This is a genomic window from Cupriavidus nantongensis (genome assembly GCF_041726985.1).
Taxonomy (GTDB): domain Bacteria; phylum Pseudomonadota; class Gammaproteobacteria; order Burkholderiales; family Burkholderiaceae; genus Cupriavidus; species Cupriavidus nantongensis_A.
This window is the reverse complement of record NZ_CP168303.1, coordinates 2,481,554-2,705,974: the sequence shown is the minus strand read 5'-3', so window position 1 is coordinate 2,705,974 and position 224,421 is coordinate 2,481,554. Positions and strand designations below refer to the sequence as shown.

Below are 224,421 nucleotides of genomic sequence, written 5' to 3'. Positions count from 1 at the left end.
CCCGGGCAGGTGTGACGGCATCGGAACCGATGCCGGGCTGAGCCGGGGATTATGCCGCAAATCCAGCCACCGGACAACCGGCGCCGGGTCGGTCCGGGGTCACGCAAATCCGGTAGCATGGCGTCCAGTCCTGCGCCCGCCAACCGTACCGATTGTGCCCCCGACCGCCATGACCGACCCAGACTTGCTTGCGCGCCTTGCCAGCCTGCCTTCGCAGGATCCCGCCTTCTATGACCGCGAGTACAACAACCGCGCCAATGTGCCGGACAACCCCACGCATCTGGCGCGATGGGCGCAGTGGTCCGCACAGGTGCGCGCGCGCGGCCCGTACCTGGCGGACCTGAGCTATGCCGGCGCGGACTCGCGCCATGCGTCTGGCGAGACCCTGGACTACTTCCCGGCGCAGCGCGCCAACGGGGCCTTGCCGCCGCTGCTGGTGTTCGTGCATGGCGGCTATTACCGCGCGCTGGACAAGCACGACCACAGCTTCGTCGCCAGCGCGCTGCCGGCGCTGGGGGTGTCGGTGGCGGTGGTCAACTACACGCTGGTGCCGGCGGCGACGGTGCCGGAGATCGTGCAGCAGGTGCTGCACAGCGTGGCCTGGCTGTACCGGCAGGCGGACCGTCTCGGCCATGACCCGCAGCGGCTGTTCGTGGCGGGACATTCGGTGGGCGGCCACCTGGTGGCGATGCTGATGGCCGCGCGCTGGCCGCAGTTTGGCGCCGACCTGCCTGCAGGGCTGGTCCGAGGCGGGCTCTCGGTGAGCGGGCTGTACGACATGGAGCCGCTGCGGCGCGCGGCTTTCCTGCAGTGCGACCTGCAGCTGTCGGAAGCGGATGTCGCGCGGCTATCGCCCGCGTACATGGCGCCGGCCGACGATGCACCGCTGGCAATCGCGGTGGGCGAGCTGGAGGCGGACGAATACCACCGTCAGCATGCGCTGATCCGCGCGGCGTGGCCGGCCAAGGTGGCGCATCCGGCGGCGAGCGACCTGGTGCTGCCGGACTGCCATCATTTCAACGTGCTGGACAGCCTGGCCAGCGCGGATGGCGCGCTGACGCAAGCGGTGCTGCGGCTGGTGGAGCGCTGAGTCGCCGACGCTCGCCGCGACCTCAGCCCTCCAGCACGCGCAGCAGCGACGAGGTATCGTCCTTGCCCCAGCCTTTCTCCATCAGCACGCGCAGTTGCGCCGAGGTGGCCTGCATCGCCGGCAGCTCGAGGCCGATTTCCTCGGCGATATCGCGCGCCAGCCCGAAGTCCTTGTCGTGCAGCCGCGCCTCGATGCCGGCGGCAAAGTTGCGCGCCACCATCTTGGGGCCCATCAGGTCGAGCATGCGGCTGCCGGCCATGCCGGTGGCCATGGCCTCGAACACGCGGCCGGTGTCGACGTTCTGCGCGGCGGCAAAGCGCATCGCTTCGGCAATGCCTTCGATATTGACTACCTGGGCGATCTGGTTGCACAGCTTGGCGACCTGGCCGGCGCCGTGGTCGCCGATATGGGTGATGGTCTTGCCGAGCCGCTCCAGCAGCGGGCGCACGCGTTCCAGCATCTCGGCCTTGCCGCCGACCATGATGGTCAGCGTGCCGGCCTCGGCGCCCATGGTGCCGCCTGAGACCGGGCAGTCGAGCGCCTCGATGCCGCGCGCTTCCAGCGCCGCGGCGATCTCGCGCGTGACGATGGGCGAGATGGTGCTGTGGTCGATGCAGATGGCGCCGGGCGCGGCCCCGTGGATCACGCCCTGCGCGCCCAGCAGCACCTCGCGCACGTCTTCGGACGAGGTCACGTTGGTGAAGACCACGCTGGCGCCGCGGGCCGCCTCGGCGGGCGTGAAGAACGGTTCCGCCCCCAGCGAGCGCGCGGCCTCGGCGGCTTCCGGGCGGCGCACGAAGGCGCGCACGGTGTGGCCGGCGGCCAGCAGGTGGCGCACCATGTGCGAGCCCATGGCGCCCAGGCCGATAAAGGCGATGGTGACGGGGGTGGGAGTGGTGCTCATGCCAGGCTTCCTTTCGTGATGCGTTGTTGCCTTGATGCGTCGATGCGGCGGGCTACTTGTCGCCCGCATAGGCAAACTTGCCGTTGCGGATCACCCCCATCACGCGCGAACGCTGGTCGAAGCCCTGGTGGTCCTTCGGGTTCAGGTTCATCACGCCGTTGGGGATGGTGAGATTGGTGGTGGTTTCCAGCGCGTCGCGCATGGCCGCGCGGAACTCGCGCGTGCCGGGCTGTGCGCCGCTCCTGAGCGCGCGGCGGGCGGCGTCGTCGAGCAGCATCCAAGCGCCCCAGGCATCGCCGGCGAACTGCGTCACGCTGTCGGCGCCGTACTTTCCTTCGTAACGATTGACGAAGTCCAGCGCGACCTTGCGCACCGGATGGCTCTCGGGCAGCTGGCGCGCGACCACCACCGGCCCGGTCGGGAACAGCGTGCCTTCCACGTCCTTGCCGCCCATGCGCAGGAAGTCCCAGGTGGCGATGCCGTGGGTCTGGTAGACCTTGCCCTTGTAGCCGCGCTCGCCCAGCGTCTTCTGCGGCAGCACCGATGGCGTGCCGGCGCCGGCGATCAGGATCGCGTCCGGGTTGGCCGCCATCAGCTTGAGCACCTGCCCGGTGACCGAGGTGTCGTTGCGCGAGAAGCGCTCGCTGGCGACCACCCGGATCTTGCGCAGCTCGGCCAGCTTCGAGAACTCGCGCCACCAGCTTTCGCCGTAGGCGTCGGCAAAGCCGATAAAGCCGACCGTCCTGACACCGTGGTTGCTCATGTATTCGGTCAGCACGGTGGCCATGTGCGAGTCGTTCTGCGGCATCTTGAAGGCCCAGCGGCGCTTGGCATCGGTCTGCGGCTCGACGATGGCGGCCGAGGCGGCCAGCGCCACCATCGGGGTCTCGCCCTCGGCCACGGCGTCGAGCGCGGCGATCGCGGTGGGCGTGATGTTGGGGCCGACGATCACGTCGACCTTCTCCTCGGAGATCAGCTTGCGCACGTTGCGCACCGCGGCCGCCGGGTCGGTGCCGTCGTCCAGGATGATGTAGTGCGCCTTCTGGCCGCCCAGCGTCGGCGGCCACATCAGCACGGTGTTCTTGGACGGGATGCCAATCGAGGCGGCCGGCCCGGTGGTGGACACATCGATGCCGACGCGGATGTCGGCATGGGCGGCGCCGGCAAGGTACAGCGCGCCAGCCAGCAGCAGGGGGCGCAGGGGCAGCTTCAGCATGGTCTCCTCCGTTCTTATATGTGACGGGAAAGGATAGCCGAAGTCGGCCGGCGGGGCACCGTGGCCCCGCCGCAGCGGCATCAGCGCACGCCCAGGCGCCAGAGCGAGGTCACTTCGGCCGAGCGCGCCGCATGCAGCGGGTCGGCCGCATCGGCCGCGCGCGGGTGGCGCGGGCGGATGTCGGAGCGGCCCAGCACCTTCAGCCCCGCCGCTTCGATCCAGCTCGCCAGTTCGTCGCGCTGGCGCAGGCCCAGGTGCTCGGCCAGGTCGGACAGCAGCAGCCAGCCCTCGCCGCCGGGTTCCAGGTGCTCGGCCAGCCCTTGCAGGAAGCCGCGCAGCATGGCGCTGTCGGGATCATAGACGGCGCGCTCGACCGGCGAGCTGGGCCGTGCCGGCACCCACGGCGGGTTGCATACCACCAGCGGCGCGCGGCCGGCGGGGAACAGGTCGGCCTCGACCACCTCGACCTGCGCGGCGTAGCCGAGCCGGGCGATGTTCTCGCGCGCGCAGGACAGCGCGCGCGGGTCCTGGTCGGTGGCCACCACGCGCTGCACGCCGCGGCGGGCCAGCACCGCGGCCAGCACGCCGGTGCCGGTGCCGATATCGAAGGCCAGCGTCTTGGCCGGCAGCGGCTCGGCCGCGACCAGGTCGATGTATTCGCCGCGCACCGGCGAGAACACGCCGTACCACGGGTGGATGCGGTCTTCCAGCGCCGGGATCTCGACACCCTTCCTGCGCCACTCGAATGCGCCGATCATGCCCAGCAGCTCGCGCAGCGAGGCTACGTAGGGTTCGCTGGCCGGGCCGTAGACCTGTTCGCACGCTTCCTGCACATCGGGCGCGCGGCGCAGCGGGATCTGGTGGCCGGCCTCGAACGGCAGCAGCAGCATGCCCAGCGTGCGCGCGCGCTGCGACTGCGCCAGCCGGTGCAGGTGGAAGGCCTCGGTGGGCGACGCGGCCTGGCTCTTGTCCCGTGCCTTGTGGCCGGGGCGGCTGGCCTTTTTGGGCTTGCGCTCGGTGCGGCGCGCGAGCGCGTTCAGCAGCTGTCGCGCGTTCTGGAAATCGCCCCGCCACAGCAGCGCGGTGCCTTCGCAGGCAAGGCGGTAGGCGCTGTCGGCGCTGGTGGTGTCGTCGGCGACGACCACGCGCCGCGGCGGCGGCAGGCCAGCCTCGGAGCGCCAGGCGGCGCTGTGCTCGACGCCGTTTTCGGTCCAGTGAATGCGGGGCAGGTCGCTCACAGGACCTCCGGACGGCAGGTGGGGATGTGCAGGGCAGGCATCGTGGATTGACTTCTTATATAGAGCGGGGCGGCAGCGGTGGCCGCCTCAGAGTTCGTAGGCTTCGTGTTCGCCGGACATGGCCTGCTCGACCAGCTTGCGGTTGAGCGTCGGCGAGAACAGTTCGATGAAGGTGTAGACAAAGCTGCGCAGGTAGGCCCCCTGCTTGACGGCCAAGTGGGTCACGTTGCTGCCGAACAGGTGCCCGGCGGCAATCCCGCGCAGGTTGCGGTCGCGCTCGGCATCATAGGCGACGCCGGCGACGATGCCCACGCCCAGCCCGATTTCCACATAGGTCTTGATCACGTCCGCGTCGATGGCCTCGAGCACGATGTCCGGCGTCAGGTGGCGCAGCGCGAAAGCCTTGTCGATCTTGGTGCGCCCGGCGAAGTTGGCATCGTAGGTGATCAGCGGGTAGCCCATCAGGTCTTCCAGCGCCAGGTGCTTCTTGTCGAGCAGCGGGTGCTCGGGCGGCGTAATCACCATATGGGTCCACTGGTAGCCCGGCAGCGACACCAGGTTCTTGTCGCTGGAGATGCCTTCGGTGGCGATGCCGATGTCGGCATGGTCATGCAGCAGCATGTCGGCAATCTGGGCCGGGTTGCCCTGCTGGATCGACAGCCGCACCTTGGGATAGCGCTTGGTGAACTCGCTGATCACGCGCGGCAGCGCATAGCGCGCCTGAGTGTGCGTGGTGGCTATGGTGAAGTTGCCCTGGTCCTGTGCCGCATAGTCCATGCCGACGCGCTTCAGGCTTTCCACTTCCTGCAGGATTTTCTCGACCGAGCTCAGGATGCGGCGGCCGGGCTCCGTCAGGCTGCGGATGCGCTTGCCGTGGCGCGTGAAGATATCCACGCCCAATTCTTCTTCCAGCTCGATGATGGCCTTGGATACGCCGGGCTGTGACGTATAGAGCGCTTTAGCGGCCTCGGTCAGGTTGTAGTTCTGCCGGACGGCTTCCCGCACGAAGCGAAACTGGTGCAAGTTCATATATCTGCGTTCGTATAAACAAACAACTTCTTATTAGTTTGAGGTATGAGGCCAGTTTATTACGATTCTCGAACTTTGTTAATGAACGGCCTGCCCTCGGTGCGCCTTCTCGCCGCGGCCAGTTCCACGGCGAGAGCCGCGGGCCACGCCACACCGAGTCCCCAATGTCCCTGGCCTATACCGTTTCTGGTCTGTTCGTAGGCATCCTCGTCGGCCTCACCGGCGTGGGAGGGGGCTCGCTGATGACGCCGCTGCTGACGCTGCTGTTCGGCTTCTCGCCGGCAACCGCGGTCGGCACCGACCTGGCCTTCGCGGCCATCACCAAGGGATTCGGCACCATCGCGCATCGCGCCCACGGCCATGTGCAGTGGCAGGTGGTGCGGCGCCTGTGCATCGGCAGCCTGCCGGCGGCGGTGGCCGCCATCCTGGTGCTGAAGAGCGCCGGCGAACTCGACGGCCGGTGGCTGCATGCGATCCGCGTGACCATCGGCGTGTCGGTGCTGCTGACGGTGCTGTCGCTGCTGTTCCGCCGCCAGATGCTGGCCTGGCTGGAACGCAACCCGCGCTTCCAGCTGCATGGCCGCAAGCAGGTCGTTGCCACCATTATCGTCGGCGCGGTGATCGGCGTGCTGGTCACGGTCTCGTCGATCGGCGCCGGCGCGGTTGGCGCCACCCTGATCCTGCTGCTGTATCCCCATATGAAGCCGGCCGAAGTGGCCGGCACCGACATCGCCTACGCCGTCCCGCTGACGGCGCTGGCCGGGCTGGGCCACGTTTGGCTTGGCACGGTCGACTGGAATTTGCTGCTGGCGCTGCTGGTGGGTTCTATCCCCGGCATCTGGCTGGGCGCGCAACTGTCGCGGGCGCTGCCCGAGCGGCTGGTGCGTGCCGCCCTGGCGACGACGCTGACGCTCGTCGCCATCAAGCTCGTTTCCTAGGAGGCTGTTTAAAAATGATTCTGACGTCGTTGCGCGGCCTTGTCGTACTGCTTGTACTGCCTGCGGCCGCGCGCCTAGTCAGAACCGCTTCGCTTCATTTTGAAACAGCCTCCCAAAACATTTAACGAATACTGAACGGACCCCGCCATGTATCAGTACGACCAATATGACCAGCGCATCGTCGCCGAGCGCGTCGCCCAGTTCCGTGACCAGGTGCGCCGCCGCCTGTCGGACGAGCTGACCGAGGAAGAATTCCTGCCGCTGCGGCTGCAGAACGGCCTGTACATGCAGCGCCACGCCTACATGCTGCGCGTGGCGATTCCGTACGGCCTGCTGTCGTCGAAGCAGATGCGCAAGCTGGCCCATATCGCGCGCGAATACGACCGCGGCTACGGCCACTTCTCGACCCGCCAGAACATCCAGTACAACTGGATGGAACTGGAGCGCGTCCCCGACGTGCTGGCCGAGCTGGCCAGCGTCGAGATGCACGCCATCCAGACCTCGGGCAACTGCGTGCGCAACATCACCACCGACCACTTCGCCGGCGTGGCGCCGGACGAGTCGGTCGACCCGCGCGTGCTGGCCGAGCTGCTGCGCCAGTGGAGCACGTTCCAGCCGGAATTCGCCTTCCTGCCGCGCAAGTTCAAGATCGCGATCTCGGCGTCGGCCGACGACCGCGCCGTGGTGCAGATGCACGACATCGGCGTCTATGCCTACAAGAATGCCGACGGTGAGGTGCGCCTGCGCATCCTGGCCGGCGGCGGCCTCGGCCGCACGCCGATCCTGGGCACGATCATCAAGGACGACCTGCCGTGGCAGCACATGCTGACCTACATCGAGTCGGCGATCCGCGTCTACAACCGCTACGGCCGCCGCGACAACAAGTACAAGGCCCGCATCAAGATCCTGGTGAAGGCGATCGGCGCCGAAAAGTTCGCCCAGGAAGTCGAGGAAGAATGGCAGCACAGCAAGGATGGCCCGGCCACGCTGACGCAGGCCGAATTCGACCGCGTGGCGCAGTACTTCACGCCGCCCGCGTATGAAAAGCTGGCCGATACCGACGCCTCGTACGAAAAGCACCTGCTCGAGGACAAGGCCTTCGCGCGCTGGGTCAGCCGCAGCGTGCACGGCCACAAGGTGCCCGGCTACGCCGCGGTGACGCTGTCGACCAAGCCGGGCGTGGCCTCACCCCCGGGCGATGCCACCGACGCGCAGATGGAAACCGTGGCCGACCTGGCCGACCAGTTTGGCTTCGGCGAGCTGCGCGTCGCGCACGAGCAGAACCTGGTGCTGCCGGACGTCAGGAAGCAGGACCTCTACGAACTGTGGCAACTGGCAAAGAAGGCCGGCCTGGCGACGCCGAACATCGGCCTGCTGACCGACATCATCGCCTGCCCCGGCGGCGACTTCTGCTCGCTGGCCAACGCCAAGTCGATCCCGATCGCGCAGGCGATCCAGGACCGCTTCGACGACCTCGACTACGTCCATGACCTGGGCGAGATCTCGCTGAACATCTCGGGCTGCATCAACGCCTGCGGCCACCACCACGTCGGCAATATCGGCGTGCTGGGCGTCGACAAGGACGGTTCGGAGTGGTACCAGGTCACGCTGGGCGGCGCGCAGGGCAACCAGACCGCGCTGGGCAAGGTGATCGGCCCGTCGTTCAGCGCCGAGGAAATGCCCGACGTGGTGAGCCGCATCATCGACACTTTCGTCGCAAACCGCATCGAGGACGAGCGCTTTATCGAAACCCTGTCCCGCATCGGCATCGCCCCGTTCAAGGAGCGTGTCTACGCAGACAAGCAGCCGCGCGAGCGGGCCGAAGCCTGAGGACCGGAGACTGAACATGGCAAAGATCATTCAACTGCAACGCCCGGATGCAACCGGCAGTGCCAACGTCACCCCGGTGATCGTCGAAGACAACTGGACCGTGCTGCGCGCGACGGAAGAGCAGCCGCTCACCGAAGAGCGCATTACAGCTGCCGTGCAAAGCCAGGACGCGGTGCTGTTCCCGCTGTCGGTGTGGAAGGCCAATGAAGCGCTGCTGGCCGGCCGCGACGCGGCCCGCACCGGTGTGTGGCTGGCCCCGGAAGACGAGCCGGGCGATGCCGCCGCATACTTCGATCGCGTGTCGCTGGTGGCGGTCGACTTCCCGGTGTTCCGCGACGGCCGCGGCTTCTCCACCGCCTACCTGCTGCGTACCCGCTACAAGTGGCAGGGCCAGCTGCGCGCCATCGGCGACGTGCTGCGCGACCAGCTCAACTTCATGAAGCGCTGCGGCTTCGATGCCTTCGCCGTGCGTGCGGACAAGAGCATCGACGACGCGATCAAGGGCTTTACCGAGTTCACCGTGACCTACCAGGCGTCGGTCGACGAGCCGCTGCCGCTGTTCCGCCGCGCACGCGCCGAGGTCGGCGCGCAGCCGAGGGAAACGGCATGAGCACCGTGCTGAGCGATATCCCCGTGGTGGAGGCCGGCGCGGTATCCGCGCTGCGGCCGCCAGCGCTGTGGGTCGCGCCCGAGTACACCGACAGCATCGAAGCGCTGGAGCAGAAGGAGCGCGAGCTGGCCGAGCGCCTGGCGGGCATCGCCGGCCGCTTCTTCCGCGCGCGCTTTGCCTCGAGCCTGGCGGCCGAGGACATGGTGCTGACCGACGCGATCCTGCGCGGCAGCGAAGCCGTGCGCGCGGGCATCCGCGTGTTCACGCTGCAGACCGGGCGTCTGCACGCCGAGACCCTGGCGGTGCTGGACAAGGTGCAGGCGCACTACGGCTACACCATCGAGCGGTTCACGCCGGATGCCGAGGCGGTCGAGAACTACCTGAAGAAGCACGGGCTGAACGGCTTCTACGACAGCATCGACGCGCGCAAGTCGTGCTGCGGCATCCGCAAGGTCGAGCCGCTCAACCGCGCGCTGTCGCACGCCGACGCCTGGCTGACCGGCCAGCGCCGCGAGCAGGCCGTGACCCGCGCCGAGCTGCCGTTCGAAGAACTGGACGAAGCCCGCGGCATCCCCAAGTTCAACCCGCTGGCGGACTGGAGCGAGGCCGAGGTCTGGGCCTACCTGAAGCGCCACCAGGTGCCGCTCAACGACCTGCACGCCAAGGGCTACCCCAGCATCGGTTGCGAGCCGTGTACGCGCGCGGTACGCGCGGGCGAGGATGTGCGCGCGGGACGGTGGTGGTGGGAGTCGAAGGACTCGAAAGAGTGCGGGCTGCACGAACAGAACATCAAGCATTGAGGCCGGAACAAAATGGGCATCATGAACGACATCGCAGAAGCCACCTCGGGCGTGGCGCACCTGTTGCAGGTACAGAACGACCATCTCGACCGCCTCGAGGCGGAATCGATCTACATCATCCGCGAGGTGGTGGCCCAGTGCCGCAACCCGGCGCTGCTGTTCTCCGGCGGCAAGGATTCGATCGTGATGCTGCACCTCGCGCTGAAGGCGTTCCGCCTGGGCGAGCGCAAGATCGAGCTGCCGTTCCCGCTGGTGCATATCGACACCGGCCACAACTACCCGGAAGTGATCGCGTTCCGCGACCAGCGCGTGGCTGAGCTCGGTGCGCGCCTGGTGGTCGGCCATGTCGAGGACTCGATCAGGCGCGGCACCGTGCGCCTGCGCAAGGACACCGATTCGCGCAACGCGGCGCAGGCCGTGACGCTGCTCGAAACCATCGGCGAGCACCAGTTCGACGCGCTGATGGGCGGCGCCCGCCGCGACGAAGAGAAGGCCCGCGCCAAGGAGCGCATCTTCTCGTTCCGCGACGAGTTCGGCCAGTGGGATCCCAAGGCCCAGCGCCCCGAGCTGTGGAGCCTGTACAACGCCCGTATGGCGCCGGGCGAGCAGATGCGCGTGTTCCCGATCTCGAACTGGACCGAGCTCGACGTGTGGCAGTACATCGCCCGCGAGAAGCTGGCGCTGCCGCCGATCTACTACGCGCACCAGCGCGAAGTGGTGCGCAAGAACGGCCTGCTGGTGCCGGTCACGCCGATCACGCCCAAGCAGGACGGCGACGTCAGCGAAGTGCTGTCGGTGCGTTTCCGCACCGTCGGCGACATCAGCTGCACCTGCCCGGTGGCCAGCGTTGCCGATTCGCCGGAAGCGATCATCGCCGAGACCGCGGTGACCGAGATCACCGAGCGCGGCGCCACCCGCATGGACGACCAGACCAGCGAAGCTTCGATGGAGCGCCGCAAGAAGGAAGGCTACTTCTAAGCCGCACGCAGCAAAGGATCCAGACATGACTCACCAAGCAACCCACCAAGGCCTGCTGCGCTTCATCACCGCCGGCTCGGTCGACGACGGCAAGAGCACGCTGATCGGCCGCCTGCTGTACGACAGCAAGGCCGTGCTGTCCGACCAGCTGACCGCGCTGGCCAATGCCAAGAACAAGCGCACCGCCGGCGAGCAGATCGACTTCTCGCTGCTGACCGACGGCCTGGAAGCCGAGCGCGAGCAGGGCATCACCATCGACGTGGCCTATCGCTATTTCTCGACCGCGCGCCGCAAGTTCATCATCGCGGATACGCCGGGCCACGAGCAGTACACCCGCAACATGGTCACCGGCGCCTCGACCGCCGATGCGGCCATCGTGCTGGTCGATGCCACGCGCGTGACCGTCAAGGACGGCCGCGCCGAACTGCTGGCGCAGACCAAGCGCCATTCGGCGATCCTGAAGCTGCTGGAAATCCGGCATGTGATCGTCGCTATCAACAAGATGGACCTGGTCGACTACAGCGAGCAGACCTTCAACGAGATCCGCGCCGCCTACGCCGAACTGGCCGGGCAGCTGGGCCTGAAGGACGTGCGCTACGTGCCGGTGTCGGCGCTGCGCGGCGATAACATCGTGCACGAGAGCGATGCCATGCCGTGGTACCAGGGCGAGCCGCTGCTGCCGCTGCTGGAAGACCTGCCGGTGGAAGAGGCCGCGCCCGAGGACGACGCCGCGCTGCGCTTCCCGGTGCAGCTGGTGATCCGCCAGGACGGTTCGCAGTCGGACGACTTCCGCGGCTATGCCGGCCGCGTCGAAGCCGGCACCGTGCGCGTCGGCCAGAAGCTGCGCGTGCTGCCCGCCAACCGCGAAGCCGTGGTGGCCGAAGTGCTGACGCCCAACGGCGCGGCCGAATCGGCCAATGTCGGCGACACCGTCACCGTGCGCCTGGCCGAGGACGTCGATGTATCACGCGGTGACATGTTCGTTGCCGCCGACGCGGCCGCGGCTTCCGCGAAGAAGCTGCAGGCCGACCTGTGCTGGTTCGACGACGAGTCGCTGAACCCGGCGCGCAAGTACGTGCTCAAGCACACCACGGCGAGCGTGTTCGCGCGCGTGTCGGCGGTGGACCGCGTGCTGGACGTGCATACGCTTTCGCACGAGACCGGCCGCCACGAGATCCGCCTGAACGATATCGGCTCGGTGCAGATCTCGCTGCAGAAGCCGATCGTGTGCGATGCCTACGGCGATAATCCGGCCACCGGGGCGTTCGTGCTGATCGACGAGGCGACCAACCACACGGTGGCCGCAGGCATGATCCGTGCGTTCTCCTGATCGGTAACGAACAGGAACGCGCGGACAAGGGGCAGCAGATGGACAAGCAGGCACGGAAGACTTTCGGCAAGGTGTACCTGATCGGGGCAGGCCCCGGTGCGGCAGACCTCATTACGGTGCGTGGTGCACGGCTTTTGGGCGAAGCCCAGGTGGTGCTGCACGACGCGCTGGTGTCGCCGGAGATGCTGGCCTGGTGTCCGCAGGCCGAGCTGGTCGAAGTCGGCAAGCGCTGCGGCCAGCGCTCGACCGCGCAACTGTTCATCAACCGCCAGATCGTCGACCTCGCCGGCAAGTACCAGCGCGTGGTGCGGCTGAAGGGCGGCGACCCGATGCTGTTCGGCCGCGCCGACGAGGAACTGCAGGCGCTGGAAGCGGCCGGGATCGAGTATGAAGTCGTGCCCGGCATCACCGCCGCGCTGGCGGCCGCTTCGGCCATCGGCAAGCCGCTGACCAAACGCGGCGTGTCGCGCAGCGTGGCCTTTGCCACGCAGGCCAAGGCCACGGACGGCGAGGGCTCGGCCGATATCGAAGCCGCGGTCAAGGCCGACACGCTGGTCTACTACATGGGTCGCGACCAGGCCGCATCGATCGCCGCGCAGCTGATCGCGCACGGCAAGCCCGCCTCGACGCCGGCCTGGGTGGTGGAAGCCGCCACCACGCCGCAGCAGCGCAGCCGCGAGTTCACGCTCGGCCAGATGGCGGCCGGTGAGGCGGCGGCGTGGATCGATCCGGTACAGCCCAGCCTGCTGATGATCGGCGCCGCGCTGGCGGCGCGTGCGACCGAGGCGCCGCGGGAGGATGCGGGCGTCACGGAAGTGCGTACGCCGCGCGCCGCCTGAAGTTCTTCGCAGAAAAAAACCCCGTGCGGGACGCCGGCACGGGTTTTTTTCATTTGTGAGCGCCAGGGCGTCAGCCTGTTGCCGCCGCCCCAGGCAACGACGCCACGCAATACGCCGCAATCGCGTCCAGCACCGCATCCGACTCGCCCACCGCGGCCGCGCAATGGATGCGCAAGCCGGGATGGGCTTGCCGGCACTGGTCGATCAGCGCCGGCAAATCGCGCCGGATATGCCCGCCCTGGCCGAAGAACACCGGCACCACAGTGACCTCGGTCACGCCTGCTGCCGCCAGTTCGGCCAGCGCGTCCGCCAGCAGCGGCGACATCAGCTCCAGGAATGCCAGCCGCACCGCGCAGCCGGGCAGGGCCGCCGCCAGCTTCTGCTGCAGCCGCTCGAACGGCTCACGCCAGCGCGCATCGCGCGCGCCGTGCGCGAACAGGACCAGGGCGCGGTCGCGGGCTGCCATGGTCGTGCTCAGTGCCGGTCGACCCAACGCAGCGCCAGCAGCGCCACCATCAGGTAGAGCGTGCCCGGCACCAGCGCCGAGATAATCGGTGGCCAGGTATGCAGCAGGCCGACGTGCGAGAACAGCGTGTTCGACAGGTGGAACGACAGCCCCAGCATGATGCCGCCGAACACCTTGACACCGACCGCTCCGGCGCGCGCGTGCAGGTAGGCGAACGGCAGCGCCAGCGCCACCATCACGAACAGCGTCAGCGGGTAGATCACCTTCTTCCAGAACGCGATCTCGTAGCGCTGGGTGTCCTGCTTGTTGTCGCGCAGGTGGCGGATATAGCGGAACAGGTCCAGAGTCGACATCCGCTCAGGCGTCACCAGCAGCACCGACAGGATCTGCGGGGTCAGCTCCGAATGCATGGCCACGCGCGGGAACTTGACCTGCTCGGCGCGGAAGTCCGGCGCCAGCGCGTCGCGCGCCGGCGCACCGGGCGCGCCGGGCGCGGCTTGCGCGGATTGAGCGCCCTGGGCCTGCGGAGCCAGCTCGACGAAACGGGTCTCGCTGACGTTCTGCAGCTCCCACGACTGGCCGCCCTGGTAGCGCCCCTCCTGTGCCACGCGGATCACGCGCAGCCGGTACTGGGGATCGAACTCGTACATGGTGATGCCGGTGATGGTCTGGTCCGGCCGCAGCCCCGCCACGTTGACGAAGCGGGTGATCTCGCCCTCGCCGGCGGCATCCTTGTCGCGGTCCTTGACCCAGACCCCGGAGCGGAAGCCCGACGACACCGTCGCGCCGATCGCCTCCAGCTTGACCTTCTGCGCGTACTGCTCGGCGCGCGGGCCGATGAACTCGCCGAACAGAAAGGTCACCAGGGCCAGCGGCACCGCCAGCTTGAACAGCGAGAACAGCGCCTGGCGCGTGTTCAGGCCGGCCACGCGGAAGATGGTGTACTCGGACTGGCTGGCCAGCTGCGAGAACACATAGATCGCGCTGATCAGCACCGCGATCGGCAGCACCTCGTACACCCGCGTGGGTGCCTGCAGCAGGACGTGGAACAGCGCCACCAGCGAGGTGTACTGGGCGTTGACGTTCTCCAGCTCGTTGAGCATGTCGAAGAACACGAACAGCGACAGCACCGCGAACAGGATGAAGGCGAACACGCTATAGACCAGCCGGCCGAAATAGCGTTCGTAGACGCGCAGGATCCTCATGCCCGGCCTCCGGCGGCTGCCGCGGCATCGCGCTTGCGCAGCCCGAACACGGCGCGCCAGCCTCCCAGGCTGCGGTTCTGGCGATAGCGGAACAGCAGCAGCGCGCCCAGGAACACAGCCAGGTGGATCGGCCACCAGGCCAGCCAGAACGGCACCGAGCCGTTGCGCACCCAGGACTGCGTCAGGTTGACCAGGTTGCTGTAGGTCAGGTAGATCAGCACGGCGAACACCAGCGGGGTATAGCGGCCCAGGCGCGGGTTCACGTAGGCCAGCGGGATCGCGATCATGACGAAGTTGAAGGCCAGGATCGGCAGCGAGATGCGCCAGATCAGTTCGCCCAGGTTCTCGCGCGTGGGGTTGCGGATCAGCTCGATGGTGTCGCGGCTCTTGGGCGGCAGCTTGGCCTCGGACTCGGGCGGCTTGTTGTCCACCTTGACCGCATAGCGCTCGAACTCGACGATGCGGTAGTCGGGAACACCAGCCCCCCCGGCGGTGTAGGCAAGCTCGCGTCGCAGGGCTTGTTGAAGGATCATGCGGGTTCGGTTCCGGGCTGCCGGCCGGAGCGGGCGATGTGCCGTGCGAGGTGCCTGGCAGAACGGCTGGCTGACGGCACAGCGTGCTGTCAACGTGACCGGGGCGTATCAGCGGCGGCAGGTCGCGGGGTAAAAATCGCGGATAATGGAGGCTTTCGTGTCTAACGAGCCCCTGGAAGGAAGCGCGATGGAATTTAGCACAAAAGCCCTGGATTGGAGCAAAGCCGGCCAAAATGGTTTCCTGGCGACCAAGACCGACTGCCTGGTGGTCGGCCTGTTCGAAGGCCAGAACCTCGGCGGCGTAGCCAAGGCCCTCGATGTGGCCACCAAGGGCTTGGTGGGACGGCTGGTCAAGCAGGGCGACTTCGAAGGCATGCGCGGTACCCACCTGATGCTGCATGAAGTGGCCGGCGTGGGCGCCGCGCGCGTGCTGCTGGTGGGCCTGGGCAAGGAAGCCGACTTCACCGACAAGGCCTTTGCCGATGCGGTGCGCACCGCGGTGCGTGCCTTGTCGTCCACGCGTGCGGCCTCGGCGCTGTGGTGCCTGGCGCAACAGGCGCCGCAGCAGCGCGACGTGTCGTGGGCCGTGATCACCACCATCACGCTGGTGCGCGAGGCCGGCTACCGGCTGCTCGAGCGCCATCCCGGACTGAAGCGCGCCAACGCCCAGAATGCCGCCAGCGGCAAGCCCAACAGCAATGACAAGTCCTCGCTGCGCAAGGTCGTGATCGCGGTCGACAGCAGCGACGCCCGCGCCGCGACCCAGGCCGCGGTGCGCGGCACCGCCATCGCCAACGGCATGGAGCTGACGCGCGACCTCGGCAACCTGCCGTCCAATATCTGCACCCCGACCTACCTGGCCAATACCGCGCGCAGCATCGCCAAGCGCCACAAGCTCAAGGCCGAGATCCTCGGGCGCAAGCAGATCGAGGCGCTCAACATGGGCGCGTTCCTGGCCGTGACCAAGGGCAGCGAGGAGCCGCCCCAGTTCATCGTGCTGCGCTACGACGGCGCCGGCGCCAAGCAGGCGCCAGTGGTGCTGGTGGGCAAGGGCATCACCTTCGATACCGGCGGCATCTCGCTCAAGCCGGGCGAGGGCATGGACGAGATGAAGTACGACATGTGCGGCGCCGCCTCGGTGCTGGGCACGATCCAGGCCGTGGCCGAGATGGGCCTGAAGCTCAATGTGGTGGCGGTGGTGCCCACCTGCGAGAACATGCCCAGCGGCATCGCCACCAAGCCCGGCGACGTGGTCACCAGCATGTCGGGCCAGACCATCGAGATCCTCAACACCGACGCCGAGGGCCGCCTGATCCTGTGCGATGCGCTGACCTATGTCGAGCGCTTCAAGCCGGCCGCGGTTATCGACGTCGCCACCCTGACGGGCGCCTGCATCATCGCGCTCGGCCACGTCAACAGCGGCCTGTACGCGCGCTCCGACGCGCTTGCGGACGCGCTGCTGCAAGCTGGCCGCCGCGCCATGGACACCGCCTGGCGCATGCCGCTGGACGACGAATACCAGGACCAGCTCAAGTCCAACTTTGCCGACATGGGCAATATCGGCGGCCGCCCGGCCGGCAGCGTCACCGCGGCCTGCTTCCTGGCGCGCTTCACCGAGAAATACGACTGGGCTCACCTCGACATCGCCGGCACCGCGTGGAAGAGCGGCGCGGCCAAGGGCGCCACCGGCCGTCCGGTGCCGCTGCTGACGCAGTTCCTGATGGACCGCGCGGCCTGAGCGCGGCGCTACCGAGCAGGAGCCACAACCGTCCATGACGCGCATCGACTTCCACAGCAACGTGCCGGACGTGCTCGGCTATGTCTGCCGGCTGGTCCGCAAGGCCTACGGCGCCGGGCAGAAGGTGGTGATCCACGGCGCGCCGGCGCAGCTGGCGGACCTCGACGCGCGCCTGTGGACCTTCTCCCCGCTGGACTTCCTGCCGCATTGCGGGCTGGAAAGCCCGAACGCGGCGGTGACGCCGATCCTGCTGGCCGCCACCACCGAGGGCGTGCCGCACCACCAGCTGCTGATCAACCTGGCTGACCAGGCGCCGGCGCAGTTTGCCAGCTTCGAGCGGCTGATCGAGGTGGTCGGCGCCGGCGATGCCGCGCGCGAGGCCGGCCGCCAGCGCTATCGCTTCTACCGCGAACGCGGCTATCCGCTGACGCACCATGACATCGGCCAGCCCAAGGGAGACGCCGCATGAGCGAACGCACCACCTCGCGGGTGATCCCGCGGCCGGAACCGCACGACAGCATCCCGCTGCTGACCGAGGTCGTCGACCTGCCCGATGCCGACACCGCAGCCGACACCGAAGCGCCGGCGCAGGCGGGCGCCGCGGCGGACGACGGCGTGATCGACACCTTTGGCATGGACGATGCCGGCATGGTGATGCAGGTGGGCGACACCGGCGACGCCGCGCTGGACGACGCCATCGTGCCGGCCCCGCCTGCCGCGCAGACGGACACCGCCACGGACACCGGCGATGACGACCTGCGCGCAGTACGCACCGAGTTGCTGAGCCGCGTGATGATGCGCTTTCGCACCGAATGGCCGCAGGTGGTCGCGGCCCACACCGAAGCCACGCTGCAGTCCCGGCTGGCGCCGCTGACGGCACAACTGGCCAGCGAGCTGACGCAGTCGCTGGAAGCGCGGCTGGTGGAGTGGCTGGACGCGACGCTGGAGGAGATGGAGAAGGCGCCGGGCGAGGATTGAAGCCTGAGCCATCGCTCGGGTTTTATCCCCTCTCCTGTATAGACCGGGGACATGGTGGACGCATGTGCGAGGACATGGTGGACACATTGTAGACGTCAGGGGGTTACGTCCCTAGGTGATGCTTGTGGCCTGCACGCCGCAGCGGCGTGCAGGCTAATTTCGCCGATTTCAAAGCGGCTGAACCATATGGTTAACACGCCGTCGCGCCGGGTCGGGCGTAGCGCGATCCACTGGCCGATGAACGCCTTGCCGATCTTGATGCGCCGGTTGCCAACCATGATCCGTGCGCTGCTGTCGACCTTGTAGACACGGTCGCCGCTCTGGTACTGCACCTCCGGCAGCGCCTCCGGGTAGGCTACGTTGCTCACGCGATAGCGTTGGGCCGGCACCTGCATGTCCAGGGCCTGATGGGGCCGCTCGTGGTTGTACACGTACCGATATCGATCGAAGACCTGCTGCGCCTCGGTGTTGTCCACGAAACGGCGGTGCTGCAGGACTTCGGCCTTCAGGGTGCGGTGGAACCGCTCGTCCTTGCCCTGTGTTTGTGGGTGATAGGGCCGTGAGTGGCTGACCCGGATGCCCAGTTGCATTAACCAGACCGTCAGCCTGGTGTAGCCCAGTCCCTCTTCGTCGCCGCCTCCCCATGGAGGGCCGTTATCCATGGTGATGCGCCGGGGCAGGCCGTAGCGGCGGAAGGCCTCGATCAGCTGCTGCTGCACCGTCTGGCGGCGCTGGTCCGCGCAGGCTGCCAGGCACAGGTTGAAGCGGGAATGGTCGTCGATCAGCGTGAGCGGAAAGCAGACGCCGTGCTCATTGGGCACCTGACCCTTGAAGTCCATCTGCAGCAGCTCGTTGGGTTCGTCGTGCTCGAACCGCCGCCAGGGGGTGGCCTGGGCGCTGGCCTGCGGATCGATCAGACCATGCCGATGCAGGATCGAGGTCACCGTGCTGGGCGCAGGCACCTCGGCGTGGCCCAGGTCGGACAGCCTGCGGCTGATCTTGCGCCCACCCCAGGTCGGGTGTTCGCGGCGCAGCATCAGCACCAGTTCCTCCAGGAAATCAGCGGTGCGCTCGGGGCTGTGGTGCGGCCGCCGGGGCCGGTCGGCCAAGCCCGCGGCGCCTTCCTGCCGATGCCGGGCCAGCCACTTATAAGCGGTTTGTGGACTGATCGAGAACCGTCGGCACAGCTCCCGACGGTTGCATCCCGGCTGGGAAGCCAGGGCAATGAACTCCAGGCGAAGGCTCATGGTGTCTCGGGCGCTCCACGGCATGGTTCGTTCTCCCGGGCAGATATCTGCCCGGGAGTGTCAACCATGTCCTCGCACACCTGTCACCTATGTCCCCGGTCCATACACTCTCCCTCTGGGAGAGGGGCGGCATGCGAGACGCCTCAATCCGTCACCGCCCCCTTGCTCGCCGTCGATGCCAGTCGCGCAAACTTCGCCAGCACCCCGCGCGTATAGCGCGGCGCCGGTGCCTTCCAGCTGGCGCGGCGCCGGGCCAGTTCTTCTTCCGACACGTTCAGTTGCAGCAGCAACTGGTGCGCGTCGATGGTGATCGAGTCGCCCTCTTGCACCAGCGCGATGGTGCCGCCGACGTACGCTTCCGGCGCGACGTGGCCGACCACCATGCCCCAGGTGCCGCCCGAGAAGCGGCCATCGGTGATAAAGCCGACCGACTCGCCCAGGCCCTTGCCGATGATGGCGGAGGTCGGCGCCAGCATTTCCGGCATGCCGGGGCCGCCCTTGGGGCCGAGGTAGCGCAGCACCAGGATGTCGCCGGGGTTGATGCGGTCGGCCAGGATCGCGTCCATCGCGCTCTGCTCGTCCTCGAACACGCGCGCCGGGCCGGTGATGACCGGGTTCTTCAGTCCGGTGATCTTGGCGACCGCGCCTTCCTCGGCGAGGTTGCCCTTGAGGATGGCCAGGTGGCCCTCGGCGTAGAGCGCCCGCTCGATCGGCAGGATCACGTCCTGGTCGGCGCGCGGGGCGTCGGGCACGTGCTCGAGTTCCTCGGCCAGCGTGCGACCGGTGATGGTGATGCAGCCGCCGTGCATCAGGCCGGCCTTGAGCAGGATCTTCATCACCTGCGGGATGCCGCCGGCGCGGTGCAGGTCGGTCGCCACGTACTGGCCCGAGGGCTTGAGGTTGCAGAGTACCGGCACCTTGCGGCGGATGCGCTCGAAGTCGTCGATGGTCCATTCCACCTCGGCGGCATGCGCGATCGCCAGATAGTGCAGCACCGCGTTGGTGGAGCCGCCGGTGGCCATGATCAGCGCCACCGCGTTCTCGATCGACTCGCGCGTGATGATGTCGCGCGGCTTGAGGTCGCGCTTGACGGCCTCGACCAGCACGCGCGCCGATTCGGCGGCGCTGTCGACCTTTTCCTGGTCCGGGTTGGCCATGGTCGACGAATACAGCAGCGACATGCCCAGCGCCTCGAACGACGAGCTCATGGTGTTGGCGGTGTACATGCCGCCGCACGAGCCGGTGGACGGGCACGCGTTCCGCTCCACCCCTTCGAAATCTTCCTCGCTCATGCGCCCCGCGGTGAACTCGCCCACGGCCTCGAACGACGACACGATGGTCAGGTCCTTGCCCTTCCAGTGGCCCGGCTTGATGGTGCCGCCGTAGACGTAGATGCCCGGCACGTTGGTGCGTGCCAGCGCGATCATGCCCCCCGGCATGTTCTTGTCGCAGCCGCCGATCACCACCACGCCGTCCATCCACTGGCCCTGGGCCGCGGTCTCGATGCAGTCGGCGATGACCTCGCGCGAGATCAGCGAATACTTCATGCCCTCGGTGCCCATCGACATGCCGTCGGATATGGTCGGGGTGCCGAACACCTGCGGGTTGGCGCCGGCGGCCCGGATCGCCTCGATGGCCGCGTCGGCCAGGCGCTGCAGGCCGGCATTGCACGGCGTGATGGTCGAATGCCCGTTGGCGATGCCCACCATCGGCTTGTCGAAGTCGTCCTTCTGGTAGCCGAGCGCGTAGTACATCGAGCGATTGGGGGAGCGTGCCACGCCTTGCGTGATGTGCCGGGAGCGCTTGTTGAATGCCATGGTGGGGTCTCCGGAGATTCTTGTTGTGTGCTGCCGCGCGGGCGCGCAGGCGCAAAGGGATGGGCCAAGAATGACGCCTGCGTTTTGGCATGTCAAATGGATTATTCGGCCGCTGGCGGGCCCCGGCCCGAGGTCCGGCTTGCGGGTCACGGCGGGGATTTATGACATCATTACGGCCTACGATGCGTGCACGGGCCTGGCATTGGCATTGCCGTGCAACCTTCGCCGCACCCGCGCGTCATACCTGGGCCGCATGGCCGGCGCCGCCGCTGCCCCACAACCACCATTCACGCCAACATGCTGATTCATCCCCAGTTCGACCCGGTTGCCATCCACCTGGGCCCGCTCGCGATCCGCTGGTACGGGCTGATGTACCTGGCCGGGTTCGTCATGTTCCTGTGGTTCGGGCGCCTGCGCATCCGCCAGCCGCATATCGCCGCCAAGGGCTGGACCACGCGCGACCTCGACGACATGCTGTTTTTCGGCGTGCTGGGCGTGATCCTGGGCGGGCGGCTCGGCTACGTGCTGTTCTACAAGCCGTCGTACTACCTGTCGCATCCGATGGAGATCTTCAAGGTGTGGGAGGGCGGCATGGCCTTCCATGGCGGCTTTCTTGGGGTGGTGGTGGCGATGTGGCTGTTCGGCCGGCTGCGCCGGCGCCACTGGATGGAAGTGACCGACTTCATCGCGCCGATGATCCCGTGCGGGCTGGCCGCCGGGCGCATCGGCAACTTCATCAACGGCGAGCTGTGGGGCCGCGCCACCGACCTGCCGTGGGGCATGATCTTCCCGCAGGCTGGCGACAACATCCCGCGCCATCCGTCGCAGCTCTACCAGTTTGCCGGCGAGGGCGTGGCGCTGTTCATCATCCTGTGGCTGTTCGCGCGCAAGCCGCGGCCGATGGGCGCGGTGTCGGGTGTGTTTCTGATCGGCTATGGCGCGTTCCGCTTCGCCGCGGAATTCGCGCGCGAGCCCGACAACTTCCTGGGCCTGCTGGCGCTGAAGCTGTCGATGGGCCAGTGGCTGAGCCTGCCGATGATCCTGGCGGGCATCGCCATGGTGATCTGGGCCTACCGCCGCCAGCCCGGCGCCGGCGCGCCGCAGCCGGCGGCCTGAGCCCCGCCTGCCCAGCGCGCTGCTAGCGGCCGGCGCGGCGCAGTGCGTCGATGCGCGCCTGCGTGTGCGGGTGCGTCGACAGGAAGTCCTCGCCACGCTCCGCCTGCGCTTCGTCGGGCTTGCCCTCGCGCTGCTCCAGCGCCACCAGCACGTCGGCCAGCGCCGCCGGCGGCAGGCCGTTGCGCTGCATCACGTCGATGGCATAGGCGTCGGCCTCGCGCTCGTGGTCGCGCGAATAGCGCAAGGTCAGCATGGCAGCAGGCACGCCCGCCAGCACCGACGAGATATCGCCGAACAGGTAGGCCGACAACGCCGCCAGGGCCGAGCCCTGGATCACTTGCTGCAGCCCGTGGCGTCGCGCCACGTGGCCCGCCTCGTGGGCCAGCACGCCCATCAGGCCGGCGCCGGTGCCCGCCAGGCCGACCAGCTCGTCGGTGACGATGATGGTGCCACCCGGCAAGGCCAGCGCATTGGCCCCGATTTCGCCGCCCTGGCGGAACAGAATCTGGTAGTCGTGCGCCGTATCGCGCGGACGCCGTAGCGCCGCGAAGCCGGCGCGGATCTTCGCCTGCTCGGCGGCCGGCAGCTGCGTCGGCGCGAGCATGCCATTGTCCAGGCTCTCCAGCGTCAGCTGGCCGAGCCGGGCCTCCAGTTCGGCTGGCACCGCGCGTGCCATCATGCCCGCGCCCCACGGCAGCAGAACGTAGTAGCCCAGCACCAGCACCGCGACCAGCGCCGCCACGGCCAGGCCGGCGAGGCGCCAACTGTTCTGCGCGCGCGTCACCAGGCCGTCGCGGTGGCCGGTGGCCGCCAGCAGCCGGTCGAAGGCGGCATGGTCGGTGATCTCGCAGAAGGCGCCGTCGGCGAAAGTGACCAGCCGCGGCGCGCGGCGCACGCGCTCCGACACGCGCAGCTGCGACAGCGGCGCGCGCCGCAATTCGGTGCCGTCGGCGTCGCGCAGCACGGCCTGCTGCGCTTCCACGTCCAGCGTGGCCGGATGCGCGCGCGACGAGCGCCCGTCGAAGAAGGTGACCGGGACCATGGCGCGTCAGAGCGCGATGTCGATGTCGTACCAGTCTACCGCCGCGTCGCCCAGCGCGCCCACCTGTTGCGCTGCGCCGGCGACGAAGCTGTCGAGCGGGCCCGCCGCGAGCATGGTCACGCACTGCAGCCGGTAGCGCGTGGCGCGCACGCGCGCGAACGGCAGGAACAGGCCGAGCGTCAGCGCGATCGCAACCAGGTTGGTGACAAAGATAAAGACCATGCGCGCGGCGCTGACCTCGCTGCGGAACGCGTGCGGCGCCAGCGTGGTGTGGCTCCACACCACGTTCTGCAGCCGCGCCATCAGGTAAGGGCTGACCGACAGCATGCCCAGGTAGAAGCCGGCGATGCCGAAGCCAAGCAGCGCCGCCGCGCCGAAATTGCCGATTCCCGGCGCCATCACGAAGCCAGCCGCGGCCATCACCAGCGTGCCCGCCAGCACCACGCCGAAGGCGCGCAGGTAGGCCCGGTAGAAATCGCCAGCGGCGGCGTGGAAGCCGAACGGTGCGGTGCCGAAGCGGGTGTGGTTGTGCTGGTAGCGCTTGAAGCGCTGGTGCGCCAGCGGCCCCAGCAAGCCCAGCGTTGCCACCGCGGCCAGCGGCCACAGCACGAACACCCGATAGGCCTCGGCATCGCCGCCGGTAAAGCCGAAGCGCAGCCCGCGATAGCTCGAGTTTGCCATGCGGAAGCGCAACGAGCGCACCAGCAGCAACGGGAACACGGCCAGCAGCACCAGCAGCATCGCCAGCGCCAGGAACGGCGACAAGGTTGAGGCGAACTGGAACGCGAGCACCAGCCCGAACACGATGGCCCGGCCTTTCAGGATCGCCGACGGCTTGCCGTGGTAGTCGAAGCTGGCGCCGTCCAGCCGCGTATTGCGATAGAAATACTGCAGCGTGCGCACCTTGGCCCAGGCGGAATAGATACCCAGGGTCACGATGGTCAGCAGCGCATTGACGATCCAGATTCGGAAATATTCCGAGCCGGACCCGGTGAAGCTCAGGCCCAGCGGCCGCAGCGCGGCGGCGCGAGGGCCGGCGGGCGATGCCGGTTCGGCCGGGGCGGCGGCCAGGGTGGAATCGCTGCTGCCAGCTTGCATGGCGTGACCTCCAGAGTGATGTGCGATGGATACAGGAAACCGGCGGGGATTTCCGCGGCGGCCGGCGCCTGTTTCAAAAACGCAACGATGGCAGGCAAGGCGGTTGCGGCGACGGCCTCACATTCTGACATCGATAAATAGCGCCGACGGCACAATTTGAATGGCCGCGCGCCGCCAGCGCATGCCGCAACGTCCCCACCATGGAAAACCCTCGTAACACTTTGGAAACATCCTGTTACACTGATCTCATCCTGTAACAAATTGCGGTTCGATGCCATCCATAAAATCAAGGGCTTAGCCCGACTGGCACGTAAATCGCTAGTGTCATTGTTACAAGATGAGCGGCGAGCCACAGCCGCCAACGGCAGTGCCAGGGGGGAGTACGGCTCTTCGGGTCGAGAGTTACGCTAGCCGCGCTGCACGGATCAAAGGGCACGGGAAAATCCACGCGCTTTGGCGCGTTTTCAACAGGGGTGGCGCGGGGCCAGCGCCAGGTTAATCCATGGACCCACGCGACGGATGCATTCGTATCCGCCAGCGATGAATCACGCAGTACGGCAGTTCTTTTTCAGGCGCGGGCGTTTCCTTGCGGGGAGGCAAGGGACGCCCGCCGCACCTCACCACATCATTCCCGCTGGACCTGCGCGCCCACCTTGCGGTGCACCATCGAAAGTCCTTGTATCGTTCGCGTCCTAATCCATAATTATGAATTATGGGATCCGGGGCACACGCCATTGGATCCTCCATGCGATACAGGAGGAGGCATGCGCATCGTCCAGCAGGCGCTGTATCTGGAAGTGGCAGACCGGCTGCGCGCCATGATCGACGCGCATACGCTGGTGCCGGGCGCATGGATCGACGAAAGCGCGATGGCTGAAACGCTGGGCATCTCCCGCACGCCGCTGCGCGAGGCGCTCAAGGTGCTTGCCGCCGAAGGCCTGGTGCGGCTGGAGCCGCGCCGCGGCTGTTTCGTCAATGAACTGTCCGAGCAGGACCTCGACGAGATCTTCCCGCTGATGGCGCTGCTCGAAGGGCGCTGCGCCTATGAGGCCGCGCGCAACGCCACCCGCGCCGACCTCGACGCCCTTGACGGCTTGCACGCCGACCTGGCGCGCTATGCGCAGGCCGGCGATATCGACGCCTACTACGAGACCAACGCCCAGATCCATGAAGCGATCCAGCGGCTGGCGGGCAACCGCTGGCTGAGCGGGCTGATCAGCGACCTGCGCAAGGTGCTGCGGCTGTCGCGCCACAAGAGCCTGAAGCTGCCGGGGCGGATCCACGAATCCTGCGCCGAGCACCTGAGCGTGTTTGCCGCGCTCAAGGCGCGCGACCCGGAAGGCGCCGAAGCCATGATGAAGACCCACTTGCTGCGCCAGCGCGCCGCGCTGCAGGCACTCGATAACGGCGGCGCTGCGATGGCGGCGGACGTAACCGACCTGACCGACCTGACCGACCGAACCGACAGAACCGACGCGGAGGCGGCCGTGCGCGCCCCGCCGGCCTTGCGCGTGGCGGGCGCCGAAGACTGACTCCCGCACACCGACACGCCAGCCACAGTTTTCCCCACGTTCACATCGATGCATCAAGGCAGGTACCGCATGAACTCCTTCGATACGGGTGACCAGAAGATCAGCGCGCCGCTGGGCGAAAGCGAGCCGTCCAGCTCCAATATCCTGTCGCGGCTGGGCCGCTGGTGGGGACGCAAGGGCGAGCCCGACGCCAAGCCCAATGGCGATGCCAGGGCCGCCACGCCGGCCGATGGCGAGGCGCCGCTGCCGGCGCGCGTGGTGCGCCGCCAGCGCGAGCAACTGCGCCTGTGCTTCGATGCGCGCCTGACCGACGGCGCCGCCAATGCCGCGGCGCAGGCCTGGCAGGCCGAATACGAAGCCGCCGGCGAAGCCACGCGCCGCGGCATGCTGGCGGTGCTGGCCGAGGTGGCGAGCAGCGGCAGCGAAGACGCCTCGGCCGATGGCGACAAGGCCGCGCGCGCTGGCCAGGCGCAGTCCAACGCCCGCATCCGCTTCTTCAAGCGGCTGGCCGCGCTGCATGGCCAGCGCGGCAACAGCGCCTGCGGCCTGCATTTCCTGATCCAGCTGCGCGCCGACATGCTGCGCTGGCAGCGCCGCATGCCCGGGCTGCGCCCGCTCGACGACGATCTCGAGGCGCTGTTCTCGAACTGGTTCGACGTCGGCCTGCTCGAGCTGCAGCCGATCACCTGGGACTCGCCCGCGTCGCTGCTGGAAAAGCTGATCCGCTATGAGGCCGTGCACGAGATCGCCTCGTGGACCGACCTGCGCAACCGGCTCGATTCCGACCGCCGCTGCTACGCCTTCTTCCACCCGCGCATCCCGCGCGAGCCGCTGATCTTCGTCGAGGTGGCCTTTGCCCCGGAGATGGCCGCCGACGTCCATACCCTCCTGGACGAAGCCGCGCCGCTGGAAGACCTGCGCCGCGTCAAATGGGCGATCTTCTATTCGATCAGCAATACGCAGGCGGGGCTGCGAGGCGTCAGCTTCGGCAACTTCCTGCTCAAGCGCGTGATCGAGGAAGTGCAGCGCGAATTCCCGAAGGTCAAGCAGTTCGCCACGCTGTCGCCGATCCCCGGCTTTGCCGACTGGCTGCGCAAGCAGGACGGCGAGGCCGTGGCGCGCGTGCTGGGCGACAAGCGGCTGGCGCGCTGGAGCGAGCGCCACGGCGACGCGCCCGCCGACGGCGCGGCGTGGCTGGAGGCGCTGGCGCCGGATGCCGCCGATGCCGTGGTGCGCGACACCGCGCTGACGCTGGCCGCGCATTTCCTGGTGCGCGAACGCAACCAGTCGATGCCGGCCGACCCGGTGGCACGTTTCCACCTTGGCAACGGCGCTTGCGTGGAACGGCTCAACTGGGGCGCAGACCTGTCGCGCAAGGGCCGCAGCCAGAGCTGCGGCATGATGGTCAATTACCTTTACGTGCCCGAGGCGCTGGATGACAATCTGGCACGCCTGGGTGCAGGCAACCCGCGCATCAGCCGCAGCGTCGGGAAGCTGCTGTGACCCTGGTCCGGTCACGGGAATCGCCCTTGCCCTTGCACCCGCGGCGCATGGCGCGCCGCGTCGTTTTGTCGGGAGCCAAGTCGTAGAAGCAAAGCCAGCCGCGCAGTGCCCATGCGGGCGCGCGCGGCCATCAGATTGACTTTCCAGAAGAGAGAGGAGACAAAGATGAATCGTCGTCAGTTCAGCCTGGCCGCCTGCGCGCGCGCAGCGGGCCTGGTCCTTGGCGTGGCCGGCATCGGTGCCGGCGCCATGCTCGCCGCCCCCGCGCACGCCGATACCTGGCCGTCCAAGCCGGTCACCGTGATCGTGCCGTTCCCCGCCGGCGGCGGCACCGACGCCTTCGCGCGCCCGCTGACCGCGCAGCTGTCCAAGCAGCTGGGCAAGCAGTTCGTGATCGACAACCGCGGCGGCGCCGGCGGCACGGTCGGCGCCAGCCTCGCGTCCAAGGCCGCGCCGGACGGCTACACCGTGTTTATCGGTGGCGCCCACCACGCCATCGCGCCGTCGTTCTACAAGAAGCTGGATTACGACATCGAGAAGGATTTCATCCCGGTCACGGTGATCGCGCAGCCGCCGCAGGTGGTGGTGGTGAATCCCAACCGTGTCAAGGCCAACACGCTGCAGGAGCTGATCGCCTACGCCCGCGCCAACCCCGGCAAGCTCAACTACGGCTCGGCCGGCAACGGCTCGTCGCACCACCTGGCGGGCGAGCTGTTCAAGATCCAGACCAAGACTTTTATTACCCATATCCCCTACAAGGGCGCCGGCCCGGCATTGTCCGACCTGATCGCGGGCCAGGTCGACCTGATGTTCGACGGGCTCGGCTCGTCGGCGCAGCATATCCGCGCGGGCCGCATCAAGGCGCTGGCGGTGGCGTCGAACAAGCGCTCGCCCGCCTTCCCCAACGTGCCGACCGCGGCCGAGGCCGGCGTGCCCAACTATGAGGTGTCGACGTGGTACGCGATGTGGGTGCCCAAGGGCACGCCGAAGGACATTGTCGACCGCCTCTACGCCGAGACCGAGAAGGCGCTGAACTCGCCAGAGCTGAAGCAGGTCTGGCTCAACAACGGCTCGGAAACGCCGGCGTTCACGCCGGAGCAGTTCGGCCAGTTCCAGCACGCCGAGATCCGCCGCTGGGCCCAGGTGGTGCAGCAGTCCGGCGCCAAGATGGACTGACGCAAGGTTATGGCCATGCCGATCCGAAGCCGGGGGATGCGCCCATGAGCGGCACCGTGCGTTTTGCCACGCAGGGCACCACCGCCACCGTGACGCTGGCGCACGCCGGCAAGCTCAACGCCATTTCCGCGCAGATGTGGCGCGAGCTGGCGGCGGGCTTTGCGCGGCTGTCGGCGGATACCTCGCTGCGCTGCGTGGTGGTGCGCGGCGCCGACGGCAACTTTGCCGCCGGCGCCGACATTGCCGAGTTTCCCGCCGAGCGCGGCGACGAGGCCGCGGTGCGCCACTACCACATGGCCACCATCGCGCCCGCGCTGGCGGCGGTGGCGCAATGCACGCATCCCACCGTGGCGATGATCGAAGGCGTGTGCGTGGGCGGCGGGCTGGAAATCGCCTGCCATTGCGACCTGCGCATCGCCGCGTCGGACAGCCGCTTCGGCGTGCCGATCAACCGGCTCGGCTTCCCGATGGCGCCCGGCGAGCTGCAAGGCCTGCTGGCGCTGGCGGGCCGCGCCGCGACGCTCGAGATCCTGCTCGAGGGCCGCGTCTTCGATGCCGCCGAGGCGCGCGACAAAGGCCTGCTGACGCGCGTGGTCGAGCCCGCCGCGCTGGCCGCCGAGGTCGACGCCACGGTGCGCCGCATCGCCGCCGGCGCGCCCGCCGCGGCGCGCATCAACAAGGCCACCATCCATCGGCTGGCGCCATCGCCGGCGCCGCTGTCGCCGGCCGACCTGGACGCGCATTTCGCCTATGCCGAAGGCGCGGACCACGCCGAAGGCGTCGCCGCCTTCCTGGCGGGCCGGCCTCCACAGTTCCGGGGGGAGTAGGGCGCGCCGACGGCACTGCTTCCCATCATCGATGTCTTCGCTTGTTCCAGCCCGCTTAGTTCGCTTACTTAGCCCGCTTTTTCAGCCTTTCGTTCGCTCCCTGCCATGAACGCCAACCTGTTCGCCCTGTTCGAATCCCGCTTCCCCGCTGACCGTACCGCCTGCTGCATCGAGACGCACGACGGCCTGTACTACAGCTGGGACGACCTTGACCGCGCCACCGCCAAGCTGGCCAGCCTGCTGGCTTCGCTGCACCTGCCCGAAGGCGCGCGCGTGGCGGTGCAGGTGGAAAAATCGCCCGAAGCGCTGTTCCTGTACCTGGCCACGCTGCGCGCCGGCTATGTCTACCTGCCGCTGAACACGGCCTACCAGGAGGCCGAGATCGACTACTTCGTCGGCAATGCCGAGCCGTCGGTAGTGGTCTGCAGCAGCAAGAATTTCGGCTGGGTCTCCAAGGTCGCGTTTCGACACGGCGTGAACCATGTGTTTACGCTGGACGACGACCGCAGCGGCTCGCTGCTGTCGCGCGCGGCGGGCAAGGCCGACACCTTCGAGACGGTGGCGCGCGCCGACGATGACCTCGCCGCCATCCTCTATACCTCCGGCACCACCGGCCGCAGCAAGGGCGCGATGCTGAGCCATCGCAACCTGGCCTCCAATGCGCAGACGCTGCACGAGTTCTGGGGCTGGCGCAGCGATGACGTGCTGCTGCACATGCTGCCGATCTTCCATGTGCACGGCCTGTTCGTCGCCTCGCATGGCGCGCTGCTGGCCGGCGCCAAGATGATCTGGGCGCCCAGGCTCGACATGGCGCAAGTGCTGAAATTCCTGCCGCGCTGCACCGTGATGATGGGCGTGCCGACCTACTACGTGCGCATGCTGCAGGAGCCGCGCTTCGACGACGATACCTGCCGCCGCATGCGCCTGTTCGTATCGGGCTCGGCGCCGCTGCTGCTGGAAACCTTCGACGCCTTCCGCGAGCGCACCGGCCATACCATCCTCGAACGCTACGGCATGAGCGAGACCGTGATGCTGGTGTCCAACCCGTATGACCCGGCGCTGGGCGAGCGCATCGGCGGTACCGTGGGCATGCCGCTGCCGGGGGTGTCGGTGCGCGTGGTCGACGGCGACGGCAAGCGCTGCGCGCCTGGCGAGATCGGTAATGTCGAGGTGCAGGGCCCGAACGTGTTCCAGGGCTACTGGCGCATGCCGGAAAAGACCAGGGAAGAGTTCACCGACGACGGCTGGTTCAAGACCGGCGACGTCGGCCGCTTCGGCGGCGCCATCGTCAGCCAGGCAGGCGAGCGCGCGGTGCCGGACCGCTACCTGACCATCGTCGGGCGCAGCAAGGACCTGATCATCTCGGGCGGCTACAACGTCTACCCGAAGGAAATCGAAAGCTTTATCGACGAGATGCCGGGCGTGGCCGAGAGCGCCGTGATCGGCGTGCCGCACGCGGATTTCGGCGAGGCAGTGGTGGCGGTGGTGGTGCGCAAGCCCGGTGCCGACATCGACGAGGGCGCGCTGATCGGCACGCTCAAGGGCCGCATCGCCAATTTCAAGGTGCCCAAGCGCGTGCACGTGGTGGACGAGCTGCCGCGCAATACCATGGGCAAGGTGCAGAAGAACGTGCTGCGGGAGAAGTTTGCGGGGCTGTGAGGGGGCCTTGGGATATGCTAGTGAATTCGATCGATCGCTGCGGGTTTGCTCCCCTCTCCCGCTTGCGGGAGAAGGGCAGGGGGTGAGGGCGGGCGCCGGCATACCGACGCCCTGAACTTCGTCGAAGCTCCTGGCCCTCTCCCCAACCCTCTCCCGCAACCGGGAGAGGGAGTACACCGCCGCAAGCCTGGACGCCTTCCCTACTTCAGTATCTTTACTTCAGCATCTGCACCGACCCGTTCACCGATACCGTGACCTGGGTCTTGCCGCCTTCGACCGGCACCGGCACCGCGGCGTCGGCCATCATGGCCTTGGCGGCGCCGTACATGCGCGGCACCGGCGGCACCATGCCGGTCTCGTTTACGTTGACTTCACGGATGGTGTAGCTGTTGTAGCCGAACAATTTGGTGGTGGCCTGCGCCTTGCTGCGGAACGAGGCAATGGCCTGCTCGGCCAGCTTGGCTTCGGCGGCCTCGCGCGCTTCGCGCGACAGCGAGAAGGCGATGTTCTGCACCTGCATCTGGCTGGCAAGCTCGCCCGCAAGTTTGGACACCGCCGAGAAATCGCGTGACTTCAGGATGACCTCGGAGCGCCCGCGCCAGGTGCTGATACGGCCGTTGCGGTCGGTGCTTGGGTGGATGGTGAAGCCGCCGGATTCGGCGGTCACGCCCTGCACGCGGCGGGCCTGCGTGATGACCGTCTGGGTCCGGGTCGACAGGGCCGAGGAAATCGCCGCCGGTTCCGCGCCTTCCTGCTCCGCGGCCAGCGTCAGGTGCACGATATCGGTCGGCACTTCGGTGACGGCCTGCGCGGTCAGGGATAGCACGCCCGACGGCGTTTCGGTGGGACCGCCGTGCGCCGAGGCGACGACGGCGGTGGTGCCGAGCAGGGTGGCGGCGAGCCATTGTTTCATGTGATTCTCCCAATCAAAACGTGATGGGTATCAGACGTGGCCGCCGGGGCGATCGTTCCGCGACATTGCAAACGATTGTTGCGGTGGCGCCGCGCGCATGGTCTGGCTTCCCCCGTGCGGGTGACGCGGGTCGTCAGAACGCCTGCCAGGCCTTCCACAACATATACGTGGCCAGGCACAGCAGCAGCACCGCAAAGATCTTGCGCAGCTGGCCCACATCCATGCGGTGCGCGGTGCGCGCACCCAGCGGCGCGGTCAGCACGCTGGCCGCGGCGATCACCAGCAGCGCAGGCAGGTAGAGATAGCCGAGCGAGGCCGCCGGCAGTCCGGGCGCGTGCCAGCCGCTCCAGATATAGCCCGCCACGCTGGCCGCGGCGATCGGGAAGCCGAGCGCGGCCGAGGTCGCCACCGCGTTATGGATCGGCACATTGCACCAGGTCATGAACGGCACCGAGACAAAGGCGCCGCCCGCGCCCACCAGGCTGGACAGGAAGCCGATCACGCCGCCCGCGCCGGCCATGCCGGCGAAGCCCGGCAGCTGACGCCCCGGCTTGGGCCGGCGGTTGCGCAGCATCTGCAGCGCCGAGAAGCCGACGAAGCCCGCGAACGCCAGCGACAGCCAGCTGGTCTTCAGCGCCGCGAAGACCTTGCCGCCGCCGACCATGCCGCCGATCACGATGCCGGGCGCCAGCGCCAGCACGATCGGCCAGCGCACGGCGCCGCGCTGGTGGTGCGCGCGCACCGACGACAGCGAGGTGAACAGGATGGTGCCCATCGAGGTGGCGATCGCCATATGGACGATGGCTTCGCCGGCAAAGCCCAGGCTGGTGAACAGCAGCGTCAGGAACGGCACCATCATCATGCCGCCGCCCACGCCGAGCAGCCCGGCGCAGAAGCCGGTGAAGGCGCCCAGCGCGAGCAGGGCGGGGATCAGCACCGGCAGGTTGTCGAACGGCATCGTGTCAGCAAGTCGTTGTTATTGTCGTCAGCCTTGCCGCGCAAGGCCTGGTTGGATGCGGCAGCGCCGGCCGCTCAGTCCATCAGCTTGCCGGTGATATAGCGCCATTCCGCCGGCGTCACCGGCGTGATCGAGAGCCGGTTGCCGCGCCGGAGCACCACCATGTCGGCCAGCGCTTCATGTTCGCGCAGCTCGGCCAGCGGAATCAGGCGGCTCTTGCGTTCGAAGCGCACGTCGACCAGCAGCCAGCGCGGCGCCTCGGCCTTCGAGGCAGCGTCGAAATACGGGCTCTTGCGGTCGAACTGCGTGGGGTCGGGGTAGGGCGCGGAGCAGACCTCGGCCAGCCCGGCGATGCCGGGCTCCGGGCACGACGAGTGGTAGAACAGCACGCCGTCGCCGATCTGCATGGCGTCGCGCATGAAGTTGCGCGCCTGGTAGTTGCGCACGCCGGTCCACGGCAGCGTCCGTTCGCGGGCCAGGTCGTCGATGCTGGCTTCGTCCGGTTCCGATTTCATCAGCCAGTACTGGCGGGCGCGTTGGTTCTGGTTAGGGCTCACGGCGCTGCTCAGGAAAGGAAGGCCCGCGCCTGAAACACGGGCAAGCATGCGGGCAAAGAACAAAGGCAAAGAAAAAGGCGATGGTTCAGAAAACCACCGCCTTTTAGGGGGTCCCCGCCTCGGCCGCTGGGTCGGCATCCTGAACCCAAGTGAGGTTCAGAGTGGCTGCGGAAGTCGCATTTCGGGTACATCATCCACTCAGGGAGTCCAGGCCAGGCCCGGACTATGAATGCGACGACGCGCTCGCCCACGCGACATAATCCCGCACCATGCAATGCATATCGGTTCAAGGAGTTTATGACCCTCACGAACCAGGCAGGGAAACTGTCAAACGTCTGACTGTCCACGTGCTGGATGTCAGACGTTTGCCGTTTCTAACAAGGATGGGATGAAAACGGCGGCCAGGCGCGATAACCTGACCTGTCAGCTGCACTTCTGTGGTGCCTCGTGCAGTCTGGCTACACTATACACCGCGTTGCAGGGCATACCAAGTGTGCTCGCGCGCGTCGTTACATTTTGTGCGGCAGCGCGGCATCCGCAGCACATCCCACCCCCTGGCGCTCAGCCGCGCGTACCGGTGCCCACGTGGGCATATTGCCGCAGCGCTTCGTCGGCGCGATCGTTCAGTTCGCGGATGCGCGCGCGGATGGCGTCGACCGGGATCGCGCCCTCGGCCTGCTGCTTGCGCTGCAGCGACAGCAGGTCCGAGGCGATGCTGATGGCGGCCATCACCGCCACGCGCTCGACGCCCTTGGCCGCGCTGCCGCTGCGCAGCTTGTTCATCTGCGTGTCGACCAGGGCCACGGCCTCGAGCAGCGCCGCCTCGTTCTCGGGCGCGATGGCGAAGCGGTAGGCCTGGCCGGCGATGTTGACTTCGACTTGCTTGTTGCTCATGCGTGTTCTCCGGGGGCCTTGTGCGCCTCGGCGCCCTGCGCCACGGCCTCTTCGCCGAGCAGGTCGAGCTGGCGCGTGTCGCTGGCGGTGGGCAGCTTGTCAAGGATGGACTGGATGCGCAGCTGCGCTTCCTCGATCTTGATATTGAGCAGTTCGCGGTCGGCGGCCATGGCCTCGCGCTCGCCGCGCAACTGCGCGGCTTCGCCCTCCAGCCGCGCGATCTCGTCGCGCAGCCGCTGGTTCTCCGCCGCCAGGGTGTCCGCATGGTGCAGCACGCGCCCGATCTTGGCGGCCAGTTGTTCGAGTTCGGTGAGCATAGGGCCTGTCATGATGGGAGTAGTGTCAGGTATCGCGATTCTAGCCGATGCGCCGGCATGCACAATGCGGAGGAAAGGTTTGTGACCGGCCGCCCGCATGGAAGTTGCAGGCTTCTGCACCCAAGACGCCGCGAGAGTGTGACAAAACGCTACCAGACGGGCCATGCGCGCGGTGGGGTCGTCGCGTTGACGCGGGGGGCGAAACGCCATAGACTCGCGCACGTTCCAGGTGCTCGCCCTTTTCGTCCCTGGCGAAAGGGCAGTTCAACGGGAAACAGGGAGCCGGGCCGGCTGCGCGCCGGACAGGCCAACCTGTGCTGCCCCCGCAACGGTAAGCGACCGCGGTGCGCATGCGTCAGCCACATCGCTGGCGAGGCCCGATCCGTCATCGGATGCCAGGCCACATGCCCGCAGGACCGGCCACACGCCACTGAACCGCAGGTTCGGGAAGGCGCCGGTTCCGTGTCGCCAGCCCGGATACCGGCCTGAACGCGGGCTGCCGCCCGTGCGCGGCACGCCTCATCGCCATATGGCCCGCGGGGGAACGGGCCCGGCCGTTCCTATCCAGTCCTGCATCATGCGTTCATCGCTTCACAGGTCGACCCGCCCGGCAAGCCCGGCGGTGCGTCCGTCCGTGCCCGCCATCCTGGCGGCCATGGCCTCGCTCACCCTCGTTCCCGGGGCCGCTTCCGCCCAGGCGGCGGACAGCCGCACCGCGCAGCTCGCGCCGGTGGTGGTCACATCCACCCGCACCGCGCAGTCGATCACCGAGGCGCTGCCGCACACCACGGTGGTCACGCAGCAGGACATCGCCAATACGCAGGCGCCGGACCTGCGCACGCTGCTGCGCAGCCAGGCCGGCGTCGAGTTCGCGACCAACGGCGGCATGGGCAGCAATACCTCGCTGTTCATGCGCGGCGCTAACTCCAACCAGACCCTGATCCTGGTCGATGGCGTGCGGGTGTCGTCGGCCAGCAGCGGCACCGCGCAACTGGCCAATATCCTGCCCGACCAGATCGACCGCATCGAGGTGGTGCGCGGCAACGTCTCGGCGCTGTACGGCTCGGACGCGATCGGGGGCGTGGTGCAGATCTTTACCAAGAGCGGCGCGGGCCAGGCGCCGGCAGCCAACGCCGCGGTCGAGTACGGCAGCAACAATACGCGCCAGGGCACGGTCGGCTATGGCGGCCAGGTCGGCGACACCTCGTTCAACCTGACCGGCTCGGCGTTCAAGACCGACGGCTTCTCGTCGATCAATACCAAGCAGGCGCCGCGCGCCAACCCCAACGACAACCCGTACGAGAACCAGAGCGTGTCGGGGCAGGTGAAGCACCGCTTCACGCCCAACTGGGATGCCGGCATCACCGGCTACTACTCGAAGAGCAAGCTGTCGTTCGACAGCGCCTTCGGCCGCCCCACCGACGAGAATCGCACCAACAGCGAGCTGTACACGCTGTCGGCCTTCGTCAACGGCAAGCTTGGCGCGGACTGGACCACGCATTTCAAGCTGTCGCAGAGCGAGGACCGCAGCGATACCTTCCTCAACAGCAGGCCCAACGGCACCTTCAATACCCGCAACCGCCAGTTCAACTGGCAGAACGAATACGCGCTGGCCGCCGGCCACACGCTGCTGTTCGGCACCGATTACCTGCAGCAGGAGCTGGATTCCAGCGCCTACGGCGCGCCCACGCGCAATGTGTTCTCGGTGTTCGGCGGCTATGACGGGCGCTTCGGCAAGCACCAGCTGCAGCTCAACGCGCGCAACGACCACTATTCCGACTTCGGCAACCAGGGCAGCTTCTTCGCCGGCTACGGCTACAACCTGACCGACGCCTTCAAGCTGATCGCCAGCGTCAGCAATGCCTTCCGCGCGCCGACCTTCAACGAGCTGTACTACCCCAACTTCGGCCAGCCCAACCTGCAGCCCGAGCGTGCCAAGTCGGTCGAGGCCGGAGTGCAGTACACCACCGCCAGCGCCGGCCTGCTGCGCGTGACTGCGTTCGAGACGCGCTACCACGACCTGATCGTGTCGGCGCTGCAGCCCAGCGGCATGTTCCTGGCGCAGAACGTCAACCAGGCCAGGGTGCAGGGCATCGAGGCGTCGTGGCGCGCCAGCGTCTACGGCACCGACATCGGCGCCAGCGTGACCTTCCAGAACCCGGTCGACGAGCAGACCAACACCCAGTTGCTGCGCCGCGCGCGCCGCCATGCCGCGCTGGACGTGGGCCGTAATGTCGGCAACTGGCGCTTCGGCGGCGAATGGCTGCTGTCGTCGTCGCGCATGGACTCCGGCTCGCGCCGGCTGGGCGGATACGGTATCGTCAACCTCAACGCCCGCTACAACATCGACAAGCAATGGTTCATCGCCGCCCGCGTCGAAAACCTGTTCGACAAGGACTACCAGCTCGCCTACCCCTACAACACGCAGGGGCGCGCGGGCTTCATCACGCTGGGCTGGCGCCAGCGATGAGCGCGCGGGCGCGCCATGTCTGAGTTCCGGAAGGCGGCGGCGATCTGGCTGGTGCTGGCAGTGGCGGCGCTGCTGGCGTTCGCCTTGTCGCTGGCGCTCGGCAGCGTTTCCCTCGATGCACGCCAGCTGTGGCTTGCAATCAGCGGCGCCGACACCGGCACCGCCGGCGCCATCGTGCATGAGCTGCGCCTGCCGCGCGCGGCCGCGGCCTTCGCCTGCGGCGGGCTGCTGGCCCTGTCCGGTGCGCTGATGCAGGTGCTGCTGCGCAACCCGCTGGCCGAGCCCTATGTGCTGGGCGTATCGGGCGGCGCCTCCACCGCCGCGCTGCTGGCGATGCTGGCGCTGGCGCCGTGGTGGGGCGTGCAGGCGGCTGCCGCGATCGGCGCGTTGCTGGCGATGGTGTTGGTGGCCTCGCTGGCGCGGCGCGACCTGCTGCATCCGCAGGTGCAGGGCGGCCATCGCGAGGCCGGCGCGCGGCTGCTGCTGACCGGCGTGATCCTGGCCGCCGGCTGGGGCGCGGTCATTACACTGATCCTGTCGGTCGCGCCGGAGTCGCGGCTGCGCGGCATGCTGTTCTGGCTCACCGGCGACCTCGGCGGCACCGCCAGCTACGGCGGCGCGCTCACCATGCTGGTGGCGGCGCTGCTGCTGGCCATGCCGATGGCCCGCGCGCTCAACGTGATGCTGCTGGGCGAGACCGTGGCGCAGTCGCTGGGCGTGCGCGTCGGCCGCGTGCGGCTGGCGACCTTCATGCTGGCATCGCTGTGCATTGCCGCGGCCATCACCACCGCCGGCTCGATCGGCTTTGTCGGGCTGGTGGTGCCGCATCTGGTGCGGCTCGCCTGGGGCAACGACCAGCGCCTGCTGCTGCCGGCCGCGACACTGCTGGGCGGCGCGCTGCTGATGGCGGCCGACCTGATCGCGCGCACCGTGGTGGCGCCGGCGCAGTTGCCGGTAGGGGTGATCACCGGGCTGCTGGGCGTGCCGACCTTCCTGTACCTGTTGTTGCGGAGGCCGCGATGAGCTCGGGCGCGCACTGGTCCGTTCCGCTCGCTGCCTGTCCGCGTTTGGCGCTGCGCGAGCTGCGCCTGCGCACCAGCCAGCGCGTGCTGGTGGAGCGCCTGAGCCTGGCCATCGGCCCGGGCGAGCTGTGGTGCATCGCGGGCCCCAACGGCGCCGGCAAGTCCACGCTGATGACGGTGCTGGCCGGATTGCGCCACGCCGACGGCGGCAGCGTCGAGATCGACGGCACCGCGCCAGCGCTGGTCGACCCCGCGTTGCTGGCGCGCCAGCGCGCCTACCTGCCGCAAGCGGTGCACGATACCTTCCCGATGCCGGTGCTCGACGCCGTGCGCGTGGGCCGCCATCCGCACCTGTCCGGCTGGGGCTGGAGCGGACGCGAGGATGACCGCATCGTGCACGACGTGATCCGCGCCATGGATATCGAGGCGCTGGCCGCGCGCGATGTGCTGACGCTGTCCGGCGGCGAGCGCCAGCGCGTCTCGCTGGCTGCGGCGCTGGCGCAGCAGGCGCCGCTGCTGTTGCTGGACGAGCCGGTCTCGCACCTGGACCTGCGCCACCAGATCCTGGTGCTGGAGCAACTGGCGGCGCTGGCCAGGGCGGGGCGCCATGCCATCGTGGTGATCCTGCACGACCTGACGCTGGCGCTGCGTTACGCCACCCACGCGCTGCTGATGGCCGAAGACGGCACTGCGCTGCACGGCCCCGCCGCGCAGGTGCTGACCCCCGAACACTGCTCGCGCGCGCTGCGCACCGCCATCGTCAGCGTCAGCGACGGCGTGCATACCGCGCTGATTCCCGATGGCGCGCGACCGACCACACCGAATTCACACCATGACTGAAAACCACAACCCCGCCGAGCAGAACCCCGACCGCGATTCCCGCCACAAGGCGCGCATGGTGCGCAAGAAGGAAGTCATCGACGCCAAGATCGCCGCCGCGCAGGACGAGCGCGGCGTGATCGTCATCACCACCGGCAACGGCAAGGGCAAGTCCAGCTCCGGCTTCGGCATGGTGGTGCGCGCGCTCGGCCACGGCATGCGCACCGGCGTGGTCCAGTTCATCAAGGGCGCGCAGCCCACCGGCGAAGAAATGTTTCTGCGCCGCTTTCCCGACGAATGCGCCTTCCACGTGATGGGCGAGGGCTATACCTGGGAAACCCAGGACCGTGCCCGCGACGTGGCCAAGGCCGAGGCCGCGTGGGAGGTGGCGCGCGCCATGCTGCGCGATCCCGGCATCGGCCTGGTGCTGCTCGACGAGCTCAACATCGCGCTCAAGCTGCACTATCTTGAGGTGGAGCAGGTCATCGCCGACCTGCGCGCGCGCCCGCCGATGCAGCACGTGGTCATTACCGGCCGCGGCGCGCCGCCGGCGCTGGTGGAGGCGGCCGACACCGTCACCGACATGACCCCGGTCAAGCACGCGTTCCAGCAGGGCATCAAGGCCCAGCGCGGCGTGGAAATGTAGCCCGTTTTCTTTCTGAGTATCCGCATCATGCAGTTTCCCGAAATTCCTCCGCTCGACGATGCGCTGCGCCCGGCGCTGCAGGCCGCTATCGACGACAAGACCAAGCCGCTCGGCGCGCTCGGCCGGCTTGAAGCCTTGGCCCTGCAGCTGGGCCTGATCCAGGGCAGCGCGCGGCCGGTGCTGAGGCGGCCCACGGTGATCGTGTTCGCCGCCGACCATGGCGTGGCCGACGCCGGTGTCAGCGCCTACCCGGCGGAGGTCACGGCGCAGATGGTGCAGAACTTCCTGGCCGGCGGTGCGGCCATCAATGTGTTCTCGCGCCAGCACGGCATCGCGCTGGAGATCGTCGACGCAGGCGTGCGCGTGCCGCTGCCGGCCGCGCCGGGGCTGGTCAATTGCCGTATTGCCGACGGCACCCGCAATTTCGCCAACGAGCCGGCGATGACGCCGGAGCAAGCCGCCGCGGCGATGACCGCCGGCATGGCACGCGTGCTGCGCCATGCGCAGCAAGGCTGCAACGTGATCGGCTTCGGCGAGATGGGCATCGCCAATACCTCGGCCGCGGCCTGCCTGATGCAGCGGCTGACCGGCCTGCCGCTGGAGGACTGCATCGGGCGCGGCACCGGTCTGGACGACGCCGGCCTGGCGCGCAAGCGCGAAGTGCTGGCCGACGCGCTGGCACTGCATGCCGAGGCGCAGGCACCGCTGGACGTGCTGGCCACCTTCGGCGGCTTCGAGATCGCGATGATGGCCGGCGCCTTCCTGGCCGCCGCGGCCAGCCGCATGGTGATCCTGGTCGACGGCTTTATCGCCACGGCCGCGCTGCTGGTGGCGCAGCGGCTGCATCCCAACGTGCTGCAGTACTGCGTATTCACGCACTGCTCGCACGAGCGCGGCCACCGCGCGCTGCTGGCGCAGTTCGACGCCGCGCCGCTGCTGGCGCTGGACCTGCGCCTGGGCGAAGGCACCGGCTGCGCGCTGGCATGGCCGCTGCTGGCCTCGGCCGCGGCGTTCCTGAACGAGATGGCGACCTTCAGCGGCGCCGGCGTCAGCACCGCATCGCCATGAGCGCGCCAACCGACCCGGTGCCCCTGCCCGAACCCGGCCGCGAACCACGCCGCCCTGCCGGCGTGGCCGGCGAACTGCGCTATTTCCTGACGGCGCTGGGCTACTTCACGCGCGTGCCGCTGCCGGGCTGGCTGGCGCGCTGGGTCGGCTTCGAACCGCACTACCTGCATGCTGCTGCACGCTACTTCCCGCTGGTCGGGCTGCTGGTGGGCGGCGCGGGCGCGCTGGCCACCTGGGGCGCGGCGCTGTGGTGGCCGCCCGGCGTGGCCGTGCTGCTGGGCATGGCCGCGACGCTGCTGCTGACCGGCGCCTTTCATGAGGACGGGCTGGCCGATTGCGTCGATGCCTTCGGCGGTGCGTGGCAGCGCGACGACGTGCTGCGCATCATGCATGATTCGCGCATCGGCGCGTTCGGCGCGATCGCGCTGGTGGTGGCGCTGCTGCTGAAGTGGCAGCTGCTGGTGGCGATCGCCGGCCACGGCGGCATCGCGGTGCTGCTCGCCGTACTGGTCGCCGCGCATGCCGCCAGCCGCGCGATGGCGGTCAGCTATCTCGCCACGCTGGCCTACGTGCGCCCCGAAGGCAAGGCCAAGCCGGTGGCGCAGAAGCTGGCCGGCGCTGGCCTGGCGTTCGCGCTACTGTGCGGGCTGGTGCCGCCGTGGCTGGTGTCGCCGGGGTTTGGCGCAGCGGCGGTCGCAGCGTTGCTGGTGCTGCGCCTGCTGCTCGGCCGCTACTTCGTGCGCCGCATCGGCGGCTATACCGGCGATTGCCTGGGCATGGCCCAGCAATGCGCCGAAATCCTGCTCTACCTGGTGGCCGCGGCATGGACGTGGTCCTGATCCGCCATGCGCAGCCGCAGGTCACTGCAGGTACCTGCTATGGCTGCCTGGACCTGCCGCTGGTCGCGCCGCTGACGCCGCCTGCCGCGCGCATCGTGGCCGGCCTGCCGGCACCGGATCGCATCGTGGCCAGTCCGCTGGCACGCGCGCTGGGCACGGCGCAGGCGCTGGCCCAGGCGTGGCCCGGCGGCTTGCCGGACATCGACACCGAACCAGCCTTGCGCGAGATCGACTTCGGCAGCTGGGAGGGCGTGGCCTGGGATGCGATCGACCGCGGCGCGCTCAACCAGTGGGCCGACGACCTGCTGCATGCGCGTCCGCATGGCGGCGAATCGCCGGCACAGGCGATGGCGCGGGTGGTCGGCTGGGCCGCGACGCTGGCCGGCGAGCCCGCGCAATGCCTCTGGGTGGTCGGCCATGCCGGGCCGATGCGCATGCTGGCGGCGCACTGGCTGGGCGTGCCGCTGTCGACCACGGTCAACTGGGAGCTGGGCTTTGGCGCCAGCTGCGGCTTCAGGCTGGGGCAGGGGGGGGCGCGGCTGGCCTGGTGGAACCGCGCCGGCTGATCAGCGTGCCGGCCGGCGGCTGCGCGCGGTGTCGAGGTCCTTGCACAGTTGCGCCGCGCCCTGCACCACGCGCGGGCCGGCACGGTTGAGCAGGTCGCCGTCGATCACGAACAGGTTGTTGCGCGCCACCGCCGTGACCTGCTTCCAGCGCCGCCACATCTCGAAATCCGGCAACGGCTGGTCCGAGCGCGTGGCGCCCATGCCCGCCGTCACCATCGCTTCGGGATTGCCCGCGATCACCGCTTCGACCGATACGGTCGGCACCAGCGGCGCCTCGGCCGCGAACAGGTTGCGGCCGCCGCACAGCGCCAGCATGTCGCTGACCAGGTGCTGGCCATTGAGCGTCATCAGCGGCTGCTGCCAGACCTGGTAGAACACCGTCACCGGCGGGCGCGCGGCGTAGGTCTTGCGCAGCGTTTCCACCTGCTGGCGGAAGTTGTCCGCGGCGCCCCGCGCGGTGGCCTCGGTGCCCAGCAGCGTGCCGAGTTTTTCGATGTTGTCCGGGATCGCGGTCAGCCTGCGCGGCTCGCTGTAAAAGATCGGGATGCCGAGCGCGCGCAGCCGGTCGGTCTGCTTCTGCGCATTGCCGTGGCGCCACACCACGATCAGGTCGGGCCTGAGCGCGGCGATGCGTTCCAGGTCCAGCGCCTTGTTGTCGCCGACGCGCGCGATCGCGAGCGCCTGCGGCGGGTAGTCGCTGTAGTTGACGGTGCCGACGATGCGGTCGCCCGCGCCCGCGGCGAACAGCATCTCGGTGACGTGCGGCGCCAGCGAGACCACGCGGCGCGCCGGCTGCGCCAGGGTCACGGTCTGGCCGGCGTCATCGATGACGGAGACCGTGGCGGTGGCGGGCAGCGCCGCGAGCAACAGGGCGGAGGCGATGACAGGGATCAGGCGGTTCGGCATGGCATGCGTCAGAGGTCAGGCAACGGCCGCCAGCGCCGCGTCCAGCCGCTGCCAGGCCAGGGGCTGGTCCGGCGGCAGGCCAAGGCGCAGGCTCGGCGCGCAGCCGCCGGCGGCATCGAAATAACGGGTCCAGACGCCGTGCTGTGCCAGCTCGTGGTGCAGCCGTGCCGCGTCGCGATGCGGAACCCAGCAGAACAAGGGATGCATCACCGGCGGCAGGCCGTGGCGGTCGAGCAGCGCGGCCAGCCGCGCCCCGCACGCTTGCAGCCGGTCACGCGTGGCGTGCTGCCACGGCTGGTCGGCCAGCGCGCGGCGTGCCACCTCGCGCGCGGGGCCGGCGACGGTCCAGTGGCCCAGGCGCGCGTGCAGTGCGTCGAGCAGCGCCGGCTGTGCCAGCACGAAGCCGCAGCGAATGCCGGCCAGCCCGTAGAACTTGCCGATCGAGCGCAGCACCACCAGCCCGGGCTGTGCGCTGTGCGCGGCGACGGAAGCGCCGGGCAGGCAATCGATAAAGGCTTCGTCGACCAGCAGCGTGCCGCCGCGCGCGGCCAGCGCGCCATGCCAGCGCAGCAGCGTTGCGGCGGGAATGACGCGCGCGGTCGGGTTATTCGGGTTGACGACGACCAGATGATCGAGCGCGTCGGCCAGATCAGGCCGGGTGAAGTCGGCTTCGTCCAGCAGCACCACGGTGTGCCCCGCGGCGGCGAACGCCGGCGCGTATTCGCTGTACCCCAGCGCGGCGATGCCGACGCGACCCCGGCGCAGCAGCGCCGGCAGCGTGCGGATCGCGGCCTGCGAGCCGGCCACCGGTAGCGCATGGGGCGCGCCGCATGCCGTCGCGGCCAGTTCGGCCAGGCCGTCGTCGTCCTGCGGCAAGCGTTGCCACACCTGCGGCGGCAGCATCGGCACCGCATAGCCGTTGGGGTTGATGCCGGTGGACAGGTCGAGCCAGTCGTCGGCCGGGCGGTCGTAGCGGCGCACCGCGGCGAGCAGGTCGCCGCCATGGCGGATCGGGGGCAGGGCGGTGCTCATGCCGGTGCGGCGACCATCACCGGGACCACCAAGGCGGCGAGTGCGCTGGCTGCCGCCAGTGCCAGCCATAGCCATAGTGTGCGGTCGACCAGCCGCAGGCAGGCCATCACATGCGCCGCCTGCGGCGCGGTGCCGGCGCCCAGCGCCGGGCGTGGCTCGATTTCACCGTGATAGCGCGCCGGGCCGCCGAGCCGCACGCCGACGGCGCCGGCTCCCGCGGCCATCACCGGGCCGGCATTGGGACTCGACCACGCCGGCGCCTGCGTGCGCCAGCAGCGCAGCGCCTGTGCGGTGGCGCCGAGCAGCGCATACGACAGCGCGGTCAGCCGTGCCGGCACCAGGTTGAGCGCATCGTCGAGGCGCGCCGCGGCCCAGCCGAAATACACCAGCCGCGGCGTGCGGTAGCCCCACATCGCATCGAGCGTGTTGGCCAGCCGGAACACGATCACGGCCGGCGCGCCGCCGACCAGGAACCAGAACAGCGCGCCGAACACCGCGTCGTTGCCGTTTTCCAGCGCCGATTCGCAGGCGGCGCGCGCCAGCGCCTCGGCGTCGGCATCGGCGGTGTCGCGCGAGACGATGCGCGCGGTCAGCGTGCGCGCGGCGGGCAGGTCGGCCGCGCCCAGCGCGCCGGCGATCGGCGCGATATGCTGGTGCAGGCTGCGCGCGCCCAGCGCCGCGCACAGCGCCAGCGCATGCAGCGCCAGCGCGGCGAGCGGATGCCAGCGGGCCGCCGCGGCCACCAGCCACCATGCCAGCGCGGCCGGGACCAGCACCAGCACGCACCAGCCGGCCAGCCCGGCCAGGCGCTGGCGCCATGGCGCACGACGTTGCGAGGGAGGGTTGAGGCGGCGTTCCAATGCGGCCGCGATGCGGCCGAAGCCCACCAGCGGATGCCAGCGGCGCGGCTCGCCCAGCCAGCGGTCCAGCAGTGCCCCGATCCATGCCGCTGCCACGCATGCCGGCCAGGCCAGCATCAGCATGCGGGATCGGGCCCCTTTACCGCCACCGGGATGCCCGCCACCAGCAGCCGCACGCAGTCGGCCGCGGCAGCCAGCTTCTGGTTCAGGCGGCCCAGTTCATCGACATAGAAGCGGGTGATGGCGCCCATCGGAATCACGCCGAAGCCGATCTCGTTCGAGACCAGGATCACGTGGCCGGGCAGCGTCGGCAGCGCGTTGAGCAGTGCCTCGATTTCTTCGGTGAACGCCGCCGGCGGCGTGATGACGCCATGCTCGGGATAGCTGCGGCCATTGGGGAAGAGCAGATTGTTGATCCACAGCGTCATGCAGTCCACCAGGATGCAGCCGTCGTGGCGCGCGTTGGCATAGAGCGCATCGGCCAAGTGCACCGGCTCTTCCACCAGGCGCCAGTCGGCTGGGCGGCGCGCGCGGTGCAGGGCGATGCGGACCTCAAGCTCTTCGTCAGCGCGGGCCGGGTCCTGGCGCGCGGTGGCAATGTAAGTGACCGGCCCGCCGGTGATGGTGGCGTGGTCGGTGGCGAGCTGCTCGGCAAAGTGGCTCTTGCCGGAGCGGGCACCGCCAAGCACCAGCGTCAGCTGGCGCCCGCCAGACCCGCTGGAGGCGGCACGCGGCTGGGCGGCTGGCGCGGTGGCGGGTGCGATGGCCGGGGTTTCCATCCGCGTATTGTAGCCGCCGCATCCGGGCATGGCACGGCCCGCGTGCGGCGCGGTGCGATAATCCGCCGATGCAACCCGACTCTTCGCAATCCCTGCGGCCGGGTGCCCTGCGCGGCACTCTGATGGTCCAGGGCACCACCTCCGATGCCGGCAAGAGCACCATCGTCGCGGGCCTGTGCCGGGTGCTGGCCCGCGCGCGAACGCGCGTGGTGCCGTTCAAGCCGCAGAACATGGCGCTGAACAGCGCCGTCACCGCCGACGGCGGCGAGATCGGCCGGGCCCAGGCGCTGCAGGCGCAGGCCGCCCGGCTGGCGCCGCATACCGACATGAACCCGGTGCTGCTCAAGCCCAGCAGCGACACCGGCGCCCAGGTCATCATCCACGGCCGCGCGCGGCTGGACCTGGATGCGCGCGCCTACCACGCCTACAAGCCGCAGGCGATGCAGGCGGTGCTGGCCTCGCACGCGCGCCTGGCGCAGGCCTACGAGGTGGTGCTGGTGGAGGGCGCCGGCAGCCCGGCCGAAGTCAACCTGCGCGAGCGCGACATCGCCAACATGGGGTTTGCCGAGCAGGTCGACTGCCCGGTGGTGCTGGTCGCTGACATCGACCGCGGCGGCGTGTTCGCGCACCTGGTGGGCACGCTCGATTGCCTGTCCGACAGCGAACGCGCGCGCGTGACCGGCTTCATTATCAACCGCTTCCGCGGCGATATCGGGCTGCTGGAGCCAGGGCTGGACTGGCTGGTGGCGCGCACCGGCAAGCCGGTGTTCGGCGTGCTGCCGTACCTGCACGGCCTGCACCTGGACGCCGAGGACGCCATCATCGGCGCGCAGGCCGATGGTGGCCAGGCCGCGCAGCGCCTGCGCGTGATCGTGCCGGTCCTGCCGCGCATCGCCAACCATACCGACTTCGACGCGCTGCGTGCACACCCGCAGGTGGACCTGCAGTTCGTCGGCCCGGGCCGGCCGATTCCGCCGGCCGACCTGGTGGTGCTGCCGGGCAGCAAGAACGTGCGCGGCGACCTGGAGTTCCTGCGCGCCCAGGGCTGGGACGCGGCGCTGGCGCGGCACCTGCGCTACGGCGGCAAGCTGATCGGCATCTGCGGCGGCATGCAGATGCTGGGGCGGCAGGTGCACGATCCCGATGGCCGCGAGGGCCCTGCCGGCAGCAGCGCAGGGCTGGGCTGGCTCGATTACGACACCACGCTGGCCGCCGACAAGCAGCTGCGCCAGGTGCGCGGCCGGCTGGCCCTGGACCCTGACGGCGCACCGGTGCGCGGCTACGAGATCCACCTCGGCGTCACCACGGGCAAGGGCCTTGAGCAGCCGGCGCTGTGGCTGGCCAGCGGCGACGGCACCATGCGGCCGGACGGCGCGCGTTCGGCCGACGGGCAGGTGCTGGCCACCTATGTCCACGGCTTGTTCGACGATCCCGCCGGCTGTCAGGCGCTGCTCCGCTGGGCCGGGCTGGACCAGGCGCAGGTGGTCGATCTCGACGCGCTGCGCGAAGCGTCGATCGAGCGCCTGGCCGACACCATGGCCGCGCACCTGGACCTGGCGGCGCTGCTGGCGCCGTTGCAGCGCTGACGTCGCCACACTTAGGTTGCCACACTGACGACGCCCCGCGCTGCCACGGCAGTGCCAAAGGGCCCTGCTAGAATCGCGAATCCTTCGCATTCGCACCGCGGCGCGGTATGGCTTTTGCGCCATATTCCGCGTCTTGCAGCGTCCGCTCAACGTACTTCACCCCGTCATGGTCACCGGCCGCCTGCGCGTCGTCCTCGTCAAGCTGCATCGTTATATCGGCCTCAGTCTCGGCCTGCTGTTCGTCCTGATGGGGCTGACCGGCATGACCATCGCCTGGCGCGATGAACTCGACGCCTGGCTCAACCCCGACCTGCTGGTGGCCTCGGCGCCGATGACGGCGCCGGTGACCCCGGACACGGTCCAGGCCGTGACCGAGCGGCTGGCGGCACCGCCCTACGGCAAGCCCAACCTGCTGATGCTGCCGAGCCATGCCGATGGCGTGTTTATCGCCTGGTATCCGGTCAAGGGCCCCGACGGCGTGGTGCCGGGGCGCTCGCGCCAGGTGATGGTCGATCCGGTCACGCTGGCGGTGAAGGGCGAGCGCGTCTGGGGCGAGGCGGGGCTGTCGCGCCGGCTGTTGCTGCCCACGCTGTTCCACCTGCACCGCTACCTGCTGGCCGGCGATACCGGCAAGACCATCACCGGCGTGGCTGGCATGCTGCTGTTGCTGACCACGCTGGTCGGGGTGGCGGCGTGGTGGCCCAAGATGAAGCTGCGCTCGGTGGTGCAGGCGTTCCGAATCACGCATGGCGGCTCCTGGTCGCGCTTCAACTATTCGCTGCATCGTGCCGGCGGTATCCTGGCCGCGCCGGTGCTGGCCGTCATCGCGTTTTCCGGCTGGTACCTGAACCTGCCCAAGTGGGTCACCCCGATCGTGGCGGGGGTGATGACGGTGACGCCGCCCGCCAGGCACGTCTCGACACCGGCGCCGGCGGGCACGCGGCCGCTGGAGCCCGGCGAGATCATGGCCGCGGCGCAGGCGCAGTTCCCGCAGGCGCAGGTCACCCGCATCGGCTTTCCGCGCAAGCCCGGCGATGCCTTCGAGATCCGGCTGTGCCAGCCTGGCGAGGTGCGCCAGCACACCGGCGCCACGCGGCTCTGGCTCGATGCCTGGACCGGCGCGCCGCTGGGCGTGCGCGACCCGCAGCAGGCGCCCGCCGGCGACACGCTGCTGAACTGGCAGTTTCCGCTGCATACCGGCGAGGCCTTCGGCCTGCCGGGGCGGATCTTCATCACGCTGTTCGGGCTGGCGCCGCTGGCGTTTGCCGTGACCGGCACGCTGATCTGGTGGAAGCGGCGGCGTGGCCACCAGCGCCATGTGGTGAAGAGCGCGCAGCGCGCCGGCATGCGCGGGGCATGAAAAAAGGCAGGCCGCCGGGCCTGCCTTTTTCTTCGGCGGACGCGGATGCGCCGCTCAGATTTCCAGGTTGTCGATCAGCCGGGTCGCGCCCAGCTTGGCCGCGGTCAGGATCACCAGCGGCTCGCCGGCGAGGAATTCCTCGCGCGTCGGCGCTTGCAGGTCGACGCGCTTGCGGATCGACACATAGTCCGGCTTCCAGCCACGCTGTTCCAGCGACGCGCGGGCGCTGGCCTCCACTGCCAGCAGGTCGGCCGAGGCGCGGTCGCCTCCCAGCACCGTGTCGCGCACGTCGTGCAGGGTGCGGTACAGCACCGGTGCCTCGGCGCGCTCGTCCGGGCTCAGGTAGCGGTTGCGCGACGACAGCGCCAGGCCATCTTCGGCGCGCACGGTCTCGGCGGGAATGATGTCGATCGGCAGCGCGAACTGCTGCACCATGCGGCGCACGATCATCAGCTGCTGGTAGTCCTTCTTGCCGAACACCGCCACGCGCGGCTGCGCGCACGAGAACAGCTTCATCACCACGGTGCAGACGCCCTTGAAGAAGCCGGGGCGGAACTCGCCCTCGAGGATGTCGCCCAGGTCGTGCGGCGGCTCGACGCGGTATTCCTGGGGCTCGGGGTACATGTCGCGCTCGGAAGGCGCGAACAGCACGTAGACGCCTTCGTTCTGCAGTTTCTCGATGTCGTCCTGCAGCGTGCGAGGGTACTTGTCGAAATCCTCGTTCGGGCCGAACTGCAGGCGGTTGACGAAGATGGATGCCACCACCGGGTCGCCGTGCTGGCGCGCCAGGCGCATCAGCGACAGGTGGCCTTCGTGCAGGTTGCCCATGGTGGGGACGAAGGCCGCGCGGTTCTGGCCGCGCAGCTGGTCCCGCAGCTCTTGGATGGAGGAAATGACTTTCATCTGCCTTGGTGTGCTGGTCGTGTAGGGGTGACCCGGACGCCGGTCCGCGGCGCGCGGCGGCTGCCGTGCCGGTCTGGGCCGGCTGTCGGCGGATTGTAGATCAACTGGGGCGGGGCTGGCCTCGGCGGTTCGGACGGGTCAGCTGGGGCTGTACGCCAATCGCACATAAATCGGCGCGAACGGCTCGGCCTGGGTGATCTCGACCAGCGCTTCGCGCGACAGCTCGAGCATGGCGATGAAGTTCACCACCACCACCGGCACGCCCTTGCCGGAGCGCACCGCGTCCTCGAACAGCTCCGAGAACTCCATGAAGCGCGCATGCTGCAGCCGGCGCAGGATCTGGCTCATATGCTCGCGCACCGACAGCTCCTCGCGCGAGATCTTGTGGTGCTGGTTGAGCTTGGCGCGCTTGAGCACGTCGGCCCAGGCCGCCTGCAGGTCGACGGTTTCCACCTCGGGAAAGCGCGGCGCCAGGCTCTGCTCGATATAGACCTGCGAGCGCAGGAAGTCGCGGCCCAGCTGCGGCACCGTATCGAGCCGCTGCGCGGCCAGCTTCATCTGCTCGTATTCCAGCAGGCGGCGCACCAGCTCGGCGCGCGGGTCCTCGGCTTCCTCGTCGCTGTCGGCCTTCTTGACCGGCAGCAGCATGCGCGACTTGATCTCGATCAGCATCGCCGCCATCAGCAGGTATTCCGCCGCCAGCTCCAGGTTGGTCTTGCGGATCTGCTCGATATACGACAGGTATTGCCGCGTGACCTGCGACATCGGGATGTCGAGGACGTTGAAGTTCTGCTTGCGGATCAGGTACAGCAGCAGGTCCAGCGGGCCCTCGAAGGCTTCGAGGAAGATCTCGAGCGCGTCCGGCGGGATGTAGAGGTCCTGCGGCAGCTTGAACAGCGGCTCGCCGTACAGGCGCGCGAACGCCATCCCGTCAACCATGTCGGCGGGGCAGGCCGGGCCGGCGGCGGCAGCGGGCGCCACGGCGGGCAGCTCCACGGGTAGCGGCAGCTTGTCCTGGTCGGCTGCGCTCATGGTGCGCTCGGCTCGCGCTCGGGGTCGGGGGCGGGGATCAGTTGTCCTGCGAGTAGACGTAGGGCTTCTGCGCCACGCGCGAAGCCTGGGCGCGGGCGCGCTCTTCGAGGTCGATCGGTGCCTTGTCCCACAGCAGGGCGCGGCCGTCGCGCTGCTCGGCCTCCAGCGTCGGGCGCTCTTGCTTGAGCTGCTTCAGGAACTGGGTGATATCGGATTCGTAGAGGGCCATGTTCAACCGGGATGCACCCGTGCGGGCGCCAGATAGGTACAGTGGGCCATGATTTTACAGTATCGGCCCCCCGGGATGCACGCCGGACCGTAGCCGGAGGCCGCGAGGGCACCGCAACGCGTGGGAAAGTTCCGGGCGCGAGGCCGGGTGTGGTCAAATACCGACTTTGTATGTGTGGACAATCGGGCGATGCCGCAAGACACCGCTAACACCGCTGACTCGGCTGGCCGTGCCGCCAGGCGCCCGGCCGCGCGCGCCATGGGCGTGCTCGGGGCGCTGGTGCTGGCACTTGCCGCAGGCGCCGCCCAGGCCTACAAGGTCGAGGTCGAAGCGCCCAAGCCGATCCGCGAGATACTCGAGGAGCACCTCGACCTGGCCCGCTACAAGGACCGCACCGACCTGTCGCAGGACCAGTTCGACTACATGGTCGAGACCGTGGGCGAGCAGGTGCGGGCCTTTGCCTCCACCGAAGGCTATTTCGATCCGACCACCACCACCCGCGTCGAGGGCGAAGGGGACAAGCGCGTGGTCCATGTGGTGGTAGACCCCGGCGCGCGCACGCTGATCCGCAACGTCGACCTGCAGGTGACCGGCCCGGCCGCGACCCAGTCGCCCGAGCAGGTGGCGGAGATGAAGGCCAAGTGGGGCCTGCCCGCGGGCGAGCCGTTTCGCCAGGACGACTGGGACAAGGCCAAGGAAGACGCGCTAGTGACGCTGCAGAGTCACACTTACTACGGCGCGCGGCTGGCCGCGTCGCAGGCACGGGTCGAGCCGGACGAACTGCGCGCGGACCTGTCGGCGCACTATGTCAGCGGCCCGGCCTACCGCCTGGGCCGGCTCAAGGTCACGGGCACGCGCCGCTACCCGGAACAGATCATCGTCAACGTCAACCCGCTCAACGAGGGCGAGCCGTACCGGGTGGAGCGGCTGCTGGAGCTGCAGCGCGCGATCCAGAACCAGCCATATTTCTCCAACGTGCAGGTCGACCTGGAGCCGCCGCCGGATGCCGAGCAGGCGCCCGACGGCGTGGTCACCGCGCCGGTGTCGGTGCGCGTGCGCGAATATCCGGTGCACCGGCTCAACAGCGGTGTCGGCTTTACCACCGATACCGGGGCCCAGGTCGAAGGGCGCTATTCTTATTACAACCTGTTCAACCGCGCCTGGACCTTCGATTCACAGGCGCGCATCGAACAGAAGCGCTCCTACCTGTTCGCCGAGGCGGCGATGCCGCCGTCGCGCGGTGCCTACCGCAACAGCGTCTACAGCAGCTACGAGCGCACCATCGACATCGAGAACACCGACACCACCAGCCTGCGCGCGGGCCTGAAGCGCTCGCGCTCGCGCGAGAAATACGACGTGACCACGTCGCTGGACTTCTACTACGACAAGCTGCTGCCGGTGGGGCAGGCCGGCCAGATCAGCAAGGCGCTGGTGCCGGCCTTTGCCTGGACCCGGCGCGACGTCGACAACCCGGTGTTCCCGCGCCGCGGCAACGTGATCAACACCCAGATCGGCGTGGCCGCCAAGAACCTGCTCAGCGATGCCACCTTCCTGCGGCTGTACGGCCGGATCCGCCAGTACGTGCCGGTCGGCAAGCGCGACCTGGTGGTGGCGCGGCTGGAGCTGGGCGCCGACCTGACCGGCGACAGCGCCAGCCAGATCCCGGCGACGCTGCGCTTTCGTGCCGGCGGCACCGATTCGGTCCGCGGCTACACCTACCAGTCGATCGGCACGCGCAGTGGCGCCAGCGTGCTGCCGGCCAAGTATCTCGGCACCGGCAGCCTGGAATACCAGTACTGGTTCAAGCCGGACTGGGGCGCGGCCGTGTTCTGGGATGCCGGCACCGCCGCCAACGACCTGCGCGGCGTGAAGATCTACCACGGCGTGGGCGTCGGCGTGCGCTGGCGCACGCCGGTGGGCCCGCTGCAGCTCGACGTGGGCTACGGCATCCAGGAGCGGCAGTTCCGGCCGCATATCTCGCTGGGGGTGGCGTTCTGATGAACGTGCACGACCTGCCTTCGGTGCCCGGCGGCGGCGATACCTCCCCGCCGCCACCCGGTCCCGCGCCGCGCAAGCGCAGGCGGCTGTGGCGCGCGCTGGGCTGGCTGGCCGGCATCCTGCTGTTGCTGGTGGTGGTGCTCGCGGTCACGGGAGTGGCGGCGCTGCGCACCGAAACCGGCACGCGGCACCTGTGGACGCTGGCCACGCGGCTGTCGGCCGGCATGCTCAGCGGCCGCCTCGAAGGCGGCACCGTGGCGCACGGCCTGCGCCTGCGCGACGTGGTATTCGAAAGCGGCCAGACGCGCGTGACGGTCGACCGCGTCGACGGCAGCTGGAACCTGAGCTGGCAGCCGCGGCGGCTGCATGTGCAGTGGCTGCGCATCGGCAAGGCCGAAGTGCGGCTCGGACCGTCCGAGCCCAGCACCGAACCGATGCGGAAGCCCGCTTCGCTCGAACTGCCGCTGGCCGTCGATGTCGATGCGCTGACGCTCGAGCGCCTGGCGCTGGTGCAGGGCCCGGCGCCCACAGCCGAGCCGATGGTGTTCGGCAACCTGGCCGGCGCGCTGCACAGCGACGGCCAGCGCCACCGCGTCAGCGTCGACAAGCTGGAAACGCCTTACGGCAAGCTGGCCGCCAACGCGCAACTGGGCGCCGCCGCGCCGTTCGCGCTCAGCGCCGAAGCGTTGCTGGAAAGCAGCTGGCAGGACGAGGCCTTTGCCGTCAATGCCACCGCCAACGGCAACCTCGACGCCTTGCGCGCCGAGCTGCAGGCCAGCGGCGACCGCATCCACCTGCGTGCCGGCGCCGACCTGACGCCGTTCGGCAAGGTGCCGTTCACGCACCTGCTGGTCGACGGCGACCGCATCAACCCGCGCCTGTTCAACCCGTCGGCGCCGCACGCCAACCTGACCGTGCATGCCGAGCTGCGGCCGGTGGACGGCGTGGCGACCGGCAGCAACGCGGCGGGAGCTTCGGCGCCTGCGGCTTCATCGCCGGCGGCCTCCGCGCCATCGGCGGCATCGGCGGCCTCTGCCCCCGCGGCCGCGCCCGCGCTGGCGCCGCTGGCGGTTGCCGGCGAGATCGAGATCCGCAACCTGGAGTCCGGCCCGCTCGACCGCGAGCGGCTGCCGGTGCAGTCGGTGCGCGCCCGGGTCGAACTGAGCGAGATGGCGCAGTCGGTATCCGACCTGCGCGTGGCACTGGCGGGCAAGGCCGAGATCGCCGGCAGCGGCTCGCTGCGCGGCGGCCGCGGCGGCTTCGACCTGGACGTGCGCAGGCTCGACCCTGCCGCGCTGCACGGCTCGCTGACCAGCGCCAGCCTGTCGGGCCCGGTGGTGGTCCGCATCGAGCCCGGCCGCCAGAGCGTGGCGCTGGACCTGTCCGGCGGCCAGCTCAAGCTATTTGCCGACGCCAGCATGGACGCCGAGACCGTGACCCTGGCCGCGCTGCGCGCCGTGGTCGGCACCGGCCTGCTGACCGCCGAGGGCAAGCTGGGGCTGAAGGACAAGCAGCCGTACAGCTTCAAGGGCAAGCTGTCGGCGTTCGATCCGTCGCGCCTGGCCAAGGTGGCCGCGGGCCGGATCAATGCGGATTTCAGCGCGACCGGCGAGCTCGCGCCGCAACTGGGCGTGGCGCTGGACTTCGCCGTGCATGAAAGCGAATACGCGGGCCTGCCGATGACCGGCGGCGGCAAGCTGCGTCTGGCCGGCGAGCGGCTGTTGCCCAGCGAGGCCGCGCTCAGCATGGCCGGCAACCAGGCCAGCCTGCGCGGCAGCTTCGGCGCGCGCGGCGACGCGCTCAAGTTGGCTGTCGACGCGCCGCAGCTGGAGCGCCTGAAGTTCGGTGTGGCCGGCCAGCTCAAGCTCGACGCCACCATCACCGGCACGCTGAAGAAGCCCGAGGTGGTGGCCGACTACAACGCGCAAACGCTGGAAATGGGCCCGCACAAGCTGGCCAGCGCCAGCGGCCGCGCCGAAATCCGCGGCGGCCTCGACGGCCCGCTGTCGGTGCAGCTGGCGGCGCGCGGCTACCGCGGCCCGCACGCCAGCCTGAGCACGCTCGACGCCACCCTCAACGGCACCCAGGCCAGCCACGCCTTCGATGTCAAGGCGGCCGGCAGCCTGAACCAGCGGCCGCTGCAGCTGGCGCTGGCGGGGCAGGGCGCGTGGCGCGGCAAGGATGGCTGGAACGGCACCATCCGCACGCTGGAAGAGCGCAGCACCGTCAACCTGCGCCTGGCCGCGCCGACGCAGCTGTTGGTGGCCGACCAGCGCGTGCGCCTGGGCGCGACGCGCCTGCTGCTGGACCGCGCCACGCTGGCGATCGACAGCTTCGATTGGGACCACGGCCGCATCCGCAGCGCCGGCAGCCTCGACGGCCTGCAAGTGGCGCGCGTGCTGGAGCTGATGGAAACCATCACCGGCGAGCGCCCGCCGGTGCGCTCCGACCTGGTGATCGACGGCCGCTGGAACCTGGCGCTGGCCGAGACCGCCACCGGGTTTGCGGAGTTGCGCCGGCGCAGCGGCGACCTCTCAGTCAACGCCGGCCGGGGCTTCACCACGCTCGGCCTGGGCGAAACCAGCCTGCGCGCCGACGCCGGCGGCAACCGCATCGCGCTGCGCGGCGGCATGGTGTCGGGCCGCATCGGCAAGGTGGTGGTCGATGCCTCGGCCGGCCTGGTGCAGGAGCAGGGGCTGCAGACCGTGGGCCCGGCCTCGACGCTGGGCGGCACCGTCACCGTCGACGTGCCGCGGCTGAAGTCGCTGGAAGCGCTGACCGGACCGCAGTACGCCTTCGACGGCCGGATGGCGGCGGCGATGCGGCTGGCGGGCACGGTGGCGGCGCCGCTGCTGACCGGCACCGTCAATGGCGACAACCTCGCGGTCACGCTGTACGACCAGGGGCTGCGCCTGACCGACGGCACCGTGCGCGTGGTGCTGGACCAGAACACGGTCGAGCTCAGGCAGGTGGAGTTCCACGGCGGCGACGGCAAGCTCACCGCCACCGGCAATATCAAGCTGGGCGAGGCCGATCCCAACCTGACCGGCAAGATCGTCGCCGACAAGCTGCAGCTGTTTGCCAGCCCGGAGCGCACGCTGGTGGTGTCGGGCGACGCCAGCATCGCCAACGAGAACAAGCAGGTGGTGATCCGCGGCAAGTTCCGCGTCGACCGCGGCCTGTTCGACCTGCCCAAGGCCGGCGCGCCGGTGCTCGGCGACGATGTCGTGGTGATCCGGCGCAAGGACCAGCGCGCGGTCAAGACCGCGGCCACGCCGGTGCCGGAAAGCAAGCCCGCCAGCCGCTTCAGCCCGGTGATCGACCTGACCGTCGACCTCGGCAACAACTTCCGCTTCCGCGGAGCCGGCGCGGACCTGCTGCTGGCCGGGCAGATGGGCGTGAAGAGCGAACCGCTGGCGCCGATGAAGGCCACCGGCACGGTGCGCGTCACCGACGGCACCTACGAGGCCTTCGGCCGCAAGCTGGACATCGAACGCGGCATCATCAATTTCAACGGCCCGATCGACAACCCCAACATGAACATCCGCGCCATGCGCCGCAACCAGGAGGTCGAGGCCGGCGTGGAAGTCACCGGCACGGTGCGGCTGCCGCGCGTGCGGCTGGTGTCGGAGCCCAACGTGCCCGACGAGGACAAGCTGTCGTGGCTGATGTTCGGCTACGGCGCGGAAAGCGCCGGTGCCGGCCAGCAGCGCCAGCTGAGCGGCTCGGCGCTGGGCGGCGCCGCGCTCGGGCTGATCGGCGGCAGGGCCGGCAAGGGCATCGTCTCGCATTTCGGCATCGACGAATTCTCGATCGGGCCCAGCACCGCGGGCCTGAACGACCAGCAGGTGGTCAGCATGGGCAAGGCCATCACCGAACGCATGTCGGTGGGCTACGAGCAGAGCCTGACCTCGGCCTCGAACGTGGTGAAGCTGACCTGGCAGTTCTCGCGGCGCTGGTCGCTGATTGCCAAGGGCGGTTCCATCAACGGTTTGTCGGTCTTGTTCAACCGCCGCTTCGACACCTGGGCCAACCTGTTCAGCGGGGCCCCGAATCGCGGCACCAGGAGGAGCCAGCAGGATGAAAGCCAGCCACTCGACCCCGAAAGCGCCGCACAGGCAGCCTCGGCCGTCATCGCCGAGCCGGTGCGCCGGTGAATTCGCCATGACCGTTCGCCCTTCCACCTTTGCCGCGTCGCCGCGACGCCTTGCCGCCATGGGACTGATTGCCTCGATGCTTGCGCTGTTCGGCTGCGACCAGCAGAAGGTCGATGAAGCCATGAAGAAGGCGGGCGAGACCGCACGCAACACCTGGAACGCGATCAAGCCCGACAGCGAGCTGTTCAAGGGCATCGTGCCGGGCCAGTCGACCGAGGAAGAGCTGCGCCGCCAGGCCGGCAAGCCCGAGATCGTCTGGGAAGAGGCCGACGGCGGGCGCCGGCTGGAATACCCGCGCGGCCCCGAGGGCACCACCACGTGGATGGTCACCATCGGCGCCGACGGCAAGGTGGCGAAGATCGAGCAGGTGCTGTCGGCCGAGAATTTCGCGCGCGTGCGCGCCGGCATGAGCAAGGACGATATCCGCCGCCTGCTGGGCAAGCCCACCAAGGTGGAAGCGTTCGCGCTGAAGAAGGAAGAGGTGTGGGGCTACCGCTGGATGGAAACCTCGACCGACAAGGCCTTCTTCAACGTGCATTTCAACAGCGACGGCACCGTCACCACCACCTCGCGCAGCGACGATCCGTCGCGGATGCAGGGCGGCTGACCCCGGCCGCCCGCGCCTCCTGCTTTCAATGCAGCTTCACTGCAGCAGGTGGCAGGCGGCCTGGTGCGCCGGCATGGCCGCGCCGGCGGCCGGGTCCAGCCGCCGCATCGGCGGCACCTCCGTCGCGCATGTCGGCAGCGCGCGAGGGCAGCGCGGATGGAACTTGCAGCCCGGCGGCGGACGCAGCGCCGAGCCGATATCGCCCAGGATCAGGCCTTCGGCGGGCTGGTGGTCCGGGTCGGGCCGCGGCGCCGAGCCCAGCAGCGCCTGCGTATAGGGGTGGCGCGGCGCGCCGAAGACCGCCGCGCTGGGCCCGCTTTCCGCCATATTGCCCAGGTACATCACGCCCACCGCCGAGCTGAAGTGCTCCACCAGCGCCAGGTCGTGGGCGATCACCACGTAAGCCAGCCCGAAGCTGCGCTGGATCTCGGCCAGCAGGTTGACGATCTGCGCGCGGATCGACACGTCCAGCGCCGAGGTCGGCTCGTCCAGCACCAGCAGCCGCGGCCGCAGCGCCAGCGCGCGCGCCACCGCGATGCGCTGGCGCTGGCCCCCGCTGAACTCGTGCGGGTACAGGTCGAGCGCGCCGGGCGGCAGGCCGACGATCTCCAGCAGCTCCAGCAGCCGGGCCCGCAGCGCGGCGCGGTTGCCGCCCTGGCCGTGCGCCAGCAGGGGCTCGGCCAGCAGCATGCTGACCTTCAGGCGCGGATTGAGCGACGACGACGGGTCCTGGAACACCGCCTGCACCTGGCGCCGGTAGGCCAGCACGCCCTTGCGGTCCAGCGCCAGCACGTCCTGGCCATCGAAGCGGATGGCGCCGGCGCTGGGGCGCTCGAGCAGCAGCAGCTGGCGTGCGATGGTGGTCTTGCCGCAGCCGGACTCGCCCACCAGCGCAAAGGTCTGGCCGGCGTCAACGGCAAAGCTGACGCCGTCGACGGCACGCACGGTGCCGCCGCGCGTAGGGAAATGCTTTTGCAGGTCTTGCACTTCAAGCAGCATGGCGCCTCCTGGCTTGCGCGGGCTCAGCCGGCCGAGGCCAGCCAGCAGCTGACCTTGTGGCCGGATTCGAGTTCGATCTCGGGGGGATAGGCGTCGTCGCACAGCGGCTTGCGGTGCGGACAGCGCGCCGCGAAGCGGCAGCCGTGCGGCGGGTCGACCAGGCTGGGCGGGCTGCCCGGGATCGCGTACAGCCGCTCGCGCCGGTCGCCGAAGCGGGGAATCGCCTGCAGCAGTGCCTGCGTGTAGGGATGGGCGGGGCGCTGGTACAGCGTGCGCACGTCGCCGGTCTCGACGATGCGCCCGGCGTACATCACCGCGACGCGGTGGCAGATGCTGGCCGCCACGCCCAGGTCATGCGTGATCAGGATGATGCCGACGCCGGTCTGCGCCTGGATGCGGCGGAACAGCGCCATGATCTGCACCTGGATGGTCACGTCCAGCGCCGAGGTGGGCTCGTCGGCGACCAGCAGCCGCGGCGCGCTGGCGATGGCCATGCCGGTCACCACGCGCTGGCGCATGCCGCCGCTGAACTGGTGCGGATAGTCGTCCAGCCGCGTCCCGGGCGAGGGGATGCGCACGCTTTCCAGCACCTGCACCACCTGGCGCCGACGTGCTTCTCGCCCGTCGGCGAGGCCATGGTAGTGCAGCGGCGCGCCGACCTGGTCGCCCACCGTGAACACCGGGTTCAGCGAGGTCAGCGGGTCCTGCGAGATCATGGCGATCTTGCGGCCGCGGTACTGCGTGCTCAGGGTCTTTTCCGGCAGTTGCAGCAGGTCCACGCCATCGAGCAGCACCTTGCCGCCCAGGCGCACGCCGCCCTGGCGCGGCAGCAGGCGCAGGATCGACAGGATGGTCATGGACTTGCCCGAACCGGACTCGCCCACCACGCCCAGGGTCTCGCCCTGGTTCACATGCAGGTCGACGCCGTCGACCGCGCGCACCAGGCCGCGGCGCAGTTCGAGATGCGTAGTCAGGCCCTGCACCGACAGCATCGGCGCGCCGTGCGAGGACGTGTCGGGGGCGGCCGTTGGCAACGGGCGTTGGGTCACGTGCGGGTCCGGGCCGGTCATAGCTGTCTCCGTTTCGGGTCGAAGTGGTCGCGCAGCCAGTCGCCCAGCAGGTTCGACGCCAGGCACGTGGCCATGATCGCCAGCCCGGGCATGGTGATGGCCCACCACGCGTTGGTGATGTAGTTGCGCGCATCGGCCAGCATCAGTCCCCACGACACGTCGGGCTGCTGGATGCCAAGACCGAGAAAACTCAGCGAGGCCTCGAAGATGATCACCTGCCCGACCTGCAGCGTGGCCAGCACCAGCAGGGTGTTGAGCAGGTTGGGCAGCAGGTGGCGGCGGAAGATGGTGAGCGTGCTGCAGCCCGCCACGCGCGCCAGCGCCACGTAGTCGCGCTGCTTGAGCGACATCACTTCGCCGCGCACGATGCGCGCGTACCAGGTCCAGTACGTGACCACGATCACCAGCACCACGGTCTCGAAGCCGGGCCCGAGCACCGCCGCCAGCACCAGCGCCAGCGCCAGCGCCGGGATCGACATCTGGATGTCGACCAGCCGCATGATCAGCGCGTCCAGCCGCCCGCCGAAGTAGCCGGCCAGCATGCCCGCGGCGGTGCCGATGCCACCCGAGATCAGGATGGCGTACAGCGCCACCACCAGCGAGATGCGGATGCCGGCCATGATGCGCGTGAGCAGGTCGCGGCCCATGTTGTCGGTGCCGAGCGGATAGGCCCAGCTGCCGCCGGCCAGCCACGCCGGCGGCTGGAACGCGAGCCCGAGGTCGAGGCCGTTGGGGTCGTGCGGCAGCAGCGCCTCGCCGCCGATGGCGCAAGCCAGCAGCAGCGGCAGCACCGCCAGCGCAAACCAGGGCAGGCCGCGCAGGTTGCGCCGCGGGCGCTGGCGCACCGGCGCGGTGGCGCCGGCAGGCGGAATGGCGATCTCAGGCATGGCGGATCCTCGGGTCGATCAGGCCGTAGCTCAGGTCGACCAGCAGGTTGGACAGCACGAACAGCACGGAGGTGAGCATCACGCCCGCCTGCACCACGGGAAAATCGCGCGCGAACACGGCTTCGACCACGGTGCGGCCGACCCCGGGCCAGGCGAAGATGACCTCGACCACGAAGGCGCCGCCCAGCATCGCCGCGAAGTAGACGCCGAGGATCGTCACCAGCGGAATCGCCGCGTTGCGCAGCGCGTACTTCCAGATCAGCACGCGCTCGGGCAGGCCCATGGCGCGGCCCATGCGGATGTAGTCGCTGTCGAGCACATCGAGCATGGCCGAGCGCACCACGCGGGTCTGCGCCGCCACCGGATACCAGCCCAGCGCAATCGCGGGCAGCACCAGGCTGTGCCACGAATCGCGGCCGAAGGCCGGCAGCCAGTTCAGCTGCACCGCGAACAACAGGATCAGCAGCAGGCCGACCCAGAAGTTGGGCATGGCCTGGCCCGCCATGGCGAAGACCTTGGCGAAGCGGTCGAACCACGAGCCGCGGTAGACCGCCGACAACACCCCGAACGGCACCGCCATCGCGATCGAAAACGCCAGCGCGGCCAGCGCCAGCTCCACCGTGGCCGGCAGCCGCTCCAGGATCAGGCCGAGCGCCGGCTCCTGCCAGCGGTAGGAGTTGCCGAAGTCGCCGGTGACGGCGTTGCGCAGGAACACCAGGTACTGCGCCACCAGCGGCTGGTCCAGGCCGAGGTGCTGTCGGGTCTGTTCGATCACCTCGGGCGGCGCGTCGGCCGGCAGCAGCAAGGCGAGCGGGTCGCCGGACAGGCGCGAGATCAGGAAGATGATCACGCTCGCGCCAAGGATGCTGATCAGGCCGTGCAGCAGGCGTTTTGCAATGGGCATGGCGGGGCTCCGTCGGAGAGTCGTCAGCGGGGATGCCGCACCGGCGCGCCGGGTCGGGCGCGGCCGGCGCGGCGGTGCATCAGTGCTGCTTCCAGCTGACTTCCTGGAACGAGCGCCAGTAGTCGCGGATCGGCCAGGGCACGTAGTCGATCTTGTTGTCGCGCCAGGCAAAGGTCACCAGCGGGCGGTAGGTGGGCAGCCCGCCCAGCACGCGCTCGTGCTTCAGGCGGGCGATCTGCTGCAGCAGTGCGGTGCGCGCGGCGGGGTCCATGGTCTGGCGCTGCTTCTCCAGCAGCGCGTCGACCTCGGGGTCGCTGGTGTACGAGTACGTGCCCCAGCCGCCGCCGGCCTGGTAGCTGTGCAGGTGGCCCGACCACGCCAGGCCGGGATCGCCGGGCAGGCCCTGCGACCACATCCAGCTCAGCACGCCGTCCATCTCGGGCGGGCCGGAACGGCCGCGCTTGCCCAGGCTGATCCATGCGCCGTACTCCAGGTTGCGCACCTGGCAGCGGATGCCGACGGCGCTCAGGTAGGCGTACATGGCTTCGCCCACTTCCTTCACGCCGGGCTCGCGCGGCGTGGTCAGGTTGTAGCAGGGGGTGTCGAAGCCATTGGCATAGCCCGCCTGACGCAGCAGTTCGCGCGCGCGCTTCTGGTCGAACGCATAGGGCTTGAGCGCGGCATCGTAGCCGTTGGAGCCCTTGCCCACCTGCGCGTAGCGCTCGCCCTGGCCGAACAGCACCCGCTTGATGATGGCGTCGACATCGATGGCATGCGCCGCGGCCTGGCGCACGCGCACGTCATTGAACGGCGACTTCGGCATCTGCGTGTTGAAGTTCAGGAACAGGTTGTTGCCGCTGACCAGCGTGACGGTCTTCACGCCCGGCATCTTCCTGAACTCCTCCACCATCGACGGCGGCACGTTGTCGATGAAGTCCACCTTGCCGGTCTTGAACGCGGCCACCCGGGTCAGGTCCTCGGGAATCACCTTGATCGTCAGTTCCTTGATGCCGGGGCGCTTGTCCTTGTTCCAGTAGCCGTCGAAGGCTTCCAGCCTGAGCTCGTCCTTGACCGTGCGCGAGACGAACTTCCATGGCCCGGTGCCCACCGGCTTGCGGGCGAACTCTTCCTCGCCGACCTTCTGGATGTATTTCTTGGGCATGGCCCACAGCTGCATGTTGCCGACGATGAACTGTGCGTCGGGCTGCTTGAAATGCAGCTTGAAGCGATGCGCATCGACGATCTCGAAGCGCTCGACCGATGACACATAGTGCGAGAAAAAGCTGCTCTTGGGATCGCGCTGGCGCTGCCACGAGAACTCCAGGTCCTCGGACGTCAGCGGGTCCCCGTTATGGAAGCGCACGCCCTTGCGCAGCTGCACGTCGAGCACCGGCTTGCCGTCCTTGCCGGTATCGAGCTTCCAGCTTTCCGCCAGCCAGTTCTCGTCCTTGAGCGCGGCGTTGCGGCGCACCAGCATCTCGAAGATCTGGCCGACGAAATAATGGTCGACGCCGGCCGAGATCTTGACCGGGTCGAGCGTGGTCGACTCCGCGCCGAAGGCGACGGTAAGGCTGCCGGTGGCGGGCGCGGGCGCCGCTTGCGCGACCGGCATGATGGCCGCGGCGACCAGGCCGGCCAGCAGTCGGTGGCGGGTGGCGTCGGACGGTTTCTTCACTTGCATGGTGCTCCTCCTGTTGCGCCGTCTCGTGGCGGCGCTGTGGGTGTGAACAACGGGCGCGCTCAGCGCGGGAAGCTGCTCTCGAGTTGGCGCACCACCTCGAGCAGACGCGGCCGCACTTCCTGCAGCAGGAACGACGGCGACAGCCGGAACGACGGTCCGCCCACGTTGAGTGCCATCGGCGGCATGCCCTGGCCGGGCTCGAAGCCGCGCGCGATGCCGTTGACATCGGCCTGCCACTCGCCCATCGAGCAGGTCACGCCGAGCTCGCGGTGATCGGCCAGCGCCTGCTCGATGCCGCGACGCAGCCGCGGCCAGGCCACGTCGTCGACATCGCGCACCTGCTCGATGAAGGCTTGCCGCTCGGCGTCGGCCGCCACCGCCAGCCAGGCGCGGCCGATTGCCGAGGTCGCCACCGGAATGCGCGAGCCGGTATCGAGGGTCAGCGCAATCGCGGCGCTGCTGCGGCAGTGCTCGACATAGATCATCGAGAAGCGGTCGCGCGTGCCCAGCGACACCTCGCCGCCGGAGAAATCCGCCAGCTCCTGCATCAGCGGGCGCGCCACCTTGCGGATATCCAGCCGCGACAGCATGGCGCTGCCCAGCCGCAGGCAGGCCGTGCCGAGGCTGTACTGCTGGCTGCCTTCAACGCGCGCCAGGTAGCCCAGCCGGGTCAGGGTCGAGGTCAGGCGCGAGACCGTGGACTTGGGCAGCTGGCAGCGCCGCGCGATTTCCTGGTTGCCCAGCGCGCGGTCGCTGGTGCGGAAGCACGCCAGCACCTCCAGCCCGCGCGCCAGCGCGGTGACGAAGTGGCGGTCTTCCCTGGTGGTGCCGGTGGATCGATCGTGCATGGCCGATGACTCCATGGTTGCGCCGGGCAAGCCGGCTGCGGGTGGCATCTCCGCCGTGCGGTGATGCGGTCGGGCCTGCGTGCGGCCCGACCTGCGCTCAGCCGCCGCCCTCGGTGTCCAGCAGCGCCTGCAGTTCCACCTTGCGCACCTTGCCGGTGGCAGTCAGCGGAAACTCGGGCAGGATGCGGATCTCGGGCACCTTGTAGACCGCCATCTGCTCGCGGCACCAGGCATGCAACGCGTCCGCGCTGGTGCCGTCGGCATGCTCGGGGCGCAGGCGGATAAAGGCCACCGGCACCTGGCCCTTGTCCGGGTCCGGACGGCCCACCACGGCCGAGCCCAGCACCGCCGGGTGGCGCGACAGCAGCACCTCCAGCTCGGACGGGAACACGCTCATGCCGCGCACCTTCAGCATCTCCTTGCGCCGCCCAAGGAAATGCAGGTAGCCGGCCTCGTCATACGCGCCGATATCGCCGGTGCGGAACCAGCCGTCGTGGAACACCTCGGCGTCGACGTCGGGACGGCCCCAGTAGCCCTTGAACAGCGACGGCGTGCTGACCACGATCTCGCCTTCTTCCCCGACCGGCAGCACCGCGCCGGTGTCGAAGTCGCAAATCTTGATGCGCGTGCCCGGCACCGGCAGCCCGACGAATACCGGGCGGCCGCGCAGGTCCATGTCGTCGTCCTGCATGCCGGTGGTGAAGGTGTCGCTGGTATGGGTCTCGGTCATGCCCCACGCGCCTTCGGCAATGATGCTGCCGGTCAGCGCGCGCCAGCGCTGGCGGATGTCGGGCGTGATCTTGCGGATGAACGAGGCGGCGCGTGTATGCTGCAGCGAGCGCAGGTCGTAGCGGCCGCACTCGGGGTGGTTCATCAGCTCGACCGCGTTGTCGACCACGACGAAGGTGCGGTTGACGCGGTAGCGCTCGATCGCGGCCATCACCGCGACCGGGTCCCAGCGCGCCAGCAGCACGACGGTTGCACCGCTGAAGATCGGGTAGATCAGGCCCAGGTTCTCGCCCGCGATCCAGAACATCGGCAGGAAGTTCAGCATCACGTCGTCCGAGCCCTCGGCCAGCCGTGCCGCGTCGACGCCGCCGGTCAGCGCATACGAGGCCGCGGCGGTGTACAGCATGTCGCGCTGCGTGTGCATGCAGCCCTTGGGCAGGCCGGTGGTGCCGCCGGTGTAGTTGAGCGCGGCCAGCGCGTCCAGGTCGACCGGCGGCAGCGCCACCGGGGCGGTCTCGCGCAGCGCCTGCAGCAGGTCGATGGCGCCATCGACGGCCAGCGCGGGCGCATCCAGCCCGGCCGGCAGCGGCAGATCGGGCTGCGCCGGCAGCATGGCACCGGCGCTGGTGGTGTAGACCGCCTGCAGCGCGGTCTGCGCGCGCACCGACATCAGCAGCGGCGCGAGCTGGTCCTGCACGATGATGGTGGTGGCGCCGGCATCGTTCAGCTCGTACACCAGCTCCTGTTCCTTGAACAGCGGATTGACCGGCACGTACACCGCGCCCAGCTTCAGGATGGCGTAGAACACCACGTGGAACTGCGGGCAGTTGCCCATCATCACCGCGACCCGGTCGCCGGCGCCGACGCCGCGGCCCTTGAGCAGCGCGGCGCAGCGCTCGGACAGGTCGTCGAGTTCGGCATAGGTGACGGTGGTGCCGTACCAGACCAGCGCCGCATGCTGCGGGCGCTTGCGCGCCCATGCACGCAGGTAGTCCCCCAGCGGGGCCTCGCCGTGGGGGTGGACCGGTGCGTCGGGCAGGCCGGCGGGCCAGATCTTGCGATGCCGGGCTTCCAGGTCCGCGAAGAACGCCTGTTCGTCCATCTGCTGTCTCCTCTTGCTGTCGCTCTGGTGTGGTCCGCTTGGTGGGGTCCGCCGCCGCGCCTACCAGGCGTCGACGAAGGGCCGTACCGGTCGGTGCGATCGGTGCGGGTCGGCCTCGCCCGCGTCGAGGCCGCTGACCAGCCACTGCCGCGTCGCGGCCGGATCGATCACGGCATCGAGCTCCAGCGCCGCCGCGGCGTTGATGGCATGGCCGCGTTCGTACATCTGCGCCACCAGCTGCTGGTACAGCGCATCGCGCTGCGGCCCCGCCGGCAGCGCCTCCAGCTCCTTGCGGAAGCCGAGCCGGACCGCGCCCTCCAGCCCCATGCCGCCGAACTCACCGGTCGGCCACGACACCGTGAAGCTGGGCGCGCGGAAGCCGCCCGCGGCCATCGCCATCGCGCCCAGCCCATAGCCCTTGCGCAGCACCACCGCCAGGAACGGCACGCGCAGCTTGGCGCCGATCACGAACATGCGCGACACGTGGCGCACCTGGGCCCGGGCCTCGACCTCGGGGCCGACCATGAAGCCCGGCGTGTCGATCAGCGACACGATCGGCAGCCCGTGCGCGTTGCACACCTGCATGAAGCGCGCGGCCTTGTCGGCGGCGTCGGCGTCGATGGCGCCGCCGAGGTGGCGCGGATTGTTGGCGAGGATGCCCACCGGCCGGCCTTCGATGCGCGCCAGCGCGGTGTGGATGCCGGTGCCGAAGCCGGCGCGCAGCTCCAGCACGCTGCCGACGTCGGCCAGCCCGTCGATGGCGGCACGGGTGTCGTACACGCGCAGGCGGTTTTCGGGAACCACGTGGCGCAGCGCCAGCGGCTCGGGCGCCTGCCATGCTTCGATGCGGCCCTGGAACATCGACAGGTAGTGCTTCGCTGCGGCCACGGCCGCGGCTTCGTCGTCGACCAGCAGGTCGGCCACGCCGTTGTGGTACTGCACCGCGGCCGGGCCGATGTCCTCGGGCCGGAACACGCCGAGGCCGCCGCCTTCGATCATGGCTGGGCCGGCCATGCCGATATTGGCGTTGCGCGTGGCGACGATCAGGTCGCAGCAGCCCAGCAGCGCGGCATTGCCGGCGAAACAGCGCCCCGACGCGATGCCGACCACCGGCACCTCGCCGCTCAGCTCGGCGAAGGCGCCGAACGACGGCTGGTACAGGCCGGCCACGGTGGGGAAGTCGACATCGCCCGGGCGCCCGCCACCGCCCTCGGCAAAGATCACCGTGGGCAGGCGGTTGCGCAGCGCCACCTCCAGGATGCGGTCGGTCTTGGTGTGGTTGCGCTTGCCCTGGGTGCCGGCCAGCACCGTGGCGTCGTAGGCCAGTACCGCGCAGCGTGCGCGTTCTGGCGCAAACACGCTGCCGTTGACTGTGCCGGTGCCGGTGATCAGCCCGTCTGCGGGGGTATTGGCGATCAGGTCGGCCTCGCTGCGCCGGCTCGCCTGCGCCGCCAGCGCCAGGCCGCCATATTCGCGGAAGCTGCCGGCATCGCACAGGTCATCGACGTTCTCGCGCGCGGTGCGCTGGCCGCGCGCATGGCGGCGTGCCACCGCGTCGGGGCGGGCTGCGTCGTACAGGAAGGCATGGCGATCGAGCACGCGCTGCAGGTCGGGTCGGATCGCCGCGGGGTCGGCGCGTTCGGCGTCGACGCCGGCATGCGCGCCGGCGTCGGCGGGCTCCAGCACCAGCATCACCTGGCCTTCGGCCACCTGTTCGCCGGATGCGGTGCGCAGGTCGATCACGCGTCCCGGCTGCTCGGCCACGATGGCATGTTCCATCTTCATCGCATCGAGCACCGCCACGGTCTGGCCGGCCTTTACCACGTCGTTCTCGCGCGCCAGCTCGATCACGCGGCCGTTCATCGGCGCGCGCACCGCGCACAGGCCTTCGCCCAGCTGCTCTTCGAAGCTGGCGCTGCTCGACGTGGCCGCCACCGGTGCCACGGCCGCGCCCGCCAGCGCGTGCCTGGCCGCGTGCTGCGCGCCGATCTGCGCGGCGCGTTCCAGCAGCGCGGGCAGGGCCGTCTCCAGATAGCGGGTATGCACCTGCTGGCTGGCAAAGTCATCGCGCTCGGCCAGCGCCCGCAGCAGGTCAAGGTTGGTGGCGATGCCGGCGATATTGAATTCGGCCAGCGCGCGCTGCAGGCGCCGGACCGCGTCGGCGAAATGATCGCTGGCCGAGGTCACGATCAGCTTGGCCAGCAGCGTGTCGTAATGCGCGGACGGGGCATAGCCGGTATAGCCATGCGTGTCGACGCGCACGTCCGGTCCGGTGGGCGGATCGAAGCGCTCCAGCCGGCCCTGCGCCGGCCGCGCCAGCCCCTGCGCATCGGTGGCTTCGGCATTGACGCGCACCTGGATCGCATAGCCGCGCACGCGCGGCGGGTGCCGCGGATCCAGCCCCAGGTCGGGCAGGCGCCGGCCCTGGGCCAGTCCCAGCTGGACCGCCACCAGGTCGATCCCGGTGACCTGCTCGGTGACGGTGTGCTCCACTTGCAGGCGCGGATTGGCTTCGATAAAGACGAAGGGCAGGGCCGCGCCATCGCGGCTGGCGCCATGCTCGGGCTCTTCGACCAGGAACTCGAACGTGCCCAGGCTGCGGTAGCGCGCCTCGCGCGCCAGCGTGCAGGCGGCGTCGACGATGCGCTGGCGCAGCGCGGCATCGAGCGCTGGGCTGGGCGCGATCTCCACCACCTTCTGGAAGCGGCGCTGCAGCGTGCAGTCGCGCTCGCCCAGCGCGATCACGCTGTCGCCGTCGCCGGCGATCTGCACTTCGATATGGCGCGCGCGGGCCACCAGCCGCTCGGCGTAGAGGGCGTCGATGCCGAACGCCGAGCGGGCCTCGGAGCGGCAGCGCGCATAGGCTTCGGGCAGGGCGTCGCGCTCGCGCACCACGCGCATGCCGCGCCCGCCACCGCCGCCCACGGCCTTCAGCACCACGCCGGCGCCGTCCTGCTCGTCGAAGAACGCCGTCACCGCATCGAGCGTGGCGCCGCCCGGCGTGGCGGGCATCACCGGCACGCCGCAGCGGGCGGCCAGCGCCAGCGCGCGGCCCTTGTCGCCGAACAGGGCCAGGTGTTCAGGCTCGGGCCCGACAAAGACGATCTGCGCCGCCGCGCAGGCGCTGGCGAAATCGGCGCGCTCGCTGAGAAAACCGTAGCCGGGGTGGATGGCATCGCAGCCGGTGGCCCGCGCCGCGGCGAGGATGGCGTCGATGTCGAGATAGGCCGCCGCACCTTCGCCCTGCAGCGCGACGGCTTCGTCGGCGAGCAGGCGGTGCCGGCTGTTGGCGTCGTCGGTGGCATAGATGGCCACGGTGGCGATGCCGAGATCGCGGGCGGCGCGCTGCACGCGCAACGCGATCTCGCCGCGATTGGCGATCAATAGCTTCTTCACAAATGTCCCCTTCCATGCGAAGCGGCGGCACGCGAGTGCGCAAGCGGTCCGCGCTGCCGGCTTCTTGTTTTTGTGGTTTGTGATTCTGCGAGGTGGAATCTACGCGGCCAGCCAGGGGGTCACAAGCGCGATGCGCCGGAACCATGTATGACATGCCGCGTGTGCATAGAGCCGGGGAGAGGGAGGGGATTTGCCGCTGTTTTGTTCTGCATTGCAGAATTCAGGCGGCTGTGGCGGGCGAGATGTCGCGCCCCGGGGGCGGGGCGGCGATGCGCCGCCGAAGGAAACCGCGTCACGAGCGTGCCGCGGGATGCAACCCTCTCCCGCGTGTCGGAAGAGGGAACAGCGATACCGGACGATCAGCCGATGCGCATGCCCGGCACCGCGCCGCTGTGCGGCTCCAGGATGTACAGGCCGGGCGTGGCCTTTTCATCCGCGGCCGAGGCCGCCAGCACCATGCCTTCGGAGACGCCGAACTTCATCTTGCGCGGCGCCAGGTTCGCCACCACCACGGTCAGCTTGCCCACCAGCTGCTCGGGCGTGTAGGCCGACTGGATGCCGGAGAACACATTGCGGGTGCGGCCTTCGCCCAGGTCCAGCGTCAGCTGCAGCAGCTTGTTCGAGCCTTCCACCTTCTGGCATTCGACGATTTTCGCCACGCGCAGGTCGATCCTGGCGAAGTCGTCGATGGTGATGGTGTCGGCGATCGGCTCGATTGCGGCTGCGTTGGCGTTTGCGTTGGCGGCCGGCGCCGCGGTCGCCTGCAGCGATTCGCGATTGGCGGCTAGCAGCGCGTCGACCTGCTTGGCATCGACGCGCGTCATCAGGTGCTGGTAGGGCTGCACCGGGCTGGCGGCCGACAGCTGCTGGTCGATCGCGCGCCAGTCCAGCGGCGCGACGTTGAGGAAACGCTCCACGCCCGCGGCCACGTTGGGCACCACCGGCTTCAGGTAGATGGTCAGCAGGCGGAACGCCTCCAGCGAGACCGAGCACGCCGCATGCAGCGCGGCGCGCTTGCTGTCGTCCTTGGCCAGCTCCCACGGTTTCTCGGTGTCGACGAAGGCGTTGACGGCATCGGTCAGCTCCATCACCAGACGCAGCGCCTTGCTGTACTCGCGGCTTTCATACAGGTGCGCCACCTGGGGCGCGGCCTGGCGCAGCTGCTCCAGCAGCGGATGGGCCAGCGCGGCCTCATCGACCTTGCCGTCGAAGCGCTTGACCAGGAAGCCCGCGGCGCGGCTGGCGATGTTGACGTACTTGCCGATCAGGTCGCTGTTCACGCGCGCGATGAAGTCGTCGAGGTTCAGGTCGAGGTCTTCCATGCTGGCGTTGAGCTTGGCGGCGAAGTAGTAGCGCAGCCATTCCGGGTTCATGCCGGTGTCGATATAGCTCTGCGCGGTGATGAAGGTGCCGCGCGACTTGCTCATCTTGGCGCCGTCGACGGTCAGGAAGCCGTGGGCAAAGACATTGGTCGGGGTGCGGTAGCCCGAGAAGCGCAGCATCGCCGGCCAGAACAGCGTGTGGAAGTACAGGATGTCCTTGCCGATGAAGTGGTACTGCTCGGCGGTCGAGTGCGGGCCGACCCAGGCGTCGAAATCGATGCCGCGCTGCTGCGCCAGGTTCTTGAAGCTGGCGTAGTAGCCGATGGGCGCGTCCAGCCACACGTAGAAGTACTTCCCCGGCGCGCCCGGGATCTCGAAGCCGAAGTAGGGCGCATCGCGCGAGATGTCCCAGTCGGACAAGGTCGAGGCCTCGCCCTCGGCGCCCAGCCATTCCTGCATCTTGTTGGCGGCTTCGGGCTGCGCCAGGTCGGCTACCCACTCGCGCAGGAAGCTTTCGCAGCGCGGATCGGACAGCCTGAAGAAGTAGTGGGCCGACGACTTGCGCACGGGGGTGGCGCCCGACACCACCGAGTAGGGATTCTTCAGGTCGGTCGGCACGTAGGTGGTGCCGCATACCTCGCAGGAATCGCCGTACTGGTCCTTGGCGCCGCACTTCGGGCACTCGCCCTTGATGAAGCGGTCGGGCAGGAACATGTTCTTGACCGGGTCGTAGAACTGCTCGACCTCGCGCTCGGCGATCAGGTCCTCGGCCTTGAGGGCGAGGTAGATCTTTTCGCACAGCTCGCGGTTTTCTTCGGCGTCGGTGCTGTAGTAGTTGTCGAAGGACACCAGGAAGCTGTCGAAGTCGCGCTTGTGCTCGGTCCAGACGCGGTCGATCAGCTGCTTCGGGGTGATGCCTTCCTTCTCGGCACGCAGCATGACCGGGGTGCCGTGGGTGTCGTCGGCGCCGACGTAGTAGACCTCGTTGCCCATCATGCGCTGGAACCGCACCCAGATATCGGTCTGGATGTACTCCACCAGGTGGCCGATATGGATCTGGCCGTTGGCGTAGGGCAGGGCGGATGTGACGAGGATGCGACGTGCGGTCATAAACAGGGGCCGGTCAGGAGCGGGGAAATCGACGGGGACGGGCGCCAGCCAGGGAGGGGCGGGCGCGTGCCGGGAAGGGGCTATTTTAACAACTGGCCGGCCACCGCGCGGCGGTTCCGCATCGCGGAATGGGCGCGCCGCCGGATCCGTTCGGGCAAAAAAAAGCGCCGGTCAGAGCCGGCGCAGCTTTCCACAACGGAAAAGGAGGAGAAATCAGGTACCGCCCGGGAGGTCAGCCACCCATCGCGAGCCAGCAACGGTGGCAAGCGGCACCTGTTTCTATGACAGGGTCACCCTTGAATTGGTTTCAAAAAAATTTCGACGCGGCGATTTTGTGCCCGTCCGGCCTCGGTCGCGTTGTCCGCGACCGGCTGGCTCTGGCCGCGGCCTTCGGCGCTGAGCCGGTTGCGTGCGACGCCGCGTTCACCCAGATAGCCCGCCACGCTCTGGGCGCGGCGCTGCGACAGCTGCATGTTGTAGTTCGGATTACCCGTGCTGTCGGTATGGCCCACCACGTTGGCGCTGACGTCCTGGTGCTGGCCCAGGGTCTGCGCGACCTGGTCGAGCACCGAGCGGAACGACGGCTTGATGGTGGCGCTGTCGGTGTCGAAGGTGACCTGGCTGGGGATGTTGACCTTCAGCGAACCGTCCGGCTGCTCGGTGATCTGGGTGCCCGTGCCGGCGGTGTCCTTGTTGAGCTTGCCGCGGATCGCGTTCCAGTTGTAGCCGGTCGCGCCGCCGATGGCGCCGCCGACGGCCGCGCCTACCAGCGTGCCGGTGGTGTTGCCGCCGATCAGGTTGCCAAGCCCCGCGCCGACCGCGGCGCCGACGCCGGTACCCACCGCCGTGTGGGTTTGCTGTTCGGTGGCGCAGCCAGCGGCCAGCAGCGTGGCGGCGGCGAGCGAAACGGTAACGAGCTTGATCTTCATGCTTTCTCCTTCTGATGTTCCCGTAAATGTTCTTGGTACCGCGTGGCGATGTTAACGCCAAGGCAAGCGGCAGGTAACCCATTGTGCGCGTCGGCCCGGCCGGGCGCGGCACCGCTTGCGGTGTCGACGTGCCGGGCCGTCCAACCGCACTACAATATGGATATGGCGGCGCGCGCACAAGTGCAAGCTTGTGAGATTTGTAATTGTCTGTAATCCCCCACCCGACAGAGGGGATTGCACGCGGGCTTCCGGCGTTCATGGCCGGTGCTGCATACTTTGATACATTAGGCGCAGGCCATCATGCGCCCGTTCCCCACATACCAAGCGGAGTTTGTCTTGAGCCTCAGCACTGAGCAGGTTACCGAAGCCCTGCGCACCGTCATCGACCCCAATACGGGCAAGGACCTGGTGTCCACCCGTTCTGCCCGGAACATCCGCATCGATGGCGGCGAGGTATCGCTGGAGGTGGAGCTCGGCTACCCCGCCAAGAGCCAGTTCGACCCGATCCGCAAGCTGGTGGTGGCCGCGGTCCGGCAGTTGCCGGGCGTGACCAATGTCAGCGTGGCCGTGAGCATGAAGATCGTCGCCCACGCGGTGCAGCGCGGCGTCAAGCTGCTGCCGGGCGTGAAGAACGTGATTGCGGTGGCGTCGGGCAAGGGCGGGGTGGGCAAGTCGACCACGGCCGTGAACCTGGCGCTGGCGCTGGCGGCCGAAGGCGCGCGCGTGGGCATGCTCGACGCTGACATCTACGGCCCCAGCCTGCCGATGATGCTGGGCATCGACGGGCGCCCGGAGTCCGCCGACGGCCAGACCATGGAGCCGCTGGAGGGCCACGGCCTGCAGGCCAACTCGATCGGCTTCCTGATCGAGCAGGACAATCCCATGGTGTGGCGCGGCCCGATGGTGACCTCGGCGCTGGAGCAGCTGCTGCGCCAGACCAACTGGCGCGACCTCGATTACCTGATCGTCGACATGCCGCCGGGCACCGGCGACGTGCAGCTGACGCTGTCGCAGAAGGTGCCGGTCACCGGCGCGGTGATCGTGACCACGCCGCAGGACATCGCGCTGCTCGACGCCAAGAAGGGCCTGAAGATGTTCGAGAAGGTGGGCATCCCCATCCTGGGCATCGTCGAGAACATGGCGGTCTATTGCTGCCCGAACTGCGGCCATGTCGAGCATATCTTCGGCCACGGCGGCGGCGAAAAGATGTGCGCCGACTACGGCGTGGACCTGCTCGGCAGCCTGCCGCTGAACCTGAGCATCCGCGAGCAGGCCGATTCCGGCCGCCCGACCGTGGTTGCCGAACCCGACAGCCCGGTGGCCGAGATGTACCGTGCCATCGCGCGCAAGGTGGCGATCAAGGTCGCCGACAAGGCGCGCGACATGACCAGCAAGTTCCCCAGCATCGTCGTGCAGAACACCTGATCCCCGCCTGCCGCCATGGACAGCCAGCCCACCGTCACCCTGCCGCCGCCCGGCGCCCGCCCCGCCGTCACCATGGCCGTGGTGATGCGCAAGGTGGCGCTGGCGAATCGCTGGCAACCCTGGAAATGGCAGCTGGACGCGGTGCTGCCCGACCTGGGCGAGTTCGGCACGCAGCCGGTATGCCTTGAGCACGATGCCCACGGCGCGCGCTGGCTGTACCCGGGCTACGAGGTGGAGTTGTTCCGCGACCAGGGCGAGGGCTATTACCTGAACCTGAGCTCGGCCACGCCGTGCTGGTTCGTGCTGTGGCGCATGCCCGAGGATGAAGGCAGGGGCGACGCAGATGATGCGCACCCGGTGCCGGTCACCGTGGCGCTGTCGTACAACGAGGCCGGGCGCTGGCTGGATGCCGGCGAGACCGTCGAGAACGTGCCGCTCGCGCCGGAGCAGCGCGACTGGCTGCAGGCCTACGTCAACGAACATTACCGGCCCGAGCCCAAGCAGCGGCGCCGGCCCGAGTCCTTCAAGGCGCCCGACCAGCGCGCCCGCTACTGATCCCTGACACCATCGAGAAGCGGCCCCTGCCCATGAGCGAATCGTCCTTCCTGTCGCGTTGGTCGCGCCGCAAGGCCGCGGTGCGCGAGGGCGTGGCTGTTCCCGCCGAACCGCCGCTGCCCCCGCAGCCCGAGGCCGAGGCAGTCCCGGCCACCGTCGACGCCGCCCCCGAGGCGCCGCAGAGCCCGCCGCCGACGCTGGCCGATGTCGCGGCGCTGCGGCCCGGTGACGAGATCGCCCGCTTCGTTGCGCGCGGCGTGGACGAATCGGTCAAGCGGGCCGCGCTGAAGACACTGTTTGCCGATCCGCACTTCAATGTGATGGACGGGCTCGACATCTATATCGACGACTACAGCAAGCCCGACCCGATCCCGCCCGAGATCCTGCGCCAGCTGCGCCAGGCGGAGACGCTGGGCCTGTTCGAGCCGACCGACGAAGAACGCGCCGCGGCCGAAGCCGCGGCCCGGCTGTCGCAGCCGGAACAGGTACCGCCGGCTGCGCAAACGGAAGCGGAGCAGGAACCGCATCCGGCGGGTCCGGCACCAGGCGAGGCCGCCGACGCGCCGCTGGTGCAGGCCGATGCGCCGGCAGGCACCGAAACGCCGCCGCCTCACGCCGGTCAAAGCGAACAACAGGGCCAGCAAGACCCGCGGCAAGATCCGCATAATCGCGCGTAGCCCCAGGGGGCAGCGCAGCCTACAATAGGCATCCCCACAATCCGCCGGCCCGCAGACCCCCGCCAAGAAGGGACGTCCGGACCGGTCAGCCGCACTCGCCATGCCGACGCTGATCTGCAATTGCAACGACACCATGCCGCTGGACGGGGCGGCATTGTCCGACGCAACCCGCGACGCCAGCCAGGGACCGCTCAAGGTCCATCGACTGCTGTGCCGGCGCGAAATCGGTGACTTCACCGCCGCGCTGGACGGCACCGACGACGTGATCGTCGCCTGCACCCAGGAGCGCCAGCTCTTTACCGAGGTGGCCGCGCAAGCCGCGCAGGGCCGCGATGGCCAGGCGGTGGTGACCGCGCCGGTGCGCTTCGTCAATATCCGCGAAACCGGCGGCTGGTCACAGGGTGCTCGGCGCGACCCCAGGACCGCCAATGCCAAGATCGCCGCGCTGCTGGCAGTGGCGGCGCTGCCCGAACCCGAACCGGTGCCGGTGGTGGACTACCGCAGCGACGGCGCGGTGCTGGTGCTGGGGCCGGCCGCGCGCGCGCTGCCTTGGGCCGAGCGGCTGGCGGCAATGCAGCTCGAAGTCACGGTGCTGCTGACCGGCGGCGACCCGCGCGACGGCACCGCCGCGCAGCCCGCCGCGCGCGCATATCCGGTCCACAGCGGCCAGTTGGCCGCGCTGACCGGCTGGCTCGGCGCCTTCGAGGCCAGCTGGGAAACCGGCGCGGGCCGCAGCAACCCGATCGACCTGGACCTGTGCACGCGCTGCAATGCCTGCATCGATGCCTGTCCCGAGGGCGCGATCGACTTCAGCTACCAGATCGACCTGTCGCGCTGCCGCGCGCATCGCGACTGCGTGCGCGCCTGCGGCGCCGCCGCGGCGATCGACTTCGACCGCCCGCAGGGCACCGGCACGGGCCGCTTCGACCTGGTCTTCGACCTGTGCGACACGCCCGCCTTCACCATGCACCAGCCGCCGCAGGGCTACCTGCATGCGGGCGCCGATCCCGCGCGGCAGCAGGCCCAGGCGCTGGCGCTGGCCGGGCTGGTGGGCGAGTTCGAGAAGCCCAAGTTCTTCCGCTACAAGGAAAGCCTGTGCGCGCACGGCCGCAACCAGACCACCGGCTGCACCGCCTGCATCGATATCTGCTCGACCCAGGCCATCACCTCGCGCTGGCATGACGGCAAGGGCCGCATCGAGGTCACGCCCAACCTGTGCATGGGCTGCGGCGCCTGCACCACGGTCTGCCCCAGCGGTGCCATCAGCTACGGTTACCCCGGCCCCGAGACTACCGGCGCGCGGCTGCGCACGCTGCTGTCCACCTACCGGCAAGCCGGCGCACGCGATCCGGTGGTGCTGCTGCACGGCGAGGAATCCGGCACGCCCGCGCTGCTGGCACTGGGCCGCGCCGCCCGCGGCGGCAAGGCGCAGGGTGTGCCCGCGCAGGTCATGCCGCTGTCGCTGTTCCATCCGGCCTCGGTGGGGCTGGAGCTGTGGCTGGCCGCGCTGTGCTGGGGCGCCAGCCGCGTCGCCGTGCTGCTGACCGGCGACGAGGCCCCGCAATACCGCACCGCGCTGCTTGAGCAGATGGCGGTCGGGCGCGCGCTGCTGTCGGGCCTGGGTTATGACGACGAGGCGCTGTCGCTGGTCGAGGCCGCCAACACCGAAGCGCTCGATGCCGGCCTCGCGGCGCTGCGTCCGGCGCGCAACGCGCTGCCGCCCGCGACCTTCGGCCCGGTCGCGGCCAAGCGCGAGCTGCTCGACTTCACGCTGGACCACCTGGTGCGCCATGCGCCGTCGCCGGCGCAGAGCGTGCCACTGCCGGCGGGCGCGCCCATCGGCGCCATCGCCGTCGATACCGGCAAGTGCACCTTGTGCCTGGCGTGCGTCGGCGCGTGCCCGTCGCAGGCGCTGCGCGACAACCCCGAGCGCCCGGTGCTCAGCTTTATCGAGCGCAACTGCGTGCAGTGCGGGCTGTGCCAGAAGACCTGCCCGGAGGACGCCGTGACCCTGGTGCCACGCCTGCTGGCAGGCGACGCGGCCCGGCGCCCGGTCACGCTCAACGAGGCCCAGCCGTTCCATTGCGTGCGCTGCGCCAAGCCGTTCGGCACGGCGCAGATGGTCGAGTCGATGCTGGTGCGCCTGGCCGGCCATCCGGCCTTTGCCGGCGCCGCCGCGGAGCGGCTCAGGATGTGCCCCGACTGCCGCGTGGTGGACATGATGGAACGCGACCCCGGCGCCGTCACCGGCGCCACCCTGCGCTGAGACCCGGCCCGGGCCACCGGGCACAATTCATCACGACATGACAGATTTCCAGCCGATCCAGCTCACCGCCGCACCGCCCGCCGATCCCGCGGACAGCGAAGACACTGCCCGCGCCGACCTGTACGGGCTGCTGGCGACGCTGTTCTACCGCGCGCCGGACGCGGCCTTGCTGCATCACATCGCGGCCAACCGGGCCGTGGGCGTAGACGCGCAGACCGTGCTGGGCAAGGCGTGGAATGCGTTGTGCGACGCAGCATCCGAGACCACCGCGGCCGAGGCCGAGGAGGAGTACCGGCAGCTGTTCGTCGGCGTGGGACGCCAGGACGTGTTCCTCTACGGCTCGTTCTATATGACGGGCTTCCTCAACGAGCGCCCGCTGGTGGCACTGCGCGAGGACCTGGCCCGCTACGGGCTGGAGCGCCACGAAGGCGTCAGCGAGACCGAGGACCACATCGCCACGCTGTGCGAGGTGATGCGCTTCCTGGTGGCCGGTGACGACCTGTCGGTGTCCAACCTGGGCGAGCAGCAGCGCTTCTATGCGAAGCATATGCAGCCCTGGATCGAGCCCTTGTGCGAGGCGGTGGCGGCGCATCCGCAGGCGCGCTTCTATCGCAGCGTGGCCGGACTGCTGGGCACCTTCGCCGGGGTCGAGGCGGTGGCGCTCGAGATGAGCTGAGCGCGGAACCGATGCGGCGCAAGCCGCAGGTTTCTTAGCTCAAGTTGGAGCAGAAGGTAAGGAAAAACCCGTGCTTGTCATGGTCTTTCCTTCCAGTTGAATCTAGAATATGCATAACAACGCATAACGGCACAACCATCGGGGTTTGACAACCGAGGAGCCCCCACATGAGAGAAAAGCCAACCAGGGTCGCGCGCCGCACGTTTCTCGCGGGCGCCGGAGTTGTAGCCGCCGCCACCGGTGCGGCAGCGCTGAGCGCGCGCGCACCCGCCATGCCGGGCCAGGCTGCAGCCCTGCCGGAACCCACCGATCCACCATCGGACAGCAAGGGTTACCGGGTCTCCGACCACATCCGCAAGTATTACCGGACCACGCTGGTGTAACTGCCACGGCGGCGTGGTCTGGCGCGCCGCCCGCAACCGGACGCTACCAATCGTCCGTTTCTGAGGTGAGACATGATCTTGACCCGCAAACGCGCGGCGCAGGGCGCATCCGCCCGCCTCGCTGATGGCCTCGGCCATCGATCCGACTCCGGGCGCGAATCCGCCGGCGCAAGCTCCGGCCGGCTCTCCCAACGACTCGCGGCCAGCCTGGCCGGCGCCATGCCGACCATGGACCGCCGCAGCTTCCTCAAGCGCTCCGGCATCGGCGTCGGCGCCGGCCTCGCGGCCGCGCAGCTGACGCTGCTGCGCAAGGCCGACGCCGCCGACGACAAGAAGGCCGCCGGCGACGGCAAGACCGGCATCGTGGTCAGGCGCACCGTGTGCGGCCACTGCTCGGTTGGGTGCGCGGTCGACGCAGTGGTGCAGAACGGGGTGTGGATCCGCCAGGAGCCGGTGTTCGATTCGCCCCTCAACATGGGCGCGCACTGTGCCAAGGGCGCGGCGCTGCGCGAGCACGGCCACGGCGAATACCGGCTCAAGTACCCGATGAAGCTGGTCAACGGCAAATACCAGCGCATCGGCTGGGACCAGGCGCTCGACGAGATCACCGCAAAGATGAAGGAGATCCGCCAGCAGAGCGGCCCGGACTCGATGTTCTTCGTCGGGTCTTCCAAGCACAGCAACGAGCAGTCCTACCTGATGCGCAAGTGGGTGTCGTTCTTCGGCACCAACAATACCGACCACCAGGCGCGCATCTGCCACTCCACTACCGTGGCGGGCGTGGCCAACACCTGGGGCTACGGTGCGATGACGAACTCGTACAACGACATGCAGAACTCGAAGGCTGCGTTGTATATCGGTTCGAACGCGGCCGAGGCGCACCCGGTGTCGATGCTGCACCTGCTGCATGCCAAGGAGAACGGCTGCAAGGTGATCGTGGTCGATCCGCGCTTCACGCGCACCGCGGCCAAGGCGCACCATTACGTGCGGATCCGCTCGGGCACCGATATCGCTTTCCTGTTCGGCGTGCTGTACCACATCTTCAAGAACGGCTGGGAAGACCAGAAGTACCTGAACGACCGTGTCTACGGCATGGACAAGGTCAAGGAAGAGGTGCTGGCCAAGTGGACCCCCGACAAGGTCGAGGAGGTCACTGGCGTGCCCGAGGCCCAGGTCTACCTGGTGGCCGAGACCATGGCCAAGAACCGCCCCAGCACGCTGGTGTGGTGCATGGGCCAGACCCAGCACACCATCGGCAACGCGATGGTGCGCGCCTCGTGCATCGTGCAGCTGGCGCTGGGCAATATCGGCGTGTCGGGCGGCGGCGCCAACATCTTCCGCGGCCACGACAACGTGCAGGGCGCCACCGACGTGGGCCCCAACCCCGATTCGCTGCCGGGCTACTACGGCCTGGCCACCGGCGCGTGGAAGCACTACGCGGCGGTCTGGGGCGTGGACTACGAATGGATCAAGAAGCAGTTCGTGTCGCAGGCGATGATGGAGAAGTCCGGCACCACGGTGTCGCGCTGGATCGATATCGTCACCGAGAAGAACGAGCTGATCGACCAGGACAACAACGTACGCGGCGTGTTCTTCTGGGGCCATGCCCCGAACTCGCAGACGCGCGGCCTGGAAATGAAGAAGGCGCTCGACAAGCTCGACCTGCTGGTGGTGGTGGACCCGTACCCGTCGGCGACCGCGGCCATGGCCAACATGCCGCCGGCCGAGGGCGACAAGGTCAACCCCAACCGCGCGGTGTACCTGCTGCCGGCGGCGACGCAGTTCGAGACCTCGGGCTCGTGCACGGCCTCGAACCGCTCGCTGCAATGGCGCGAGAAGGTGATCGAGCCGCTGTTCGAATCGATGCCCGACCACACCATCATGCAGGCGTTCGCCGACAAGCTCGGCTTCGGCAAGGAGCTGTCGAAGAACTACAAGATGATCGAGGTCAAGCGGGCCGGCCGGACCTGGATGGAGCCGGAGCCGGAATCGATCCTGCGCGAGATCAACGCCAGCAACTGGACCATTGGCTACACCGGCCAGTCGCCCGAACGCCTGAAGTCGCACATGCGCAATATGCAGATGTTCGACGTCAAGACGCTGCGCTGCAAGTCGGGCAAGGACCCGGTCACCGGCTATGACCTGACCGGCGACTACTTCGGACTGCCATGGCCGTGCTACGGCACGCCGGAGCTCAAGCATCCGGGCTCGCCCAACCTGTACGACACCACCAAGCACGTGATGGACGGCGGCGGCAACTTCCGCGCCAACTTCGGCGTGGAGCGCGACGGCGTCAACCTGCTGGCCGAGGATGGTTCATTCTCGCTGGGCGCGGAGATCACCACCGGCTATCCCGAGTTCGACCACGTGCTGCTGAAGAAGCTGGGCTGGTGGGACGACCTGACCGATGCCGAGAAGGCCAAGGCCGAGGGCAAGAACTGGAAGACCGACCTGTCCGGCGGCATCCAGCGCGTGGTGATGAAGAACCATGGCTGCCATCCGTTCGGCAATGCCAAGGCGCGCGCAGTGGTATGGAACTTCCCGGACCCGATCCCGCAGCACCGCGAGCCGCTGTACTCCACCCGTCCCGACATGGTCGCGAAGTACCCGACCCACGACGACAAGATGGCGTTCTGGCGGCTGCCGACGCTGTACAAGTCGGTGCAGCAGCGCAACATCGAGAACAAGGTGGCCGAGAAGTTCCCGATCATCCTGACTTCGGGGCGGCTGGTCGAGTACGAGGGCGGGGGCGAGGAAACCCGTTCCAACCCGTGGCTGGCGGAACTGCAGCAGGAGAACTTCGTCGAGATCAATCCGCGCGCCGCGTCCGACCGCGGCATCCGCAACGGCGACTACTGCTGGGTCAAGACGCCGACCGGCGCCAGGCTGAAGGTACGCGCGCTGGTCACGGAGCGGGTCGGGCCGGATACCGCCTTTGTCCCGTTCCACTTCTCGGGCTGGTGGCAGGGCAAGGACCTGAAGGACTACTACCCCGAGGGCGCGATGCCGGTGGTGCGCGGCGAAGCGGTCAACACCGCCACCACATACGGCTATGACTCGGTGACGATGATGCAGGAAACCAAGACCACCATTTGCCAGATCGAGCGGTTTGCCTAAGCGCAGAGGAACACCATGGCACGCATGAAATTTATCTGTGACGCCGAGCGCTGCATCGAGTGCAACAGCTGCGTCACTGCCTGCAAGAACGAGCACGAGGTGCCCTGGGGGGTGAACCGGCGCCGCGTGGTCACGGTCAACGACGGCATGGTCGGCGCCGAGAAATCGATCTCGGTGGCCTGCATGCACTGTTCGGACGCGCCCTGCATGGCGGTCTGCCCGGTCGACTGCTTCTACCGCACCGAGGATGGCGTGGTGCTGCACGACAAGGACGTCTGCATCGGCTGCGGCTACTGCTCGTACGCCTGCCCGTTCGGCGCGCCGCAGTTTCCGTCGACCGGCACCTTCGGAGTGCGCGGCAAGATGGACAAGTGCACCTTCTGCGCCGGCGGCCCGGAGAAAAACGGCTCGGAAGCCGAGTTCGAGAAATACGGCCGCAACCGGCTCGCCGAAGGCAAGCTGCCGCTGTGCGCCGAGATGTGCTCGACCAAGGCGCTGCTGGGCGGCGACGGCGACGTGATTGCCGACATCCTGCGCAACCGCGTGATCAAGCGCGGCACCGGCGGCGACGTGTTCGGCTGGGGCACCGCCTATGGCAATGCCCAGGCCGGCGCGCAGCCCGCGGCACCGGCGCAGCAGCCCGCGCCGGCACCAGCCGTGCCCGCCGCGCCGACCGCGCCGGCAGCCACGGCACCCGCAGGAGGGAAAGCGTCATGAATCGCATCCGCGTCGTTGCACTGGTGTCGCTGTGCGGCGTGCTGCTGGCCGCGTGCGGCGAGAAGCCGCAGACCATCGGCCCGTCGCACCGCAAGGCCGACGCCCAGGCTTTCCAGGGCGCCCCGGACGATCCGTTCGTGGCCAAGGGCTGGACCGCGGGCGACCGCAACAGCTGGAACAACCAGATCCGCCAGCGCAACCAGTTGCAGAACGAGTACACCCGGGTGCAATGACCGCGCCGCCGTGTGGACTTCCCGCCCGCCGGGAACTGAAGGAGGGGCTATGACGCCGTCGCACAATCGATGCCGCGCCGCAGGCTGGCGTGGCTGGCGGGGTTGGCTGACTGCCGGCGCGCTGGCGCTGGCCGCGGCCGGCAATGCCGTGGCACAGGCCCCGGCACCCGCGCCCGGGCCGTCGACCGGACCGGCCACCGCATCGGCCAGCGCCGACGCCAACAACCCGGCCACGCATCCGGCCCAGCCGCTGGCCGGCATTGCGTCACAGAACATCTTCGACATCCCGCCACGCGACATCGCCGCCGAGGCCAGGTCGCAGCAGCAGCGCAGCGTCACGCAGCCCGGCAACAACGCGCCGATGTGGCGCGAGGTCAATTCCGACGAGCGCCACTACAGCAGCCTGCCCGACAAGGAAGCGGGGGTGCTGATCCAGCGCACCGGCCAGTCGTGGCGGCTGTTCCGCAACGGCGTCATCACGGTCTGGGGCGGCTGGCTGCTGCTGATCGTGCCGGTGGCGATCCTCGGCTTCTTCCTGTGGCGCGGCACCATCCCGCTGCGCACGCCCAAGACCGGCCGCATGATCGAGCGCTTTACCCCGCTCGAGCGCATCGTGCACTGGACCATGGCGATTTCCTTCGTGGTGCTGGCGGTGTCGGGCATCGTGATGCTGCTGGGCAAGCATTTCCTGCTGCCGCTGATGGGCCATATGCTGTTCGGCTGGCTCAGCTACATCCTGAAGAACCTGCACAACGTGGTGGGGCCGATCTTCACGCTGTCGGTGATCGTCGCCTTCGTGGTGTTCCTGCGGGACAACCTGCCCAGCCGCGACGACGTCCGCTGGGTCACCAGCCTCGGCGGGCTGGCCTCGGGCAGGCACGTGCCGAGCGGGCGCTTCAACGCCGGCGAGAAGATGTGGTTCTGGGTGGGCGTGTTCGTGTTCGGCCTGGTGCTGTCGGCTTCGGGATGGGTGCTCGACATGATCGTGCCCGGCATGGACTACTACCGCGCCACCATGCAGATCGCCAACGTGATCCACGCGATCTCGGCCGTGCTGATGACTGCCATGGCGTGCGGCCATATCTATATGGGCACCATCGGCATGGAAGGCGCGTACCGCGCCATGCGCGATGGCTGGGTCGACGAGGCGTGGGCCAAGGAGCACCACGAGCTCTGGTACGACGACATCAAATCCGGCAAGATCCCGGCCCAGCGTTCGGCCAGCCCGGATGCCGCCGCTGTCCGGCCGGCGCGGCAGAGTCCCGGCGAAGCCTGACGCAGGCCTGGCGAGCGGTCCCCCACGACACAGCACGAATCCTGAACCATGACACGCATCCTGACGCTGATTGCCGTAGCCGGTGCCGCCTGCGCGGCCTTCGCCCCGGACGCGCTGGCCAAGCTGCCCGCGCCGACCGAAGCCCAGCAGGCCAAGGCCGCCGAGACCAAAGCGCGCGCCGCCTGGTCCGACAAGGTCGCGGCCTACCAGCTGTGCCGTGCCCAGGACAAGATCGCCGCGCATTACCTGGCCGACCGCAAGGCGCACGGGCAGCAGGCGCGCGAGCCGATGCAGACCGCCGCCTGCGCCGATCCGGGACCGTTTGCGGCGCCGGCCCCGGCCATCGCCAGCACCGCCGGTGCGCCCGCGGCAGGCGCGGTACAATCCCCCGCAAAGGCGCCGTAACTTCTGCCCCCTGCATGCCGCTCGGGGCTTCACCCGCAGCCCCGAGTCCCTCGTCATGACCTTGCGTCCCGAGCTTACCCAGGCAGCCGTTCCCCTGATCGAAGAGGTTGAAGTCGTCGACGAGCAAGGGCGCGTGCGCGCGGCCTACCTGCCGGGCGAGCGGCCGCTGACGGTCTATCTCGACAAGCGCGAGCTGGTCACGCTGATGACGCTTGGCGGCGCGCCCGAGCACCTGGTGCTGGGCTACCTGCGCAACCAGCGCCTGGTGGAATCGATCGAGGACATTGCCGCAGTGCAGGTCGACTGGGAAACCGAATCGGCCGCGGTAACCACCCGCACCGGCGTCGACCGCATCGAGGAGCGCACCGCGCGCCGCGTGGTGACTACCGGCTGCGGCCAGGGCACCGTGTTCGGCTCGCTGCTGGACGAGGTCGACAGCATCCGCCTGCCGGTTGGCGCCACACTCGACCAGGACACCCTGTACGGCATCATCGACACCATCCGGCTGCAGCAGTCGGTGTACAAGCAGGCCGGCTCGGTGCATGGCTGCGCGCTGTTCCAGGGCACCGAGCTGCTGATGTTCGTCGAGGACGTCGGCCGCCACAATGCTGTCGACGCAATTGCCGGGCGCATGTGGCTCGAAGGCATGAGCGGCGGCGACAAGATCTTCTACACCACCGGACGCCTGACTTCCGAAATGGTGATCAAGGGCGCGCAGATGGGCATCCCGTTCCTGCTGTCGCGCTCGGGTGTGACGCAGATGGGCTACCAGATGGCCCGCCGCGTCAACCTGACGCTGTTCGCGCGCTGCACCGGCAAGCACTTCCTGCTCTATACCGGGCGCGAGCGCTTCCGTCACCGCCAGCCCGAAGATATCGTGGCGTAACAGCCACTTGCACGGCGACTTCCACGCTTGAAGGGCTCGCGCCGATTGGTTGTACAATGCGGCGCACTCCGAGCCGTCTATCCTCCCAACCTTATGAGCATCAAATCCGACAAATGGATCCGCCGCATGGCGGAGCAGCACGGCATGATCGAGCCGTTCGAGCCAGGCCAGGTCCGGGAGGCCGACGGCCGCAAGATCGTGTCGTACGGCACCTCGAGCTACGGCTACGACATCCGCTGCGCCGACGAATTCAAGATCTTCACCAATATCAACAGCACCATCGTCGACCCGAAGAACTTCGACGAGAAGTCGTTCGTCGACTTCAAGGGCGAGGTCTGCATCATTCCGCCCAACTCGTTCGCGCTGGCGCGCACGATGGAATACTTCCGCATCCCGCGCAGCGTGCTGACCATCTGCCTGGGCAAGAGCACCTACGCCCGCTGCGGCATCATCGTCAACGTGACGCCGTTCGAGCCGGAATGGGAAGGCTATGTGACGCTGGAGTTTTCGAACACCACGCCGCTGCCGGCCAAGATCTACGCCGGCGAGGGCTGCGCCCAGGTATTGTTCTTCGAGAGCGACGAGATCTGCGAGACCTCGTATGCCGACCGGGGCGGCAAGTACCAGGGCCAGCACGGTGTCACACTGCCGAAGACCTGAGCGCATTACAATCCGGCGTTTGCCGGCACGGCGAGCCCGCCAGGGCCGCCAAACCTGACGTGAGAGCCACATGCCGCCGTCGCAGGGGAACCCCTGCGGGCCATGTGGCTCAAGTCCTTTATGTCCTGCTTTCCATCAAGGATGCCCGATGAAATTCCGCTTCCCCGTCATCATCATTGACGAAGACTTCCGCTCCGAGAACATCTCCGGCTCCGGCATCCGCGCGCTGGCCGAGGCGATCGAGAAAGAGGGCATGGAAGTCATGGGGCTGACCAGCTACGGCGACCTGACCTCGTTCGCCCAGCAGGCCAGCCGGGCATCGACCTTTATCGTGTCGATCGACGACGACGAGTTCGCCAGCGACAGCGAGGAGCTCGAGGCCGCCGCGATCGAGAAGCTGCGCGCCTTCGTTACCGAAGTGCGCCGTCGTAACTCCGACCTGCCGATCTTCCTGTACGGCGAGACCCGCACCTCGCGCCATATCCCCAACGATATCCTGCGCGAGCTGCACGGCTTCATCCACATGTTCGAGGACACGCCCGAGTTCGTGGCGCGCCACATCATCCGCGAAGCCAAGGTCTACCTGGACACGCTGGCGCCGCCGTTCTTCAAGGCGCTGATCGACTATGCGCAGGACAGTTCGTATTCGTGGCACTGCCCCGGGCACTCGGGCGGCGTGGCGTTCCTGAAGAGCCCGGTGGGCCAGGTGTTCCACCAGTTCTTCGGCGAGAACATGCTGCGCGCCGACGTCTGCAACGCCGTCGACGAACTGGGCCAGCTGCTGGACCACACCGGCCCTGTGGCCGCGTCGGAGCGCAATGCCGCGCGCATCTTCAACTCCGACCACATGTATTTCGTCACCAACGGCACTTCCACCTCGAACAAGATGGTGTGGCATGCCAACGTGGCGCCGGGCGACATCGTGGTGGTGGACCGCAACTGCCACAAGTCGATCCTGCACGCGATCATGATGACGGGCGCCATCCCGGTGTTCCTGATGCCGACGCGCAACCACTACGGCATCATCGGCCCGATCCCGAAGAGCGAATTCGATCCGCAGACGATCAGGAAGAAGATCGCCAACCACCCGTTCGCCAGCAAGGCCAAGAACCAGAAGCCGCGCATCCTGACCATCACCCAGGGCACCTACGACGGCGTGCTGTACAACGCCGAGCAGATCAAGGAGATGCTGGCGGCCGAGATCGACACGCTGCACTTCGATGAAGCCTGGCTGCCGCACGCGGCGTTCCACGACTTCTATCGCAACATGCACGCGATCGGCAAGGACCGCCCGCGCAGCAAGGACGCGCTGGTGTTCGCCACGCAGTCGACGCACAAGCTGCTGGCCGGGCTGTCGCAAGCCTCGCAAATCCTGGTGCAGGATTCCGAGACGCGCAAGCTGGACCGCTACCGCTTCAATGAAGCGTACCTGATGCATACCTCGACCAGCCCGCAATACTCGATCATCGCCTCGTGCGACGTGGCCGCGGCGATGATGGAAGCGCCGGGCGGCACCGCGCTGGTCGAGGAGAGCATCCAGGAAGCGATGGATTTCCGCCGCGCCATGCGCAAGGTCGAGGGCGACTACGATGCCGGCAACAACGGCGACTGGTGGTTCAAGGTGTGGGGCCCGGACGCACTGATCGAAGACGGCATCGGCGACCGCGAAGAATGGATGCTCAAGGCCAACGAGCGCTGGCACGGCTTCGGCGACCTGGCCGACGGCTTCAACCTGCTCGACCCGATCAAGGCCACCATCATCACCCCGGGCCTGGACGTCGACGGCGAGTTCAGCGAGCGCGGCATCCCGGCCGCCATCGTCACCAAGTACCTGGCCGAGCACGGCATCATCATCGAGAAGACCGGGCTGTACTCGTTCTTCATCATGTTTACCATCGGCATCACCAAGGGCCGCTGGAACTCGCTGGTGACCGAGTTGCAGCAGTTCAAGGACGACTACGACCAGAACCAGCCGCTGTGGCGCGTGCTGCCGGAATTCGTCGCCAAGTATCCGCAGTACGAGCGCATGGGCCTGCGTGACCTGTGCGATGCGATCCACAGCGTGTACAAGGCCAACGACGTCGCGCGCGTGACCACTGAGATGTACCTGTCGGACATGGAGCCGGCGATGAAGCCGTCGGACGCGTGGGCCATGATGGCCCACCGCGAGATCGAGCGCGTGCCGGTCGACGACCTGGAAGGCCGTGTCACCGCCATCCTGCTGACCCCGTACCCGCCGGGCATCCCGCTGCTGATCCCGGGCGAGCGCTTCAACCGCACCATCGTGCAGTACCTGAAGTTCGCGCGCGAGTTCAACAAGCTGTTCCCCGGCTTCGAGACCGATATCCACGGCCTGGTGGAGGACGAGGTCGACGGCAAGAAGGCGTACTTCGTCGACTGCGTGAAGCAGGGCGCCTGAAGCGCCAAGCGGCTCCCGCCGATGCAGCAAGGGCCCCGCCATGGCGGGGCCCTTTCCTTTTGCGCTAGCTGAACGGATTCACCACCATCGTGCCGGTGCCGCGGAAGTCCGCGACATTGCGCGTGACGATGGTGAGGCGGTGGATCAGCGCGGTGGCGGCGATGAACTTGTCCAGCGCGTGCTCGGGCCGCGCCGCGCGCAACTGGCCCCAGACCTGGGCGACCTCGGCATCGACCGGCAGCACCTGCCGGCCGAAGTCCTCCAGCACATGGGCCAGCCAGCGCTCCAGCAGCGCCGCCTGCCCCGCGTCGCCGCGATGGCGGATCAGTGCCACGCCGCGCTGGAGTTCGCCCACGGTCAGCGCCGACAGGTAGAGCGCGGCCCCATCGCGCGCAGCCTGCCGGAAGAAGGCGCGGACACCGGGGTTGGCGCGCTCCCGCTTGCGGGTCTCGCTGATGACGTTGGTATCAATCAAATACACGCGGCGCCTCGCCCGTATCCTGGATGCGCTCGAAGTCGGCGTCCTGCCCGACGTCCGGCATGCCTGACAGCACCTCGGCAAAGCTGCGCCGGGCCGTGCCGCCCAGCGCCTGCGCCAGGATGGCGCGGTGTTCGGCCTCGGCGCTGCGGCCATTGGCGACGGCCTGCTCGCGCAGGCGCTGGACCAGCGCTTCATCGACGCCACGAACCAGTAGGGTTGCCATCGTGAACTCCTCACCGTTGGATGGTGGGATGATAGCATTGTTATCATTACGGCGGTCACGTATCGATGGCAGGCAGTAGATCGGGGTCGCGGCGAAGTGCCCCGCGCATTTGATGCTCGGCATGGTGTTCTCCTGGGTCATGGGCTGAACGCAGGAACCAGTCTGGGCCGTGCCGGCCCGCTGGTCGATGAGCCGATTCGCAATTGCGCGGGTTGGCGCGCCGCGACGCCGATGCCATCGTGTCAGCGCTGCGCCAGCACTTCCTCCAGCGTCACGTGCCCTTGGAAGCCGCCCTGGCTTTGCGCCGGCGCCTGGCGCTCGATGGCATGGGCGAAGCGCACCGCCGGATCGGCTTCCAGCTGGTTGTAGAGGCGCTGCAGGTTCGGGAAGTCCTCGACGTTCAGCACCTTGTGGTACTTCGTCCAGCGCGCGATGCCGCTGAAGTAGGCGTCGGCCACGGTGCGGTGCTCGCCCAGCAGCCAGGGCCGCTCGCCCAGCATGGCTTCGAGTTCCTGATGCACATGGCGGACCTGCTCGGTGCCGTAGCGGACCAGCGCCGGCCGGTCGGTCTCGTCGACACCCTCCAATGCATGCCAGAGCGGGGCAAAGGCGCCGAAGTAGCTGGTGTTGAGGTAAGCCAGTTGCTGGTTGAGCCGGTCGAAATCGCGCGTGCCCTGGGCAAAGCCAAGCTTGCGCTCGATGCCGAGCGCGCCGATATGGTTGAGGATCGCCATGCTTTCGCTGAGGAAATTGCCTTGCGCGTCCATCAGCGTCGGCGTTTCGCCTACCGGGTTGATCTGGCGGTAGGCATCGCTGGTCACGACTTCGGGCATCTCGATGCGGCTCAGGCGATAGGGCTGGCCAAGCCATTCCAGCGCCACGATCGAGCCGAACGAGCAGCCCGAGGGAACGCCGTAGAAGAGGGTGGGGGTAGTCATGGGTAGTTCTCCTGGATTCGGTTGGGGCCCGCCGATCGGGCACAGGTGAACTGTAGATGCATGGACTTTGCGTGAGTAGTAGGCAAAAATTCGACCTATCGTCCACATACATAGACATTGGCCGCGATGATCAATCTCAACGACCTGCGCTTCTTCGTCGTCGCCGTGACCCATGGCGGTTTTGCCGCCGCGGGGCGGGCGCTGGGGGTGCCCAAGTCCACGGTCAGCAAGCGCGTGGCCGAGCTGGAGCAGGCCCTGCAGGCGCGGCTGCTCTACCGCAGTTCGCGCAGCTTCACGCTGACCGATGCCGGCCGCGACTTCTACGATCACGCGCATGCCGCGCTGATCGAAGCCGAGGCTGCGCAAGAGGCGGTGCAGCGGCGCGTGGCCGAGCCCAGCGGCACGGTGCGGATCACCGCCGCGGTGCCCACCGCGCAGCGCTACCTGGCGCCGCACCTGCCGGCGCTGGCGCGCGCCTATCCGCGCCTGCACGTGCAGCTGGAGGTGTCCGACCGCATGGTCGACCTGGTGCAGGAAGGCTTCGATATCGCGGTGCGCAGCCATTTCGCGCCGCTGCCGGACTCCGGCCTGGTGCAACGCCAGCTTGCCGTCGAGGACATCGTGCTGGTGGCGTCGCCCGGCTACCTGGCCGGGCGCGGCACGCCGGACGTACCCGCGCAGCTGTCCGGCCACGATGGGCTGCTGACCGGGGCCGCCGCGGGCACGTGGCGCCTGTGGGGTCCGCAGGGGGCGCGCGCGGAAGCCAGCCCGGTGCCCCGCATGACCGTGAACGAATCCACGGTGCTGCTCGGCGCGGCGATCGCGGGACTGGGCATCGTGCCGCTGCCGCACGAGCTGTGCCGCGCGGCGCTGGCGGCCCGGCAACTCGAGCGCGTGCTGCCGCAGTGGACCGCCGGCAGCGTGACCAGCACGCTGCTGCTGCCGGCGCGGCGCGGGCAGTTGCCCGGGGTGCGGGCCACCGTCGACTTCCTCGCGCAATGCCTGGCGCCGGGCGGTGCCGGCACGGCCATGCCGCAATGAAAAAGCCCCGCATCGCTGCGGGGCCTGGCGGGCTTGCCTGAGACTGCCGCTGGGGCAGCCTTATTTCTTCTTCTCGAACTCGAACTGCGGCGCGGCCGATTCGCTTTCCGCCGGCGGCTGCGTCGGCAGTTCGAGCGAGCCGGACTCGGCCGGCGCGGAACCCGGGCCCGGAATCGACAAGCTCGGTGCAGCGGGTTTGGGGCTGCCGCCTTCCAGGTCGATGTTCAGGTCCCGCGTGATGCTGCGGTCCTGGGCCTTCTGCGTGCCGGTGCTGACCAGGCCGGGGAAGACGATGATCAGTGCCACCATCACCAGCTGGATCACCACGAACGGCACCGCGCCCCAGTAGATTTCCGAGGTCTTGACTTCGCGCGGCGCCACCGAGCGCAGGTAGAACAGCGAGAAGCCGAACGGCGGGTGCATGAACGAGGTCTGCATGTTCACCGCCAGCAGCACGCCGAACCAGATCAGGTCGATGCCGAGCTTGTCCGCCACCGGCCCCACCAGCGGCACCAGGATAAAGGCCAGCTCGAAGAAGTCCAGGAAGAACGCCAGCAGGAAGAACAACACGTTCACCGCCACCAGGAAGCCGGTCTGCCCGCCGGGCAGCGCGGTCAGCAGGTGCTCGACCCAGATGTGGCCGTCGACGCCGTAGAACGTCAGCGAAAACACGCGCGCGCCGATCAGGATGAAGATCACGAAGGCCGACAGCTTGAGCGTGGCTTCCATGGCCTGCCTGGTCAGGCCCAGGTCGAGGCGGCGCTTGAGCAAGGCCAGGATCAGGGCGCCGAGCGCGCCCATGCCGCCGCCTTCGGTCGGCGTGGCCACGCCGATAAAGATGGTGCCGAGCACCAGGAAGATCAGCGCCAGCGGCGGGATCAGCACGAAGGTGACCTTCTCCGCCATCTGCGACAGCAGGCCGAGCTTCAGCGTCTTGTTGATCACGGCCAGCACGAAGGCAAACAGGATCGCCGCGCCCACCGAGATCACCAGGCGTTCGTCCAGCGGCGCCTCGGGCTTGTAGAACATGTCCACCAGCACGCCCACTGCCACCGCCAGCGCGGTCAGCACCAGCACCGAGGTGGCGCCGCTCTTGCCGCTGGGCTCGCGGAAGGTGCGCGCCTCGAGCGGCAGCGCCGGCGCGGCGGCCGGCTTGATGATCGTGACCATCAGCACATAGAGCATGTACAGGCCGGTCAGCACCAGGCCCGGCACGAACGCGCCCTTGTACATGTCGCCCACCGAGCGGCCGAGCTGGTCGGCCAGCACGATCAGCACCAGCGACGGCGGGATGATCTGCGCCAGCGTGCCCGACGCAGCGATCACGCCCGAGGCCAGCCGCTTGTCATACTTGTACTTCAGCATCAGCGGCAGCGAGATCAGCCCCATCGAGATCACCGAGGCCGCCACTACGCCGGTGGTCGCCGCCAGCAGCGCGCCGACGAAGATCACCGCGTAGGCCAGGCCGCCGCGGATCGGGCCGAACAGCTGCCCGATGGTGTCGAGCAGGTCCTCGGCCATGCCGGAGCGTTCCAGGATCAGGCCCATGAAGGTGAAGAACGGGATCGCCAGCAGCGTATCGTTCTCGATGATGCCGAACAGCCGGCTCGGCAGCGCCTGCAGCAGTTCGGGCGGCAGCATCCCCAGCTCGATGCCGATGAAGGCGAACAGCAGCCCGTTGGCGGCCAGCGCAAAGGCGATCGGGAAGCCCGACAGCAGGAATACCACCAGCGAGGCGAACATGATCGGTGCCATGTTCGCAATCAGGAATTGCGTCATCGTGCGCGCCTCTTATCGTTTTTCAGACGCGGTGGTCTGGTTGGCCTGCGCGATCGCGGCGATCTCCAGCGCCGGGTCGACCGCGTGCTTGCGGAAGGCCGAGAACGGCAGATCCCCCTTCAGGTAGGCGAAGCGCTTGATCAGCTCCGACAGGCCCTGCAGGATCATCAGGGCAAAGCCCGCCACGATCAGGAACTTGGCCGGCCAGCGGATCAGGCCGCCGGCATTGCCGGACATTTCATGGCCGGCGTAGGACAGCCAGAAGTAGGGGATCGACAGCCACAGAATGATGAGCGAGATCGGCAGCAGGAAGAACAGGATGCCGAAGATATCGATCCAGACCTGGGTGCGCTCGGAGAAGCGGCCGGCGATCACGTCGATGCGCACATGCTCGTCGCGGCGCAGGGTGTACGGGGCGCCGAGCAGGAACACGCCGGCGAACATATACCACTGCAGTTCAAGCCAGGCGTTGGAACTGATGCTGAAGGTGTAGCGAATGATGGCGTTGCCTGCGCAGACCAGCACGGCCAGCAGGACCAGCCATTTCGCCCACTGCCCGATGAAAGCATTCACGGCGTCGATAAGCCGCGAGATCCTCATGAGGGAAGACATGTGATCGTCCTAGGGATTGGGGGATACAGGGGGTGGCGCGTTAGTCTACGGCGTCGGCGGCCCCGCATCTTTAGGGTGAATCCCCAGTGCATCACATTTTCCGGCGAATTTGCACCGGATATGTGCAGATTCGCCGGTCATCCCACGCCGATTCGATATTCCCGGATGAGAAATCGACGCGCGGACGTGTCCGCTTCATGCAATCTGCAACAGTTGTCGGCGCGCCGGCAGCAAGAAAAGAAAAACGGGAGCTTGCGCTCCCGTTGTGGCTTGCCGGGCTACCCGGCCACCGGGGCAGGACGGTCAGCCGTTCAGCGCCTGGCGGGCCGCAGCGATGGCGGCGCGCACCTGGTCCGGCGCGGTGCCGCCGATATGGTTGCGCGCCGCGACCGAGCCTTCCAGCGTCAGTACCGCGTGCACGTCGTCGCCGATCAGCGCGGCCTGGTCACCCAGGCCGGAGACCTCGCGCAGCTCCGCCACGGTCAGGTCGGCAAGGTCGCACTGGCGGCCGTCGCAGGCGCGCACGGCGTGGGCCACGGCCTCATGCGCGTCGCGGAAGGGCAGGCCCTTCTTCACCAGGTAGTCGGCCAGATCGGTGGCGGTGGCATAGCCTTGCAGCGCGGCGGCGCGCATCGCTTCGGGCTTGACGCTGATGCCCGGCACCATGTCGGCGAAGATGCGCAGCGTGTCGACCACGGTATCGACCGTGTCGAACAGCGGCTCCTTGTCTTCCTGGTTGTCCTTGTTGTACGCCAGCGGCTGGCCCTTCATCAGCGTCAGCAGGCCGATCAGGTGGCCGTTGACGCGGCCGGTCTTGCCGCGCGCCAGTTCGGGCACGTCCGGGTTCTTCTTCTGCGGCATGATCGAGCTGCCGGTGCAGAAGCGGTCAGCGATGTCGATAAAGCCCACGCGCGGGCTCATCCACAGCACCAGCTCTTCCGAGAAGCGCGACACGTGGGTCATCACCAGCGCCGCGGCGGCGCAGAATTCGATGGCGAAGTCGCGGTCCGAGACCGCATCCAGCGAGTTGCGGCAGACGCCGTCGAAGCCCAGTTGCTGCGCCACGAACTCGCGGTCGATCGGGTAGCTGGTGCCGGCCAGCGCGGCGGCGCCCAGCGGCAGGCGGTTGACGCGCTTGCGGCAGTCGGCCATGCGCTCGGCATCGCGCGTGAACATCTCGTTGTACGCCAGCAGGTGGTGGCCGAAGGTGACCGGCTGCGCCACCTGCAGGTGGGTGAAGCCAGGCAGGATGGTATCGGCGTTCTGCTCGGCCAGGTCCAGCAGCGAGGTGCGCAGCGCGCCCAGCAGCGCGATGATGTTGTCGATCTCGCTGCGCAGCCACAGGCGGATGTCGGTCGCGACCTGGTCGTTGCGCGAGCGGCCGGTGTGCAGGCGCTTGCCGGCATCGCCCACCAGCGCGGTCAGGCGCGCCTCGATGTTCAGATGGACGTCTTCCAGGTCCAGCTTCCATTCAAAGCTGCCGGCCTCGATCTCGCTCCGGATCTGCGCCATGCCGCGCTCGATCTCGGCGCGGTCGGCCTCGGCGATGATGCCCTGCTTCGCCAGCATGGCCGCGTGGGCCAGCGAGCCCTGGATGTCGAACAGGGCCAGGCGCTTGTCGAAGAACACCGAGGCGGTGTAGCGCTTCACCAGGTCGGACATCGGTTCGGAGAAGCGGGCGGACCAGGCTTCGCCTTTCTTGGCAAGTTGGGAGTTGGACATGGACGTCGGCTGCAGTGGCTCGCGCGGCAGGCGGCCGGCGTGCGGACGGCGGCGGGCGCGAAAAATTGGGAAACGGCGATTATATCGCCCGGCGGCACGCTGGCGGTGCGGGCCGCGACGGCGGGGCGGTGCTCAGGGCCGGCTGTGGATCACGGGCCCCTTGAACACCACCGGACCGGTGGGCCCGTCCGCACTCGGCGAGCCGCCCGCCGGTTCGATACTGACGGCCAGCGCAGGCACCGCGGTTGGCGGCTGCGCCAGCGCCAGCCGCGCTTGCGGCACGCGGCCAATCAGGCCCAGGGATTGCGGCTTGCCGCCTGCCGGCACCGCCCACAGTTGCAATACCTGCTGATCATGCAGCTTCAGGTGATCCAGCCGGCGCACCAAAAGGTCCCCGCTGCCTGCATCCCATGACACCAGCATGGCCGGCTGCGCGCGGTCGTCGTTGAGTATGGCGATGACGTCAGCGGAGGCCGCGTCGCGCTGGCCCGCCAGCTGCATGCCGATGCCGATGGCCAGCACCGCCACCACCGCCATCGCCGCCGCGGCGCCGCGCCAGAACACCGGCGCCGACCAGAGGCGCTGCCACCAGCCGCCGGCGCCGGGCCCAGCCGCGCGGGGTACGGTGGACGAGCTGCGCGCCTCGGCCGCCTTCCAGCCCAGCCTTTCCTCGATCCCGCACCAGACCTTGTCGACCGGCTCGGCCGCCGCCTGCAATTCGGCCACGCCGGCAAGGCGCGCCTGCCAGCGGTGGATCGCCGCGCGCACCGCCGGCTCCTCATGCGCCAGCCGCTCCAGGCGCCGGCGCGCTCCGCCGCGCAGCACGCCCAGCGCATACTGGGCGGCGATCCGGTCGAGCAGGTCGGGGTGGCTGGCCAGCTTCATGCCGCGCCCTCCATGCAGCTGCGCAGTCGCTCCAGCCCGCGCCGGATCCAGGACTTGACCGTGCCCAGCGGCGCGCGCAGGCGTTCGGCCAGTTCGGCATGGCTCAGGTCCTGCAGGTAAGCCAGCATGATGGCCTGGCGCTGGGGCTGCTCCAGCCGCTGCAGGCAGCGGTTGAGCGCGCGCGCCTGCTGGCTGGCCTCGGCCAGCTCGGCGGGTCCGGCCGCGTCGTCGGCCAGCCATTCGGCCAGGTCTTGCTCCAGCTCGGCGGTCTGCGGCACGCGCGCCGCCGCCGCCCGGCGCAGGCAGTCGAGCGCGCGGTTGCGCACGATCGCGGTCATCCACGTCATCGGCGCGCCCAGTTGCGGCCGGTAGTCGCCGGCGTGGTGCCAGATGCTGACAAAACTCTCCTGCACGACATCCTCCGCCCAATCGCGCCTGCCGGTAATACGCAGCGCAAGGCCAAACAGTTTCGTCGCGGTGAGGTCGTAGAGCGCGCGTAGCGCCTGGCGCTCGCCCACGGCGACGGCCTGCAGCAGTCCCTCCAGCCGGTCGGGGCTGGCGGGCGCGGCATAGGACGGCTGCGTGGAGGGCGGCACCGGAACGGATCCTTGCAAGGAGGCTTTGCCGGATTATAGGTAGCACCGTATCCAAACGCGCATCCAAACGCCCGGCCACTGCGTAGATGCTGACAGGCGCAAGCCAAGGTACCCCGTCCCAGGGGCACCACGTTGTCATCCCTCACAGGAGCACATCATGGACCGCATGTCACAAAAGCCCGCGCGCGAGCCCGCCACCATCGTCACGCCGCCTGACGCGCGCCGGCGCGGGCTGCTCAAGGCGCCCGGCCTGTTCGCGCTCGGCTCGCTGGCCGTCATCACGCTGGGCGAATCGATGCTGGCGTGGGCGCAGGCGCAATCGGGCAGCACCAAGGACGACATCAATATCCTCAACACCGCGCTGGGGCTGGAATACCAGGCGATCGCCGCCTATCAGATCGGTGCCGAAAGCGGGCTGCTGCAGAAACCGGTGCTGGCCACCGCGGTCAAGTTCCAGGACCACCACAAGGCCCATGCGCAGGTGCTGGCGGGGACGGTGTCGAAGCTCGGCGGCACGCCGGTGGTGGCAAAGAAGGCGTCGGCCTATGAGTTCCCGACAGACAAGCTAAAGACGCAGGCCGACGTGCTGCGCTTTGCGGCCGGGCTGGAGAAGGGCGCCACTTCGGCTTACCTGGGCGTGCTGCCGAACTTTTACAACCGCGAGCTGACGCGCGCGGCCGGCAGCATCCTCGGCGACGAGGCGATGCACTGGGCGGTGCTGCTGCACGCGCTGGGTGAGGATCCGGTGCCGGGGGCGTTTGTCGGCTGAGGCGTGCCAGCCTTGCCGATGGTTGGCTCCCCTCTCCCATAAATGGGAGAGGGGAGCCAACCGGCAGCCCTCTCAAGCGCAAAAGGACAATCAACCCGTATTGCGCAACCCCGCCGCCACCCCATTGATGGTCAGGTGAATCCCGCGCCGTACGCGGATGTCATCGCCATCCTTGCCCGAACGGAAGCGCTTGAGCAACTCCACCTGCAAGTGGTTGAGCGGATCGAGATACGCAAAGCGGTTCTTGATCGAGCGCGCCAGCAGCGGGTTGTCCGCCAGCCGCTCCTGGTGGCCGGTGATCAGTGCCAGCATGTCGCAGGTCAGGTGCCATTCCTTGCTGATGCGGTTGAACACGTTGCGGCGCAGCGCGGCGTCGTCGCACAGCTGGGCGTAGCGCGAGGCCACGGCCAGGTCAGTCTTGGCCAGCACCATGTCCATGTTGGACAGCAGCGTCGAGAAGAACGGCCAGGTCTTGACCATGCGCCGCAGCGTGGTGACGGCCTGCTTGCGCGCCTTGTCGTCGGGCGCGCTGTCCAGCAGCGAGCGCACCGCGCTGCCGAAGCCGTACCAGCCCGGCAGCAGCAGGCGGCACTGGCCCCACGAGAAGCCCCACGGGATCGCGCGCAGGTCTTCGATGCGGCGGTTCTTCTTGTCCATCAGCTTGCGCGAGGCCGGGCGCGAACCCAGGTTCAGGTCGGCGATCTCGGTGATCGGCGTGGTGGCGAAGAAGTAGTCCTTGAAGCCGGGGGTCTCGTAGACCAGGTCGCGGTAGGCAGTGAAGGCGCGGTCCGACAATTGCTGCATTACGGCCTCGAAGGTGTCCAGGTCCTTCGGCGCGTTCTGCTGCGGCAGCAGCGAGGCCTCCAGCGTTGCGGCGACCACTGTTTCGAGGTTGCGGCGGCCGATCTCGGCGTTGGCGAACTTGCTGTTGATGATCTCGCCCTGCTCGGTCAGGCGGATCTGGCCGTTGACCGTGCCCGGCGGCTGCGACAGGATGGCCTGGTAGGTCGGGCCGCCGCCGCGGCCGACGGTGCCGCCGCGGCCGTGGAACAGGCGCAGCTTGACGTTGCGCTGCTCGAACAGCTGCACCAGTTCCAGCTCGGCCTTGTACAGCTCCCAGGTCGAGGTCAGGAAGCCGCCGTCCTTGTTCGAGTCCGAGTAACCGAGCATCACCTCCTGCTCGACCCCATGGTGGGCAATCACCGCGTCGAAGCCCGGCAGGTCCAGCAGCGACTGCATGATGCCGGCGGCGTTGCGCAAGTCTTCGATGGTCTCGAACAGCGGGATCACCATCAGTTCCATGCGCGCCGGGTCGGTCTTGCTGCCCAGCGTGCCCTGCAGCATGCCGGATTCCTTCTGCAGCAGCATCACCTCGACCAGGTCCGACAGCGTCTCGGTGTGCGAGATGATGTAGTTGCGCGCGACGCGCTTGCCAAAGCGCGCACGCAGCTCGCGCGCGGCGGCGAAGATCGCCAGTTCCTTGCGGGTCTGCTCCGAGTACTGGTGCCACGGCAGCGTCAGCAGGCGCGGCTGGCGCAGTTCGGCCAGCAGCAGTTCCAGCTTGCGTTGTTCGGGTAGCGCGGCATAGTCGGGGGCGATGCCGGCGGCGGCGAACAGTTCGGCGATGACCGCCTCGTGCACGTCCGAGACCTGGCGCATGTCGACCGAGGCCAGGTGGAAGCCGAACACGGCGATGGCGCGCGCCAGCGCGTCGATGCGGTGGCTGGCCAGCGCCTGGCCGTGGTGCGCGCGCAAGGAATCGATCACGACCTGGATGTCGGCGCCGAAGGCCTCGGCGCTGGCATAGGGCTCGGCCGGCGCCACCGGGCGGCGGGTCGCGGCATGGCCGGTCAGCGTCTTGCAGGTGGCGGCCAGGCGGGCGTAGATGCCGATCAGCGCGCGCCGGTAGGGCTCGTCGGCGCGATGCTCCGAATGGTCGGGCGAGCGCTCGGCCAGCGCCAGCAGTTCCGGGCTGGCGTCGACCATCAGCATCGACATCGACAGCTCGGCGCCGAGCGCGTGGACTTCGTCGAGGTACCAGTCCAGGATCAGCTGGGCCTGCTGGCTGGCGGCGTGCTCCAGGGTTTCGGCGGTCACGTTGGGGTTGCCGTCGCGGTCGCCGCCGATCCAGGAGCCCATCTGCAGGAACGGCGCGAGCGGCACCGCCTGCGTGCCAGGGGCGCCGCTCGCGCCCTTGCGCTTGCGCGTGGCCGGGAACACCGCGGCGATGTCTTCCTCCAGCTCGCTCATCAGCTGCGGGATGCCGCGCAGGAAGGTGGTGCGGTAGTACGACAGCGCGTTCTCGATCTCGTCGGCCACGGTCAGGCGCGCGTCGCGCAGCATGCGGGTTTGCCACAGCGTGGTGACCTTGGCGCGCAGCTGGGCGGTGTTGTGCTCGCGCTCACGCGCGGTCATCGGCAGGTCGCGCTCGGCCAGCAGGCGGGCGATCTCGCGTTCGGCGTCGAGGATGCTCTTGCGCTGGACTTCGGTCGGGTGCGCGGTCAGCACCGGCACGATCAGCGCCTCGTCCAGGAACTTGCGCAGCTGCTTGCCGGTGACGCCGGCGGCGTCGATCTTTTCCAGCGCATGCTGCAGGCTGCCGTCCTGCGGCGGCGAGCCGGCCAGCGCGTGGACGCGGCGGCGGCGGTTGTGGTGCTGATCCTCGGCAATATTGGCCAGGTGCGAGAAATAGCTGAAGGCGCGCACCACCTGGTTGGTCTGGTCGCGCGACAGGCGCTTGAGCAGCCGGTCCAGCTCGGCGCCGGCGGCGCGGTCGTTCTCGCGGCGGAAGCGCACCGCGGTCTGGCGGATGGTCTCCACCACCTCGAAGGCGGCGTCGCCCTCCTGCTCGCGCAGGCAGTCGCCCAGCAGGCGGCCCAGGAAGCGGATGTCCTCGCGTAGGGGCACGTCCTTGTCGGGAGTGCGGCGGGCGGGGGCGGCGGCGATGGTGGTTCCGTTGCTCGACACGATCGAAAGCCTGGGCTTGGGGGAGCGCGTGGCTGCGCGGGGGGCAGGGCGGGGCGGTTTGGCGCTGGGGGCGCCGCTTGCGCCGGTTGCGTCACCTTTGGCGGCGGCCGAATCCTTGGCGGCCGCAGCGGTCTTCCGACCATTGGGCCGCGCAGCATGCTGCGTCATGCAATCTCCTCTTGCTTCTCTAAGCTTATCTAATGGTGCGGAGGGGCGATTGGGGCGCGTGCTACCATTGACGCATGTCGTCCGCCACCCCGTCTTCCGCTACCGCTGTCGTGTCTCGCAACCTTCCGCAAAAGCTCGTCATTGCCTCCCGAGAGAGCCGTCTGGCGCTGTGGCAGGCAGAACATGTGCGTGCTGCATTGCAACAATACTATCCCGCGTGCGACGTGTCCATTCTTGGCATGACCACGCGCGGAGACCAGATTCTAGACCGTACGCTGTCGAAAGTCGGCGGCAAGGGTCTGTTTGTCAAAGAACTGGAGTTCGCGATGGACGAAGGCCGGGCCGACCTCGCAGTGCATTCGCTCAAGGATGTGCCGATGGAGCTGCCCCCGGGCTTCACCTTGGCCGCGGTGATGGAGCGCGAAGACCCGCGCGACGCGCTGGTGTCGTCGGCTTATGCGTCGCTCGACGAGATGCCGGCCGGCACCGTGGTCGGCACTTCCAGCCTGCGCCGGGAGGCCGCGCTGCGCAGCCGCTATCCGCACCTGGTGGTCAAGCCGCTGCGCGGCAACCTCGACACGCGACTGGGCAAGCTCGATCGCGGCGAATATGGCGCCATCATTCTGGCCGCCGCAGGCCTGAAGCGGCTAGGCCTGGGCGAACGCATCCGCGCGCTGATCCCGGTCGAGGCGTCGCTGCCGGCCGCGGGGCAGGGCGCGCTGGGCATCGAGACCCTTTCCACCCGCCCCGAAATGACCGAATGGCTGGCGCCGCTGAACCACCAGCCGACCGCGCTGGCGGTGACCGCCGAGCGCGCCGTGTCGCGCCGGCTAGGTGGCTCCTGCCAGGTCCCGCTGGCAGCTCACGCGCGCTGGGACGGCGACCAGCTGCGGCTGGAAGCTTTTGTCGCCTTGCCCGATGGCAGCCGTGCCATCCGCGCCGCGGCGGCCGGACCGGCTGCCGACCCGGCTGCCGCCGAAGCGCTGGGCCACGCTTGCGCCAGCGACCTGATGGCGCAGGGCGCCGAGTCGATCCTCGCCGCGCTGGCCGATTCAGGCGACGCTGCTTCCCCATCTCCCGCCTGAGGCTGCCCGATGCCCCGCCCGACCGTCGTTGTCACACGACCCGCCGGGCAGTCCCGGCAACTGACCGAGGCCCTGCAGGGCGCCGGTCTGGATGTACTCAGCTTCCCGCTGCTGGCAATCGGCCCGGCCGCTGACGACGCGCCGCTGCGCGCGGCGCTGGCGCGGCTGGACACGTTTGCGCTGGTGGTGTTCGTCAGTCCCAATGCCATCGCCTTTGCGCTGGAAGCGCTCGCCGGCGTACAGGGCTCGGCCGTGGCCCGCTGGCCGGCGCAGGTCGCGGTGGCCGTGGTCGGCCCCGCCAGCGTCGCCGCGCTGGCCGAGCGCGGCATCGCCGCACCGGCGTATCGCGTGATCGCGCCCGCCGGCGCCAATGCCAACGCGGCGGGACATGACGATACGGTCCCCGATGCCGACGCGCTGCGCTTTGATTCCGAGGCGCTGTGGGGGCAGCTCGATGCCGCCGCGCTGGCCGGCAAGCCGGTGCTGATCATCCGCGGTAACGGCGGGCGCGACTGGCTCGGCGACCGCCTGCGCGAGGCCGGTGCCCAGGTCGAGGCCGTCGAGGCCTACCAGCGCACGCTGCCGGAACCGACTGCGATGCAATGGCAGGCCGTGCGCGACAACCTGCGTCCCGGCGCCGCCCCGCACGTCTGGCTGCTAACCAGTTCCGAGGCGGTGCGCAACCTCGACGTGCTGGCACGGCAGCATCTGTCGCCCCAGGAAGACGCTTCCCTGCGGCAGGTGCAGTGCATCGCGCCCCATGCGAGAATCGCCGAACAGGCGCTGGCGCTGGGCTTCGCCCATATCCAGCGCGCCGCGCCAGGCGATGCCGGCCTGCTGGCGGCGTGCCTGCAGTGGGCCGATGCTTATGCTGGCCCCGCGCCATCGAGCCTGCCGGCGCCGTCCGCGCCGGTGGCCACCAAGCCGGTCGAAGCAACGCCACCGGCCACCAGCGCGCCTGCCGCAGTCCCTGCAATGTCAACGAAGGTCGAACGCGTGACGCAAGAAACCACGTCCTCCTCCGCTACGCCGCCGCCCGGCGCGGCCTCTGTCCACACGGCGCAGTCCGCGCAAGCGGTGCCGCCGCAAGGCGCCGGCCACGCCGGCGCTGCCCGTCCCGCCGCGCGCCGCTCCGCCGCGCTATGGGCGCTGGTCGCCGTGCTGGTGGTGGCGACCGCCGGCGGCTTCTGGTGGCTGCAGCAGCGTGTCGACCACCTGACCGGCGAGCTGGCGCGCCGCCAGCAAAGCAACGACGCGCTGGTGCAGGAGTCGCGCGTGCTGACGCGCAACGCGCAGGACACCGTCAAGGAACTGCAGGCCAAGGTCGGCGCGCTGGAGAACCAGGTCGGCGAGACCCGCGACAAGCAGGTGGCGCTGGAACAGGTCTACCAGGACCTGATGCGCAACCGCGACGACTGGGAAATCGCCGAGATCCAGCAGTTGCTGACCAGCGCCGGCCAGCAGCTGCAGCTGACCGGCAACGTGCAGGTCGCGCTGGCCGCGCTGCAGAGCGCCGACGCCCGCCTGGCGCGCACCGACAAGCCGCAATACAACCTGCTGCGCCGGGCCATCGCGCGCGACGTGGCGCGCATGAAGGCAGTGCCCGACACCGACCTGACCGGCGCCGCGATCAAGCTGGACGAAGCCATCAACCAGGTCGACGCGCTGCCGCTGCTGTCGAGCGAGCGCATGCTCGAGCGCAGCGAGGCCGATGCCCGCAAGGGTGCCGCCGCCAATAACGGCAATGGCGCCAGCGCGCCGGCCGCCGCCAACGGCACCGGCCCGGGCTGGTTCACCCGCTTCTGGGACTACCTGCGCGAAGAACTTGCGCAGGTGATCCGCATCCGCAAGGTCGACGATGCCGAGGCGCTGCTGCTGTCGGGCGACCAGGGCTGGTTCCTGCGCGAGAACGTCAAGCTGCGCCTGCTCAATGCGCGCCTGGCGCTGCTGTCGCGCAACGAGCCCGTGTTCCGCAACGACCTGGCCGCGGCGCAGGCGATGATCAGCCGCTATTTCGATACCAAGTCGCGCCGCGTGCAGGGTGTGCTGACGCTGCTGCGCCAGGCCCAGGCCGGCGCGGTCTCGGTGCAGCTGCCGACCATGGCCGAAAGCCTGGGCGCGCTGCAAGCCCTGAAGAAGGAGTAAGCCCATGCGCCTTCTGTTCTGGGTTGCGGTCCTGTTTGGCGGCGCCGTCGGGCTGGCCCTGTTCACGCAGTTCAACCACAGCAATGTAGTGCTGTTCTATCCGCCGTATCGCGTCGAGCTGTCGCTGAACCTGGCGCTGGCCTTGCTGCTGCTGATCTTCTTCGTGGTCTGGACGGTGATGTCCACCATTCGACATCTGGCCGAGATGCCGCGCCGCGCCGCCGCCTATCGCGAGCGCAGCCGCATGAGCAAGGCCCAGGCGGCACTGCGCGAGTCGATCGAAAACCTGTTCGCCGGCCGTTTCGCCCGCGCCGAGCGCGCCGCGCGCGAGGCCCAGTCATGGGACGACCAGGCCCAGACCGCGGCGCTGATCGGCGCGCGCGCCGCCCACCGGATGCAGGAAACCGAGCGGCGCGACGCCTGGATGGCACAGGTGACCGACCCCGAGCGCGAGCAGGCACGGCTGGTGTCGATGGCCGAGCTGCTGGTCGATGCCCGCGACGCCGACGGAGCGCTGGAGACCATCGCCCAGCTGCAGTCGCAGGGCGCGCGCCAGATCCACGTGCAGCGCATCGCGCTGCGCGCGCACCAGCATTTGAAGAACTGGACCGAGGTGCTGCGCCTGGCGCGCTCGCTGGAAAAGCGCAACGCGCTGCATCCGGTGCTGGCGCTGCGGCTCAAGCAGATGGCGGTCGAAGCCATGCTGGAAGAGCGCCGCCACGATGCCGACGCGCTGTCCGAGTTCTGGCGCTCGCTGTCCGCCGACGAGCGCCGCGCCACCCGCATCGCCGAACCGGCGGCGCGCTACTTCGCGGCGCTGGGCCGGCAGAACGAGGCGCGCCGCATCATCGAAGACGCGCTCAAGGTCAACTGGGACAGCCGCCTGGTGCTGCGCTATGCCGATTGCGCCGTGCCCGGCCATGCGCTGCCGCAGATCCAGCAGGCCGAGAAATGGCTGGCCGCGCATCCCGCCGACGCCGACCTCTACTACACCCTGGGCGTGCTATGCCTGGGCGAGAAGCTGTGGGGCAAGGCCCAGTCCAGCTTCGAGCGCGCGCTCAAGTATGCCGACCCCGACCAGCAGCGCCGCCTGCGCGTGCGCACGCACCTGGCGCTGGCGCGGCTGTTCGAGGAAACCGAGCGCTTCGAAGACGCGCAGCGCCACTATCGCGAAAGCGCGATGCTGGCCGCCTGAGCGGCACGGCGGCCGGCGCGTTCAGTCCTCCGCGCCGGCGCCATTCACCTCCGGCTTCACCACCTGCTTCACCGCTTCATAGCGCCGCAGCGTTTGCTGGCGCGCCACGTCGTGCTGCACCAGCGGGCGAGGGTAGTTGTCGCCCAGGCGCACGCCGGCCTCGGCCAGCACGGATTCCGGCGCGGTCCACGGCGCGTGCAGATACTTGTCCGGCAATGCAGCCAGTTGCGGCAGGTATTTGCGGATAAAGCGGCCCTGCGGATCAAACTTCTGCGACTGCGTCACCGGATTGAAGATGCGAAACCACGGCTGCGCGTCGCAGCCGGTGGAGGCGGCCCACTGCCAGCCGCCGTTGTTGGCGGCCAGGTCGAAGTCATTGAGCTGGTCGGCAAAATACTGCTCGCCGCGGCGCCAGTCGACGCCAAGGTCCTTCACCAGGAAGCTGGCCGTGACCATGCGCAAGCGATTGTGCATATAGCCGCTTTGCCGGATCTGCAGCATCGCCGCGTCGATCAGCGGATAGCCGGTGGCGGCGTCGCACCAGGCGCGGAAATAGCGTTCGCCGGTGTCGCCATCCTGCCAGCGGATCGCGTCATAGGCCGGGTGGAACGACGCGCCGGCGGCGACGCGCGCATGGTGGTGCAGGATCATGAAGTAGAAATCGCGCCAGATCAGCTCCGACAGCCACACCGCGGCGCCCGCGCTGTCGGCGCCGCCGCGCAGCATGGCTGTGTGCGCCGTGCGTGCCAGCGTGCGGATCGAGATGGTGCCGAAGCGCAAGTGCACCGACAGGTAGCTGGGACCGCGCAGGGCAGGGTAGTCGCGCCGGCGGCCGTAGTCGCCCATGCGCTCGGTGAATTCCTCGAACAAGGCCTGCGCACCGGATGCGCCGGATGGCATTGCGATCTCGGCGAGGTTGCTGGCGTCAAAACCGAGCTGCGCGAGCGTCGGCACTGGCTGGCGGTAGGTGACGGGCACCGGGGCCAGCGCCTGCAAGTACGGGTCGACCGGATAGGGGCGCAGGTCGAACGGCTCCACGCTCCTGAGCCAGGCGTTCTTGTACGGCGTGAACACCGAGAACGGCTTGCCCTGGCCGTTCAGGATCTCGTCGCGCTCGAAGACTGTCTGGTCCTTGAAGGTAAAGAGCGCGCAGGCCTGCGCCGACAGCGCCTGGCGCACGGCTTCGTCGCGGGCGTTCGCGGCGGGCTCGTAGTCGTGGTTGGCGAAGACCGCTTCGACGTCCAGGACGCGCGCCAGCGCCGGGATAGCGCTCTGCGCGCGGTCGTGCAGCACGATCAGGCCGCCGCCGGCCGCGGCCAGTGTCTCGTCCAGTTCCACCAGCGTTTGCCGGATGAACTCGATCCGCCGATCGGCCCGCAAACCGCGCGCAAGCAGCGGCTCGAGGATGTCGCGGTCGAACACGAACACGCACCACACCTGCTGGCAGTGCCGCAAGGCATAATGCAGCGCCGCGTGGTCGGTGGTGCGCAAGTCGCGCCGGAACCAGACCAGCCCGCGCGCAAAGGTCTTGCCGATCCGGTACGGTGGCCGGGACGTAGCCGGGTTGGCTGCTGCCTGCATCTTCGCTTGCCTGTCTGACGGGTTTGCCGGGGCTGGACCTTTGCGGAACGCCGGGTCGATCGCGCCGATACCCTAACATAGCGGTACAAGAGCCGGCACGCCGGCCCGCCATCCTTATTCTCTACAGAAGCTCATGACTCTCGACCGTATTCTTCAATCCCAGGGCTTTGGCACGCGCCGGTACTGCGGCGACCTGATCGCCGCCGGGCTGGTCGAGGTCAACGGCGAGCTGTGCGAAGACCCGCGCGCGCAGTTCGACGTGGACGGCCTGCGCCTGACCGTCGACGGCGAGGAGTGGGTGGCCTGTGCCAAGGCCTACCTGATGCTGAACAAGCCCGCCGGCTATGAATGCTCGCAGCGCCCGCGCCATCACCCCAGCGTCTACAACCTGCTGCCCGTGCCGCTGCGCCAGCGCGAGGTGCAGGCGGTGGGGCGGCTCGACCACGACACCACCGGCCTGCTGCTGCTGACCGACGATGGCCAGTTCATCCACGCCCAGACCTCGCCCAAGCGCAAGGTGCCAAAGGTCTATGAAGTGACCACCGCCGAGCCGGTCACCGCCGAGCAGGCCGAGGCGCTGCGCAGCGGCGTCCAGCTGCTGGACGAACCGGCGCCGATCGCGGCGGAAGCCTGCGAGATCACCGGCGAACGCAGCCTGCGGCTGACGCTGGTGCAAGGCAAGTACCACCAGGTCAAGCGCATGGTCGTGGCCGCCGGCAACCACGTCGACGCGCTGCATCGCAGCGCCATCGGTCCCGTGCAGCTGGATCCGGCCCTGGCCGAAGGCGAGTGGCGCTGGCTGACGGCGCAGGAACTGGCTGCGCTGAGCGGCAAGGAATGAGCCACCAAGGTATCAAACACCACTGTCATTCCCGCGCAGGCGGGAATCCAGTGACTTTTGAAGACGCTGGGTTCCCGCCTGCGCGGGAACGACGGTGGTTAACTGAACGGCATTCAGCCGCTGGCGCGCCGCTTGCTGCACTGCAAGGCCCGCCAATCTTTTCCGGAAGACCCCCGGCGATTTGATAAAATGCAAGGCATGGCGAAGCCCGAAGCACCCATCAATCTGACCAATCAGTTCCTGATTGCCATGCCCGGCATGGCCGATCCGACCTTTTCGGGTTCCGTCGTCTACATCTGCGAACACAACGAGCGTGGCGCGCTCGGGCTGGTGATCAACCGGCCCATCGACATCGACATGGCCACGCTGTTCGACAAGATCGACCTCAAGCTCGAGATCCAGCCCGTGGCGCACCAGCCGGTCTACTTCGGCGGCCCGGTGCAGACCGAGCGCGGTTTCGTGCTGCACGACCCGGTCGGCGTCTATGTCTCGTCGCTGGCCGTGCCGGGCGGGCTGGAGATGACCACCTCCAAGGACGTGCTCGAGGCCGTGGCCAATGGCAGCGGCCCGCACCGCTTCCTGCTGACGCTGGGATATTCCGGCTGGGGCGCCGGCCAGCTCGAGGAAGAACTCAGCCGCAACGGCTGGCTCACGGTCCAGGCCGATCCCGAGATCATCTTCAGCGTGCCGCCCGACGAGCGCTTTGCCGCCGCCATTCGGCTGCTGGGCATCGACTTCACCATGCTGTCCGGCGAGGCCGGGCATGCCTGATGCCGTGGGGCGTGAACTGCCCCGCGACGGCACGGTCCTGGCATTCGACTACGGCGAAAAAAAGATCGGCGTTGCGCTGGGCAACTTCATCACGCGCGAGGCGCGTGCCCTGACCATCCTCCCCAATATCACCGTCGAAGGCCGCTTCGAGGCCGTGGCCGCGCTGATCCAGGAATGGAACCCGGTGCAGCTGATCGTCGGCATGCCGGTCAACCCCGAAGGCGGCGAGCAACCGTCGATGAAGCTGGCGCGGCGCTTCGGCAACCAGCTCAACGGCCGCTTCGGCCTGCCGGTGGAATGGGTGGACGAGCGCTATACCTCGCGTGCCGCGTCGATGGCCGGCGCCCGCCGCGGCGAACTCGATGCCGAGGCCGCGCGCATCATCCTGCAACAGTACTTCGACCAATTCCCGCTATGACGCAGATTTCCGTTCCCGACGCCGAGTCGCTGTACCGCAAGCTGCTGGACCAGGCGCAGGCGCTGATCCCCGAGGCCGAGCGCGCGCGCTGGTCGGTGGCCGGCATCCATTCAGGCGGGGCCTGGATCGCCGCGCGGCTGGCGGCGGACCTGCAGCTGCCCGAGCACGGCGTGATCAACGTCGCCTTCCATCGTGACGACTACGCTAAGAAGGGCCTGCACAGCCAGGCCCAGCCGACCACGCTGCCATTTGCCGTGGACGAGCGCAACATCCTGCTGATCGACGACGTGCTGGCCACCGGCCGCACCATCCGCGCCGCCGTCAACGAGCTGTTCGACTACGGCCGTCCCGCGCGCGTGGCGCTGGGCGTGCTGGTCGACCGCGGCGGGCGCCAGCTGCCGATCGCCGCCGACCTGTGCGCCGCCGAGATGGCGCTGCCGCCCGGCACGACCCTGGTGCTGTCGCGCCAGGGCGAAGGCGCCGGCGCGCAATTCGCCTTCGCGACCGAACCCACCGATTCCGCCACCGGCTGAACCGGCACCGAGGGCGCGCCCAGCGCGCCCCAAAGCCTTACGGCCCGAAAGCCTGCCCCGAGACCAGACCACCTCCCGTTTTTTGCCCGCGCCCGACCAGCCATGACCAAGACGTTCCGCAACCCGCAGCTCACCAAGAACGGCGAACTGAAGCACCTGCTGTCGATCGAGGGGTTGTCGCGTGACATGATCACGCACATCCTCGACACCGCCAGCCAGTTTGTCTCGCTGTCCGACTCCGACCGCGATGTCAAGAAGGTGCCGCTGCTGCGCGGCAAGAGCGTGTTCAACCTGTTCTTCGAGAACTCCACCCGCACCCGCACCACCTTCGAAATCGCCGCCAAGCGGCTGTCCGCGGACGTGCTGAACCTGAACATCAACGCCTCGTCGACCAGCAAGGGCGAGTCGCTGCTGGACACCATCAACAACCTGTCGGCGATGTCCGCCGACATGTTCGTGGTGCGCCATGCCAGCTCGGGTGCGCCCTATTTGATCGCCGAGCACGTCGCCCCGCACGTGCACGTGATCAACGCCGGCGACGGCCGCCATGCCCACCCGACGCAGGGCCTGCTGGACATGTACACCATCCGGCATTTCAAGAAGGACTTCACCAACCTGACGGTGGCCATCGTCGGCGACATCCTGCACTCGCGCGTGGCGCGTTCCGACATCCACGCGCTGACCACGCTGGGCGTGCCGGAAGTGCGCGCCATCGGCCCGCGCACGCTGCTGCCGTCCGGGCTGGAGCAGATGGGCGTGCGCGTGTTCCACAGCATGGAAGAGGGCCTCAAGGGCGTCGACGTGGTTATCATGCTGCGGCTGCAGAACGAGCGCATGAGCGGCGCGCTGCTGCCGTCCGCACAGGAATACTTCAAGGCCTACGGCCTCACGCCGGAGCGGCTGGCACTGGCCAAGCCGGACGCCATCGTGATGCACCCGGGACCGATGAACCGCGGCGTCGAGATCGACTCCGCCGTGGCCGACGGCCCGCAGTCCGTGATCCTCAACCAGGTGACCTTCGGCATCGCCGTGCGCATGGCGGTGATGGGCATCGTGGCAGGTAATAGCGACGAATAAGCAGCAACGATGATGCAGTCGAGCCAGAACACACCGATCCAGCCCAGCGACACGACAAGCCAAGCTATGAAGATTCACATCCAGGGCGGCCGCCTGATCGATCCGGCCAGCAACACCGACGCCGCGCAGGACCTCTATATCGCCGCCGGCAAGATCGTCGGCGTCGGCAGCGCCCCGGCGGACTTCACCGCCAACAAGGTCATCGACGCCAAGGGGCTGATCGTGTGCCCGGGCCTGGTCGACCTGTCCGCGCGCCTGCGCGAGCCCGGCTACGAATACAAGGCCACGCTCGAGTCCGAGGTCGCGGCCGCCACCGCCGGCGGCGTGACCAGCCTGGTCTGCCCGCCCGACACCGACCCGGTGCTCGACGAACCCGGTCTGGTCGAGATGCTGAAGTTCCGCGCGCGCACGCTGAACCAGACCCACGTCTACCCGCTCGGCGCATTGACCCTGGGCCTGAAGGGCGAGACCCTGACCGAGATGGGCCAGCTGACCGAGGCCGGCTGCGTCGGCTTCAGCCAGGCCGAGGCGCCGGTGCGCAACACCCAGGTGCTGCTGCGCGCGCTGCAATACGCCCAGACCTTCGGCTTCACCGTCTGGCTGCGCCCCGAAGACCCGTTCCTGGGCGGCGGCGTCGCCGCCAGCGGCGCGGTGGCGTCGCGCCTGGGCCTGTCCGGCGTGTCGGTCATCGCCGAGACCGTGCGCCTGCACACCATCTTCGAGCTGATGCGCAGCACCGGCGCGCGCGTCCACCTGTGCCGGCTGTCGTCCGCCGCCGGGCTGGAACTGGTGCGGCAGGCCAAGCGCGAAGGCCTGAAAGTGACCTGCGACGTCAATATCCACCACGTCTCGCTGACCGACATGGATATCGGCTACTTCAACTCGCAGATGCGCTTCTCGCCGCCGCTGCGCAGCCCGCGCGACCGCGACGCCATCGTCGCCGCGCTGGCAGACGGCACCATCGACGCGCTGTGCTCGGACCACACGCCGGTCGACGACGACGAGAAGCTGCTGCCCTTCGCCGAAGCCTCGCCCGGCGCAACCGGCCTGGAACTGCTGCTGCCGCTGACCCTGCGCTGGGCCACCGAGCACAAGGTCCCGCTGGCCCAGGCGCTGGCCCGCATCACCGCCGAGCCCGCCCGCGTGATCGGCCTCAAGGCCGGCACCCTAGCCGTCGGCAGCGCCGCCGACGTGTGCGTGTTCGATCCGAAGCAAGTGTGGAAGGTCGAGCGCCGCTCCCTCAAGAGCCAGGGCAAGAACTCGCCGTGGCTCGGCTACGAAATGGAAGGCAAGGTCCGCATGACCCTGGTCGGCGGGCAAGTCGTCTACGGCAACCACGCCCAGGCATGATCTGGCTGCGCAAGACCGCACTGGTCCTGCACTTGCTGCGCGGGTTGCTGACCTGCGCCTTGCTGTTCCCATGGCTGGGCGTGCGCTCGCGCGCATGGCATATCCGGCGCTGGTCGCGGCGGCTGTTGCGAATCTGCGGGGTCGAAGTGGAAGTGGTAGACGCCACCGGCGCCCCGCACACCGGTGCGGCGCGGCAGGGGGCGATGGTGGTCTCCAACCACATCTCGTGGCTGGACATCTACGTCATCCACAGCTGGCAGCCGGTGCGCTTCGTCGCCAAGTCCGAGATCCGTAACTGGCCGCTGATCGGCTGGCTGTGCGACAAGACCGGCACCATTTTCATCGAACGCGCGCGCAAGCGGGACGCGCATCGCGTGCTGCATGACATTACAGATGTGATGCTGCAGGGCGACCTGGTCGGGGTGTTTCCTGAAGGGACGACCACGGACGGGACCAGCGTGCTGCCGTTCCATGCCAACCTGATGCAGGCGCCGATTTCAGGCGGGCTGCCGGTACAGCCGCTGGGGTTGAACTACCTCGATGCCGCCACCGGCCAGCCGACGCTGGCCGCCGCCTATATCGGCGACACCACGCTGCTGCAATCGCTGGAGGCGGTCTTGCGCGCGCCGCCGATCAAGGCGCGGCTGGTAATCGGGCCGGCGCTGGTGCCGGCCTCGGGCGACCGCCGCGAACTGGCGGCTTCCGCCAGGGAAGTCGTCGCCCATCTCAGCCAGGGCGCCGCCGAGCACGCCGCCACGGCAGCGCAACGGCTGAATCAGCCCTCAGAACCGGGCGGCGCGGCACAGCCGGCGTCCGCTGCCATGGGCTAGCCGCCCTGTCGTCCCCGCCAACGCGGGATAGCGAGTCAAGCCAGCGGATCGCAATATTGCGGGCAATCCACCTGGATCACGGTCCGCTCGGCGGGATCCGGCGCCAGGCGCGCCGCCGTCAGCTTGCCACCCCAGACGCAGCCCGTATCCAGTGCCATCAGGTTCGGCCGCATGACCAGGCCCAGCGTTGACCAGTGCCCGCAGACCACCGTTACATCCTCGGTGCGTCGCCCCGGCACGTCAAACCAGGGCATGAACCCTTCCGGCGCCTTGCCCGGGCCATCCTTGGTCTTGAAGTCCATGACCCCGTCGATTGTGCAGTAGCGCAGGCGGGTGAGGGCATTCACCACCACGCGGAGACGGTCGATGCCGCGCAGGCCGTCGTGCCAGCGGTCAGGCGTGTTGCCGAAGATGTCGGCGAGGAAGCCTTGCCAGTTGGGGCCTTGGAATTGTTCTTCGACTTCGTGTGCAAGGTCGATCACCTGGGCGGCGCTCCACTGGGGGAGGACGCCGGCGTGCACCAGCAGGAAGTTGTTCTCCAGCAGGGCAAGGGGGCGGTGACGTAGCCAGATGAGCAGGTCCTCACGGTCGGGGGCGGTGAGAATGTCGTCGAGGGTGTCGTGGCGGCCTTTTTTGCGGACGCCGGAGGCTACGGCGAGAAGGTGGATGTCGTGGTTGCCGAGGACGGTTTCGGCACGGTCGCCCATGGCGCGAATCGTGCGCAGGGTTTCAAGAGAAGCGGGGCCACGGTTGACGAGATCGCCAACCAGGCGCACGGCCGGCTGCGCCGGGATGCGGGCCAGCAGGGCGTCCAGTGAGGGTCCGCAACCTTGCAGGTCACCGATGGCATAAAGTGCTGAATGTGTAACTTTATTGTTGGGCATCTGATCCAGGGAGAACAAATTCGCTTCTATTTGTAGTTTTGTGACCGATATACCGTGGCACGGTTACATGAGGCTACAAAAAGTGGGAGCCAGCCCGTAAGCTGGAGGATTCAGTCAGATAGAATACCGCCACTTCTGCAGGCACTTAACGCCCCGCCGTCCCGGAAGAGGACCAGGTGGGCTCTCGGCTTTTGTCGGGTCATCGAAACATATCGAGGCAAGGAGCAAGTTTTGTCCCATATTCTGGTCACAGGGGGTGCCGGGTTCATCGGTGCCAATTTCGTTCTCGCGTGGTTGAGCGACAAGTCCGCGGATGGCGTGGTGAACGTCGACAAGCTCACCTATGCGGGCAATCGAAAGACCCTCGCGTCGGTGGAGGATGACTCCCGCCACGTGTTTTCGCAAACCGATATTTGCGACCGTGCCGCACTGGACCAGCTCTTCGCCACCTACAAGCCGCGTGCCGTGGTGCACTTTGCCGCCGAGAGCCATGTGGACCGCTCCATCCACGGGCCCGGCGAGTTCATCCAGACCAATATCGTCGGCACGTTTACGCTGCTGGAGGCCGCGCGCGCCTACTGGAGCGGCTTGCAGGAACCGGCCAAGTCCGAATTCCGCTTCCTCCATGTATCGACCGACGAGGTGTTCGGCTCGCTCAGCGAAACCGACCCGCAGTTTTCGGAAACGACCCCCTACGCGCCTAACAGCCCGTACTCGGCCTCCAAGGCCGCATCGGACCACCTGGTGCGCGCGTATCACCATACCTATGGCTTGCCGGTTCTGACGACGAACTGCTCGAACAACTACGGTCCGTATCATTTCCCGGAAAAGCTGATTCCGCTGGTGATCGCCAACGCCCTCGCCGGCAAACCACTGCCCATCTATGGCGACGGGAAAAACGTGCGTGACTGGCTGTACGTGCGCGACCACTGCTCGGCCATCCGCGAGGTGCTGGCACGCGGCCGCCTGGGCGAAACCTATAACGTTGGCGGCTGGAACGAGAAGACCAATCTCGACGTCGTCCACACGCTGTGCGACCTGCTCGACGAACTGTCGCCCAAGGCCATCGGCTCGTACCGTGACCAGATCACCTTCGTCAAGGATCGCCCGGGACACGATCGCCGCTATGCGATCGATGCACGCAAGCTGGAACGCGAACTGGGGTGGAAGCCGGCCGAGACCTTTGAAAGCGGCCTGCGCAAGACGGTCCAGTGGTACCTGGATAACCAGGCGTGGGTGCAGGACGTGATGTCGGGGGAATATCGGAATTGGGTGACGAAGCAGTATGCCGCGTAACGCCGCCATTCCCACTTTTCTTGTAACCGGCAGCAACGGCCAGGTCGGATTTGAACTGCGCCGCAGCCTGGCACCGCTGGGCAAGGTCGTGGCGCTCGATCGTTCGAGCTGTGACTTGAGCCGGCCCGACGACATCCGTCGCGCGGTGCGCGAGCACCAGCCCGATGTCATTGTCAATCCGGCCGCCTATACGGCGGTCGACAAGGCGGAGTCGGAACCGGAGCTGGCTTACGCCATCAACGGCACGGCTGTGGGCGTGCTGGCGGAAGAGGCAAAGCTGCTCGGAAGCCTGCTGGTTCACTACTCCACCGACTACGTCTTTGACGGCACCAAGGCAGGCGCCTATGTCGAAACCGATGCGGTGGATCCGCAATCGGTGTACGGCAAAAGCAAACTCGCGGGCGAGCAAGCCATTGCCGCGGCCGGCGCAGCCCATCTCGTATTCCGCACCTGCTGGGTTGCCGGCGCGCATGGCAGCAATTTTGCCAAGACCATGCTGAAGCTGGGCCGCGAGCGCGACAGCCTGCGCGTGATTGTCGACCAGTTTGGGGCCCCGACTACGGCCGCGCTGATTGCCGACGTGACCGCTCTGGTGGTGGCGCGCCATTGGCTGTCGGGCGACCGGACATCGTTTGCCTCCGGCATCTACCACCTTGCCGCGGCTGGCGAAACTACCTGGCATGCGTACGCCAGCGAAGTGCTGCGCTACGCCGCCGCCAAAGGCATCGAACTGAAGGTAGACCCGGCCCGCATCGAAGCGATCCCTGCGACGGCGTATCCGTTGCCTGCACCGCGCCCGGCCAACTCACGCCTGGACACGAGCAAGCTGCGTCAGACCTTTGGCATCCATCTTCCAGACTGGCAGCAGGGTGTGCACTACCTGTTGGACCAGATCTTCTCCTGAGCTAGACACCATGCGTAAAGGCATTATCCTGGCTGGGGGTTCCGGCACCCGGCTCTACCCGATCACGAGATCGGTGTCCAAGCAGTTACTGCCGGTATATGACAAGCCGATGATTTACTATCCGCTGTCTACGCTGATGCTGGCGGGCATTCGCGATATTTTGATTATTTCCACGCCCGAGGATACCCCGCGTTTCAGCGAAATGTTGGGTGATGGCAGCAAGTGGGGTATCAATCTCCAATATGCGGTGCAGCCTTCTCCGGACGGACTGGCCCAGGCGTTCATTATCGGCCGTGACTTTGTCGGCAGCGATCCGAGCACGCTGATCCTGGGGGATAACATTTTCCACGGTCACGATCTGGTGGCGCAGTTGCAGCGCGCTTCGGCCCAGCAGACCGGAGCTACCGTATTCGCCTATCACGTACACGATCCGGAACGCTACGGCGTGGTGGAGTTCGACGAGAATTTCCGCGCCCTGTCGCTCGAAGAAAAACCGGCGAAGCCGCGCTCCAACTACGCGGTGACGGGCCTGTATTTCTACGATAGCCAGGTCTGCGATATTGCCGCGGATATCCGGCCTTCTGCGCGCGGGGAGCTGGAGATCACCGATGTGAACAAGCGCTACCTCGAGCTGGCGAAGCTTGACGTCGAGATCATGGGGCGTGGCTACGCCTGGCTCGACACCGGTACGCACGATTCGCTGCTCGAGGCGGCAAGCTTTATCGCGACCTTGCAGAGCCGGCAGGGTCTGATGGTGGCGTGCCCCGAAGAGATCGCCTTCCGCAATAAATGGATTTCTGCAGAGCAGGTTGCCGAACTGGCGACGCCATTGTTGAAGAACGGCTATGGCAAGTATCTCCAGCAAATTATTTCGGAGCCGATTAAATGAGTGTGACAGTTGTTCCTACTTCTCTGCCGGAAGTGCTGATCCTCGAGCCCAAGGTATTTGGGGACGAGCGCGGTTTCTTCTATGAGAGCTTTAATGCGAGGGAATTCGAGCAAGTTACCGGCGTACACAGGCATTTCGTCCAGGACAACCACTCCCGTTCTGCGCAAGGCGTGCTGCGGGGCCTGCACTACCAGATTCAACGCCCGCAGGGCAAGCTGGTGCGTGTCGTCTCGGGCGAGGTGTTTGACGTCGCGGTCGACATCCGGCGCAGCTCTCCCAATTTCGGCAAGTGGGTCGGAGTGACGCTCTCGGCCGAGAACAAGCGACAGATTTGGATCCCGGAAGGCTTTGCCCACGGCTTTCTCGTCATGTCGGAATCTGCAGAGTTTCTCTACAAGACCACGGACTACTACGCACCGGAGTTTGAACGCAGCATTCGTTGGAACGACCCCGGCATCGGCATTGAATGGCCGATCGAGGGGGCACCAGTGCTGGCGAAGAAAGACGAGAATGGCAGTCTGCTGGAGCAGGCTGAGTTGTTTGACTGAGCGAGCGCACGCGCGCGACGGTTCGGTATGGCAGAAGGAAGGGGTGCCCATGCACAGTGACTTATCCGTACTTATTCCATTCAAAGACAAGGCGGAGATGACTTTGCAATGTGTCGACTCCTTGTACCGGTTCGGCCCTGCATGCCGGGAAATCTTGCTGATCAGCAACAATTCGTCGGCGGCGGAGTTGCATGCCGTTGAGAAGGGCCTGGCGAAATATGACAACGCGCGCGTGTTGGTCTACGACCAGCCATTCAACTACCAGAAGCTGAATAACTGGGCAGTAGCGCAGTCGCAGGGCAGCGATCTGCTGTTCCTGAACAACGATACCGAACTGGTCGAGCAGTCGCGCGGGTTGCTGGAATCGATGGTGGAGCGCGCGCACGCGCCCGCGGTTGGGGCGGTCGGCTGCGTGTTGCTCTATGGCGACGCCAAGACGATCCAGCACGGCGGAGTCTTCCTGGTCTCCGGCGGGCTTGCCGATCATTTGTATGTCGGTCGTCGGTTGTCAGACGTACTCGACGACTGCAAGGCGGGCCGGGTGGAACCGGATATTCGTGGTGATGTCCGGCTCAGCGCCGTAACGGGCGCCGTCACCGTGGTGCAGCGATCAAAGTTTGCTGAGATCGGTGGGTTCGACGAGCGCTTCATCATTTGCGGTGGCGACGTGGACATGTGCATACGCTTGGAGAAGCTCGGTTACCAGACGGTGCTGGCGGGAGCTGACTCGGGCTTCATCCTGCATAAAGAAAGCCAGTCGCGGGCGCACAAACCCATCCCGTTCAACGATTTTTACCGCTCGTACTTGTCTTATCTGGAAAGTTACGACCCGCAACGGGGGGACCGCTTCGTCCCGACGAAAAACAAGGCCGCTCATTCATGAGTCAACGAATTTTCCTGCTACGCGTCCTCAGACGCTTCGTCTTTATCGGTCGCAAGGCTACCAACCGCCTGTATCAGCTGGCTTCGGATACAGAGCATCGCCTGAGCGCCATGATCGAGTCGCGACCGGTAGTTGCAGGGGATGGGGTGGTGGCCAAGGCCAGGCAGTTCGCCGAAGTCTATTACGGCGCCAATTCCGCCGTCACGCCGGTTATGCCAGCGCTTCCCAGGGCCGGGCGCAAGCCGGCGGTGGTGCTCTTGCTACCGACCTTGTCGAATTCATCTCTGTTCGGCGGGGCTGCCACGGCGCTGATCTTCGCCGCATTGCTGAGCCAGCGGCACGGCATGCCCTTGCGCGTGGTACAGACTGTTGTCAACGGAGAAGCCAGCCGCCTGCAAGGGCTGTTCGACAAGTATGGTATCCCGGTCAGCGCAGCATCGGTTGAAGTGCTGAGCGTCGCGGAGCGCCGCCATAATTTCTATGGCTACCTGGACCTGCATCCCGAGGATCAGTTGGTGGTCAGCGCATGGTGGGACGCCGCACTGGCGGCAACCTTCCCCCTGCGCCGAAAATTCATCTATCTGGTGCAGGACTACGAGCCGATTTTCTACGCGAACAGCGACCAGAAATTGTTGGCCGAGCAGAGCTACGCCGGCGGTAATTTTGTTGCGGTCTGCAATACGGCGTTGATGGCGCAATGCATTAGTGAAAGCGGCAAGCTCGCGCAAGAGACGCCCGTCCTCCATTTTGAGCCCATGGTGGCCAGGCTGCCCAGGACTCAGGCGCAGGGAGCGGCTCGCACAAAGCGCACGCTGTTCTTCTATGGACGTCCGAGCGTGGAGCGCAATCTGTTCTATTTTGGACTGCGCATCCTGAACGAGGTGTTCTCGCGCAGCCTGTTGCGTGCCGAAGAGTGGGACGTGGTGATGGCCGGTGAAGGGTCGGCGCCCAATATCCAGCTTGAGTCCGGCGTGGTGATCCGCAATCTGGGCAAGCTGACTCTCGATGAATACGATGCGCTGAAGATGAAGACCGACGTGGCGTTGTCGCTGATGATGGCGCCGCACCCCAGTTACCCGCCGCTTGAGCTGGCGTTGGCCGGTGCCGCCGTCGTGACTTCGCGCTACGGACCCAAACAGAGTCTTGAGGACTATTCCGCGAACATCCTTTGCGTGCCGGCCGATCTGGAAGCGATGATCGACGCCGTGGTGAAGGCGTCTCAGATGAGCGAGTCGGAACGGGGCGCCAACGTCAAGCGCAGCATCCTGCCGCTGGACTGGCAGTCGGCCTTTGCAACGTGCTTCGAGCAACTGGACCCGCTTCTCGACCGTCCTGCGAGTGGCCAGACCGGTACGGTCGCGGTGCCGGTCAGAACTACCGCGTAAGCGTATTGGCCCTCCATTGAAGCTCTTGCATGCATCCCTGCCCCCCCAGCGCGCAATCCACTGATGCCGAGCGCGAGCCTGCCCGCAGCCTTAGCACCGGGGTCGCCATGTGCACCTGCAATGCGGGCGCCTTTATCCATCAACAGCTCGACTCCATCGTCAATCAGACCGTGGTGCCCGACCAGATTGTCATCAGCGACGACCGGTCGGACGATGACACCTGGACCGTATTGCGGTCCTGGGCAGCGGCGACCGAGGCACAACGCGGTATCCGCGTTACGCTGCTGCGCAACGATCCGCGCCTCGGCGTGACCCGGAACTTTGAACAGGCGATCCGGGCGCTGAATACCGACATCATCTTTCTCGCTGACCAAGACGATGTCTGGACGCCTGGGAAGATCGGGGCGCTGCTCGCCTGTTTCGGGGCGGATCCGGAACTCTTGCTGGTGCACTCAGACGCGGAGCTGATCGATGAGCAGGGAAACGATCTGGGCAAGTCGCTTTTTGCCGCGCTGAGACTGTCGGAACGGGAACAGGCGCTGGTGATGCAGGGCAAGTTCTTCGAAGTGTATTGCCGGCGCAACTTGGTGACGGGCACGACCGCCGCGTTCCGCAGGCAACTGCTGGACGTGGCCCTGCCGTTCGCCGAGGACTGGATCCACGACGAATGGCTGGCGGCGTGCGCGGCATCCGAAGGCAAGGTAGTCATGCTCGCGGACAAGCTCACGCAGTACCGCCAGCATCGGTCTAATGTGATCGGCATTCCCGTCGGCACCGTCTCGCGTCTTACGTCATACGCGATGCGGGTGGCACGAACGCCTCGCAACGAACACTTGCACTACAAATTGCGCCGCTTACAGGCGCTGCGCAGCAGATTAGTCGCAACGAATCCTGGGGCGGCCGACAAACTTGCGCTGGTCGACGAGGCGATCGCCCACTATGTCCGGCGTATCGGCTTCGGACGCGGCCCGGTGTCGCGGCTGACCAGCATCCTGCACGAATACAAGGCGCGGGGCTATCACCGATTTGCCGACGGCTTTGCCGGCATGGTACGAGATGTCATTCATCTCTGAGGACGCGGCCATGCATGCATCCACCACATGGACGCCGCGGCTGACCGTGTCGGTCGTCAGCCATGGTCAGGGTCACCTGCTCGCGCCGTTGCTGCACCAGTTGCGTGAGGCTTCGCGACAGGTGCGGATGCAGGTCATTGTCACGCAGAATCTGCCGGAGCCGCGTATTCCGGTCGAGGAATCCGAGGATTTTCGGCTGACGTGGATCGTCAATACGAGGCCGATCGGCTTCGCCGAGAATCACAATGCTGCATTCACATATTGCCGTGCGCCGTTTTTCTGCGTGATGAATCCCGATGTGAGGCTGGAGCCGCAAAGCCTGTTGCCGCTGCTCGACTGTGCTGCGCAATGGCCGGGGGTGGCTGGCCCGTGCGTGCTGGCGCCTGATGGACGCGTCGAAGACAGTGCCCGGCGTGTCCCTTCCGTTATCCGACTTTTGCGCAGGACCCTTAAGAAACGTTGCGAAGCCGACTACGCGGTTTCTCAGAAGATCCAGCAGGTCGACTGGCTCGCGGGAATGTGCATGGTGTTCCATGCAGATATCTACCGCAGCATTGGCGGATTTGACGAGCGCTTTCATCTTTACTGTGAAGACGTCGACATCTGCCTGAAGATCCATTTGTCTGGCGCCTATGTGTCGTGGGTGCCGAATGCCGTCATCATTCACGATGCACAGCGCGCTAGCCGGCGCAACTGGCAGTATTTGCGCTGGCATATAGGGAGCTTGTTGCGGCTGTTCGCTTCCGGCACTTACTGGCGTTTCCGGTTCTTTGCTTCAGGTCACGACAAGAGGGCCATGCATGTTTGATTTCTTCTGGGTGCCATGCTTTGTATTTCTGGTATGCGCCTTTGCCATCATGGCGCTGCGCCCGCTGGCACCGATCATGGGGCTGATGGACCGTCCCGATATGCGCAAGCGGCATCAGGGCGAAGTGCCCCTCGTGGGCGGCATCGCTATTACGCTGGCCGTCTGGATCGGCGCGCTGATGTTCATGCGCACGCAGGGCTACTATGTGGCACTGCTCGCTGGTTTGTCAGTCCTTGCGCTGGTAGGCATGGTCGACGATCTGAAAGGCATGTCGCCTGCAGCCAAGCTGGTGGTCCAGCTGTTTGCCGCGATCCTGATGACTTCGTGGGGCGGCGTCTACCTGTCCTCGCTGGGCGATCTGTTTGGGCGCCGCGAGATCGAGTTGCTCAACTGGGGCATCCCACTGACGTTGTTCGCGGTGGTCTCGGTGGTAAACGCGATGAATATGAGCGACGGGCTCGATGGCCTTGCAGGCGGCCTGGCGTTTTTTATCTTTGTCTGGCTGGCGGTGGTAGCGGGCGAGTTAGGCAATAACGCTGCTCAGCGTATCTGTGTAATCTTCTGCGGCGCCATTCTGGGTTTCCTGGTTTTCAACATTCGCAATCCGCTGCGCGGCAAGCGACGGGTCTTTTTGGGAGACGCCGGCAGCCTGATGCTCGGTTTCGGCATCGTATGGTTTGCCGTGGAGCTGTCACAGCCTGTCTATAACAGCGGCGCCCGGATTCCCCCCGTGGTGATGCTGTGGATTCTCGGCTTTCTGCTGATCGATTTGCTGGCAGTGGTAGTGCGGCGTGCGATGAAGGGAAAGAATCCGCTCGCGGCGGACCGCACCCATCTGCACCATATTTTGCTGCGGCTGGATATTGGCCACGGCACTATCGTGTGGCTGATTGTGCTGAGCAACGCTCTGATGGGTTTCGTCGGTGTTCTCGGTTGGAAAACGGGGGTCTCGGAACAGGCCTTGTTCCTGGCCTTTCTTGCGGTGACGGGCGCGCATCTGATGGTAACCCGCAATGCATGGCGGTTTATCCGGATCGGGCGCCGGATGTTGAAGGGCCGCAAGCCGCGGCTGCCTGCGCCGTGAGGGCGTGCCGAACCTGCATCGAGCGGCTCGCACGAGGCCGCCGCGCGCGTCGCCCCATGGGCTGCCTTGGCGGCTTGACGGCGAAGTCTTTATGGTATCGTGGCGCCTTTCGCGGCGAGACAGAACTCGCCGGCGAATTCGTCGCCGCGTTGGTTGATTCCGCTTCACCGCTCCGGGAAACCGGCGCGGCATCGTACTTTCTTGGTAATCCCTATGCTTTTGACTGCAATCGATGACCTCCGGGAGAGCGTCGCCTCCTGGCGCCTTTGGTCGTTACTTGGCTGGATCGAAATTCGCCAGCGTTACGCGCGCTCGGCGGTTGGACCGTTCTGGCTGACCATCAGCATGGCGATCATGATCGCTTCGATCGGTGCCGTGTACGGCACCCTGTTCGGCCAGGAACTGCGCGAGTACCTGCCATTCCTCAGCATCGGGCTGGTAATGTGGTTCCTGCTCGCGACGATCGTGAACGAGGGAGCGGTCGTCTATATCCATAATGCCCACTTCATCCGGCAGGCCGCCACCCCGAAACTGCTATACGTGCTGCAGGTGATGTGGCGCAACGTGATTATCCTGGGCCATAACTTCATTATTGTGGTGGCGCTGCTGATCATTTTTGGCGTGAAAAATTGGGCCACGCTGCCATTGTTTATTCCGGCGCTCCTGCTGTATGTGCTGAATGCAATGTGGATGGCGATGATTTCGGGCTTGTTGTCTGCGCGCTTCCGCGATCTGCCGCAGATTATTTCGTCGCTGTTCCAGGTGGCTTTCTATGTCACGCCGATCATGTACCGGCCAGATGCGCTGGTCCGGTTTTCCTGGATCGTTGACTACAATCCGCTCTCTTATTTGCTGCATCTGGTGCGCGCGCCGCTGGTGGGCGAGTTTCCGTCAATGCTTACCTGGGGGGTTTCGCTAGGCATGGCTGTGGTGGGCTGGACCGCCGCACTGTGGCTGACCGGGCGTTATCTCAAGCGCATTCCGTACTGGGTGTGAACGAATTCAGTAACATGGCATATATAGAACTTCGCAATGTCCGCCTCGAGCTTCCGATTTACGACGTCCAGGGCCGTTCGCTGAAGAAGCGCGTGCTGCGACTCGGACGGCGTAACCAGATCGCGGAAGAAGCTACTGGTGTGGTCGTCGTCAAGGCACTTGACGGTATCGATCTCCGGCTCGAGCCAGGCGATCGCGTTGGCCTGATCGGCCACAATGGTGCCGGCAAGTCGACCCTGCTCAGGCTGCTGGCCGGCATCTACGCGCCCACGTCGGGGAGCTATGACCGTCAGGGCAAGGCGGTGCCGCTGCTCGACATCAGCTTGGGGATGGACGAGAACTCGACGGGCTACCAGAACATCCGCTTGCGCGGCTTGCTGCTCGGCATGAGCGACGCCGAGCTGCGCGCCAAGGAAAAGGACATCGCCGAATTCACCGACCTCGGCGATTCGCTCGACCTTCCGCTACGCACTTACTCCAGCGGCATGCGCATGCGGCTGGCTTTTGCGGTGTCTACAGCTGTCGACGCGGATATCCTGCTGCTCGATGAGGTGATCGGCGTTGGCGATGCCTCATTCCAGGACAAGGCCAACGCGCGCCTGCATGACCTTCATAATCGCGCCCAGATCGTGGTGCTGGCCATCCATTCGAACGAAGTCATTCGCAGGATGTGCAACAAGGTAATCTGGCTGGAACACGGAAAGATCCGCATGGCGGGATCGGTCGAGGAGGTCTTGCCGGTCTACGAAGCCAACCACTAGCCTCGCTCTGGGCCATGGCTGAATCAAATTGATCAAGATGTCTGTATGACGGTTGATATCTCGTGCATCGTTACGCTGCACCACGAAGGCATTCTTGCTCACAAGACCCTGGCCAGCATCGCGCGTGCGATGCGCTTTGCGGCTGCCAACGGAGCGCGTACGGAACTTTTGTTGGTAGCGGACCAAGCCGACCGCGAAACGCTGCGCTATCTGCAGCGTAGTCCGCACCTCCCACCGGATACGCGGATTCTGTCGACCGACTTCGGCGACCCGGGCCTTGCGCGCAACCACGGCGCTCGACATGCCCGCGGCGAGTACATTGCAATCCTTGACGGGGACGACCTGTGCTCGGAGAACTGGCTGGCCATTGCACTGCGACAAGCCCGCGAGGACCCCGTCTATATTGTCCATCCCGACTACAACGTCTACTTCGGCGCCGAGCGCTGGATCCTGCGGCATCCGGACCAGCGCGATACCGGTTTTCGCGCGTCACAGTTGCTGGTCGAGAATGCCTGGACCGCATTATGTGTGGTGCGCCGTGAGACGCTTTTGGCGATTCCTTATCGCGACACGCCGGCGGACTCCGGGTTCGGTTACGAAGACTGGCATTGGAACTGCGACACGATTGCCGCAGGCCTCATGCATGTCGTTGCCGCCGATACGGCGCACTTCATCCGGCTGAAGGCCTCGGGCAGCCGTAACGCGGCGGCGATCGAGCGCTCGCGGGTCATCCGGCATTCAACCCTGTTCGACCATGCGGATTTGCTGGGGCTGGAAGGCAAATCGGCATCAGCGCCGGACCCGCTTGCCGTGGGTGCCGTCGACGCGGAATGGGACGAGGAAGCCTATCTTCAGGTCCATCCTGACGTCAGGGACGCTGTGCGGGCGCGGAGCATGAAGTCCGGCAAGGACCACTGGCGGCTGTTCGGCCGTGCGGAAGGTCGCCTGCTCCCGACTCGGGCGCAGCGCGCCACAGTCAAGGCGTGGTCGGAAGAAGCTTACCTGGATGCAAACGAGGATGTGCGGGCGTCGGTGGCTGAGGGAAGGATCGCGTCCGGGCTGCATCACTGGCTGCGCTTCGGCGATCGGGAAGGCCGCGATCTCAAGGCTCCGGAGATGCCGGCCTGGATCTGCAACGAGATGCACGCGCTCGCCGCCTATGAGTTGCAACTGTTCCCGTCCCGCCAGTTCTTCAGGGAAGCACGGCGCCGCACGTTCCGCGCCAGCCTGGCCGTGGGAAACGCCTATCGAGATATGCTGGAGGTGGTAGGGCCAGTGCCGGTCACGCACGTTTTCATGCTCCCCTGGCTCAAGCGCGGCGGCGCGGACCTGGTGGCCCTGCATCACATCCATGCCCTGGCGCGTGACTTTTCGGCGCAGGTCCTGGTTATCACCACCGAGAATACAGAGTCGCCCTGGATGTCGCGCTTGCCGCCGGAGGTTCGCGTGCTGCCGTTCGGCACCACCCATGCGCCGCACCTGCAGCCAATTGAGCAGCGGCTGCTGCTGTCTCGACTATTGTTGAAGCTACGCCCTCGCGTGGTTCACAACGTCAACAGCGCGACAGCGTGGGACCTGTACGTGCGTCATGGCAATGCCTTGTCGAAGGACAGCGGCCTCTATGCCTCCCTGTTCGGTTTTGATTATACCGAAGAGCTGGAGCCATATGGCTATGGTGGCGCCCTTGAGGCATCGTACCGTTACCTGACCAAGGTGATGACCGATAACCAGGCTTTCGTCGTGCGCCTGATCTCGATGTATGGCCTGCCACCGGACTTGTTCGAGCGCTTCCGTTATCCTCAGCACAGCCGTCCGCGCTTCGAGTTCGATGCCCGGCAAAAACCGCGAATTCTGTGGGCAGGTAGGTTCGACAGGGAGAAGCGGCCAGACCTGTTGCTGCAGATTGCTCAACGCTTGCCGGAGTGCCACTTCGACGTCTACGGTTCTCCCACGCTGTCAACGCCGCCGGAGATTCTTACCGTGCTGGCGGCGTTGAAGCGCATGCGCAATGTTTCCGTCTTGGGTGCTTACGAAAGCTTCGACAGCGTGCCGGCAGAAAACTATGCGCTGCTGCTCTATACGACGCAGTGGGATGGCCTTCCCAACGTGGTGCTGGAGGCCCAGGCTTCGGGCCTGCCGGTACTGGCCCCCGACATCGGCGGTATCAGCGAAGTCATTCCTGCCGACAGCGGTTTCCTGCTGGAGCGTTTCGACGACGTCGAAGGTTATGTTGCCAGCATTCGTCAGTTCTTGAGGGCGCCAGCTACGCTCTTGCATGAACGGGCTCGCGCATTGGGGCTGATCGAGGAAAACCATTCCCTGGAAGCATTCCGAGAGCATCTCGCGCGCCTGCCGGCATACTCGGGAGGCTAGCGGACGCGCAGCCATGCCGTCGTCGCAAACCGCGGTACCAGCGCCGGTGAGCATGGGTGAAGTGCCGCAGCGGTTGTGCTGATCAGACAGGCCTCGCCGAGCAATCAGTGGGGTGCTCTCTCGCCCAGCTCTCGAAAGACATCATCATAGGTGTCCATCATCTGCTGGCGGCTGAAGTGCCGCTCCGCATACTGACGAGAGCCTTGCTTGAATCGTGTCAGTTCAGCCGGATTTTCTCGCCACGCGGAGAGAATGCCCAAGATGCGCTCTGCCTCCGCAGGGTGCGCCAGGAAGCCATTTACTCCCTCGGCAATCAGTTCAGGAACACCGCCCACAGGGGCCCCGATAACGGGGACGCCGCAGGCATTGGCTTCCATCACAATATTGGGCCGCCCATCCAGCTTGGACGGCAACACCAGTACATCAAGGGTCTGTAGTACGGCTCTTACATCAGACGCGTAGCCGCGATACTGTAGCTGGCTGGCTGCCGGACTATTCTGAACCCGACGCCGGACCTCATCCGTTTGGGCGCCGTCGCCCGCAAGCACAAAGCGGGCGTCTGGCAATTGCGGATAAATCCGTTCTATCAGGTCAATAAAGCCGAGCGGGTTCTTTTCCGGCGACATCCGCCCCACGTAGCCCACCACCAGCCCTTTTTCGGAGGAAGGCTTAGCCGCAGGCGTCAGCCAATCGGTGTCGATGCCATTCCGAACGATGCGCACTTTTGCGTCCGCCTTTGCCGAATTCCGTTCTACGAACCGCTTCATGTGCTCGGTTTCCACGATCACCCCGTCGATGCATTGCTCATACAGGAAGTGGTTCAGGGTATGGCCGATCTCGTTATACAGCGTATCGACTATGCGTAGCGAGGGATTACGCTCCTTCCAGTAAGGAAGGTGATGGTAGAGCAGCGGCGCACCGATCTGTAGCACCAGGCCGGTAGCCCGACGTTGCATCTCTCGCCAGACAACATCAAGGGTGTCGTGATGCGGCACGGCGCTCAGGTCAAGCAATTGCTTGTCGGCGCGAAAATCCTCCATATCGTCCGGCGTGTAGACGGACGAAGCGTCGGAGCAGAACGCCACCGTTACGTCGAAATTGCGGTGGCGCATCTCACGTAACACCTGAAGAGACAGTGCTCCTTTAACCAGAAACGGAAGAAGGGCCAGGATCCTGGGATTACTCATCGGTCTTTTTGCTTTCTTCTAATGCTTGCAAGTATCGAGTTTGCTTCGAGTGCACATCCTGCAAGTTGTCAAACGAAGCCTTCCAGTTAGCTGCCTGCGTCTTGTACCACTCTGCGTTGGTTGCAGCTGTGCAATCCGCATACCACAGCTGCATCAGGTGCGTAAGCAGTCTGGGGCTGCCGGTTTTCTCGATGAGCGGAGGCAGGGCGAGGATGCGCTCAGGGCTAGGGCGGAACGAGTGGACTACGTGGTAGGCCACGTTCACATTGCTTTCCTGGTCAGTTAGTCCCGCCGGGACTTCCTGTCTCATGCAGCGGAACAGATGTTCGACCCTGGCAAAAGTCCCCGGATCACTTGCGAGGGCACCGATGTAGGTTGAGCTATAGCCTTTGATGTCTGATTCAAAGCCGGTGAAGGTATAGCCGGGAAAGCTGCCGAGGAGGGTTTCGATACCTCGAATGGTCGGATAGTAAATATGCTCATACGATCCTTCCAGCCAATCCTTGTTGTCGCGCGTTTGCGACATCAACGGAATTTCGAAGATCAGCACGCCTTCCGGCTTCAGCGCTTCCAGACAGGCATGGAAGGCGCCACGCAGGTCCAGCACATGCTCAAACGTTGCAATCGACGTGATTACGTCGAAGTGGCGTCTGAATTGATCGTGTCTCAGGTCCGCCAGCACATCATTACCAATGATCGTCACGCCGCCTTGGCGCGCGCGTTCGGCAGCGTGCGCATTGACCTCGATGCCATAAGTCTCGTAGGCGGGCCCGAGGCCGCGCAGCATGAAGCCATCGGCACAGCCCACATCCAGTACGCGACCGCTGTCGATCAGTGCCTGCACCAACAGCCTAGCCCATAACAGTGCATGCTCAGCGGTAAAGGCATAATCGGCGTAGCCGACTTCCAGGTGAGCTTCGCCGCCGTAATAGCCGTCCTGATAAAAGACACTGGTATCCGCGGGCGGGTTCTCGATCATTCCCATGCCGCAACTTGCGCAGAACAGGACCCGTCGACCGTCGCCACGCATTGCAGTATGAGAATAGTGCCGGTCGGCGCATACATTGCATTCGAAAGCGCCGCTCTGGCCTTCAATACTTTGTGTCATCGGTATCCATCAAGTTTCCGCAATAACTCAGGGGCAATCTTGGCCCGCCGCAGCAAGGCTGCGGCGATTCTCCGCGGGGTGTATCGGGTCCGCCGCATGTGATAGACCCGTTCCCAATGCTCCGCCTGTGCTTGCCAGTAATTCCGCGCATGGATGAACTCGCCAATATCCCGCTCCAGCTTATTGGCATAGGCGAACCCTGGCGAACCTTCCCGGTAGGTAGTGAGCGCACGGCGTCCGGCGCGCACCAAGGAAGTGTCCGGTTCGTCGGACAGCACCTCGCTGCGAAAGGCCGTAAAGTCAGGAAATTCAGGTGTTGCCAGGACAATGCCGAGCAGGCGATAGGCGTGCCTGGGTTCTAGCTTGCACAGCTCCCCGTGGCGCGCTACCCACGCGATGATGCTCTCGACGGTGGGATGAAGGGCGCGCGCTTCGGCCAGCGGGACCAGGTTGCGCATCATGGCGTAACTGAGTTCAAGGAACTGTCCGAGCGGGTCGGCGTGGGTGACGCCGCGCTTGTGCAGTCGCATGAAGGTCAATTGCTGAGGTACGACGGCGAATTTGCAGCCCATTCTCAGGGCGCGCGTCCACAACTCGTAGTCGGGGGCGCGCACCATGGCCGCATCGTCCAGGCCGATACGAAGGTGCGCTTCGCGGCGTACCATGCTCGATGAGCGGCACAGCCAGTTCATGCCAACCCAGTTTTGTACCAGGTTGAGGTTGTGAGGCTGATTGATGCCAGCTTCGAGGGAGGGCGCATCGGGGTGCGGTTTGCCCTCGTGATCCAGGATCTTGACGTGGGTGCCAATGATGTCGAGGCGAGGATCTTTCTGGACGGCGCGCAACTGAATTTCTGCCTTATTGGGCGCAATCCAGTCATCGGCGTCCAAGTTGACCAGCCATGTTCCGCGGGCCGCTTCCACCGCGCGGTTGTAGCTGCCTGCGCCTCCGAGATTATGTTCGTTGACTATGAGCCGGATGCGGGGGTCATTGAAGCTGCGGACTACCTCGACCGACCGGTCACGCGAGCAATCATCCACCACCACGATCTCAAAGTCCTGGACCGTCTGTTCCAGGATGGAGCGCAGTGTCGTACCGATGTACTCCTCGTAGTTATATGACAGGACGATATAGGAAAGCAGCGGCTGGCCGTTCATTTCAGGCATGCTGTGATCCGGTCGAGGTCGGCGTCGGAAAGGTTGTCATGGAAGGGCAAGCCAATCACGCGGGCGGCCAGCTTGTCAGTGCCGGACAGATCTGCGCGCGGAACGTCGGCAAATGCCGGATGACGGTGGCAGCCCAATCCCCACCAGCGACGCCATTCGATGCCTGCGGCATCGAGCCGCTCTATCGTGCCAGCCACGTCGTGCTCGGGAATCGTCACATTCAGCGTCATGGTCACCCACTTCACGCCAACGCCGCGCTGCAGCACGGCTGCCTTGCCCTCGAGACGGTGCCGATAGGCTTCAGTGAGATCGCGCAGCGCGCGCAGACGGTCCGGCAGGGCGTCCAGTGCAGCCAGGCCCACCGCGGCACTGTATTCCGAGATCCGGTAGTTGCCGCCGCGGATGCTCGACAGCCGCTCGACACCCATAAAGCCGAAACCGGTCATCGCTGTCGTCCGGGCAGTCAGCTCGGTGTCGGCGGTCAGAATGGCGCCACCCTCGCCGATACCGAGCACCTTGGTGGCATGGAGGCTTACGCACGCGGGTTGTGCGCCAACGTCGGAAATCGCGGTAACCGCCGCGGCAGCATCGAATACCACCGGTATGGCATGTCGCGCCTCGAATGCTGCCCAGGCCTCGAAATCGGGCGGCGCACCGAAGGCGCTCACCACCAGCACGGCCGCCGGCGGCTCGGGCACCGTGGCAAGCGCCGCTTCTGCGATTTCAGGCGTAAGGGCGAGACTGTCGGGATCGACTTCAAGCAGATAAGGCGTAAGTCCGGCATTGCAAACGGCATGGGCGCTTGCAATAAACGTGTAGGAAGGCATCAGGCAATAGCGCCCGCCCGGCGTTGATCGCGAGCGCAAAGCAAGCTCGATGGCGGTCGTGCCGTTACTCGTGATCGTTACTCCTTTTGCACCGGTCAGCTCGCTTAGCCGAGCAACGAATTCGCGATACAGTGGACCGTAGTTGCTGTAGCTGCGGTTCTCATCGATACGTCGCAGATAGGGCAGCAATGCTGCGACTTCAGGCAAGTGGGGAACCAGTACTTTGATTGGGGCCTGCGACGCGGGAAGATGATTAGCCATGGAATGAAGCAAGGAGCTGAACAATGTCAGGAATGACGCGAGCAACGCTCACGTCGAAATTTACGAAGCTGCCGCCGAGCCGGCACGCCGCACAATCGGACGCGCCGGGACGCCCACCACGGTAGCGCCGGGATCCACGTCACGGATGACGACGGCACCTGCGCCAACGACGGCGCCGGCGCCAATCGTGCAGCGAGGTGCCACCACGGCACCAACGCCGAGATCCGCGCCTTCCCCTACAGTGACCCCGCCAGCCAGGGATACACCGGGCCCCAGGTTTGCGAACGTCCCGATCTTGCAATCGTGCGAAATCACACAACCAGGATTGATCAAGGCATGTTCGCCGATTTCGACGTCCGTGGTCATGCTGGCCGGCCCGAGAAATATTGCTCCTTTTCCGATTACCACGTGGTGCCCCTTGGTTACTGCGGGATGCATCAATGTGGTGAAGTGGCGGGTATGCAACTTGCTGGCAATGCGTGCGCGCGCCCTGCAGTCTCCCACAGCGATGACAAAGGAGACGTCTTCGCGGGCGAGCCACGGTTCGATGTTGTCGAAGACTGGTACGCCACGGATCGGCTGCGCCGCATAGCCTGGCTCGACGACGAACGCTAATACGTTATGTCCGGTTAGCTGCAGCGTCGCAAGCACCTCGCGACCAAGGCCGCCGGCCCCGAAGATCACAATCGACATAGCTGTTAGGGCGCCATTTGGCAGATTGTTGGGACATCGAAGTATCGCATACTGTCTGATGGCTCCTGACGTTAACGGCAACCTTCCGGTAATCGACAGGGTACCCATTCGCGGTGGTGTCGCTCATGGGAATGCCAACACACCGGCTCCGGCTGGCGAGCAAACGCTTAACCCGCCATGTTACTGATGCAACGGCCGCCGGCGGCTATATGTGCGCTTTTGAAACAAAAGAAACTTTGACGAAACAACGTCGATGCTAGGCTTGCCGGGTGTCGGGCGCGGCGTTGGTCATCGGAGGTGTCGCGATAGCGCGCATCGGCAAGCTAACGCGACGTATGCATGCGTGGATGCCGCCAGCTCAAGCCGTACGGCAGGAAATCCAGCTACCATTAGGTTGCCCAAAGAACGAAAAAGGGCGCATGCTCATTCTGAGCTTCAGAATCCTGAGCGCGGCATGGCGCGGGCCAGACCGCGTTCCGCGCCAAGATTTTGGCGTTGCCTTGTTTACACCCGACCGACACAGTTACCTCGGGGTCTGGCGGACATGGGAAACTTCGCGGGTCCGCTGCCGCTGAAATTGAATAGTTGTCGGGGCACGCCTACATTGTCGGGGCCCAGCAGGGTTGGCATGTCCGATTCTATCAAAGTGATGTGCGAATACCTGTTAAATATGCTGTCCACCCGGCTTACGGGAATCGCGGGGAAGCATTGCCGCCACATGGTTAGCGCAGGCACGGGCGTGACATGTGACGCGGAGCGATAACCGAGCCCGTTCAGCGTGGCGCCGGAAAAACCGTATGCGGCGAGAACGCCGTCATTTGCGTGCGCCTGCCTTGTGAGTTGATGCAGTATCACGGTATCGGGCACGTTGAATATGGGCCAGGCCGATTGCAGTGGATTGAACGGGAAGAACATCATGGCCCCGCCAAATGCCGCAAGCCCTGAAATGCAAGTCAGCGGCTGCAGACTGCGCACTTTCCGGATGAGGATGCACAGCAGCGCGGCCGGAACCACGTACAGGTCGTTCCAGTAGCGCGGGTGAAAGCCATATCTCGATGCCTTGAACAAGAGCCAAGAGGCAATGGCGAGGCCAATGAAAACCAGCGCCCGTTGCGTTGACCATGCCAAGCCCGTTACCCGCACAAGGGCCAGCGCAAACAAAGTGAGCAGCAGGCCGGCAGCGAAAACCATGCGCTCGGGCTGTACGTGATTCCACAATAATGGTTTGCCAAGTATCGCGGGAACTGGCAGCAGCATCCAGCTCGTCACCAGCACGAGGGCGGCGAACAGGACAGCCACTGGCACCCACTGGCGTCGGGCGGACAGTGCATTGCGCAGGTTGCGGTAGTCGAGGAAGCACAGGCACAGCACCACGAACCACGTTCCTACGACGCCGATCTCGGAGATGTTCGCCCCGATCAACGAGTTGTATGACCGGTCAAAGGTACTGGCGGGAAAGAACTGCGAGAGCCAGCGCTCCACCGGCAACGCGCCGCCCGAGAAGTTGCGCTGGCCCGGATAGAGCGTCTGCATGGTCCCTAGCAAATAGCCCTTCAGGTAAAGGACCACAGTCGCGGCAGCCAGCAGCGACGTGCCAGCAAGACTGGCAAGGCGTGCCGGTCGCCACCACTCCCTGCCGTAGCAAAGTAGGAAAACGGCCCCTGCGAAGGCCAGAGATATGAATAGCGGCGGATAGAAATCAGTCATCAGCCAGCTTGTTGCTAGCCAATAGAAAAGAGCTAAGCGCACTACGATGGGGGCCTCGATGAAAAGTACGGCCAGCGCGCCGGCAAACAAAGCAATGATCGGCCCTTTTTCATTCCACCAGAATTGGGAAAATCCGGTGAAATAGAGCGTTAGGGCAAGCAGGAACGATTGTGGGTGCGTGGCTCCGGCAACGCGGAAGAGCTTGCTGTATCCGACGATAAAGACCGCAAAAATGGCGAACCAGTGAAACGAAAAAGCGTACGCGGCATTGACCAGCGGATACAGCCACATGGTCGGTTTGAATATTAGGCCCCAGTCCGCTATCGGCAGACCATAATTGATGCGCAGATCCTCCTGGTACAAAGAGGTGGCATTGAACCGTTGCAGGCCATTGCGTACGGTGGCCTGGGTGAGCGGCGTGACGACCGACCACTCATCGCTGCGAATAGCGCGCGGCTTGCCAAAGTGCAGCCCCTCGCCCTTGGCGCCGATGCGTTCGAGCACGACTCCGTACGACGATGGGGACCAGGTATTCCCGACATAAATCGCGCCGAGCGAAAACAGCGCGAACCAGACCAGATATTTGCGGAGCAGCGCAAATGGAAGCATATTTTGCTTATCGGTATAACTCAGGCGGAAGAGGTGGCGACTGCCGGTTTCCGTCCGGAGACAAGAATCAATGCGAGACCGAATATGACGGCGACCGCGTTGCCCACAGCGTATCCCAGGATAGCGCCCCTTGTGCCAAGGCTTGGCACGGCAATTACGTTGACAGCCACGGTGGTGATGAGCACCAGAGCCCATTTCGCCGCCACCCAGCGCGGCTTGCGCAAGTAGACCGGCAGCAGGCCAAGTCCGACATCCGCAAAAATCAGCGCCGATGCCAGTGCGGCAAGTTGCAGCAGCACAACAGCCTGCGCAAAGGCATGGCCATAGAGCAGGCCGACTATCCACTCGGCGCAGATCGCGATAAGGCCCGCACCGCAAAGCCCAACCGCCACCATGCCCATGGTGACGCGAAGCACATTGCGACGTGCGGCCGCCCCTGATTTCTGCGCAAACACATAGATCGGCGCCACTCCAGCCGCCAGAATGGTCGCGATGGTGGTGAAGTTGTCCAGCACCTGCATCGTGGCCGCATAGGCGCCAAGCTCGGAAAGCGGCACGACCGGCTTGAGGATTAGTTGATCGGAGCGGCGAGCTGCCACCATCAGCATGAAACTGATCCAGAACAGCGCGCCGTCGCTGATCAGTTCGCGCGCCAGCGCGGGCTGGTACGACGGAATGGCGCGCGGCGAACGGTATAAGTAGTACCAGGCCAAAAGCAACGCCGCAACCAGTGGCTCGAAGGCAAAGGCGGTCGCGTAGGCCGGAACCGCTTTCACGCCGGCAATGAAGAGCATTGCGATCAATGCTGTTTTTAGCGCAAGCGCGAATAAATTGAAAACGACATTGGGCCGGTTATGCGTGCGCGCCTGCATCCACGCGATCACGATGCCGAACGGTTCGCGCAGCATAATGGCCGTGCCCAGCAGGATGGCGGGAATCCACGTGTCAGCTGTTTGCCGGGTGAGTGCAAGCCAGGCACACATGAGCGCGTAGCCGGAAATGCCGGCAACAAGCCGGATCACGAAAGCATGAGCGACCAGGGTATGCCGATCCTCGGTCGGCGCTGCCACCAACCGCGGCACCACCACCTCCGCCGAACAAATCAACGGTATCGACGCCGCAATAAACACCAGCGACTGCGCATACTGGAAATGCGCGAACCCCTCGGTGCCCAGCGCCCGTGCCAGCATGGCCACCACGCCGATGCCCACGACCACCTGCAAGCCACGGTCGGCCAGCATCCATAGCAGGTTGCCTGCGACTTTGCGGCGCATCAGGGTTGTTTCCTCAGGCTGCGGTATTGCGCCAGCCATTGCCGCGCCACACCGTTCACGTCGAAATGGCCGACGATCCGCTGGCGGCGACGGTCGCGTTCGGATTCGGTGCCAGGCAGGCTGGCGATGGCGTTGCGCAAGGCGCTTGCCAGGGCCTGCGGATTGCCAGTGGGGGTCAGCGTGGCGGTGTCTCCCGCCAGTTCGGATACGCCTGCCGCCGCGGTCGCCACGACCGGCAGCCCGCTGGCCAGCGCTTCGCCCACCGCCAGCGGCATGCCTTCGATGCGCGACGACAGCACGAAGACATCGGCGGCGCGTAGCAGCTCCGGGATGTCGTTCCGGGCGCCGGCCAACAGTACGGCATGATTCAGCCCGTGCCGCGCGACCTGATGCGCCAGCGCATCACGCAACGGACCATCTCCGGCAATCATGAGCCGCGCCTTGGGCAGATCGCGGCAAACTTCGGCGAAGGCCTCGATCAGCATGGCCTGGTCTTTCTCCGGTACCAGCCTGCCGACGTTGAGCACAAGCCGGTCATCAGGCCCCAGGCCGAGGTTGCGCCGGGTCTGTTCGCGCGAAGCCTGGTCCGGGCGAAAGCGGCTGGTATCGATGCCGTTGGGCATCACGATCACGCGCCCGTCCGGCACGGCGCCGCTGGCTACCATCGCCAGGCGGCCGGCGTCGCTGACATGGGTCGTCAGGGCGCACCAGCGGTCCGTGACGCGGTAGGCGAGGGCGCGCAGGCGGCCGCCTTCGCGCGCGCTGTGCGCCGAGCAGATGACTGGCGGCATGCGTCCCGTTCTGGCCAGCACTCGTGCGAAGAGGTTGGCGTGGACCATATGGGCGTGGATGACATCCGGGCGCCACTGCCGTACAAGGCGTCGGGCCTCGCGCAGTGCGGCAAGCATCGACATCGGAGTCTTGCGCATGTCCAGTTCGGTGACGGGGATGGCGGCAGGCAAGTCGATCTCCTGCCCCTGCGTCAGGCTGACGATGGCGACTTCGTTGCCCAGTGCCAGGAAGGCGCGCGCCAGTGCCGCGATCTGCTGCTCGGCGCCGCCCAGCTTGAGGCCTGTGGTGATGACAAGGATGCGCAAGGGCGCCGGCGCGGCAGTCTCGTCGACGCGGCCCATCAGCGGGCTCCGTAGCCGGTCGCGAGGGTCCTGAGTGTTTTCACCCCGATCAGCAGGTCCAGTGCCAGCGAACAATGCTTGACGTAATACAGGTCATAGCTGAGCTTGGTCACAGTTTCCTCGTGGCTGCCGGCGTAACCCTGCTGCACCTGGGCCCAGCCGGAGAGGCCGGGCCGCACCAGGTGGCGGTACGGGTAATAGGGAATGGTTTCGGAAAACCGCTCGACCATGGGTGCCTGCTCCGGCCGCGGTCCGATCAGGCTCATATGCCCGAGCAGCACGTTCCACAACTGCGGGATCTCGTCCAGGCGGTACTTGCGGATAAAGCGACCGACCCGGGTCACGCGAGGATCGCGGCGTGCCGCGAACAAGGCGGGCGCGCTGGCGTCGACGCCCATGCTGCGGAACTTGAGCATGACAAAGGGCTTGCCGAACAGGCCCACGCGCTCTTGTCGGAAGATCGCGCCACCGGGGGTTTCAAGGCGGATCGCCAGCGCGACGGCAAGTCCGAGCGGCACGGCCAGCGGCGCCAGGCAGGCGACCGCGACGATATCGATCGCGCGCTTCAGGTAGCCGTAGAGGTAGTGCGCGGCGTAGTCGTCCAGGAAGTTCTCGTCGATGTGCGCCAGGCCGACGCGGCCGGTCAGCATTTCGCCGACACGCTCGACGGAGTACATGCGGACATGGCTCATCTTGTAGTGCGCGAGCAGTCGCGTGCGTTCGGGGTCGCCGGTGGCGCTGCGCTCTACCATCAGGCCGTCGAAGTGCCTCGCGTCCTCCAGCGAGCCCACCGGTTCGAAGCGGATGCGGGCGGGTGCCGCGGCGCCGGGCATGGCGAGGATGGCGTCCAGCTGCGTCAGCGTGCCGGGGTCGGTATAGCCGAACAGCGGCACGTAGTTCTGCACGAAGCGTCGATAGCCGGTCCAGAGCCACGCCAGCGTGATCAGGTAGGACAGCAGCAGGGCGCCGCGCGAGTATTCGATATGGAAGGCGGCAAACACGAACAGCAGGCCGCAGAACGGCAGCGTCGCGGCAAGCCCGGCCAGGCTGTTGCCCTCCATCGCCGGCAGGTGCAGCGAGCGATGGAGCAACATGAACGCGACCAGGTACGGCACTACGGACCATAGCAGCGTGCGTGTGAACACGTAGGTCACGATGCCGGCGCGGTGCGCCATTTCGGCGCCGACCGCGCTGAGCGCGAACAGCGCCAGGCCGAGCACCGCCCACGCCACCATCCGGCTGACACGGCGCACGGTCTCGGAACCGCCGGTGCGCATGCGCAGGGCGCGGTGCCGCATGCTGTCGGCCTTGATGGTCATGATGTCGGCACCCGCGCGGCGCGGGGCGTTTGGGCGAGGGCGTCGCGGTAGACGGACCAGGTGGCGTCGGTCATGCGCTCGAGGCCATAGCATTGCTCCCACCGCTGGCGCGCGCCGTGGCCGAGCGCCGCGCGCAAGGCGCTGTCGTCGGCAAGGCGGCGCAGCGCTGCGGCGAACGCGGGCTCGTCATCGTGATCCACTAGCAGGCCGTACCGGTGGTATTCGAGCTGCTCGCGGATGCCAGGCAGGTTTGAAGCAACCACCGGCAGTCCGGCCCGCATTGCCTCGAGCACGGACAGCGGGAAGCCTTCGTGGTCCGACGCCAGTACAAAGGCCTGGGCCGAAGCCAGCAGCGCCGGCACTTCCGTGACGTTGCCGGGAAACTCCACGCGACCCGGTGCAAGCTGTTGCGCCAGTTGCTGCATGGCGTGCCGCTGCGGGCCGTCTCCGACCAGGGTCAGCACGCACGACTCCAGCCCTGCGCGCGCGAACGCGCGTATCGCCGCGTCCTGGCGCTTGGGCGCGGCAAAGCGCGCCACCATCACAATCCTTCGCAGGGGGGCTTGCGGGTCGGCGCGATGGGGTGTATCGGGGATGCCGTTGGCAATGACCGAAATGCGTTCGGCGGGAAGCGGAAGCGAGCGGGCCAGGTGTCGTTCCGCTTGCGCGACGCAGATCACGCGCGCCGCCAGCGGTGCCAGCAGCCATTCCGCCACGCGCGCGGCCATGCGCTGGCGCGGTGGAGCTTCGGCCTTGAAGGCAAAGCCGTGGACGGTGTAGACCACGGGTATGCCGAGCAACAGTCCGGCGATGCGGCCCAGGGCGCCCGCCTTGGCGCTGTGCGCATGGATCAGGTCCGGCGCGGCCTGTTTCAAGGCCCCGACCAGTTCACGCAAGGCATGGATGGCGCGCCAGGGCGACAGGGCATTATCCAGCCGTGTCAGCCGGATGGTCTGCGCGCCGTTGCGTGCCGCGATCTCGAAAAGGGGGCCTTCGCCGCCCGCCAGCAGCACGGTATCCGCCTTGCCGGCCGTCGACCGCAGCAGGTCGGCGACATGCGATTGCGCGCCGCCGACCTCCGCATTGGTGATCAGGTAGGCAATGCGAGGTCGGGACGACGGTTGCGCGGATGGCTTCAAGGCTGTGTACGTTTCGTGACGGATCGGGTCCGCCGCGGGTCCCGCGGCAGCACAAAATACCCCTGAGCGCGAGGCAGGGCACCGCCGGATGTAGGACAGACTCCGAAAATTGTGTCCATCCGTGATAATGCGGCGATTATACCGCCCGGGCCCGCCGCAATCCGGCAAAATAGCTGCCTTTGGGGCGCCGCATCGGCCTGCTGGCAAGGTGTGGCGCGGACGACAAGCAACTCAGGACCCTACATGCAAATCGATCCTTCCATCTTCAAAGCCTATGACATTCGCGGCATCGTGGGCAAAACGCTCACCCGCGACGTGGCGCGCCAGATCGGCTTGTCGTTCGGCTCCGCCGCCGTGGAGCTTGGCGAGACTTCCATCGCCGTCGGCCGCGACGGCCGGCTATCCGGTCCGGACCTGATCGGGGGCCTGGTCGAGGGCCTGCGCGCCACCGGGCTGGACGTGCTCGACCTTGGCATGGTGGCCACGCCGATGGTCTATTTCGCGACCAATATCGAGATCGACGGCGTACGCCCCACCTCGGGCATCATGGTCACAGGCAGCCATAATCCGCCCGACTACAACGGCTTCAAGATGGTGCTGGCGGGCCGGGCCATCTATGGCGAGCAGATCCAGGACCTGCGCAAGCGCATTGAGGCCGGCGCTTTCACCCAAGGCGCAGGCGCGTACAAGGAAGTCGATGTGCGCGCGAAGTATCTCGACCGGATCCTGGGCGACGTCAAGCTGTCCCGGCCGATGAAGATCGCGCTGGATGCCGGCAACGGCGTGGCCGGCGCCTTCGTCGGCGACCTGTTCCGCGGGCTGGGCTGTGAAGTGGTCGAACTGTTCTGCGAGGTCGACGGCAACTTCCCCAACCACCATCCCGACCCCGCGCATATCGAAAACCTGCAGGACCTGATGAAGACCCTGCGCGAGACCGATTGCGAGCTGGGCCTGGCCTTCGACGGCGATGGCGACCGCCTTGGCGTGGTGACCAAGGACGGGCAGGTGATCTTCCCGGACCGCCAGCTGATGCTGTTCGCCGAGGAGATCCTGTCGCGCAACCCCGGTGCGCAGGTGATCTACGACGTGAAGTGCACCGGCAAGCTGGCGCCGTGGATCCGCGAGCACGGCGGCGAGCCGCTGATGTGGAAGACCGGGCATTCGCTGGTGAAGGCCAAGCTGAAGGAAACCGGCGCGCCGATCGCCGGCGAAATGAGCGGCCATGTCTTCTTCAAGGATCGCTGGTACGGCTTTGACGATGGCCTGTACACCGGCGCGCGGCTGCTGGAAATCCTGTCGCGCCACGCCGACCCCAGCGCCGGGCTGAACGCGCTGCCGAACGCCAACAACACCCCTGAACTGCAACTGAAGTGCGCCGAGGGCGAACCGTTCACGCTGCTCGACAAGATCCGCGCCAATGCACGGTTCGAGGGCGCGCGCGAAGTGATCACCATCGACGGCGTGCGGGTGGAATATCCCGACGGCTTTGGCCTGGCGCGTCCGTCCAATACCACGCCGGTGGTGGTGATGCGTTTCGAAGCGGACAACGACGCCGCGCTGGCGCGCATCCAGGCGGAGTTCAAGCGCGTGATCCTCGCCGAGAAGCCGGATGCTCAGCTCCCGTTCTGAGGGCGCGACGGTGCCTGCGGCATCGTCTGACGCGGCCGGTGTGGCACAGCCCATGCCGGCCGCGGTGCCTTTTGCGCTGCCGGAGCGGCCGCGCATCCTGCTGGTCAAGGTATCGTCGCTCGGCGATGTGGTCCACAACATGCCGCTGGTGCACGACTTGCGCGCGCGCTGGCCGGGCGCGGAGATCGACTGGGTCGTCGAAGAGGGCTACGTGGACCTGGTCCGCCTGCTGCCCGAGGTGCGCCGCGTAATCCCGTTTGCGCTGCGGCGCTGGCGCAAGCGCCTGCTGCAAGGCGGCACCTGGGCCGAAATCGGCGCGGTGCGCGACGCCTTGCGCAAGGAACGCTATGACGCCGTGATCGAAAGCCAGGGCTTGCTCAAGACCGCGGTGGTCGCACGCGTCGCCGCGCGCGCGCCGGGTGCGCCCATCATCGGGCTTGGCAACGCGACGCAGGGCTCGGGCTATGAGCCGGCGGCGCGGCTGCTCTATACCGATCCGGTTTCCGTGCCGCGACAGACCCATTCGGTGCGCCGCTCGCGCTTGCTGGGCGCAGCGTTGACCGGCGCCGCACCGGCGGAGCCGCCTTTGTTTTTCGGGGAGGGTGCGCGGACACTGTCTGTCGACGATCCGCTATGGGCGGATTTGCCGGCGCGCTATGCCGTGTGCTTCCATGCAACCGCGGGGGCGCGCAAGAAATGGGCGCTGCAGAACTGGCACGCGCTGGGCAGGCGCCTGGATCAAGCGGGGCTGGTGATGCTGTTGCCGTGGGGCAATGACAAGGAACGCCAGGCTGCCGAAGCCATCGCCGCCGGCGTGCCGCGGGCCAGGGTGTTGCCGCGCTTCTCGGTGATGCAGGGTTTTGGCCTGATCAACCGCGCCGAAGTCGTGATCGGCGTGGATACCGGCCTGGTCCATATCGCCGCGGCGCTCTGCCGGCCCACCGTGGAAATCTATACCGCTACCTGGCGCTGGAAGACCGAAGGCTACTGGTCGGAGCGCATTGCCAATGTCGGCGACGATGGCGTGGTGCCGTCGGTCGATGAAGTCTACGAGGCGGCTTGCCGCGTGCGCGGAGTGCCCGCCTGATGTTGCGTCTCCTGTACAGCTTGTTGTGGGTGGTGGTGCTGCCGCTGGCGCTGCTGCGCCTGGCCTGGCGCGCGCGCAAGGAGCCGGGCTACCTGCAGCATGTCGGCGAACGCCTCGGGGCCTATGGCGGGCTGCCGAAGCCAGGGCCGTGGCTATGGGTCCACGCCGTGTCGGTGGGGGAGACCCGCGCCGCGCAGCCCTTGATCGAGGCGCTGCTGGCCGCGCATCCGCATCACCGCCTGCTGCTGACGCACATGACGCCGACCGGCCGCCAGACCGGCGCGCAGTTATTTGGCAAGGAGCCGCGCATCGTCCAGTGCTATCTGCCCTATGACCTGCCGTGGCTGGTGCGTCGGTTCATGCGGTACTTCCGGCCGCAGGTGGGCATGCTGATGGAGACCGAAGTCTGGCCGAACCTGGTGCATGGCGCGCGCAAGGCAGGCGTGCCGCTGTACCTCGTCAACGCCCGCTTGTCGCCGCGCAGCTACCGGCGCACGGCCCGCTTCGGCCGCGCCGCGGCGTCGATGTACCGCGACTTTGCCGGCGTGCTGGCACAGACGGCCGGCGATGCCGAGCGCTTTCGCGCCCTGGGCGTGCCCGCGGTGCAGATCACCGGCAACCTCAAGTTCGACATGCAGCCAGCGCCGGCCGGCGTGGCGCTGGGCGGGCAGCTGCGCAAGGCCTTCGGCACGCGCACGGTGCTGGCGGCGGCCAGTACGCGCGAGGGCGAAGAGGCGATGCTGCTCGACGCCTTCTCGCGCTGGGAATCACTGGCGCCGGGCGTGCCCCGGCCGGCGCTGCTGCTGATTCCGCGCCACCCGCAGCGTTTCGATGAAGTGGCCGCAATGGCTGCGCGTACCCGGTTTTCGGTCGCACGCCGCAGCAATCTGGATCTCGATCGCGAGCGGTCGCCGCTGACGGCCGACATCGTGCTGGGCGATTCGATGGGCGAGATGGCCATGTACTTTGCCGCGTCGGACCTGGCGTTTATCGGCGGCAGCCTGTTGCCGCTGGGCGGGCAGAACCTGATCGAAGCCTGCGCCGTCGGCACCCCGGTGCTGATCGGGCCGCATACCTTCAACTTTGCGCAGGCGACCGAGGATGCGATTGCCGCGGGCGCGTGCCTGCGTGTCGACAATGCCGACGTGCTGATGCGTACCGCGGCCAGCGTGCTCGCCGATCCGGCACGCCTGGCTGAGATGCGCGCGCATGCGCAGACCTTCTCGGGCCTGCATCGCGGCGCCACGGTGCGCACTTTGGCGGCCGTCGCCCCAGCGTTGGAGGGCTGACTGAAAGTTAGCTCGGCGCCCTGACCAGGGCATCCCACTGTTGCGCGATGTGTTCCAGCGCGAACTGGCGTGCCTTCTGGCGGCCGCTGGCGCCGAGCGTTGTAGCCAGTTCCGGTTGGCGGATCACGGCAAGAAGCGCCCGGGCCAAGGCATCGGCGTCGTCGGTGGCAACCACCAGCGCGTCCCGGCCCGGGTCCAGTAATTCGCGCGGGCCGGTCTCGCAATCGGTCGATACGATCGGCAGCCCGAAGGCCATCGCTTCGATCAGCACCAGCCCGAAGCCTTCATAGCGAGAACTCAGGCAGAACACCGCGGCGTTGCCGTAGGCTTGCACGGGGTCATGGCAGATTCCCGGCAGGCTGGCGCTGTGTTCCAGCCCCAGTTCCCGGATCAATGCCGCCAGCGCGAGGCGCTCCTCGCCTTCGCCATGGATCACCAGCTGCCATTGCGGCGCCTGCGCCGCCACGATCTTCCAGGCGCGCAGCAGCACATCGAAACCCTTGGCCGGGACCAGCCGCCCCATGGCCAGCACCGTCCTTTGCGTGCGTGGCGCCGGCGCATCCGGTAACGCAAACGGCAGCGGGTTCGGCAGGCACACCACCTCGCTGCGTGGCCGCAGCGCTTCCAGCCAGCGGCTGCGGTCGCGCTCCGTCAATACCACCACCTGGCGGCAGAAGCGCGCCGCCAGCCGCCGCGCCAGCTTGCGTGCGGGCTTGCCGAGGTCCTCGTCGAAGTGGCAGTGCTCCCAGGCGATATGGTGCAGGCCCAGGCCCGCCGTGGCAGGCAGCACGAACAGTTCCAGCATGGTGTCCACCTGCACCAGGACATCGATCCGATGCGCGATGCAGTGCCGGCGGATGCCGGCAATCGTGGTGAAATAGGTGCGCTTGAAAGAAGGGCGTCTCGCGAACACCGCTTCATGGCGCACCTCGGGGTGCAATGGAAACTGGCTGGACCGGTCCCAGAGGCTAAGGACGGTGACGCGGTGTCCAAGCGCCGCCAGCGCGTTGGCAATGGTGGCGGTCATCCGCTCCGCGCCGGCCATCGCATTCAGTGTGCCGGTCAGGAAGCAGATATGGCGCCGCGCGTCCGGGTTCAAGGCGTTGCGGCCGCCGGCAATTTGCTCTGGCGCGCGACAACATAGGCAAAGCAAAACGCCATGACCAGGCTATAGAAGGCATTGACCAGCGTCGTGGCGAACATGACCTCGGTCAGCCCGAACACCATGAAGCCGCAGCACAGCGCCAGCCCCATGGCGCTGGCGACCCGGGTGCCCCGGTCAGTGCCGCGCAGGTGGCGCAGGAAGAAAATCGCCGGCACGAGATACAGCGCAAGGATCGCCAGCAATCCGGGAATGCCAAGCGTCGCTGCGGCATGCAGGAGCTCATTGTGAGAATGCGGCATGGTCGCGGCCAGCGGCGTAATCACGTGCTGCGTGGCAAGGGTCTGCAGGGTCGTTTCGAAGTGTTCCGGCCCGACGCCGGTCCAGGGGTGGGCCTGGAACAGTTCAAGCGACGCGCGCCAGAGCTGAAGGCGAACTCCGACCGAAGTGTCCGACGTTACATGCTGAACAAATTGAGACACTTCCGATACAACCGCAGCCGTCCTCTGCTGCACGATCGCACTGCTGAACCACCCCAGCGCCATCAGCCCCGCCAGCCCAACCAGCACCCCTGCCTTGTGCAGCCGCGTCAACCTCCGTGATGCTGCCAGCGCGATCAGCGCCAGCACCGGAATCGCCAGCCAGCCGCCACGGGTGCCGCTCATGTATGACGCGTACAGGCCCGCGAAACCGCCCAGCAGTTTCAGGCCAGCCAGCCAGTGATCGCCCGGGCGGTTCCAGCCGATCGAGATCACGGCGAGCATGCCGGTCAGCAGCGCGAGGTTGCCGAAGGGGATGACATTGGAGAAGCCGACATGGCTGGGACGTCCCGCCGCGGCGACTTCGTGCAGCCACAAGGCGGATATCAGTGCACAGGCGACGAAGCCCCACTGGATATTCTGCATGCCGCGCCGGCCCAGGCGCAGCATGCCGGGGACCAGAAGGATGAACAGCGCAAAACGCAGGTAAAGATAGGGCACATGCGGGTCATCGGCGCCGGTCAGCAGTTGCTGGAGCAGCACGGCCAGCGGCAGCGCCGCCATGGCCAGCATGAACGGCCAGTACCGGCGCAGGATGCAGCCATATTCGGCCAGGGCGGCGCGGCCGCCGGCAGCCAGGGCGATGACGCTCCATCCCAGCAACAGCCCGTAGCAGGTGTTGCTGAGCGACGGCTTGACGAACATCAGCGCGGGAAACGCAGCCAGGACAACACAGGCGCTCAGGTACAGAGCTTTGTCGATCCCCAACGGTAGGGACCCTTGCAATCTCGTCATCAAGAGCATGGAGAAAGGTTTCCGGAGGAAGGTGGGTGCATGGGAGATGCATGCCGTTCCGTCCGTCTTATTATTGTCGCCGTCTCCTGAGGAGCGGTGCCCTGAACCGGCATTGCCGTTCGGGGCGAAGCGATTATATCGGATGGCCACGGTGGCATTTCCAGGAGTTCCGCATCCTAGCGGGCTGAGCGTGTCGACCCGTTACAGGATGTATGTGGAGGGTCAGGCGCCTCAAGAGGCCTTGCCGGATCGGCTTGCTAAACTGAAGGTCTATGGCCGGGTGCACTTTCCGGCATGCTGCCAGTCACATCCATCGATGACATCGCTACGGGCGCCCCAGGGCAGCCCCGCTACAGGAGTTCTTATGGATAGCCGTAATCGCCTGATTCCCTTCGCGGCCGCCGTGCTGGTCGCCGCCGTGCTCGGCGCCTGCACCACCGCGACCGCGCCCAACCTTCCTTCGGCCGGCACCAACCTGAACCAGACCCAGCCGTCCGGCCCGAGCCGCTGGGAACTGGTGCGCTGGCAGCAGCCTGACGGCTCGCTGCGCGAAATTCCGCACGGCGACAATGGCCAGCCGATCATTTTCGAGTTCAACGAGGGCATCGATGCCGCGCAGGGCACGGTCAGCGGCACCAGCGGCTGCAATCGCTTTAGCGGCAGCTATGGCAAGACCGAGACCGGCATCCGCTTCGACCGCGTCGCCGGCACGCGCATGGCTTGCCCGCCGCCGCGCATGGCGCTGGAGTCGGCGCTGCTGAAGGCGATGCAGACGCCGTTCGCCACCGTGGGCACGCAGCCGTCGGCGGGCAGTACCGGCCGGCAGATCATCTGGAAGACTGTGGACGGGGATCTGCTGCAGTTCGTGGAGCGCGAGGGCGTGGGCAAGCGCGGCGCGCGCGTGGAGGCTGCTGGCGTCGAGAAGACCGTCTATATCGACTCGCAGCGCGTGGAGTGCACGGGCGTGGGCAAGATGACGTGCTACCGCTGGCGCGAGTCGCCGGATGCGCCGTGGCAGCTGTGGTACGGGCCGATCGAGGGGCTGGATTTCGAGCCGGGCGTGTCGTACCGGCTGCGCGTGCGCGAATACCAGGTGCCGAACCCGCCGGCGGATGCGTCGGCGATCCGCTGGCAATTGCTGAACGTGGAGTCTCGCACGCGCGCGAAGTAGCTGTCGGTTTGCTCCCCTCTCCCATTTATGGGAGAGGGGGGGGGGGGGAGAGGGCCGACGCCTCAACGAAGTGATACGTCACCATGCTTGGCAAACGCCGGCCCTCTCCCCCAACCCCTCTCCCGCTGTATAGACCGGGGACATGGTGGACGCATGTGCGAGGACATGGTGGACACATTGTAGACGTCAGGGGGTTACGTCCCTAGGTGATGCTTGTGGCCTGCACGCCGCTGCGGCGTGCAGACTAATTTCGCCGATTTCAAAGCGGCTGAACCATATGGTTAACACGCCGTCGCGCCGGGTCGGGCGTAGCGCGATCCACTGGCCGATGAACGCCTTGCCGATCTTGATGCGCCGGTTGCCAACCATGATCCGTGCGCTGCTGTCGACCTTGTAGACACGGTCGCCGCTCTGGTACTGCACCTCCGGCAGCGCCTCCGGGTAGGCCACGTTGCTCACGCGATAGCGTTGGGCCGGCACCTGCATGTCCAGGGCCTGATGGGGCCGCTCGTGGTTGTACACGTACCGATATCGATCGAAGACCTGCTGCGCCTCGGTGTTGTCTACGAAACGGCGGTGCTGCAGGACTTCGGCCTTCAGGGTGCGGTGGAACCGCTCGTCCTTGCCCTGTGTTTGTGGGTGATAGGGCCGTGAGTGGCTGACCCGGATGCCCAGTTGCATTAACCAGACCGTCAGCCTGGTGTAGCCCAGTCCCTCTTCGTCGCCGCCTCCCCATGGAGGGCCGTTATCCATGGTGATGCGCCGGGGCAGGCCGTAGCGGCGGAAGGCCTCGATCAGCTGCTGCTGCACCGTCTGGCGGCGCTGGTCCGCGCAGGCTGCCAGGCACAGGTTGAAGCGGGAATGGTCGTCGATCAGCGTGAGCGGAAAGCAGACGCCGTGCTCATTGGGCACCTGACCCTTGAAGTCCATCTGCAGCAGCTCGTTGGGTTCGTCGTGCTCGAACCGTCGCCAGGGGGTGGCCTGGGCGCTGGCCTGCGGATCGATCAGACCATGCCGATGCAGGATCGAGGTCACCGTGCTGGGCGCAGGCACCTCGGCGTGGCCCAGGTCGGACAGCCTGCGGCTGATCTTGCGCCCACCCCAGGTCGGGTGTTCGCGGCGCAGCATCAGCACCAGTTCCTCCAGGAAATCAGCGGTGCGCTCGGGGCTGTGGTGCGGCCGCCGGGGCCGGTCGGCCAAGCCCGCGGCGCCTTCCTGCCGATGCCGGGCCAGCCACTTATAAGCGGTTTGCGGACTGATCGAGAACCGTCGGCACAGCTCCCGACGGTTGCATCCCGGCTGGGACGCCAGGGCAATGAACTCCAGGCGAAGGCTCATGGTGTCTCGGGCGCTCCACGGCATGGTTCGTTCTCCCGGGCAGATATCTGCCCGGGAGTGTCAACCATGTCCTCGCACACCTGTCACCTATGTCCCCGGTCCATACATCCCGCAAGCGGGAGAGGGGAGACAACCAGCGCATCTTCGCCGCACCACACGAAGAAAATGGGCCGCAGTTGCGGCCCGTTGGCTCAGGAGCGCGGCGTTCCGCCGTCGCGCCGCGCACCGCGGCGATCCGCTGCGGCAGCCGACTTTGCCGGCGCCTTCGCGCCAGCCTGCGCCGGCACCGGCAGCTTGTACATCGACCCCGGCACCGACGTCAGCAGCGTATTGATCTGCACCACGTCCGCTTCCTGCAGCACGCCGGTGGAGGCCTTCAGGCGCAGCCCGTTCATGATGGTGTCGTAGCGGGCCTTGGCCAGGTCGCGGCGGGTGGAGAACAGCTGGGCTTCGGCGTTGAGCACGTCGATGTTGATGCGCACACCCACCTCATAGCCGAGCTGGTTGGATTCCACCGCGCTGGTAGCCGAGCGTTCGGCCGCCTCCAGCGCCTTGACCTGGGCCAGGCCGTTGGAGACGCCGGAGTAGGTCTGGCGCGCGGTCTGGGCGGCGGTGCGGCGGGCGAATTCCAGGTCGCTGGCGGCCTTGTCGGCCAGCGCCAGGGTCTCGCGCACGCGCGACTGGATCTGGCCGCCGGCGAAGATCGGCAGGGTCAGCTGCACGCCGATCTGCGACGCGTTGTAGTGCGTCGAGATCGCCTGAGTGGCGCTGCCGGTCTGGTTGTTGAAGCCGTACGAGGCTACCAGGTCTACCGATGGCAGGTGGCCCGCCTTGGCCTTGTTGGTCTCGCGCTGCGCCGTTTCCAGGTTGTAGCTGGCCAGGTTGACCTGCAGGTTGCTCGTCTCGGCCTGCGCCGCCCAGGCGTTGACGTCGGGCGGCTGCGGTCCGGGGATCGGCGCTTCGGCGCGCAGGCCCATCAGTTCGTCAACGGGCTTGCCAGTGATCTGCTGCAGCGTGGCGCGCCTGATCTCCAGGTCGCTCTGCGCGGCGATCTCGGTCGAGGTGGCCAGGTCGAAGCGGGCCTGGGCATCATTGGTGTCGACGATGGTGGCGGTGCCGACCTCGAAGTTGCGTTTGGCCTGTTCCAGTTGCTCGGCGATGGCCTTTTTCTGCGCGCGCGCCAGGTAGAGGTTGTCCTGCGCGGCCAGCACGTCGAAGTAGGCCTGCGCGCTGCGCGTGATCAGGTCGAGCTCGGCCTGGTGGAAAGTGACTTCGCCCGCCTGCGCGGCCAGCTCGCCCTGCTTGTAGGTTTCCCAGCGGTCCCAACGGAACAGCGGCTGGCTCAGCTGCAGCTGCCAGTTATTGTTGTTGAAGAAACGCGTGCCCGAGGCGGTGGGCGCGCCGCCGATCGGCAGCGACGCGGTCTGGTCGAGCTTGGTGCGGTTGGCGCCGGCGGTACCTACCACCTGCGGCAGCAGGCCCGCGCGGCCCTGGGGCAGCTTCTCGCGCGTGGCCAGCAGCTGCGCGCGCGCGCTGGCGAACTGGGCGTCATTGGCTTGCGCATCGCGATAGACCTGCAGCAGGTCGGCCGCGCTGGCCGGCGCCGCGGGCATCAGGGCCAGCAGCGGGGCGAGCAGGGAAGCCGCGATCGCCAGGCGCGTCCGGATCGCTCCGGGCTGGGCGTTGGGCGCAAACGTCATGACACCTCCAGGTGGGCGCGGCGCTTGCCGCGGCCGACAGTCGTTTCTTCTTCGTGTTGCTGCGCTGGCTGCCGCGTCAGTATTTCGGCATGGCGGGGTCGACCTGGCTGGCCCAGGCGTCGACGCCGCCGGTCAGGTTGTAGACCTTGCCGTAGCCCTGGCGCTCCAGGTAGGCCGCCACTTGCATGCTGCGTGCGCCGTGATGGCAGATGCAGACGATGTCGGCGTCTTCGTCGAGTTCGGCAGCGCGCGCCGGGATGTCGCGCATCGGGATGTGGGTGATGCCGGGCAGGGCGCAGGTCTGCACCTCCCAGCCTTCACGCACGTCGAGCAAGACCGGCCTGGCGCGGCTGGCATCGGCCAGCCACTGGGCCAGTTCGGTCGCTTGGATGACCTGCATGGCGGTGCTTCCTCAGAACTGGAATTGCGAGGGCCGCGCCGCGCCCTGCAGGGGCTTGACCGCGGTCTCGAACAGGTTGACGACCTGGTACTCGGTCTCGGACACGCGCGTGACCAGGCGCGCTTCCATCACCGGCAGTTCGCCGACAAAGGCGGCGATGCGCCCGCCCACCTTCACCTGCGCCAGGATCGACGGCGGGATCGCCGGCAGCGAGCCCGAGATGCAGATCACGTCGTAGGGCGCGGCGGCGGCCCAGCCGTCGGCGGCATTGCCTTCGGCGACGTCGACGTTAGTGACGCCGGCGTTGGCCAGGTTGGCGCGGGCCAGCTCGACCAGCTCGGGCACGATGTCGACCGTCAGCACGTGGCGGGCGCGGTTGGCCAGCAGCGCGGCCATATAGCCGGAGCCGGCGCCGATTTCCAGCACGGTCTCATGCTTGCGCACGGCCAGGTCCTGCAGGATGCGGGCTTCGACGCGCGGCGCCAGCATGTTCTGCCCGGCGGGCAGCGGAATCTCCATGTCGACGAACGCCAGCGAGGCGTACGCGGACGGGACGAACTGCTCCCGCTTGACCACCGCCAGCAGGTCCAGGATTTCCTGGTCCAGCACGTCCCACGGGCGGATTTGCTGTTCGATCATATTGAATCGGGCTTTTTCGAGATCCATCTTGCCATTCCTTACCAATGCCAACCGCTGTCGGTCTGTGCGCCGGCCGCGCGGTGCCACGGCCGGACAGTCTTATCAAACCTCTTATTTTAACCTTGCGGGCGCCTCCGGGCTCATTCCGCCGGGCGCTGCCGGCGGCGGTGATCAGCAAATCCTTTCATTTCATGTCGGGGTGCCGGATCGCGGAACGGAGGCGTCGGGCGCGGCATCGGCGGCCATCGCGGCGGCGCGTTGCGCCAGCATCTCGTCGCGGATCCCTTCCCAGATATAGGGGCCGTGCTGCGGCGGCAGCGGCCGGTTGCGCGCTTCGCCGGCGGTCAGCCCGAACAGCAGCGTGTCGAGCAGGCCATCGAGAAAGGCCTCGGGGTCGATGTCCTTCTCGGCGGTGGCGCGCAGCGCGCGCTGCCACATCATCAGGAATACCAGCGGCGCGCAGATCAGCGTGGTGGTGGGGTTGGCCGGCAGCGGGCGGAACTCCCCGCGCGCCACGCCGCGCGCCAGCACCTTGGCGAACAGTTCGTCGCCCGGCACCATCACTTCCTGGTTATAGAAGCGGGCGATGTCCGGGAAATTGGCCGACTCCGCCATGATCAGCTTGGTCAGTCCCGCCACCGGCGTGGCGCCGATCAGGCCCCACCAGCCGCGCAGCAGTTCGCGCAACAGCTCGGGCGTGGTGCCCTGGTAGGCATCAACCAGGTCGGCCCCGCGCGCCAGTGCCGGCACCAGGTTCTCGCGCACCACCGACTTGAACAGCTCTTCCTTGTTGGCGAAGTACAGGTAGACCGTGCCCTTGGACACGCCGGCCGCCGCGGCCACGTCTTCCAGGCGCGTGGCGGCATAGCCGCGCTCGACGAACAGGTCCAGCGCCGCCGCCACCAGTTCCTGCGGCCGCGCCGCCTTGCGCCGGCTCCAGCGCGGGCTGTCGGCGTCCTTGTGCGGGTCGGCGGGTGGCTTGGTCACGGCGGGCTTGCGAAGACTACGAGGCACGAGGGGCGCGTCGGAAAAGTTAATAACTTGTGGGTCAGTAATGTAGATGAGGCCCTGCAAGGGGTCAAGCACGGGCGTCGGCCAGGGCTTGTTCTCACGGGCAGCCTGCTTTGTCGGGTGATGGAAGGGACACGAATCTCTGGCGCTTACCGCGTTTTCCTTTTCTTACAGGACGTCCGCGGCCCTTCGGGCACAATGTCGGCTTTGTGCTGGCGGCCTGGCGGCTGCCGATTCCGAACCATCGTCATGAGTTGCCGGTCAGACCTTTCCTGCCGCGCGGGCTGCGGCGCCTGCTGTATCGCGCCGTCGATCGCATCGCCCCTGCCCGGCATGCCGGGCGGCAAGCCGGCGGGCGTGCCGTGCGCGCAACTGCTGCCGGATATGCGTTGTGCGGTGTTCGGCAGCCCGGACCGGCCCGCGTTCTGCGGCGGCCTGAAGCCGTCGGCCGAGATGTGCGGCGATACGCGCGAAGCGGCGCTGCAATGGCTGACCCGGTTAGAGATCCTGACCGCGCCGCAAGCGCACGCCTGAGCGGCCCGACGCGGCATGGCGCCTGGCATTCATTCCTGATATCCCGCAATCGGAGGCAATATGATCCGGACTTCCCGACGGCGCTGGCTCGCCGCTGCCGCCGCGGCTACCCTGGCGGTGGGACTGGTCGCCTGCGGCGCCTTCCGCAGCGAGTACACGTTCTCGCAAAGCCAGCTGCAGGCGGCGCTGGAGCGCAAGTTCCCGTTCAACAAGCGCTACATGGAGCTGTTCGACATCCAGCTGAGCAACCCGCAGCTGACGCTGGACTCCGTGCGCAACCGTGTCAACGTGCAGTTCGACGCCACCATCGACAACAAGCTGTTCTTCAGCCAGGCGCTGACCGGCCGCTTCGCGCTGGACAGCGGGCTGCGCTACGACGAGCCCACCCGTTCCGTGGTGCTGCAGGATCCGGAAGTGAAACGCTTCGACGTGCAGGGCATGCCCGCGCAGTTCTCGCGCCAGCTCAACGCGCTGGGCGGCATCCTGGCCGAGCAACTGTTGCAGGGCTATCCGCTCTATACCTTCCGCGAAGACCAGTTGCGCGTTGCCGGCACGCACGTCGAGCCCGGTACAATCACCGTTTTGCCCGACGGCATCAACGTCAAGATCAACCGCCCCTGACCGGGGGCGCATCGAACAACAATGCGGGCGGTTCGGCACCAGGCCGGACAACGCCCGTGACTACGTCTCTTTCGTTCCGCATGGAAATCGCACTAGCGCTGAAGGCAGTGATCCTCGGCATCGTCGAAGGCCTGACCGAGTTTCTTCCCATTTCGAGCACCGGACACCTGATCCTGGCCGGGCAGCTGCTCGACTTCAACGACGAGAAGGGCAAGATCTTCGAGATCGTGATCCAGTTCGGCGCCATCCTGGCGGTGTGCTGGGAATTCCGCGCGCGCATCGGCAAGGTGGTGCGCGGCCTGCGCGACGACCCGCTGTCGCAGCGCTTTGCCGCCAACGTGGTGATCGCGTCGGTGCCGGCGATCGTGCTGGCGTTTATCTTCGGCAAATGGATCAAGGCCCACCTGTTCAACCCGATCTCGGTGGCGCTGGCCTTTATCGTCGGCGGCGTGGTGATCCTGCTGGCCGAATGGCGCGATGCGCGCCGCGGCACGGTCTCGCATCCGCAAGGCAATGCGCTGCTGGAAGCCGCCAAGGCCGGCGCGCCGCGCATCGAGTCGGTCGACGACCTGAACTGGCGCGACGCGCTCAAGGTGGGGCTGGCGCAGTGCTTCGCGCTGGTGCCGGGCACCTCGCGCTCGGGCGCCACCATCATCGGCGGCATGCTGTTCGGCCTGTCGCGGCAGGTGGCCACCGAGTTCTCGTTCTTCCTGGCGATCCCGGTGATCTTCGGCGCCACGGTCTACGAACTGTACAAGGCGCGCGCTCTGCTGAACGGCGACGATCTCGGCATTTTCGCGGTGGGTTTCGTCTTTGCCTTCCTGTCGGCCTTCCTGTGCGTGCGCTGGCTGCTGCGTTTCGTCGCCACGCACGACTTCAAGCCGTTCGCGTGGTACCGCATTGCCTTCGGCATCGTGGTGCTGGTGACGGCGTACTCCGGGCTGGTGTCCTGGCACGCCTGACCAGGCGGGAGCGCAGGCAACAAAAAAGCGTGGCAGATGCCACGCTTTTTGTTTGGGGACTCGCTGCGCTCAGGCGCGCTTGCGGAACACCACGTCCCACACGCCATGCCCGAGCCGCACGCCGCGCCGCTCGAACTTGGTCACGGGACGGTAATCCGGCCGTTCGGCAAAACCGCCAGGCGCCGCCGAGGTGTTCTCCAGCAGCGGCTCGGCCGACAGCACTTCCACCATCTGGTGCGCGTAATCTTCCCAGTCGGTGGCGCAGTGGATATAGCCGCCCGGCTTCAGGCGCGCGGCCAGCAGCTTGACCAGCGGCGGCTGCACCAGCCGGCGCTTGTTGTGGCGCTTCTTGTGCCACGGGTCCGGAAAATAGATGTGTACGCCGTCGAGGCAGTTGTCGGTCAGCATATGTGCGATCACCTCCACCGCATCGTGCTGCAGGATCCGAACATTGGACAGGCCGCGCTCGTCGATCAGCTTGAGCAGCGCCCCCACGCCGGGCTCATGCACCTCGCAGCCCAGGAAGTTGTCCTGCGGCCGCAGGCCGGCGATATGCGCGGTGGTCTCGCCCATGCCGAAGCCGATCTCCAGGATCGACGGCGCCTGGCGGCCAAAGGTCGCCTCCCAGTCCAGCGGCTGCGGCGCGTACGGCACCAGCATGCGAGGCCCGATTTCGTCGATGGCACGTTGCTGCCCGGTCGAGGTCCGGCCCGCGCGGCGCACGAACGAGCGGATGCGGCGCGGGTGCGCAACGCCTTCAGGATCGGCGGGAGAGGGGGCGGGGGAGGGGGCGGGCGAGGTCTCGGCCTCGTCGGCCGGCCCGGTGCTGGGGTCTTGGGGAAGCATGGCAACAAAAAAGCCGCCGGGCGGATCACCGTAACGGTGGCAAAGGCGGCTTGTCTCGACTGGAAGTGGAGCGGGCGATGGGAATCGAACCCACGTCTTTAGCTTGGGAAGCTAAGGTAATAGCCATTATACGACGCCCGCGAACCCGCGATTCTATGCGGGATCCAGGGGGGATGCAAGCGAGTGGCCGATGGGGCGCATTCAGCGCCTCAGGCCTTGTACGCGAAGTTTTTGCCGACCTCCTGGCTGATATAGCCGCACAGGCCGCATCCCGCCGTGGCGAGGCGCTTCATCTGTTCGACGTGGTGGCGGCCGGGCCTGCGGTAGTCATAGGTGTAGACGTGGCCGTTGTCGAAGCGGATCCGGATATGTTCCGGGCCAACTTCGTAGGCGACCACGCCCGAGTTGCCGCTGAGATTCCGGTAGGGCTGCATAGCTCTCAATGATAGGTCTCGTCTGGCGTGGCTGCTGGCCGGAACCGGTCGCGTTGGCGCGTCAGCGGCGCCGCACCGGTGCCGAAGGCGCGCTGGGGTCCTGCGCGGCCACCGCTTCCAGGGCTTCGCTCAGCAGTGCCACGGCCGGCGGCGATTCGATTTGCGCCGGCCTGATGAAGACCAGGTGGCCCGAGGCAAACGGCGCGCGCAGCTGCACTTCGCGCACCATCGACAGGGCCTGGTAGTTGGCCAGCGCCGTCGCCGGCGCCACCGTCAGGAATCCGCCCGCGGCGGTCATGGCCAGGTTGCTGTGAAATGACGCCGACTCGATATGCGGCACGGGTGGCAGCTGGCCATCGTCGAGAAACGGTTGCTCGAACACGTCGCGCGTATGGGTGCCGCGCGGGGGCAGGATCCACGGTCCTTCGTGAAGATCCGCCAGCGCGACTCCGCGGCGCCCGGCGAGAGGATGGCCCGGCGCGCAAACCACGGCCAGATGCTCGTCGCGCAAGCGAGTGATGCGGGTGCTGGCCTCGAGCTGGCCGGCGTGGTCCTTTTGCAGCCGGCCCACGATGCAGTCGAGTTCGCCTGCGGACAGCATCGCGGTAAGCCCGTCGACGGTATGTTCGCGTACCGCCAGGCGTGGCAGGCAGCCGCGCTCACGCAGCCACGCTACGGCCCGTGGCAGCACGTCCATGCCCACCAGCGGCAGCATGCCGAGCCGGACCAGTGGCACTTCCGGCCGCGTCAGCAGCGCCTCGCCGGCCGCGTCGATCGCCCCCAGCACCACGCGCAACCGTTCCAGCGCCCGCTCGCCCGCAAGGCTCAGGCGGCCGCCGCGTGTGGTCCGTTCGATCAGCTTGCAGCCGAAGGCGAGTTCCAGCTCCTGCAGCATCTTGGTAACGGCCGGCTGGCTCAGGTGCAGCCGCTCGCCGGCCGCGGTCAGCGAGCCGCTGCGTGCCACCAGGTCCAGCAGGCGCAGGTGGCGGATACGCAGGCGGTCGATCCGGTTGGGCCATGGCATTCCGGCATCCGTGCTTTTCGGGGTCGCGCGCGTCATAGCAAAACGTGATGGCGTTATCAAAACTGGATAATTGTTTTGAATGGCCTCCTCCCGGGACAATCGGGGCAAACCATGAAGGAGACTGCAATGGAGGCCAATCCCGGGCGCCGCCTGCTGCTGAAATCACTGCTGGCAATGCCGGCCGCCGCGTACGCTGCCCACCCCTATCCGAGCCGGCCGATTCGGCTGGTGGTGCCCTACGCCGCCGGCGGCGGGCCGGACATCCAGACCCGCAAGCTGGCCGAGCGGCTGGCGCACGTGCTGGGCCAACCGGTCGTGGTCGAAAACAAGGTCGGTGCCGGCGGCATCCTCGCCGCCGAATTCGTCGCGCAGCAGCCGGCCGATGGCTACACGCTGATGCTGGGCGCTTCCACCCATGTCGCGCAGAAGTTGCTGCAGCCCGGCGCGAAGTTCGACCCGATGGCGTTCACCCACATCATCCGCGTCGGCGTCAGTCCGTCGGTGCTGGTGGTCAGCGCCGGCTCGCCATACCGGAGCGTGGCCGATCTTGCCGCCGCGGCACGGCGCGCACCCGGCACGCTGAACTACGCCTCGGGCGGGATCGGCTCGGCGGCGCATGTATCGGGCGCGGCGTTCGCGTCGGCGACGGGCATCGACGTGGTGCACGTGCCGTACAAGGGCTCGGTCGAGATCGTGCCGTCGCTGATCAAGGGCGATACCCAGTTCGGCTTCCCGGTCGCGGCCACGGCGATGCCGCAGCTTGCCAGCGGCAAAGTGCGGGCGTTGGCAGTGACCTCGGCCAGCCGCGCCGCGGTGTTGCCGCAGGTGCCCACGTTGAACGAGGCCCTCGGCCGCAAAGACCTCGACCTCGATGCCTGGAGCGGTATCTGGGCGCCGCCGCGGCTGCCCGCAGCGACCACGGCGCGGCTGCATGCGGCGGTGGTGCAGGCGCTGGAGGATCCTGGCCTGCGCCGGACCTATGCCGACATGGGCGCCGTGCTGGCGCCGACTCCTGCGCCGGAAGCGTTTTCCCGGCTCGTGGCCGACGAGACCGTGCGCCTGCGCCAGGTCATCGACAAGAACCGCATCACCAAGGAGTAGACATCGCCATGAGCCTCACCACACAAGCGGACTTCGCGCCGCTGGCCGGCATCCGCGTGCTGGATTTCTCGCACGTGATCGCCGGGCCGTTTGCCACCTTCCTGCTGTCTCAGCTGGGCGCGGAGGTGACCAAGGTCGAGAACGCGGGCGGCGGCGACGTGATGCGCCGCGCGGGCAAGGGGCATGCGGCCTTTGTCGCGCTCAATGCCGGCAAGTCGTCGCTTGCGCTCGACCTGGCCGACGAAGGCGGCCGCGCGCATGCGCTGGATCTGGCCAGCCGTTGCGACGTGTTCGTCGACAACCTGCGGCCGGGCGTGCTGGAGCGCTTCGGGCTGGGCTACGAGGCGGTGCGAATGCGTAACCCGCGCGTGGTCTATTGCAGCATCTCCGGCTTTGGCCGCGGGGCGGCGCAGTGGCACGGCCGGCCGGCCTATGACCACGTGGTACAGGCAGCCACCGGCATGGCATGGATGGGCGGGACCGAGGGCGACCCGCCGATGAAGACCGGCTTCCCGGTGATCGACGCCGCCACCGGCATGCTGGCTGCCTTGGCCATCGTGGCCGGCGTGCGCGAGCGCGAGCGCACCGGGCACGGCATGCTGCTCGATGTGTCGATGGCCACGGCCGGGCTGCAACTGATGTATCCGATGGCATGCGATGCCATGACCACCGGCGGCGTGCCGGTACGGCAAGGCAACCAGGGCTATTCGGGCAGCCCGTCGGCGGATTTCTTCCGCACCCGCGACGGCTGGCTGGCAATTGGTGCGAACACGCCGAAGCAGTTGCTGGCGCTGCTCGACGCGCTCGGCCTGAGCGAGCTGGCCAATGATCCGGCCTTGTTCGACACCCCGCTGGACGCGGCCGCCTTGCCGGCCTTTGTGCGCTCGATCGATCCGGCGGCGCTCAAGCGGGCCATCGCGGGCGCCGTGGCGGCGGGGGCCGCGGCCGACCTGGAGCCGCGCCTGGCCGCGTTGGGCGTCCCGGCGGCGCGCCTGCGCAATATTGCCGAGTTCGCCGCGGAGTCGATGGCCAATGGCAGCCTGCAGCCGGTGACACTGCGCGAAGGGCAAACCGAGGTCCTGTCGCCGGGGCTGGGTTTTCGCGTGTACCGCGCGGGGTGAAGGCCGGCGTATAGTGGCTGGGCACGATGGCGCACGGTCAGGTGCGCCGTCATCCCTCCCGCAACGTCAGGACACCCCCCACCTTGACCACCGACTTCTTCGCCCGCTTCGAAGCCGAATGCCTGCCGCGCATCGCCGACGCGATCGGCCAGCAGCACCGGCGCCTGCAACTCCAGCCGCTGCCCGCCGATGGCCCCGGGATGCCGCCGCGCCTGCGCATGACCGCAGAGGGCCCGCCGGAGCTGCGGCGCCATCCGTATGCGCTCGATATCACGCTGGCGTGGGATGGGCTGGAGGTGCAGCGGCTGTTTGCCGCAGGCGGCGAGGCGCGCTTTGCCGGCTACCTGGCGGCGCTGCCGTCCAAGCTACGGGCGTGGCAGGAGCCGCGTGGGATCGATTTCCGCTCGCTGTCGCAGGCCGACCCGCAGATCCTGATCGGCGGGCTGGATTTCGAGCATTGAGCAGCGCCGCTTTGCATCAACCGGAAACGCGCAGCCGGCACACCGCGCTTTCTGCCTGGCCGGGCTCTATCCAGCGCAAACCATGGCCGTGGTGGATGGCGTCGGGCAGGCCCACCCATGGTTCCACGCAGTAAAAGTCTGAGGTCTCGGTCTCGGACCACGTGGTCACGGCATGCCACGGCGCATTGCCGGGCAGGTCGAGCTCGAACCGGATACGGCGGCCGGGCATGGCCAGTTCCGCCGCGGGGCTGCCGCGGAAGACGTGGAAAGTGTCCTGCAGCCGGGGGTCGTCCAGCGGGTACGTCAACTCGCCGGGCTCGCCCGGTCCGGGGCTGCCATCCGGCAGCTGGCGCATGCGCTCCGTGGTCGGTAGCGTCAGCGACGCCGCGGCGCGCTGCGCGTGGGGCAGGGCGAAATAGAAGTGGTGGCCGGCATAACACGGCAGGCGTTGCGTGCCGGTGTTGGCGGTGCGAAGCGTCACTTCCAGCCCGTCGGGCAGCAAGGCGTAGACCACATCGAAGGCGAAGGCAAACGGATAGCCGGTGCGCGTCGCCTCGCTGTCGCGCAGCGTCATTGTGATGGCGGTGTGCGTGTCGATGGCGCTGACCTCGAAGGGCAGGTCGCGCGCAAAGCCATGCTGCGAGAGGGTATGCACCGTCCCGTGTTGGTCACGCCACTGTCCGGGACTGCCGTCGACAAAATGCCGGCCGATAAACGGGAACAGCAGCGGGTTGCCGCCCCGGATCTTGGCCGGGCGGCTCCAGTCGGCGGCGTCGGGCCAGTACAGCAGGTCTTGCCCGCGGTGGACCCAGCGGACCAGCCGCGCGCCGTATTGCGGCGCCAGCAGCAGGTAGGAATCGGCCTGGCCGATCCGCACCAGCGGCTGGCCCTGGAAGTCTTCGGTTGGCAGGTTGTGCATGGCCTGGACGATATGGTGGCGCTCAGGTGGTGGCCGACTCGGCCTGGCGTGCCTGGAGGAAGCGCGCGGCGTAGTCGAAGTACCAGTCGAGCGTGTCGGGGTTGGCCATGGCGTCGCGATTGGCGATGCCTTGCGGCGCATGGCCCAGCAGCAGCTTCTTGATCGGCACCTCCATCTTCTTGCCCGACAGCGTGCGCGGCACGCCCGGCGCCTGCACGATCTCGTTGGGCACGTGGCGCGACGACAGCGCGCTGCGGATGCGCGCGCGCAGGGTGTCGCGCAGCGCGTCGTCGAGCACCACGCCTTCGCGCAGCACCACGAACAGCGGCATATACGATTCGCGGCCCAGGTATTCGAGGTCGACCACCATGCTGTCCATCACCTCGGGCAGGTCTTCGACCACGCGGTACAGCTCGCTGGTGCCCATGCGGATGCCGTGGCGGTTGATGGTGGCGTCCGATCGCCCGTAGATCACCGCGCCGCCGCGCTTGGTGATCTTGATCCAGTCGCCATGCCGCCAGGCGAGGGGATAGGTGTCGAAGTAGCTGTCGCGGTAGCGCTTGCCATCGGTGTCGCCCCACAGGTAGAGCGGCATCGACGGCATCGGCTCGGTGCAGACCAGCTCGCCGACCGCGTCGACCAGCGGCTGACCATTGTCATCGAAGGCTTCCACCTTGGCGCCGAGGCAGCGGCACTGCATCTCGCCGGAATAGACCGGCAGCAGCGGGCAGCCGGCGACGAACGAGCCGGCGAAGTCGGTGCCGCCCGACATCGGCACCAGCCAGATGTCTTCGCGCACATGGCGGTAGATCCAGTCGTAGGCCTCGACCGGCAGCGGCGAGCCGGTCGAGCCCAGTCCGCGCAGCCGCGACACGTCGGCGATGCGTGCCGGCTCGATGCCGGCCTTCATGCAGTTGGTGAAGAACGCCGCGCCGGCGCCGAACAGGGTCACGCCGGCATCGTCGACGAAGCGCCACAGCACGCCGGCGTCGGGCCAGGCCGGGTTGCCGTCGTAGAGCGCGATGGTGGTGCCGAGCAGCAGCCCGGCCACCTGCGCGTTCCACATGATCCAGCCGCTGCTGCTGTACCAGTGGAACACGTCGTCCGGCCCCAGGTTGTTGTGGAATGCCATCAGCTTGAGCTGCTCGATGACGATGCCGCCATGGCCGTGCACGATCGGCTTGGGCATGCCGGTGGTGCCGGACGAATAGACGATCCACAGAGGATGGTCGAACGGCAACGGCTCGATCGCCAGCGGCACGTCGTGCGCCAGCACGTCCTGCCAGGCGTGCACGCGCACGCCGGCGGGCGCCGCGGCGCCGCTGCCGGTTTGCGGCACCAGCACCAGGTCGGTCAGCGAGGGCAGGGCGGCGACCAGCTCGGCCAGCACCGGCGCGCGGTCGTAGGCCTTGCCGCCGTAGCGGTAGCCGTCGACGGCGATCAGCACCCTGGGCGCGATCTGGCGGAAGCGGTCGACCACCGCCACCTGGCCCATGTCGGGCGCGCAGCCGGACCAGACCGCGCCCAGGCTGGCGGTGGCCAGGAAGGCGACCACGGTGGCAGGGATATTGGGCAGGTAGCCGGCGACTCGGTCGCCGCGCTGCACGCCCATCTGGCGCAGCGCATGCGCCAGCGAGGCGACCTGCGCCTCGAGCGCGTGCCAGCTGATATCGGCCAGCGGCTGCGCCTCGCCGGCATGGCGGATGGCGGTGCGCTGGCGCGCGCTGCCGCTGCCGGCATGGCGGAAGACCTGCTGCACGTAGTTCAGCGTGGCCCCTTCGAACCAGCGCGCGCCCGGCATCACGCGCCGGTCAAGCACTTGCCTGGCCGGGGTGTCGAAACGCACGTCGAAGTAGGCGCGCACGGCGTCCCAGAAGGCTTCCAGCTCGGTGACGGACCACTGCCACAGGCTGTCGTAGTCATCGAAGGCCAGGCCGCGTTCGGTGCGCAGCCAGCGCATGAACTGCGCGATCTGGCTGCGGTCGCGGAACGCCTCGGACGGCGTCCACATCAGGTTGCCTTCGGCAAGCGGGGCGGCGGTGCTCATGTCTCCTCCTTGGGCCCGTCTGCAGCGGGCATCGGATGGCGCGATGGTTGGCCGCGGGCGCCTCTCGCAGGCGCCCGGTATCAGCGTGACATGATAACGGCGGATCGCTGCAGGCGCGTGCCGGCTGCGATCACCGACCGGCGGGACGATCGAACAGCGTTTCCCACAAGGTGTCGACCTTCGCCTTGACCGCCGCATCCATGGCGATCGGCGTGCCCCATTCGCGCGTGGTTTCGCCTGGCCACTTGTCGGTGGCGTCGATGCCCATCTTGGAGCCCAGGCCAGACACCGGCGAGGCGAAGTCGAGGTAGTCGATCGGGGTGTTGTCGACCAGCACCGTGTCGCGGATGGGGTCGACGCGGGTGGTGATGGCCCAGATCACTTCCTTCCAGTCGCGCACGTCAACATCGTCGTCGACCACCACGATGAACTTCGTATACATGAACTGCCGCAGGAAGCTCCACACGCCGAACATCACGCGCTTGGCATGGCCGGCGTACTGCTTCTTCATCCGCACCAGCGCCATGCGGTAGCTGCAGCCCTCGGGCGGCAGGTAGAAGTCCGTGATTTCCGGGAACTGCTTCTGCAGCAGCGGCACGAACACCTCGTTCAGCGCCACGCCCAGCACGGCCGGCTCGTCGGGCGGCTTGCCGGTGTAGGTGGAGTGGTAGATCGGGTCGCGCCGCATGGTGATGCGGTCGATGGTGAAGACCGGGAACCAGTCCTGCTCGTTGTAGTAGCCGGTGTGGTCGCCGAACGGGCCTTCGAGCGCGTGCTGGTATCCGGACGGGTGGTTGGGATCGGGCTGGATATGGCCTTCGAGCACGATCTCGGCCGACGCCGGCACGCTCAGCTCGGACAGCGTCGGCGTCAGGCAGCCCGCCAGCGCGGTGCGGCTGCCGCGCAGCAGGCCGGCGAACTGGTATTCGGACAGCGTATCGGGCACCGGCGTCACCGCACCCAGGATGGTGGCCGGGTCGGCGCCCAGCGCCACCGCGATCGGGAAGGGTTTGCCGGGGTTGGCCAACGCATGTTCGCGGAAGTCGAGCGCGCCGCCGCGGTGCGCCAGCCAGCGCATGATGACCTGGTTGCGGCCGATCACCTGCTGGCGGTAGATGCCCAGGTTCTGGCGCTTCTTGTGCGGGCCCTTGGTCACCACCAGGCCCCAGGTGATCAGCGGCGCGGCGTCGCCGGGCCAGCAGGTCTGGATCGGCAGGCGCGCCAGGTCGACATCGTTGCCTTCCCAGACCACCTCCTGGCACGCCGGGCTGCTGACGCGCTTCGGTGCCATGTCCCACACGGACTTGGCCAGCGTGAACAGCTTGCCGGCCTCGCGCAGCCCGCGCGGCGGCTCCGGCTCCTTCAGCGCCGACAGGACCCGGCCGATGTCGCGCAGGTCTTCCATCGATTCGGCGCCCATGCCAAATGCGACTCTGCGTGTCGTGCCGAACAGATTGGCCAGTACCGGCACGCTATAGATGTCGCCAAGGGAGGCGCCCGAGGGCTGCTCGAACAGCACCGCCGGGCCTTCGGCACGCAGCAGGCGATCGCAGATTTCGGTCATCTCCAGGTTGGGCGACACCGGCCGGGCGATGCGCCGCAACTCGCCGAGCCCTTCGAGCTGGCCGATGAAATCGCGCAAGTCTTTGTATTGCATGGTGAATTCTGTTGTGGTGCGGCATCCCGCACCGGATCCAGGGAGGCGGCAGTCAGGTCGGTGACAATACACATTCCTCGGGGCGGCGGCAAAAAAATCGTCCAGCCGGTGCCCCGGAAATTGTAAGTTTTTTGTCCGCCCCGGGGCGGGCCGGAACGCGACGAGCCAAGGCCACGCCTGCGTTTGCGGGGGTCCGAGTGATGCCGGGCTGACCAAAACCACCTTGTTACAAATAACTGGAAGTAGTGAATTTCCGATTTATTATTCTTGACGGGATATAACACCGTTCCTACAATCCGGTCTGCTCCATGGAGTGTTGCGTCGCAACATGGATTTTCCCCCTGTGTCAAGGGGTGCACATCAAAAGAACGTGCCAGAAAGTCCCTCCAGCAAGGACCGATGTCATAGACCCGCGCATGGCGGGTGACCGGTCGCCTCCGGCGACTTGCCGGAGTGTAGAGAGTTAAGTCGTGGCAGGTAGCGCTCCCCCAGGGCGTGGCCTGTTTCCAAGTTGGGCGCATGGGGAGCGCCCTGCCAACAGGTGCTTGGTCGTCACTGCTAGACGGCGCGGCATCCTTACTTGAGTACGTTGAGATCGGGCGCATGCCGCAGTCGGGCACGCGAAGCGGGCAACGGATGGAGGTAAGCATGAGCGGTTGGAAAACCCTTCATCTTCCCGGCATCGGGCGAGCCTTGCAGGTTCGCCTCCGACAGCCGGTACCCGGAGTGAGTCGGGCATTGCAGGTCCGTCTCGCGCATCCGGTCGCGGGCCGTGCCTTGCGCGGTGGCCGCACGACACTGAAGTACGCCCTGAACAGCCTGGGCGTGGTGGCGGTGGTTTCGGCGGTGTCGCTGTCGGTGAGCCAGGAATGGCGCACCACGCTGGCCGCCTTGCTGGCCGGTGACGAAGCGCCAGCGGTGCTGGTGAGCGCCGCCGTGGCCGCGCCCGCGCATGCCGGCACTGCCCCCGGCGCTGCGCACAGCCCGGCCGTATCCAGCGCCGTCCCGCCCAGCACGGCGGACGTCGCGGCGGCCAAGTTCGGCTATGGCACCGGCCGCGGCGGCAAGCTTGGCCTGCCGACCGTGTCTGGCGTCGACGAATGGAGCCTGGCGGCCAATACCAAGGTGCCGTCGGTCGCGCACCTGGCCGCGCGGATTCCGGTGACGCGCGTGGCGATGGACGCTCGCAGCACCGGCGCCACGCTGGGCACCGCGCGCGAGCAGGCCGCCGTGGCGGACTATATCGCCCGCAAGTACCGCGTGGCGGCCCAGGCCACCGCGCAGCTGGTCAAGGCGGCCTACCTGACCGGGCGCGAGGTCGGCATCGATCCGCTGCTGATCCTGGGCGTGATCGCGATCGAGTCCAGCTTCAACCCGTACGCCGAAAGCGGCGTGGGCGCGCAGGGCCTGATGCAGGTCATGACCAAGGTCCACCAGGACAAGTACGAAGCCGTCGGCGGCGTGTCCGCGGCCCTGAACCCGTACGCCAACATCAAGATCGGCGCGCTGGTGCTGAAGGACTGCATCGCCCGCGCCGGCTCGCTCGAGGGCGGCCTGAAGTACTACGTCGGCGCCACCACGGCCACCGACGGCGGCTACGGCGCCAAGGTGCTGGCCGAGCGGGCCCGCCTGCGCCAGCTGATCGGCGTGCGCAGCGCGCCCGCCAATGCCGACAAGCCGGCCGCCGAGGACAAGGCGCCGGTCGAGCACGCACCGACCGAGAAGCTGGAAGCCAACAACGGGCCGCATAACGCCTGAGTCTGGCTCCGGCATCGCCCAAAAGAAAAGCACCCCGCGGGGTGCTTTTCTTTTGCCTGCCGCGCAGCCGCCAGGTGCGGTCAGCGGAACAGCCTTCCCAGCCGTGCCATCGCCTCTTCGATATTCTCGCGCGAGGTCGCGTACGAGATCCGGATATAGTCGCGGGCCGTATGCGGGCCGAAGTCCTGCCCCGGCACCATCACCACGCCTGCGTCGTGCAGCATGGCCTGCGTCAGGCGGTCGGCGTCGCCGGCGGCCGGGTGGTTGACGCCGCGGCAGTCCGCATACACATAGAAGGCGCCGTCGGGGCGCACCGGCACGCGCAGGCCCAGCGACTCCAGCGCCGGCACGATCAGGTCGCGGCGGCGGCGGAATTCGGCCTTGCGCTCGTCGTAGATGGCCAGCGCCTCGGGCGTGAAGCACGCGAGCGCAGCGTACTGCGCCACCGCCGACGCGCAGATGAACAGGTTCTGCGCGACCTTCTCGAAGGCCTCGACCAGTGCCTCCGGCACCACCAGCCAACCCAGGCGCCAGCCGGTCATGTTGAAGTACTTCGAGAAGCTGTTCACCGTGACCACGTTGGGGTCCAGGCTCAGCGCCGAAACCGGCGGGGCATCGTAGGACAGGCCCTGGTAGATCTCGTCGAGGATGGCAAAGCCGTTGCGCGCACGCACCGCCTGCAGGATCCGGGCGAGTTCGTCAGGCAGGATCGAGGTCCCGGTCGGGTTGGACGGCGAGGCCAGCAGCACGCCCCGGGTCTGCTCGCCCCAGTTGGCCTCGACCTGCGCGGCGGTCAGCTGGAAGCGCTCGGCCGGGCCGCTCGGGATCATGCGGGCGACGCCGTCGAAGGCGGCGACGAAGTGGCGGTTGCACGGGTAGCTGGGGTCCGGCATCAGCACTTCGGCGCCGATCTCGACCAGCACCGCGCACGCCAGAAGCAGCGCGCCGGACGCGCCGGCGGTGACGATCACGCGCCGCGCCGGGAGGTCCAGGCCGTAGGCAGTCTTGTAGTAGCCGGCGATGGCCTCGCGCAGCGGATGGATGCCGAGCGCGCCGGTGTACTGCGTGACGCCGCGGCGCATGGCCGCTTCGGCCGCGCGCACCACCGGCTCGGCGGCGGTGAAGTCCGGCTCGCCGATGCCCATGTGCACGATATGGCGGCCGGCGCGCTCCAGCGCGGCGGCTTGCTTGGCCAGTTCCATCACATGGAAGGCGTCGATGTTGGCGAGGCGGGAGGCGGTGGCCAGGTGCTGCAAGTCCATGGTGTTCCGGGGCGGGCAGGGCCCGTTCAGCAAAGGGATAGACGGAATGAAAACACCCGCCGCGGCGGGTGTCGTCTTCATCGCCGCTGGCGCCAGGGCCAGCGCGACGGCACGGCATGGCCGCGGCAGGGGTGCCCAGCGGCGCTCAGCGGCGCTCAGCGGCGCGCGGCCACCTCGGCGGCGCGCACCTGGGCGGCAAGCTTGTCCAGCACGCCGTTGACGTACTTGTAGCCCTCGACGCCGCCAAAGGTCTTGGTCAGCTCGACCGCTTCGTTGATGACCACCTTGTACGGGATGTCGAGGCAGTGCACCAGCTCATAGCTGCCGACCAGCAGCGCGGCGCGCTCGACCGGCGACAGCTCGTCGACGGAACGGTCCAGGAACGGCTCGAACGCGGCGGTCAGGCGGGCCTCTTCGCGCACGGCGCCATTGAGCAGCGCGTCGAAGTGCTCGCGGTCGGCCTTGTTGAAGCCCTGGGCGTCATGCAGGTGGGCCTGGATCGCGCCGATATCGTTGCGGTTCAGCAGCCACTGGTACAGGCCCTGCAGGGCCAGCTCGCGCGAGCGGCGGCGCGCGCTCTTGGGCGGCGCCTTGGCTTCGGTCCGTGCCGCGGCTGGCTTGCCGCCGGCGGTCTTGCCGGCGTCGTTGTCCGGCGTATTCGACGTATCACTCATCGTCGTCCTCGTCTTCGTCTTCCTGGCCGCGCAGCGAATCGAGCGCCGCCACCAGGTTGGCCATCTCCACCGCGGCGCGGGCGCAGTCGCGGCCCTTTTCGCGGGTGCGGGCATGGGCCTGCTCGTCGGTGTCGACGGTCAGGATGCCGTTGGCGATCGGCACGTTGAAGTCCAGCCCGACGCGGGTGATGCCGGCGCCCGACTCGTTCGAGACCAGCTCGAAGTGATAGGTCTCGCCGCGCACCACGGCGCCCAGCGCGACCAGCGCGTCGAACTGGCCGCTCTCGCACATCTTCTGCAGTGCCAGCGGGACTTCCAGCGCGCCGGGGACGGTTACCACCAGGGTGTCCTCGCCCTCGACGCCGAGCTGTTCCAGCTCGGCCACGCAGGCCTCGAGCAGCTCGGCGCAGACCGGCTCGTTGAAGCGCGCCTGCACGATGCCGATACGCAGGCCTTCACCGTCGAGGTTGCTGGGGTAGAAGCCGTGATCCATTGTTCAGTTCTCCAGTTTTCGGGAGGGCCGCGGCGGCAGGCGCCGCGGCCCGGGTATTGGGGATGGCTTGGTCCTGGGGCCGGCTCAGTCGGCCTGGCCGCTCATCGGCTGGTAGCCGGTCACTTCCAGGTCGAAGCCGGTCATGCTGGGCATGCGCTGCCTGGCGGCCAGTACACGCATCTTGCCGACGCCGACATCCTTCAGGATCTGCGCGCCCATGCCATAGGTGCGCAGGTCGGGCTTGCGGCGCGGCCGCGACTGCGGGGCGTCGAGCGCGCTGAACTGCGTGAACAGCTGCTCGACGGTGTCGCCGCAGTTCAGCAGCACGATCACGCCCTTGTCGGCCTCGGCAATCGCCTGCATCGCCGCCGGGATGCTCCACGAGTGCGTCGTGCATTTCACTTCCAGCAGGTCCAGCACCGAGAACGGCTCGTGCACGCGCACCAGCGTTTCCTGTTCCGGCGTGGGCGTGCCCTTGACCAGCGCCAGGTGCGCCTGGCCGGTCGGCTTGTCGCGGTAGGCGATGCTGTGGAAGGTTCCGTACGGGGTTTGCATGGCGCGCTCGCCGACGCGCTCGATAATGCTCTCGGTGCGGCTGCGGTAGTGGATCAGATCGGCGATGGTGCCGATCTTCAGGTCGTGCTCCTGTGCGAACTCGATCAGGTCAGGCAGGCGCGCCATGGTGCCGTCGTCCTTCATGATCTCGCAGATCACGGCCGCCGGCGTCAGGCCGGCCAGCGCGCCCAGGTCGCAGCCGGCCTCGGTATGGCCGGCGCGGATCAGCACGCCGCCGGGCTGCGCCGTCAGCGGGAAGATATGGCCGGGCTGGACCAGGTCGGCCGGCTTGGCGTCGCGGGCGACGGCGGCCTGAACGGTGCGGGCGCGGTCCGCGGCGGAAATGCCGGTGGTCACGCCCTCGGCCGCTTCGATCGACACGGTGAAGTTGGTGCCGTGCTGGGTGCCGTTGCGGCTCACCATCGGATGCAGGTCGAGCTGGCGGCAGCGCTCGGCGGTCAGCGTCAGGCAGATCAGGCCGCGGCCATGCTTGGCCATGAAGTTGATCGCCTCCGGCGTGACGAAATCGGCAGCCAGGACCAGGTCGCCCTCATTCTCGCGGTCTTCCTCGTCGACAAGGATGACCATGCGGCCGGCGCGAATGTCGGCAATGATGTCTTCGGTACGGGCGATTGTCATGGCGTGCAGAACGGCAGGTTGGGGCGGAAATCAGGCGAATGGCTGTGGCAGGAACCATGGCCGCGGTGGAAAGCGGCCGGACTGAGGCGGGGCTTCGGGCCAGGCCGGCGGGGCCATATACGCCCGGCAGGCTGCCCAGTCAAGCCGGCTATTGTACGCCAAGGCAGCCAACGCGGGAGGCAGCGGCAGCGGAAAGTGCGCCGACTGGCGTGGCGGGCGGGGAAGGGGGGACCCGGGGAGAGGCGCGGGGCCAGTCGGGCGGCGGCTGCGGCGCCTCGTCGTAGGCGCCTGCCGGAATGTTGCCTTACGCGGCTTCGGCCAGCGGCGTCCAATCCGCGGCGGCAGGGATGCGCAGGCGCGAAGTCCTGGCGATGCGGGTGCGGGCCGCGCGCGTGGCGTCAGCCAGCGCGAGTTCGCGGGTGGCGAAGCCGGCGTTGGGCCGGTTGAACCTGGCGTGCGCATCCAGCGCATACGACCATTCCCATTTGCCGAAGGTCACCTCGGCCAAGGTTACGACAACGTGGCAGTGCTGATAGAAGAAGCTTTCGTCCATGCTGGTTCCGGTTTGATTGGCGCGTGCGCGACGCGCGATGGAGGGCGGGATGGCGGTACGCTGCGCTTCAGCCGGACCGGCCATGGCACCACGGAAAGCCGGCATAGCGCCGCGCGGCGGGGCGCTTGAACGGCCTGAAGCGCCTGAACAACGGCGATGACGGCGGCTGCAGGCGCGGCCAGCCGTCGCCGACGGCGCGATCCCAGTCGATCAGCAGCGTGACGGCGCGCCGCAGCGGCGTCGAACTGAGCCGCAGCAGGCCCATCTGATGCGGCGCACGGGCGGCATGGCGCGGCGGCTGCAGCCGCGGCATCGCCGGAATCCAGCGGTAAGTCATTCGGGAAGCAGGCTCGGGCATGCGAGGTCCTCCTGGTCGCCGGGCGCAGGCCGGCGCCGCGGCCACCGCGCGGTTGCGCGGCGTGGCGGATGTATGGAAACGCCAGTGAGCAGGACGCGATCGCCAGGCGGCAGCGTCCGATAAGGCGTAGGCGAGGGGAAAGCCGCAATGCGGGGATGCGGCGGGGGTGCGCCGCGGCCCAGACCCGGCATCGGCACAGCCCTTTCATTCTAGGCGTACCACGCCGTCCATCCCAGTTCACTTACAACATAGGCCCTGCGGCAAGAAAACTTGCCCGTAGCAAGGGGCGGTAGCGTAAGCTGCACCAGTGGCGAAACTGAAGTGTTCGCCGGACTGCGCGGGTCGGGCCCGGTCCGCGCGCCTCCGCAGGTTTGCATCATTCAGGGAGACAGCCATGCCGAGACAGATCAAGAACAAGGCCGAACTGCGTGCGATGGTCAGGGCAGAGCAGGCGAAGGTGCCCGCGTGCGAGGGCGCCTGCTTTGGCGATATTGTCTGGCACGCCCCGGATGCCAGCGGCTGCAACTGGAGCCTGTCGACCATGGAAGGCGGCGACAGCGCCGCGTGCGTCGAAGCGCTGCGGCCCTTCACCGACCAGTTGCGCCAGGCCTACAACGTGCCCGACGAGGGCCGCTAGCGTGCGTCTTGCGCGGGAGCCTGCGTGCTCGACAGCATCCGTTCCACGTAGCGGGCGATCAGGTCGATCTCCAGGTTCACACGCGCGCCCGGCTTGAGCTCCTGCAGCGTGGTCACTTCGACGGTGTGCGGGATCAGGTTGATCGAGAACACGCAGCCGTCGGCTTCATCGGTGACGCGGTTGACGGTCAGCGACACGCCGTTGACCACCACCGAGCCCTTGTAGGCGAGGTAGCGCGCCAGCTCGCGCGGGGCGCGGATGCGCAACTCGTGCGACTCGCCCACCGGGGCGAAATGCACCACTTCGCCCAGGCCGTCGACGTGCCCTGACACCAGGTGGCCGCCGAGCCGGTCGGCCAGGCGCAGCGCCTTTTCGAGGTTGACGCGGCCGGCGCGGTCGAGCCCCACGGTCTTGTCCAGCGATTCGCGCGAGACCTCGACGTCGAAGGCGTCGGGCGCCATCGCGATGACGGTCATGCAGGCGCCCTGGATGGCGATGCTGTCGCCGATGATGACATCCGACAGGTCCAGCCCGCCCGCCGCGATGTGCAGGCGCACGCCGGCGTCGGCGGCGGCGCCGAGCGGGGTCACGGATTCAATGCGGCCGACCGCCGCGACAATGCCAGTAAACATGGTGGAGTCTTGTGCTTGAGGTTTTGGGAATCTCGAATGGGCTGCCGGCGCTCTGGCGCTAGGCGTCGTTGCGCCGGGCGATCAGTCGCAGGTCGTCGCCGATCTGCCGGACTTCATGCCAGTGGAACTGCTCGGCATCCTGCAGCCGCGCCAGCGGCGGCAGATTGAACATGCCCTGGGCATCGCCGAGCAGCTTGGGCGCGAGGTAGATCAGCAGTTCGTCGGCGCAGTGCTCGCGCACCAGCGAGCCGTTGAGCTTGAAGCCCGCCTCGACGTGCAATTCGTTGATGCCGCGCCGACCGAGTTCTTCCAGCATGCGGCGCAGTTCGACCTTGCCGTGCGGGTTGGGCAGCACCACGACCTCGGCGCCGCGGCCTTCCAGCGCGCGCTGGCGCTGCCGGTCTTCCACCGCGCAGAACACCAGCACTGGCCGGGCGAACTCGCCGGTGTCCGGCGTCAGGATCTGCGCGTCGAGCGGCACTTCAAGGCGGGAATCGACCAGCACCCGCTGCGGCTGGCGCGGCGTGGCGATGGCGCGCACCGTCAGCGCGGGATTGTCGTCGCGCACGGTGCCGATGCCGGTCAGGATGGCGCAGGCGCGGGCGCGCCAGGCGTGCCCGTCGTCGCGCGCGGCCTGGCCGGTGATCCACTGGCTGGTGCCGTCATGCAGCGCCGTGCCGCCGTCCATCGACGCCGCCACCTTGACGCGCACCCACGGCAGCCCGCGCGTCATGCGCGAGACGAAGCCGATATTCAGGTCGCGCGCCTCTTTTTCCAGCAGGCCGCAGCGCACGTCGATGCCGGCATCGCGCAGGCGCTGCAGGCCGCGCCCGGAGACCGACGGATTGGGGTCTTCCATCGCGGCCACCACGCGCGCCACGCCGGCACGCACCAGCGCATCGGCGCACGGCGGGGTGCGGCCGAAATGGCTGCACGGCTCCAGCGTGACGTAGGCGGTGGCGCCGGCCGGATCGAGCCCGCGCGACAGCGCGTCTTTCATCGCCTGGATCTCGGCATGGTCCTGCCCGGCCGGCTGGGTGAAGCCTTGCCCGATGACCTGGCCATCCTTGATCAGCACGCAGCCGACGCGCGGATTGGGCGTGGTGTTGAACATGCCCCGCGCGGCGAGCGCGAGCGCCTGCTGCATGGCGGCGTGGTCGGTATCGGAAAACATTCGGCGGTCGGGTGGGCCTTGGCGCTGAGATTGGTGGCAGGGCTGCCAGGTCATGGCGGTTCGGAGGATTCCGGCGCCTCGCAGTCGGCGTCGCGGCCGGGTGTGCAGAGTCGGATACGTCCCTGCGCCCCCAGCCTGACTTGCCGCTGCTCGCCACGGCAGCCAAGCGTGAAGGTGGCGGCCTGGAAACCGCCCTGCTCAGAACGAGAGTATCCCACAGGCAGGAATTTCAGCACATTGGCGCCGCGCACGGTCTGCCGAAGGGTCACGGACAGGCACGGCATGCCGGGCTCGACCACGGACAGCACCACCGGCCGGTCCGGGCCGGCGCCGGCGGTCACCAGTTGCCAGCCCGGACTCAGCGTGGACTCCCCCGGCAGCGGCTGCAGCGTCACCTCGACGCGGCGCGACAGCGCGGTGGCGCGCGCCAGCGCCAGCGACATCGCCAGCCGGTCCGCCGCCAGCGTGACCTGCTGGCGCGCGAGCATGCCGCTGAACAGCGGATAGGCCGCGGCCGTGAACACACCGAGTATGGCCAGGCCGGCGACCAGTTCGACCAGCGTCAGTCCATCAGGGTGTCGATGCCTGCCGGCATCCCATGGCATGTCCATCCGGGCCTCAGCAATGGGGTGGCAACGGCTGCGGCACCGACGCGCCGTCGGGCAGCGCCAGCCACTGGCCGGTGCTGCGCAGGATCAGCGTGCCGCATTCGGGATCCGCGGCTTGCGGCAGCGCACGGAGTTCGACACAGGTATCGAGCGCGGCTTGCGGGCAAGCGTCGGCGCTTACCAGATGGCGCACCGGGCCATTGGCTGGCACGCGCAGCGGCCACTCGCCGGCAACCATGTCGGACCCCGGCGCGGCGGCAAAGGTCATGGCCTCGAGCGCATGCCGCTCCAGCTGGAGCATCGCGCCGGTCAGCGCGGCGCGGGCCTGCGCGCGCCAGCCGCGCGCCAGATGGCGCTGCCATGCGGGCACGGCCATGGCCGCAAGGATGGCCAGCACGGCCAGCGCCGCCACCAGCTCGATCAGGCTGAAGCCGCGCTTGCGCCGGCAGGCCGATGCCAAACTCATCATGGCGCCTCCTCCCTGGCCGGGCCGACGATCTCGCGCCAGCGCAGGCGTCCGGTGCGGCGCGTGGCCAGCGTTTGTGCTATCTGCGTGACGGCGTTGCCCGTGGCCGACCACACCGAGAGGGCAAACGCCTGGCGTCCGGCGCCGCCCGGTTGCGCGGGCGTGCCGGGCAATTCGGTGCGGGTCGCGAACACGCTGGCCCCGGGTGGCAGCAACTGGCCGGTGGCGACCAGCAGGCGCTCGCCGGAGCTGCGCTGCGCCACGGATTCCCCGGTCGCCGCCAGCACCAGGTAGCTGCGCTGCGCGCCATCGGGCGTGCGGGTCACGAACAGCAGGTAGCCGGGGAATACCGGCTCGATCTCGACCAGCTGTTCGCCGGCATGGGGCAGGGTCAGGCGCCAGCCGGGATCCTGCGGGCCGCCGGGCGTCGCGCGCAGGATATGGCCGTTGTCCGCCGGCTGGGTGGTGACCTGCCGCGGCGTGCGCGCCGTGGCGCTGCGTGTGGCAAGGCCATCGGGCACCGCGGCCAGTTCGTTGCCGGCGCCGTAGATCACCACGGGCGCGGTCGGGGAACCGAGCAATACGGGGGCTTCTTCCCTGGCCGGTTGCGCGGACACCTGCATCCGGTACAGGCATGCCGCGGCAGGGCTTGCCCCGGCTTGCGGCGCGTCGGCGAGCGGGAAGCGCCAGAGCTGTCCGGCATTGTCGGTGGCATAGGCCGCGAGCGCGGCACCGGTGAGATCGGACAACACGCTGACCGCCACCAGCCGGCCGGCCGCCGGGCCGCCGAGGCAATCGCGCTCCGGCAAGCGCAAAGTGCGGATGGCGTACTGGCCGGCCCATGCCGCGCTGGCGGGCTTGTCTAATGGCAGCAGGGCAAGTCCGGCGCGGGCAGCGCCCGCCTCGCCACTGGTGCCTGCATCGAGGATCACGACCGCGAACCAGCGCAAACCATCCGGACCACGAATGCCCGCCACGCGTACCGGCCCGCGCGCGGCCAGTGGCAGGGCGTCGGTCGCGGCGAACTCCCAGATCGGCACGAACGGCATCTGTCCTTCCGGATCGGTGACGTCGAGCGCGAAGACCGCGGCGGGGCTGCCGGCCGCGGCATTGGCCGGGATGCCGCACAGCAGCACCGTGCGCCATTCGCCCCGCAGCGTGACATCCTGCGTTTCCGGGCGCGGGCATGGCGGCGGCACCGTCGGTGTGCCCGGCGCCGGCATGGCCAGGGCATAGGGCAGCAGCGCGCCGGGCAGGTAAGCGGCACGCTCCTCGCCGGTCGCGGCATCGAACGCGTGCAGCAGGCCGTCGACGGTGCCATGCCAGCCCACGTGCGGGCGCAGGCTGTAGCGCAGGCGAAAGGCGGCGTGGCCGGGTTTGCCGGGCGACCAGGCCGGCGGCGCCACCACCCGCACCCGTGCGCCTGCCGCATTGCCCAGGCGCGTATCCCGCGGGCGCAGGCCCGCGTGGGCCTGGTCCCCGCGCAGCCAGTCCACCGAAGCGACGTCGCCCATGTGCAGGGTCTCGGTTACAGCATCCCACTGCAGCGGCATGGCGCGTGCCGTTGCGCCGTCCGGCGCGGCGTACGTGAATATCCGCCGCGACGGCAGCGTCCGGCGGTCGAGGCGTTCGCCGGCCTCCCACAAGTCAGGCGAGGGCGCCTGCGTCAGGTCCTGCCAGCCGATGGCGAACAAGCGCCCGGTCCACGGATAGGCGCCGTTGCCTGTCCGGTAGGCCAGCGGCAGCCGGCCCGCTTCGGACCCGGCGGCATGGCACGCTGGAGCAAGCAGCAGGGCAAGGCAGAGGAGGGCGCAGCGGGAGAGGCAGATCATGGCTGGATCACGCTTTGCAACAGGGCGCGCACGGTGCGCGTGGGGCCGAAGCCGATCGCGGTCACACGGATCCGCGGCCACGGGGCGAGCGCGGCTGCGGGGTCCGGCGCGCTGTAGCCGGCCGGCGCTTCGTCCAGGATTTCCGCGACATAGCGCGGCGGTTCCTGCGTGGCCGCGTCGGCCGGCAGCGCAGCGCCGGTAAAGCGGCCCAGTGGCACGCCGATGGCGTCGACGTCGGCATCGGCCCGCAGCCACGGCTGCCACACCGGCGGCCCGGCCAGCGCGGGCCGGCAGAGGCCCGCCTGCTGGCCGCTGCCGCAGCGACCCGGCGCCGGCCACAGGCTCAGGCGATCCCGCGCGTCCAGCGATGCCGCGGCCGCCAGCAGCTCGGCCTCGCCGTCGCGCAGCGCCGCCTCGGCGGCGCGGAAGGCGAGTTCGCGATCGCGCTGCATGACGGCAAGCTGCCGGCCGGACAGCAGCATCTGCAGCGTGGCGGCCGCGATCAGCACCACCATCAGCAGCAGGGTGCCGCACAGCAGCAGCGTGACGGCGCCGCCCTGGCGCGGTCCTGGCAGGCAGCGCGCTAGCACAGCGTTTCCTGGCAGCGCGGCGCATTGCGCAGCCGCACCGTGGCGGCGAACACGCGGCGCGTGGTGCTTGCCCGCGCCGGCGCAGCGGGCGGCAAGTCCGCCGCCGCGGTGCCGGGCAGCGACAGCGTGTCCGTAGCGCTGCTCCGGACTGGCGTGGCCGAGCCCGGCCGGTCGCCGCGCACGGCGAGGGCGATCTGGACCGCCACCAGGCGTTGCCAGGCGGCATCGCCCGCTGCGGGAATCGCCGATGCCGTTTCGAAGCGCTCGGGGCGGCCGTCCTGGTCCAGGTCCAGCGCATAGCGCAATTGCAGCGATTCCACCCCGCGCACAAGCGCGCCCGAGGTCCAGCCGCTGCCGTCGATCAGGCCGTTGCGGCGGGCCGGGTAACGGCACAGCAGTTGCGGCACGCCATCGGCGCCAGCGGCCACATAGAGCAGGTTCTCCGCGACGTAGCCGGCGCTGGCCGCGGTGCCCGCCGCGCCAGCCGGACTTCCAGCGACCGGATAGCCGCTGCAATCGGTCATGGTGTCGTCCGGCTGCGCCGGCGCGGTGGGGAGGCCGCTGCCGCTGAAGCGGACCAGCAGCGCGTCGCTTTGGCCGACGCCGGCCCTGGCGCAGGCAGGCACGGCGGCCACGGCGGGTTGGCCGCAATTGTCCGCGCCGCTGACCGCGGGCAGGGTGGAGCCGGCCATGCCGGACGCGGGCTCGCCCGGCCAGCCGGACTGGCGCAGCAGCGTGGACAGAATGGCCAGCGCGCGCTGGCCGCGTTCCTCGATCAGCATGCGGTCTGTGGCGGCCAGGTAGGCCGCGTGCGCGTTCAGGAAGGCCGCGCCGGCCGCGGCAGAAGCGATCAGGCCCAGCGTCATGCCGACCATCAGTTCGACCAGCGAGAAGCCGCGCGGGCGGCTCCGCAAGATTAGGCCGTCAATGGGACCGCTCATGGGCGCCCCCATGGTGCTCCGGCCGGCAGGCAGCCGCCGGCATCCGACATCGGCATGATGGCCGCGACCGCAGCCAGTGGCGTCGCGCAGCGGCCCAGCTCGGCATCGTCGGCCGCGCTGCGCGTGGCCTGCGCCAGTCGCTCCAGCTGGCGCAGCCAGCCCAGACCGGTGCTGCCGGCCACCGCCATCGGCAGCAGTCCGGCCAGCACGATCGCCAGGGCGCCAAGCGCCTCGATCAGCGCGTAGGCGCGCTGGAGCCTGGGTTGCCGGGTGTTTGGCGGCGGCTGTCGACGCCGAATAGCGGGTGAGGACATGGTATGGGCTGTGAAGGCGATGGGCCCAGATTAGCCAGCCCTCCCGGCCGCGAACGTGCCGAAACGTAAAGCGGGAAGATCCGCACCATTGTGTTAAGCGCGCGCATGCCGGCCCCGATCGTGACGCTTGCCCGCGGTCAGTTGCGGCGGCCCAACGCCTTGCCGGCTCGCCGCCAAACGCTGCGCGATGCAATTGACAGGAATTATCAAATTCCCCACTATCGCGGGTGTTGCAAAGTCGTAACGATTCCGCTATTCGAATCGCGATTCGCGGCATCCCGTTGCCGGCCCGCTCAGCCACTGAGGCTCAGCTGGCAGCGAGGCATAGAACAAGAATTTTCGGGTGCGGGCTGGCCTTTCCGCCGTCAGAGCGGAGTGCCTTGCCCAGGTAACAAAGCCATTTATCGGGGGTCAACATGCATCGGGTCATCCTGGCAGTTCCTTGTCCATCGGCGGCGGCACCTCTGCCCGCGCGCTGACATGCCGGCGACGGTTCGCCTTCGCGATACCGCGCCCTCCCGCCTTCACCACGATGTGGCCATGCCCGGCCCGGGCGCGTTGCGCCGGCGCTGCCGCGGGCTGACGCTGGTCGAGCTGATGGCGGTGGTGGTGATGGTGGCGATCCTGGCCGCGATCGGCACGCCTTCGTTTGTCTCGCTGCTGCGCACCAGCCGCGTCGACAGCGAGATCCAGTCGATGGTGGGCACCCTGCAGCTCGCGCGCAGCGAGGCCATCAAGCGCGGCTTGCCGGTCAGCGTGTGCCCGTCCGGCAATGGCACCGCCTGCCTGGGCGCCGGCAACTGGGCGCGCGGCTGGATCGCGTTCGTCGACCGCAATGGCTCGGGAACGGTAGACGCGGCGCCGCCGACCGACGAGGTGCTGCACTACCGCGCCGGCTGGTCCGCCACCGACACCTTCACCACGCCCGCCGGCGCGGCCTTCCTCACCTACAACCGCGACGGCTTTGCCGTGCTGCCCGCCGGCGCGCTGACGATGACGCTGCGCACCAGCCCGGTGGCGGCCGACGCCACGCGCTGCATCGCCATCAACATCGCCGGCCGGCAGGCCATCCAGCGTGCCGGGGAGGGCGCATGCCAGTGACCGGACGGAACCGCAGCCTGCGCCGGCACCGCATGGCGCTCGGATTCTCGCTGATCGAGGTGCTGATCACGCTGGTGATCACCTCGGTGGGGCTGCTGGGCCTGGCCAAGATGCAGGCGGCGGCGCTGGCCAATACCCAGATTGCGCGCGGGCGTTCGCTGGTGGCGCTGCAACTGGAAAGCCTGGCCGCGGCGATGCACGGCAACCGCGGCTTCTGGGCCGCGGGCACGGCGCCGCAGACGTTCACGCTGTCCGGCGCGACGGTGACCGACAGCACCGGCGCGCTCAGCACCGCCGCGCCGGACTGCGCCAGCGTGGCCTGCACGCCGATCCAGATGGCCGCCTACGACGTGCAGCACTGGGCCGCGGATATGGCGGCGCACTTTCCCACCTACGCGGCCACGGTCAACTGCAGCAACGACATCAGCCGCCCGATCCGCTGCAGCCTGACCGCCACCTGGAGCGAGCACTACCTGGCCTACAACCACACCACCGCGGCGCAAACCTCGGCCATGGCCGCCACGCAAAGCCTGACGCTGCACGTCCAGCCATGAGAGCGATCCTGCAAATCCCGCGCCGCATGTCTCGCCGCAGGCATCGCTGCGGGTATCGATGCGCGCAGGCCGGTGTCTCGCTGGTCGAGGTGCTGGTGGCCATGGTGATCGCGCTGTTCATGCTGGCGGCGCTGATGACGGTGTTCCTCAACCTGCGCGGCACCGTGCGCGACCAGGAGCGGCTGGCGGCGCTGCAGGACAGCGAGCGCCTGGTGATGACGATGCTGGCCAACACGGTGCAGTCGGCCGGGTATTTCCCCGATCCGCTGAACCAGGTGGCGGCGGACGCGCTGCCGGCGCTGGCCGGCAACGCCTTCGGCGATTTCATCGCGGGGCAGGCCATCGTCGGGCAGTCCGGCGCCGATGGGGTCAGCGATACGCTGACGGCGCGCTTTGTCACCGCAAGCGGCGACGGCATCATGAACTGCCAGGGCGCGGCCAATACCTCGGGCGCCAGTGTCGCCTACCTCAACACCTTTGCGGTCAATGCCGCCAACGAGCTGACCTGCGCGGTCAACGGCGGCGCGCCGGTGCCGCTGGCCGGCGGCATCACCGCGCTGCGGGTGCGCTACGGCACCGACACCAGCAACGGCGGCAACGTCGACACCTACCTGAGCGCCAGCGCGGTCACCGCCGGCGCGCTGTGGGGCCAGGTGCGCAGCGCGCGCGTGACGCTGACCTTTGCCAATCCCTTTGCCGGTCAGCCCGGCCAGCCGGCCACGCTCGGCTGGACCCAGACCATCAGCCTGATGAACCGCCCATGACACGCGTTCAGCCAGACCGCTTCCGCGCCGGCGCCGCGCCGCGCGGCTATGTCCTGATCATCGGCCTGCTGTTTCTGCTGATCCTGTCGCTGCTGTCGGTGACGATGTTCCGCGGCTTCGGCCTGCAGGAGAAGATCGCCGGCAACACCCGCGAGAAGCAGCGCGCGTTCGAGGCCGCGCAGGGCGCGCTGCAGTACGGGGAATGGTGGCTGGGGCAGGGCAACGGCTCCGCCGGCGCCGCCTGCAACAGCGTGATCGACGCCAACGATCCGTCCAACCTGCAGGTCTGCGCCAACGCGCTGGCAGATCCGTCCAGCCTGCCGTGGACGCCGGCGCGGGCGGATTACCTGCCGCCGTCGATGCGCCTTGCGACTGCCGGCAGCCCCGGCGGCCTGAACGGCACCGATATCAACTACGCGCGCGCGCCCAGCCTCTACATCCACTATCTGGGCCTGTCGCCGGATGGCCTGTCGATGCTGTTCCGCGTGACCGGCGCCGGCTATGGCGGCAGCGACGGCACCGCCGCGGTGGTGCAGAGCACCTACCAGCTTGGCGCGGGTACCAAGGACCTCGGGAAAGAGTGATGAGCCAACCTCCACGCCTCGCTGGCATTGCCGCCGCCGTCAGCGCCATCGTCAACGCGCTGCTGGCGGGCCAGGCGCATGCGCTGGTGATCCAGGACAACCTGAACGGGGCTTCGTCCTCTTACGACTGGGTGGCGCTGAATGGCGCGTGCCTGACCGCAGGCAACGGCACCGGCTCGATTCCGGGCTGCGCCACGTCGAGCTTCACCTACTACCGGGACCGCAGCTCGAAGCTGGTCGGGGGCGCCAGCGGCAGCGTGCCGGACGCACCGGGCTACGGCGCGCTGCGGCTGACCAATGGGGACACGGCCGAGGGCGCCAACGGCGACAACCAGACCGGCGCGGTGGTGTCCCGCTTCACCTTCGGCATGCAGGAAGGGCTGCAGGTCACGTTCTCCACCGTCACCTACGGCGGCGACAACCTGCGCGGCACCGGCGCCGACGGCATCAGCTTCTACCTGGCCGACGGCAGCAAGAGCCCGACCGTGGGCGGGCTGGGCGGAAGCCTCGGCTACAGCTGCTCCAACGTCAATGCCGCGTACGACGGCGTGGCCGGCGGCTATATCGGCATCGGCATCGACGAGTTCGGCAACTTCTCGAACAAGGCTGACAACACCGACTCGGGCCCGGCGTTCCAGGCCAACCGCATCAGCGTGCGCGGCTCGGGCGACACCAACTGGGCCGGCCTGCGCGCCGCCTATCCGGGCTATTACCCCGACAGCCTCAGCGCCAGCAAGCGCGCGCAGGCGGTGCAGAACACCTGTGCGCGCGGCTATGTGCAGGACTGGAGCAGCGGCAAGGATGGCGGCGACGTCAGGGGGCGTCGGCTGGCCTACAACTACCGCATGCTCGGCATCAGCGACCTGCCCGACAAGATCGCCAACCAGCAGGCGGTGTCGAGGCCGACGCGCGCCAAAGGCATCCCCATCGTCTATTCGCTCAAGCTGACGCAGAACGGGCTGCTGAGCATGTCCTACAGCTACAACGGCGGCGCCGCCACGCCGGTCATCACCGACCAGGACATCACGCAGGCCAACGGGCCGGTGCCGGCGTCGCTGCGCTTCGGCTTCGCCGCGGGCACCGGCGGCGGCAGCAACGTGCACGAGATCACCTGCTTCAAGGCCGAGCCGGTGGGCCAGTCCAGCAGCTCGGCGGGCACCAACGTGCAGCAGTCGGCGCGAGTCGAGGCGGGCTCGCAGGTGTACCTGGCCTACTACCATCCGACCAACTGGTGGGGAGAACTGAGCGCACAGAACCTGCTCTACGATCCCGCGACCGATTCGGTGTCGATTGCCACCGTGGCCAACTGGAATGCCCATTGCACGCTGACCGGCGGCCACTGCGCGGCGACGGGCACCTCGGTGGTGGCGCAGGCGCCGGACAGCCGCAGGATCCTGACCTGGAGCGGCAGCACCGGCATCCCGCTGCGCTGGGATGCCAACCTGCCTGCTGCGCAGAAGGCGAAGCTGACTGCGGGCGATGCCGCGCCGAGCGGTGACCGCCTCGACTACCTGCGCGGCGACCGCAGCAAGGAACTGACCGCGGCCGGCGCCGGGCTGTTCCGCAAGCGCACCGGCGTGCTGGGCGACATCATCGATTCCAGCCCGGCCTGGGTCGGCGCGCCGTCATCGCCGTACAGCGGGCCCTGGACCGATGCGTTGTACAAGAGCGCCAGCCCGCCCGAGCCCGCCGGCAGCTACGACGCCTTCCGCCAAGCGAGGGCGCAGCGGCTCAACGTGGTCTATGTCGGCGCCAACGACGGGCTGCTGCACGGCTTCCGTTCCGGCTACTACAACGCGGCGGGCGCCTTCGTCGGCAACGACGCCAACAAGCCCAACGACGGCCGCGAGGTGCTGGCCTACATGCCCGGCGCGGTGCTCGACACCATCCAGTCGTCGAATGCGGCGCTCGCTTACAGTGCGCCGCAATACGTGCACAACCTGTTTGTCGATGCCACGCCCGGCACCGGCGACCTCTACTACGCCGGGGCCTGGCACACCTGGCTGGTCGGCGGGCTGGGGCCGGGCGCCAACCGCGGCGGCCCGCTCGCCAGCAAGACCGCGACCGCGACCGGCGGCGCGCTGTACGTGCTCGACGTGACCGATCCGGAGCGCTTCAGCGATACCCCGGCGGCGGCCAGCGCCACGGTGATCGGCGAGTGGAACAACACGCTGCAGTGCACCGGCGACACCGCCTGCGGCGACAACCTCGGCAACACCTATGGCACGCCGGTGATCCGCCGCCTGCACAACGGCCAGTGGGCGGTGCTGTTCGGCAACGGGCTCAACAGCAAGAGCGGCTCGGCCGGCCTCTTCATCATGCTGGTGGACCCGGCCGACGGCTCACGCAGCTTCCGCTATCTCGGCACCGGCTACGGGCCGCAGCAGGATCCGGCGGGCGCCAGCGGCCGCAATGGCATTGCCTATGTCACGCCGGCCGACCTCGACGGCGACCACATCACCGACTACGTCTACGCCGGCGACGTGTTCGGCAACCTGTGGCGCTTCGACCTGACTTCGGACAATCCGGACCTCTGGCGCGCCGGCAGCCGCCCGCTGATGCAGACCGGCGGCAAGCCGATCACCACCAGGGTGGCGGTGGGCTCGGTGCCCGGCACCGGAACCGGCGCCGCGGCGATGCCGCGCGTGGTGGTGGCGTTCGGCACCGGCCGCCGGCTGGAGCAGACCCAAGGCAGCGAAGCGGTGTTCGAGCCGGGCGGGCAGGGGCTGTATGGCGTGTGGGACTGGGACATGGCGGGGTGGAACGCGGTGGCCGGGGCGCAGGCGCGCTATGCGTCGCTGGCCGGCGCCACCCGGCCGCTGTCCAGCGCCAACCTGACGCAGCAGTCGATTACCGCCGAAGGGCGCGCCGCCGGCAGCACGGTGACGGTGCGCACGGTCAGCGCGAACAAGGTGTGCTGGCAGGGCTCGACGGCTTGCGCCAGCGGCAACAACAAGTACGGCTGGCAGCTGCCGCTGCCGTCGGCCACGCGGGAGCAGGTCATCTACAACCCGGTGATCGCCTACGGCATGGTGATCGTCAACACCACCATCCCGCCCAGTTCGGCGCTGTCGCAGGCGCTGTCGTGCAATGCGGAGGTGCCGTCGGGCTTCACCATGGGCGTGTCGATGGGTTCGGGCGGCGCGGCCGCGCAGTCGTTCTTCAGCAGCACCAACAGCAGCAGCTTCCCGCTGCTGAACAACGGCATCGTCAGCGGCATCGGCCTGAGCGGCACCGGCACGCCGTCGGTGGTGACGGCGAAGAAGCGGCCCTACCTGGTGCAGCAGACCGTGGGCGGCAGCGGCGCCATCACGCAGATCAACCCCGGCGCCAACGGTGCCGGCGCCCGCCTCAACTGGATCCGGCTGCGCTGACGACCATGAAACTGCCTGCCATTCTCGGAGCGCGGCGCGCCGCCGCCGGCTTCACGCTGATCGAGCTGATGATCACGGTGGCGATCGCCGCGATCCTGGCCGCGATCGCCTATCCGTCCTACACGGAACACGTGCGCAAGTCGCGCCGCACCGACGCCAAGACCGCGTTGCTGGATCTCGCTGCGCGCCAGGAGCGGCTGTTCAGCACGCAGAACGTTTATAGCGGCACGCCCGCCGCGCTGGGCTACGCCGGGCAGGCTTTCCCGGTGCAGATCCAGTCAGGCGGACAGGTGTACTACCAGCTGACGGTGGTCGCGGGCAATCCGCCCACCAGCTATACCGCGACCGCGGCGCCGGTCGGCGCGCAGGCGGGGGACGACTGCGGCAGCTACACCCTCAACCACCTGGGACTGCAGGGGAACACAGGGATGCGCGCCGGCGTGGCGTCGGCGCAGTGCTGGTAGCGGAAAACGCCGGCATCAGCGCTTGCCGCTGCCGGCGGTGACTTCGGCCAGCACGTCCGAGAATTCGGACACGTCTTCAAAGCTGCGGTAGACCGAGGCAAAGCGGATATAGGCGATCTTGTCGAGCTTGCGCAGCTCGCGCATCACCAGCTCGCCGACCTGGCTGCTGGGGATTTCCTTCTCGCCCAGCGCCAGCAGCTTTTCTTCGATACGGGTGATGGCTTCGTCGATGGCTTCGGCCGAGACCGGGCGCTTGCGCAACGCCAGGCGCATCGAATCCTTTAGCTTGGCGCGGGCGTAGTCCACGCGCGAGCCGTTTTTCTTGACGATGGCGGGGAAGAACAGCTCGATCCGCTCATAGGTGGTGAAGCGGCGGTCGCAGGCTTCGCAGCGGCGGCGCCGGCGCACGGCATCGCCGTCTTCCGACATGCGGGTGTCAAGAACCTGGGTATTGGAATGACCGCAAAAGGGGCATTTCATGCCGGACCACCTTCAGTTGAACCCCATCGCCTTGTCCGTGTTGTCGTTCTGCGGCGGCGGGGCGGGTTGGCGAGGCCCGCGGCCCGTGCCGGGGGTGGCGCGGACCGCGGAGCTGCCGGCCGCCCGTGCGCGTGCGCGCGGGCGGCCTGGTCGCGTCAGCCGTAGACCGGGAAACGCTTGGTCAGGGCCGACACCTGCTCGCGCACCGCGGCGATGTTGGCGGCGTCGTGCGGGTTGTCCAGCACGTCGGCGATCAGGTTGCCCACGATGCGGGCTTCTTCTTCCTTGAAGCCGCGCGTGGTCATGGCCGGCGAGCCGACGCGGATGCCGGAGGTGACGAACGGCTTTTCCGGGTCGTTCGGAATTGCGTTCTTGTTCACGGTCAGGTGTGCCTCGCCCAGGATGCGCTCGGCTTCCTTGCCGGTGATGTTCTTGGCGCGCAGGTCGACCAGCATCACGTGGCTCTCGGTGCGGCCCGAGACGATGCGCAGGCCGCGCGCGATCAGGGTCTCGGCCAGCACCGCGGCGTTCTTCACCACCTGCTGCTGGTATTCCCTGAACTCCGGCGTCAGCGCTTCCTTGAACGCCACCGCCTTGCCGGCGATCACGTGCATCAGCGGGCCGCCCTGGATGCCGGGGAAGATCGACGAGTTGATCGCCTTCTCGTGCTCGGCCTTCATCAGGATCACGCCGCCACGCGGGCCGCGCAGGCTCTTGTGGGTGGTGGTGGTGACGAAGTCGGCGTGCGGCACCGGGTTCGGGTAGACGCCCGCGGCGATCAGGCCGGCGTAGTGGGCCATGTCGACCATGAAGTAGGCGCCGATCGACTTGGCGACCTTGCCGATGCGCTCGAAGTCGATGCGCAGCGCGAAGGCCGAGGCGCCGGCGATGATCAGCTTGGGCTTCTTCTCTTGCGCCAGCTTTTCCAGCGCGTCGTAGTCGATGTCTTCCTGGGCGTTGAGGCCGTAGCTGACCACGTTGAACCACTTGCCGCTCATGTTCAGCGCCATGCCGTGGGTCAGGTGGCCGCCTTCGGCCAGGCTCATGCCCATGATGGTGTCGCCCGGCTTGAGCACGGCGAAGTACACGCCCTGGTTGGCCTGCGAGCCCGAATTGGGCTGGACGTTGGCGGCCTCGGCGCCGAACAGCTGCTTGACGCGGTCAATGGCCAGCTGCTCGACGATGTCGACGTACTCGCAACCGCCGTAGTAGCGCTTGCCGGGATAGCCCTCGGCGTACTTGTTGGTCAGCTGCGAACCCTGCGCGGCCATCACTGCCGGCGAGGTGTAGTTCTCGGAGGCGATCAGCTCGATGTGGTCTTCCTGGCGCTGGTTTTCCTGCTGGATGGCGGCAAAGACCTCGGGGTCGATCTGGTCGATCGTAAAACGGCTGCGTTCGAACATGGCGAAACTCGTCTGAAAAAAGGGAATCCGATGCAGGCATCGGGGGTAGGGCGCGCGGGGAAGGCTAGCGGCGACCGGCGTCGGCGGCGGGTTGGGCCGTCGGCGCAGGGCGCACCCTGCTTCCCATTCGCTGCCCAGGCGAGCGGCAGGCATGACTCGCGTCAACGCCATGGCGTTTGGAAACTTCACGCCAGAGAACTTGCGCTTCCTCGTGGTAGTGCCCACTGACTTCGCCAGTCGCGCAAGATGGAATGGTTGCGCGCAGTGTAGCGCGAGGCGGCCGCCCGCCGCAAGCCGTGGACCCGCCAGCCAAGCGCTGGCAAGGGCTGGCGCGGGCCTGGCCAGCAACTTGCTGTTGCAAAGTCGTCCTGCGGGTTTACACGAAACGGGTATCGCTCTCCGTTACAATCGCGGCCATGCCAAACTTTGTCTGGACCCTGCGGGTGTACTGGGAAGACACCGATGCAGGCGGCGTGGTGTTCTACGCCAACTACCTCAAGTTCTTCGAGCGCGCCCGCACCGAGTGGCTGCGCTCGCTCGGCATCGAACAGCAGGCGCTCGCCGACGAGGCGGGCGTGGTCTTCATCGTCCGCAGCACGGCGGTGGACTACAATGCGCCCGCCCGGCTGGACGACCAGCTTGAGATCCGCACGCGCATCGACCGGGTCGGCCCGGCTTCGGTGCAGTTCACCCAGGAAGCCTGGCGTGGTGAGCTGATGCTCGCGACCGGCGCGATCCGCGTTGGCTGCGTCGACAAAAGCACTTTCCGTCCCGCCCCGATCCCCGACCCCGTTCTAGCCACCATCAAGTCAGCACGATGAATCCCGTGACCGTCACGCAAGACATGTCGATCGTAACGCTGGTGCTCCACGCCAGCGTGCTGGCACAGGCCGTCATGGCGCTGTTGCTCGTCATGTCGCTGTTTTCGTGGACCTATATCTTCCGCAAGCACCTGGCGGTGCGATCGGCGCGCACCCAGACCGAAGGCTTCGAGCGCGACTTCTGGGCCGGCGGCGACCTGCAGGCGCTCTATAACAGTGCCGTCAACAATCGCCACAACACCGGTGCGCTGGAACGGATCTTCGAATCCGGCATGGGCGAGTTCCTGAAGGCGCGCGAACGCGGCAACGAGGCCGGCGCGCTGCTCGACGCCGCCCGCCGCGCCATGCGCGCGGCCTACCAGCGCGAGATGGACGTGCTGGAATCGCATTTGCCGTTCCTGGCTTCGGTCGGTTCGGTGAGCCCGTATATCGGCCTGTTCGGCACGGTGTGGGGGATCATGAACGCGTTCCGCGGGCTGTCGAACGTGCAGCAGGCGACGCTCGCATCGGTGGCGCCCGGCATCGCCGAAGCGCTGGTGGCGACTGCAATCGGCCTGTTCGCGGCGATTCCGGCGGTGATCGCCTACAACCGCTATGCCACCGAAATCGATCGCCTGGCGATCCGGTTCGAGAGCTTCATGGAAGAGTTCCTGAACATCCTGCAGCGGCAGACCCGTTAACCGTATTCCCTATCAACGGTCCGGGCGATGAGCCCGGGCCGGCGTTTCCAGGAGTCCTGCAATGGCAGCCATTCAGCGCCGCGGCGGCTCGCGCCGCCGGGCCAGCGCCGAGATCAACGTCGTGCCGTATATCGACGTCATGCTCGTGCTGCTGGTCATCTTCATGGTGGCCGCGCCGATCGTCAGCCCCGCCACCGTCGACCTGCCCACCGTGGCCAATGCCACGCCGCAGCAGAAGGCGCCCCCGATCGTCGTCACCGTGCATGAAGACGGCCAGCTCACCGCGCGCGGCAAGGACAGCGCCGGCAATGCCTTCGAACGCAAGCTCGACAAGCAGGGCCTGCTGGACTTCGTCCACCAGCGCCAGAACGAGAACCCGGACCAGCCGGTGGTGATTGCCGCCGACCGCGCGGTCAAGTACGAGGCGGTGCTGGACGTGATGTCGGTCCTGAAAGCCGACGGCGTCAAGCGCGTTGGCCTGATGGTCAAGTCCAAGACCTCCTGACGTATTGAAGCCCCTATCCGATTGCCGTTGCGCTTGATGACGACCGCCGCCGCCTATCCCTACCAGCCGGTCAAGGAGCGGGGAACCCTGCGTTCCTTCCTGCTCGCGCTGCTCATGCACCTGCTGCTGGCCGTGGTGCTGTATTACGGCGTGAGCTGGCAGAGCAGCACCCCGGTCGGGGCCGAGGCCGAACTGTGGGAGGAGATTCCCGCCGCCACCGCGCCCCCGCCGCCGCGGCCGCAGCCGGAGCCCGAGCCGGTGGTGCAGCCGCGTCCGGCGCCGCCGCCGCCCCAGGTGAAGAGCAAGGTCGAGGACGACGCCGATATCGCGCTGGAGCAGAAGAAGCGCCGCGCCGAGGCGGCCGCGCGCGAAGAAGCCGAGCGCAAGGAAGCGGCCCGCAAGGAGGCCGAGCGCAAGGAAGAGGCGCGCAAGGAAGCGCTGCGCAAGGAGGCCGACCGCAAGGAAGCCGATCGGCGCGAGGCCGAGCGCAAGGAAGCGCAGCGCAAGGAAGACGCGAAGAAGAAGGCCGCGCAGCAGGAGCAGGAGCGCAAGGAACAGGCCGAGCGCGAGCGCAAGGAAGCCGCCGAGGCCAAGGCCAAGGCCCAGGCCGACGCCAAGGCGAAAGCCCAGGCCGATGCCAAGGCCAAGGCGGATGCCGACGCCAAGGCCAAGCGCGAAGCCGCCGCCAACGCCCAGCGCAAGAGCGAGCTGGCGCGCCTGCAGGCGCTGGCCGGCGGCTCCGGGGCCGGCGGTGGCGGGGTCGGCAATGCGGCCGGCGCCGGTGCCGGCGGTGGCGGCAAGGCTTCGCCCGGCTATGCCGACCGCGTGCGGCGCCGCGTCAAGCCGAATATCGTCTTTACCGAGGACGTGCCGGGCAACCCGACCGCGGTGGTCTCGGTGCAGCTGGCGCCGGACGGTTCGCTGCTGTCGGCGCGGCTGTCCAAGTCCAGCGGCAACTCCGGCTGGGACAATGCCGTGCTGCGCGCGGTCGAGCGCTCCGATCCGCTGCCGCGCGACGAGAACGGCAAGGCGCCGGCCAGCTTCACCATTACCTTCCGGCCGAAGGACTGAGTGGGACCGGGTGAACGGTACGGCATGATTTGCAACATAATGCAACCTTCATCGTCGGGTTCCGGTCCCAGCGCTAGCATGACAGGTTGCCTGACGCAGCCGACGGTGCGGTATGCACACGGAGGGGGCATGCGCCACGCGCTGCCATGCCGCATTTGCCCGTGTTGACGATTGCCCGTCGTGCCCGACGGTGCCCGACGAAACTTGAAATCGACTGAGGAGCAGCATGCGAAAGCTTTGGGCCCCCAACTGGCTGTCCGCGAGGCGGCACAACGCAGATTCCCCCGCATCCCGAGGTGCGAGCCGGCCGATGCCGCTGGCCGGCCGGCGCGCGCTGATGGCGTGGCTGGCTGCGGCCATGACCATGGCCGCCGGCGCCGCGCACGCGCAGCTCAACGTTGAGATCTCCGGGGTGGGCGCGAGCCAGTTCCCGGTGGCCACCGCCAACTTCCAGGGCGAGGCCCAGGCCCCGCAAAACCTGACCGCGATCATCCGTTCGGACCTGGCCCGCAGCGGCCGTTTCCGCAACGTCGATCCGGGCGGCGCCACCGTGGCCGAGTCCGCCAATGTCGACCTGGGCAGCTGGAAGGCGCGCGGCGCCGATGCCTTCGTCGCCGGCAGCGTGACCCCGGCCGCGGGCGGCAAGTACGAAGTGCGCTTCCGCCTGTACGACACCGTCAAGGGCCAGAGCCTGGGTGGGCTGGCCTTCACCGTGAACCAGTCGCAGCTGCGCGTGACCGCGCACAAGATCGCCGACTACATCTATGAAAAGCTGCTGGGCGAGCGCGGCGTGTTTGCCACGCGCCTGTCCTACGTGTCGAAGGTGGGCGGCCGCTACCAGCTGCTGATCTCGGATTCGGACGGGCAGAACGCGCAGGTGGCGCTGACCAGCAACGAGCCCATCATCTCGCCGTCGTGGTCGCCGGACGGCGCGCGCGTGGCCTACGTCTCGTTCGAGGCAAAGAAACCGGTGGTCTACGTGCACGACCTGGCCAGCGGCAAGCGCACGCTGGTGTCGAACCAGAAGGGCAACAACAGCGCGCCGTCGTGGTCGCCGGACGGCCGCCACCTGGCGCTGGCGCTGTCGCGCGACGGCAATACCCAGATCTACCAGGTCAACGCCGACGGCTCGGGCATCCGCCGCCTGTCGCGCAGCAGCGCCATCGACACCGAACCGCAGTACTCGCCCGACGGCAAGAGCATCTATTTCACCAGCGACCGCGGCGGTGCGCCGCAGGTCTACCGCATGCCCGCCTCCGGCGAGGAGGGCGGCGGGGCGCAGCGCGTCACCTTCAAGGGCAGCTACAACGTGAGCCCGCGCATTTCGCCGGATGGCAAGTACCTGGCGTACATTTCGCGCGGGGGCGGCTTCAAGCTGCAGTTGCAGGACCTGACCAACGGCGACGTGACGTCGCTGACCGATACGGCCAACGACGAAGCGCCCAGCTTCGCCGCCAACGGCAAGTACATCCTTTATGCCACCCGCGTGGGCGGTCGCGCGGTGCTGGCGGCGGTGTCCACTGACGGGCGTACCCGGCAGGTTCTGTCCCTCCAGTCCGGCGATGTTCGCGAGCCGTCCTGGGGTCCTTTCATGCAATAACAGGAGTCAACCACCATGGCCCAACTGATGACCAAAACCCTTGCCGTCGCCGCGCTGCTGGCCCTTGGCGCCTGCAGCTCCGGCGTCAAGCTGGACGACACCGCCAACGCCGGCGCCGGCACGGCCGGCGCGGGCGCCGCCGATCCGCGCGCCGTTACCCCGGTGACCGCGGCCGATCCGCTCAACGACCCGAACAGCCCGCTGGCCAAGCGCAGCGTCTACTTCGACTTCGACAGCTACACCGTCAAGGCCGACTACCAGGGCATGCTGGGCGCGCACGCCAAGTACCTGGGCACCAACAAGGGCCGCAAGATCCTGATCCAGGGCAACACCGACGAACGCGGCACCAGCGAGTACAACCTGGCGCTGGGCCAGAAGCGCGCCGAAGCCGTGCGCCGCTCGCTGGCCTCGATGGGCGTGCCCGACGCGCAGATGGAAGCCGTCAGCCTGGGCAAGGAAAAGCCCAAGGCGACCGGCCACGATGAAGCCTCGTGGGCCGAGAACCGCCGCGCGGACATCAACTACTGATCTGGACCGCCTTCCATGAAAGCACGCGTTTCCACCCTGTTGTGGCTCGCCGCCGTGACCGGCGGCGGCATGCTGCCGCTGTCGCAGGCGCATGCCGGAGTGTTCGACGATGACGAGGCCCGCAAGGCCGTCATCAGCCTGCGCGACCAGTTCAACGGGTTCCAGGCGACCGCGACGCAGCGCATCGAGCAGAACAGCCGCAACCTGCTCGACATGCAGAACCAGCTCGAAGGCCTGCGCCAGGAAGTGGCGCGGCTGCGCGGTCAGAACGAAGTCCTGCAGAACACGGTGGACACGCTGCAGAAGCAGCAGAAGGACTACTACGCCGACCTCGATGCGCGCCTGAAGAAATTCGAGCCGCAGCAGGTCACGGTTGAAGGTCGCGAAGGCATCGCGCAGCCGGGCGAAAAGCCCGAATACGATGCCGCGCTCAAGCAGTTCCAGGCGGGCGATTTCAAGAGCGCGGGGAATTCGTTCTCGGCGTTCGTGAAAAAGTACCCGCAGAGCCCGTACCTGCCGCTGGCACAGTACTGGCTCGGCAACTCGCTGTACGCGCAGCGCGACTACAAGGGTTCCACCTTCGTGCTGCAGAACATGGTCAACGCCAACCCGACCCACCCCAAGGTGCCGGACGCGATGATCGCCATTGCCAACAACCAGCTCGAGTCCGGCCAGAAGGCGGCCGCGCGCAAGACGCTGGAGCAGGTGGTGGCGAAGTATCCCGGCACCGAGGGCGCGCAGGCGGCGAGCAACCGGCTCAAGACGCTGAAGTAAGCGCCGCCGGCGCCGTCCGCCACTGCAAGGCCCGCTTCGGCGGGCCTTTTTCGTTTGTCGCGCTAGAATATGCGATTCGCCTGAATGTTCTTGCGCGCCGCCCCCGGCGCGACCCGCACCATGACTCAACGCGCCATCGTCCTGCTGTCCGGCGGACTCGACTCCGCCACCGTACTTGCCATGGCCCGCGCCCAGGGCTTCGAGACCTATGCGCTGTCGATGCGCTACGGCCAGCGCCATTCCTCGGAACTGGAAGCCGCCAAGCGCGTGGCCGCGGCGCTGGGCGCCGTGCGCCACGAGATCGTCGACCTCGACCTGCGCCGCTTCGGCGGCTCGGCGCTGACCGATGACGCACTCGAGGTCCCCACCGATGGCGCCAGCGGCGGCATCCCCGTCACCTACGTGCCGGCGCGCAACACCATCATGCTGTCGCTGGCGCTCGGCTGGGCCGAGGCGGTGGGCGGGCGCGACCTGTTCTTCGGCGCCAACGCGGTCGACTATTCCGGTTACCCGGACTGCCGCCCGGAATACGTCGCCGCCTACGAGACCCTGGCCAACCTGGCCACCAAGGCCGGCGTCGAGGGCGACCGCTTCCGCGTGCATGCGCCCATCATCGACATGACCAAGGGCGAGATCATCCGCGCCGGCATCGCGCTGGGCGTCGACTACAGCCTGACGGTGTCGTGCTACCAGGCCGACGACGACGGCCGCGCCTGTGGCGTGTGCGATTCCTGCCGCATCCGCCGCGCCGGCTTCGAGGCTGCCGGCGTGCCCGATCCGACCCGCTACCAGGCCGCCGCCTGACTGATCCCGAGCCTGAGCCAGCCGTTCCCGCCCCATGCCTGAAATCGATCTTGCCGCGCTGTCGCGCTCGGTGCTGCTGAGCACCTTCGTCCTGACCTTCCTGTTCGGCGCGGTGCTGCAGCGCACGCACTTCTGCACCATGGGCGCGGTCTCGGACATCGTCAACATGGGCGACTGGAGCCGCATGCGCATGTGGGCGCTGGCGATCGGCGTGGCCATGATCGGCACCGGCGTGCTGGCCTGGAACGGCGCCATCGACCCGACCAAGACCATCTATGCCGCGAGCAAGCTGGCGTGGCTGTCGGCGCTGGCCGGCGGGCTGATGTTCGGCTTCGGCATGGTGCTGGCGTCGGGCTGCGGCAGCAAGACGCTGGTGCGGATCGGCGCGGGCAACCTGAAGTCGCTGGTGGTGTTCGTGTTCCTGGGGCTGTCGGCCTACATGACGCTGCGCGGCCTGTTCGGCGTGGTGCGCGTCAATACCGTCGACGCGGTGGCGCTGGCGCTGCCGACCACGCAGGACCTGCCGTCGGTGCTGGCGCAGGGCACCGGCGCGGCGCGCGGCGTGCTGCAGCTGGGCCTGGGCCTGGCGCTGGGCGGCGTGCTGGCGGCATGGGCGCTGGCGGGACGCGGCTTCCGCACCTTCGACAACCTGCTGGGCGGCATCGGCGTGGGCCTGATCATCGTGGCGATGTGGTACGTGTCCGGCCACCTCGGCTACGTTGCCGAAGACCCCAATACGCTGGAAGAGCTGTTCGTCTCGACCAACAGCGGCCGCATGGAAAGCCTGAGCTTCGTCGCGCCGTATGCCTACACGCTCGACTGGCTGATGATGTTCAGCGACAAGAGCAAGGTGCTGACCATCGGCATCGTCAGCGTGTTCGGCGTGATCGCCGGCGCGGCCGCGTATGCCCTGGCCACGCGCACCTTCCGCTGGGAAGGCTTCGGCAATGCCGAGGACGTCGCCAATCACATGGTCGGCGGCATCCTGATGGGCGCCGGCGGGGTCACCGCGCTGGGCTGCACGGTGGGGCAGGGACTGTCGGGCGTGTCGACGCTGGCGCTGGGCTCGTTCATTGCGCTGGCCGGCATCCTCGCCGGCGCGGTGCTGGCGTTCCGCTACCAGATGTGGCGCCTGGAACGCATGGTGTAAGCGCGCTGGCGCGCCATGCCCTTGACACATCGAGAATCGCGTCACTATAATCGCGGTTCTGTTTTTTCGGGTCGTTAGCTCAGTCGGTAGAGCAGCGGACTTTTAATCCGTTGGTCGCGTGTTCGAGTCACGCACGACCCACCAGCATGTCGAAGGGCCTGTGGCGCACGTCACAGGCCCTTTTTGCGTTTTTATCCGTGCGGCATGCCCCGATGGTAGGGGGTGCTTTAACTAGTTCGAGGTAGAGACGCACGCCCGGCCAGCGCAGCACAATGGGTCCAACCGCGGCGTGTGGACCGCGGGCCCTCGGAACGGCCGCGAGACACGGCCGCTCGAACAACCCTCGAACAAGACCTATGCGGCGAGCAGGCGTTTCCTTGCCGGCCAGCGGGCATGTGCTGCGCATCATCTGGCCGTTCGTACCGGTGGTGGTCGCGCTGGCGTTGTTCAGCATCGCCAGCCTCGACCTGCTGTCGGCCGCGCGCGCCTTTGTCGCGGGCGAGAGCCAGTGGTCCAAGGGCCAGAAGAACGCCGTGCTGCACCTGCTGCGCTACGGCGAGGACCGCGATCCGGCGGATTTCGACGCCTATCTGGCATCCATCGCCATCCCGTTCGGCGACCACCGCGCGCGCCTGGAACTGGACCGTCCCGACCCTGACCTGGAACGCGTGCACGAGGGCCTGCTAGCCGGCGGCAACCACCCCGAAGACATCCCGCGGATGGTGCGCCTGTACCGGAATTTCCGCCATATCCATGAGGTCGATGCCGCCATTCGCGTATGGGCGCAGGGCGATCTCGAGATCTTCGCCTTGCATGAGCAGGCGCTGGCGCTGCGGCGCCTGGCCAGCCAGCCCGGGTGCGACGACGCCTGCGTTGCGCCGGTGCTTCGCAACATCGCGCAGATCGACGCCAGGCTGACGCCGCTGGAGCGTGCCTTCTCGGGACATCTGGGCCAGGCCTCGCGCCGGGTCACGCAACTGCTCACCAACGGCAGCGCGGTGATGGCGGCGGCGCTGCTGATGTCGGCGATCCTGCTGTCGATGGGGCCGCTGCGGCGCGAGCGCCGGCTGCGCGAGGCGCTGGCGCAGCGTGAAGAGCAACTGCAGCTGGCGGTCGAGGGCAGCAACGACGGCTTGTGGGACTGGCACCTTGGCCGCGGCGAGCTGTATTTCTCGCCGCGCTGCGCGCAGATGCTGGGCTATCGCGCCGACGAGCTGCCGCATGCGCGCGAAACCGTGCTGGGCCTGCTGCATCCGTCCGAGCTGGCGGCGTTCGAGGCCAAGCTGGCGCACCACCTGCGCAGCGGCGAGCCCTACGACGCCGAATTCCGCCTGCGCAACCGCGCCGGCGACTACCTCTGGGTGCGCGCGCGCGGCCGGCTGGTGCGCGGCGCCGGGCGCCGGCGCGCGCGCATGGCGGGCTCGCTGACCGATATCTCCGACCACAAGCGCTACGAGACCCAGCTGTTCGCCGAAAAGGAGCGGGCCCAGGTCACGCTGCAGGCGATCGGCGACGCGGTGGTGACCGCCGATGTATGGGGCCGCGTGCAGTCGCTCAACCCCGCCGCCGAAGCGCTGACCGGATGGCGCGAAGCCGAGGCGCGCGGGCTGCCGCTGAATGAAGTGTGCGTGCTGCGCGACGAGGACAGCCTGGCGCCGCTGCCCGATATCGTGTCGCTGGCGCTGCGCCAGCGCTGGCACAGCCGCTCGGCGCAGCTGGTGCAGCGCGACGGCGCCGGCCAGCCCGGGCAGGCGCTGGCGGTCAAGCCGTCGGTGGCGCTGATCCGCGACCGCGCCGCGCAGGCCATCGGCGTGGTGGTGGTGCTGCACGACATCAGCCAGGAACGCGCGCATGCCGCGCGCCTGGCGTACGAGGCCAGCCATGACGCGCTGACCGGTCTGGTCAACCGCGCCGAGTTCGAGCGCCGGCTGGCCGCGGCGATCGAGCGAGCGCGCGCGCAAGGCACGCCCCACACCCTGATGTACCTGGACCTGGACCAGTTCAAGGTGGTCAACGATACCTGCGGCCATGCCGCCGGCGACGAGCTGATCCGGCAGATGGCCGAGATCATGCGCGGCCAGCTGCGCCGCAGCGACATGCTGGCGCGGCTGGGTGGCGACGAGTTCGGCGTGCTGCTGGAGCATTGCGGCGCCGCCGACGGGGAGCGCGTGGCCGAGGGCTTGCGCCACGCGATTGCGAGCTTCCGCTTTGCGCACCGGCAGCGCACCTTCGCGGTCGGGGTCAGCATCGGCCTGGTCACGCTGGACCGGCACACCGGCAGCGTGGCCGAGGCGCTGAGCGCGGCCGACGCGGCCTGCTACGTGGCCAAGGAGGGAGGGCGCAACCGCGTGCAGGTCTACCATCCGCTGGACAGCGTGGTGCAGGCGCGCCATGGCGAGATGGAGTGGGTAAGCCGCGTGCACGCGGCGCTGGCCGCCGGCCGCTTCTGCCTGTTCTCGCAGGAGATCGCGCCGGTGCAGCCGGCTACGTTGCCAGCTGCGGGGCGCCATGTGGAGCTGTTGCTGCGCATGGTCGACGAGCGCGGTCGGCTGGTGCCGCCGATGGCGTTCGTGCCGGCCTGCGAGCGCTACAACCTGATGCCGATGATCGACCGCTGGGTGGTCGAGACCGCGTTTGCCACGCTGGCGGGGCGCCAGGCCGAGATCGCGACCTGCGCGATCAATCTGTCAGGCTCGTCGCTGGCCGACCTCCAGTTCCCGGATTTCGTGCGCGAGCAGGCGCAGCGCTTCGGCATCGCGCTGGACGGCATCTGCTTCGAGATCACGGAGACCGCGGCCATTGCCAACCTGGCGCAGGCCGGCACGTTCATCATGCAATTGCAGCAGCTCGGCTGCCGCTTCGCGCTGGATGACTTCGGCGCCGGCATGTCGTCGTTCACGTACCTGAAGCACTTGCCCGCCGCTTACCTGAAGATCGACGGCAGTTTCGTGCGCGACATGCTGGCCGATCCGGTCAACCTGGTGATGGTCGAGGTGATCCAGCGCATCGGCCACGCCATGGGCAAGCAGACCATTGCGGAATTCGTCGAGAACGAGGCGATGCTCGCGCGCCTGCGCGAGCTGGGCGTGGACCTGGCGCAGGGTTATCACATTGCGCCGCCGGTGCCGTTCGCACCGGCCGCCCCGGAAGCCGGCGCGCGGCCGGCGCTGGCGCTGGCCGGCTGAGTCTGCAGGACCGTCAGGGGATCAGCGGGTCGCGGAAACCGGTGTCGGCGGCGGGCGGGGTGCCGGCCGGGGCCGGGGTCGGCACGTTGGCCGGCGGCACCGCCTGGCCCTTGGCATCGCGCCAGGTGTTGTACGCCCAGTACGCTGCGCCGGCGACCAGGCCGAGCTTGGACAGCTTCCAGCTCCAGCGCAGCACCGGCACGCGCTTGACCAGCGGCAACGCCAGCGTCACCGCGGTGCTGAGCATCGGGTAGTCCTTGGTCAGCCCGACCACCTTCATCCACGAGCCCGGCCGTGCGATCCGCGGCAGCCAGGCACTGACGGTGCCCAGGCGGTGCACGCCGCCGCGCACCGCGTGCAGCGCCTGCAGGCAATCGTGGCGCTCGAGGGCGGCGCGGGTCAGCAGCAGTTCCTTGCGCACCGCGAGCGGCAGGCGCACTTCCTGCGTGAACCGGGGCGCGCGCGGGTATTCGCCGCGGTCGCGTGCGGGCGTGCTGTCGTCAGGGTCGAGTGTGCTCATCGGCGCAGGATCTCCCGGTCTTTGTCGATTTCGGCGAGCGTGGCTTCCAGCATCGGCGGCGCGTTGCGCAGCACGTTGCGGGCGTACGCCAGGCAGATGGCGCACAGCACCAGGTAGAGCACCGTCAGCGCGCCCAGCGCCTGCCAGCGGTAGGTGTCCCAGAACAGGATCGCGATGAGGGCGGTCAACGTGACCAGGCCCAGCCCGAAGAACGCCAGCCCGAACAAGGCCAGCAGGGCGACCTTCAGCAAGCGTGTGCGCTCCTCGGCCAACTCCACGCTGGCAAGCTCCAGGCGCGTCTGCACCATCGCCACGAGCGAGCCGGCGAGGTTGCGCACGGCGTCGAGGAACTTGGGGGAAGGGGTGGCTTCGCTCATGCGGCTCCGGCGTGAAAGAGCGGTGCGCCGGCATGGCCGTACGCACCTATCCAACTAGCGGGGCCGGATGACGGCGCCGGGTTGTGTCGGCAACGACCGGTCGACCCTGACGGGCCAACCGCGACAGCGTTACCGGCACACCGGGCGCCCCGGCCATTGGCAACCCGCCCGGCGGGTTGCCGCGATGGCGCGGCCTTGGCGTGCCGCGCCGGCTTTGCAGCGCTTACTTGCGATTGAGCAGCAGACCGATCAGCAGGCCCACGCCGGCTGCCACGCCCACGGCGCGCCACGGGTGGTCGTGCACGTAGTCGTCGGTGGCGCGCGCGGCGGCCTTGCTCTTGGTTACGACGGCGTCTTGCAGGTCCTGGGCCTTTTCCTTGGCTTGCTTGAGCAGGCCCATGCCACGCTCGCGCAGTTCGGCGGCCTTTTCCCCGGTGGTCGAGGCGGCTTGCTTCAGCAGTTCCTCGGCGTCGGACAGAACGGTCTTGACATCGCTCATCAGTTTCTCCTGTTTGCGGGCGGTTGGTTCGGTTTGTGCGGATTCTGACATTTTCTACGCTCCGAGGCTAACGGCATTTGTCGGTCTGATACTTAGCATATGTGGCGACACGTCGCCCTTTCAAGGCAACGCGCCCGGAACAGGGGTCGCTGCAGGGTTGCTGCGGCGTCGGACGCTCAAGTATTGCCAGCATGCACGAAAGCGGGCGTGATGAATGTCAGAGAATGTCTATATGACTGCGAGTGATTTTGTAGTGACTTTATATTCGTTTGGGTTGGATATCAATCCAGTTACTCTGGTTCCACCGTGAAATCAGGAGAACAGAACATGGCGTTGCGTCTTGGCGATATCGCCCCGGACTTCGAGCAGGATTCCAGCGAAGGCCGCATCCGCTTCCATGCGTGGCTTGGCGACAGCTGGGGCGTGCTGTTCTCGCACCCGGCCGACTATACCCCGGTGTGCACCACCGAACTGGGCCTCACCGCCCGGCTGAAGGATGAATTCGCGCGCCGCGGCGTCAAGGCGATCGCGCTGTCGGTCGATACCGTCGACTCGCACCGCGGCTGGATCGCGGACATCAACGAGACCCAGGCGACCGAGGTCAACTTCCCGATCCTGGCAGACGCCGACCGCAAGGTGTCGCAGCTCTACGACATGATCCACCCGAACGCGAACGAGACCCTGACGGTGCGCTCGCTGTTCATCATCGACCCGAACAAGAAGGTGCGCCTGATCATCACCTATCCGGCCAGCACCGGGCGCAACTTCAACGAGGTGCTGCGCGTGATCGACTCGCTGCAGCTGACCGACAGCCACAGCGTGGCGACGCCGGGCAACTGGCAGGACGGCGACGACGTGGTGATCGTGCCGTCGCTGAAGGACGAAGCCGTGCTGCGCGAAAAATTTCCCAAGGGCTACCAGGCCGTGCGTCCGTACCTGCGCCTGACGCCCCAGCCCAACAAATGAACACGGCCCCGCCAGGGCGGGGCCGTGTGCAAGGCAGATGTTGTATCGACGGGGGCAGCCTCGTCGTCTCCTTGGTAGTGTGCTTGGCCCGGCTTCATCGCCGGGCTTTTTTATACGGCGATCAGAAGAAGGCCTGCAGACCGGTCTGGGCGCGGCCCAGGATCAGCGCGTGGATGTCGTGCGTGCCTTCGTAGGTGTTGACCACCTCCAGGTTGACCACGTGGCGGATCACGCCGAACTCGTCCGAGATGCCGTTGCCGCCCAGCATGTCGCGCGCCACGCGGGCGATGTCGAGCGACTTGCCGCACGAGTTGCGCTTCATGATCGAGGTGATCTCCACCGCGGCGGTGCCTTCGTCCTTCATGCGGCCCAGGCGCAGGCAGCCCTGCAGGCCCAGCGTGATCTCGGTCTGCATGTCAGCCAGCTTCTTCTGCACCAGCTGGGTCGCAGCCAGCGGGCGGCCGAACTGCTTGCGGTCCAGCGTGTACTGGCGCGCGGTGTGCCAGCAGAATTCGGCGGCGCCCAGCGCGCCCCAGGCGATGCCGTAGCGGGCCGAGTTCAGGCAGGTGAACGGACCCTTCAGGCCCTTCACGCCCGGCATGATGTTCTCTTCCGGCACGAACACCTGGTCGAGCACGATCTCGCCGGTGATCGAGGTGCGCAGGCCGACCTTGCCGTGGATGGCGGGGGCGCTCAGGCCCTTCCAGCCTTTTTCCAGGATAAAGCCGCGGATGTCTTCCTTGCCGTCTTCGCCTTGCAGCTTGGCCCAGACCACGAACACGTCGGCGATGGGCGAGTTGGTGATCCACATCTTGGCGCCGGTCAGCTCGTAGCCGCCGTCGACTTTCTTGGCGCGGGTGACCATCGAGCCCGGGTCGGAGCCGTGGTTCGGCTCGGTCAGGCCGAAGCAGCCGATCCACTCGCCGGTGGCCAGCTTGGGCAGGTACTTCTGCTTCTGCGCCTCGGTGCCGAATTCGTAGATGGGAACCATCACCAGCGACGACTGCACGCTCATCATCGAGCGGTAGCCCGAATCGACGCGCTCGACTTCACGCGCGATCAGACCGTAGCTGACGTAGTTGAGGCCCGGGCCGCCGTATTGCTCGGGGATGGTCGGGCCGAGCAGGCCCAGTTCGCCCATCTCGCGGAAGATCTCGATGTCGGTCTTCTCGTTGCGGAACGACTGCAGCACGCGCGGCATCAGCTTGTCCTGGCAGTACGCCGCGGCGGCGTCACGCACCATGCGCTCGTCGGCGCTCAGTTGCTGGTCGAGCAGCAGGGGGTCGGCCCAGTGGAATTCGGCGTTGGCAGCCATGCAGGTCTCCTTCGATAGCGCAGGAGGAAGCGCCGGGCGGGCGGCTGACGTGCCGCGGTCCGCGTCGGCGGATTCCGTGATTCGTAGAGGTTCGGTGATCGTGCGGAGGATTTTTTTACCGCATCCTGGAAGTTCCGCATTGCGGAACTGTGTTCCGTTGAATTAGTATATCGCAATGGTCTTGCCACGCAACCGGCAAAACCCTGAACCTCCGCGCCTTTGTGCGATGAACGGACAAGCGCCGACTGGAGCCGCGAACCTTGGCCAACCTGAACTCCGAACCGTCACTTTCCCCGGAACCTGCCCCGGGACCCGTGCGCGATAGCGACCCGAACTTCGTCACCGCGCTGGCACGAGGGCTTGAACTGCTGCGCTGCTTCCGCACCGGCGAGGCGATGCTGGGCAACCAGGAATTCGTGCGCCGCACCGGCTTTCCCAAGGCCACGGTAAGCCGGCTGGCGGGCACGCTGGTGCAGCTGGGCTACCTGCGCTATGACGAGAGCCTGGGCAAGTACGCGCTCGATGCCGGGGTGCTGGCGTTGGGCTACGCCTATCTGTCGGCGTCGGACGTGGTGTCGTTGGCGCGGCCGCACATGCTGGCGTTCGCGCAGTCGTACGGGGTCTCGGTGTCGCTCGGCAAGCGCGAGCGCATGGAGGTGATCTACCTGGAGTCGATCCGCAACGATGCCGGCGTGATGCTCGGGCTGGGCGTCGGCTCGCGGCTGTCGCTGGTGTCGAGTTCGATGGGGCGGGCCTACCTGGCCGCCTTGCCGGCGCCGCGCCGCGAGCGCGTGATGGCCGAGTTCAGCCAGGCCTTCCCGGAGCAATGGAAGCAGCAGGAGGCCGCCACCCGCGCCGCGCTGGCCGAGGCGCAGCAGCGCGGCTATGCCGCGTCGTTCCGCGACTGGCATCCGGCCATCCATGCCTGCGCGGTGGCGTTCCGGCCGGTGGGGGAGAAGGAGCTGCACATGCTGAGCTGCAGTGCTTCCTACGGGGCGGTGGACGAGTCGGTGTTCCACCAGACGCTGGCACCGGCGCTGCAGACGCTGGCGGCAAGATTGTCCGAGCCGGCGGGCTGAGGCAGGCCGCCGGCCGTACGGCGGTCCCTGCGCGCAGGGACAGTGTGGCTCACAGGTCGGTCCGCAACTTCCACAGTTCCGGAAACAGCACTACGTCCAGCATCTTGCGCAGATAGCTGACGCCCTCAGTACCGCCGGTGCCGCGCTTGAAGCCGATCACCCGCTCGACCGTGGTCACATGGCGGAAGCGCCATTGCCGGAACGCGTCTTCCAGGTCGACGAACTTCTCGCCCAGCTCATAGAGTTCCCAGTGCGCGCCGGGGTTGCGATAGACCTCCAGCCACGCCGCCTCGACCGAGGCGTTGTACGCGGTCGGCTGGGTCCAGTCGCGCTCGACGCAGTCGGCGTCGATGGCAAAGCCGCGCCGCGCCATCAGCCGGATCGCCTCGTCGTAGAGCGACGGCGTCTTCAGCGCGGCCTCGACCAGCGCCAGGTGTTCCGGCCGGTGCGCATGCGGCCTGAGCATGGCGGCGTTCTTGTTGCCCAGGATGAACTCGATCTCGCGGTACTGGTACGACTGGAAGCCCGACGACATGCCCAGGTAGGGCCGCATCGCCGAGTATTCCGGCGGCGTCATGGTGGCCAGCACGTTCCACGCCTGCACCAGCTGGTCCATGATGCGCGACACGCGCGTCAGCATCTTGAACGCCGGCGGCAGGCTGTCGCCCTTGACCGACTCGCGCGCGGCGCGCAGCTCGTGCAGCATCAGCTTCATCCACAGCTCGGTGGTCTGGTGCTGCACGATAAACAGCATCTCGTTGTGGTCCGGCGACAGCGGATGCTGCGCGCTCAGGATCTGGTCCAGGCCGAGGTAGTCGCCATAGCTCATGTCCCTGGCGAAATCCATCTGCGCGCCGTGCCAGCCTTCGCCTTGAGGGGTGGCTGCCGGCGCCGCGCCGGAGAAGGGGCATCCCTTGAATTCGCTCATGATGCGCTCCCGTCAGGTCACCTGGCCGCGCGTCTGGAAGCGCGCGTCGCGATAGGCGCCGCTGTCCAGCACGTCGCGCAGGATTTCCACAGCATCCCACACCTCGGCGAAGCTGGTGTAGAGCGGCGTGAAGCCGAAGCGGGCGATGCGCGGCTCGCGGTAGTCGCCGATCACGCCGCGCTCGATCAGGGCCTGCACCAGGGCATAGCCGTCCGGGTGCTCCAAGCTGACCTGGCTGCCGCGGCGCGCGTGCTCGCGCGGCGTCACCAGCGTCAGCGGGTGGTGGCCGCAGCGGGCTTCCACCAGCGCGATGAACAGGTCGGTCAGCTGCAGCGACTTGGCGCGCAGCGCCTGCATGTCGGTCTGCGCGAACACGTCCAGCCCGCACTCGACCATTGCCAGCGACGTGACCGGCTGCGTGCCGCACAGGAAGCGGCGCACGCCCTCGACCGGGCGGTACTGCGGATCCATCGCGAACGGCGCGGCATGGCCCCACCAGCCCGACAGCGGCTGCCAGAAGGCGTCACGCAGCGCCGGCGCGACCCAGACGAAGGCGGGCGAGCCCGGGCCGCCGTTCAGGTACTTGTAGGTGCAGCCGATGGCGTAGTCGGCCCCGGCCGCCTTCAGGTCGACCGGCACGGCGCCGGCCGAATGGCACAGGTCCCACACCGTCAGCGCGCCGCGGGCATGGGCCAGCTCGGTCAGACCGGCCATGTCGAGCATCTCGCCGGTCTTGTAGTTGACGTGGGTCAGCATCAGCACCGCGGTATCGGCGCCGACGGCGGCGTCGAGCTCGGCCGGCGAGTTCACCAGCCGCAGCGAGTAGCCCTGCTGCAGCAGGTCGGCCAGGCCCTGGGCGATATACAGGTCAGTCGGGAAATTGCTGGCCTCGGAGACGATCACCTTGCGCGCCGGGTCGCGCGTCTGCTGCACGCGCAGCGCCGCGGCCAGCACCTTGAACAGGTTGATCGAGGTGGTGTCGGTGACCACCACTTCATCCTGGCCGGCGCCCACCAGCGGCGCCAGCTTGTTGCCCAGGCGCTGCGGCAGGTCGAACCAGCCGGCGGTGTTCCAGCTGCGGATCAGGCCGTCGCCCCATTCCTCGGCCACCACCTGGGCGGCGCGCGCGGCGGCGGCGCGCGGGCGGGCGCCGAGCGAATTGCCGTCGAGGTAGATCACGCCCTGGGGCAGCGCGAACTGGTCGCGCAGCGGGCGCAGCGGGTCTTGCTGGTCGAGCCGGATACAGTGCTCGCGGTCAATGGTCGTCATGTCGTGGAGAAAGGCCAGGCGGGGTTCGGGAAAAACTTCAGTCGAGGCTGCGCAGCACGGCGCGCACCGGGCTGGCATCCAGCGCGGCAAAGCGCAGCGGTAGCGCGATCAGTTCATAGTCGCCGGCATCGACCTGGTCCAGCACGATGCCTTCCAGGATCGCCAGGCCATGGCGGCGCACGGCGTTGTGCGCGTCCATGGTCTTGGAGTCCTGCGGATCGAGCGAGGGCGTGTCGATGCCGACCAGCTGCACGCCGTGCCCGGCGAGCAGCGCGATGGTGTCGGGCGACACCGCGCAGAAGGCCGGGTCCCACTGCGCCAGCGGCGCCTGCCGGTAGGTGCGCAGCAGCACCCGCGGCGGCAGCGCCTCGAGCGCGTGCTCGACATGGTGCGGCTGCACCAGCGGCGCGGCGCCGATGCAGTGGATCACGCGGCAGGGGCCCAGGTACGGCGCCAGCGGCACGGCGCCGATCGGCGCGCCGTCGGCGGCGTAGTGCAGCGGCGCGTCCGCATGCGCGCCGGTGTGCGGCGACAGCGTGATGCGACCGACATTGACCGGGCAATGCGCGTCGATCTGCCAGGCCGGCTGCTGCTGGAACGGCGTATCGCCGGGCCACACCGGCGTGGCGGGCGACAGCGGCGGACTGATGTCCCACAGCCGGCGCGGGTCGGGATTGGGGGCGGTCATGGGTGTGCGCGGGGCCCTCTGCGGACGCCGTTTCTGTGTGCCTCGATGTCGGGAATCATAGTCAAAATCGGCGGCAACAGGCTTGCTAAATGGCCCGTCATCCGCGCTGTATTTCGCATAGAATGCGAAAAATTCCCGATTTATCGAAGGAAATTCGAATGAACCTCGATCCCACCGATCTGCGCATCCTGACCTGCCTGCAGGAGAACGGCCGCATCAGCAACCAAGACCTGGCCGACCGCGTGGCGCTGTCGCCGTCGGCGTGCCTGCGCCGGGTCCGGCTGCTGGAAGAGTCAGGGGTGATCGGCGGCTATCGCGCCTGGTTCGATGCCGAGCAACTGGGGCTGGAGCTGGAGGCGATCGTGCAGGTGTCGATGCGCCACGACGTCGAGGGCTGGCACGACACCTTCATCGCGGCGGTGCAGTCGTGGCCGGAGGTGCTGTCGGCGTACATCATCACCGGCGACAGCAACTACATCCTGCGCGTGCAGGCGCGCAACCTGAAACACTACTCGGACTTCATCGTCAACCGTCTGTACCGCACCCCGGGCGTGATGGATATCCGCTCGAATATCGTGCTGCAGCGGATCAAGGTAGACAGTTCGCCGCTGGCGATCCTGAAGGCCGCTGAAGCCTAGCGCTGCGTGTGCAGCGCGATCAGCTGGCGCAGGGTTTCCTTCAGCTGCGCGCCCTGGCGGGCGCCGAAGTCATCCAGCACCGCACGCTCGTGCTGCGCGGCGCGCTCGAGCAGCGGCTGCACCAGCGCCACGCCGCGCGGCGTGATCGAGACCAGCGCCTGGCGGCGGTCGGTCTTCCCGGCGCGGCGCCGGACCAGGCCATCGTGCGCCATGCGGTCGACCAGCTTGGTCAGCGTGGGCTGCTTGGTCAGCGTGATTTCCGCCAGCGCGCCGACGGTGCAGTCCGGGCGGTCGGCCAGCGTGGCCAGCACGCGCCATTCCTGCACCGACAGGCCGCTGGCCTCGACCTCGCGATGGAACTCGCCCGAGATCAGATGGCTGGCGCGGGCCAGCAGGTAGGCCAGGTAGCCGTCGACGAAGGGCTGGGGCGAAGGGACTGCCGGCAGGTCCGCCATGATGGCTCAGTGGCTGTTCAGAGATCGAGCGGGGCGGTGGTGGTGAACTGGCCGCCCTGGAATATCAGCGGGCCATCCTTGCCATCGAGCACACCGCAGCGCTCCACCTCGCCGACAAAGATGACGTGGTCGCCCTCGTCGTAGCGGCTGCGGTTGTGGCATTCGAACCAGGCCAGCGCATTCGACAGGATCGGCAGGCCGGTGGCCGAGAGCCGGTAGTCGACGCCGGCGAAGCGGTCGCCCTTGAGCGTGGCGAAGCGCTGGCACAGGTCAAGCTGCGACGCCGACAGCACGTTGATGATGTAGTGGGTGCCGTCGCGGAACATCGGAAGGCTGTTGGCGCGCGTGGCCATGCTCCACAGCACCAGCGGCGGCTCCAGCGACACCGAGTTGAACGAGCTGGCGGTGATGCCGATGAACGGGGGCGCGCCGGCCGCAACCGACTCGTTGCTGGCGCGCGTGGTGATCACCGTGACACCGGTCGCGAACTGCGACAGGGTACGGCGGAAGTGCATCGCATCGAAGTCCGGAGCGGCGGCTACGCTGGCGATCCGTGGCTGGGCCTCAGGCATGCCCATGGGGGCTCCACTGGAGTTCATGAAATTTCATATATATTATTCGCGCCAGGGGCGGCGAGTTCAAGTCCGGCGCCGCCGGCGCTGGCCGCGGCACAAAGCGTGGCGGCCCGGGCCCCATAGAACAAGAAGCCAATAACAAGCAGCAGGAGACAAGCGCATGCTCATCGAGCAGATCGAACACCGCTGGCTGGCGGCGTTCCGCCGCACGCTGGAACTCTGTGCCCTGCGGCACGGGGATGTCGTGGGAATTGTAACGGAGTCCCAATCCCGCCCTGTCAACGTGGCCTTGGCCGAGCTGGCCGTGCAGTCCCTTGGCGCCACCCCGGTGCGTATCCAGGTGCCGACCCCGGCGCTTGCGACCCCTGCGCCGGTGCGCTCCACCGGTGCCAGCGATGCCTTGCAGCATCTGGCGCCGGTGCTGGCGGCACTGTCGCGCTGCCAGCTGGTGCTCGACTGCACCGTCGAAGGCCTGCTGCACGCGCCCGAGCTGCCGCAGATCCTGCGCGGCGCCGACGGCGTGGTGCCGCGCATGCTGATGATCAGCAACGAGCACCCGGAGGTCCTGGAGCGCTGCCAGCCCGACCCGTCGCAGGAGACCACCGTGCGCGCGGCGATGAAGCGCCTGCGCGGCGCGCGCGAGATGCGCGTGCATTCGGCCGCCGGTACCGAGCTGCGCATCGGCCTGGCCGAGGCGCGCGTCGGCGGCGTCTGGGGTTTCTGCAACAAGCCCGGCCAGGTCTCGCACTGGCCCGGCGGGCTGTGCCTGGCGTTTCCGGCCGGGCGCCAGGTCAACGGCACGCTGGTGCTGGCGCCGGGCGACGTCAACCTGACCTTCAAGACCTACCTGCGCGACACCGTGGTGTGCCATATCGAGGACGACTATATCGTCGCGGTCGAGGGGCAGGGCGTCGATGCCGACATGATGCGCGGCTACTACCAGGCCTGGGCCGACCGCGAGGGCACGCGCGACGCCTACGCGGTCTCGCACGTGGGCTGGGGCCTGAACCGGATGGCGCGCTGGGACGCGATGACGTTTTACGACAAGCGCGATTGCAACGGCACCGAGCTGCGCGCGTTTGCCGGCAACTTCCTGTTCTCGACCGGCGCCAACGAGGTTGCCGGGCGGCATACGCTGGGCCACTTCGACCTGCCGCTGCGGAACTGCACGGTGTCGCTCGACGGCCGCAATGAGGTCGAGGCCGGCACGCTGGTGGAGGTGGCCGCATGAGCGCCGCCGCGACCACGCAGCGCCACGCCAACGGCATCGCCACGCTGGCCTGGGGCGACGGGCCGGTGGCGGTGGTGATGCTGCATGGCATCGGTGGCGGCAAGGCCGCCTGGCCCGCGCAGGGCGAGGCCCTGGCGCAGGCCGGCTACCGCGCCCTGGCGTGGGACATGCCGGGCTATGGCGACAGTGCCCTGATCGACCCCTATGACTTCGACGGACTGGCGCAGGCGCTGACGCCCGTGCTGCTGTTCGAACGCGACGCCGGCCGGCGCGTGGTGCTGCTGGGCCACAGCATGGGCGGCATGGTCGCGCAGCAGGCCTGCGCGGCCACGCCCGCGCTGGTCGACGGCATGGTGCTGTCCGGCACGTCGCCCGCCTTCGGCAAGGGCGATGGCCCGTGGCAGCGCGAGTTCATCGCCGCGCGCACCGCGCCGCTGGATGCCGGCAAGACCATGGCGCAGATGGCAGCCGGGCTGGTGCGCACCATGGTCGCGCCCGATGCCGACGCGCAGGCGGTGGCTTTTGCCACCGCGGTGATGGCGGCGGTGCCGGCGCCCGCGTACCGCGCCGCGCTGGGTGCGCTGGTGGGCTTCAACCAGCGCGACGCGCTGGCCCGCATCGCGGTGCCGGTGCTGGCGCTGGCCGGCCAGCACGATACCAACGCCGCGCCCGAGGTGATGCAGCGCATGGCGCAACGCATCGCCGGCGCCGAGTATCGCTGCCTGCCCGACGTAGGCCACCTGGCCTGCATGGAGCGCCCCGGGCTGTTCAACGACGCGGTGCTGGATTTCCTGCGCCGGCGTTTTCCCGTGCACTGAAGCGCGCCGCTTTCCGGCCACGCCAACACAACAACTGCCGCCGCGCCGCCCCCGTTCCCCCTTCCGGCGCGAGCAGGACAAAGAGGAGACGCGACATGCCATCCGGCCAGCTCGACTTCATTCCCGCCGTCGGTACGGCGGATTTCACCCCGGAACAGGCGCAATGGCTGACGCTCGCCAACCGCCTGGGCCGCGAGCGCTTCGCGCCGCGCGCCGCCACCTGGGACCGCGAGGCCAGCTTCCCGTTCGCCAACTATGACGACCTGCGCGAGGCCGGCCTGCTGGCCTTGTGCGTGCCGCGGGCGTTCGGCGGCGCGGGCGCGGACTTTGCCACCTACTGCATGGTCGGCGCCGAGATCGGCCGCTTCTGCGGCGCCACCGCGCTCACGTACAACATGCATATCTGCTCGACCATGTGGACCGGCGTGCTGTCCGATGGCATCGACATGACGCCGGCACAGCGCGACGAACACCAGGCCCGCCGCGAGCTGCATTTCGCGCGGGTGGTGCGCGACGGCGCGGTCTATGCGCAGCCGTTCTCCGAAGGCTCGGCCGCCGCCGCCGGCAAGGCGCCGTTCGGCACCACCGCGCGCAAGGTCGACGGCGGCTGGGTGCTGAACGGGCGCAAGATCTTCGCCTCGCTGTCGGGCGCGGCCGACTACTACGGCATCCTGTGCACCGAGGACCGCGGCGACCAGCATCCCGACATGCGCGACACGCTCTACATCGCCGTGCCCGGACAGGCGGACGGGCTCACCGTAACCGGCGACTGGGACCCGATGGGCATGCGCGGCACGGTGTCGCGCACGCTGCTGCTCAAGGACGTGTTCGTGCCCGACTACGAGCAGCTGATGCCGCGCGGGGTCTACTACCGCGCCGCGCAGACCTGGCCGGCGATGTTCTTCACGCTGTCGCCGACCTACCTCGGCGTGGCGCAGGCGGCCTACGACTTCACCGTGCAGTACCTGCGCGGCGAGGTGCCTGGCCAGCCGCCGGTCAAGCGCCGCATGTATCCGACCAAGCAGATCGCGGTGGCGCAGATGCGCATCCAGCTGGAAACGATGCGCTCGCTCTTCTGGCGCGCGATCCACGAGGCGAAGCCCAATCCGTCCAAGGACGAACGCCTGCGCCTGTACGCCGCGCACTACACGGTGATGGAAGGGACCAACGATATCGCCCGGCTGGCGATCCGCACCTGCGGCGGCCAGTCGATGCTCAAGGACCTGCCGCTGGAGCGGCTCTACCGCGATTCGCGCTGTGGCGCGCTGATGCTGCCCTGGACCGCCGAGCTGATCCTCGACCGCATGGGACGCGAGACCTTGTACGAATCCGGCGAGCGCGACGAATGAGCGCCCCCCGCAGAGCCATCCGCGCCGGTGCCGCTGGCCTGGGCGCGCTGCCGGCCATGCTGCATGGCCATGCCGAGGCCGCGCCGGGCCGGCCGGCGTTGCACTACCTGGGCCGCACCTTCACCTACGGCAAGCTGTGGCGGCGCGTGGAGCGCGCCAGCGCCCACCTGGCCGCAAGCTGGGGCATCCGCCCGGGCGACCGCGTCGGCACGCTGTGCCTGAACCACGAGCTGCAGCTGGTGCTGCTGTTCGCCTGCGCCCGCGTCGGCGCCATGTTCGCGCCGCTGAACTACCGGCTGGCGCCGGCCGAGCTGCGAACGATTGCGGCCCACGCGCAACTGGCCGTGCTGTTCCATGACGCGGCCCATGAAGCGCTGGCGCGCGAAGCCGGCGGCGATTGCCGGCTGGTGCCCATCGACCGGCTGGTCGACCATCCGGCGCCGTTCGGCGTGATCCATGCCGCCGTGCCGGACCATGCGCCGCTGCTGCTCGCCTATACCTCCGGCACCACCGGCAAGCCCAAGGGGGCTGTGCATACCCAGGCCGGCTTGCTGGCCAATGCGCGCGCCAGCTGGTGGGCGCACGGCATGAGCGCGGACGACCACGTGCTGTCGGTGCTGCCGCTGTTCCATGTCGGCGGGCTATGCATCCAGACGCTGCCGGCGCTGCTGGCGGGTGCGCGCGTCACGCTGCATGACCGCTTTGCGCCGCAGGCATGGCTGGACGCGGTGGCCGGGTCTCGGCCGAGCCTGTCGCTGATGGTGCCGGCGACGCTGCGCGCGGTGCTGGAGCACCCAGGCTGGCCCGATGCCGACCTCGCGGCGCTGCGCGGCGTGATGGCGGGATCGTCGACCATCCCGCGCTCGTATATCGACGCCTTCCACGCCCGCGGCGTGCCGCTCGGACAGGTCTATGGCGCCACCGAGACCGGGCCGGTGTCGGTGGTGCTGAAGCTGGAACAGGCCATGGCGCGTCCGGGCTATGCCGGCTGGCCGCAGCCCGAGGCCGAAGTGCGGCTGGCCGGCCCCGACGGCGCCGAGGTGGCTCAGGGCGCGGTCGGCGAGCTGTGGGTGCGCGGCACCAACGTCATGGCGGGCTACTGGAACCAGGCCGACAGTGGGCTTACCGACAACGGGCTGCCCGGCGGCTGGTTCCGTTCCGGCGACCTGGCGCACCGCGATGCCGAGGGCTGCATCGAGGTGGTTGGCCGCAGCAAGGACATGATCATCTCCGGCGGCGAGAACATCTATCCCGCCGAAATCGAGAACCTGCTGGTCGGCCTGCCCGGCGTGCAGGAGTGCGCGGTGGTCGGCGTGGCCGATGCGCGCTGGGGCGAAGTGCCGGTGGCGGTGATCGTGCCGGCGCCGGGCATGCCACGCGGCGCGCTGGCGGCCGAACCGCTGCGCGAGCTGCTGGCCGCGCGCATCGCCCGCTTCAAGCTGCCGCGCGAGGTGGTGCTGATGGAAGACCTGCCGCGCAGCGCCCTCGGCAAGGTGCTCAAGCCGCAATTGCGCGCGCTGCTGGAGGCACGGCCCGGGCCCGGCTGAATCCGCTGCAAGCGCGCCGGTCTGCGCTTATGCTTGAGGCCTGGCCAGACAGACAGACGACTACGCAAGGGAGCGGCGCAAATGGAACATGGATTGGAAACCGCCACGCTGGGCGGCGGGTGCTTCTGGTGCCTGGAAGCGGTCTACCAGCAGGTCGAAGGCGTGGTCGCGGTCGAGTCCGGCTATACCGGCGGGCATGTCGACCACCCGACCTACCAGCAGGTGTGCGAAGGCGATACCGGCCACGTCGAAGTGGTGCGCGTGAGCTTCGATCCGTCGGTGATCAGCTACCGCGAGATCCTCGAGATCTTCTTCGCCATCCACGACCCGACCACGCCGGACCGGCAGGGCAACGACGTGGGTCCGCAATACCGCTCGGCGATCTTTACGCATTCGGAGGCGCAGCGCGCGACCGCCGAGTACGTGATGCGTGAACTGTCCGCCGCCAAGGTGTTCGATGCGCCGATCGTGACGCAGGTCGAGCCGGAGCAGCCATACTGGCGCGCCGAGGCCAGCCATCAGAACTACTACCAGGACCATCCCAGCCAGGGCTACTGCGCGTTCGTGATCTCGCCGAAGCTGGCCAAGTTCCGCAAGCAGTTCGGCGCCAGGTTGCGCAAGTAAAGGCGTGCGCCGGCGCGGCGGCAGCTGGGTCTATAGCCGCGCCACGATGGCCTCGGCCAGCCGCATGCAGCTCAGCGGGGCGCAGCCTTCGGCGTTGTTGCTGACGATGACCATGGCCGGTTGGCCCGCGCGCAGCGTGCGCGCGACCACGTCGGCGATCTCGTGGCGGGTGTCGGGGTCGTCGTCGACGATGCGGTCGAACGGCGCATAGCGCTTCTCCGCGTAGGCGTAGGGCCGGCCCGCATGCAGCATCCAGCGCAGCACCAGCGGTCCCGCCGCGGCTTCGTCCATCAGCGCCTGCGCCGCCGCCTGGCGCGGCACGGGCGGAAGCCGGTCGCGCGCCGACAGGCAGAAGCGCACGCCGTGGTGGCGCAGCAGCCGGATATAGCGCGGCGTCAGCAGGGCCGGGTCGCGCAGTTCGACGGCATAGGCGGCGTGCGGCGTCAGTGCCGGATCGAGCGCCGGCAGTGCGCCGAGGAAGGCGTCGAGCCGCTCCAGGAATACCGCGCTGTCGGCCAGCGGCCCCATCGGCGACAGCTGGAACAGCAACGGCCCGCACTTGTGTCCCAGTCCGCTGGTGGCCGGCACGATGAAGTCGCGCGCCGCGATCTCCGCATCCAGGAAGGCGGCGTTGGCCAGCCGGCCGGCGCCGTCCGGGCCGCGCAGCCACGCGTCGCAGACGCTGGCCGGCGCCTTGACCAGGAAGCGGAAGCCCTCCGGCACCTGCGCCGCGTACGACAGGTAATCGGCCAGCGGGATCGGCCCGTAGAAGCCGCGGTCGATGCCGGCGGCGCGCAGCAGCGGGTGGCGCGAATAGGCGGCCAGGCCCTTGCGCGACAGCAGGCTGTCGCTGTACTCGCCGTCGTAGACCAGTCCGTTCCAGCCGGGATAGGCCCAGGACGAGGTGCCGAAATAAAGGTGCGGAGGCAGCCGCGCGGCCAGCGCCTGCAGCGCCGGCGCGACCGGCAACGGCTGCACGCTCTTGCCACGCGCCGGTTTGCCTGGGGAGTCGGGTTGGGCGGCCGCGCCGGCTGGCATCGCGGGCCGCCCGGGAGGGGCTGCGGGGGCGGGCAGGGGCAGCCCGCCAAAGAGGTCTTCAGTCAATCGCTTCGGTTGCCTTCAGTCGTTGCGGCCGATGGGCTGTTCGTAGATATAGCGGCGCGACCACGGCAGCGAGTCGGCCTGCAGCCCGGACTTGTGGCACACCACCTGGTAGATCGACATCTTTTCGGTCTCGAAGGCGTGCGCGCAGCCGGCAAGGTAGACACGCCAGATGCGGTATTTCTTCTCGCCGACCATGCTGCGGATGGTATCGCCGCGCGCCTCGAAGTTGTCGGCCCAGTGGTGCAGCGTGCGCGCGTAGTGCCGGCGCAGCAGCTCGACGTCGAAGGCTTCCAGGCCGCCCTGCTGCAGCGTGCGCAGCACCAGCCCGATATGCGGCAGCTCGCCCTGCGGGAACACGTAGCGGTCCATGAATTCGGCCCCGTCCATCGGCGTGGCGCCGTTGTCGGGGTCGGGCGAGGTGATGCCGTGGTTCATGGCGAAGCCGTCGTCCGCCAGCAGCTCACGGATGCGGCCGAAGTAGCCCGGCAGGTTGTCCTTGCCCACATGCTCGAACATGCCGACGCTGGTGATGCGGTCGAAGGTGCCGGTGGTGTCGCGGTAGTCCTGCAGCCGGATCTCGATGCGGTCGGACAGGCCGGCGGCCTTGACGCGCTCGGTGGCCAGGTCGAACTGGTTCTGCGACAGCGTGATGCCCACGCAGCGCGCGCCGAACTTCTGCGCCGCGCGCAACACCAGCGCACCCCAGCCGCAGCCGATATCCAGCAGGGTCTGGCCCGGCTGCAGCCGGATCTTGGTCAGGATGTGGTCGATCTTCTTGATCTGCGCGGTGGCCAGGTCTTCATCGCCGTGCTCGAAGTAGGCGCAGGAATAGACCATGTTGGGGTCGAGCCAGAGCTGGTAGAAGTCGTTGGAGACGTCGTAGTGGTACTGGATCGACTCCTTGTCTTCCTGCTTGGTATGCGAGAAGTGCTGCGCCACCTTGTACAGCGCGCCGCCGGCGCGCCGCGTGGCCGCGGCCGAGAAGCCGTAGCCCACCTTGATGATGTCCGCCAGGCGGCCGTCGAAATCGATCTTGCCCTGGACGTACGCCTCGCCCAGGTTGTCCAGGCTGGGGGTCAGCAGCAGCGGCAGGGCTGCGGCTTCGCGCACGGTCAGCGTCACCACCGGCTTGTCGAATTGCCCCAGCGGGTATTCGGTGCCATTCCACAGCCGCAGGCTGACCGGGAGATTGGCGTTCTCGCGCAGGTCAGCGATCCAGTTGTCGAGTTGCTTTTCCAGGGTTTGCTTGAAAAACATGCGCTTTACCTCCCGATGGTTGCGGCACACGCTTCGGCGGACGCATCCGGCAAGGAGAAACTGCGCGCAAACCTTGCCCGATCCGTCGCGAGCGCTGCAAGAAAAGAGTAGCCAAGCGACGCCTGTCTCACTTTAGTCCAATTCCGCAGCCCGTGCAGCGCACCGCCGGAAGACCCTGACGTCGTCCCGGGAGAGGCGTAGACGCATCAGCGCGGACGCGCGCGGCGTCCGCGGCCGGCTCAGGGCGACAGCCGCACGATCTGCCAGCCCGTGCCCGGCTGGACCCGGTAGGCGATACGGTCGTGCAGGCGCGAAGGCCGGCCCTGCCAGAATTCCAGCGCGGTCGGCACCAGGCGGTAGCCGCCCCAGTAGGGCGGGCGCGGCGGGTTCTCGCCGAACTTGCTGCGGTATTCCTGCTCGCGCTGCTCGAGCACGTCGCGGCCGGGGACCTCGCGGCTTTGCGCGGAAGCCCAGGCGCCTACGCGCGAGCCCAGCGGGCGCGTGGCGAAATAGGCGTCGCTTTCGTCGTCGGAGACCTTCTCGACGCGGCCTTCGACGCGCACCTGGCGCTCCAGCTGGACCCAGTGGAACAGCAGCGCGGCGCGCGGGTTTGCCGCCAGGTCCAGGCCCTTGCGGCTTTCATAGTTGGTGAAGAAGGTAAAGCCGCGGTCGTCGATGCCCTTGAGCAGCACGATGCGCGCCGAGGGCTGGCCGTCGGCGTCGACCGTAGCCAGGGTCATGGCATTGGGTTCAGGCAGCTTGGCGGTGACCGCTTCGTCGAACCAGCGCCTGAACTGGCTCATCGGCTCGGGGGCCACGTCGGATTCGGACAGCGCGCCCAGCACATAGGTGCGGCGCAGGTCGGCAAGTTGGGTCATGTCGCAATCATCAGGGAATCAGTCTGGAAGCGCGGTGCGCCCGGGGGCGGGGGCCGCAGGTCCGGCTGATTCGAGTATAGCGAATGCGTTGGAGGCCGCATTTGCGCGGCGACAAGCGGTACCGGCCAGGTCACCCGCCGGCGGCCGGCGGCGCCAGCGCCTTGCGCCCTTGCCGCCGCGAATAGTAGCCAGCCGCGCCCATCGCCCCCGCCATCGACAGGAAGATCGGCAGCATGCCCAGCGCCGTGCCGACCACGCCGAAGGTGAGCGGCCAGACCACCTGGCTGGTGTTCAGCACCGCCGAGCGCAGGCCCAGGGCCTCGCCCGCGCGGCCGTGCGGCGACGCGGTGTGCAGGATGTTCATGACATTGGGCTGCGCGCTGCCCAGCGCCAGGCCCAGCACGAAGGCCAGTGCGCACATCAGCCAGAAGTGCGCGACGAAGGGGTAGGCCAGGTAGGCCAGCGCGCCCACCAGCAGGGCGGCGCGGATGATCTTCCATTCCGACAACCGGCGCGACACCGCCGGCATCGCCACCCGGATGGCAAAGGTGGCGATGGCGAATGCGCCCAGCACCCAGCCGATCGACGACGGCGACAGCCCGATGCGCGAGCCCTGGATCGGGATCAGGAACGCGTGCAGGTCCCACGCGGCCGACAGCACCGCGCTGGCGACAAAGACCGCGCGCAGTTCGGGATGCTGCAGCAGGTCCAGCGTGGAATGGCGGGTGCCGTCCTCGATGGCAATGCGCCCGGCGTTGCCGCCGCGCGCGGGCAGCCGCGGACGCACCCATTGCAGGCCGGCCTGGCCCGCCAATGCCACCACCACCAGCACCGCGAAGGCGGGGCGGAAGCCCGCATGCTCGATCACGTAGCCCATCGCCACCGGCCCGAGCGTGCCGGACACCGACAGCCCGAGCGCATGCCAGGTGTAGTTGCGCAGCCGGGTGGCATCGGTCGAGACCTGCCCGATCAGCAGCTGCATCGCCACCTGGACCAGCATGAAGCCGACCCCGATCAATGCGCACGACAGGTACAGCGCGCCCAGCTCGTGCCACAGCGCCGGCAGCAGCGTGCCCGCCACCACCATCAGCGAGCCCGCCATCATCGGCTTGCGCGGGCCGATCTGGTCGATGCGCTTGCCGGCGCGGATCGCCAGCAGCATCGGCAGCAGCGCGTACAGCGACATCAGCACGCCCAGCGTGACGGTGGAGGCCTTGAGGGAAATCGCGAACAGCGACACCACCACGCGGCTGGCATTGAAGGCCACGTGGTTGCACACCGTCAGTGCGATCAACCAGGTGATCGGCGGGACGGCGGCATGCGTCAGCGTCATGGGGCGGGGGCGGAGCGTGGTGGACCGCGCCTGATGCCGGCGGGGAGCCGTACCAGACGGGGCGAATCAGGAAAAAGGGCCGCGAACAGGCCGCAAAAACTGGCAGCAAAAACAAAGGGCGGCCGCAGCCGCGCCTTCTCAAGGATGCCACACGGGCGAGCCCGCGTCGCAGCCAATGCTTGCCATGCTTAAGCTTCTTGTAAATGGCCGTTTAATTATGCGCCTGAGCGCGGCGCGGCACAACGACAACGTGCGTCAACTTGCCGCAGCGCTGCCAAGTGTTGCGATTTTGTTTAAACGGCGAGGGGCCCGGCATGCCGAGTGGATCTATCCGCCCTGGTAGAACGACCGGTCGTTGCTGGGGCGCTGCGGCGCGCGCTCGTTGGCCGGGCGCTGCGGCGGGCGCTGGCTGGCGGGCCGGGACGGTTCTTGCCGGCTGGCAGCGGGCGGCTTGCCGGCACGGGCTTCGGCCGCGGGCTGGCCGGGGCGACTGGCCGTGGCATCCGCGCCGGGGCGGCTTGTGTCCGTCGCGCCAGTGGCGTCGGCGGGCGCCGCCGCGGCCTTCGGGTCCTTGTAGGTCTTGCCCGGCGGAGGCGCGGTGGGGCGCTTGCGCAGTTCGGCCAGCAGCTTGGCGCACTGCGTGTCGTCGCCGCCCGGCGAGAGGTCGAGCAGCGGCAGCACCGCGGTGGCAACCGGCGCCAGCAGCGCCAGCGACAGCGCGCCGCCGGCGCGCAACGCCAGCACGCCGATATCGGGGCTGACGCGCGGGTTCTTCATGGTGCCGCCGACATACAGCGGCGAGCGCAGCGAGAAAATGCGCAGGCCCTTGGAGTCGGGGTGGATGGTCAGCGCCAGCCGCTCGCTGCGCAGGTCGATGCCGCCGGTGGTCTCGATCACTGCGTCCTGGGTGTCGAGCACGAAGGTGCGCGCGCGCGCCACGCCGTCGGTCATGGCGAAGTCGCTGACGCCGCAGTTGATCTGCACCGGCTTGTCGCCGAACAGCTTCGACACCACCAGGCTGCCGACATTAAGACCGATCGCCTCGAGCAGAAACTTGCTGACCGTGCCGTTCTCGACCAGCAGCCGCGCCTCGCCGTTGGACGAGCCCAGCAGCGCCGCCACCGAATTGCCGGTGGCCGACAGCTTGGCGCTGCCATTGAGCTCGCCGATGCTGGCGCGCATCAGGTCGATGGTCGGGAACAGCTGCTTGAGCTTCATGCGCCGCGCCTTCAGGTCGACCATCGCGCCCATGGGCTCTCGCTTGCCGTCGAGCCGCACCGTCGACACCAGGTTGCCGCCTGCGACGCCAAAGTTGAGCGGGTCCAGCAGCAGCACGCCGTCCTGCAGCTTCAGGTGGGTGACCAGGTCGGTGATCGGCAGCTCGGCATCGCGGATGATGCGCTTGCCGGTGAAGTGCACGTCGGCGTCGATCTCGTCCCAGCGCTCGGTGCGGAACGGCGCCACCGGCAGCGCCTTGTCCGCCGGCTGGGCCACCGGGCTGTCCTTGGCCGGTCGGCCGGGCTTGGCGTCGGCGCCGATCAGCGGGGCCAGGTCGACGAAGCGCAGCTGGTTCGACACCAGGTTGCCGGCCAGCAGCGGGCGCGGGTCGCGCTTGGTGAAGGTGAGCGTGCCGGACAAGTCGCTGCCGCCGACGCGGCCGGTGAATTTCTGATACTCGTAGATCGAGCCTTCCTTGCGCAGCGTCGCCATCAGCCGGCCACGCGTCTGGTACGGCGGCGTCGATGGCAGCACCACGCCGGTCAGCGCGTAGAGCCTGGCCATGCTGTCGCCGGCCAGAGTCAGGTGCACGTCCAGCGCTGCCAGGTGCGCCGGATTGGTGACGGTGCCTTCGATCTGGGCGCGCGTGGTGCCCACGCGCACATCGGCCTGGATCGGGAACGGCACGTCGGTATTGCGTAGGCTCAGCACCGTGCCGGCCTTGCCGCTGGCGTTGATGGTGGCCTCGTTGTAGCGCCCGGTCGCTTTCCAGCGCACGCCATAGCGGCCATCGCCGCCGTTGGCGGGCGCCGCCGAGGCCGGGCCGCCGGCCCGCGGCGCCGAGGCCGCCTGGGCGGCGCTGCCCGGCGGCCCGGGTGGCACGGCCGAGGCCTGCGGCTCGACCAGCGCGCCGTCGCGCGCCTTGTCATAGAGCGGCGCGTTGCCGATGGTGTCGAGTTCCGCCTGCAGCGAGATCTTCTTGAGCTGGTCGGTCAACGCGAGGTTGCCGCGCGCCAGCACCACCTCGCCGACATCCAGCTGCCATTTCGAGGTGCCCTCTTTCGGGCCGGTATCGAAGGTCCAGTTGTTGCGGCTGTCGGCCAGGCGCTCCAGCCATACCGCCGGGCTGTCGATGACGATGGTCGGCACCGCGATCTCGTTGGCCAGCAGCGGCAGCGGGCGCAGCACGAAGATCAGTTCGCGCACGGTCGCCATATTGGGTTGCGCGGCCCAGTCCGGGTTGCCGACGGTGATGTCGCGCGCCGACAGCCGTGGCCACGGCACCAGCGTGCGCCAGCCTTTTTCGCCCTCGCCGCGGCGCCAGGTCACGGTCAGGTCACCATTGATGGCGAAGGGGCGGCCGATGGCTTCGGAGACGCGGTCGTTGAGCCAGGGCTTGATCCGGTTCCAGTCGAAGGTCAGGATCACGACCACCAGCAGCGCGATCAGCGCGACCGGTGTCAGGACACTCCACAGAACGACCTTGCGGCGCACGGGCATGAGGCGGGCTCCTGGCTGGCTAGGGCGAGGGCCCGCGGAACCCGCGCGGGGCGGCGCGGCGAACGGACCACTGCAGGTCTATTGTATAGTTGCGCGCTTCCCGTCCTTGTCGGGGACTGGCTGACATCGCCGCCGGAAAATGCCGGTTTTTTTGCCCTGTCATTGCCGTGCGTGGCAAGGCCACGCGTCCCCGGATCCGCTCCTTCCCGTATGAACGATGCCGCACACGAGCTGGCTGGCCTGCCCGAGCCGCTGACCCACGAAAGCCCGGCCGACGACGACTACCATCGCCGCTTCGGCGGCGTGGCGCGGCTTTACGGCGCCGCCGGGCTGGCGCGGCTGGAGGCGGCCAACGTGTGCGTGGTCGGCATTGGCGGGGTCGGCAGCTGGGCGGCCGAGGCGCTGGCGCGCAATGCGGTGGGCCGCATCACGCTGATCGACCTGGACCATATCGCGCTGTCCAACACCAACCGCCAGATCCATGCGCTGGGCGACGCCTACGGGCGTGCCAAGGTCGAGGCCATGGCCGAGCGCACCGTCGCCATCAACCCGCGTTGCCGGGTGACCCAGGTCGACGACTTCGTTACCGCCGACAACGTGCCGGACCTGCTCGGCGCCGGCTATGACTACGTGATCGATGCCATCGATGCGGTGCGCGTGAAGACCGCCATGCTGGGCTGGGCCAGGCGCCAGGGCGTGCCGGTGATCACCTGCGGCGGCGCCGGCGGCCAGCTCGACCCCACGCGCGTGCGCATCGACGACCTGGCGCGCACGATCCAGGATCCGCTGCTGTCCAAGGTGCGCGCCAGCCTGCGCAAGCAGTGGGGCTTTACCCGCGACCCGAAGAAGAAGTTCGGCATCGCGGCAGTCTATTCGGACGAGCCGCTGCAATATCCCGAGCCCGAGCAGCAGGCCTGCGAGATCGACGAGGCGCCGCCGCCCGAGATGCCGTCAGGCCAGCCCGCCGCGCGCGGGCCGCAAGGGCTGGCGTGCGCCGGCTTCGGCTCGTCGGTGGCGGTGACGGCGGTGTTCGGCTTTGTCGCGGCGTCGGCGGTGATCGGCGCGATCGCGCGCGGCTGAGGACTTGCGCCGCCGCGCCGTTCAGGCGCTCAGCGCGCGCAGCAGCGCGTCGATCTCCGCCTGCCCCGGTGCCTGGTTGTCGAAAAAGATCAGTTCCGGATAGTCGGCGGGCGCGGGCATGAAGCGCCGGGTCCGGTACGCGTCCCAGTGCGCCAGCTTGTAGGCGTCGTTGGGGTTGCCGCGGCGGATGATGCGCGCGTGGGCCTCGTCCTCGGGCAGGTGGACCCAGACCGTGCGCACCGTGGTGCCGGCGGGCACGTGCAGCCAGTCCAGGTCGTTCAGCAGGTGGGCGCGGACTTCGCGCGACAGCGGCCCGATCACGATCGCGCTGATGCCCAGCGCCAGGTTCTCGCGCGCGGTGTCGAGCAGGCCCTGGTATTCGGGGTCGCGCAGGTGCTCCAGGTAGGCCGGGCTGTCGCGGTCGTTGGGATTGCCGGTGATGGCGGCCATGGCGGCGGCGCTGTAGCGGCCGTACAGCGTGTCCTTGTCGAGCAGGCAAAACGGCTCGCCGGTGGCCTGCATCAGCGGGCCGATCAGGCGGTGGGCGAGAGTGGTCTTGCCGGTGCCGGCATGGCCGCAGAAGAAGATCAGTCGGGGCATGAGCAAAAGACGGTAGGGTGACGGACCGGCCGCATTGCCCACAGCATACCCCCTCGCTTGCGCCAGATCAGGCCCGCGTCGCGCCGATTCGGTATCCTTGCCGTTTTTCTCCACGCTCGCCGCCGCTCCCATGGACGCCAAAGACCAGCTTTCCTCCGCCGGCCTGCCGGATCACCTGCACCTGGGCGAACCGGTCACCGATGCCACCCACGCCGAGTTCGTGCAGCTGCTGGCCGCGGTCGCCGGCGCCGACGACGACGCCTTCCTGGCGGCGATGGACGCATGGATCGACCATACCCGCCATCATTTCGCCCAGGAAGAACAGTGGATGGAGGCCATGGGCTTCGGCCCGCGCCATTGCCACGCGGGCGAGCACCAGCAGGTGCTGGCGGTGGCGGTCGCGGTGCGCGACAAGGTGCACAGCGATGCGGAGTTCCAGCTTGGCCGCCGGCTGGTGGCCGAGCTGTCAGGCTGGTTCGACCATCACGTCAAGTCGATGGACGCGATGATGGTCGAGCATATGCGCGAGAACGGCTTCACGCTGATCGAAGGTCCCGCGACGGCGGCGTGAGTACCGCCGATGTGGCGCTCAGGCCTCGCGCGCCGCGTCGCGGTCGATCACCACGAAGTATTTGCGCACCGGGTCCAGCACCTGGAACACGCCGGTAAAGCCGCCCGGGATCACGCAGGCATCGCCGGGGCCGAATTCGCTGGCATGGCCGCTGTCGTCGCTGATGCGGATGCGGCCGCTGATGACGTGGAAGAACTCTTCCTTGCCCGCCGGGAAGGCGATGCGCCACGCGCCCGGCTCGCACGCCCAGATACCGCAATCGAAGTCGCCATGCTGCGCGCTGTAGTGCGTCCAGGTGGTGCGGTCCGGATTGCCCGACACCAGCCGGTCGGGGCGCGGCCGGTCGTGGCTGGGGGCGGGTTCGGTCTTGAAGTCGATCAGGCGGGGCGCGGTCATGGCAGCGGGGGAAGCGGGGATGCGGTGGAACTGAGGGACTGAGAGTGCGCCAGTTTACCGCGCCGGGCCCGCGTCACCGTCAGTTCAGCGACGTGCTCAGCTGGCGGCGCCAGCGCGACACCACCTCGGGCCGGTCGGCCAGCATCTCGAATACCGACAGCATGGTGCGGCGGCCGATATCGTCATCGAAGCCGCGGTCGGTGCGCACGATCGCCAGCAGCTGTTCCAGCGCCGGCTCGTATTGCTGCTGCGCGATCATCAGCCGCGCCAGGTCCATGCGCGCGGCAAGGTCGCGCGGATCGGCGTCGATGCGGCGGGCCAGGGTGGCCGCATCGGGCAGGCCGGCGGCGTTCTCCATGGCATCGATGCGCGTGCGCAGCGCGCCATAGCCGTCTGCCTGTTCCGCCCGCGGCGACAGCGCCGCGAACTCGGCCCGGGCCCGCTCGATGGCGTTGCCGTCCAGCAGGAAGCCGATATAGGCCAGGCGCGCGGCATCGGACTCGGGATCCGCCGCGATCGCATCGGCGAACAGGGTCTCGGCGCCGTCGCGGTTGCCGGCGGCGGCGAGTGCGAGCGCATCGGCCAGCGGCGACCTGGCCTGGCCCGGCGCCAGCCGGCTCAGGAACTCGCGCAGGCCCGACTCCGGCAGCACGCCGGTGAACTGGTCCACGGCCTGGCCGTCGTCGATCGCGACCACATGGGGAATGCTGCGCACGCCGAAGTGCGCGGCCAGTTCCTGGTTCTCGTCGACATTGATCTTGACCAGCTTCCACTGGCCGTCCGCCTCGGCCTCCAGGCGTTCCAGCATCGGCCCGAGCGTGCGGCACGGGCCGCACCACGGGGCCCAGAAGTCGACCAGCACCGGCATCTGGCGCGAGGCGTCGATCACTTCGGTTTCGAAATTCTGCAGGGTGACGTCGCTCATGGGGAATCCTGGTCTGGAGAGAAAAAGGGGAATCAATTCCCCTTATTGTGAGGGCGAAGGCGCCGAATGCAACGCCAGTTACAGCGGCGGCGCGCCGCGGTTGGGGAAGTCACCGGTTGAAAATAGAACGATCGTTCGGTTATAGTCCTTGACCATACGACAGACCCGGTCCGCGAGACCGCACAGGAGACCCTTCATGCCAACCCCCGCCCGCCCGCATTTCCAGTTCTGGCCAAAGCGCCTGCCGCCCGCCATCGTGCTGCCGGAAACGTCGCTGTGGGCCAATCTGGAGGTCTCGGCGCTGCGCTATGCCGACAAGGCCGCGATCCGCTATTTCGGCAACGCCATCAGCTTCCGTGCGCTGCAAGAGCAGGCCACCGCGCTGGCCGGCTGGCTGCAGCAGAAGGCGGGCGTGAAGAAGGGCGACCGGGTGCTGCTGTATATGCAGAACTGCCCGCAGTTCATCGTCAGCTACTACGCGATCCTGCGCGCCGATGCGGTGGTGGTGCCGGTCAACCCGATGAACCGCGCCGAGGAATTCAAGCACTACGTCACCGACGCCCAGGCGCGCGTGGCGATCTTCACCGCCGACCTGGCCGCGGGGGTGGAGCAGGCGCAGGCCGAGCTGGAACCGGCGCAGCGCCTGCAGCACGTGCTGGTGACGCAATACGCGGACGCGCTGCCGCCGGCCCACGAACATCCGGAAGACGCGCCGCCGGCCTGGCTGACCACGCCGCATCCGCTGCCCGCCGGCGCCACCCCGTGGGCCGATGCGCTCGGCGCGGGCCTGCAGCCGGGGCCGCATACCGCCGGCCCGGACGACATGGCGGTGATGCCGTACACCTCGGGCACCACCGGCTTTCCCAAGGGCTGCATCCATACCCACCGCTCGGTGATGCACAACATCGTCGGCGGCGCGACCTGGTCGGGCTCGGGCGCGGAGTCGGTGGTGCTGTCGGTGCTGCCGCTGTTCCACGTCACCGGCATGCAGTACGGCATGAACGGGCCGATCTACAGCGGCGCTACCGTGGTGATGCTGCCGCGCTGGGACCGCGAAGTGGCGGGACGCCTGATCTCGCGCTACCAGGTCACGCACTGGACCAATATCCCGACCATGGTGATCGACTTCCTGGCCAGCCCCAACCTGGCTGAATTCGACCTGTCGAGCCTGCGCTATATCGGCGGTGGCGGCGCGGCCATGCCGCAGGCGGTGGCCGAGCGCCTGCGCGAGCAGTTCGGGCTCAACTACCTGGAAGGCTACGGCCTGTCCGAGACCATGGCGCCGACCCACAGCAACCCGTCGGACCGGCCCAAGCTGCAATGCCTGGGTGTGCCGACCTTCAACACCGACGCGCGCGTGATCGACCCGGTCACGCTCAAGGAGCTGCCGCCCGACGAGATCGGCGAGATCATCGTCAGCGGTCCGCAGGTGTTCAAGGGCTACTGGGGCAAGGAGGAGGCCACGCGCGAGGCCTTCATCGAATTCGAGGGCAAGACCTTCTTCCGCACCGGCGACCTGGGCCGCATGGACGAAGAGGGCTACTACTTCATCACCGACCGGCTCAAGCGCATGATCAATGCCTCGGGCTTCAAGGTGTGGCCGGCCGAGGTCGAGAACCTGCTGTACAAGCACCCGGACGTGCAGGAGGCCTGCATCATCGGCACCCGCGACCCGTACCGCGGCGAGACCGTCAAGGCGGTGGTGGTGCTGCGCGCCCATGCCAGGGGGAAGACCACGCCGGAGCAGATCATCGACTGGGCCAAGGACAACATGGCCGCCTACAAGTACCCGCGCGTGGTCGAGTTCGTCGAGGCGCTGCCAAAGTCGGGCACCGGCAAGGTGATGTGGCGCCAGCTGCAGGAAAGCGAGAACGCCCGCGCGGGCGCGTAGGACGAAAGCGCGGCATCCGTTGTACCCCGGTGCGCGGGCTCAATGCCCGCGCACCCGCATCAGCATCTTCACCATGGTCTTGTAGCCGCGCTGGCGCGCATGGCGCGTGGGGGTGACGCCTTCGCGGTCGGCCAGGTTGGCGTCGGCGCCCGCGTCCAGCAGCAGCTGCACCGTATCCTCGTAGCGCGCGCTGCCGTCGCCCAGGATCACCGCCTCCAGCAGCGCGGTCCAGCCCAGGTCGTTGACGTGGTCGACGGCGATGCCGGCCTTCAACAGCAGCTTCACCACTTCCACATGGCCCTGCTGGCTCGCCACGATCAGCGCGGTGCCATGGTAGCGGTCGGTGCTGGCAAGGTCGGCGCCGTGCGCCAGCGCCAGCCGCACCATGTCGGCCTGGCCGGTGGCGGCCGCCAGCAGGAACGGGCTGTTGGCATCGGCATCCTTCAGGTTGACGTCGGCGCCGGCCAGCATCAGCGTGCGCGCGACCTCGGTGTGGCGGTTGTGCACGGCCGCTAGCAGCGCGCTGTGGCCACGTTCGTCGGCGGCGCGGGCCGAGGCGCCCGCGGCCAGCAGGCGCGACACCAGGGCCTGGTCGCCGGCGCTGGCGGCGGTGATCAGGTTGCGGTCGAGCGTGCCGATGGCGTCGCGGCGTGCCGGCGCCTGCGTGGCGGGGGCGCGCGGCGGGCGCGCCGCGGGCGTGTTGGCGGCGCCGCCGGCCGGACGCGCCGCCAGGGTCTGACTGCCCTGCGCCGCCAGCAGGCCGCCGCCCATCAGCAAGCCCACCAGCCCCAGCAACTCATTGAGTGCCTCTCTGCGGGTGCGGGCGGCGGGGCGCGTCATGGCGGCAGCTCC

206 protein-coding genes, 3 tRNA genes, 1 other RNA gene, 1 pseudogene and 2 riboswitches (1 of these 213 running past the window's edge) are annotated in these 224,421 nt (G+C 68.0%); of the genes and pseudogenes, 107 read left to right on the top strand and 104 right to left on the bottom strand.

Going from position 1 to position 224,421, the window contains the following annotated elements; genetic code table 11:
* Positions 1-7: transfer RNA gene (locus ACEI37_RS23730), tRNA-Leu, on the bottom strand (it extends 78 nt beyond the left edge of the window).
* Positions 8-169: 162 nt separating this feature from the next.
* Between ACEI37_RS23730 and ACEI37_RS23725 the strand changes: the two genes are divergently transcribed.
* A complete protein-coding gene (locus ACEI37_RS23725) occupies positions 170-1,090 on the top strand; it encodes an alpha/beta hydrolase (RefSeq protein ID WP_373378412.1) in 921 nt (306 codons plus the stop codon).
* 22 nt (positions 1,091-1,112) lie between these two features.
* Here the strand turns inward: ACEI37_RS23725 and ACEI37_RS23720 are convergent, their stop codons facing one another.
* The 4 genes from ACEI37_RS23720 to ACEI37_RS23705 form a co-directional block, all read right to left on the bottom strand.
* Entirely contained in the window at positions 1,113-2,063 is a 951-nt protein-coding gene (locus ACEI37_RS23720) for an NAD(P)-dependent oxidoreductase (protein WP_373378411.1), read from the bottom strand.
* Complete coding sequence (locus ACEI37_RS23715) at positions 2,047-3,210, bottom strand: ABC transporter substrate-binding protein (protein ID WP_373378410.1); 1,164 nt, start codon at positions 3,208-3,210, stop codon at positions 2,047-2,049. The genes ACEI37_RS23720 and ACEI37_RS23715 overlap by 17 nt, the downstream gene beginning before the upstream one ends.
* 80 nt (positions 3,211-3,290) lie before the next feature.
* The gene (locus tag ACEI37_RS23710) at positions 3,291-4,448 is read right to left on the bottom strand and encodes a methyltransferase (protein ID WP_373378409.1); all 1,158 of its coding nucleotides are present in this window, start codon (positions 4,446-4,448) and stop codon (positions 3,291-3,293) included.
* Positions 4,449-4,535: 87 nt separating this feature from the next.
* Positions 4,536-5,477: a CysB family HTH-type transcriptional regulator gene (locus ACEI37_RS23705; RefSeq protein ID WP_373378408.1), complete on the bottom strand. Its 942-nt coding sequence runs from the start codon at positions 5,475-5,477 to the stop codon at positions 4,536-4,538.
* Between the two features lie 164 nt (positions 5,478-5,641).
* Between ACEI37_RS23705 and ACEI37_RS23700 the strand changes: the two genes are divergently transcribed.
* The 7 genes from ACEI37_RS23700 (at position 5,642) to cobA (ending at position 12,802) form a co-directional block, all read left to right on the top strand.
* The gene (locus ACEI37_RS23700; RefSeq protein ID WP_373378407.1) at positions 5,642-6,415 is read left to right on the top strand and encodes a sulfite exporter TauE/SafE family protein; all 774 of its coding nucleotides are present in this window, start codon (positions 5,642-5,644) and stop codon (positions 6,413-6,415) included.
* A gap of 147 nt (positions 6,416-6,562) precedes the next feature.
* Complete coding sequence (locus ACEI37_RS23695; protein WP_373378406.1) at positions 6,563-8,245, top strand: nitrite/sulfite reductase; 1,683 nt, start codon at positions 6,563-6,565, stop codon at positions 8,243-8,245.
* 16 nt (positions 8,246-8,261) lie between these two features.
* On the top strand, positions 8,262-8,855 hold the full coding sequence (locus ACEI37_RS23690; protein ID WP_373378405.1) for a DUF934 domain-containing protein: 594 nt from the start codon (positions 8,262-8,264) through the stop codon (positions 8,853-8,855).
* Positions 8,852-9,655 (top strand): phosphoadenylyl-sulfate reductase, encoded by an 804-nt coding sequence (locus ACEI37_RS23685; protein WP_373378404.1) that lies wholly within the window; start codon positions 8,852-8,854, stop codon positions 9,653-9,655. The genes ACEI37_RS23690 and ACEI37_RS23685 overlap by 4 nt, the downstream gene beginning before the upstream one ends.
* A gap of 12 nt (positions 9,656-9,667) precedes the next feature.
* Complete coding sequence (cysD, locus tag ACEI37_RS23680; protein ID WP_373378403.1) at positions 9,668-10,633, top strand: sulfate adenylyltransferase subunit CysD; 966 nt, start codon at positions 9,668-9,670, stop codon at positions 10,631-10,633.
* Positions 10,634-10,658: 25 nt separating this feature from the next.
* A complete protein-coding gene (locus ACEI37_RS23675) occupies positions 10,659-11,963 on the top strand; it encodes a sulfate adenylyltransferase subunit 1 (protein WP_373378402.1) in 1,305 nt (434 codons plus the stop codon).
* A 38-nt stretch (positions 11,964-12,001) separates the two neighbouring features.
* Positions 12,002-12,802, top strand: coding sequence for a uroporphyrinogen-III C-methyltransferase (cobA, locus tag ACEI37_RS23670; protein ID WP_373378401.1), 801 nt, complete (start codon positions 12,002-12,004; stop codon positions 12,800-12,802).
* A 70-nt stretch (positions 12,803-12,872) separates the two neighbouring features.
* Here cobA and ACEI37_RS23665 read toward each other — a convergent pair whose 3' ends face one another.
* The 3 genes and pseudogenes from ACEI37_RS23665 to ACEI37_RS23655 all read right to left on the bottom strand — a co-directional run.
* Positions 12,873-13,268 carry a sirohydrochlorin chelatase gene (locus tag ACEI37_RS23665; protein WP_373378400.1) on the bottom strand — a complete coding sequence of 132 codons (396 nt, stop codon included), beginning with the start codon at positions 13,266-13,268 and terminating at the stop codon, positions 12,873-12,875.
* Positions 13,269-13,276: 8 nt separating this feature from the next.
* Positions 13,277-14,473, bottom strand: a complete 1,197-nt coding sequence (gene lptG / locus ACEI37_RS23660) for an LPS export ABC transporter permease LptG (protein ID WP_373378399.1) — start codon at positions 14,471-14,473, stop codon at positions 13,277-13,279.
* Positions 14,470-15,006 (bottom strand): annotated as a pseudogene (locus ACEI37_RS23655) (LptF/LptG family permease); the annotation flags it as partial. The pseudogene ACEI37_RS23655 and the gene lptG, both read right to left, overlap by 4 nt.
* 187 nt (positions 15,007-15,193) lie before the next feature.
* On the opposite strand from ACEI37_RS23655, the gene ACEI37_RS23650 reads away from it, so the two are divergent.
* From ACEI37_RS23650 to ACEI37_RS23640, 3 genes are read left to right on the top strand one after another with little or no spacing between them, the layout of a single operon-like run.
* A complete protein-coding gene (locus tag ACEI37_RS23650) occupies positions 15,194-16,744 on the top strand; it encodes a leucyl aminopeptidase (RefSeq protein WP_373378398.1) in 1,551 nt (516 codons plus the stop codon).
* A 34-nt stretch (positions 16,745-16,778) separates the two neighbouring features.
* The gene (locus tag ACEI37_RS23645) at positions 16,779-17,213 is read left to right on the top strand and encodes a DNA polymerase III subunit chi (RefSeq protein WP_252666626.1); all 435 of its coding nucleotides are present in this window, start codon (positions 16,779-16,781) and stop codon (positions 17,211-17,213) included.
* Complete coding sequence (locus tag ACEI37_RS23640; protein ID WP_373378397.1) at positions 17,210-17,722, top strand: hypothetical protein; 513 nt, start codon at positions 17,210-17,212, stop codon at positions 17,720-17,722. The genes ACEI37_RS23645 and ACEI37_RS23640 overlap by 4 nt, the downstream gene beginning before the upstream one ends.
* 95 nt (positions 17,723-17,817) lie before the next feature.
* Here the strand turns inward: ACEI37_RS23640 and ACEI37_RS23635 are convergent, their stop codons facing one another.
* Both ACEI37_RS23635 and ilvD read right to left on the bottom strand, forming a co-directional pair.
* Positions 17,818-18,993 (bottom strand): IS481 family transposase, encoded by a 1,176-nt coding sequence (locus ACEI37_RS23635; RefSeq protein WP_174080471.1) that lies wholly within the window; start codon positions 18,991-18,993, stop codon positions 17,818-17,820.
* A 119-nt stretch (positions 18,994-19,112) separates the two neighbouring features.
* Positions 19,113-20,786, bottom strand: a complete 1,674-nt coding sequence (gene ilvD / locus ACEI37_RS23630; protein WP_373378396.1) for a dihydroxy-acid dehydratase — start codon at positions 20,784-20,786, stop codon at positions 19,113-19,115.
* Between the two features lie 297 nt (positions 20,787-21,083).
* On the opposite strand from ilvD, the gene lgt reads away from it, so the two are divergent.
* Positions 21,084-21,902: a prolipoprotein diacylglyceryl transferase gene (gene lgt, locus ACEI37_RS23625; protein ID WP_111519288.1), complete on the top strand. Its 819-nt coding sequence runs from the start codon at positions 21,084-21,086 to the stop codon at positions 21,900-21,902.
* 22 nt (positions 21,903-21,924) lie between these two features.
* Here lgt and ACEI37_RS23620 read toward each other — a convergent pair whose 3' ends face one another.
* On the bottom strand, positions 21,925-22,944 hold the full coding sequence (locus ACEI37_RS23620) for a M48 family metallopeptidase (protein WP_373378395.1): 1,020 nt from the start codon (positions 22,942-22,944) through the stop codon (positions 21,925-21,927).
* Positions 22,945-22,950: 6 nt separating this feature from the next.
* Positions 22,951-24,042 carry a YjgN family protein gene (locus ACEI37_RS23615; protein WP_373378394.1) on the bottom strand — a complete coding sequence of 364 codons (1,092 nt, stop codon included), beginning with the start codon at positions 24,040-24,042 and terminating at the stop codon, positions 22,951-22,953.
* A 764-nt stretch (positions 24,043-24,806) separates the two neighbouring features.
* Between ACEI37_RS23615 and ACEI37_RS23610 the strand changes: the two genes are divergently transcribed.
* From ACEI37_RS23610 to ACEI37_RS23590, 5 genes are all read left to right on the top strand, one after another.
* On the top strand, positions 24,807-25,574 hold the full coding sequence (locus ACEI37_RS23610) for a GntR family transcriptional regulator (RefSeq protein WP_373378393.1): 768 nt from the start codon (positions 24,807-24,809) through the stop codon (positions 25,572-25,574).
* Between the two features lie 69 nt (positions 25,575-25,643).
* Positions 25,644-27,077 carry a malonyl-CoA decarboxylase domain-containing protein gene (locus ACEI37_RS23605; protein WP_373378392.1) on the top strand — a complete coding sequence of 478 codons (1,434 nt, stop codon included), beginning with the start codon at positions 25,644-25,646 and terminating at the stop codon, positions 27,075-27,077.
* A 165-nt stretch (positions 27,078-27,242) separates the two neighbouring features.
* A complete protein-coding gene (locus tag ACEI37_RS23600) occupies positions 27,243-28,253 on the top strand; it encodes a Bug family tripartite tricarboxylate transporter substrate binding protein (RefSeq protein WP_373378391.1) in 1,011 nt (336 codons plus the stop codon).
* Positions 28,254-28,297: 44 nt separating this feature from the next.
* Positions 28,298-29,080, top strand: coding sequence for an enoyl-CoA hydratase/isomerase family protein (locus ACEI37_RS23595; RefSeq protein WP_373378390.1), 783 nt, complete (start codon positions 28,298-28,300; stop codon positions 29,078-29,080).
* 105 nt (positions 29,081-29,185) lie between these two features.
* On the top strand, positions 29,186-30,739 hold the full coding sequence (locus ACEI37_RS23590; RefSeq protein ID WP_373378389.1) for a malonyl-CoA synthase: 1,554 nt from the start codon (positions 29,186-29,188) through the stop codon (positions 30,737-30,739).
* 214 nt (positions 30,740-30,953) lie between these two features.
* Here the strand turns inward: ACEI37_RS23590 and ACEI37_RS23585 are convergent, their stop codons facing one another.
* The 6 genes from ACEI37_RS23585 to ACEI37_RS23560 form a co-directional block, all read right to left on the bottom strand.
* A complete protein-coding gene (locus tag ACEI37_RS23585) occupies positions 30,954-31,652 on the bottom strand; it encodes an SIMPL domain-containing protein (protein WP_373378388.1) in 699 nt (232 codons plus the stop codon).
* Positions 31,653-31,785: 133 nt separating this feature from the next.
* Positions 31,786-32,610 (bottom strand): sulfite exporter TauE/SafE family protein, encoded by an 825-nt coding sequence (locus ACEI37_RS23580; protein WP_373378387.1) that lies wholly within the window; start codon positions 32,608-32,610, stop codon positions 31,786-31,788.
* A 74-nt stretch (positions 32,611-32,684) separates the two neighbouring features.
* Complete coding sequence (locus ACEI37_RS23575) at positions 32,685-33,167, bottom strand: EVE domain-containing protein (RefSeq protein WP_198036204.1); 483 nt, start codon at positions 33,165-33,167, stop codon at positions 32,685-32,687.
* A 107-nt stretch (positions 33,168-33,274) separates the two neighbouring features.
* Positions 33,275-33,492: non-coding RNA, 6S RNA (gene ssrS, locus ACEI37_RS23570), on the bottom strand.
* 236 nt (positions 33,493-33,728) lie between these two features.
* On the bottom strand, positions 33,729-34,061 hold the full coding sequence (locus ACEI37_RS23565; protein ID WP_062801552.1) for a cell division protein ZapA: 333 nt from the start codon (positions 34,059-34,061) through the stop codon (positions 33,729-33,731).
* Positions 34,058-34,378 (bottom strand): hypothetical protein, encoded by a 321-nt coding sequence (locus tag ACEI37_RS23560; protein ID WP_012353681.1) that lies wholly within the window; start codon positions 34,376-34,378, stop codon positions 34,058-34,060. Before ACEI37_RS23560 ends, ACEI37_RS23565 begins: the two co-directional genes overlap by 4 nt.
* Before the next feature lie 210 nt (positions 34,379-34,588).
* Positions 34,589-34,882: riboswitch (cobalamin riboswitch) on the top strand.
* A 73-nt stretch (positions 34,883-34,955) separates the two neighbouring features.
* Here ACEI37_RS23560 and ACEI37_RS23555 point away from each other — a divergent pair.
* The 7 genes from ACEI37_RS23555 to ACEI37_RS23525 are packed head-to-tail and all read left to right on the top strand — an operon-like array spanning position 34,956 to position 41,808.
* The gene (locus ACEI37_RS23555; protein ID WP_373378386.1) at positions 34,956-36,848 is read left to right on the top strand and encodes a TonB-dependent receptor domain-containing protein; all 1,893 of its coding nucleotides are present in this window, start codon (positions 34,956-34,958) and stop codon (positions 36,846-36,848) included.
* 15 nt (positions 36,849-36,863) lie between these two features.
* The gene (locus ACEI37_RS23550; protein WP_373378385.1) at positions 36,864-37,871 is read left to right on the top strand and encodes a FecCD family ABC transporter permease; all 1,008 of its coding nucleotides are present in this window, start codon (positions 36,864-36,866) and stop codon (positions 37,869-37,871) included.
* Entirely contained in the window at positions 37,868-38,710 is an 843-nt protein-coding gene (locus ACEI37_RS23545; RefSeq protein ID WP_373378384.1) for an ABC transporter ATP-binding protein, read from the top strand. Before ACEI37_RS23550 ends, ACEI37_RS23545 begins: the two co-directional genes overlap by 4 nt.
* Complete coding sequence (gene cobO, locus ACEI37_RS23540; protein ID WP_373378383.1) at positions 38,703-39,335, top strand: cob(I)yrinic acid a,c-diamide adenosyltransferase; 633 nt, start codon at positions 38,703-38,705, stop codon at positions 39,333-39,335. The genes ACEI37_RS23545 and cobO overlap by 8 nt, the downstream gene beginning before the upstream one ends.
* Positions 39,336-39,362: 27 nt before the next feature.
* Entirely contained in the window at positions 39,363-40,403 is a 1,041-nt protein-coding gene (gene cobT / locus ACEI37_RS23535; RefSeq protein ID WP_373378382.1) for a nicotinate-nucleotide--dimethylbenzimidazole phosphoribosyltransferase, read from the top strand.
* Positions 40,400-41,242, top strand: a complete 843-nt coding sequence (locus tag ACEI37_RS23530) for an adenosylcobinamide-GDP ribazoletransferase (RefSeq protein ID WP_373378381.1) — start codon at positions 40,400-40,402, stop codon at positions 41,240-41,242. The genes cobT and ACEI37_RS23530 overlap by 4 nt, the downstream gene beginning before the upstream one ends.
* On the top strand, positions 41,227-41,808 hold the full coding sequence (locus ACEI37_RS23525; RefSeq protein ID WP_373378380.1) for a histidine phosphatase family protein: 582 nt from the start codon (positions 41,227-41,229) through the stop codon (positions 41,806-41,808). Before ACEI37_RS23530 ends, ACEI37_RS23525 begins: the two co-directional genes overlap by 16 nt.
* Here ACEI37_RS23525 and ACEI37_RS23520 read toward each other — a convergent pair whose 3' ends face one another.
* From ACEI37_RS23520 to cobU, 4 genes are read right to left on the bottom strand one after another with little or no spacing between them, the layout of a single operon-like run.
* Positions 41,809-42,714, bottom strand: coding sequence for a cobalamin-binding protein (locus ACEI37_RS23520; RefSeq protein WP_373378379.1), 906 nt, complete (start codon positions 42,712-42,714; stop codon positions 41,809-41,811). It lies immediately after the preceding gene.
* Between the two features lie 15 nt (positions 42,715-42,729).
* On the bottom strand, positions 42,730-43,746 hold the full coding sequence (gene cobD, locus ACEI37_RS23515; RefSeq protein WP_373378378.1) for a threonine-phosphate decarboxylase CobD: 1,017 nt from the start codon (positions 43,744-43,746) through the stop codon (positions 42,730-42,732).
* Positions 43,743-44,729, bottom strand: a complete 987-nt coding sequence (locus ACEI37_RS23510) for a CobD/CbiB family cobalamin biosynthesis protein (RefSeq protein ID WP_373378377.1) — start codon at positions 44,727-44,729, stop codon at positions 43,743-43,745. The genes cobD and ACEI37_RS23510 overlap by 4 nt, the downstream gene beginning before the upstream one ends.
* Entirely contained in the window at positions 44,723-45,415 is a 693-nt protein-coding gene (gene cobU / locus ACEI37_RS23505) for a bifunctional adenosylcobinamide kinase/adenosylcobinamide-phosphate guanylyltransferase (RefSeq protein ID WP_373378376.1), read from the bottom strand. The genes ACEI37_RS23510 and cobU overlap by 7 nt, the downstream gene beginning before the upstream one ends.
* Positions 45,416-45,453: 38 nt before the next feature.
* Here cobU and ACEI37_RS23500 point away from each other — a divergent pair, with 38 nt between their 5' ends.
* The gene (locus ACEI37_RS23500; RefSeq protein WP_373378375.1) at positions 45,454-46,971 is read left to right on the top strand and encodes a cobyric acid synthase; all 1,518 of its coding nucleotides are present in this window, start codon (positions 45,454-45,456) and stop codon (positions 46,969-46,971) included.
* Between the two features lie 166 nt (positions 46,972-47,137).
* The gene (locus ACEI37_RS23495) at positions 47,138-48,331 is read left to right on the top strand and encodes a PepSY-associated TM helix domain-containing protein (protein ID WP_373378374.1); all 1,194 of its coding nucleotides are present in this window, start codon (positions 47,138-47,140) and stop codon (positions 48,329-48,331) included.
* A gap of 54 nt (positions 48,332-48,385) precedes the next feature.
* Here ACEI37_RS23495 and panC read toward each other — a convergent pair whose 3' ends face one another.
* The 3 genes from panC to ACEI37_RS23480 all read right to left on the bottom strand — a co-directional run bounded on the left by panC (position 48,386) and on the right by ACEI37_RS23480 (position 50,495).
* On the bottom strand, positions 48,386-49,234 hold the full coding sequence (gene panC / locus ACEI37_RS23490; protein ID WP_373378373.1) for a pantoate--beta-alanine ligase: 849 nt from the start codon (positions 49,232-49,234) through the stop codon (positions 48,386-48,388).
* Between the two features lie 138 nt (positions 49,235-49,372).
* Positions 49,373-50,266, bottom strand: a complete 894-nt coding sequence (locus tag ACEI37_RS23485; RefSeq protein ID WP_373378372.1) for a ScpA family protein — start codon at positions 50,264-50,266, stop codon at positions 49,373-49,375.
* 37 nt (positions 50,267-50,303) lie between these two features.
* Entirely contained in the window at positions 50,304-50,495 is a 192-nt protein-coding gene (locus ACEI37_RS23480) for a DUF3460 family protein (protein WP_018008060.1), read from the bottom strand.
* 189 nt (positions 50,496-50,684) lie between these two features.
* On the opposite strand from ACEI37_RS23480, the gene ACEI37_RS23475 reads away from it, so the two are divergent.
* Genes ACEI37_RS23475 through bamE form a run of 3 tightly spaced genes read left to right on the top strand, consistent with a single transcriptional unit; the run spans position 50,685 to position 57,257 of the window.
* Positions 50,685-52,493, top strand: coding sequence for an autotransporter assembly complex family protein (locus ACEI37_RS23475; RefSeq protein WP_373378371.1), 1,809 nt, complete (start codon positions 50,685-50,687; stop codon positions 52,491-52,493).
* Positions 52,493-56,650: a translocation/assembly module TamB domain-containing protein gene (locus ACEI37_RS23470; RefSeq protein ID WP_373378370.1), complete on the top strand. Its 4,158-nt coding sequence runs from the start codon at positions 52,493-52,495 to the stop codon at positions 56,648-56,650. Before ACEI37_RS23475 ends, ACEI37_RS23470 begins: the two co-directional genes overlap by 1 nt.
* A 58-nt stretch (positions 56,651-56,708) precedes the next feature.
* Positions 56,709-57,257, top strand: a complete 549-nt coding sequence (gene bamE / locus ACEI37_RS23465) for an outer membrane protein assembly factor BamE (RefSeq protein WP_112774601.1) — start codon at positions 56,709-56,711, stop codon at positions 57,255-57,257.
* Between the two features lie 36 nt (positions 57,258-57,293).
* Here bamE and ACEI37_RS23460 read toward each other — a convergent pair whose 3' ends face one another.
* The 10 genes from ACEI37_RS23460 to ACEI37_RS23415 form a co-directional block, all read right to left on the bottom strand.
* Positions 57,294-58,256 (bottom strand): ABC transporter ATP-binding protein, encoded by a 963-nt coding sequence (locus ACEI37_RS23460; RefSeq protein ID WP_373378369.1) that lies wholly within the window; start codon positions 58,254-58,256, stop codon positions 57,294-57,296.
* 23 nt (positions 58,257-58,279) lie between these two features.
* On the bottom strand, positions 58,280-59,326 hold the full coding sequence (locus ACEI37_RS23455; RefSeq protein WP_373378368.1) for an ABC transporter ATP-binding protein: 1,047 nt from the start codon (positions 59,324-59,326) through the stop codon (positions 58,280-58,282).
* Positions 59,323-60,213: an ABC transporter permease gene (locus tag ACEI37_RS23450; RefSeq protein WP_373378367.1), complete on the bottom strand. Its 891-nt coding sequence runs from the start codon at positions 60,211-60,213 to the stop codon at positions 59,323-59,325. Before ACEI37_RS23450 ends, ACEI37_RS23455 begins: the two co-directional genes overlap by 4 nt.
* Positions 60,206-61,117, bottom strand: coding sequence for an ABC transporter permease (locus ACEI37_RS23445; RefSeq protein ID WP_373378366.1), 912 nt, complete (start codon positions 61,115-61,117; stop codon positions 60,206-60,208). The genes ACEI37_RS23450 and ACEI37_RS23445 overlap by 8 nt, the downstream gene beginning before the upstream one ends.
* 79 nt (positions 61,118-61,196) lie before the next feature.
* A complete protein-coding gene (locus ACEI37_RS23440) occupies positions 61,197-62,798 on the bottom strand; it encodes an ABC transporter substrate-binding protein (RefSeq protein ID WP_373378365.1) in 1,602 nt (533 codons plus the stop codon).
* A 59-nt stretch (positions 62,799-62,857) separates the two neighbouring features.
* Positions 62,858-63,646: an IclR family transcriptional regulator gene (locus ACEI37_RS23435; protein WP_373378364.1), complete on the bottom strand. Its 789-nt coding sequence runs from the start codon at positions 63,644-63,646 to the stop codon at positions 62,858-62,860.
* 97 nt (positions 63,647-63,743) lie between these two features.
* On the bottom strand, positions 63,744-65,477 hold the full coding sequence (locus ACEI37_RS23430; RefSeq protein ID WP_373378363.1) for an AMP-binding protein: 1,734 nt from the start codon (positions 65,475-65,477) through the stop codon (positions 63,744-63,746).
* Between the two features lie 60 nt (positions 65,478-65,537).
* On the bottom strand, positions 65,538-68,873 hold the full coding sequence (locus ACEI37_RS23425; protein WP_373378362.1) for a carboxyl transferase domain-containing protein: 3,336 nt from the start codon (positions 68,871-68,873) through the stop codon (positions 65,538-65,540).
* A 359-nt stretch (positions 68,874-69,232) separates the two neighbouring features.
* Positions 69,233-71,305, bottom strand: coding sequence for a methionine--tRNA ligase (gene metG, locus ACEI37_RS23420; protein WP_373378361.1), 2,073 nt, complete (start codon positions 71,303-71,305; stop codon positions 69,233-69,235).
* A 290-nt stretch (positions 71,306-71,595) separates the two neighbouring features.
* Entirely contained in the window at positions 71,596-72,234 is a 639-nt protein-coding gene (locus tag ACEI37_RS23415; protein WP_373378360.1) for an OmpA family protein, read from the bottom strand.
* A gap of 336 nt (positions 72,235-72,570) precedes the next feature.
* Between ACEI37_RS23415 and apbC the strand changes: the two genes are divergently transcribed.
* The 14 genes from apbC to ACEI37_RS23345 all read left to right on the top strand — a co-directional run bounded on the left by apbC (position 72,571) and on the right by ACEI37_RS23345 (position 87,929).
* Entirely contained in the window at positions 72,571-73,659 is a 1,089-nt protein-coding gene (gene apbC / locus ACEI37_RS23410; protein WP_373378359.1) for an iron-sulfur cluster carrier protein ApbC, read from the top strand.
* A 15-nt stretch (positions 73,660-73,674) separates the two neighbouring features.
* Positions 73,675-74,214: a DUF3305 domain-containing protein gene (locus ACEI37_RS23405; RefSeq protein WP_373378358.1), complete on the top strand. Its 540-nt coding sequence runs from the start codon at positions 73,675-73,677 to the stop codon at positions 74,212-74,214.
* A 32-nt stretch (positions 74,215-74,246) separates the two neighbouring features.
* On the top strand, positions 74,247-74,891 hold the full coding sequence (locus tag ACEI37_RS23400) for a DUF3306 domain-containing protein (protein WP_373378357.1): 645 nt from the start codon (positions 74,247-74,249) through the stop codon (positions 74,889-74,891).
* 100 nt (positions 74,892-74,991) lie between these two features.
* Positions 74,992-77,157: a 4Fe-4S binding protein gene (locus ACEI37_RS23395; RefSeq protein WP_373378356.1), complete on the top strand. Its 2,166-nt coding sequence runs from the start codon at positions 74,992-74,994 to the stop codon at positions 77,155-77,157.
* Between the two features lie 37 nt (positions 77,158-77,194).
* Positions 77,195-77,833: a molecular chaperone gene (locus ACEI37_RS23390; protein WP_373378355.1), complete on the top strand. Its 639-nt coding sequence runs from the start codon at positions 77,195-77,197 to the stop codon at positions 77,831-77,833.
* A 167-nt stretch (positions 77,834-78,000) separates the two neighbouring features.
* Positions 78,001-78,216, top strand: coding sequence for a formate dehydrogenase (locus ACEI37_RS23385; RefSeq protein ID WP_062801520.1), 216 nt, complete (start codon positions 78,001-78,003; stop codon positions 78,214-78,216).
* A gap of 72 nt (positions 78,217-78,288) precedes the next feature.
* Positions 78,289-81,333 carry a molybdopterin-dependent oxidoreductase gene (locus ACEI37_RS23380; protein ID WP_373378354.1) on the top strand — a complete coding sequence of 1,015 codons (3,045 nt, stop codon included), beginning with the start codon at positions 78,289-78,291 and terminating at the stop codon, positions 81,331-81,333.
* Between the two features lie 15 nt (positions 81,334-81,348).
* Entirely contained in the window at positions 81,349-82,050 is a 702-nt protein-coding gene (gene fdh3B, locus ACEI37_RS23375) for a formate dehydrogenase FDH3 subunit beta (RefSeq protein WP_373378353.1), read from the top strand.
* A complete protein-coding gene (locus tag ACEI37_RS23370) occupies positions 82,047-82,283 on the top strand; it encodes a hypothetical protein (RefSeq protein ID WP_373378352.1) in 237 nt (78 codons plus the stop codon). The genes fdh3B and ACEI37_RS23370 overlap by 4 nt, the downstream gene beginning before the upstream one ends.
* A gap of 49 nt (positions 82,284-82,332) precedes the next feature.
* Entirely contained in the window at positions 82,333-83,559 is a 1,227-nt protein-coding gene (locus ACEI37_RS23365) for a formate dehydrogenase subunit gamma (RefSeq protein WP_373378351.1), read from the top strand.
* 48 nt (positions 83,560-83,607) lie between these two features.
* The gene (locus tag ACEI37_RS23360) at positions 83,608-83,964 is read left to right on the top strand and encodes a hypothetical protein (protein WP_373378350.1); all 357 of its coding nucleotides are present in this window, start codon (positions 83,608-83,610) and stop codon (positions 83,962-83,964) included.
* 55 nt (positions 83,965-84,019) lie between these two features.
* Positions 84,020-84,850, top strand: a complete 831-nt coding sequence (locus ACEI37_RS23355) for a formate dehydrogenase accessory sulfurtransferase FdhD (RefSeq protein WP_373378349.1) — start codon at positions 84,020-84,022, stop codon at positions 84,848-84,850.
* Positions 84,851-84,943: 93 nt separating this feature from the next.
* Complete coding sequence (gene dcd, locus ACEI37_RS23350) at positions 84,944-85,510, top strand: dCTP deaminase (protein WP_018008077.1); 567 nt, start codon at positions 84,944-84,946, stop codon at positions 85,508-85,510.
* 148 nt (positions 85,511-85,658) lie between these two features.
* Positions 85,659-87,929 carry an arginine/lysine/ornithine decarboxylase gene (locus ACEI37_RS23345; protein WP_112774404.1) on the top strand — a complete coding sequence of 757 codons (2,271 nt, stop codon included), beginning with the start codon at positions 85,659-85,661 and terminating at the stop codon, positions 87,927-87,929.
* A 64-nt stretch (positions 87,930-87,993) separates the two neighbouring features.
* Here ACEI37_RS23345 and ACEI37_RS23340 read toward each other — a convergent pair whose 3' ends face one another.
* The 3 genes from ACEI37_RS23340 to ACEI37_RS23330 form a co-directional block, all read right to left on the bottom strand.
* Positions 87,994-88,410 carry a type II toxin-antitoxin system VapC family toxin gene (locus ACEI37_RS23340; protein WP_373378348.1) on the bottom strand — a complete coding sequence of 139 codons (417 nt, stop codon included), beginning with the start codon at positions 88,408-88,410 and terminating at the stop codon, positions 87,994-87,996.
* Positions 88,397-88,633 carry a DNA-binding protein gene (locus ACEI37_RS23335; RefSeq protein WP_252675954.1) on the bottom strand — a complete coding sequence of 79 codons (237 nt, stop codon included), beginning with the start codon at positions 88,631-88,633 and terminating at the stop codon, positions 88,397-88,399. Before ACEI37_RS23335 ends, ACEI37_RS23340 begins: the two co-directional genes overlap by 14 nt.
* 242 nt (positions 88,634-88,875) lie before the next feature.
* Positions 88,876-89,571 carry a glutathione S-transferase family protein gene (locus ACEI37_RS23330; protein WP_373378347.1) on the bottom strand — a complete coding sequence of 232 codons (696 nt, stop codon included), beginning with the start codon at positions 89,569-89,571 and terminating at the stop codon, positions 88,876-88,878.
* Between the two features lie 126 nt (positions 89,572-89,697).
* Here ACEI37_RS23330 and ACEI37_RS23325 point away from each other — a divergent pair, with 126 nt between their 5' ends.
* Positions 89,698-90,612 carry a LysR substrate-binding domain-containing protein gene (locus tag ACEI37_RS23325; protein ID WP_373378346.1) on the top strand — a complete coding sequence of 305 codons (915 nt, stop codon included), beginning with the start codon at positions 89,698-89,700 and terminating at the stop codon, positions 90,610-90,612.
* Between the two features lie 60 nt (positions 90,613-90,672).
* On the opposite strand, the gene ACEI37_RS23320 is transcribed toward ACEI37_RS23325, so the two are convergent.
* The 5 genes from ACEI37_RS23320 to ACEI37_RS23300 all read right to left on the bottom strand — a co-directional run bounded on the left by ACEI37_RS23320 (position 90,673) and on the right by ACEI37_RS23300 (position 96,206).
* Positions 90,673-92,391: a TRAP transporter large permease subunit gene (locus ACEI37_RS23320; protein ID WP_373378345.1), complete on the bottom strand. Its 1,719-nt coding sequence runs from the start codon at positions 92,389-92,391 to the stop codon at positions 90,673-90,675.
* A gap of 12 nt (positions 92,392-92,403) precedes the next feature.
* Positions 92,404-93,003 carry a TRAP transporter small permease subunit gene (locus tag ACEI37_RS23315; protein ID WP_373378344.1) on the bottom strand — a complete coding sequence of 200 codons (600 nt, stop codon included), beginning with the start codon at positions 93,001-93,003 and terminating at the stop codon, positions 92,404-92,406.
* A gap of 303 nt (positions 93,004-93,306) precedes the next feature.
* Positions 93,307-94,725, bottom strand: coding sequence for an argininosuccinate lyase (gene argH, locus ACEI37_RS23310; RefSeq protein WP_373378343.1), 1,419 nt, complete (start codon positions 94,723-94,725; stop codon positions 93,307-93,309).
* Between the two features lie 132 nt (positions 94,726-94,857).
* Positions 94,858-95,610 (bottom strand): anti-sigma factor domain-containing protein, encoded by a 753-nt coding sequence (locus tag ACEI37_RS23305; RefSeq protein WP_373378342.1) that lies wholly within the window; start codon positions 95,608-95,610, stop codon positions 94,858-94,860.
* Complete coding sequence (locus tag ACEI37_RS23300; protein ID WP_373380308.1) at positions 95,607-96,206, bottom strand: sigma-70 family RNA polymerase sigma factor; 600 nt, start codon at positions 96,204-96,206, stop codon at positions 95,607-95,609. The genes ACEI37_RS23305 and ACEI37_RS23300 overlap by 4 nt, the downstream gene beginning before the upstream one ends.
* A gap of 157 nt (positions 96,207-96,363) precedes the next feature.
* On the opposite strand from ACEI37_RS23300, the gene ACEI37_RS23295 reads away from it, so the two are divergent.
* Positions 96,364-96,975, top strand: a complete 612-nt coding sequence (locus ACEI37_RS23295; protein WP_373378341.1) for a ferritin-like domain-containing protein — start codon at positions 96,364-96,366, stop codon at positions 96,973-96,975.
* Positions 96,976-97,065: 90 nt separating this feature from the next.
* Here the strand turns inward: ACEI37_RS23295 and ppc are convergent, their stop codons facing one another.
* Positions 97,066-100,110 (bottom strand): phosphoenolpyruvate carboxylase, encoded by a 3,045-nt coding sequence (gene ppc, locus ACEI37_RS23290; RefSeq protein ID WP_373378340.1) that lies wholly within the window; start codon positions 100,108-100,110, stop codon positions 97,066-97,068.
* Between the two features lie 74 nt (positions 100,111-100,184).
* Here ppc and hemC point away from each other — a divergent pair, with 74 nt between their 5' ends.
* The 3 genes from hemC to ACEI37_RS23275 are packed head-to-tail and all read left to right on the top strand — an operon-like array spanning position 100,185 to position 104,535.
* Positions 100,185-101,195: a hydroxymethylbilane synthase gene (gene hemC / locus ACEI37_RS23285; protein WP_373378339.1), complete on the top strand. Its 1,011-nt coding sequence runs from the start codon at positions 100,185-100,187 to the stop codon at positions 101,193-101,195.
* A 9-nt stretch (positions 101,196-101,204) separates the two neighbouring features.
* Complete coding sequence (hemDX, locus tag ACEI37_RS23280) at positions 101,205-103,340, top strand: fused uroporphyrinogen-III synthase HemD/membrane protein HemX (protein WP_373378338.1); 2,136 nt, start codon at positions 101,205-101,207, stop codon at positions 103,338-103,340.
* Positions 103,341-103,344: 4 nt separating this feature from the next.
* Positions 103,345-104,535, top strand: coding sequence for a heme biosynthesis protein HemY (locus ACEI37_RS23275; protein ID WP_373378337.1), 1,191 nt, complete (start codon positions 103,345-103,347; stop codon positions 104,533-104,535).
* Positions 104,536-104,556: 21 nt separating this feature from the next.
* On the opposite strand, the gene ACEI37_RS23270 is transcribed toward ACEI37_RS23275, so the two are convergent.
* Complete coding sequence (locus tag ACEI37_RS23270) at positions 104,557-106,116, bottom strand: deoxyribodipyrimidine photo-lyase (RefSeq protein ID WP_373378336.1); 1,560 nt, start codon at positions 106,114-106,116, stop codon at positions 104,557-104,559.
* A 133-nt stretch (positions 106,117-106,249) separates the two neighbouring features.
* On the opposite strand from ACEI37_RS23270, the gene ACEI37_RS23265 reads away from it, so the two are divergent.
* The 7 genes from ACEI37_RS23265 to ACEI37_RS23235 all read left to right on the top strand — a co-directional run bounded on the left by ACEI37_RS23265 (position 106,250) and on the right by ACEI37_RS23235 (position 111,936).
* Positions 106,250-106,957 carry a pseudouridine synthase gene (locus ACEI37_RS23265; RefSeq protein ID WP_373378335.1) on the top strand — a complete coding sequence of 236 codons (708 nt, stop codon included), beginning with the start codon at positions 106,250-106,252 and terminating at the stop codon, positions 106,955-106,957.
* A gap of 198 nt (positions 106,958-107,155) precedes the next feature.
* Entirely contained in the window at positions 107,156-107,728 is a 573-nt protein-coding gene (locus ACEI37_RS23260) for a YqgE/AlgH family protein (protein ID WP_025583981.1), read from the top strand.
* Entirely contained in the window at positions 107,721-108,146 is a 426-nt protein-coding gene (ruvX, locus tag ACEI37_RS23255) for a Holliday junction resolvase RuvX (protein WP_010813827.1), read from the top strand. Before ACEI37_RS23260 ends, ruvX begins: the two co-directional genes overlap by 8 nt.
* Complete coding sequence (pyrR, locus tag ACEI37_RS23250) at positions 108,143-108,679, top strand: bifunctional pyr operon transcriptional regulator/uracil phosphoribosyltransferase PyrR (protein ID WP_373378334.1); 537 nt, start codon at positions 108,143-108,145, stop codon at positions 108,677-108,679. The genes ruvX and pyrR overlap by 4 nt, the downstream gene beginning before the upstream one ends.
* Positions 108,680-108,781: 102 nt before the next feature.
* Positions 108,782-109,756, top strand: coding sequence for an aspartate carbamoyltransferase catalytic subunit (locus ACEI37_RS23245; protein ID WP_373378333.1), 975 nt, complete (start codon positions 108,782-108,784; stop codon positions 109,754-109,756).
* Between the two features lie 66 nt (positions 109,757-109,822).
* Positions 109,823-111,106 (top strand): dihydroorotase, encoded by a 1,284-nt coding sequence (locus ACEI37_RS23240; protein ID WP_373378332.1) that lies wholly within the window; start codon positions 109,823-109,825, stop codon positions 111,104-111,106.
* Positions 111,103-111,936: a lysophospholipid acyltransferase family protein gene (locus ACEI37_RS23235; protein ID WP_373378331.1), complete on the top strand. Its 834-nt coding sequence runs from the start codon at positions 111,103-111,105 to the stop codon at positions 111,934-111,936. The genes ACEI37_RS23240 and ACEI37_RS23235 overlap by 4 nt, the downstream gene beginning before the upstream one ends.
* 35 nt (positions 111,937-111,971) lie before the next feature.
* On the opposite strand, the gene ACEI37_RS23230 is transcribed toward ACEI37_RS23235, so the two are convergent.
* A complete protein-coding gene (locus ACEI37_RS23230) occupies positions 111,972-112,820 on the bottom strand; it encodes a symmetrical bis(5'-nucleosyl)-tetraphosphatase (protein WP_373380307.1) in 849 nt (282 codons plus the stop codon).
* Positions 112,821-113,051: 231 nt separating this feature from the next.
* On the opposite strand from ACEI37_RS23230, the gene rfbB reads away from it, so the two are divergent.
* The 12 genes from rfbB to ACEI37_RS23170 all read left to right on the top strand — a co-directional run bounded on the left by rfbB (position 113,052) and on the right by ACEI37_RS23170 (position 125,820).
* Complete coding sequence (gene rfbB, locus ACEI37_RS23225; RefSeq protein ID WP_373378330.1) at positions 113,052-114,116, top strand: dTDP-glucose 4,6-dehydratase; 1,065 nt, start codon at positions 113,052-113,054, stop codon at positions 114,114-114,116.
* On the top strand, positions 114,106-115,020 hold the full coding sequence (gene rfbD, locus ACEI37_RS23220; RefSeq protein WP_373378329.1) for a dTDP-4-dehydrorhamnose reductase: 915 nt from the start codon (positions 114,106-114,108) through the stop codon (positions 115,018-115,020). Before rfbB ends, rfbD begins: the two co-directional genes overlap by 11 nt.
* Positions 115,021-115,030: 10 nt before the next feature.
* A complete protein-coding gene (rfbA, locus tag ACEI37_RS23215; protein WP_373378328.1) occupies positions 115,031-115,909 on the top strand; it encodes a glucose-1-phosphate thymidylyltransferase RfbA in 879 nt (292 codons plus the stop codon).
* The gene (rfbC, locus tag ACEI37_RS23210; RefSeq protein WP_373378327.1) at positions 115,906-116,457 is read left to right on the top strand and encodes a dTDP-4-dehydrorhamnose 3,5-epimerase; all 552 of its coding nucleotides are present in this window, start codon (positions 115,906-115,908) and stop codon (positions 116,455-116,457) included. The genes rfbA and rfbC overlap by 4 nt, the downstream gene beginning before the upstream one ends.
* A 49-nt stretch (positions 116,458-116,506) precedes the next feature.
* Positions 116,507-117,340 carry a glycosyltransferase family 2 protein gene (locus ACEI37_RS23205; RefSeq protein WP_373378326.1) on the top strand — a complete coding sequence of 278 codons (834 nt, stop codon included), beginning with the start codon at positions 116,507-116,509 and terminating at the stop codon, positions 117,338-117,340.
* Positions 117,337-118,725 carry a hypothetical protein gene (locus ACEI37_RS23200; protein ID WP_373378325.1) on the top strand — a complete coding sequence of 463 codons (1,389 nt, stop codon included), beginning with the start codon at positions 117,337-117,339 and terminating at the stop codon, positions 118,723-118,725. The genes ACEI37_RS23205 and ACEI37_RS23200 overlap by 4 nt, the downstream gene beginning before the upstream one ends.
* 29 nt (positions 118,726-118,754) lie before the next feature.
* On the top strand, positions 118,755-119,798 hold the full coding sequence (locus ACEI37_RS23195; RefSeq protein WP_373378324.1) for a glycosyltransferase family 2 protein: 1,044 nt from the start codon (positions 118,755-118,757) through the stop codon (positions 119,796-119,798).
* A 10-nt stretch (positions 119,799-119,808) separates the two neighbouring features.
* Positions 119,809-120,606, top strand: a complete 798-nt coding sequence (locus ACEI37_RS23190) for a glycosyltransferase family 2 protein (protein WP_373378323.1) — start codon at positions 119,809-119,811, stop codon at positions 120,604-120,606.
* Positions 120,599-121,690: an MraY family glycosyltransferase gene (locus ACEI37_RS23185; protein WP_373378322.1), complete on the top strand. Its 1,092-nt coding sequence runs from the start codon at positions 120,599-120,601 to the stop codon at positions 121,688-121,690. Before ACEI37_RS23190 ends, ACEI37_RS23185 begins: the two co-directional genes overlap by 8 nt.
* Before the next feature lie 213 nt (positions 121,691-121,903).
* Complete coding sequence (locus tag ACEI37_RS23180) at positions 121,904-122,686, top strand: ABC transporter permease (RefSeq protein ID WP_018008105.1); 783 nt, start codon at positions 121,904-121,906, stop codon at positions 122,684-122,686.
* A 14-nt stretch (positions 122,687-122,700) separates the two neighbouring features.
* Positions 122,701-123,447, top strand: a complete 747-nt coding sequence (locus ACEI37_RS23175; protein WP_111519361.1) for an ABC transporter ATP-binding protein — start codon at positions 122,701-122,703, stop codon at positions 123,445-123,447.
* Between the two features lie 45 nt (positions 123,448-123,492).
* Positions 123,493-125,820 (top strand): glycosyltransferase, encoded by a 2,328-nt coding sequence (locus ACEI37_RS23170; RefSeq protein WP_373378321.1) that lies wholly within the window; start codon positions 123,493-123,495, stop codon positions 125,818-125,820.
* A gap of 104 nt (positions 125,821-125,924) precedes the next feature.
* On the opposite strand, the gene ACEI37_RS23165 is transcribed toward ACEI37_RS23170, so the two are convergent.
* The 10 genes from ACEI37_RS23165 to ACEI37_RS23120 all read right to left on the bottom strand — a co-directional run bounded on the left by ACEI37_RS23165 (position 125,925) and on the right by ACEI37_RS23120 (position 138,243).
* Positions 125,925-127,007, bottom strand: coding sequence for a glycosyltransferase family 4 protein (locus ACEI37_RS23165; protein ID WP_373378320.1), 1,083 nt, complete (start codon positions 127,005-127,007; stop codon positions 125,925-125,927).
* On the bottom strand, positions 127,000-128,115 hold the full coding sequence (locus tag ACEI37_RS23160; RefSeq protein WP_373378319.1) for a class I SAM-dependent methyltransferase: 1,116 nt from the start codon (positions 128,113-128,115) through the stop codon (positions 127,000-127,002). Before ACEI37_RS23160 ends, ACEI37_RS23165 begins: the two co-directional genes overlap by 8 nt.
* Complete coding sequence (locus tag ACEI37_RS23155) at positions 128,112-129,281, bottom strand: glycosyltransferase family 2 protein (protein WP_373378318.1); 1,170 nt, start codon at positions 129,279-129,281, stop codon at positions 128,112-128,114. Before ACEI37_RS23155 ends, ACEI37_RS23160 begins: the two co-directional genes overlap by 4 nt.
* The gene (locus ACEI37_RS23150; RefSeq protein WP_373378317.1) at positions 129,269-130,315 is read right to left on the bottom strand and encodes a DegT/DnrJ/EryC1/StrS family aminotransferase; all 1,047 of its coding nucleotides are present in this window, start codon (positions 130,313-130,315) and stop codon (positions 129,269-129,271) included. Before ACEI37_RS23150 ends, ACEI37_RS23155 begins: the two co-directional genes overlap by 13 nt.
* A gap of 114 nt (positions 130,316-130,429) precedes the next feature.
* A complete protein-coding gene (locus tag ACEI37_RS23145; RefSeq protein WP_373378316.1) occupies positions 130,430-131,062 on the bottom strand; it encodes a NeuD/PglB/VioB family sugar acetyltransferase in 633 nt (210 codons plus the stop codon).
* A 504-nt stretch (positions 131,063-131,566) separates the two neighbouring features.
* Positions 131,567-133,378, bottom strand: coding sequence for a hypothetical protein (locus ACEI37_RS23140; RefSeq protein ID WP_373378315.1), 1,812 nt, complete (start codon positions 133,376-133,378; stop codon positions 131,567-131,569).
* A gap of 20 nt (positions 133,379-133,398) precedes the next feature.
* Positions 133,399-134,652, bottom strand: a complete 1,254-nt coding sequence (locus ACEI37_RS23135; RefSeq protein WP_373378314.1) for a lipopolysaccharide biosynthesis protein — start codon at positions 134,650-134,652, stop codon at positions 133,399-133,401.
* Positions 134,652-135,785: a glycosyltransferase gene (locus tag ACEI37_RS23130; protein WP_373378313.1), complete on the bottom strand. Its 1,134-nt coding sequence runs from the start codon at positions 135,783-135,785 to the stop codon at positions 134,652-134,654. Before ACEI37_RS23130 ends, ACEI37_RS23135 begins: the two co-directional genes overlap by 1 nt.
* The gene (locus ACEI37_RS23125; protein WP_373378312.1) at positions 135,785-137,104 is read right to left on the bottom strand and encodes a sugar transferase; all 1,320 of its coding nucleotides are present in this window, start codon (positions 137,102-137,104) and stop codon (positions 135,785-135,787) included. The genes ACEI37_RS23130 and ACEI37_RS23125 overlap by 1 nt, the downstream gene beginning before the upstream one ends.
* Entirely contained in the window at positions 137,101-138,243 is a 1,143-nt protein-coding gene (locus ACEI37_RS23120) for a glycosyltransferase family 4 protein (RefSeq protein WP_373380306.1), read from the bottom strand. The genes ACEI37_RS23125 and ACEI37_RS23120 overlap by 4 nt, the downstream gene beginning before the upstream one ends.
* Positions 138,244-138,486: 243 nt before the next feature.
* Between ACEI37_RS23120 and ACEI37_RS23115 the strand changes: the two genes are divergently transcribed.
* The 3 genes from ACEI37_RS23115 to waaA are packed head-to-tail and all read left to right on the top strand — an operon-like array spanning position 138,487 to position 142,248.
* The gene (locus ACEI37_RS23115; protein WP_373378311.1) at positions 138,487-139,872 is read left to right on the top strand and encodes a phosphomannomutase/phosphoglucomutase; all 1,386 of its coding nucleotides are present in this window, start codon (positions 138,487-138,489) and stop codon (positions 139,870-139,872) included.
* Positions 139,853-140,959 carry a lipopolysaccharide heptosyltransferase I gene (waaC, locus tag ACEI37_RS23110; RefSeq protein ID WP_373378310.1) on the top strand — a complete coding sequence of 369 codons (1,107 nt, stop codon included), beginning with the start codon at positions 139,853-139,855 and terminating at the stop codon, positions 140,957-140,959. Before ACEI37_RS23115 ends, waaC begins: the two co-directional genes overlap by 20 nt.
* Positions 140,959-142,248, top strand: coding sequence for a lipid IV(A) 3-deoxy-D-manno-octulosonic acid transferase (gene waaA, locus ACEI37_RS23105; RefSeq protein ID WP_373378309.1), 1,290 nt, complete (start codon positions 140,959-140,961; stop codon positions 142,246-142,248). Before waaC ends, waaA begins: the two co-directional genes overlap by 1 nt.
* 7 nt (positions 142,249-142,255) lie before the next feature.
* On the opposite strand, the gene ACEI37_RS23100 is transcribed toward waaA, so the two are convergent.
* Positions 142,256-143,347 carry a glycosyltransferase family 4 protein gene (locus tag ACEI37_RS23100; protein WP_373378308.1) on the bottom strand — a complete coding sequence of 364 codons (1,092 nt, stop codon included), beginning with the start codon at positions 143,345-143,347 and terminating at the stop codon, positions 142,256-142,258.
* Positions 143,344-144,633, bottom strand: a complete 1,290-nt coding sequence (locus ACEI37_RS23095) for an O-antigen ligase family protein (RefSeq protein WP_373378307.1) — start codon at positions 144,631-144,633, stop codon at positions 143,344-143,346. Before ACEI37_RS23095 ends, ACEI37_RS23100 begins: the two co-directional genes overlap by 4 nt.
* 355 nt (positions 144,634-144,988) lie before the next feature.
* On the opposite strand from ACEI37_RS23095, the gene ACEI37_RS23090 reads away from it, so the two are divergent.
* Positions 144,989-145,795: a DUF4377 domain-containing protein gene (locus tag ACEI37_RS23090; RefSeq protein ID WP_373378306.1), complete on the top strand. Its 807-nt coding sequence runs from the start codon at positions 144,989-144,991 to the stop codon at positions 145,793-145,795.
* A gap of 186 nt (positions 145,796-145,981) precedes the next feature.
* Here ACEI37_RS23090 and ACEI37_RS23085 read toward each other — a convergent pair whose 3' ends face one another.
* From ACEI37_RS23085 to ACEI37_RS23065, 5 genes are all read right to left on the bottom strand, one after another.
* Complete coding sequence (locus tag ACEI37_RS23085) at positions 145,982-147,157, bottom strand: IS481 family transposase (protein ID WP_174080471.1); 1,176 nt, start codon at positions 147,155-147,157, stop codon at positions 145,982-145,984.
* A 167-nt stretch (positions 147,158-147,324) separates the two neighbouring features.
* A complete protein-coding gene (locus ACEI37_RS23080) occupies positions 147,325-148,833 on the bottom strand; it encodes a TolC family outer membrane protein (protein WP_373378305.1) in 1,509 nt (502 codons plus the stop codon).
* A 76-nt stretch (positions 148,834-148,909) separates the two neighbouring features.
* Positions 148,910-149,233, bottom strand: coding sequence for a rhodanese-like domain-containing protein (locus tag ACEI37_RS23075; RefSeq protein WP_012353593.1), 324 nt, complete (start codon positions 149,231-149,233; stop codon positions 148,910-148,912).
* A gap of 12 nt (positions 149,234-149,245) precedes the next feature.
* Positions 149,246-149,899 (bottom strand): protein-L-isoaspartate O-methyltransferase, encoded by a 654-nt coding sequence (locus ACEI37_RS23070; RefSeq protein WP_373378304.1) that lies wholly within the window; start codon positions 149,897-149,899, stop codon positions 149,246-149,248.
* Between the two features lie 162 nt (positions 149,900-150,061).
* A complete protein-coding gene (locus ACEI37_RS23065) occupies positions 150,062-150,886 on the bottom strand; it encodes a TetR/AcrR family transcriptional regulator (protein WP_373378303.1) in 825 nt (274 codons plus the stop codon).
* A 246-nt stretch (positions 150,887-151,132) separates the two neighbouring features.
* Here ACEI37_RS23065 and ACEI37_RS23060 point away from each other — a divergent pair, with 246 nt between their 5' ends.
* The 3 genes from ACEI37_RS23060 to ACEI37_RS23050 all read left to right on the top strand — a co-directional run bounded on the left by ACEI37_RS23060 (position 151,133) and on the right by ACEI37_RS23050 (position 153,000).
* The gene (locus ACEI37_RS23060; protein WP_373378302.1) at positions 151,133-151,417 is read left to right on the top strand and encodes a YkgJ family cysteine cluster protein; all 285 of its coding nucleotides are present in this window, start codon (positions 151,133-151,135) and stop codon (positions 151,415-151,417) included.
* Between the two features lie 60 nt (positions 151,418-151,477).
* Positions 151,478-152,038 carry a DUF1439 domain-containing protein gene (locus ACEI37_RS23055; protein WP_373378301.1) on the top strand — a complete coding sequence of 187 codons (561 nt, stop codon included), beginning with the start codon at positions 151,478-151,480 and terminating at the stop codon, positions 152,036-152,038.
* 80 nt (positions 152,039-152,118) lie between these two features.
* Positions 152,119-153,000, top strand: coding sequence for an undecaprenyl-diphosphate phosphatase (locus ACEI37_RS23050; RefSeq protein ID WP_116357140.1), 882 nt, complete (start codon positions 152,119-152,121; stop codon positions 152,998-153,000).
* Between the two features lie 69 nt (positions 153,001-153,069).
* Here ACEI37_RS23050 and trmB read toward each other — a convergent pair whose 3' ends face one another.
* From trmB to ACEI37_RS23030, 4 genes are all read right to left on the bottom strand, one after another.
* Positions 153,070-153,846, bottom strand: a complete 777-nt coding sequence (trmB, locus tag ACEI37_RS23045; protein WP_373378300.1) for a tRNA (guanosine(46)-N7)-methyltransferase TrmB — start codon at positions 153,844-153,846, stop codon at positions 153,070-153,072.
* A 66-nt stretch (positions 153,847-153,912) separates the two neighbouring features.
* Positions 153,913-153,987, bottom strand: a tRNA-Gly gene (locus ACEI37_RS23040).
* Between the two features lie 68 nt (positions 153,988-154,055).
* The gene (locus tag ACEI37_RS23035) at positions 154,056-154,280 is read right to left on the bottom strand and encodes a hypothetical protein (protein ID WP_373380305.1); all 225 of its coding nucleotides are present in this window, start codon (positions 154,278-154,280) and stop codon (positions 154,056-154,058) included.
* Positions 154,281-154,341: 61 nt separating this feature from the next.
* Positions 154,342-155,304, bottom strand: a complete 963-nt coding sequence (locus ACEI37_RS23030) for a LysR family transcriptional regulator (protein ID WP_373378299.1) — start codon at positions 155,302-155,304, stop codon at positions 154,342-154,344.
* Between the two features lie 126 nt (positions 155,305-155,430).
* Here ACEI37_RS23030 and ACEI37_RS23025 point away from each other — a divergent pair, with 126 nt between their 5' ends.
* The 3 genes from ACEI37_RS23025 to ACEI37_RS23015 all read left to right on the top strand — a co-directional run bounded on the left by ACEI37_RS23025 (position 155,431) and on the right by ACEI37_RS23015 (position 157,987).
* Positions 155,431-156,405 (top strand): tripartite tricarboxylate transporter substrate-binding protein, encoded by a 975-nt coding sequence (locus ACEI37_RS23025; protein WP_373378298.1) that lies wholly within the window; start codon positions 155,431-155,433, stop codon positions 156,403-156,405.
* 8 nt (positions 156,406-156,413) lie between these two features.
* Complete coding sequence (locus ACEI37_RS23020) at positions 156,414-157,526, top strand: CoA transferase (RefSeq protein ID WP_373378297.1); 1,113 nt, start codon at positions 156,414-156,416, stop codon at positions 157,524-157,526.
* An 83-nt stretch (positions 157,527-157,609) separates the two neighbouring features.
* A complete protein-coding gene (locus tag ACEI37_RS23015; RefSeq protein ID WP_373378296.1) occupies positions 157,610-157,987 on the top strand; it encodes a DUF5594 family protein in 378 nt (125 codons plus the stop codon).
* 16 nt (positions 157,988-158,003) lie between these two features.
* Here ACEI37_RS23015 and ACEI37_RS23010 read toward each other — a convergent pair whose 3' ends face one another.
* The 3 genes from ACEI37_RS23010 to ubiD form a co-directional block, all read right to left on the bottom strand.
* On the bottom strand, positions 158,004-158,906 hold the full coding sequence (locus tag ACEI37_RS23010; RefSeq protein WP_373378295.1) for an aldose epimerase: 903 nt from the start codon (positions 158,904-158,906) through the stop codon (positions 158,004-158,006).
* A 22-nt stretch (positions 158,907-158,928) separates the two neighbouring features.
* Entirely contained in the window at positions 158,929-160,953 is a 2,025-nt protein-coding gene (locus ACEI37_RS23005; RefSeq protein ID WP_373378294.1) for an acetoacetate--CoA ligase, read from the bottom strand.
* A gap of 130 nt (positions 160,954-161,083) precedes the next feature.
* Positions 161,084-162,610 (bottom strand): 4-hydroxy-3-polyprenylbenzoate decarboxylase, encoded by a 1,527-nt coding sequence (gene ubiD / locus ACEI37_RS23000; RefSeq protein WP_373378293.1) that lies wholly within the window; start codon positions 162,608-162,610, stop codon positions 161,084-161,086.
* Between the two features lie 648 nt (positions 162,611-163,258).
* Here ubiD and ACEI37_RS22995 point away from each other — a divergent pair.
* Complete coding sequence (locus ACEI37_RS22995; protein WP_373378292.1) at positions 163,259-164,368, top strand: transglycosylase SLT domain-containing protein; 1,110 nt, start codon at positions 163,259-163,261, stop codon at positions 164,366-164,368.
* A gap of 80 nt (positions 164,369-164,448) precedes the next feature.
* Here the strand turns inward: ACEI37_RS22995 and ACEI37_RS22990 are convergent, their stop codons facing one another.
* The 6 genes from ACEI37_RS22990 to ACEI37_RS22965 all read right to left on the bottom strand — a co-directional run bounded on the left by ACEI37_RS22990 (position 164,449) and on the right by ACEI37_RS22965 (position 168,902).
* The gene (locus tag ACEI37_RS22990) at positions 164,449-165,630 is read right to left on the bottom strand and encodes a pyridoxal phosphate-dependent aminotransferase (RefSeq protein WP_373378291.1); all 1,182 of its coding nucleotides are present in this window, start codon (positions 165,628-165,630) and stop codon (positions 164,449-164,451) included.
* A gap of 155 nt (positions 165,631-165,785) precedes the next feature.
* Positions 165,786-166,304: a transcription antitermination factor NusB gene (gene nusB, locus ACEI37_RS22985; protein WP_373378290.1), complete on the bottom strand. Its 519-nt coding sequence runs from the start codon at positions 166,302-166,304 to the stop codon at positions 165,786-165,788.
* Positions 166,297-166,797, bottom strand: coding sequence for a 6,7-dimethyl-8-ribityllumazine synthase (ribH, locus tag ACEI37_RS22980; RefSeq protein ID WP_012353576.1), 501 nt, complete (start codon positions 166,795-166,797; stop codon positions 166,297-166,299). Before ribH ends, nusB begins: the two co-directional genes overlap by 8 nt.
* Before the next feature lie 84 nt (positions 166,798-166,881).
* On the bottom strand, positions 166,882-167,991 hold the full coding sequence (gene ribBA, locus ACEI37_RS22975) for a bifunctional 3,4-dihydroxy-2-butanone-4-phosphate synthase/GTP cyclohydrolase II (protein ID WP_373378289.1): 1,110 nt from the start codon (positions 167,989-167,991) through the stop codon (positions 166,882-166,884).
* 304 nt (positions 167,992-168,295) lie between these two features.
* Entirely contained in the window at positions 168,296-168,544 is a 249-nt protein-coding gene (locus ACEI37_RS22970; RefSeq protein WP_373378288.1) for a hypothetical protein, read from the bottom strand.
* Positions 168,545-168,611: 67 nt separating this feature from the next.
* The gene (locus ACEI37_RS22965) at positions 168,612-168,902 is read right to left on the bottom strand and encodes a hypothetical protein (protein WP_373378287.1); all 291 of its coding nucleotides are present in this window, start codon (positions 168,900-168,902) and stop codon (positions 168,612-168,614) included.
* A 394-nt stretch (positions 168,903-169,296) separates the two neighbouring features.
* Between ACEI37_RS22965 and ACEI37_RS22960 the strand changes: the two genes are divergently transcribed.
* Entirely contained in the window at positions 169,297-169,539 is a 243-nt protein-coding gene (locus ACEI37_RS22960) for a hypothetical protein (protein WP_115704284.1), read from the top strand.
* Here ACEI37_RS22960 and ACEI37_RS22955 read toward each other — a convergent pair.
* Genes ACEI37_RS22955 through ACEI37_RS22920 form a run of 8 tightly spaced genes read right to left on the bottom strand, consistent with a single transcriptional unit; the run spans position 169,536 to position 176,096 of the window.
* Complete coding sequence (locus ACEI37_RS22955; RefSeq protein WP_373378286.1) at positions 169,536-170,171, bottom strand: riboflavin synthase; 636 nt, start codon at positions 170,169-170,171, stop codon at positions 169,536-169,538. The genes ACEI37_RS22960 and ACEI37_RS22955 overlap by 4 nt on opposite strands.
* 58 nt (positions 170,172-170,229) lie before the next feature.
* Entirely contained in the window at positions 170,230-171,345 is a 1,116-nt protein-coding gene (gene ribD, locus ACEI37_RS22950) for a bifunctional diaminohydroxyphosphoribosylaminopyrimidine deaminase/5-amino-6-(5-phosphoribosylamino)uracil reductase RibD (protein ID WP_115680880.1), read from the bottom strand.
* A gap of 50 nt (positions 171,346-171,395) precedes the next feature.
* Complete coding sequence (locus ACEI37_RS22945) at positions 171,396-171,956, bottom strand: GspH/FimT family pseudopilin (protein ID WP_373378285.1); 561 nt, start codon at positions 171,954-171,956, stop codon at positions 171,396-171,398.
* 7 nt (positions 171,957-171,963) lie between these two features.
* Positions 171,964-172,419 carry a type IV pilin protein gene (locus ACEI37_RS22940; RefSeq protein ID WP_373380304.1) on the bottom strand — a complete coding sequence of 152 codons (456 nt, stop codon included), beginning with the start codon at positions 172,417-172,419 and terminating at the stop codon, positions 171,964-171,966.
* Positions 172,419-174,251 (bottom strand): pilus assembly protein PilY, encoded by a 1,833-nt coding sequence (locus tag ACEI37_RS22935; protein ID WP_373378284.1) that lies wholly within the window; start codon positions 174,249-174,251, stop codon positions 172,419-172,421. The genes ACEI37_RS22940 and ACEI37_RS22935 overlap by 1 nt, the downstream gene beginning before the upstream one ends.
* On the bottom strand, positions 174,248-174,841 hold the full coding sequence (locus ACEI37_RS22930) for a pilus assembly protein (protein WP_373378283.1): 594 nt from the start codon (positions 174,839-174,841) through the stop codon (positions 174,248-174,250). The genes ACEI37_RS22935 and ACEI37_RS22930 overlap by 4 nt, the downstream gene beginning before the upstream one ends.
* Positions 174,835-175,782 (bottom strand): PilW family protein, encoded by a 948-nt coding sequence (locus tag ACEI37_RS22925; RefSeq protein WP_373378282.1) that lies wholly within the window; start codon positions 175,780-175,782, stop codon positions 174,835-174,837. Before ACEI37_RS22925 ends, ACEI37_RS22930 begins: the two co-directional genes overlap by 7 nt.
* Positions 175,779-176,096: a hypothetical protein gene (locus ACEI37_RS22920; RefSeq protein ID WP_373378281.1), complete on the bottom strand. Its 318-nt coding sequence runs from the start codon at positions 176,094-176,096 to the stop codon at positions 175,779-175,781. The genes ACEI37_RS22925 and ACEI37_RS22920 overlap by 4 nt, the downstream gene beginning before the upstream one ends.
* A gap of 540 nt (positions 176,097-176,636) precedes the next feature.
* Here ACEI37_RS22920 and ACEI37_RS22915 point away from each other — a divergent pair.
* The 6 genes from ACEI37_RS22915 to ACEI37_RS22890 are packed head-to-tail and all read left to right on the top strand — an operon-like array spanning position 176,637 to position 182,937.
* Positions 176,637-177,197, top strand: a complete 561-nt coding sequence (locus tag ACEI37_RS22915; protein WP_373378280.1) for a GspH/FimT family pseudopilin — start codon at positions 176,637-176,639, stop codon at positions 177,195-177,197.
* On the top strand, positions 177,188-177,751 hold the full coding sequence (gene pilV, locus ACEI37_RS22910; protein WP_373378279.1) for a type IV pilus modification protein PilV: 564 nt from the start codon (positions 177,188-177,190) through the stop codon (positions 177,749-177,751). The genes ACEI37_RS22915 and pilV overlap by 10 nt, the downstream gene beginning before the upstream one ends.
* Positions 177,752-177,777: 26 nt before the next feature.
* Positions 177,778-178,515 (top strand): PilW family protein, encoded by a 738-nt coding sequence (locus tag ACEI37_RS22905; RefSeq protein WP_373378278.1) that lies wholly within the window; start codon positions 177,778-177,780, stop codon positions 178,513-178,515.
* A complete protein-coding gene (locus ACEI37_RS22900; RefSeq protein WP_373378277.1) occupies positions 178,512-179,099 on the top strand; it encodes a PilX N-terminal domain-containing pilus assembly protein in 588 nt (195 codons plus the stop codon). Before ACEI37_RS22905 ends, ACEI37_RS22900 begins: the two co-directional genes overlap by 4 nt.
* Positions 179,099-182,473, top strand: a complete 3,375-nt coding sequence (locus ACEI37_RS22895; protein WP_373378276.1) for a pilus assembly protein — start codon at positions 179,099-179,101, stop codon at positions 182,471-182,473. Before ACEI37_RS22900 ends, ACEI37_RS22895 begins: the two co-directional genes overlap by 1 nt.
* Positions 182,474-182,478: 5 nt before the next feature.
* Positions 182,479-182,937: a type IV pilin protein gene (locus tag ACEI37_RS22890; protein WP_373378275.1), complete on the top strand. Its 459-nt coding sequence runs from the start codon at positions 182,479-182,481 to the stop codon at positions 182,935-182,937.
* Between the two features lie 15 nt (positions 182,938-182,952).
* Here ACEI37_RS22890 and nrdR read toward each other — a convergent pair whose 3' ends face one another.
* Together nrdR and glyA are read right to left on the bottom strand one after the other, a co-directional pair.
* Positions 182,953-183,417: a transcriptional regulator NrdR gene (gene nrdR / locus ACEI37_RS22885; protein WP_012353559.1), complete on the bottom strand. Its 465-nt coding sequence runs from the start codon at positions 183,415-183,417 to the stop codon at positions 182,953-182,955.
* Between the two features lie 155 nt (positions 183,418-183,572).
* Positions 183,573-184,820, bottom strand: a complete 1,248-nt coding sequence (gene glyA / locus ACEI37_RS22880) for a serine hydroxymethyltransferase (RefSeq protein WP_265921383.1) — start codon at positions 184,818-184,820, stop codon at positions 183,573-183,575.
* 125 nt (positions 184,821-184,945) lie between these two features.
* Positions 184,946-185,071, bottom strand: a riboswitch (ZMP/ZTP riboswitch).
* Between the two features lie 165 nt (positions 185,072-185,236).
* On the opposite strand from glyA, the gene ybgC reads away from it, so the two are divergent.
* The 11 genes from ybgC (at position 185,237) to ACEI37_RS22825 (ending at position 195,938) form a co-directional block, all read left to right on the top strand.
* A complete protein-coding gene (ybgC, locus tag ACEI37_RS22875; RefSeq protein WP_373378274.1) occupies positions 185,237-185,641 on the top strand; it encodes a tol-pal system-associated acyl-CoA thioesterase in 405 nt (134 codons plus the stop codon).
* Entirely contained in the window at positions 185,638-186,321 is a 684-nt protein-coding gene (gene tolQ / locus ACEI37_RS22870; protein WP_012353556.1) for a protein TolQ, read from the top strand. The genes ybgC and tolQ overlap by 4 nt, the downstream gene beginning before the upstream one ends.
* Positions 186,322-186,382: 61 nt before the next feature.
* Positions 186,383-186,826, top strand: a complete 444-nt coding sequence (gene tolR / locus ACEI37_RS22865; RefSeq protein WP_373378273.1) for a protein TolR — start codon at positions 186,383-186,385, stop codon at positions 186,824-186,826.
* A gap of 36 nt (positions 186,827-186,862) precedes the next feature.
* A complete protein-coding gene (gene tolA, locus ACEI37_RS22860) occupies positions 186,863-187,897 on the top strand; it encodes a cell envelope integrity protein TolA (RefSeq protein ID WP_373378272.1) in 1,035 nt (344 codons plus the stop codon).
* Positions 187,898-188,123: 226 nt separating this feature from the next.
* The gene (tolB, locus tag ACEI37_RS22855; protein WP_111519460.1) at positions 188,124-189,497 is read left to right on the top strand and encodes a Tol-Pal system beta propeller repeat protein TolB; all 1,374 of its coding nucleotides are present in this window, start codon (positions 188,124-188,126) and stop codon (positions 189,495-189,497) included.
* Positions 189,498-189,512: 15 nt separating this feature from the next.
* Positions 189,513-190,025, top strand: a complete 513-nt coding sequence (gene pal / locus ACEI37_RS22850) for a peptidoglycan-associated lipoprotein Pal (RefSeq protein ID WP_111519461.1) — start codon at positions 189,513-189,515, stop codon at positions 190,023-190,025.
* A gap of 15 nt (positions 190,026-190,040) precedes the next feature.
* Positions 190,041-190,799 carry a tol-pal system protein YbgF gene (gene ybgF, locus ACEI37_RS22845; RefSeq protein WP_373378271.1) on the top strand — a complete coding sequence of 253 codons (759 nt, stop codon included), beginning with the start codon at positions 190,041-190,043 and terminating at the stop codon, positions 190,797-190,799.
* 120 nt (positions 190,800-190,919) lie between these two features.
* Positions 190,920-191,603, top strand: coding sequence for a 7-cyano-7-deazaguanine synthase QueC (gene queC, locus ACEI37_RS22840; protein ID WP_012353550.1), 684 nt, complete (start codon positions 190,920-190,922; stop codon positions 191,601-191,603).
* A gap of 34 nt (positions 191,604-191,637) precedes the next feature.
* Positions 191,638-192,753, top strand: coding sequence for a YeeE/YedE family protein (locus tag ACEI37_RS22835; protein ID WP_373378270.1), 1,116 nt, complete (start codon positions 191,638-191,640; stop codon positions 192,751-192,753).
* A 68-nt stretch (positions 192,754-192,821) separates the two neighbouring features.
* Positions 192,822-192,897 (top strand) — tRNA-Lys (locus ACEI37_RS22830).
* A 233-nt stretch (positions 192,898-193,130) separates the two neighbouring features.
* The gene (locus tag ACEI37_RS22825) at positions 193,131-195,938 is read left to right on the top strand and encodes an EAL domain-containing protein (RefSeq protein ID WP_373378269.1); all 2,808 of its coding nucleotides are present in this window, start codon (positions 193,131-193,133) and stop codon (positions 195,936-195,938) included.
* A 13-nt stretch (positions 195,939-195,951) separates the two neighbouring features.
* Here ACEI37_RS22825 and ACEI37_RS22820 read toward each other — a convergent pair whose 3' ends face one another.
* The 3 genes from ACEI37_RS22820 to ACEI37_RS22810 form a co-directional block, all read right to left on the bottom strand.
* Positions 195,952-196,458 carry a DUF3318 domain-containing protein gene (locus ACEI37_RS22820; protein WP_373378268.1) on the bottom strand — a complete coding sequence of 169 codons (507 nt, stop codon included), beginning with the start codon at positions 196,456-196,458 and terminating at the stop codon, positions 195,952-195,954.
* Complete coding sequence (locus tag ACEI37_RS22815; protein WP_373378267.1) at positions 196,455-196,835, bottom strand: phage holin family protein; 381 nt, start codon at positions 196,833-196,835, stop codon at positions 196,455-196,457. The genes ACEI37_RS22820 and ACEI37_RS22815 overlap by 4 nt, the downstream gene beginning before the upstream one ends.
* A 223-nt stretch (positions 196,836-197,058) precedes the next feature.
* Complete coding sequence (locus tag ACEI37_RS22810) at positions 197,059-197,385, bottom strand: YqjD family protein (protein ID WP_010813729.1); 327 nt, start codon at positions 197,383-197,385, stop codon at positions 197,059-197,061.
* A gap of 276 nt (positions 197,386-197,661) precedes the next feature.
* Here ACEI37_RS22810 and ACEI37_RS22805 point away from each other — a divergent pair, with 276 nt between their 5' ends.
* On the top strand, positions 197,662-198,300 hold the full coding sequence (locus ACEI37_RS22805) for a peroxiredoxin (protein WP_373378266.1): 639 nt from the start codon (positions 197,662-197,664) through the stop codon (positions 198,298-198,300).
* A 121-nt stretch (positions 198,301-198,421) separates the two neighbouring features.
* On the opposite strand, the gene ACEI37_RS22800 is transcribed toward ACEI37_RS22805, so the two are convergent.
* Positions 198,422-199,615: an acyl-CoA dehydrogenase gene (locus ACEI37_RS22800; RefSeq protein WP_112774479.1), complete on the bottom strand. Its 1,194-nt coding sequence runs from the start codon at positions 199,613-199,615 to the stop codon at positions 198,422-198,424.
* A gap of 260 nt (positions 199,616-199,875) precedes the next feature.
* Between ACEI37_RS22800 and ACEI37_RS22795 the strand changes: the two genes are divergently transcribed.
* Positions 199,876-200,694, top strand: coding sequence for an IclR family transcriptional regulator (locus tag ACEI37_RS22795; protein ID WP_373378265.1), 819 nt, complete (start codon positions 199,876-199,878; stop codon positions 200,692-200,694).
* 49 nt (positions 200,695-200,743) lie between these two features.
* Here the strand turns inward: ACEI37_RS22795 and kynA are convergent, their stop codons facing one another.
* The 3 genes from kynA to kynB are packed head-to-tail and all read right to left on the bottom strand — an operon-like array spanning position 200,744 to position 203,579.
* On the bottom strand, positions 200,744-201,622 hold the full coding sequence (kynA, locus tag ACEI37_RS22790; RefSeq protein ID WP_092306934.1) for a tryptophan 2,3-dioxygenase: 879 nt from the start codon (positions 201,620-201,622) through the stop codon (positions 200,744-200,746).
* Between the two features lie 12 nt (positions 201,623-201,634).
* The gene (gene kynU, locus ACEI37_RS22785; RefSeq protein WP_373378264.1) at positions 201,635-202,891 is read right to left on the bottom strand and encodes a kynureninase; all 1,257 of its coding nucleotides are present in this window, start codon (positions 202,889-202,891) and stop codon (positions 201,635-201,637) included.
* A gap of 37 nt (positions 202,892-202,928) precedes the next feature.
* Entirely contained in the window at positions 202,929-203,579 is a 651-nt protein-coding gene (gene kynB / locus ACEI37_RS22780; protein ID WP_373378263.1) for an arylformamidase, read from the bottom strand.
* 158 nt (positions 203,580-203,737) lie between these two features.
* Here kynB and ACEI37_RS22775 point away from each other — a divergent pair, with 158 nt between their 5' ends.
* Positions 203,738-204,217 carry an Lrp/AsnC family transcriptional regulator gene (locus ACEI37_RS22775; protein WP_265921394.1) on the top strand — a complete coding sequence of 160 codons (480 nt, stop codon included), beginning with the start codon at positions 203,738-203,740 and terminating at the stop codon, positions 204,215-204,217.
* Here the strand turns inward: ACEI37_RS22775 and ACEI37_RS22770 are convergent.
* Entirely contained in the window at positions 204,214-204,672 is a 459-nt protein-coding gene (locus ACEI37_RS22770) for a MarR family winged helix-turn-helix transcriptional regulator (RefSeq protein WP_373378262.1), read from the bottom strand. The two genes, ACEI37_RS22775 and ACEI37_RS22770, sit on opposite strands and share 4 nt — an antisense overlap.
* Positions 204,673-204,689: 17 nt before the next feature.
* On the bottom strand, positions 204,690-205,250 hold the full coding sequence (locus ACEI37_RS22765; protein WP_018008175.1) for a flavin reductase family protein: 561 nt from the start codon (positions 205,248-205,250) through the stop codon (positions 204,690-204,692).
* A gap of 157 nt (positions 205,251-205,407) precedes the next feature.
* On the opposite strand from ACEI37_RS22765, the gene ACEI37_RS22760 reads away from it, so the two are divergent.
* From ACEI37_RS22760 to msrA, 5 genes are all read left to right on the top strand, one after another.
* Positions 205,408-206,478, top strand: coding sequence for a peptidase M29 (locus tag ACEI37_RS22760; protein ID WP_373378261.1), 1,071 nt, complete (start codon positions 205,408-205,410; stop codon positions 206,476-206,478).
* Positions 206,475-207,296: an alpha/beta fold hydrolase gene (locus ACEI37_RS22755; RefSeq protein ID WP_373378260.1), complete on the top strand. Its 822-nt coding sequence runs from the start codon at positions 206,475-206,477 to the stop codon at positions 207,294-207,296. The genes ACEI37_RS22760 and ACEI37_RS22755 overlap by 4 nt, the downstream gene beginning before the upstream one ends.
* Positions 207,297-207,391: 95 nt before the next feature.
* Positions 207,392-208,645 (top strand): acyl-CoA dehydrogenase family protein, encoded by a 1,254-nt coding sequence (locus ACEI37_RS22750; protein WP_373378259.1) that lies wholly within the window; start codon positions 207,392-207,394, stop codon positions 208,643-208,645.
* On the top strand, positions 208,642-210,192 hold the full coding sequence (locus ACEI37_RS22745) for a class I adenylate-forming enzyme family protein (protein WP_373378258.1): 1,551 nt from the start codon (positions 208,642-208,644) through the stop codon (positions 210,190-210,192). The genes ACEI37_RS22750 and ACEI37_RS22745 overlap by 4 nt, the downstream gene beginning before the upstream one ends.
* A gap of 81 nt (positions 210,193-210,273) precedes the next feature.
* Positions 210,274-210,816 (top strand): peptide-methionine (S)-S-oxide reductase MsrA, encoded by a 543-nt coding sequence (gene msrA, locus ACEI37_RS22740; RefSeq protein ID WP_373378257.1) that lies wholly within the window; start codon positions 210,274-210,276, stop codon positions 210,814-210,816.
* 30 nt (positions 210,817-210,846) lie between these two features.
* On the opposite strand, the gene ACEI37_RS22735 is transcribed toward msrA, so the two are convergent.
* The 5 genes from ACEI37_RS22735 to ACEI37_RS22715 form a co-directional block, all read right to left on the bottom strand.
* A complete protein-coding gene (locus tag ACEI37_RS22735) occupies positions 210,847-211,920 on the bottom strand; it encodes a DUF72 domain-containing protein (RefSeq protein WP_373378256.1) in 1,074 nt (357 codons plus the stop codon).
* Positions 211,921-211,935: 15 nt separating this feature from the next.
* The gene (locus ACEI37_RS22730) at positions 211,936-213,177 is read right to left on the bottom strand and encodes a class I SAM-dependent methyltransferase (protein ID WP_373378255.1); all 1,242 of its coding nucleotides are present in this window, start codon (positions 213,175-213,177) and stop codon (positions 211,936-211,938) included.
* Between the two features lie 239 nt (positions 213,178-213,416).
* Positions 213,417-214,055 (bottom strand): pyridoxamine 5'-phosphate oxidase, encoded by a 639-nt coding sequence (gene pdxH / locus ACEI37_RS22725; RefSeq protein WP_373378254.1) that lies wholly within the window; start codon positions 214,053-214,055, stop codon positions 213,417-213,419.
* Positions 214,056-214,185: 130 nt separating this feature from the next.
* The gene (locus ACEI37_RS22720; RefSeq protein ID WP_373378253.1) at positions 214,186-215,388 is read right to left on the bottom strand and encodes an MFS transporter; all 1,203 of its coding nucleotides are present in this window, start codon (positions 215,386-215,388) and stop codon (positions 214,186-214,188) included.
* A 327-nt stretch (positions 215,389-215,715) separates the two neighbouring features.
* On the bottom strand, positions 215,716-218,106 hold the full coding sequence (locus ACEI37_RS22715; RefSeq protein ID WP_373378252.1) for an AsmA family protein: 2,391 nt from the start codon (positions 218,104-218,106) through the stop codon (positions 215,716-215,718).
* A gap of 210 nt (positions 218,107-218,316) precedes the next feature.
* Between ACEI37_RS22715 and tcdA the strand changes: the two genes are divergently transcribed.
* Positions 218,317-219,186 (top strand): tRNA cyclic N6-threonylcarbamoyladenosine(37) synthase TcdA, encoded by an 870-nt coding sequence (tcdA, locus tag ACEI37_RS22710; RefSeq protein WP_373378251.1) that lies wholly within the window; start codon positions 218,317-218,319, stop codon positions 219,184-219,186.
* 21 nt (positions 219,187-219,207) lie between these two features.
* Here the strand turns inward: tcdA and ACEI37_RS22705 are convergent, their stop codons facing one another.
* Entirely contained in the window at positions 219,208-219,786 is a 579-nt protein-coding gene (locus ACEI37_RS22705) for an AAA family ATPase (protein WP_373378250.1), read from the bottom strand.
* 130 nt (positions 219,787-219,916) lie between these two features.
* On the opposite strand from ACEI37_RS22705, the gene ACEI37_RS22700 reads away from it, so the two are divergent.
* Positions 219,917-220,357: a bacteriohemerythrin gene (locus tag ACEI37_RS22700; RefSeq protein ID WP_018008188.1), complete on the top strand. Its 441-nt coding sequence runs from the start codon at positions 219,917-219,919 to the stop codon at positions 220,355-220,357.
* An 18-nt stretch (positions 220,358-220,375) separates the two neighbouring features.
* On the opposite strand, the gene ACEI37_RS22695 is transcribed toward ACEI37_RS22700, so the two are convergent.
* Both ACEI37_RS22695 and trxA read right to left on the bottom strand, forming a co-directional pair.
* Complete coding sequence (locus ACEI37_RS22695; protein ID WP_373378249.1) at positions 220,376-220,753, bottom strand: cupin domain-containing protein; 378 nt, start codon at positions 220,751-220,753, stop codon at positions 220,376-220,378.
* Positions 220,754-220,832: 79 nt separating this feature from the next.
* Complete coding sequence (gene trxA, locus ACEI37_RS22690; RefSeq protein ID WP_373378248.1) at positions 220,833-221,678, bottom strand: thioredoxin; 846 nt, start codon at positions 221,676-221,678, stop codon at positions 220,833-220,835.
* Between the two features lie 196 nt (positions 221,679-221,874).
* Here trxA and ACEI37_RS22685 point away from each other — a divergent pair, with 196 nt between their 5' ends.
* Positions 221,875-223,569, top strand: a complete 1,695-nt coding sequence (locus ACEI37_RS22685; protein ID WP_373378247.1) for a long-chain fatty acid--CoA ligase — start codon at positions 221,875-221,877, stop codon at positions 223,567-223,569.
* Between the two features lie 39 nt (positions 223,570-223,608).
* Here ACEI37_RS22685 and ACEI37_RS22680 read toward each other — a convergent pair whose 3' ends face one another.
* Positions 223,609-224,409 (bottom strand): ankyrin repeat domain-containing protein, encoded by an 801-nt coding sequence (locus ACEI37_RS22680; protein WP_373378246.1) that lies wholly within the window; start codon positions 224,407-224,409, stop codon positions 223,609-223,611.
* Positions 224,410-224,421: the final 12 nt, after the last annotated feature.

Coding starts and splice junctions, on each gene's coding strand:
- ACEI37_RS23725 (WP_373378412.1), top strand. CDS start 170: ATGACCGACCCAGACTTGCTTGCGCGCCTTGCCAGCCTGCCTTCGCAG.
- ACEI37_RS23720 (WP_373378411.1), bottom strand. CDS start 2,063: ATGCGGGCGACAAGTAGCCCGCCGCATCGACGCATCAAGGCAACAACG.
- ACEI37_RS23715 (WP_373378410.1), bottom strand. CDS start 3,210: ATGCTGAAGCTGCCCCTGCGCCCCCTGCTGCTGGCTGGCGCGCTGTAC.
- ACEI37_RS23705 (WP_373378408.1), bottom strand. CDS start 5,477: ATGAACTTGCACCAGTTTCGCTTCGTGCGGGAAGCCGTCCGGCAGAAC.
- ACEI37_RS23700 (WP_373378407.1), top strand. CDS start 5,642: ATGTCCCTGGCCTATACCGTTTCTGGTCTGTTCGTAGGCATCCTCGTC.
- ACEI37_RS23695 (WP_373378406.1), top strand. CDS start 6,563: ATGTATCAGTACGACCAATATGACCAGCGCATCGTCGCCGAGCGCGTC.
- ACEI37_RS23690 (WP_373378405.1), top strand. CDS start 8,262: ATGGCAAAGATCATTCAACTGCAACGCCCGGATGCAACCGGCAGTGCC.
- ACEI37_RS23685 (WP_373378404.1), top strand. CDS start 8,852: ATGAGCACCGTGCTGAGCGATATCCCCGTGGTGGAGGCCGGCGCGGTA.
- cysD (WP_373378403.1), top strand. CDS start 9,668: ATGGGCATCATGAACGACATCGCAGAAGCCACCTCGGGCGTGGCGCAC.
- ACEI37_RS23675 (WP_373378402.1), top strand. CDS start 10,659: ATGACTCACCAAGCAACCCACCAAGGCCTGCTGCGCTTCATCACCGCC.
- cobA (WP_373378401.1), top strand. CDS start 12,002: ATGGACAAGCAGGCACGGAAGACTTTCGGCAAGGTGTACCTGATCGGG.
- ACEI37_RS23665 (WP_373378400.1), bottom strand. CDS start 13,268: ATGGCAGCCCGCGACCGCGCCCTGGTCCTGTTCGCGCACGGCGCGCGC.
- lptG (WP_373378399.1), bottom strand. CDS start 14,473: ATGAGGATCCTGCGCGTCTACGAACGCTATTTCGGCCGGCTGGTCTAT.
- ACEI37_RS23650 (WP_373378398.1), top strand. CDS start 15,194: ATGGAATTTAGCACAAAAGCCCTGGATTGGAGCAAAGCCGGCCAAAAT.
- ACEI37_RS23645 (WP_252666626.1), top strand. CDS start 16,779: ATGACGCGCATCGACTTCCACAGCAACGTGCCGGACGTGCTCGGCTAT.
- ACEI37_RS23640 (WP_373378397.1), top strand. CDS start 17,210: ATGAGCGAACGCACCACCTCGCGGGTGATCCCGCGGCCGGAACCGCAC.
- ACEI37_RS23635 (WP_174080471.1), bottom strand. CDS start 18,993: ATGCCGTGGAGCGCCCGAGACACCATGAGCCTTCGCCTGGAGTTCATT.
- ilvD (WP_373378396.1), bottom strand. CDS start 20,786: ATGGCATTCAACAAGCGCTCCCGGCACATCACGCAAGGCGTGGCACGC.
- lgt (WP_111519288.1), top strand. CDS start 21,084: ATGCTGATTCATCCCCAGTTCGACCCGGTTGCCATCCACCTGGGCCCG.
- ACEI37_RS23620 (WP_373378395.1), bottom strand. CDS start 22,944: ATGGTCCCGGTCACCTTCTTCGACGGGCGCTCGTCGCGCGCGCATCCG.
- ACEI37_RS23615 (WP_373378394.1), bottom strand. CDS start 24,042: ATGCAAGCTGGCAGCAGCGATTCCACCCTGGCCGCCGCCCCGGCCGAA.
- ACEI37_RS23610 (WP_373378393.1), top strand. CDS start 24,807: ATGCGCATCGTCCAGCAGGCGCTGTATCTGGAAGTGGCAGACCGGCTG.
- ACEI37_RS23605 (WP_373378392.1), top strand. CDS start 25,644: ATGAACTCCTTCGATACGGGTGACCAGAAGATCAGCGCGCCGCTGGGC.
- ACEI37_RS23600 (WP_373378391.1), top strand. CDS start 27,243: ATGAATCGTCGTCAGTTCAGCCTGGCCGCCTGCGCGCGCGCAGCGGGC.
- ACEI37_RS23595 (WP_373378390.1), top strand. CDS start 28,298: ATGAGCGGCACCGTGCGTTTTGCCACGCAGGGCACCACCGCCACCGTG.
- ACEI37_RS23590 (WP_373378389.1), top strand. CDS start 29,186: ATGAACGCCAACCTGTTCGCCCTGTTCGAATCCCGCTTCCCCGCTGAC.
- ACEI37_RS23585 (WP_373378388.1), bottom strand. CDS start 31,652: ATGAAACAATGGCTCGCCGCCACCCTGCTCGGCACCACCGCCGTCGTC.
- ACEI37_RS23580 (WP_373378387.1), bottom strand. CDS start 32,610: ATGCCGTTCGACAACCTGCCGGTGCTGATCCCCGCCCTGCTCGCGCTG.
- ACEI37_RS23565 (WP_062801552.1), bottom strand. CDS start 34,061: ATGAGCAACAAGCAAGTCGAAGTCAACATCGCCGGCCAGGCCTACCGC.
- ACEI37_RS23560 (WP_012353681.1), bottom strand. CDS start 34,378: ATGCTCACCGAACTCGAACAACTGGCCGCCAAGATCGGGCGCGTGCTG.
- ACEI37_RS23555 (WP_373378386.1), top strand. CDS start 34,956: ATGCGTTCATCGCTTCACAGGTCGACCCGCCCGGCAAGCCCGGCGGTG.
- ACEI37_RS23550 (WP_373378385.1), top strand. CDS start 36,864: ATGTCTGAGTTCCGGAAGGCGGCGGCGATCTGGCTGGTGCTGGCAGTG.
- ACEI37_RS23545 (WP_373378384.1), top strand. CDS start 37,868: ATGAGCTCGGGCGCGCACTGGTCCGTTCCGCTCGCTGCCTGTCCGCGT.
- cobO (WP_373378383.1), top strand. CDS start 38,703: ATGACTGAAAACCACAACCCCGCCGAGCAGAACCCCGACCGCGATTCC.
- cobT (WP_373378382.1), top strand. CDS start 39,363: ATGCAGTTTCCCGAAATTCCTCCGCTCGACGATGCGCTGCGCCCGGCG.
- ACEI37_RS23530 (WP_373378381.1), top strand. CDS start 40,400: ATGAGCGCGCCAACCGACCCGGTGCCCCTGCCCGAACCCGGCCGCGAA.
- ACEI37_RS23525 (WP_373378380.1), top strand. CDS start 41,227: ATGGACGTGGTCCTGATCCGCCATGCGCAGCCGCAGGTCACTGCAGGT.
- ACEI37_RS23520 (WP_373378379.1), bottom strand. CDS start 42,714: ATGCCGAACCGCCTGATCCCTGTCATCGCCTCCGCCCTGTTGCTCGCG.
- cobD (WP_373378378.1), bottom strand. CDS start 43,746: ATGAGCACCGCCCTGCCCCCGATCCGCCATGGCGGCGACCTGCTCGCC.
- ACEI37_RS23510 (WP_373378377.1), bottom strand. CDS start 44,729: ATGCTGATGCTGGCCTGGCCGGCATGCGTGGCAGCGGCATGGATCGGG.
- cobU (WP_373378376.1), bottom strand. CDS start 45,415: ATGCCCGGATGCGGCGGCTACAATACGCGGATGGAAACCCCGGCCATC.
- ACEI37_RS23500 (WP_373378375.1), top strand. CDS start 45,454: ATGCAACCCGACTCTTCGCAATCCCTGCGGCCGGGTGCCCTGCGCGGC.
- ACEI37_RS23495 (WP_373378374.1), top strand. CDS start 47,138: ATGGTCACCGGCCGCCTGCGCGTCGTCCTCGTCAAGCTGCATCGTTAT.
- panC (WP_373378373.1), bottom strand. CDS start 49,234: ATGAAAGTCATTTCCTCCATCCAAGAGCTGCGGGACCAGCTGCGCGGC.
- ACEI37_RS23485 (WP_373378372.1), bottom strand. CDS start 50,266: ATGAGCGCAGCCGACCAGGACAAGCTGCCGCTACCCGTGGAGCTGCCC.
- ACEI37_RS23480 (WP_018008060.1), bottom strand. CDS start 50,495: ATGGCCCTCTACGAATCCGATATCACCCAGTTCCTGAAGCAGCTCAAG.
- ACEI37_RS23475 (WP_373378371.1), top strand. CDS start 50,685: ATGCCGCAAGACACCGCTAACACCGCTGACTCGGCTGGCCGTGCCGCC.
- ACEI37_RS23470 (WP_373378370.1), top strand. CDS start 52,493: ATGAACGTGCACGACCTGCCTTCGGTGCCCGGCGGCGGCGATACCTCC.
- bamE (WP_112774601.1), top strand. CDS start 56,709: ATGGGACTGATTGCCTCGATGCTTGCGCTGTTCGGCTGCGACCAGCAG.
- ACEI37_RS23460 (WP_373378369.1), bottom strand. CDS start 58,256: ATGCTGCTTGAAGTGCAAGACCTGCAAAAGCATTTCCCTACGCGCGGC.
- ACEI37_RS23455 (WP_373378368.1), bottom strand. CDS start 59,326: ATGACCGGCCCGGACCCGCACGTGACCCAACGCCCGTTGCCAACGGCC.
- ACEI37_RS23450 (WP_373378367.1), bottom strand. CDS start 60,213: ATGCCTGAGATCGCCATTCCGCCTGCCGGCGCCACCGCGCCGGTGCGC.
- ACEI37_RS23445 (WP_373378366.1), bottom strand. CDS start 61,117: ATGCCCATTGCAAAACGCCTGCTGCACGGCCTGATCAGCATCCTTGGC.
- ACEI37_RS23440 (WP_373378365.1), bottom strand. CDS start 62,798: ATGCAAGTGAAGAAACCGTCCGACGCCACCCGCCACCGACTGCTGGCC.
- ACEI37_RS23435 (WP_373378364.1), bottom strand. CDS start 63,646: ATGCACGATCGATCCACCGGCACCACCAGGGAAGACCGCCACTTCGTC.
- ACEI37_RS23430 (WP_373378363.1), bottom strand. CDS start 65,477: ATGGACGAACAGGCGTTCTTCGCGGACCTGGAAGCCCGGCATCGCAAG.
- metG (WP_373378361.1), bottom strand. CDS start 71,305: ATGACCGCACGTCGCATCCTCGTCACATCCGCCCTGCCCTACGCCAAC.
- ACEI37_RS23415 (WP_373378360.1), bottom strand. CDS start 72,234: ATGAAGATCAAGCTCGTTACCGTTTCGCTCGCCGCCGCCACGCTGCTG.
- ACEI37_RS23405 (WP_373378358.1), top strand. CDS start 73,675: ATGGACAGCCAGCCCACCGTCACCCTGCCGCCGCCCGGCGCCCGCCCC.
- ACEI37_RS23400 (WP_373378357.1), top strand. CDS start 74,247: ATGAGCGAATCGTCCTTCCTGTCGCGTTGGTCGCGCCGCAAGGCCGCG.
- ACEI37_RS23395 (WP_373378356.1), top strand. CDS start 74,992: ATGCCGACGCTGATCTGCAATTGCAACGACACCATGCCGCTGGACGGG.
- ACEI37_RS23390 (WP_373378355.1), top strand. CDS start 77,195: ATGACAGATTTCCAGCCGATCCAGCTCACCGCCGCACCGCCCGCCGAT.
- ACEI37_RS23385 (WP_062801520.1), top strand. CDS start 78,001: ATGAGAGAAAAGCCAACCAGGGTCGCGCGCCGCACGTTTCTCGCGGGC.
- ACEI37_RS23380 (WP_373378354.1), top strand. CDS start 78,289: ATGATCTTGACCCGCAAACGCGCGGCGCAGGGCGCATCCGCCCGCCTC.
- fdh3B (WP_373378353.1), top strand. CDS start 81,349: ATGGCACGCATGAAATTTATCTGTGACGCCGAGCGCTGCATCGAGTGC.
- ACEI37_RS23370 (WP_373378352.1), top strand. CDS start 82,047: ATGAATCGCATCCGCGTCGTTGCACTGGTGTCGCTGTGCGGCGTGCTG.
- ACEI37_RS23365 (WP_373378351.1), top strand. CDS start 82,333: ATGACGCCGTCGCACAATCGATGCCGCGCCGCAGGCTGGCGTGGCTGG.
- ACEI37_RS23360 (WP_373378350.1), top strand. CDS start 83,608: ATGACACGCATCCTGACGCTGATTGCCGTAGCCGGTGCCGCCTGCGCG.
- ACEI37_RS23355 (WP_373378349.1), top strand. CDS start 84,020: ATGACCTTGCGTCCCGAGCTTACCCAGGCAGCCGTTCCCCTGATCGAA.
- dcd (WP_018008077.1), top strand. CDS start 84,944: ATGAGCATCAAATCCGACAAATGGATCCGCCGCATGGCGGAGCAGCAC.
- ACEI37_RS23345 (WP_112774404.1), top strand. CDS start 85,659: ATGAAATTCCGCTTCCCCGTCATCATCATTGACGAAGACTTCCGCTCC.
- ACEI37_RS23335 (WP_252675954.1), bottom strand. CDS start 88,633: ATGGCAACCCTACTGGTTCGTGGCGTCGATGAAGCGCTGGTCCAGCGC.
- ACEI37_RS23330 (WP_373378347.1), bottom strand. CDS start 89,571: ATGACTACCCCCACCCTCTTCTACGGCGTTCCCTCGGGCTGCTCGTTC.
- ACEI37_RS23325 (WP_373378346.1), top strand. CDS start 89,698: ATGATCAATCTCAACGACCTGCGCTTCTTCGTCGTCGCCGTGACCCAT.
- ACEI37_RS23320 (WP_373378345.1), bottom strand. CDS start 92,391: ATGACGCAATTCCTGATTGCGAACATGGCACCGATCATGTTCGCCTCG.
- ACEI37_RS23315 (WP_373378344.1), bottom strand. CDS start 93,003: ATGTCTTCCCTCATGAGGATCTCGCGGCTTATCGACGCCGTGAATGCT.
- argH (WP_373378343.1), bottom strand. CDS start 94,725: ATGTCCAACTCCCAACTTGCCAAGAAAGGCGAAGCCTGGTCCGCCCGC.
- ACEI37_RS23305 (WP_373378342.1), bottom strand. CDS start 95,610: ATGAAGCTGGCCAGCCACCCCGACCTGCTCGACCGGATCGCCGCCCAG.
- ACEI37_RS23295 (WP_373378341.1), top strand. CDS start 96,364: ATGGACCGCATGTCACAAAAGCCCGCGCGCGAGCCCGCCACCATCGTC.
- ppc (WP_373378340.1), bottom strand. CDS start 100,110: ATGACGCAGCATGCTGCGCGGCCCAATGGTCGGAAGACCGCTGCGGCC.
- hemC (WP_373378339.1), top strand. CDS start 100,185: ATGTCGTCCGCCACCCCGTCTTCCGCTACCGCTGTCGTGTCTCGCAAC.
- hemDX (WP_373378338.1), top strand. CDS start 101,205: ATGCCCCGCCCGACCGTCGTTGTCACACGACCCGCCGGGCAGTCCCGG.
- ACEI37_RS23275 (WP_373378337.1), top strand. CDS start 103,345: ATGCGCCTTCTGTTCTGGGTTGCGGTCCTGTTTGGCGGCGCCGTCGGG.
- ACEI37_RS23270 (WP_373378336.1), bottom strand. CDS start 106,116: ATGCAGGCAGCAGCCAACCCGGCTACGTCCCGGCCACCGTACCGGATC.
- ACEI37_RS23265 (WP_373378335.1), top strand. CDS start 106,250: ATGACTCTCGACCGTATTCTTCAATCCCAGGGCTTTGGCACGCGCCGG.
- ACEI37_RS23260 (WP_025583981.1), top strand. CDS start 107,156: ATGGCGAAGCCCGAAGCACCCATCAATCTGACCAATCAGTTCCTGATT.
- ruvX (WP_010813827.1), top strand. CDS start 107,721: ATGCCTGATGCCGTGGGGCGTGAACTGCCCCGCGACGGCACGGTCCTG.
- pyrR (WP_373378334.1), top strand. CDS start 108,143: ATGACGCAGATTTCCGTTCCCGACGCCGAGTCGCTGTACCGCAAGCTG.
- ACEI37_RS23245 (WP_373378333.1), top strand. CDS start 108,782: ATGACCAAGACGTTCCGCAACCCGCAGCTCACCAAGAACGGCGAACTG.
- ACEI37_RS23240 (WP_373378332.1), top strand. CDS start 109,823: ATGAAGATTCACATCCAGGGCGGCCGCCTGATCGATCCGGCCAGCAAC.
- ACEI37_RS23235 (WP_373378331.1), top strand. CDS start 111,103: ATGATCTGGCTGCGCAAGACCGCACTGGTCCTGCACTTGCTGCGCGGG.
- ACEI37_RS23230 (WP_373380307.1), bottom strand. CDS start 112,820: ATGCCCAACAATAAAGTTACACATTCAGCACTTTATGCCATCGGTGAC.
- rfbD (WP_373378329.1), top strand. CDS start 114,106: ATGCCGCGTAACGCCGCCATTCCCACTTTTCTTGTAACCGGCAGCAAC.
- rfbA (WP_373378328.1), top strand. CDS start 115,031: ATGCGTAAAGGCATTATCCTGGCTGGGGGTTCCGGCACCCGGCTCTAC.
- rfbC (WP_373378327.1), top strand. CDS start 115,906: ATGAGTGTGACAGTTGTTCCTACTTCTCTGCCGGAAGTGCTGATCCTC.
- ACEI37_RS23205 (WP_373378326.1), top strand. CDS start 116,507: ATGCACAGTGACTTATCCGTACTTATTCCATTCAAAGACAAGGCGGAG.
- ACEI37_RS23200 (WP_373378325.1), top strand. CDS start 117,337: ATGAGTCAACGAATTTTCCTGCTACGCGTCCTCAGACGCTTCGTCTTT.
- ACEI37_RS23195 (WP_373378324.1), top strand. CDS start 118,755: ATGCATCCCTGCCCCCCCAGCGCGCAATCCACTGATGCCGAGCGCGAG.
- ACEI37_RS23190 (WP_373378323.1), top strand. CDS start 119,809: ATGCATGCATCCACCACATGGACGCCGCGGCTGACCGTGTCGGTCGTC.
- ACEI37_RS23185 (WP_373378322.1), top strand. CDS start 120,599: ATGTTTGATTTCTTCTGGGTGCCATGCTTTGTATTTCTGGTATGCGCC.
- ACEI37_RS23180 (WP_018008105.1), top strand. CDS start 121,904: ATGCTTTTGACTGCAATCGATGACCTCCGGGAGAGCGTCGCCTCCTGG.
- ACEI37_RS23175 (WP_111519361.1), top strand. CDS start 122,701: ATGGCATATATAGAACTTCGCAATGTCCGCCTCGAGCTTCCGATTTAC.
- ACEI37_RS23170 (WP_373378321.1), top strand. CDS start 123,493: ATGACGGTTGATATCTCGTGCATCGTTACGCTGCACCACGAAGGCATT.
- ACEI37_RS23165 (WP_373378320.1), bottom strand. CDS start 127,007: ATGAGTAATCCCAGGATCCTGGCCCTTCTTCCGTTTCTGGTTAAAGGA.
- ACEI37_RS23160 (WP_373378319.1), bottom strand. CDS start 128,115: ATGACACAAAGTATTGAAGGCCAGAGCGGCGCTTTCGAATGCAATGTA.
- ACEI37_RS23155 (WP_373378318.1), bottom strand. CDS start 129,281: ATGCCTGAAATGAACGGCCAGCCGCTGCTTTCCTATATCGTCCTGTCA.
- ACEI37_RS23145 (WP_373378316.1), bottom strand. CDS start 131,062: ATGTCGATTGTGATCTTCGGGGCCGGCGGCCTTGGTCGCGAGGTGCTT.
- ACEI37_RS23140 (WP_373378315.1), bottom strand. CDS start 133,378: ATGCTTCCATTTGCGCTGCTCCGCAAATATCTGGTCTGGTTCGCGCTG.
- ACEI37_RS23135 (WP_373378314.1), bottom strand. CDS start 134,652: ATGCGCCGCAAAGTCGCAGGCAACCTGCTATGGATGCTGGCCGACCGT.
- ACEI37_RS23130 (WP_373378313.1), bottom strand. CDS start 135,785: ATGGGCCGCGTCGACGAGACTGCCGCGCCGGCGCCCTTGCGCATCCTT.
- ACEI37_RS23125 (WP_373378312.1), bottom strand. CDS start 137,104: ATGACCATCAAGGCCGACAGCATGCGGCACCGCGCCCTGCGCATGCGC.
- ACEI37_RS23115 (WP_373378311.1), top strand. CDS start 138,487: ATGCAAATCGATCCTTCCATCTTCAAAGCCTATGACATTCGCGGCATC.
- waaC (WP_373378310.1), top strand. CDS start 139,853: ATGCTCAGCTCCCGTTCTGAGGGCGCGACGGTGCCTGCGGCATCGTCT.
- waaA (WP_373378309.1), top strand. CDS start 140,959: ATGTTGCGTCTCCTGTACAGCTTGTTGTGGGTGGTGGTGCTGCCGCTG.
- ACEI37_RS23095 (WP_373378307.1), bottom strand. CDS start 144,633: ATGCTCTTGATGACGAGATTGCAAGGGTCCCTACCGTTGGGGATCGAC.
- ACEI37_RS23090 (WP_373378306.1), top strand. CDS start 144,989: ATGGATAGCCGTAATCGCCTGATTCCCTTCGCGGCCGCCGTGCTGGTC.
- ACEI37_RS23085 (WP_174080471.1), bottom strand. CDS start 147,157: ATGCCGTGGAGCGCCCGAGACACCATGAGCCTTCGCCTGGAGTTCATT.
- ACEI37_RS23080 (WP_373378305.1), bottom strand. CDS start 148,833: ATGACGTTTGCGCCCAACGCCCAGCCCGGAGCGATCCGGACGCGCCTG.
- ACEI37_RS23075 (WP_012353593.1), bottom strand. CDS start 149,233: ATGCAGGTCATCCAAGCGACCGAACTGGCCCAGTGGCTGGCCGATGCC.
- ACEI37_RS23070 (WP_373378304.1), bottom strand. CDS start 149,899: ATGGATCTCGAAAAAGCCCGATTCAATATGATCGAACAGCAAATCCGC.
- ACEI37_RS23060 (WP_373378302.1), top strand. CDS start 151,133: ATGAGTTGCCGGTCAGACCTTTCCTGCCGCGCGGGCTGCGGCGCCTGC.
- ACEI37_RS23055 (WP_373378301.1), top strand. CDS start 151,478: ATGATCCGGACTTCCCGACGGCGCTGGCTCGCCGCTGCCGCCGCGGCT.
- ACEI37_RS23050 (WP_116357140.1), top strand. CDS start 152,119: ATGGAAATCGCACTAGCGCTGAAGGCAGTGATCCTCGGCATCGTCGAA.
- trmB (WP_373378300.1), bottom strand. CDS start 153,846: ATGCTTCCCCAAGACCCCAGCACCGGGCCGGCCGACGAGGCCGAGACC.
- ACEI37_RS23035 (WP_373380305.1), bottom strand. CDS start 154,280: ATGCAGCCCTACCGGAATCTCAGCGGCAACTCGGGCGTGGTCGCCTAC.
- ACEI37_RS23030 (WP_373378299.1), bottom strand. CDS start 155,304: ATGCCATGGCCCAACCGGATCGACCGCCTGCGTATCCGCCACCTGCGC.
- ACEI37_RS23025 (WP_373378298.1), top strand. CDS start 155,431: ATGGAGGCCAATCCCGGGCGCCGCCTGCTGCTGAAATCACTGCTGGCA.
- ACEI37_RS23020 (WP_373378297.1), top strand. CDS start 156,414: ATGAGCCTCACCACACAAGCGGACTTCGCGCCGCTGGCCGGCATCCGC.
- ACEI37_RS23010 (WP_373378295.1), bottom strand. CDS start 158,906: ATGCACAACCTGCCAACCGAAGACTTCCAGGGCCAGCCGCTGGTGCGG.
- ACEI37_RS23005 (WP_373378294.1), bottom strand. CDS start 160,953: ATGAGCACCGCCGCCCCGCTTGCCGAAGGCAACCTGATGTGGACGCCG.
- ubiD (WP_373378293.1), bottom strand. CDS start 162,610: ATGCAATACAAAGACTTGCGCGATTTCATCGGCCAGCTCGAAGGGCTC.
- ACEI37_RS22995 (WP_373378292.1), top strand. CDS start 163,259: ATGAGCGGTTGGAAAACCCTTCATCTTCCCGGCATCGGGCGAGCCTTG.
- ACEI37_RS22990 (WP_373378291.1), bottom strand. CDS start 165,630: ATGGACTTGCAGCACCTGGCCACCGCCTCCCGCCTCGCCAACATCGAC.
- nusB (WP_373378290.1), bottom strand. CDS start 166,304: ATGAGTGATACGTCGAATACGCCGGACAACGACGCCGGCAAGACCGCC.
- ribH (WP_012353576.1), bottom strand. CDS start 166,797: ATGGATCACGGCTTCTACCCCAGCAACCTCGACGGTGAAGGCCTGCGT.
- ribBA (WP_373378289.1), bottom strand. CDS start 167,991: ATGACAATCGCCCGTACCGAAGACATCATTGCCGACATTCGCGCCGGC.
- ACEI37_RS22970 (WP_373378288.1), bottom strand. CDS start 168,544: ATGGACGAAAGCTTCTTCTATCAGCACTGCCACGTTGTCGTAACCTTG.
- ACEI37_RS22965 (WP_373378287.1), bottom strand. CDS start 168,902: ATGCCCGAGCCTGCTTCCCGAATGACTTACCGCTGGATTCCGGCGATG.
- ACEI37_RS22960 (WP_115704284.1), top strand. CDS start 169,297: ATGCCGAGACAGATCAAGAACAAGGCCGAACTGCGTGCGATGGTCAGG.
- ACEI37_RS22955 (WP_373378286.1), bottom strand. CDS start 170,171: ATGTTTACTGGCATTGTCGCGGCGGTCGGCCGCATTGAATCCGTGACC.
- ribD (WP_115680880.1), bottom strand. CDS start 171,345: ATGTTTTCCGATACCGACCACGCCGCCATGCAGCAGGCGCTCGCGCTC.
- ACEI37_RS22945 (WP_373378285.1), bottom strand. CDS start 171,956: ATGGACATGCCATGGGATGCCGGCAGGCATCGACACCCTGATGGACTG.
- ACEI37_RS22940 (WP_373380304.1), bottom strand. CDS start 172,419: ATGAGTTTGGCATCGGCCTGCCGGCGCAAGCGCGGCTTCAGCCTGATC.
- ACEI37_RS22935 (WP_373378284.1), bottom strand. CDS start 174,251: ATGATCTGCCTCTCCCGCTGCGCCCTCCTCTGCCTTGCCCTGCTGCTT.
- ACEI37_RS22925 (WP_373378282.1), bottom strand. CDS start 175,782: ATGAGCGGTCCCATTGACGGCCTAATCTTGCGGAGCCGCCCGCGCGGC.
- ACEI37_RS22920 (WP_373378281.1), bottom strand. CDS start 176,096: ATGTCCTCACCCGCTATTCGGCGTCGACAGCCGCCGCCAAACACCCGG.
- ACEI37_RS22915 (WP_373378280.1), top strand. CDS start 176,637: ATGCCCGGCCCGGGCGCGTTGCGCCGGCGCTGCCGCGGGCTGACGCTG.
- pilV (WP_373378279.1), top strand. CDS start 177,188: ATGCCAGTGACCGGACGGAACCGCAGCCTGCGCCGGCACCGCATGGCG.
- ACEI37_RS22905 (WP_373378278.1), top strand. CDS start 177,778: ATGTCTCGCCGCAGGCATCGCTGCGGGTATCGATGCGCGCAGGCCGGT.
- ACEI37_RS22900 (WP_373378277.1), top strand. CDS start 178,512: ATGACACGCGTTCAGCCAGACCGCTTCCGCGCCGGCGCCGCGCCGCGC.
- ACEI37_RS22895 (WP_373378276.1), top strand. CDS start 179,099: ATGAGCCAACCTCCACGCCTCGCTGGCATTGCCGCCGCCGTCAGCGCC.
- ACEI37_RS22890 (WP_373378275.1), top strand. CDS start 182,479: ATGAAACTGCCTGCCATTCTCGGAGCGCGGCGCGCCGCCGCCGGCTTC.
- nrdR (WP_012353559.1), bottom strand. CDS start 183,417: ATGAAATGCCCCTTTTGCGGTCATTCCAATACCCAGGTTCTTGACACC.
- glyA (WP_265921383.1), bottom strand. CDS start 184,820: ATGTTCGAACGCAGCCGTTTTACGATCGACCAGATCGACCCCGAGGTC.
- ybgC (WP_373378274.1), top strand. CDS start 185,237: ATGCCAAACTTTGTCTGGACCCTGCGGGTGTACTGGGAAGACACCGAT.
- tolQ (WP_012353556.1), top strand. CDS start 185,638: ATGAATCCCGTGACCGTCACGCAAGACATGTCGATCGTAACGCTGGTG.
- tolR (WP_373378273.1), top strand. CDS start 186,383: ATGGCAGCCATTCAGCGCCGCGGCGGCTCGCGCCGCCGGGCCAGCGCC.
- tolA (WP_373378272.1), top strand. CDS start 186,863: ATGACGACCGCCGCCGCCTATCCCTACCAGCCGGTCAAGGAGCGGGGA.
- tolB (WP_111519460.1), top strand. CDS start 188,124: ATGCGAAAGCTTTGGGCCCCCAACTGGCTGTCCGCGAGGCGGCACAAC.
- pal (WP_111519461.1), top strand. CDS start 189,513: ATGGCCCAACTGATGACCAAAACCCTTGCCGTCGCCGCGCTGCTGGCC.
- ybgF (WP_373378271.1), top strand. CDS start 190,041: ATGAAAGCACGCGTTTCCACCCTGTTGTGGCTCGCCGCCGTGACCGGC.
- queC (WP_012353550.1), top strand. CDS start 190,920: ATGACTCAACGCGCCATCGTCCTGCTGTCCGGCGGACTCGACTCCGCC.
- ACEI37_RS22835 (WP_373378270.1), top strand. CDS start 191,638: ATGCCTGAAATCGATCTTGCCGCGCTGTCGCGCTCGGTGCTGCTGAGC.
- ACEI37_RS22820 (WP_373378268.1), bottom strand. CDS start 196,458: ATGAGCACACTCGACCCTGACGACAGCACGCCCGCACGCGACCGCGGC.
- ACEI37_RS22815 (WP_373378267.1), bottom strand. CDS start 196,835: ATGAGCGAAGCCACCCCTTCCCCCAAGTTCCTCGACGCCGTGCGCAAC.
- ACEI37_RS22810 (WP_010813729.1), bottom strand. CDS start 197,385: ATGTCAGAATCCGCACAAACCGAACCAACCGCCCGCAAACAGGAGAAA.
- ACEI37_RS22805 (WP_373378266.1), top strand. CDS start 197,662: ATGGCGTTGCGTCTTGGCGATATCGCCCCGGACTTCGAGCAGGATTCC.
- ACEI37_RS22800 (WP_112774479.1), bottom strand. CDS start 199,615: ATGGCTGCCAACGCCGAATTCCACTGGGCCGACCCCCTGCTGCTCGAC.
- kynA (WP_092306934.1), bottom strand. CDS start 201,622: ATGAGCGAATTCAAGGGATGCCCCTTCTCCGGCGCGGCGCCGGCAGCC.
- kynU (WP_373378264.1), bottom strand. CDS start 202,891: ATGACGACCATTGACCGCGAGCACTGTATCCGGCTCGACCAGCAAGAC.
- kynB (WP_373378263.1), bottom strand. CDS start 203,579: ATGACCGCCCCCAATCCCGACCCGCGCCGGCTGTGGGACATCAGTCCG.
- ACEI37_RS22775 (WP_265921394.1), top strand. CDS start 203,738: ATGAACCTCGATCCCACCGATCTGCGCATCCTGACCTGCCTGCAGGAG.
- ACEI37_RS22770 (WP_373378262.1), bottom strand. CDS start 204,672: ATGGCGGACCTGCCGGCAGTCCCTTCGCCCCAGCCCTTCGTCGACGGC.
- ACEI37_RS22765 (WP_018008175.1), bottom strand. CDS start 205,250: ATGGGCATGCCTGAGGCCCAGCCACGGATCGCCAGCGTAGCCGCCGCT.
- ACEI37_RS22760 (WP_373378261.1), top strand. CDS start 205,408: ATGCTCATCGAGCAGATCGAACACCGCTGGCTGGCGGCGTTCCGCCGC.
- ACEI37_RS22755 (WP_373378260.1), top strand. CDS start 206,475: ATGAGCGCCGCCGCGACCACGCAGCGCCACGCCAACGGCATCGCCACG.
- ACEI37_RS22750 (WP_373378259.1), top strand. CDS start 207,392: ATGCCATCCGGCCAGCTCGACTTCATTCCCGCCGTCGGTACGGCGGAT.
- ACEI37_RS22745 (WP_373378258.1), top strand. CDS start 208,642: ATGAGCGCCCCCCGCAGAGCCATCCGCGCCGGTGCCGCTGGCCTGGGC.
- msrA (WP_373378257.1), top strand. CDS start 210,274: ATGGAACATGGATTGGAAACCGCCACGCTGGGCGGCGGGTGCTTCTGG.
- ACEI37_RS22730 (WP_373378255.1), bottom strand. CDS start 213,177: ATGTTTTTCAAGCAAACCCTGGAAAAGCAACTCGACAACTGGATCGCT.
- pdxH (WP_373378254.1), bottom strand. CDS start 214,055: ATGACCCAACTTGCCGACCTGCGCCGCACCTATGTGCTGGGCGCGCTG.
- ACEI37_RS22720 (WP_373378253.1), bottom strand. CDS start 215,388: ATGACGCTGACGCATGCCGCCGTCCCGCCGATCACCTGGTTGATCGCA.
- ACEI37_RS22715 (WP_373378252.1), bottom strand. CDS start 218,106: ATGCCCGTGCGCCGCAAGGTCGTTCTGTGGAGTGTCCTGACACCGGTC.
- tcdA (WP_373378251.1), top strand. CDS start 218,317: ATGAACGATGCCGCACACGAGCTGGCTGGCCTGCCCGAGCCGCTGACC.
- ACEI37_RS22705 (WP_373378250.1), bottom strand. CDS start 219,786: ATGCCCCGACTGATCTTCTTCTGCGGCCATGCCGGCACCGGCAAGACC.
- ACEI37_RS22700 (WP_018008188.1), top strand. CDS start 219,917: ATGGACGCCAAAGACCAGCTTTCCTCCGCCGGCCTGCCGGATCACCTG.
- ACEI37_RS22695 (WP_373378249.1), bottom strand. CDS start 220,753: ATGACCGCGCCCCGCCTGATCGACTTCAAGACCGAACCCGCCCCCAGC.
- trxA (WP_373378248.1), bottom strand. CDS start 221,678: ATGAGCGACGTCACCCTGCAGAATTTCGAAACCGAAGTGATCGACGCC.
- ACEI37_RS22685 (WP_373378247.1), top strand. CDS start 221,875: ATGCCAACCCCCGCCCGCCCGCATTTCCAGTTCTGGCCAAAGCGCCTG.
- ACEI37_RS22680 (WP_373378246.1), bottom strand. CDS start 224,409: ATGACGCGCCCCGCCGCCCGCACCCGCAGAGAGGCACTCAATGAGTTG.